The sequence below is a fragment of the Streptomyces sp. XD-27 genome (assembly GCF_030553055.1).
Taxonomy (GTDB): domain Bacteria; phylum Actinomycetota; class Actinomycetes; order Streptomycetales; family Streptomycetaceae; genus Streptomyces.
This window is the reverse complement of record NZ_CP130713.1, coordinates 5,077,060-5,303,904: the sequence shown is the minus strand read 5'-3', so window position 1 is coordinate 5,303,904 and position 226,845 is coordinate 5,077,060. Positions and strand designations below refer to the sequence as shown.

200 protein-coding genes, 1 tRNA gene and 8 pseudogenes (1 of these 209 only partly in view) are annotated in these 226,845 nt (G+C 71.8%); 85 read left to right on the top strand and 124 right to left on the bottom strand.

What is annotated here, in order from left to right:
- From Q3Y56_RS23065 to Q3Y56_RS23045, 5 genes are all read right to left on the bottom strand, one after another.
- A protein-coding gene (locus Q3Y56_RS23065) for an ABC transporter ATP-binding protein (RefSeq protein ID WP_304463753.1) crosses the window boundary here: on the bottom strand, positions 1-652 show its 5' portion. The gene continues 383 nt to the left of window position 1, outside the view; only the first 652 of its 1,035 coding nucleotides appear in the window; its start codon is at positions 650-652; its stop codon lies beyond the left edge, outside the window.
- A gap of 11 nt (positions 653-663) precedes the next feature.
- Positions 664-1,575, bottom strand: coding sequence for an ABC transporter permease (locus Q3Y56_RS23060; protein WP_304465746.1), 912 nt, complete (start codon positions 1,573-1,575; stop codon positions 664-666).
- Between the two features lie 177 nt (positions 1,576-1,752).
- Positions 1,753-2,676, bottom strand: coding sequence for an ABC transporter permease (locus Q3Y56_RS23055; protein WP_304463752.1), 924 nt, complete (start codon positions 2,674-2,676; stop codon positions 1,753-1,755).
- A 4-nt stretch (positions 2,677-2,680) separates the two neighbouring features.
- Positions 2,681-4,285, bottom strand: a complete 1,605-nt coding sequence (locus Q3Y56_RS23050) for an ABC transporter substrate-binding protein (RefSeq protein ID WP_304465745.1) — start codon at positions 4,283-4,285, stop codon at positions 2,681-2,683.
- A 312-nt stretch (positions 4,286-4,597) separates the two neighbouring features.
- Positions 4,598-5,128: a cupin domain-containing protein gene (locus Q3Y56_RS23045; RefSeq protein ID WP_304463751.1), complete on the bottom strand. Its 531-nt coding sequence runs from the start codon at positions 5,126-5,128 to the stop codon at positions 4,598-4,600.
- Positions 5,129-5,349: 221 nt separating this feature from the next.
- On the opposite strand from Q3Y56_RS23045, the pseudogene Q3Y56_RS23040 reads away from it, so the two are divergent.
- A pseudogene (locus Q3Y56_RS23040) lies at positions 5,350-5,949 on the top strand (hypothetical protein).
- Between the two features lie 79 nt (positions 5,950-6,028).
- Positions 6,029-7,195, top strand: coding sequence for a serine hydrolase domain-containing protein (locus Q3Y56_RS23035; protein WP_304463750.1), 1,167 nt, complete (start codon positions 6,029-6,031; stop codon positions 7,193-7,195).
- Positions 7,196-7,214: 19 nt separating this feature from the next.
- Here Q3Y56_RS23035 and Q3Y56_RS23030 read toward each other — a convergent pair whose 3' ends face one another.
- Complete coding sequence (locus Q3Y56_RS23030) at positions 7,215-7,415, bottom strand: DUF397 domain-containing protein (protein WP_304463749.1); 201 nt, start codon at positions 7,413-7,415, stop codon at positions 7,215-7,217.
- Between the two features lie 10 nt (positions 7,416-7,425).
- The gene (locus Q3Y56_RS23025) at positions 7,426-8,310 is read right to left on the bottom strand and encodes a helix-turn-helix transcriptional regulator (RefSeq protein WP_304463748.1); all 885 of its coding nucleotides are present in this window, start codon (positions 8,308-8,310) and stop codon (positions 7,426-7,428) included.
- Positions 8,311-8,405: 95 nt separating this feature from the next.
- On the opposite strand from Q3Y56_RS23025, the gene Q3Y56_RS23020 reads away from it, so the two are divergent.
- From Q3Y56_RS23020 to Q3Y56_RS23010, 3 genes are all read left to right on the top strand, one after another.
- Positions 8,406-8,822: an ATP-binding protein gene (locus tag Q3Y56_RS23020; RefSeq protein WP_369696863.1), complete on the top strand. Its 417-nt coding sequence runs from the start codon at positions 8,406-8,408 to the stop codon at positions 8,820-8,822.
- Between the two features lie 297 nt (positions 8,823-9,119).
- Positions 9,120-9,269, top strand: a complete 150-nt coding sequence (locus Q3Y56_RS23015; protein ID WP_304463747.1) for a hypothetical protein — start codon at positions 9,120-9,122, stop codon at positions 9,267-9,269.
- Positions 9,266-9,541 (top strand): hypothetical protein, encoded by a 276-nt coding sequence (locus Q3Y56_RS23010; RefSeq protein WP_304463746.1) that lies wholly within the window; start codon positions 9,266-9,268, stop codon positions 9,539-9,541. Before Q3Y56_RS23015 ends, Q3Y56_RS23010 begins: the two co-directional genes overlap by 4 nt.
- 84 nt (positions 9,542-9,625) lie before the next feature.
- Here Q3Y56_RS23010 and Q3Y56_RS23005 read toward each other — a convergent pair whose 3' ends face one another.
- From Q3Y56_RS23005 to Q3Y56_RS22975, 7 genes and pseudogenes are all read right to left on the bottom strand, one after another.
- A complete protein-coding gene (locus tag Q3Y56_RS23005) occupies positions 9,626-10,774 on the bottom strand; it encodes an ABC transporter ATP-binding protein (RefSeq protein WP_304463745.1) in 1,149 nt (382 codons plus the stop codon).
- Complete coding sequence (locus tag Q3Y56_RS23000) at positions 10,767-11,825, bottom strand: ABC transporter ATP-binding protein (RefSeq protein ID WP_304463744.1); 1,059 nt, start codon at positions 11,823-11,825, stop codon at positions 10,767-10,769. Before Q3Y56_RS23000 ends, Q3Y56_RS23005 begins: the two co-directional genes overlap by 8 nt.
- Before the next feature lie 12 nt (positions 11,826-11,837).
- Positions 11,838-12,821 (bottom strand): ABC transporter permease, encoded by a 984-nt coding sequence (locus tag Q3Y56_RS22995; protein ID WP_304463743.1) that lies wholly within the window; start codon positions 12,819-12,821, stop codon positions 11,838-11,840.
- Complete coding sequence (locus tag Q3Y56_RS22990; RefSeq protein ID WP_304463742.1) at positions 12,814-13,740, bottom strand: ABC transporter permease; 927 nt, start codon at positions 13,738-13,740, stop codon at positions 12,814-12,816. The genes Q3Y56_RS22995 and Q3Y56_RS22990 overlap by 8 nt, the downstream gene beginning before the upstream one ends.
- A 145-nt stretch (positions 13,741-13,885) precedes the next feature.
- Positions 13,886-15,538, bottom strand: a complete 1,653-nt coding sequence (locus Q3Y56_RS22985; protein WP_304463741.1) for an ABC transporter substrate-binding protein — start codon at positions 15,536-15,538, stop codon at positions 13,886-13,888.
- A 467-nt stretch (positions 15,539-16,005) separates the two neighbouring features.
- Positions 16,006-17,913: a translational GTPase TypA gene (gene typA, locus Q3Y56_RS22980; RefSeq protein ID WP_304463740.1), complete on the bottom strand. Its 1,908-nt coding sequence runs from the start codon at positions 17,911-17,913 to the stop codon at positions 16,006-16,008.
- A gap of 221 nt (positions 17,914-18,134) precedes the next feature.
- Positions 18,135-20,221, bottom strand: a pseudogene (locus Q3Y56_RS22975) (ABC transporter family substrate-binding protein).
- 343 nt (positions 20,222-20,564) lie between these two features.
- Between Q3Y56_RS22975 and Q3Y56_RS22970 the strand changes: the two are divergent.
- The 4 genes from Q3Y56_RS22970 (at position 20,565) to Q3Y56_RS22955 (ending at position 24,479) form a co-directional block, all read left to right on the top strand.
- Entirely contained in the window at positions 20,565-20,846 is a 282-nt protein-coding gene (locus Q3Y56_RS22970) for a hypothetical protein (RefSeq protein ID WP_304463739.1), read from the top strand.
- A gap of 86 nt (positions 20,847-20,932) precedes the next feature.
- Positions 20,933-21,760: a hypothetical protein gene (locus tag Q3Y56_RS22965; RefSeq protein WP_304463738.1), complete on the top strand. Its 828-nt coding sequence runs from the start codon at positions 20,933-20,935 to the stop codon at positions 21,758-21,760.
- A complete protein-coding gene (locus Q3Y56_RS22960; RefSeq protein WP_304463737.1) occupies positions 21,760-23,694 on the top strand; it encodes a fumarate reductase/succinate dehydrogenase flavoprotein subunit in 1,935 nt (644 codons plus the stop codon). Before Q3Y56_RS22965 ends, Q3Y56_RS22960 begins: the two co-directional genes overlap by 1 nt.
- Positions 23,691-24,479: a succinate dehydrogenase/fumarate reductase iron-sulfur subunit gene (locus Q3Y56_RS22955; protein WP_304463736.1), complete on the top strand. Its 789-nt coding sequence runs from the start codon at positions 23,691-23,693 to the stop codon at positions 24,477-24,479. Before Q3Y56_RS22960 ends, Q3Y56_RS22955 begins: the two co-directional genes overlap by 4 nt.
- A 70-nt stretch (positions 24,480-24,549) precedes the next feature.
- On the opposite strand, the gene Q3Y56_RS22950 is transcribed toward Q3Y56_RS22955, so the two are convergent.
- The 6 genes from Q3Y56_RS22950 to Q3Y56_RS22925 form a co-directional block, all read right to left on the bottom strand.
- Positions 24,550-27,204 (bottom strand): SpoIIE family protein phosphatase, encoded by a 2,655-nt coding sequence (locus Q3Y56_RS22950; RefSeq protein WP_304465743.1) that lies wholly within the window; start codon positions 27,202-27,204, stop codon positions 24,550-24,552.
- 205 nt (positions 27,205-27,409) lie between these two features.
- A complete protein-coding gene (locus Q3Y56_RS22945; RefSeq protein WP_304463735.1) occupies positions 27,410-27,856 on the bottom strand; it encodes an ATP-binding protein in 447 nt (148 codons plus the stop codon).
- 73 nt (positions 27,857-27,929) lie between these two features.
- Positions 27,930-28,388 carry a (deoxy)nucleoside triphosphate pyrophosphohydrolase gene (locus tag Q3Y56_RS22940; RefSeq protein WP_304463734.1) on the bottom strand — a complete coding sequence of 153 codons (459 nt, stop codon included), beginning with the start codon at positions 28,386-28,388 and terminating at the stop codon, positions 27,930-27,932.
- A 21-nt stretch (positions 28,389-28,409) separates the two neighbouring features.
- Positions 28,410-28,595 (bottom strand): SPOR domain-containing protein, encoded by a 186-nt coding sequence (locus Q3Y56_RS22935; RefSeq protein ID WP_304463733.1) that lies wholly within the window; start codon positions 28,593-28,595, stop codon positions 28,410-28,412.
- 202 nt (positions 28,596-28,797) lie between these two features.
- Complete coding sequence (locus Q3Y56_RS22930; RefSeq protein WP_304463732.1) at positions 28,798-30,507, bottom strand: APC family permease; 1,710 nt, start codon at positions 30,505-30,507, stop codon at positions 28,798-28,800.
- A 141-nt stretch (positions 30,508-30,648) separates the two neighbouring features.
- Positions 30,649-31,401 carry a GntR family transcriptional regulator gene (locus tag Q3Y56_RS22925; protein ID WP_304463731.1) on the bottom strand — a complete coding sequence of 251 codons (753 nt, stop codon included), beginning with the start codon at positions 31,399-31,401 and terminating at the stop codon, positions 30,649-30,651.
- A gap of 305 nt (positions 31,402-31,706) precedes the next feature.
- Here Q3Y56_RS22925 and Q3Y56_RS22920 point away from each other — a divergent pair, with 305 nt between their 5' ends.
- Positions 31,707-33,125 (top strand): M1 family metallopeptidase, encoded by a 1,419-nt coding sequence (locus Q3Y56_RS22920; RefSeq protein ID WP_304463730.1) that lies wholly within the window; start codon positions 31,707-31,709, stop codon positions 33,123-33,125.
- Positions 33,126-33,914: 789 nt separating this feature from the next.
- On the opposite strand, the gene Q3Y56_RS22915 is transcribed toward Q3Y56_RS22920, so the two are convergent.
- Positions 33,915-35,249, bottom strand: a complete 1,335-nt coding sequence (locus tag Q3Y56_RS22915) for a hypothetical protein (protein WP_304463729.1) — start codon at positions 35,247-35,249, stop codon at positions 33,915-33,917.
- A 530-nt stretch (positions 35,250-35,779) separates the two neighbouring features.
- Here Q3Y56_RS22915 and Q3Y56_RS22910 point away from each other — a divergent pair.
- The 3 genes from Q3Y56_RS22910 to Q3Y56_RS22900 all read left to right on the top strand — a co-directional run bounded on the left by Q3Y56_RS22910 (position 35,780) and on the right by Q3Y56_RS22900 (position 38,685).
- Positions 35,780-35,944, top strand: a complete 165-nt coding sequence (locus Q3Y56_RS22910; protein WP_304463728.1) for a hypothetical protein — start codon at positions 35,780-35,782, stop codon at positions 35,942-35,944.
- Between the two features lie 780 nt (positions 35,945-36,724).
- On the top strand, positions 36,725-38,032 hold the full coding sequence (locus Q3Y56_RS22905) for a DNA sulfur modification protein DndB (RefSeq protein ID WP_304463727.1): 1,308 nt from the start codon (positions 36,725-36,727) through the stop codon (positions 38,030-38,032).
- 77 nt (positions 38,033-38,109) lie between these two features.
- Complete coding sequence (locus tag Q3Y56_RS22900; protein ID WP_304463726.1) at positions 38,110-38,685, top strand: Uma2 family endonuclease; 576 nt, start codon at positions 38,110-38,112, stop codon at positions 38,683-38,685.
- A gap of 25 nt (positions 38,686-38,710) precedes the next feature.
- Here the strand turns inward: Q3Y56_RS22900 and Q3Y56_RS22895 are convergent, their stop codons facing one another.
- Genes Q3Y56_RS22895 through Q3Y56_RS22885 form a run of 3 tightly spaced genes read right to left on the bottom strand, consistent with a single transcriptional unit; the run spans position 38,711 to position 43,840 of the window.
- Complete coding sequence (locus tag Q3Y56_RS22895) at positions 38,711-41,749, bottom strand: SpoIIE family protein phosphatase (protein WP_304463725.1); 3,039 nt, start codon at positions 41,747-41,749, stop codon at positions 38,711-38,713.
- Positions 41,742-43,418, bottom strand: coding sequence for an MFS transporter (locus Q3Y56_RS22890; protein WP_369696783.1), 1,677 nt, complete (start codon positions 43,416-43,418; stop codon positions 41,742-41,744). The genes Q3Y56_RS22895 and Q3Y56_RS22890 overlap by 8 nt, the downstream gene beginning before the upstream one ends.
- The gene (locus Q3Y56_RS22885) at positions 43,415-43,840 is read right to left on the bottom strand and encodes a DUF3291 domain-containing protein (RefSeq protein ID WP_304463724.1); all 426 of its coding nucleotides are present in this window, start codon (positions 43,838-43,840) and stop codon (positions 43,415-43,417) included. Before Q3Y56_RS22885 ends, Q3Y56_RS22890 begins: the two co-directional genes overlap by 4 nt.
- Positions 43,841-43,933: 93 nt before the next feature.
- Between Q3Y56_RS22885 and Q3Y56_RS22880 the strand changes: the two genes are divergently transcribed.
- Positions 43,934-44,548, top strand: a complete 615-nt coding sequence (locus Q3Y56_RS22880) for a MerR family transcriptional regulator (RefSeq protein WP_369696782.1) — start codon at positions 43,934-43,936, stop codon at positions 44,546-44,548.
- A 28-nt stretch (positions 44,549-44,576) separates the two neighbouring features.
- Complete coding sequence (locus Q3Y56_RS22875; RefSeq protein WP_304463722.1) at positions 44,577-45,095, top strand: GNAT family N-acetyltransferase; 519 nt, start codon at positions 44,577-44,579, stop codon at positions 45,093-45,095.
- Between the two features lie 28 nt (positions 45,096-45,123).
- Here Q3Y56_RS22875 and Q3Y56_RS22870 read toward each other — a convergent pair whose 3' ends face one another.
- The 5 genes and pseudogenes from Q3Y56_RS22870 to Q3Y56_RS22850 form a co-directional block, all read right to left on the bottom strand.
- Positions 45,124-45,543, bottom strand: a complete 420-nt coding sequence (locus Q3Y56_RS22870) for a lasso peptide biosynthesis B2 protein (RefSeq protein WP_304463721.1) — start codon at positions 45,541-45,543, stop codon at positions 45,124-45,126.
- Entirely contained in the window at positions 45,540-45,797 is a 258-nt protein-coding gene (locus tag Q3Y56_RS22865) for a lasso peptide biosynthesis PqqD family chaperone (protein WP_304463720.1), read from the bottom strand. The genes Q3Y56_RS22870 and Q3Y56_RS22865 overlap by 4 nt, the downstream gene beginning before the upstream one ends.
- Positions 45,778-47,463: an asparagine synthase-related protein gene (locus Q3Y56_RS22860; RefSeq protein ID WP_304463719.1), complete on the bottom strand. Its 1,686-nt coding sequence runs from the start codon at positions 47,461-47,463 to the stop codon at positions 45,778-45,780. Before Q3Y56_RS22860 ends, Q3Y56_RS22865 begins: the two co-directional genes overlap by 20 nt.
- Positions 47,464-47,724: 261 nt before the next feature.
- Positions 47,725-47,865 carry a lasso RiPP family leader peptide-containing protein gene (locus tag Q3Y56_RS22855; RefSeq protein ID WP_304463718.1) on the bottom strand — a complete coding sequence of 47 codons (141 nt, stop codon included), beginning with the start codon at positions 47,863-47,865 and terminating at the stop codon, positions 47,725-47,727.
- Positions 47,866-48,019: 154 nt separating this feature from the next.
- Positions 48,020-48,522, bottom strand: a pseudogene (locus tag Q3Y56_RS22850) (NAD(P)-dependent oxidoreductase).
- Positions 48,523-48,738: 216 nt separating this feature from the next.
- Between Q3Y56_RS22850 and Q3Y56_RS22845 the strand changes: the two are divergent.
- Positions 48,739-48,855: pseudogene (locus tag Q3Y56_RS22845) on the top strand (type II toxin-antitoxin system RelE/ParE family toxin); the annotation flags it as partial.
- 7 nt (positions 48,856-48,862) lie between these two features.
- Here Q3Y56_RS22845 and Q3Y56_RS22840 read toward each other — a convergent pair.
- The 4 genes from Q3Y56_RS22840 to ychF form a co-directional block, all read right to left on the bottom strand.
- Entirely contained in the window at positions 48,863-49,879 is a 1,017-nt protein-coding gene (locus Q3Y56_RS22840) for a hypothetical protein (protein ID WP_304463717.1), read from the bottom strand.
- A gap of 160 nt (positions 49,880-50,039) precedes the next feature.
- Positions 50,040-50,294, bottom strand: a complete 255-nt coding sequence (locus tag Q3Y56_RS22835; RefSeq protein WP_304463716.1) for a Txe/YoeB family addiction module toxin — start codon at positions 50,292-50,294, stop codon at positions 50,040-50,042.
- The gene (locus Q3Y56_RS22830; RefSeq protein ID WP_304463715.1) at positions 50,291-50,572 is read right to left on the bottom strand and encodes a type II toxin-antitoxin system Phd/YefM family antitoxin; all 282 of its coding nucleotides are present in this window, start codon (positions 50,570-50,572) and stop codon (positions 50,291-50,293) included. Before Q3Y56_RS22830 ends, Q3Y56_RS22835 begins: the two co-directional genes overlap by 4 nt.
- Positions 50,573-50,769: 197 nt before the next feature.
- Positions 50,770-51,858, bottom strand: a complete 1,089-nt coding sequence (gene ychF, locus Q3Y56_RS22825) for a redox-regulated ATPase YchF (protein WP_304463714.1) — start codon at positions 51,856-51,858, stop codon at positions 50,770-50,772.
- Positions 51,859-52,211: 353 nt separating this feature from the next.
- On the opposite strand from ychF, the gene Q3Y56_RS22820 reads away from it, so the two are divergent.
- Complete coding sequence (locus Q3Y56_RS22820) at positions 52,212-52,796, top strand: DUF6542 domain-containing protein (RefSeq protein WP_304463713.1); 585 nt, start codon at positions 52,212-52,214, stop codon at positions 52,794-52,796.
- On the opposite strand, the gene ppgK is transcribed toward Q3Y56_RS22820, so the two are convergent.
- Both ppgK and Q3Y56_RS22810 read right to left on the bottom strand, forming a co-directional pair.
- Complete coding sequence (ppgK, locus tag Q3Y56_RS22815) at positions 52,684-53,466, bottom strand: polyphosphate--glucose phosphotransferase (RefSeq protein WP_304463712.1); 783 nt, start codon at positions 53,464-53,466, stop codon at positions 52,684-52,686. The two genes, Q3Y56_RS22820 and ppgK, sit on opposite strands and share 113 nt — an antisense overlap.
- A 201-nt stretch (positions 53,467-53,667) precedes the next feature.
- The gene (locus tag Q3Y56_RS22810) at positions 53,668-54,669 is read right to left on the bottom strand and encodes a 4-hydroxy-3-methylbut-2-enyl diphosphate reductase (RefSeq protein WP_304463711.1); all 1,002 of its coding nucleotides are present in this window, start codon (positions 54,667-54,669) and stop codon (positions 53,668-53,670) included.
- Positions 54,670-54,743: 74 nt separating this feature from the next.
- On the opposite strand from Q3Y56_RS22810, the gene Q3Y56_RS22805 reads away from it, so the two are divergent.
- The 4 genes from Q3Y56_RS22805 (at position 54,744) to Q3Y56_RS22790 (ending at position 58,931) form a co-directional block, all read left to right on the top strand.
- Positions 54,744-56,456, top strand: a complete 1,713-nt coding sequence (locus Q3Y56_RS22805) for an APC family permease (RefSeq protein ID WP_304463710.1) — start codon at positions 54,744-54,746, stop codon at positions 56,454-56,456.
- A 233-nt stretch (positions 56,457-56,689) separates the two neighbouring features.
- Positions 56,690-57,910 (top strand): exodeoxyribonuclease VII large subunit, encoded by a 1,221-nt coding sequence (gene xseA / locus Q3Y56_RS22800; RefSeq protein WP_304463709.1) that lies wholly within the window; start codon positions 56,690-56,692, stop codon positions 57,908-57,910.
- A 10-nt stretch (positions 57,911-57,920) separates the two neighbouring features.
- Positions 57,921-58,187, top strand: coding sequence for an exodeoxyribonuclease VII small subunit (locus Q3Y56_RS22795; RefSeq protein WP_304463708.1), 267 nt, complete (start codon positions 57,921-57,923; stop codon positions 58,185-58,187).
- 153 nt (positions 58,188-58,340) lie between these two features.
- The gene (locus tag Q3Y56_RS22790) at positions 58,341-58,931 is read left to right on the top strand and encodes a malonic semialdehyde reductase (RefSeq protein WP_304463707.1); all 591 of its coding nucleotides are present in this window, start codon (positions 58,341-58,343) and stop codon (positions 58,929-58,931) included.
- A 125-nt stretch (positions 58,932-59,056) separates the two neighbouring features.
- Here the strand turns inward: Q3Y56_RS22790 and Q3Y56_RS22785 are convergent, their stop codons facing one another.
- Complete coding sequence (locus Q3Y56_RS22785; protein ID WP_304463706.1) at positions 59,057-59,590, bottom strand: DUF4245 domain-containing protein; 534 nt, start codon at positions 59,588-59,590, stop codon at positions 59,057-59,059.
- Between the two features lie 178 nt (positions 59,591-59,768).
- Between Q3Y56_RS22785 and glpX the strand changes: the two genes are divergently transcribed.
- Positions 59,769-60,800 (top strand): class II fructose-bisphosphatase, encoded by a 1,032-nt coding sequence (gene glpX / locus Q3Y56_RS22780; protein ID WP_304463705.1) that lies wholly within the window; start codon positions 59,769-59,771, stop codon positions 60,798-60,800.
- 1,521 nt (positions 60,801-62,321) lie between these two features.
- On the opposite strand, the gene Q3Y56_RS22775 is transcribed toward glpX, so the two are convergent.
- Both Q3Y56_RS22775 and Q3Y56_RS22770 read right to left on the bottom strand, forming a co-directional pair.
- Positions 62,322-62,678, bottom strand: a complete 357-nt coding sequence (locus Q3Y56_RS22775) for a WhiB family transcriptional regulator (protein ID WP_304463704.1) — start codon at positions 62,676-62,678, stop codon at positions 62,322-62,324.
- A 177-nt stretch (positions 62,679-62,855) separates the two neighbouring features.
- A complete protein-coding gene (locus Q3Y56_RS22770) occupies positions 62,856-63,548 on the bottom strand; it encodes a DUF1707 domain-containing protein (protein ID WP_304463703.1) in 693 nt (230 codons plus the stop codon).
- A gap of 266 nt (positions 63,549-63,814) precedes the next feature.
- Here Q3Y56_RS22770 and Q3Y56_RS22765 point away from each other — a divergent pair, with 266 nt between their 5' ends.
- The 3 genes from Q3Y56_RS22765 (at position 63,815) to Q3Y56_RS22755 (ending at position 67,814) form a co-directional block, all read left to right on the top strand.
- Positions 63,815-65,491, top strand: a complete 1,677-nt coding sequence (locus tag Q3Y56_RS22765) for a fumarate hydratase (RefSeq protein ID WP_304463702.1) — start codon at positions 63,815-63,817, stop codon at positions 65,489-65,491.
- Positions 65,492-65,727: 236 nt separating this feature from the next.
- Positions 65,728-66,294 carry a GNAT family N-acetyltransferase gene (locus tag Q3Y56_RS22760; RefSeq protein WP_304463701.1) on the top strand — a complete coding sequence of 189 codons (567 nt, stop codon included), beginning with the start codon at positions 65,728-65,730 and terminating at the stop codon, positions 66,292-66,294.
- 344 nt (positions 66,295-66,638) lie between these two features.
- Positions 66,639-67,814 (top strand): serine hydrolase, encoded by a 1,176-nt coding sequence (locus Q3Y56_RS22755; protein WP_304463700.1) that lies wholly within the window; start codon positions 66,639-66,641, stop codon positions 67,812-67,814.
- Positions 67,815-67,922: 108 nt separating this feature from the next.
- Here Q3Y56_RS22755 and Q3Y56_RS22750 read toward each other — a convergent pair whose 3' ends face one another.
- On the bottom strand, positions 67,923-68,150 hold the full coding sequence (locus tag Q3Y56_RS22750; protein WP_304463699.1) for a hypothetical protein: 228 nt from the start codon (positions 68,148-68,150) through the stop codon (positions 67,923-67,925).
- Positions 68,151-68,365: 215 nt separating this feature from the next.
- On the opposite strand from Q3Y56_RS22750, the gene Q3Y56_RS22745 reads away from it, so the two are divergent.
- Positions 68,366-69,313, top strand: a complete 948-nt coding sequence (locus tag Q3Y56_RS22745) for a LysR family transcriptional regulator (protein WP_304463698.1) — start codon at positions 68,366-68,368, stop codon at positions 69,311-69,313.
- A 37-nt stretch (positions 69,314-69,350) separates the two neighbouring features.
- Here the strand turns inward: Q3Y56_RS22745 and Q3Y56_RS22740 are convergent, their stop codons facing one another.
- The 5 genes from Q3Y56_RS22740 to Q3Y56_RS22720 form a co-directional block, all read right to left on the bottom strand.
- Positions 69,351-69,551, bottom strand: coding sequence for a hypothetical protein (locus Q3Y56_RS22740; protein WP_304463697.1), 201 nt, complete (start codon positions 69,549-69,551; stop codon positions 69,351-69,353).
- Entirely contained in the window at positions 69,548-69,781 is a 234-nt protein-coding gene (locus tag Q3Y56_RS22735; RefSeq protein WP_304463696.1) for a hypothetical protein, read from the bottom strand. Before Q3Y56_RS22735 ends, Q3Y56_RS22740 begins: the two co-directional genes overlap by 4 nt.
- 197 nt (positions 69,782-69,978) lie before the next feature.
- Complete coding sequence (gene tgmC / locus Q3Y56_RS22730) at positions 69,979-71,175, bottom strand: ATP-grasp peptide maturase system methyltransferase (RefSeq protein ID WP_304463695.1); 1,197 nt, start codon at positions 71,173-71,175, stop codon at positions 69,979-69,981.
- Positions 71,172-72,152, bottom strand: a complete 981-nt coding sequence (tgmB, locus tag Q3Y56_RS22725) for an ATP-grasp ribosomal peptide maturase (RefSeq protein ID WP_304463694.1) — start codon at positions 72,150-72,152, stop codon at positions 71,172-71,174. The genes tgmC and tgmB overlap by 4 nt, the downstream gene beginning before the upstream one ends.
- Before the next feature lie 3 nt (positions 72,153-72,155).
- On the bottom strand, positions 72,156-72,422 hold the full coding sequence (locus Q3Y56_RS22720; protein WP_304463693.1) for a putative ATP-grasp-modified RiPP: 267 nt from the start codon (positions 72,420-72,422) through the stop codon (positions 72,156-72,158).
- Positions 72,423-72,573: 151 nt separating this feature from the next.
- On the opposite strand from Q3Y56_RS22720, the gene Q3Y56_RS22715 reads away from it, so the two are divergent.
- The 3 genes from Q3Y56_RS22715 to Q3Y56_RS22705 are packed head-to-tail and all read left to right on the top strand — an operon-like array spanning position 72,574 to position 74,658.
- Positions 72,574-73,944 carry a Tat pathway signal protein gene (locus tag Q3Y56_RS22715; protein ID WP_304463692.1) on the top strand — a complete coding sequence of 457 codons (1,371 nt, stop codon included), beginning with the start codon at positions 72,574-72,576 and terminating at the stop codon, positions 73,942-73,944.
- Between the two features lie 13 nt (positions 73,945-73,957).
- Positions 73,958-74,230 (top strand): DUF6087 family protein, encoded by a 273-nt coding sequence (locus Q3Y56_RS22710; RefSeq protein ID WP_304463691.1) that lies wholly within the window; start codon positions 73,958-73,960, stop codon positions 74,228-74,230.
- The gene (locus Q3Y56_RS22705) at positions 74,227-74,658 is read left to right on the top strand and encodes an NUDIX hydrolase (RefSeq protein WP_304463690.1); all 432 of its coding nucleotides are present in this window, start codon (positions 74,227-74,229) and stop codon (positions 74,656-74,658) included. The genes Q3Y56_RS22710 and Q3Y56_RS22705 overlap by 4 nt, the downstream gene beginning before the upstream one ends.
- Here Q3Y56_RS22705 and Q3Y56_RS22700 read toward each other — a convergent pair.
- The 6 genes from Q3Y56_RS22700 to Q3Y56_RS22675 all read right to left on the bottom strand — a co-directional run bounded on the left by Q3Y56_RS22700 (position 74,599) and on the right by Q3Y56_RS22675 (position 80,650).
- Entirely contained in the window at positions 74,599-75,534 is a 936-nt protein-coding gene (locus Q3Y56_RS22700; protein WP_304463689.1) for a hypothetical protein, read from the bottom strand. The genes Q3Y56_RS22705 and Q3Y56_RS22700 overlap by 60 nt on opposite strands.
- Positions 75,535-75,574: 40 nt before the next feature.
- On the bottom strand, positions 75,575-76,444 hold the full coding sequence (locus tag Q3Y56_RS22695) for a class I SAM-dependent methyltransferase (protein ID WP_304463688.1): 870 nt from the start codon (positions 76,442-76,444) through the stop codon (positions 75,575-75,577).
- Positions 76,445-76,500: 56 nt separating this feature from the next.
- The gene (locus Q3Y56_RS22690) at positions 76,501-76,869 is read right to left on the bottom strand and encodes a VOC family protein (protein WP_304463687.1); all 369 of its coding nucleotides are present in this window, start codon (positions 76,867-76,869) and stop codon (positions 76,501-76,503) included.
- Positions 76,859-77,041, bottom strand: coding sequence for a ribbon-helix-helix domain-containing protein (locus tag Q3Y56_RS22685; RefSeq protein WP_304463686.1), 183 nt, complete (start codon positions 77,039-77,041; stop codon positions 76,859-76,861). The genes Q3Y56_RS22690 and Q3Y56_RS22685 overlap by 11 nt, the downstream gene beginning before the upstream one ends.
- Positions 77,042-77,142: 101 nt before the next feature.
- The gene (helR, locus tag Q3Y56_RS22680; protein ID WP_304463685.1) at positions 77,143-79,317 is read right to left on the bottom strand and encodes an RNA polymerase recycling motor ATPase HelR; all 2,175 of its coding nucleotides are present in this window, start codon (positions 79,315-79,317) and stop codon (positions 77,143-77,145) included.
- A 91-nt stretch (positions 79,318-79,408) separates the two neighbouring features.
- Positions 79,409-80,650 (bottom strand): glycosyltransferase, encoded by a 1,242-nt coding sequence (locus tag Q3Y56_RS22675; protein ID WP_304463684.1) that lies wholly within the window; start codon positions 80,648-80,650, stop codon positions 79,409-79,411.
- A 180-nt stretch (positions 80,651-80,830) separates the two neighbouring features.
- Here Q3Y56_RS22675 and Q3Y56_RS22670 point away from each other — a divergent pair.
- Both Q3Y56_RS22670 and Q3Y56_RS22665 read left to right on the top strand, forming a co-directional pair.
- Positions 80,831-81,415 (top strand): annotated as a pseudogene (locus Q3Y56_RS22670) (glutamate-cysteine ligase family protein); the annotation flags it as partial.
- 29 nt (positions 81,416-81,444) lie between these two features.
- Positions 81,445-82,290, top strand: coding sequence for a glutamate-cysteine ligase family protein (locus Q3Y56_RS22665; protein ID WP_369696781.1), 846 nt, complete (start codon positions 81,445-81,447; stop codon positions 82,288-82,290).
- A gap of 127 nt (positions 82,291-82,417) precedes the next feature.
- Here Q3Y56_RS22665 and Q3Y56_RS22660 read toward each other — a convergent pair whose 3' ends face one another.
- From Q3Y56_RS22660 to Q3Y56_RS22635, 6 genes are all read right to left on the bottom strand, one after another.
- Positions 82,418-82,633 carry an MbtH family protein gene (locus tag Q3Y56_RS22660; protein WP_304463682.1) on the bottom strand — a complete coding sequence of 72 codons (216 nt, stop codon included), beginning with the start codon at positions 82,631-82,633 and terminating at the stop codon, positions 82,418-82,420.
- A gap of 233 nt (positions 82,634-82,866) precedes the next feature.
- Positions 82,867-83,655: an ABC transporter permease gene (locus tag Q3Y56_RS22655; RefSeq protein ID WP_304463681.1), complete on the bottom strand. Its 789-nt coding sequence runs from the start codon at positions 83,653-83,655 to the stop codon at positions 82,867-82,869.
- Positions 83,652-84,653, bottom strand: coding sequence for an ATP-binding cassette domain-containing protein (locus Q3Y56_RS22650; protein WP_304463680.1), 1,002 nt, complete (start codon positions 84,651-84,653; stop codon positions 83,652-83,654). Before Q3Y56_RS22650 ends, Q3Y56_RS22655 begins: the two co-directional genes overlap by 4 nt.
- 73 nt (positions 84,654-84,726) lie before the next feature.
- Positions 84,727-85,569 (bottom strand): DUF4097 family beta strand repeat-containing protein, encoded by an 843-nt coding sequence (locus Q3Y56_RS22645; protein ID WP_304463679.1) that lies wholly within the window; start codon positions 85,567-85,569, stop codon positions 84,727-84,729.
- Between the two features lie 82 nt (positions 85,570-85,651).
- On the bottom strand, positions 85,652-86,164 hold the full coding sequence (locus tag Q3Y56_RS22640; protein WP_304463678.1) for a toxin-antitoxin system HicB family antitoxin: 513 nt from the start codon (positions 86,162-86,164) through the stop codon (positions 85,652-85,654).
- Positions 86,165-86,541: 377 nt separating this feature from the next.
- Positions 86,542-88,077, bottom strand: a complete 1,536-nt coding sequence (locus Q3Y56_RS22635; protein ID WP_304463677.1) for a ricin-type beta-trefoil lectin domain protein — start codon at positions 88,075-88,077, stop codon at positions 86,542-86,544.
- Between the two features lie 111 nt (positions 88,078-88,188).
- Here Q3Y56_RS22635 and Q3Y56_RS22630 point away from each other — a divergent pair, with 111 nt between their 5' ends.
- The 5 genes from Q3Y56_RS22630 (at position 88,189) to Q3Y56_RS22610 (ending at position 96,809) form a co-directional block, all read left to right on the top strand.
- Positions 88,189-89,595: an aspartate ammonia-lyase gene (locus Q3Y56_RS22630; RefSeq protein ID WP_304463676.1), complete on the top strand. Its 1,407-nt coding sequence runs from the start codon at positions 88,189-88,191 to the stop codon at positions 89,593-89,595.
- A 200-nt stretch (positions 89,596-89,795) separates the two neighbouring features.
- Positions 89,796-90,488: a DUF402 domain-containing protein gene (locus Q3Y56_RS22625; protein WP_304463675.1), complete on the top strand. Its 693-nt coding sequence runs from the start codon at positions 89,796-89,798 to the stop codon at positions 90,486-90,488.
- Positions 90,489-90,739: 251 nt separating this feature from the next.
- Positions 90,740-91,396 carry a class I SAM-dependent methyltransferase gene (locus Q3Y56_RS22620; protein ID WP_304465742.1) on the top strand — a complete coding sequence of 219 codons (657 nt, stop codon included), beginning with the start codon at positions 90,740-90,742 and terminating at the stop codon, positions 91,394-91,396.
- A 1,387-nt stretch (positions 91,397-92,783) separates the two neighbouring features.
- Positions 92,784-95,234: a SpoIIE family protein phosphatase gene (locus Q3Y56_RS22615; RefSeq protein ID WP_304463674.1), complete on the top strand. Its 2,451-nt coding sequence runs from the start codon at positions 92,784-92,786 to the stop codon at positions 95,232-95,234.
- A 111-nt stretch (positions 95,235-95,345) separates the two neighbouring features.
- Entirely contained in the window at positions 95,346-96,809 is a 1,464-nt protein-coding gene (locus Q3Y56_RS22610; protein WP_304463673.1) for a catalase, read from the top strand.
- Positions 96,810-96,906: 97 nt separating this feature from the next.
- Here Q3Y56_RS22610 and Q3Y56_RS22605 read toward each other — a convergent pair whose 3' ends face one another.
- Complete coding sequence (locus Q3Y56_RS22605) at positions 96,907-99,150, bottom strand: transglycosylase domain-containing protein (RefSeq protein WP_304463672.1); 2,244 nt, start codon at positions 99,148-99,150, stop codon at positions 96,907-96,909.
- 213 nt (positions 99,151-99,363) lie between these two features.
- Here Q3Y56_RS22605 and Q3Y56_RS22600 point away from each other — a divergent pair, with 213 nt between their 5' ends.
- The 6 genes from Q3Y56_RS22600 (at position 99,364) to Q3Y56_RS33565 (ending at position 104,374) form a co-directional block, all read left to right on the top strand.
- On the top strand, positions 99,364-100,296 hold the full coding sequence (locus tag Q3Y56_RS22600; protein WP_304463671.1) for an SPFH domain-containing protein: 933 nt from the start codon (positions 99,364-99,366) through the stop codon (positions 100,294-100,296).
- Positions 100,297-100,306: 10 nt separating this feature from the next.
- Complete coding sequence (locus Q3Y56_RS22595; RefSeq protein WP_304463670.1) at positions 100,307-100,636, top strand: hypothetical protein; 330 nt, start codon at positions 100,307-100,309, stop codon at positions 100,634-100,636.
- A 129-nt stretch (positions 100,637-100,765) separates the two neighbouring features.
- Positions 100,766-101,290 (top strand): PadR family transcriptional regulator, encoded by a 525-nt coding sequence (locus Q3Y56_RS22590; RefSeq protein WP_304463669.1) that lies wholly within the window; start codon positions 100,766-100,768, stop codon positions 101,288-101,290.
- A complete protein-coding gene (locus tag Q3Y56_RS22585; protein WP_304463668.1) occupies positions 101,287-101,973 on the top strand; it encodes an ABC transporter ATP-binding protein in 687 nt (228 codons plus the stop codon). The genes Q3Y56_RS22590 and Q3Y56_RS22585 overlap by 4 nt, the downstream gene beginning before the upstream one ends.
- On the top strand, positions 101,970-103,793 hold the full coding sequence (locus Q3Y56_RS22580; protein ID WP_369696780.1) for an FtsX-like permease family protein: 1,824 nt from the start codon (positions 101,970-101,972) through the stop codon (positions 103,791-103,793). Before Q3Y56_RS22585 ends, Q3Y56_RS22580 begins: the two co-directional genes overlap by 4 nt.
- Complete coding sequence (locus Q3Y56_RS33565) at positions 103,760-104,374, top strand: FtsX-like permease family protein (RefSeq protein WP_369696779.1); 615 nt, start codon at positions 103,760-103,762, stop codon at positions 104,372-104,374. Before Q3Y56_RS22580 ends, Q3Y56_RS33565 begins: the two co-directional genes overlap by 34 nt.
- Before the next feature lie 63 nt (positions 104,375-104,437).
- On the opposite strand, the gene Q3Y56_RS22575 is transcribed toward Q3Y56_RS33565, so the two are convergent.
- The gene (locus Q3Y56_RS22575; protein WP_304463667.1) at positions 104,438-105,358 is read right to left on the bottom strand and encodes a LysR substrate-binding domain-containing protein; all 921 of its coding nucleotides are present in this window, start codon (positions 105,356-105,358) and stop codon (positions 104,438-104,440) included.
- Between the two features lie 177 nt (positions 105,359-105,535).
- Between Q3Y56_RS22575 and Q3Y56_RS22570 the strand changes: the two genes are divergently transcribed.
- Both Q3Y56_RS22570 and Q3Y56_RS22565 read left to right on the top strand, forming a co-directional pair.
- Positions 105,536-106,090, top strand: coding sequence for a peroxiredoxin (locus Q3Y56_RS22570; RefSeq protein ID WP_304463666.1), 555 nt, complete (start codon positions 105,536-105,538; stop codon positions 106,088-106,090).
- 2 nt (positions 106,091-106,092) lie between these two features.
- A complete protein-coding gene (locus Q3Y56_RS22565; RefSeq protein WP_304463665.1) occupies positions 106,093-106,638 on the top strand; it encodes an alkyl hydroperoxide reductase in 546 nt (181 codons plus the stop codon).
- 94 nt (positions 106,639-106,732) lie between these two features.
- Here the strand turns inward: Q3Y56_RS22565 and Q3Y56_RS22560 are convergent, their stop codons facing one another.
- The 4 genes from Q3Y56_RS22560 to Q3Y56_RS22545 form a co-directional block, all read right to left on the bottom strand.
- Positions 106,733-108,091: an AI-2E family transporter gene (locus Q3Y56_RS22560; RefSeq protein WP_304465741.1), complete on the bottom strand. Its 1,359-nt coding sequence runs from the start codon at positions 108,089-108,091 to the stop codon at positions 106,733-106,735.
- A 341-nt stretch (positions 108,092-108,432) separates the two neighbouring features.
- On the bottom strand, positions 108,433-109,140 hold the full coding sequence (locus Q3Y56_RS22555) for a transglycosylase SLT domain-containing protein (protein WP_304463664.1): 708 nt from the start codon (positions 109,138-109,140) through the stop codon (positions 108,433-108,435).
- 421 nt (positions 109,141-109,561) lie between these two features.
- Positions 109,562-110,899 carry a PhoH family protein gene (locus tag Q3Y56_RS22550; protein WP_304463663.1) on the bottom strand — a complete coding sequence of 446 codons (1,338 nt, stop codon included), beginning with the start codon at positions 110,897-110,899 and terminating at the stop codon, positions 109,562-109,564.
- Between the two features lie 350 nt (positions 110,900-111,249).
- Entirely contained in the window at positions 111,250-112,011 is a 762-nt protein-coding gene (locus tag Q3Y56_RS22545; protein WP_304463662.1) for an isoprenyl transferase, read from the bottom strand.
- 138 nt (positions 112,012-112,149) lie between these two features.
- Between Q3Y56_RS22545 and mgrA the strand changes: the two genes are divergently transcribed.
- Positions 112,150-113,190: an L-glyceraldehyde 3-phosphate reductase gene (mgrA, locus tag Q3Y56_RS22540; protein WP_304463661.1), complete on the top strand. Its 1,041-nt coding sequence runs from the start codon at positions 112,150-112,152 to the stop codon at positions 113,188-113,190.
- A gap of 9 nt (positions 113,191-113,199) precedes the next feature.
- Here the strand turns inward: mgrA and Q3Y56_RS22535 are convergent, their stop codons facing one another.
- On the bottom strand, positions 113,200-114,090 hold the full coding sequence (locus Q3Y56_RS22535) for a hypothetical protein (RefSeq protein WP_304463660.1): 891 nt from the start codon (positions 114,088-114,090) through the stop codon (positions 113,200-113,202).
- A gap of 219 nt (positions 114,091-114,309) precedes the next feature.
- A complete protein-coding gene (locus tag Q3Y56_RS22530) occupies positions 114,310-115,056 on the bottom strand; it encodes an A24 family peptidase (RefSeq protein WP_304463659.1) in 747 nt (248 codons plus the stop codon).
- A 144-nt stretch (positions 115,057-115,200) separates the two neighbouring features.
- On the opposite strand from Q3Y56_RS22530, the pseudogene Q3Y56_RS22525 reads away from it, so the two are divergent.
- A pseudogene (locus Q3Y56_RS22525) lies at positions 115,201-115,551 on the top strand (DUF192 domain-containing protein); the annotation flags it as partial.
- On the opposite strand, the gene Q3Y56_RS22520 reads toward Q3Y56_RS22525, so the two are convergent.
- From Q3Y56_RS22520 to Q3Y56_RS22455, 14 genes are all read right to left on the bottom strand, one after another.
- The gene (locus tag Q3Y56_RS22520) at positions 115,479-116,798 is read right to left on the bottom strand and encodes a Cmx/CmrA family chloramphenicol efflux MFS transporter (RefSeq protein ID WP_304463658.1); all 1,320 of its coding nucleotides are present in this window, start codon (positions 116,796-116,798) and stop codon (positions 115,479-115,481) included. The pseudogene Q3Y56_RS22525 and the gene Q3Y56_RS22520 overlap by 73 nt on opposite strands.
- A 127-nt stretch (positions 116,799-116,925) precedes the next feature.
- The gene (locus Q3Y56_RS22515) at positions 116,926-117,522 is read right to left on the bottom strand and encodes a TetR/AcrR family transcriptional regulator (RefSeq protein WP_304463657.1); all 597 of its coding nucleotides are present in this window, start codon (positions 117,520-117,522) and stop codon (positions 116,926-116,928) included.
- 100 nt (positions 117,523-117,622) lie between these two features.
- Complete coding sequence (locus Q3Y56_RS22510; RefSeq protein WP_304463656.1) at positions 117,623-118,264, bottom strand: OmpA family protein; 642 nt, start codon at positions 118,262-118,264, stop codon at positions 117,623-117,625.
- A 7-nt stretch (positions 118,265-118,271) separates the two neighbouring features.
- Complete coding sequence (locus tag Q3Y56_RS22505) at positions 118,272-118,889, bottom strand: hypothetical protein (RefSeq protein WP_304463655.1); 618 nt, start codon at positions 118,887-118,889, stop codon at positions 118,272-118,274.
- A gap of 106 nt (positions 118,890-118,995) precedes the next feature.
- A complete protein-coding gene (locus tag Q3Y56_RS22500) occupies positions 118,996-119,640 on the bottom strand; it encodes a pilus assembly protein TadG-related protein (protein WP_304463654.1) in 645 nt (214 codons plus the stop codon).
- Between the two features lie 8 nt (positions 119,641-119,648).
- On the bottom strand, positions 119,649-119,810 hold the full coding sequence (locus tag Q3Y56_RS22495) for a Flp family type IVb pilin (RefSeq protein WP_304463653.1): 162 nt from the start codon (positions 119,808-119,810) through the stop codon (positions 119,649-119,651).
- A gap of 415 nt (positions 119,811-120,225) precedes the next feature.
- Positions 120,226-121,122 (bottom strand): DUF5936 domain-containing protein, encoded by an 897-nt coding sequence (locus tag Q3Y56_RS22490; RefSeq protein WP_304463652.1) that lies wholly within the window; start codon positions 121,120-121,122, stop codon positions 120,226-120,228.
- A gap of 21 nt (positions 121,123-121,143) precedes the next feature.
- Positions 121,144-122,079 (bottom strand): type II secretion system F family protein, encoded by a 936-nt coding sequence (locus Q3Y56_RS22485; protein ID WP_304463651.1) that lies wholly within the window; start codon positions 122,077-122,079, stop codon positions 121,144-121,146.
- Entirely contained in the window at positions 122,076-123,434 is a 1,359-nt protein-coding gene (locus Q3Y56_RS22480; protein WP_304463650.1) for a CpaF family protein, read from the bottom strand. The genes Q3Y56_RS22485 and Q3Y56_RS22480 overlap by 4 nt, the downstream gene beginning before the upstream one ends.
- Positions 123,431-123,949, bottom strand: a complete 519-nt coding sequence (locus Q3Y56_RS22475) for a TadE family protein (RefSeq protein ID WP_369696778.1) — start codon at positions 123,947-123,949, stop codon at positions 123,431-123,433. The genes Q3Y56_RS22480 and Q3Y56_RS22475 overlap by 4 nt, the downstream gene beginning before the upstream one ends.
- 134 nt (positions 123,950-124,083) lie before the next feature.
- Positions 124,084-124,476, bottom strand: coding sequence for a TadE/TadG family type IV pilus assembly protein (locus tag Q3Y56_RS22470; RefSeq protein ID WP_304463649.1), 393 nt, complete (start codon positions 124,474-124,476; stop codon positions 124,084-124,086).
- Between the two features lie 206 nt (positions 124,477-124,682).
- Positions 124,683-126,230 carry a P-loop NTPase gene (locus Q3Y56_RS22465; protein ID WP_304463648.1) on the bottom strand — a complete coding sequence of 516 codons (1,548 nt, stop codon included), beginning with the start codon at positions 126,228-126,230 and terminating at the stop codon, positions 124,683-124,685.
- A gap of 14 nt (positions 126,231-126,244) precedes the next feature.
- Positions 126,245-126,949: a Flp pilus assembly protein CpaB gene (gene cpaB, locus Q3Y56_RS22460; protein ID WP_304463647.1), complete on the bottom strand. Its 705-nt coding sequence runs from the start codon at positions 126,947-126,949 to the stop codon at positions 126,245-126,247.
- A 66-nt stretch (positions 126,950-127,015) separates the two neighbouring features.
- A complete protein-coding gene (locus Q3Y56_RS22455; RefSeq protein ID WP_304463646.1) occupies positions 127,016-127,927 on the bottom strand; it encodes a hypothetical protein in 912 nt (303 codons plus the stop codon).
- A gap of 280 nt (positions 127,928-128,207) precedes the next feature.
- Between Q3Y56_RS22455 and Q3Y56_RS22450 the strand changes: the two genes are divergently transcribed.
- Positions 128,208-129,263 carry a chitinase gene (locus Q3Y56_RS22450; RefSeq protein ID WP_304465739.1) on the top strand — a complete coding sequence of 352 codons (1,056 nt, stop codon included), beginning with the start codon at positions 128,208-128,210 and terminating at the stop codon, positions 129,261-129,263.
- A gap of 121 nt (positions 129,264-129,384) precedes the next feature.
- On the opposite strand, the gene Q3Y56_RS22445 is transcribed toward Q3Y56_RS22450, so the two are convergent.
- Positions 129,385-130,242: a serine protease gene (locus Q3Y56_RS22445; protein WP_304463645.1), complete on the bottom strand. Its 858-nt coding sequence runs from the start codon at positions 130,240-130,242 to the stop codon at positions 129,385-129,387.
- 246 nt (positions 130,243-130,488) lie between these two features.
- On the opposite strand from Q3Y56_RS22445, the gene Q3Y56_RS22440 reads away from it, so the two are divergent.
- A complete protein-coding gene (locus tag Q3Y56_RS22440; protein WP_304463644.1) occupies positions 130,489-131,829 on the top strand; it encodes a M14 family metallopeptidase in 1,341 nt (446 codons plus the stop codon).
- A 332-nt stretch (positions 131,830-132,161) separates the two neighbouring features.
- On the top strand, positions 132,162-133,517 hold the full coding sequence (locus Q3Y56_RS22435; RefSeq protein WP_304463643.1) for a M14 family metallopeptidase: 1,356 nt from the start codon (positions 132,162-132,164) through the stop codon (positions 133,515-133,517).
- Between the two features lie 87 nt (positions 133,518-133,604).
- Here Q3Y56_RS22435 and Q3Y56_RS22430 read toward each other — a convergent pair whose 3' ends face one another.
- Genes Q3Y56_RS22430 through Q3Y56_RS22420 form a run of 3 tightly spaced genes read right to left on the bottom strand, consistent with a single transcriptional unit; the run spans position 133,605 to position 136,219 of the window.
- Complete coding sequence (locus Q3Y56_RS22430) at positions 133,605-134,165, bottom strand: hypothetical protein (RefSeq protein WP_304463642.1); 561 nt, start codon at positions 134,163-134,165, stop codon at positions 133,605-133,607.
- A gap of 38 nt (positions 134,166-134,203) precedes the next feature.
- Positions 134,204-135,472, bottom strand: a complete 1,269-nt coding sequence (locus Q3Y56_RS22425; RefSeq protein WP_304463641.1) for a hypothetical protein — start codon at positions 135,470-135,472, stop codon at positions 134,204-134,206.
- Positions 135,473-135,475: 3 nt separating this feature from the next.
- Positions 135,476-136,219, bottom strand: coding sequence for an ATP-binding cassette domain-containing protein (locus Q3Y56_RS22420; protein WP_304463640.1), 744 nt, complete (start codon positions 136,217-136,219; stop codon positions 135,476-135,478).
- A gap of 775 nt (positions 136,220-136,994) precedes the next feature.
- Between Q3Y56_RS22420 and Q3Y56_RS22415 the strand changes: the two genes are divergently transcribed.
- Both Q3Y56_RS22415 and Q3Y56_RS22410 read left to right on the top strand, forming a co-directional pair.
- Positions 136,995-138,329, top strand: a complete 1,335-nt coding sequence (locus Q3Y56_RS22415; protein ID WP_304463639.1) for a VanZ family protein — start codon at positions 136,995-136,997, stop codon at positions 138,327-138,329.
- Between the two features lie 216 nt (positions 138,330-138,545).
- A complete protein-coding gene (locus tag Q3Y56_RS22410) occupies positions 138,546-139,004 on the top strand; it encodes a PPOX class F420-dependent oxidoreductase (RefSeq protein WP_304463638.1) in 459 nt (152 codons plus the stop codon).
- Positions 139,005-139,092: 88 nt separating this feature from the next.
- Here Q3Y56_RS22410 and Q3Y56_RS22405 read toward each other — a convergent pair whose 3' ends face one another.
- Positions 139,093-139,488: a VOC family protein gene (locus tag Q3Y56_RS22405; RefSeq protein ID WP_304463637.1), complete on the bottom strand. Its 396-nt coding sequence runs from the start codon at positions 139,486-139,488 to the stop codon at positions 139,093-139,095.
- Between the two features lie 179 nt (positions 139,489-139,667).
- Between Q3Y56_RS22405 and Q3Y56_RS22400 the strand changes: the two genes are divergently transcribed.
- The 3 genes from Q3Y56_RS22400 to Q3Y56_RS22390 all read left to right on the top strand — a co-directional run bounded on the left by Q3Y56_RS22400 (position 139,668) and on the right by Q3Y56_RS22390 (position 143,097).
- Positions 139,668-141,275, top strand: a complete 1,608-nt coding sequence (locus Q3Y56_RS22400) for an amidohydrolase family protein (protein WP_304463636.1) — start codon at positions 139,668-139,670, stop codon at positions 141,273-141,275.
- Positions 141,276-141,370: 95 nt separating this feature from the next.
- Positions 141,371-142,582 carry a pyridoxal phosphate-dependent aminotransferase gene (locus tag Q3Y56_RS22395; RefSeq protein WP_304463635.1) on the top strand — a complete coding sequence of 404 codons (1,212 nt, stop codon included), beginning with the start codon at positions 141,371-141,373 and terminating at the stop codon, positions 142,580-142,582.
- An 83-nt stretch (positions 142,583-142,665) separates the two neighbouring features.
- Positions 142,666-143,097, top strand: a complete 432-nt coding sequence (locus tag Q3Y56_RS22390; RefSeq protein ID WP_304463634.1) for a hypothetical protein — start codon at positions 142,666-142,668, stop codon at positions 143,095-143,097.
- 120 nt (positions 143,098-143,217) lie between these two features.
- Here Q3Y56_RS22390 and Q3Y56_RS22385 read toward each other — a convergent pair whose 3' ends face one another.
- Positions 143,218-145,053, bottom strand: coding sequence for a phosphoenolpyruvate carboxykinase (GTP) (locus Q3Y56_RS22385; protein WP_304463633.1), 1,836 nt, complete (start codon positions 145,051-145,053; stop codon positions 143,218-143,220).
- 268 nt (positions 145,054-145,321) lie between these two features.
- Here Q3Y56_RS22385 and Q3Y56_RS22380 point away from each other — a divergent pair, with 268 nt between their 5' ends.
- On the top strand, positions 145,322-146,053 hold the full coding sequence (locus tag Q3Y56_RS22380; protein WP_304463632.1) for a hemolysin III family protein: 732 nt from the start codon (positions 145,322-145,324) through the stop codon (positions 146,051-146,053).
- Positions 146,054-146,073: 20 nt separating this feature from the next.
- Here the strand turns inward: Q3Y56_RS22380 and Q3Y56_RS22375 are convergent, their stop codons facing one another.
- From Q3Y56_RS22375 to mca, 3 genes are all read right to left on the bottom strand, one after another.
- On the bottom strand, positions 146,074-148,125 hold the full coding sequence (locus Q3Y56_RS22375) for a thioredoxin domain-containing protein (protein ID WP_304463631.1): 2,052 nt from the start codon (positions 148,123-148,125) through the stop codon (positions 146,074-146,076).
- 169 nt (positions 148,126-148,294) lie between these two features.
- Positions 148,295-148,546, bottom strand: coding sequence for a hypothetical protein (locus Q3Y56_RS22370; RefSeq protein WP_304463630.1), 252 nt, complete (start codon positions 148,544-148,546; stop codon positions 148,295-148,297).
- Positions 148,547-148,550: 4 nt separating this feature from the next.
- Entirely contained in the window at positions 148,551-149,423 is an 873-nt protein-coding gene (gene mca / locus Q3Y56_RS22365; RefSeq protein ID WP_304463629.1) for a mycothiol conjugate amidase Mca, read from the bottom strand.
- A 146-nt stretch (positions 149,424-149,569) separates the two neighbouring features.
- Here mca and Q3Y56_RS22360 point away from each other — a divergent pair, with 146 nt between their 5' ends.
- On the top strand, positions 149,570-149,974 hold the full coding sequence (locus Q3Y56_RS22360; protein WP_304463628.1) for a DUF4307 domain-containing protein: 405 nt from the start codon (positions 149,570-149,572) through the stop codon (positions 149,972-149,974).
- Positions 149,975-150,197: 223 nt separating this feature from the next.
- Positions 150,198-150,695: a transcription elongation factor GreA gene (greA, locus tag Q3Y56_RS22355; RefSeq protein ID WP_304463627.1), complete on the top strand. Its 498-nt coding sequence runs from the start codon at positions 150,198-150,200 to the stop codon at positions 150,693-150,695.
- Between the two features lie 120 nt (positions 150,696-150,815).
- Here greA and Q3Y56_RS22350 read toward each other — a convergent pair whose 3' ends face one another.
- From Q3Y56_RS22350 to ilvA, 3 genes are all read right to left on the bottom strand, one after another.
- Positions 150,816-151,706, bottom strand: a complete 891-nt coding sequence (locus Q3Y56_RS22350) for an ABC transporter permease (protein ID WP_304465738.1) — start codon at positions 151,704-151,706, stop codon at positions 150,816-150,818.
- A gap of 2 nt (positions 151,707-151,708) precedes the next feature.
- A complete protein-coding gene (locus tag Q3Y56_RS22345) occupies positions 151,709-152,665 on the bottom strand; it encodes an ATP-binding cassette domain-containing protein (RefSeq protein WP_304463626.1) in 957 nt (318 codons plus the stop codon).
- Between the two features lie 93 nt (positions 152,666-152,758).
- Complete coding sequence (gene ilvA / locus Q3Y56_RS22340; protein ID WP_304463625.1) at positions 152,759-154,003, bottom strand: threonine ammonia-lyase; 1,245 nt, start codon at positions 154,001-154,003, stop codon at positions 152,759-152,761.
- A gap of 291 nt (positions 154,004-154,294) precedes the next feature.
- Here ilvA and Q3Y56_RS22335 point away from each other — a divergent pair, with 291 nt between their 5' ends.
- Complete coding sequence (locus tag Q3Y56_RS22335) at positions 154,295-154,840, top strand: MarR family winged helix-turn-helix transcriptional regulator (RefSeq protein ID WP_304463624.1); 546 nt, start codon at positions 154,295-154,297, stop codon at positions 154,838-154,840.
- 117 nt (positions 154,841-154,957) lie between these two features.
- Here Q3Y56_RS22335 and Q3Y56_RS22330 read toward each other — a convergent pair whose 3' ends face one another.
- A complete protein-coding gene (locus tag Q3Y56_RS22330; RefSeq protein WP_304463623.1) occupies positions 154,958-156,139 on the bottom strand; it encodes a cystathionine gamma-synthase in 1,182 nt (393 codons plus the stop codon).
- Positions 156,140-156,293: 154 nt separating this feature from the next.
- Here Q3Y56_RS22330 and Q3Y56_RS22325 point away from each other — a divergent pair, with 154 nt between their 5' ends.
- The 4 genes from Q3Y56_RS22325 to Q3Y56_RS22310 all read left to right on the top strand — a co-directional run bounded on the left by Q3Y56_RS22325 (position 156,294) and on the right by Q3Y56_RS22310 (position 159,627).
- Positions 156,294-157,391 (top strand): hypothetical protein, encoded by a 1,098-nt coding sequence (locus tag Q3Y56_RS22325; protein WP_304465737.1) that lies wholly within the window; start codon positions 156,294-156,296, stop codon positions 157,389-157,391.
- A 188-nt stretch (positions 157,392-157,579) separates the two neighbouring features.
- Positions 157,580-158,239: a peptide-methionine (S)-S-oxide reductase MsrA gene (gene msrA, locus Q3Y56_RS22320; protein WP_304465736.1), complete on the top strand. Its 660-nt coding sequence runs from the start codon at positions 157,580-157,582 to the stop codon at positions 158,237-158,239.
- Positions 158,240-158,347: 108 nt separating this feature from the next.
- A complete protein-coding gene (locus Q3Y56_RS22315) occupies positions 158,348-159,043 on the top strand; it encodes an ester cyclase (protein ID WP_304463622.1) in 696 nt (231 codons plus the stop codon).
- A gap of 74 nt (positions 159,044-159,117) precedes the next feature.
- Complete coding sequence (locus Q3Y56_RS22310) at positions 159,118-159,627, top strand: helix-turn-helix transcriptional regulator (protein ID WP_304463621.1); 510 nt, start codon at positions 159,118-159,120, stop codon at positions 159,625-159,627.
- A gap of 142 nt (positions 159,628-159,769) precedes the next feature.
- On the opposite strand, the gene Q3Y56_RS22305 is transcribed toward Q3Y56_RS22310, so the two are convergent.
- The 4 genes from Q3Y56_RS22305 to Q3Y56_RS22290 all read right to left on the bottom strand — a co-directional run bounded on the left by Q3Y56_RS22305 (position 159,770) and on the right by Q3Y56_RS22290 (position 163,616).
- On the bottom strand, positions 159,770-160,213 hold the full coding sequence (locus Q3Y56_RS22305; RefSeq protein WP_304463620.1) for a hypothetical protein: 444 nt from the start codon (positions 160,211-160,213) through the stop codon (positions 159,770-159,772).
- 252 nt (positions 160,214-160,465) lie between these two features.
- Positions 160,466-161,731 carry an IS21 family transposase gene (locus Q3Y56_RS22300; protein ID WP_304463619.1) on the bottom strand — a complete coding sequence of 422 codons (1,266 nt, stop codon included), beginning with the start codon at positions 161,729-161,731 and terminating at the stop codon, positions 160,466-160,468.
- A gap of 240 nt (positions 161,732-161,971) precedes the next feature.
- Complete coding sequence (locus Q3Y56_RS22295) at positions 161,972-163,141, bottom strand: hypothetical protein (protein ID WP_304463618.1); 1,170 nt, start codon at positions 163,139-163,141, stop codon at positions 161,972-161,974.
- A 115-nt stretch (positions 163,142-163,256) separates the two neighbouring features.
- Complete coding sequence (locus Q3Y56_RS22290; protein ID WP_304465735.1) at positions 163,257-163,616, bottom strand: DUF1330 domain-containing protein; 360 nt, start codon at positions 163,614-163,616, stop codon at positions 163,257-163,259.
- A 268-nt stretch (positions 163,617-163,884) separates the two neighbouring features.
- On the opposite strand from Q3Y56_RS22290, the gene Q3Y56_RS22285 reads away from it, so the two are divergent.
- The 4 genes from Q3Y56_RS22285 to Q3Y56_RS22270 all read left to right on the top strand — a co-directional run bounded on the left by Q3Y56_RS22285 (position 163,885) and on the right by Q3Y56_RS22270 (position 168,995).
- Positions 163,885-165,396: a helix-turn-helix domain-containing protein gene (locus tag Q3Y56_RS22285; RefSeq protein ID WP_304463617.1), complete on the top strand. Its 1,512-nt coding sequence runs from the start codon at positions 163,885-163,887 to the stop codon at positions 165,394-165,396.
- 326 nt (positions 165,397-165,722) lie between these two features.
- On the top strand, positions 165,723-166,799 hold the full coding sequence (locus Q3Y56_RS22280; RefSeq protein ID WP_304463616.1) for a DUF4331 family protein: 1,077 nt from the start codon (positions 165,723-165,725) through the stop codon (positions 166,797-166,799).
- A 133-nt stretch (positions 166,800-166,932) separates the two neighbouring features.
- Positions 166,933-167,598 carry a hypothetical protein gene (locus Q3Y56_RS22275; protein ID WP_304463615.1) on the top strand — a complete coding sequence of 222 codons (666 nt, stop codon included), beginning with the start codon at positions 166,933-166,935 and terminating at the stop codon, positions 167,596-167,598.
- Positions 167,595-168,995 carry a nucleotidyl transferase AbiEii/AbiGii toxin family protein gene (locus Q3Y56_RS22270; RefSeq protein ID WP_304463614.1) on the top strand — a complete coding sequence of 467 codons (1,401 nt, stop codon included), beginning with the start codon at positions 167,595-167,597 and terminating at the stop codon, positions 168,993-168,995. Before Q3Y56_RS22275 ends, Q3Y56_RS22270 begins: the two co-directional genes overlap by 4 nt.
- A gap of 1 nt (position 168,996) precedes the next feature.
- Here Q3Y56_RS22270 and mfd read toward each other — a convergent pair.
- The 4 genes and pseudogenes from mfd to Q3Y56_RS22250 form a co-directional block, all read right to left on the bottom strand.
- A pseudogene (gene mfd, locus Q3Y56_RS22265) lies at positions 168,997-172,559 on the bottom strand (transcription-repair coupling factor).
- Between the two features lie 183 nt (positions 172,560-172,742).
- Entirely contained in the window at positions 172,743-173,294 is a 552-nt protein-coding gene (locus Q3Y56_RS22260) for a phospholipase (protein ID WP_304463613.1), read from the bottom strand.
- Between the two features lie 248 nt (positions 173,295-173,542).
- Complete coding sequence (locus tag Q3Y56_RS22255; RefSeq protein WP_304463612.1) at positions 173,543-176,119, bottom strand: ABC transporter permease; 2,577 nt, start codon at positions 176,117-176,119, stop codon at positions 173,543-173,545.
- Complete coding sequence (locus Q3Y56_RS22250) at positions 176,116-176,904, bottom strand: ABC transporter ATP-binding protein (protein ID WP_304463611.1); 789 nt, start codon at positions 176,902-176,904, stop codon at positions 176,116-176,118. Before Q3Y56_RS22250 ends, Q3Y56_RS22255 begins: the two co-directional genes overlap by 4 nt.
- Before the next feature lie 458 nt (positions 176,905-177,362).
- On the opposite strand from Q3Y56_RS22250, the gene Q3Y56_RS22245 reads away from it, so the two are divergent.
- Positions 177,363-178,982, top strand: coding sequence for an MFS transporter (locus Q3Y56_RS22245; RefSeq protein ID WP_304465734.1), 1,620 nt, complete (start codon positions 177,363-177,365; stop codon positions 178,980-178,982).
- A gap of 58 nt (positions 178,983-179,040) precedes the next feature.
- On the opposite strand, the gene Q3Y56_RS22240 is transcribed toward Q3Y56_RS22245, so the two are convergent.
- The 3 genes from Q3Y56_RS22240 to Q3Y56_RS22230 all read right to left on the bottom strand — a co-directional run bounded on the left by Q3Y56_RS22240 (position 179,041) and on the right by Q3Y56_RS22230 (position 184,589).
- A complete protein-coding gene (locus Q3Y56_RS22240; RefSeq protein WP_369696777.1) occupies positions 179,041-180,012 on the bottom strand; it encodes a cellulose-binding protein in 972 nt (323 codons plus the stop codon).
- Positions 180,013-180,285: 273 nt separating this feature from the next.
- Positions 180,286-183,606 carry an SUKH-4 family immunity protein gene (locus Q3Y56_RS22235; RefSeq protein ID WP_304465733.1) on the bottom strand — a complete coding sequence of 1,107 codons (3,321 nt, stop codon included), beginning with the start codon at positions 183,604-183,606 and terminating at the stop codon, positions 180,286-180,288.
- Between the two features lie 5 nt (positions 183,607-183,611).
- Entirely contained in the window at positions 183,612-184,589 is a 978-nt protein-coding gene (locus Q3Y56_RS22230) for an SMI1/KNR4 family protein (protein WP_304463609.1), read from the bottom strand.
- A 208-nt stretch (positions 184,590-184,797) separates the two neighbouring features.
- On the opposite strand from Q3Y56_RS22230, the gene Q3Y56_RS22225 reads away from it, so the two are divergent.
- Both Q3Y56_RS22225 and Q3Y56_RS22220 read left to right on the top strand, forming a co-directional pair.
- The gene (locus tag Q3Y56_RS22225; protein WP_304463608.1) at positions 184,798-185,334 is read left to right on the top strand and encodes a YwqJ-related putative deaminase; all 537 of its coding nucleotides are present in this window, start codon (positions 184,798-184,800) and stop codon (positions 185,332-185,334) included.
- Between the two features lie 3 nt (positions 185,335-185,337).
- Positions 185,338-185,841, top strand: coding sequence for an SUKH-3 domain-containing protein (locus tag Q3Y56_RS22220; RefSeq protein WP_304463607.1), 504 nt, complete (start codon positions 185,338-185,340; stop codon positions 185,839-185,841).
- 137 nt (positions 185,842-185,978) lie between these two features.
- Here Q3Y56_RS22220 and Q3Y56_RS22215 read toward each other — a convergent pair whose 3' ends face one another.
- Positions 185,979-187,307 (bottom strand): sensor histidine kinase, encoded by a 1,329-nt coding sequence (locus tag Q3Y56_RS22215; RefSeq protein WP_304463606.1) that lies wholly within the window; start codon positions 187,305-187,307, stop codon positions 185,979-185,981.
- A 208-nt stretch (positions 187,308-187,515) separates the two neighbouring features.
- Here Q3Y56_RS22215 and Q3Y56_RS22210 point away from each other — a divergent pair.
- The 7 genes from Q3Y56_RS22210 (at position 187,516) to Q3Y56_RS22180 (ending at position 193,302) form a co-directional block, all read left to right on the top strand.
- Positions 187,516-187,588 (top strand) — tRNA-Gln (locus Q3Y56_RS22210).
- A gap of 120 nt (positions 187,589-187,708) precedes the next feature.
- Entirely contained in the window at positions 187,709-189,163 is a 1,455-nt protein-coding gene (gene glmU, locus Q3Y56_RS22205) for a bifunctional UDP-N-acetylglucosamine diphosphorylase/glucosamine-1-phosphate N-acetyltransferase GlmU (protein ID WP_304463605.1), read from the top strand.
- A gap of 83 nt (positions 189,164-189,246) precedes the next feature.
- Complete coding sequence (locus Q3Y56_RS22200; protein WP_304463604.1) at positions 189,247-190,218, top strand: ribose-phosphate diphosphokinase; 972 nt, start codon at positions 189,247-189,249, stop codon at positions 190,216-190,218.
- A gap of 234 nt (positions 190,219-190,452) precedes the next feature.
- On the top strand, positions 190,453-191,043 hold the full coding sequence (locus Q3Y56_RS22195; protein ID WP_304463603.1) for a 50S ribosomal protein L25/general stress protein Ctc: 591 nt from the start codon (positions 190,453-190,455) through the stop codon (positions 191,041-191,043).
- Between the two features lie 141 nt (positions 191,044-191,184).
- Complete coding sequence (gene pth, locus Q3Y56_RS22190; RefSeq protein WP_304463602.1) at positions 191,185-191,775, top strand: aminoacyl-tRNA hydrolase; 591 nt, start codon at positions 191,185-191,187, stop codon at positions 191,773-191,775.
- Between the two features lie 91 nt (positions 191,776-191,866).
- Positions 191,867-192,388, top strand: a complete 522-nt coding sequence (locus tag Q3Y56_RS22185; RefSeq protein ID WP_304463601.1) for a hypothetical protein — start codon at positions 191,867-191,869, stop codon at positions 192,386-192,388.
- Between the two features lie 239 nt (positions 192,389-192,627).
- On the top strand, positions 192,628-193,302 hold the full coding sequence (locus Q3Y56_RS22180; protein ID WP_304463600.1) for a hypothetical protein: 675 nt from the start codon (positions 192,628-192,630) through the stop codon (positions 193,300-193,302).
- A gap of 95 nt (positions 193,303-193,397) precedes the next feature.
- Here the strand turns inward: Q3Y56_RS22180 and ppc are convergent, their stop codons facing one another.
- Entirely contained in the window at positions 193,398-196,118 is a 2,721-nt protein-coding gene (ppc, locus tag Q3Y56_RS22175; RefSeq protein WP_304463599.1) for a phosphoenolpyruvate carboxylase, read from the bottom strand.
- A gap of 190 nt (positions 196,119-196,308) precedes the next feature.
- Between ppc and Q3Y56_RS22170 the strand changes: the two genes are divergently transcribed.
- Positions 196,309-197,268 carry a fatty acid desaturase gene (locus tag Q3Y56_RS22170; protein WP_304463598.1) on the top strand — a complete coding sequence of 320 codons (960 nt, stop codon included), beginning with the start codon at positions 196,309-196,311 and terminating at the stop codon, positions 197,266-197,268.
- Positions 197,269-197,307: 39 nt separating this feature from the next.
- The gene (locus Q3Y56_RS22165) at positions 197,308-198,003 is read left to right on the top strand and encodes a TetR/AcrR family transcriptional regulator (RefSeq protein ID WP_304465732.1); all 696 of its coding nucleotides are present in this window, start codon (positions 197,308-197,310) and stop codon (positions 198,001-198,003) included.
- Positions 198,004-198,059: 56 nt separating this feature from the next.
- Here Q3Y56_RS22165 and Q3Y56_RS22160 read toward each other — a convergent pair whose 3' ends face one another.
- Positions 198,060-198,881: a trans-aconitate 2-methyltransferase gene (locus tag Q3Y56_RS22160; protein WP_304463597.1), complete on the bottom strand. Its 822-nt coding sequence runs from the start codon at positions 198,879-198,881 to the stop codon at positions 198,060-198,062.
- Positions 198,882-199,027: 146 nt separating this feature from the next.
- On the opposite strand from Q3Y56_RS22160, the gene Q3Y56_RS22155 reads away from it, so the two are divergent.
- Positions 199,028-199,525 (top strand): MarR family winged helix-turn-helix transcriptional regulator, encoded by a 498-nt coding sequence (locus tag Q3Y56_RS22155; protein ID WP_304463596.1) that lies wholly within the window; start codon positions 199,028-199,030, stop codon positions 199,523-199,525.
- On the opposite strand, the pseudogene Q3Y56_RS22150 reads toward Q3Y56_RS22155, so the two are convergent.
- The 4 genes and pseudogenes from Q3Y56_RS22150 to galT form a co-directional block, all read right to left on the bottom strand.
- Positions 199,484-200,301, bottom strand: a pseudogene (locus Q3Y56_RS22150) (LuxR C-terminal-related transcriptional regulator). The gene Q3Y56_RS22155 and the pseudogene Q3Y56_RS22150 overlap by 42 nt on opposite strands.
- Before the next feature lie 278 nt (positions 200,302-200,579).
- Positions 200,580-201,773: a galactokinase gene (gene galK / locus Q3Y56_RS22145; RefSeq protein ID WP_304463595.1), complete on the bottom strand. Its 1,194-nt coding sequence runs from the start codon at positions 201,771-201,773 to the stop codon at positions 200,580-200,582.
- Positions 201,774-201,786: 13 nt separating this feature from the next.
- On the bottom strand, positions 201,787-202,767 hold the full coding sequence (gene galE / locus Q3Y56_RS22140; protein ID WP_304463594.1) for a UDP-glucose 4-epimerase GalE: 981 nt from the start codon (positions 202,765-202,767) through the stop codon (positions 201,787-201,789).
- The gene (galT, locus tag Q3Y56_RS22135) at positions 202,764-203,810 is read right to left on the bottom strand and encodes a galactose-1-phosphate uridylyltransferase (RefSeq protein ID WP_304463593.1); all 1,047 of its coding nucleotides are present in this window, start codon (positions 203,808-203,810) and stop codon (positions 202,764-202,766) included. The genes galE and galT overlap by 4 nt, the downstream gene beginning before the upstream one ends.
- A 289-nt stretch (positions 203,811-204,099) precedes the next feature.
- Here galT and Q3Y56_RS22130 point away from each other — a divergent pair, with 289 nt between their 5' ends.
- The gene (locus Q3Y56_RS22130) at positions 204,100-204,405 is read left to right on the top strand and encodes a hypothetical protein (protein ID WP_304463592.1); all 306 of its coding nucleotides are present in this window, start codon (positions 204,100-204,102) and stop codon (positions 204,403-204,405) included.
- On the opposite strand, the gene Q3Y56_RS22125 is transcribed toward Q3Y56_RS22130, so the two are convergent.
- From Q3Y56_RS22125 to Q3Y56_RS22115, 3 genes are all read right to left on the bottom strand, one after another.
- A complete protein-coding gene (locus tag Q3Y56_RS22125; protein ID WP_304463591.1) occupies positions 204,382-205,086 on the bottom strand; it encodes a LuxR C-terminal-related transcriptional regulator in 705 nt (234 codons plus the stop codon). The two genes, Q3Y56_RS22130 and Q3Y56_RS22125, sit on opposite strands and share 24 nt — an antisense overlap.
- A 184-nt stretch (positions 205,087-205,270) precedes the next feature.
- Positions 205,271-206,812, bottom strand: a complete 1,542-nt coding sequence (locus Q3Y56_RS22120) for a hypothetical protein (RefSeq protein WP_304463590.1) — start codon at positions 206,810-206,812, stop codon at positions 205,271-205,273.
- A 700-nt stretch (positions 206,813-207,512) separates the two neighbouring features.
- The gene (locus tag Q3Y56_RS22115; protein ID WP_304463589.1) at positions 207,513-209,315 is read right to left on the bottom strand and encodes an ABC-F family ATP-binding cassette domain-containing protein; all 1,803 of its coding nucleotides are present in this window, start codon (positions 209,313-209,315) and stop codon (positions 207,513-207,515) included.
- A 112-nt stretch (positions 209,316-209,427) separates the two neighbouring features.
- On the opposite strand from Q3Y56_RS22115, the gene Q3Y56_RS22110 reads away from it, so the two are divergent.
- Entirely contained in the window at positions 209,428-209,661 is a 234-nt protein-coding gene (locus Q3Y56_RS22110) for a type II toxin-antitoxin system Phd/YefM family antitoxin (RefSeq protein ID WP_304463588.1), read from the top strand.
- Positions 209,662-209,865: 204 nt separating this feature from the next.
- Here Q3Y56_RS22110 and Q3Y56_RS22105 read toward each other — a convergent pair whose 3' ends face one another.
- The 6 genes from Q3Y56_RS22105 to rsmI all read right to left on the bottom strand — a co-directional run bounded on the left by Q3Y56_RS22105 (position 209,866) and on the right by rsmI (position 215,800).
- Positions 209,866-210,750 carry a 4-(cytidine 5'-diphospho)-2-C-methyl-D-erythritol kinase gene (locus Q3Y56_RS22105; protein WP_304465731.1) on the bottom strand — a complete coding sequence of 295 codons (885 nt, stop codon included), beginning with the start codon at positions 210,748-210,750 and terminating at the stop codon, positions 209,866-209,868.
- A gap of 374 nt (positions 210,751-211,124) precedes the next feature.
- Positions 211,125-212,021: a 16S rRNA (adenine(1518)-N(6)/adenine(1519)-N(6))-dimethyltransferase RsmA gene (gene rsmA / locus Q3Y56_RS22100; protein ID WP_304463587.1), complete on the bottom strand. Its 897-nt coding sequence runs from the start codon at positions 212,019-212,021 to the stop codon at positions 211,125-211,127.
- Positions 212,018-213,151, bottom strand: a complete 1,134-nt coding sequence (locus tag Q3Y56_RS22095) for a resuscitation-promoting factor (RefSeq protein WP_304465730.1) — start codon at positions 213,149-213,151, stop codon at positions 212,018-212,020. The genes rsmA and Q3Y56_RS22095 overlap by 4 nt, the downstream gene beginning before the upstream one ends.
- Positions 213,152-213,368: 217 nt before the next feature.
- A complete protein-coding gene (locus tag Q3Y56_RS22090; RefSeq protein ID WP_304463586.1) occupies positions 213,369-214,256 on the bottom strand; it encodes a TatD family hydrolase in 888 nt (295 codons plus the stop codon).
- Between the two features lie 33 nt (positions 214,257-214,289).
- Positions 214,290-214,628 carry a hypothetical protein gene (locus tag Q3Y56_RS22085; RefSeq protein WP_304463585.1) on the bottom strand — a complete coding sequence of 113 codons (339 nt, stop codon included), beginning with the start codon at positions 214,626-214,628 and terminating at the stop codon, positions 214,290-214,292.
- Positions 214,629-214,954: 326 nt separating this feature from the next.
- Positions 214,955-215,800 (bottom strand): 16S rRNA (cytidine(1402)-2'-O)-methyltransferase, encoded by an 846-nt coding sequence (gene rsmI / locus Q3Y56_RS22080; protein WP_304463584.1) that lies wholly within the window; start codon positions 215,798-215,800, stop codon positions 214,955-214,957.
- 100 nt (positions 215,801-215,900) lie between these two features.
- Between rsmI and Q3Y56_RS22075 the strand changes: the two genes are divergently transcribed.
- Positions 215,901-217,670 (top strand): dolichyl-phosphate-mannose--protein mannosyltransferase, encoded by a 1,770-nt coding sequence (locus Q3Y56_RS22075; RefSeq protein ID WP_304463583.1) that lies wholly within the window; start codon positions 215,901-215,903, stop codon positions 217,668-217,670.
- A 103-nt stretch (positions 217,671-217,773) separates the two neighbouring features.
- Entirely contained in the window at positions 217,774-219,411 is a 1,638-nt protein-coding gene (locus Q3Y56_RS22070; RefSeq protein ID WP_304463582.1) for a penicillin-binding transpeptidase domain-containing protein, read from the top strand.
- A gap of 52 nt (positions 219,412-219,463) precedes the next feature.
- Here Q3Y56_RS22070 and Q3Y56_RS22065 read toward each other — a convergent pair whose 3' ends face one another.
- Positions 219,464-219,853 (bottom strand): VOC family protein, encoded by a 390-nt coding sequence (locus Q3Y56_RS22065; protein ID WP_304463581.1) that lies wholly within the window; start codon positions 219,851-219,853, stop codon positions 219,464-219,466.
- 121 nt (positions 219,854-219,974) lie between these two features.
- On the opposite strand from Q3Y56_RS22065, the gene Q3Y56_RS22060 reads away from it, so the two are divergent.
- Complete coding sequence (locus Q3Y56_RS22060) at positions 219,975-220,955, top strand: LysR family transcriptional regulator (RefSeq protein ID WP_304463580.1); 981 nt, start codon at positions 219,975-219,977, stop codon at positions 220,953-220,955.
- A 146-nt stretch (positions 220,956-221,101) separates the two neighbouring features.
- Positions 221,102-221,953 (top strand): DMT family transporter, encoded by an 852-nt coding sequence (locus tag Q3Y56_RS22055; RefSeq protein WP_304463579.1) that lies wholly within the window; start codon positions 221,102-221,104, stop codon positions 221,951-221,953.
- A gap of 70 nt (positions 221,954-222,023) precedes the next feature.
- Here Q3Y56_RS22055 and Q3Y56_RS22050 read toward each other — a convergent pair whose 3' ends face one another.
- From Q3Y56_RS22050 to Q3Y56_RS22030, 5 genes are all read right to left on the bottom strand, one after another.
- A complete protein-coding gene (locus tag Q3Y56_RS22050) occupies positions 222,024-222,290 on the bottom strand; it encodes a DUF1876 domain-containing protein (RefSeq protein WP_304463578.1) in 267 nt (88 codons plus the stop codon).
- Between the two features lie 88 nt (positions 222,291-222,378).
- Positions 222,379-223,551 (bottom strand): serine hydrolase domain-containing protein, encoded by a 1,173-nt coding sequence (locus Q3Y56_RS22045; RefSeq protein ID WP_304465729.1) that lies wholly within the window; start codon positions 223,549-223,551, stop codon positions 222,379-222,381.
- A 151-nt stretch (positions 223,552-223,702) separates the two neighbouring features.
- Positions 223,703-224,479, bottom strand: coding sequence for an energy-coupling factor ABC transporter ATP-binding protein (locus Q3Y56_RS22040; protein WP_304463577.1), 777 nt, complete (start codon positions 224,477-224,479; stop codon positions 223,703-223,705).
- On the bottom strand, positions 224,464-225,228 hold the full coding sequence (gene cbiQ, locus Q3Y56_RS22035; RefSeq protein WP_304463576.1) for a cobalt ECF transporter T component CbiQ: 765 nt from the start codon (positions 225,226-225,228) through the stop codon (positions 224,464-224,466). The genes Q3Y56_RS22040 and cbiQ overlap by 16 nt, the downstream gene beginning before the upstream one ends.
- Before the next feature lies 1 nt (position 225,229).
- On the bottom strand, positions 225,230-226,699 hold the full coding sequence (locus Q3Y56_RS22030) for an energy-coupling factor ABC transporter permease (RefSeq protein ID WP_304463575.1): 1,470 nt from the start codon (positions 226,697-226,699) through the stop codon (positions 225,230-225,232).
- Positions 226,700-226,845: the final 146 nt, after the last annotated feature.

The window sequence follows — 226,845 nt, the reverse complement described above, 5'->3', positions numbered from 1 at the left end:
CCATGTTGAACTCGCGCTGGAGCTCCGCGAGGAGGTCCATCACCTGCGCCTGGACCGTCACGTCCAGGGCCGTGGTCGGCTCGTCGGCGATGATCAGGTCCGGCTCCAGCGCCATCGCCATGGCGATCATGATGCGCTGCCGCATACCGCCCGAGAACTGGTGCGGATAGTCCCCCACCCGCTCCTTCGCCGCCGGCATACGGACGCGGTCCATCAGCTCGACTGCCCTGACACGCGACTCCTTGCGGCCCAGGCCCCGGTGCACCTGGAACATCTCGGCCAGCTGGGCGCCGACCGGCATCACCGGGTTGAGGGCGGACAGCGCGTCCTGGAAGATCATCGCCATCTTCGCGCCGCGCACCTTGCGGCGCTCGTCGGCGGAGGCGCGGAGCAGGTCCCGGCCCTGGAAGAGGATCCGGCCGCCGGTGACGGAGCCGGGCGGGGAGTCCAGGATGCCCATGACGGCCTGCGCGGTCACGGACTTGCCGGAGCCGGACTCGCCCAGCACCGCGAGGGTCTCGCCCGCGTCGACGCTGTACGTCACGCCGTTGACGGCCTTCGCCACGCCGTCGCGGGTGCGGAACTCCACCCGTAGGTCCTGCACCTCCAGCAGCGTGCCCCGGCCCTGCGCGGATTCCGGAGACGTGGTCATCTGCCGCCTCCTCAGCGCAGCTTGGGGTCGAGGGCGTCGCGCACCGCGTCGCCGAGCATGATGAACGCCAGCACCGTGACGCTCAGCGCGCCCGCCGGCCACAGCAGCATGTGCGGGGCGTTGCGGATGTGGGTGGAGGCCGAGGAGATGTCGATCCCCCAGGAGACGGTGGGCGGTTTCAGTCCGACGCCGAGGAAGGACAAGGTCGCCTCCAGCGCGATGTACGTGCCGAGCGCGATGGTGGCGACCACGACGACGGGGGCGACGGCGTTGGGCGCGATGTGCCGCAGCAGCATCCGGGTGTTGCCGGCGCCGAGCGCGCGGGCGGCCTGGACGTAGTCGTTCTGCTTGGCGGTGACGACCGAGCCGCGGGCGATACGGGAGATCTGCGGCCAGCCGAGCAGCACGATGAACCCGACGACCGGCCAGACCGAGCCGCTGGTGACCACGGAGAGGAAGACCAGGCCGCCGAGGACGATCGGGATGCCGAAGAAGACGTCGGCGATGCGCGAGAGCAGGGCGTCCCACCAGCCGCCGAAGAAGCCGGCGAGGCCGCCGAGCACGCTGCCGAGGGCCGCCGCGCCCGCGGTGGCGAAGATGCCGACCTGGATGGAGGCGCGGGCGCCGTAGACCACGCGGGTGTAGACGTCGCAGCCCTGGGTGTCGAAGCCGAAGGGGTGGCCGGGCTGGGAGCCCTCCTGGGCCTTGCCCAGGTCGCACTTGGTCGGGTTGCCGCCGGCGATGGCCTCCGGCCAGATGGCGATGACGATCAGGAAGACGATGATGAGGGCGGCGATGTCGAAGACGGGGTTGCGGATCAGGTCGTGCCAGGCGTCGGACCACAAGCTGCGCGCCTTGGCGGCCGGTTCCGGACCCTGATTGGCCCGTTCCGGGTCCTGGACGGCCCGTTCCGGGTCCTGGATGGCCGGTTCCGGGTCCTGGATGGCCCGTTCCGGGCCTGGGGCGCGGGCCGGGCCGTGGGCGAGGGCGGAGCCGTGGGCGCGGGCCAGGCCGCGGTCCAGCGTCTCCGCTTCCCCGGTGGCCAGGTCGGCGCTGCCGCCCCGGTCGGGGCGACGGCCTCGTGGTCGTCGTACGGACGCTCAGACATAGCGGATCCTCGGGTCGAGCACGGCGTACAGGAGGTCGACGAGGAGGTTCGCCATCAGGAAGACGATCACCAGGATGGTGACGAAGCCGACGACCGTCGGCGAGTTCTGCCGCAGGATGCCCTGGTAGAGCTGGAATCCCACACCGTGGATGTTGAAGATCCGCTCGGTGACGATGGCGCCGCCCATCAGCGCGCCGATGTCGGTGCCGATGTAGGTGACCACCGGGATGAGGGAGTTGCGCAGCAGGTGCCGGGTGACGATCCGGTGGCGCGGCAGGCCCTTGGCGAGCGCGGTGCGCACGTAGTCGGCGCGGGTGTTCTCGGCGACGGAGGTACGGGTGAGGCGGGCGGTGTACGCGAGCGAGGTCAGCCCCAGCACGATGCCCGGCAGCAGGAGCTCGTCGAAGGGCGCCTCGGGGGAGACGGACGGGTTCACCCAGTCCCACTTGACCCCGAACAGGTACTGGAGCACGTAGCCGCTGACGAAGGTCGGGATGGAGACGACCACCAGGGTGAGCAGCAGGACGGAGGTGTCCAGGGCGCGGCCGCGGCGCATTCCGCTGAAGACGCCGAGGGTGATGCCCACGGCGATCTCGAAGAGGACCGCGACGATCGTGAGCCGGAGGGTGACGGGGAACGAGGTCCGCATCAGCTCGGTGACGGGCTCGCCGTTGAAGGCGGTGCCGAAGTCGCCCTGGAAGATCAGCCCCATGTAGTGCCCGTACTGCCGCCACAGGGGCTCGTCGAGGTACAGCTCCTTGCGGATCCGGGCGGCGGTGGCCGGGTCGGGGGCCCGGTCGCCGAAGAGCGCGGCGACCGGGTCCCCCAGGGCGTACACCATGAAGAAGATCAGGAAGGTGCTCCCGATGAAGACCGGGATCATCTGGAGCAGCCGCCGGATCACATAGCGGCCCATGCGGTCAGCTGACCTTGATCTTGTCGTAGACGGGGACGCTGAACTGGTTCAGCGCGACGTCGCTGAGCCGCTCGGAGTAGCCCGCGCTGCCGTTCTGGTACCACAGCGGGACGGCGGCCATCTGCCGGGCGAGGACCTTCTCCGCATCCTGGAAGCCGGTCACCGCCTTGGCCGGGTCGGATTCCGCGTTCGCCCTGTCCACCAGGTCGTCGAACGTCCTGTCGCTCCAGTGCCCGTCGTTCGACGAGGCGTTGGTGTAGTACAGCGGCTGGAGGAAGTTCTGGATCAGCGGATAGTCCATCTGCCAGCCGGCCCGGAAGGGGCCCTTCATCCGCCGGTCGGAGATCTGGTTGCGGTAGTCCGCGAAGGTGCCGACCGGGTTGCCGACACAGGCGTTGTCCTTGCCGAGCGCGTTGTTGATGCTGTTGCAGACCGCGTCGACCCAGTCCTTGTGGGAGCCGCTGTCGGAGTTGTACGTGATCGTCATCCTGCCGCCGGGCAGGCCGCCGGCCTCGGCGATCAGCTTCTTGGCTGCCTTGGGGTCGTAGGCGCAGGCGCCGCCGCACAGCCCGGACCTGTAGCCGCCGTCGTCGCCCAGGACGGGGGAGGTCCAGTCGGTGGCGGGGGTGCGGGTCTTCTCGAAGATCTGCTCGGTGATCTGCTTGCGGTTGATGGCCCGGGAGATGCCCGTGCGCAGCTTGGCGGAGTCCGGCCCGCTCCATTTCCTGTCGTAGAACGGGAAGGCCAGGGTCTGGATGATGCCCGCCGGCTGGTTGATGTAGCGGTCGCCCAGGTCGCTGCGCACGTTCTTCAGCTGGGCGGCGGGGATGTCGTCCGCCAGGTCGAGGTTGCCGGACTGGAGGTCGGTGTAGGCGGTGTTGTTGTCGGTGTAGACACGCAGGTCGACGCCGTTGTTCCGGGCCTTGTCGGGGCCGTGGTACCCGTCCCACCTGCGGAGCTTCATCACCGAGCCACGGGTGTACGAGTCGACCTGGTACGGGCCGTTGCCGACGGGCTTCCTCACCCACGCGGCGTGGTCGGTGAAGAACGCCCGGGGCAGCGGCGCGAACGCGTTGTAGCCGAGGGTCTCCGGCCAGGTCGAGAACTTCTGCTTGAGCGCGACCGTGAAGGTCCGGTCGTCCTTGACCGCGAGTCCCTCAAGCGTCTTCGCGGTCGGTCGGCCCTGGGTCGGGTGGACCTTGTCGTACCCCTTGATGTACTCGAAGAAGTAGGCGTTCTTCTGCTTGTTGTCGATGTTCGCGCCGTAGTTCCAGGCGTCCACGAAGGACTTGGCCGTGACCTTCTCGCCGTTGCTGAACGTCCAGCCGTCCTTGATGGTGACGGTGTAGTTCTGCTGATCGGTGGTCTCGATCTTCTCGGCGAGCATGTCCTGGGCCGCGCCGGTCTTCGGGTCGTACCGCTTGAGCCCGCGGAAGACCATGTCGAGGACCTTGCCGCCCTGGACCTCGTTGGTGTTGGCCGGCTCCAGCGGGTTCTGCGGGTCGCCCCACGAGGAGCGGACGATCCCGTCCCCGGCGCCCGCGCTGGCACCGCCCCCGCAGGCCGCGGCCGCGAGGGCGACCACCGCCACGGCGCAGGCGGCCCACATGGCGCGCGGGGCGCGGGTGCGCGTGGCCGTACGCGCCGTGGGCGTGGCCGTACGCGTAGCCGTAGGCGTGGCCCGCTCGGCTGTACGCGTGCCTGCGCGCATGGAGTGCCTCCTCAGGGTCGAAGCTCCGGCAGAGACCCAGATGACACCCAAACAATGACGGAAGCCGTCTTTCCGACCCGCCCATTTGCACGTATTCGGCCAATAAACCGCCCGTATGCGTGGAGTGCGGTTCGCCCGAACGAGCGGCGCGGGGCCCGGATGGCGGCATGCGCGCCCCGCCGCCGGGAGGTAGGCCTGTCGGCCGTTCCGTCAGCCGTGCGAGGCGGCCTCCTCCGAAGTGGTCTCGTGCGAAGTGGCCTCATGCGACGTGGTCTCGTGCGACGTGGTCTGGAAACGCCCGCGGAACTCGGCGAGGAGTTCGTCCGTCACCTCGGCACCGGCGGCGACGGCGGCGTGCACCTCGCGGAAGTAGCCCTCGTAGCCGGCGGGGGTGTAGAGGCACAGGGCGCGGACCGTCTCGGTACCGGCGTTACGGAAGCCGTGCGGCGTCCCGCGCACGGCGGACATCAGGTTCCCGGGGCCCACCGTCACCTCCCCGTCGCCGTCGTGCAGGGTCAACTCGCCTTCCAGGACGTAGAAGTACTCGTCATGGGCGTGGTGGATGTGCGGTCGCGCGCCGACGATGCCGGGTGCCAGGGTGAACTCCTCGAAGGAGAAGCGGCCCTCGGTGTGCTCGGCGGTCAGCCGGAAGAAGTGCGCCACTCCCGCCACGTCGATGAGTTCGCCGTCTTCGGGTCGGCGCAGCAACGGGCGGGGGGTTTCGGGCTGTTGGTTGGTCATGCCGCATCTTGACAGGCCGCGGGTACGCCTGATCCGCCGAGGTGATCGAAGTCACCGATCGGTGACCGCGGCGCCCTGCCGTCATCCTTCGGTCGCACCGCAACATCAGCCGTACGGCGATCCGGGTTCAGCCCGCGGAGCGATGCCCGGCGGCACCGTTCCCTGCGATGGTCATCACCGGACGGGGCCAGCCGCCAGACCACCGAAGCCGAGGACCGCACATGCAGCCGCTCCCGCACGTCGCAGAACCCACTGCCGCCACCCGCCCCGGACGGCTCCGGGCCGCGTGGCGGGCGGCCCACGAGCCCGTTGCCGGAGTGTCCCGACGGATGCAACTCGTCGCCTACACCGTGCCGTTCCCCCGTCCTTCCGTCCAGCATCTGGCGGTTCCCGGCCGCGTTCGACGACGGCATCGGGCTCGGTGAGCGGGCGTACGTCGTCTGGCTGTCGATCCTGTCCGAATGCCTCGCGTTCACCGCGATCGGCCTGATCGCGCGGTGGGGCGAGGTGTTCCCGCGCTGGGTTCCGTTCCTGGGCGGCCGCCGGGTCGCGACGAAAGCGGCGGTCATCCCGGCCGCCATCGGGGCCACGATCCTCACGCTCCTGTTCACTCTCCTGGCTATCGCGTCCGAGATCAGGGGCACGACGATCCGGGGGACGACCTACCGGCCGACTCCCCGGGCCAGGCCGGGGGCTGGGAGGCGGCTTGGTTCTATTTCTGCTACGCGCCGCTCATCCTGTGGGGGCCGTTGCTGGCCGCGCTGACCATCGCCTATGGCAAGCGTCGTCGCGCGGCCGAGAGGCTGCCTGTGGCGGCGTGAGCGCCGGAAGACGGCCGGGAATGCCCGTGGCGTCGCGCGCGTTGGGACGGGCGTACGGCGAACGACCACGGGGGTGGGGATGTCGAACGAGACCGGTGTGCAGGGCACCGTCGCGGCGGGGTTCGAAGGGGTGCGCGAGGAGTTCGCGGCGGTGCTCGCCGAGGAGGCGGCCGCGGGGACGGAGCCCGGTGCCCAGCTCGCGGCGTATGTGAACGGTCGGCAGGTGGTCGACCTGTGGGGCGGGGACGGCGTGTCGGGCGACTCGCTGCACGGCCTCTACTCCTCCGCCAAGGGCGCGGCGCACCTGGTCGTGGCGCTGCTGGTGCAGGACGGTGTGCTCGACCTGGACCGGACCGTCGCCGCCTACTGGCCGGAGTTCGCCGCCGAGGGGAAGGACGAGGTGACCTTGCGGGACCTGCTCGCGCACCGCTCCGGCGTGATCGGGGTGGACGGCGGGTTCAGCGCGGCCGAGCTGGCCGACGACCGGCTGCTCGCCGAACGGCTCGCGGGCCAGCGTCCGTTCTGGCGACCGGGCACGGCATACGGCTACCACGCCTTCGTGATCGGCGCCCTCACCGGCGAGGTGGTGCGCCGGGCCACCGGACGGTCGATCCAGGAGCTGTACGAGGAGCGGATCCGGGCGCCGTACGGGCTGGACTTCCACCTGGGCCTGCCCGAGGCGCTGGAGCCCCGCTATGTGGACGTGCTGCCGATGCGTCCCACGCCGGAGCAGCAGGCCGGGCTCGCGGCCTCCGCGCCCGCCCCGGGCAGCCTCACCGGGATAGCCTTCAACCTCAACGCCACCCCGCCCACCGACCTGGTGGAGTTCGCCAACACCCGTGCGGTCCGGGCGCTCGGCCCCACCTCCTCCGGCGGCGTGGGGAACGCGCGCGGATTGGCCGCGATGTACGCGGCGGCCATCAGCGAGGTGGGCGGAAGGGCCCCGCTGCTGCGGCCCGACACCATCGCCGAGTTCGCCAAGGTCCAGACCCCGGGCACCGACCTGGTCACCGGCGAGCGGGACCACTTCGCGCTCGGCTTCGAGGCACAGGGCGTGCGGTACCCGTTCCTGGGCGCGGACGCCTTCGGCCACAGCGGCGCGGTCGGCGCCCAGTCCTTCGCCGATCCGGGCAGCGGCGTCGCGTACAGCTACACGCGCCGCCGCTTCGCCGTCGGCGGAGGCGGCGGCGCCCCGGAGAACCACCGCTTGGCCGCAGCGGTCATGGAGGCGGTGGCACTCGGGTAACGGCCGAACCGCCGCCACGTCACCCGGCGAGGTGGTCGAACTCCCCGCGCTTGACGGCGCGCATGAGCGCGCGGAGGGCGGCGGGGTTGGTTCGGATGACGATGGCGGGGTCGTCGCTCTCGCGGAGGTGGGTCGTACCGGTGGGACCGGCGGCGACCTCGACGCACTGGTCGGACCCCGGTTCGCTGAAACTGGACTTCTGCCAGGTGAACTGAGACATCCGCGCCTTCCTAGAGCAAGGGGTACAGGAGCCGCTGGAGCAGCCCCAGCGAGTCCTTCGTCAGGTGCGCCTCAGGCTGGACGGCGGCATCCACCGGAGGCAAGGCCGTTTCGCTCAGGCTAGCGAACCATTCGTTGTACCGGGCCAGTGAGTCCTCGTCACCAAGGTTCAGCGACTGCTCGATGTGAGGCACACTGACGGTGCCAAGTTCAGGCACTGTTGGCTCAACCAGCGTGAAGGGCGTGCCGAACGGCAACGGGCCGTCGAACGGCAGAATCTGAATCGTCACGTTCGGCAGCCTGGACGCCTCGATCAGCCGCAACAGCTGATCGCGCATGACCTCTGGGTTTCCCAAGGTCACGTGGAGCGCGGCTTCGTGGATGATCGCGTGGAACCGGGGCGGATTCTCACCGGTGAGGGCGTCCTGCCGCCGCATGCGGAACTCGATGTCAAGGTCTTGCTCTTCGGGTGACACGCGAGCGTAGCCGCGCCGGAAGGCAGCTGTCGCGTACGCCTGAGTCTGGAGCAGAACGGGGACGAACGTCGACTCGTAACTCACAATGCGCTCCGCTCCTGCCTCAAGTTCGGCGATGTCAAGCAGCGACGGCCTGATCTGGCCCCGGTATGCGCTCCACCACCCCTTGCCCTTCGCCTGTCCCAACTCGATGAGCGCGTCGATATAGGTGGCGTCTTCACTACCTCCGGCGGCGGCGAGAGTTCGTAGTCGCTCCGGCGACAGGCTGGTACGCCCAGCCTCGACGCTGCTGATGTGAGCCTGCTGCATGCCCATCACCGCAGCGCTCTCGCCGACGCCAAGCCCCGCACGTTCGCGCATCTTTCGAACCTCCGCCCCAAAGCGGCGCTGACGATACGTGGGATTGGCCCGGAGCCCCATAGTCCCCCTCCTCTTTCGCGGCAATAGGTTGTTAATAAGCAACGCTACTCGCTACCTTGGGTGCGGCACCAGTCACATAAGGTACTCACTGGAGGCTGCCACATGCGCATGCCCGAAGAAGCCTGGTCCTACGGACTGTTCATCCCCCACGACCCCGCGCGATCGGCGTCGTCAGAGCCACCATCCGCAGCATCCTCAAGGCTGCACGCCTCACCTGCATCACCGACACCGCCGAACTGCTCGTCTCCGAGCTGGCGACCAACGCGTACCGCAGCGCCACGACCCACGCGTACATCAGCATGGAGTGGGAGCCCGAGCCACCCGACCTCCGTGTCGCCGTATGGGACACCGGACCCGGGCTGCCGGAGCCGCGCGCGGCCCGGGACGGCGACGAGAGCGGACGCGGGCTGACGCTGGTGGAAACGTGCGCCGACGACTGGGGCATCGACCGGTACCCCAACGGCAAGGCCGTCTGGTTCACCATGTCGGCCAAGCCGCACCCGGCGGAGTGAGGCCGTGCGGCAGACTGGTCATCGTTCAGCGGCCATGACCGCCTGTGGACTACGTACAGCACACGCCAGAGGAGACAGCGTCGTGAGCACCCAGCCCATAGAGCACTCCCAGCACGACGACGAGCCGCTGTTCCCCATGCCGCCGCTGACGGAACAGGCGCTGAGAGTCGCCGTTCGCACCCTGGATCTGAGCGCGTCCGTGCGCTTCGAAGCCGAGTTTCACGATGCTTGGCAGGAAGCTGTTCAGACCGACAGCACCGTTCCGATGCACACCTTTCTGCATCGCTGGGGGTCTTCGTGGCGCTGCGGCGCTTTCCCCGACGGGCTGAGCGACTGCAAGAGCTGGAGCGGGCAGTCGCCGAGGCCGAGAGCCGCGAAGCCGCCCGAAGCGCCGCCGCCGAGATCGGGGAGCTGCTGGACGCGGCCCGCCGCGAGGTCGCGGAGTGAACGACTGGACGTGGGAGTACCTGCCCGACGCTGAGAATGTCGTCGGCGGTCTGGACCCTCAGATCAAGCACGACGTGGAGCGACTCGCGCAACGCCTCGCCGACGCGGCCTCGGTGAAGTACCTCGGCGATCCGCCGCTCCACGAATCGGGAGTCTCGCGGCTCCTCGACCACGCGGAAGGCAGACTGATCGTCTGGTATCAGGAGCATCGCCGGCTGTCGACGATCTTCATCATCCGCGTTCAGCACTGGCCGGACACCCCAGCGGGCTGATCGGGCACAACGCAGAGGGCGCCCCGTCCCATGGTCACCATGGGACGGGGCGCCCTCGTTCGGCTAACCCTCAGGGGGGCAGCGTCACGCGTGGACGACGTCCTTTTCCTCCGCGAAGTGGCACGCCGACTCGTGCGCCGCCAGCGAGTCCGTGCCCTGGAAGCGCTCGGGTATCGCCAGCAGCGGCGTCTCCTTGGCGCACTTGTCCTCCGCCTTCCAGCAGCGGGTGCGGAAGCGGCAGCCCGACGGCGGGTTGGCGGGGCTGGGGACGTCGCCGGAGAGGATGATCCGCTCGCGGCCCTCGCGGGAGTCCGGGTCCGGGACCGGGACCGCCGACAGCAGCGCCTGGGTGTAGGGGTGCGTCGGGTGGTCGTAGATCTCGACGTCGGTGCCGATCTCGGCCATCTTGCCGAGGTACATGACGCCGACGCGGTCCGAGATGTGCCGGACGATGGACAGGTCGTGGGCGATGAAGAGGTAGGAGAGGTTGAACTCGTCCTGCAGCTTCTCCATCAGGTTGATGACCTGGGCCTGGACCGACACGTCCAGGGCCGAGACCGGCTCGTCGCAGATGATGATCTCCGGGTTCAGCGCCAGGCCGCGCGCGATACCGATCCGCTGCCGCTGGCCGCCCGAGAACTGGTGCGGGTACCGGTTGATGTACTCCGGGTTCAGGCCGACCACGTCCAGGAGGTCCTGGACCTTGCGGCGCCGGTCGCCCTTCGGAGCCACCTCCGGGTGGATCTCGAACGGCTCCCCGATGATGTCGCCCACCGTCATCCGCGGGTTCAGCGACGTGTACGGGTCCTGGAACACCATCTGAATGTTGCGGCGGACCGCCTTCAACGCGCGCCCGGACAGCCTGGTGATGTCCTGGCCCTTGTAGAAGACCTCACCGGCGGTGGCCTTCTCCAGCGTCATCAGCAGCTTGGCGACGGTGGACTTGCCGCAGCCGGACTCGCCCACGATGCCCAGGGTCTCGCCCTGGTACAGGTCGAAGGAGACCCCGTCGACGGCCTTGACCGCGCCGACCTGCCGCTTGAAGAGGATGCCCTGGGTCAGCGGGAAGTGCTTGACCAGATTGCGGACCTGGAGGATCGGCTCACCGCGTTCGACGGGCGCCTCGATCGCCGCGACCGCCTCCTCGGTGGTGGCCGCCGCCACCTCCTCGACCTTGGTCACGTTCGGAGTCGCGTCCTCCACGGCCTTCATGCTCTTGTTCTCGTCAGCCATGGATCGTCTCCTTCCAAAGGTGGCACGCGCTGCCGCGGCCCGGCAGCTCGGTGCCGTCCTGCTCGGTGACCGCGTGCAGGACCGGCACATCGGTAAAGCAGATGTCCTGGGCCTTGGGGCAGCGCGGGTTGAACGCGCAGCCCGACGGGATCTTGAGCAGGTTGGGCGGCAGGCCCTTGATCGCGTACAGCTCCTGGCCCTTCTGGTCCAGGCGCGGGATGGAGTCGAGCAGGCCGCGGGTGTACGGGTGCGCGGGCCGCTTGTACAGCTCGTGCACCGGGGCGGTCTCCACGATCCGGCCCGCGTACATCACCGCGATCTTGTCCGCGACGTCGGCCACCACGCCCAGGTCGTGGGTGATCAGGATCAAGCCCATGTTGAACTCGCGCTGGAGCTCCGCGAGGAGGTCCATCACCTGGGCCTGGACCGTCACGTCAAGGGCCGTGGTCGGCTCGTCGGCGATGATCAGGTCCGGCTCCAGCGCCATCGCCATGGCGATCATGATCCGCTGCCGCATACCGCCCGAGAACTGGTGCGGATAGTCCCCCACCCGCTCCTTCGCCGCCGGGATACGCACCCGGTCCATCAGCTCGATGGCCTTGGCCTTGGCCTCCTTCTTGGAGAGGCCCTGGTGGACGCGGAACATCTCGCCGAGCTGGTAGCCGACGGAGAGCACCGGGTTGAGGGCGGACAGCGCGTCCTGGAAGATCATCGCGATCTTCCGGCCGCGGATCTTCCGCCGCTCCTCGTTGCTCATGGTGAGCATGTCCTGGCCGCGGTAGAGGATCTGGCCCTGCGGGATCCTGCCGGGCGGCATGTCCAGGATGCCCATGATCGCCTGCGCGGTCACCGACTTGCCGGAGCCCGACTCGCCGAGGACGGCGAGCGTCTCACCGGCGCTGACGTCGTAGTTGACGCCGTTGACGGCCTTGGCAACGCCGTCGCGGGTGTGGAACTCCACGTGCAGATCGCGGACTTCCAGCAGCGGGGTGCCGCCGTCGTCGCCGGAGCGCGGCGCCGGGACCGACTTGGTCTTCTCGATGGTGGTCACTTAACGCCCTCCTCAGCGCAGCTTCGGGTCGAGGGCGTCGCGGACGGCGTCGCCGAGCATGATGAACGCGAACACGGTGAGGCTCAGCATTCCGGCCGGGAACATCAGGACGTGCGGGTTGTCGCGGATCGCCGTCTGGGCATCGGAGATGTCGATACCCCAGGAGATCGTCGGCGCCGCCAGGCCCATGCCCAGGTAGGACAGGGTGGCTTCGGCCGAGATGTACGCACCCAGCGCGATGGTCGCCACCACGATGGTGGGCGCGATCGCGTTGGGCAGGACGTGGCGCCACAGGATCCGGCCGGTGCCGGCACCCAGTGCGCGGGCCGCCGTCACATAGTCCGCCTGCTTGGCGGTGATGACGGAGCTGCGCGTCACGCGGGCGATGGAGGTCCAGCCGAGGAAGGCCAGGGCCAGCACCACCGTGTACACCTTGCGCTCCGTGAAGGCGTTGAGCGCCACCATGGTGCCGAGCAGGAACGGAATGCCGAAGAAGATGTCCGTGATCCGGGAGAGGACCGCGTCGAACCAGCCGCCGAAGTACCCGGCGAGCATGCCGACCAGTCCGCCGAAGAGGGTGACCACCACGGTCACGCCGACGCCGACGAGGATCGAGGCCCGGGTGCCGTAGATGACCCGGGAGTAGATGGATCGGCCCTGCCCGTCATAGCCGAACCAGTCGGCCTGGAAGAAGTGCGACAGCTCCGGCTTCGTCAGGAAGTGGTTGGTCAGATCGCCCTTGGTGGGGTCGGCGTCGGTGAACAGGCCGGGGAACGCCGCGATCGTCAGCAGCAGTGCCAGCAGCGCCGCCGAGATCCAGAACATCGGCCGGTGGCGCAGGTCGTACCAGGCGTCGCCCCACAGGGAGCGGACCTTCTCCGGACGCTCCTTCTTCCCGCCCGTGACGGGGCCGGTGGCGACAGGCTTGGGTGTCTTCGACTCCGCCACAGCGGCGTTGCTCGCGCTCTGCGGGTTTGCCCCAGTGTGGCTATGCATACCGGATCCTCGGGTCCAGGACCGCGTACAGCAGGTCGATGAGCAGGTTGATCACCAGGATGATGAGGACAAGGATCGTGACGACACCGACGATCGTGGTGCCCTCCTTGCCCTGGAGCGCCCGGTAGAGGACGTAGCCCACACCCTTGACGTTGAAGATGCCCTCGGTGACGACCGCGCCGCCCAGCAGGCTGCCGAGGTCGGCGCCGAGGAAAGTGATCACCGGAATGAGCGAGTTCCGCAGCAGGTGGACGCCGACGATGCGGCGGCGCGGCAGGCCCTTGGCGAGCGCGGTGCGCATGTAGTCGGCCCGCAGGTTCTCCGCGAAAGTGGTACGGGTCAGCCGTGCCACGTACGCCATGGAGAGCAGGGCCAGCACAAAGCCCGGCACCAGCAACTGACTGAAGTCCGTGGAGTCCTGGACGTTCGGCGACACCCAGCCGAGTTCGTCGGCGAAGAGGAACTGGGCGAGGTAGCCGAGGACGAACACCGGGATCGAGATGACGATGAGCGTGAAGACCAGCACGCCGGTGTCGACGGCCTTGCCCGCCTTGAGCCCGGCCCAGGCACCCAGGCCGATGCCGACGACGATCTCGATGGCGAGCGCGACCCCGGTCAGCCGCAGGGTGGTCGGGAACGCCTGGTTGATCTCCTCGATGACCGGGCGGCCACCGAAGGTCTTACCGAAATCGCCCTGGAAGAGTCGGACCATGTAGTCCCAATACTGCTGCAGCACGGGTTGGTCGAGCCCGTATTCGTGGCGCAGCCTCGCGACCGTGGCCGGGTCCGGCGCCTTGTCTCCCCACATCGCCTTGATGGGATCGCCGGGGAGAATATTGACCATGAGGAAAATCAACAGAGTGGTCCCGATGAACACCGGGATCATCTGGAGCAGTCGCCTGACGACGTAGCGCCCCATCATGCCTCCATGCCGTTGGGGGCGGCGGCGGCCTGCGTACGATCCGCGCATCAAGGGTGGGCGCGCGGCGGTACGGACCTACGCCCGCGAGCCGGTGCCGCCGTCCGTTGTCCGGAACGGCGGCACCGGCAAGCTGTCCCGATGCTTACTTCTTCACCTGGACCTGGTCGAAGATCGGGTCGCCGTCCTGACCGTACGGGATCTTCCCGAGGATCTTGGTGGACTGACCGCTGTTGACCTTGTAGTACCAGAGCGGGATGGCCGGCATGTCCTTGACCAGGATCTGCTCCGCCTCCTGGTAGAGCTTCACCGTCTCGTCGAGCGTGGGAGCCTTGTCGGCCTTGGCCGCGAGCTCGTCGAACTTCTCGTTGGCGTAACCGCTGGTGTTACCGGCGGCCTTGGAGCCGTACAGGTCACGCATGAAGTTGGAGTTGACCGGGTAGTCGAGCACCCAGCCACCGCGGTACATGGACTTGACCTGGTGCTTGTCACGGGCGTCGAGGTCGGCCTGGAAGGTCGGCTTCGGGTCGCCGACGCAGTCCACGTTCACGGCCTGCTTGATGCTGTTGCAGACGGCGTCGACCCACGGCTTGTGGTCCAGGTCGGCGTTGTACTGGATGGAGATCTTGTTCTCCGGGACGCCGCCGCCCTGCTTGATGAGCTCCTTGGCCTTGGCCGGGTCGTACTTGACGATGTCGCCGAGGGCGCCGGCCTTGTGGCCCAGCACGCCGCGGGCGACGAAGCTGTCCGCCGGGGTGCGGGAGCCGTGCAGCACGGTCTTGGTGATGACCTCACGGTTGATCGCCATCGACAGGCCCTGGATGACCTTGGGGTCGATGTCCTTCCACTGCTTGGTGTAGAAGGCCGGGACGATCGACTGGACCGCGGAGTACTCCTGGTCGATGGCGCGGGCGCCGAGGTCCTGCTTGTAGTTGGCGAGCGAGGTCGACGGGACCAGCTCGATCCAGTCCACGTTGTTCGAGCGCAGGTCGGCGTAGGCGGCTTCGGCCTTCGTGTAGTTGATGAAGTCGATGCCGCCGTTCTTGGCCTTGTTCGGACCCTGGTAGCCGTCGAACTTGCGGACCTCGAGCCGCTTGTTGTGGTCCCACGACTTGAACTCGTAGGGACCGTTTCCGACCGGCTTCTCACCGTAGCCCTTGGGGTCCTTGAAGAAGCCCGCCGGCAGCGGCGCCCACACGTCGTAGGCCAGCTTGTACGCGAAGTACGACACCGAGCTGTTGAGCGTGATCGTGAACTCGTTGTCGTTGACGACCTTCAGGCCGGACATCTTGTCGGACTTCGGGTCACCCTTCTCCGGGTGGACGTCCTCGTAGCCCTTGATGTCGGAGAACCAGCTGGAGTTGGTCTGGGCGTTCTTGACGTTGGCCGACCAGTTCCAGGAGTCCACGTAGGACTTGGCGGTGACCGGGGTGCCGTCGTGGAACTTCCAGCCCTTCTTGAGCTTGACCGTCCAGACCGAGGAGTCCTTGTTCGGCGTGACCGACTCCGCGTTGACGTTCACCAGCTTGGCGTCAGGGCTGTTGGGCTCGTAGTCGACCAGACCCGCGAAGATGGTGCGCAGGACACGGGAGCCCTGGCTTTCCTTGGCGTTGGCCGGCTGCAGCGGGTGCTGCGGCTCGCTCAGCTGGGCCTTGACGATCCCCTCCGGGTTCGCCGTGCCCTTGTTGATGTCCGCGTCGCTGTTTCCGCTGCCGCTGTCGTCGCCGCCACAAGCGGTCGCGGCCAGCGCCACAACCGCAGCCATCGCGACCCACTTGGCGCTCTTGGCACCGCGCATGGGTTTGCCTCCTCAGGAGTCACTGTCACTACGAGAAGGAGGCACCGGGCAACACGCTGACACCCCTGACAGCGGCGAAGACCAGGTACCCCCCGAGTTCGCTCGTAGGCCAGCGCTCCCCACAGCGCGTGACCCATTGACCCGAGCTCAATGGACCCCATGATTGAGCACCTCAGGCCCATAAACCACACTTAAAGAGTCTCGCTTTGGTCACATCATCTACGCGCGGAGCGTCGATATCCGGACAAAGCCGCCCCAGACAGACGCACGCGAAACGGACTGTTAACGCATCATCCGGATGCGGCTCGCCGGTATGCGGACGGTCGTTCGTGAATATCCGATTGACTGGCAGTTTCCTGACATGACGAAGGCCCGGACCCTCCGCTGGAATCGGAGAAGTCCGGGCCGTCGCGCTACGTAGCAGGCCGGCGAGGCAAGGTCAGGCGGCGCCTCGCCGACTTAAGGCATCAGCCGTGCTTCGCCCGCGAGGCGGCGCGCGCCCGCTCCCGCTGGTCCAGGTTCACCTTGCGGATGCGGACCGCCTCCGGGGTGACCTCGACGCACTCGTCGTCACGGCAGAACTCGAGGGACTGCTCCAGCGACAGCTTGCGCGGCGGGACGATCGATTCGGCGACGTCAGCGGTCGAGGACCGCATGTTCGTCAGCTTCTTCTCCTTGGTGATGTTCACGTCCATGTCGTCGGCGCGCGAGTTCTCACCGACGATCATGCCCTCGTACACCTCGGTGCCCGGCTCCACGAAGAGCACGCCGCGCTCCTGCAGGTTGGTCATCGCGAAGGCGGTGACGGCGCCGGAACGGTCGGCGACGAGCGAGCCGTTGTTACGGGTCGTCAGGGTGCCGAACCAGGGCTCGTGGCCCTCGTGGATGGAGTGGGCGATACCCGTGCCGCGGGTGCTGGTCAGGAACTCCGTGCGGAAGCCGATGAGGCCGCGGGACGGGACGACGAACTCCATGCGGACCCAGCCGGAGCCGTGGTTCGACATGTTGTCCATGCGGCCCTTGCGGACACCCATGAGCTGCGTGACGGCGCCCATGTGCTCCTCGGGCACGTCGATGGTCATGCGCTCGACCGGCTCGTAGACCTTGCCGTCGACGTCCTTGGTGACGACCTGCGGCTTGCCGACGGTGAGCTCGTAGCCCTCCCGGCGCATCGTCTCGACCAGGATCGCCAGGGCCAGCTCGCCGCGGCCCTGCACCTCCCAGGCGTCGGGGCGCTCGGTGTCCAGGACGCGCAGCGAGACGTTACCGATCAGCTCGCGGTCCAGACGGTCCTTGACCTGGCGCGCGGTGACCTTGCGGTCCTTGACCGCGGCCTTGGCGTCCGCGCCCTTGCCGGTGCCGCCGCGGCCGACCAGCGGGGAGGTGTTCGTACCGATGGTCATCGAGATGGCCGGCTCGTCGACGGTGATCAGCGGCAGCGGGACCGGGTTCTCCGGGTCGGCCAGCGTCTCGCCGATCATGATGTCCGGGATGCCGGCGACCGCGCAGATGTCGCCCGGACCGGCCTTCTCGGCCGGCTTGCGGGTGAGCGCCTCGGTCATCATCAGCTCGGAGATGCGGACGCTCTGGACCGAGCCGTCGCGCTTGATCCACGCGACCGTCTGGCCCTTCTTGAGCTCGCCCTGCTCGACGCGGAGCAGCGCGATGCGGCCGAGGAAGTTGTCGGCGTCGAGGTTGGTGACGTGGGCCTGGAGCGGCGCGTCCTCCTCGTACGTCGGGGCCGGCACGTGCTCCAGGATGGTGGAGAAGAACGGCTCCAGGTCGGTCGAGTCGCCCGGAACCGTGCCGTCCTCCGGCTTGGTGAGCGAGGCGATGCCGTCGCGGCCGCAGGCGTAGACGATCGGGAACTCGATCTGCTCCTCGTCCGCGTCCAGGTCGAGGAAGAGGTCGTACGTCTCGTTGACGACCTCGTCGATACGCGAGTCCGGGCGGTCGGTCTTGTTGATGCACAAGATGACCGGCATCCGGGCCTGCAGGGCCTTGCGGAGCACGAAGCGGGTCTGCGGCAGCGGGCCCTCGGAGGCGTCGACGAGCAGCACGACCGCGTCGACCATCGACAGACCGCGCTCGACCTCGCCGCCGAAGTCGGCGTGGCCGGGGGTGTCGATGATGTTGATCGTGATCGGGTCCCCGCCGTCCTTGGGGTGGTACTTCACCGCCGTGTTCTTGGCGAGGATCGTGATGCCCTTCTCACGCTCCAGGTCGTTGGAGTCCATGACGCGGTCGTCGACGGACTCCAGCTGGTGGGCGGCGAAGGCACCGGCCTGCTTGAGCATGGCGTCGACGATGGTCGTCTTGCCGTGGTCGACGTGGGCGACGATGGCGACATTGCGGATGTCGTGGCGCGTGGGCATACGAGCGGCGCTTCTCCCGGGATAGTGGACGGCTTGCGCGTACGTTGCCTCGTACGCGGGCCCTGCCGGGCTGGACACGCCACGGCCTCACCCCATGGTACGGGGCCGCCGGGCGAGTGGTTCGCCCGGCGGATGTGACCTCGGTGACCTGCCGGTCCGCCGTTCCCCGTCTGCGCTGGTCAGGGGCCATGAAGACGGCTACGAGGGACGGCTGCGAGGGGCTACTTGCGGAAGCCGATGTCCTGGTAGCGGGGGGTTCCGAAGCCGAAGGCGCCCGCGTTGGCCAGGGACTTCTTCGCCGCGACCAGCTCGGGGCGCTGGTAGAGCGGGATGGAGCCCGCCGCCGCCCAGATCCTGGCGTCCGCGCTGCCGACGAGGCCGCGCGCCGCGCCCTCGTCCAGCTCGGCGGCCGCCTTCTCGAAGAGCTGGTCGATCTGGTCCGTACCGACCCGGCTGTAGTTCTGCTCCACCACCAGGGAGCCGTCGGCCGCGGGCTGCGGCTTGGCGTAGACGGGGCGGGCGTCGGTGGCCGGGAACGCGGTGGCGGGCCAGGAGTACAGGGCCAGGTCGAACTCGCCGGCGGCGATGTGGTCGCTGAAGTAGCTGGCGTTCCGGACCTTGACGATCTCCGTGCCGACGCCGATCTCCGCCAGCATCCGCGCGATGCGGTCGCCGACGGCGCGCAGCGGGGCCGAACCGGGGCCGTCGGGCAGGACGAAGCGCAGGGTCAGCGGCTTGCCGTTCTTGATGCGGACGGGGGTCTCCCGCGGACCCGCCTGCCCGGTGCGCTCGCGGGCCGCGTCGGAGTCCGGGCCCTGTCCGGCGGCGGGGCGGTGCTTGGCCTCCGCGTGCGGCCCGGCTGCCGGGTGCCGCCCGGTTTCCGGAGCCCGGCCGGCTTCCTGCCGCTGCCCGGCCTCCTGCCCGGCCTCATGCTTCGCTTCCGCTCCGGCCTGCTGCCCGGCCTCCGGCTTCGCCTCCCGCTTGGCCTCCGACTTCGCCTGCCGGCGGCGTTCCGCGTCCGGGATCGGCTTCGTGCCGCCCTCCTGCCAGCCCGCCTCGGCGAGTGCCGCCTGCGCGGCCTGCGGGTTCCGGTCGCCCAAGGCGCCGCTGCCGTCGCGGTAGCCGGTCTGCGTCCGCATCAGCAGATGGCTGCCGAGCGGCTCGGGGGCAGGCCCAGGGGCGCCAGCACCGCCTTCGCCAGTTTCTCGCGGTCGATGGCGCCCGCCACGGCGCGGCGGACGCGCTCGTCGGCGAGCGGCCCTTCGGTGCCGTTGAGGGCGAGCTGGGTGTACGCGGGCTCCAGCGCCTTGCGTACGGTCAGCCTGCGCAGCGCCGCGAGCTCGTCGCGCTCCTTGGCGTACTCGGCGCGCATGCTCGGGGAGCCGTTCCGCCCGGCCCAGGCGCGCAGCGCGGCCGCGGACTTCCGGCCGGAGTCCTGGTCCCCTGCGCCGCCCGCCTCCAGGATCCGGGCGGCGGTGGCCGCGTCGGTCTCGGCCAGGTCCAGCCGGCCTGCGGCGAGGGCGGCGGCGCGCCGGTCGCGCGGGACGGCCTGGAAGGCGATGCGGTCCAGCCGGGCCCGGTCACCCCACCAGCGCGGGTTCCGGTCGAGGGTGACGGCCTTCGCGGCCTTGGTCCGGATCCGGAACGGTCCGGCGGTGACCTTGAGCTCCTTGCGGGCCCGGTCGTTGAAGCCGGTGGGGCTGCCCATGACCGAGCGCGGGTACAGCGGGGTGAACAGCGAGGCCCAGTCGGCGTACGGCTTGGCGAAGGTGACCTTGACCTCGCCCTCCTTCCCGCCCGCCTCGATCTTCGCGATGCGGTCGTACCCGGCGTTGCGCGCGGTCCAGAACCGGTTGTCGGCGCCGCGCAGGGCCTTCCACTGGGCGGTGAAGTCCGCCACGCCGATCCGGCGGCCGTCGCTCCAGACCGCGTCGGGGTTCAGCCGGTAGACCACGACCTGCTTCGGCGCCCGCCGGACGATCTCGGCGGAGCGCAGGTAGTCGGGGTTGCGGTGCGGCCTGCCCTGGCCGTCGAGCGTGAACAGCGAGGGCAGCACGGCGCCCGTGATCCGCTCGGTCCCGGCGTCGGCGTCGGCCTGGAAGGCGTTGAAGGTGGCGGGCGCGGCGTCCAGCGCCCAGCGCAGCGTCCCCCCGTCGCGCAGCTTGGCGCGCGGGGCCGGCGCGACGTCCCGGACGGCGGCCACCGGCTTGGCGTCGGGCTCGTCGGCTCCGCATCCGGCGAGTACGGGCACCGGGAGCAGCACCCCCACGGCGAGCAGCGCGGTACGGCGTCGCGTGGCGTTGGGCATGGGTCGTACCTCCGGGTGCGCGATGACACACTTGTGCGCTTTTGTCCACTTTTGCCGCTGATCGCATATACTGCCCCCACACTGAAAGCGATGGCTCACCCGGCGGCACGCCGACACGGCGGCGACGGAACCGAGGCCACCTGGACGGACCAATCTGGCTTCCGTACGGACGAAACCGGCTTCGGCGCGCGCGCCCCGGCGCGTGGCGGCGCGTACCGTCCGGTGCTTGCCGCAATCGCGACAGATCCCCTTCCCAACCCCACGGCACCGCGCGACACTCTCTGTCGCATGAGCGTCGCCGCCCGCAACCGCAGAAGCGCTACCGCAGAAGTGAGGGCAAGCCATGTCCGTAACCGACGACTTGACGGCAGCTCAGCGCTGCCTCGACGACCTGGACCGCGCGATCGTCCGACTGGAGCAGCAGGTCGGCGGCGGTCTGGATATCAAGCGGATCCGCTCCGACAGCCACCATCTGCGGGAGAGCCTCGCCCTGCTGCGCGAGTCCGCGCCCGCCGAGAAGCCGCGCCGGGAGCTGCTGACGATCCCCGACACGCCGTACGACAGCGCGCTGTGGGCGGACGCGGACGACGAGGGGCTGGGCGCGCGGGACCGGCGCGCCCCGTAACGCCGGAGCCGGACCCCAGTTCTCTTCTGTGACTGGGGCTCCGCCCCAGCCCCGGCCCTCCTCCTCACACCACCGCGGAGTCCGCCTTGGCCACTGGTACCGACCCCCGAGCCCATCCGCGATCACATGGCGTGCACGATCCGACGCGTGCCGCCATCCCCGCCCGCCATCTGCGCACCGACCGCTGGTGGCTGGCGCCCGCCGGCACCGCCGCCGGACTGCTCGCGTTCATCGTCTACTCCACCTGGCGGGCCTTCGCCGACGCCGACTACTACGCGGCGCCGTACGTCTCGCCGTTCTACTCCCCCTGCCTGGCCGACCGCTGCGAGCCGATGCGCTCCGGCCCCAACTGGGACGTCTTCGGCAGCTGGTGGGGCCTGTCCCCCGCGCTGCTGATCCTGATCTTCCCGCTCGGCTTCCGGCTGACCTGCTACTACTACCGCAAGGCCTACTACCGCGGCTTCTGGTCCTCGCCACCCGCCTGCGCCGTGCCCGAGCCGCGCGCCCGCTACACCGGCGAGACCCGCTTCCCGCTGATCCTGCAGAACAGCCACCGCTACTTCTTCTACGCGGCGCTGCTGGTCGCCGGGATCCTCACGTACGACACGGTGCTCGCCTTCCGGGACGAGACCTACGGCTGGGGCCACATGGGCCTCGGCACCGTGGTCTTCGTCGTCAACATCGCCCTGATCTGGGCGTACACCCTCTCCTGCCACTCCTGCCGGCACATCGTCGGCGGACGGCTCAAGCACTTCTCCAAGCACCCGGTGCGCTACCGGCTGTGGGGCTGGGTCGGCGCGCTCAACGCCCGGCACGCGAAGCTGGCCTGGTTCTCCCTGGTCAGCGTCGCCCTCGCCGACTTCTACGTCTACCTCCTGGCCACCGGTGCCTTCGACGATCCGAGGTTCTTCTGATGACGCGAGTCGACCGGCAGGCATGGGACGTCGTGGTGATCGGCGCGGGCGGCGCCGGCCTGCGCGCCGCCATCGAGGCCCGCGAGCAGGGCCTGCGCTGCGCCGTCATCTGCAAGTCGCTGTTCGGCAAGGCCCATACGGTGATGGCCGAGGGCGGCATCGCGGCCAGCATGGGCAACGTCAACAGCAACGACAACTGGCAGGTCCACTTCCGCGACACCATGCGCGGGGGCAAGTTCCTCAACAACTGGCGGATGGCCGAGCTGCACGCGCAGGAGGCACCCGACCGGGTCTGGGAGCTGGAGACCTGGGGCGCGCTGTTCGACCGCACCCCGGACGGGAGGATCTCCCAGCGGAACTTCGGCGGCCACGAGTACCCGCGGCTGGCGCACGTCGGGGACCGCACCGGGCTGGAGCTGATCCGCACCCTCCAGCAGAAGATCGTCTCTCTCCAGCAGCAGGACTTCGCCGAGCTGGGCGACTACGAGGCCCGGCTCAAGGTCTTCCAGGAGTGCACCGTCACCCGGGTGCTCAAGTCCGGCGGCGCGGTCGCCGGTGTCTTCGGGTACGAGCGCGAGTCCGGGCGCTTCTTCGTCATCGAGGCCCCGGCCGTGGTGCTGGCCACCGGCGGCATCGGCAAGTCCTTCAAGGTGACCTCCAACTCCTGGGAGTACACCGGGGACGGGCACGCGCTGGCGCTGCTCGCCGGGGCGTCGCTGATCAACATGGAGTTCGTGCAGTTCCACCCCACCGGCATGGTCTGGCCCCCGTCGGTGAAGGGCATCCTCGTCACCGAGTCCGTCCGCGGCGACGGCGGCGTGCTGCGCAACAGCGACGGCAAGCGGTTCATGTTCGACTACATCCCGGACGTCTTCAAGGAGAAGTACGCCGAGACCGAGGACGAGGGCGACCGCTGGTACGAGCATCCGGACCAGGCCCGCCGCCCGCCCGAGCTGCTGCCCCGCGACGAGGTCGCCCGCGCCATCAACGCCGAGGTGAAGGCGGGCCGCGGCTCCCCGCACGGCGGCGTCTTCCTCGATGTGTCCACCCGGCTGCCCGCCGAGGTGATCAAGCGGAAGCTGCCGTCCATGCACCACCAGTTCAAGGAACTGGCGGACGTCGACATCACCGCCGAGCCGATGGAGGTCGGCCCGACCTGCCACTACGTCATGGGCGGCGTGCAGGTCGAGCCGGACACCGCGGCCGCGGTCGGCGTCCCCGGACTCTTCGCCGCGGGCGAGGTCGCCGGCGGCATGCACGGCTCCAACCGGCTCGGCGGGAACTCCCTGTCCGACCTGCTGGTCTTCGGTCGGCGCGCCGGGCTGCACGCGGCCCAGTACGCCGCCCGGACGGCGGCGGGCGCCCGGCCCGTGCCCGACGAGGCGGAGGTGGAGCGGGCGGGCGCCGAGGCACTGCGCCCGTTCGGCGCGGGGACCGGCGGCGACGCCGACCAGCCCGCGGAGAACCCGTACACGCTCCACCAGGAGCTCCAGCAGTCGATGAACGACCTGGTCGGCATCATCCGGCGGGCCGAGGAGATGGAGGAGGCGCTGCGCCGCCTCGCCGACCTGCGGGTACGGGCGCGCCGCGCCGGGGTCGAAGGACACCGCCAGTTCAACCCCGGCTGGCACCTGGCGATCGATCTGCGGAACATGCTGCTGGTCAGCGAGTGCGTGGCGCGCGCGGCGCTGGAGCGCACCGAGAGCCGCGGCGGGCACACCCGCGACGACTGCCCGCAGATGGACCGGCAGTGGCGCCCGATCGTCCTGGAATGCCGGCTCGCCGACCCCTCGGCGGACCTCGCGGCGGACGCACGGCCGAGCCGGATCCGGCTCACCCGGGCCACGGCCCCGCCCATCCGCCCCGACCTGCTGGCCCTGTTCGAGAAGGAAGAGCTGGTGAAGTACCTGACGGACGAGGAGCTGAGCCAGTGAGCGAGCCGACTTCCCCTGGATACGAGGCCCACTTCCGGGTGTGGCGCGGCGACGCCGACGGCGGGGACCTGGCGGACTTCCGGGTCGAGGTGCACGAGGGCGAGGTGGTCCTGGACATCGTCCACCGGCTCCAGGCGACCCAGGCCCCGGACCTGGCGGTGCGGTGGAACTGCAAGGCGGGCAAGTGCGGTTCGTGCAGCGCCGAGATCAACGGCCGGCCGCGGCTGCTGTGCATGACCCGGATGTCGGTGTTCGCCCGCGACGAGACCGTCACCATCACGCCGCTGCGGGCCTTCCCGGTGGTCCGGGACCTGGTGACGGACGTGTCGTTCAACTACGCCAAGGCCCGCGAGGTGCCGTCGTTCGTGCCGCCGCCGGACCTCGGTCCGGGCGAGTACCGGATGGCGCAGGAGGACGTGGGGCGCTCGCAGGAGTTCCGCAAGTGCATCGAGTGCTTCCTGTGCCAGGACACCTGCCATGTGGTGCGGGACTTCGAGGACAACAAGCCGGCGTTCGCCGGGCCCCGCTTCCTGATGCGGATCGCCGAGCTGGACATGCACCCCCTGGACGCGGCGGCCGAGTCCGGCCTGGACCGCAAGCGTGGCGCGCAGGAGGAGCACGGCCTGGGCTACTGCAACATCACCAAGTGCTGCACCGAGGTGTGCCCGGAACACATCCGGATCACGGACAACGCGCTGATCCCGCTCAAGGAGCGGGCGGTGGACCGCAAGTACGACCCGCTGGTCTGGCTGGGCGACAAGATCCGCCGCCGCGGCGCACCGTGACCGGGCTCCGCCGCCGGGATTCGCGGTGACCGGGGCCGGGGGCTCCACCGCGGCCCCCGGCCCGCCCGTGTCAGAACAGGCTGAGCAGCGCCTCCACCGAGTCCGTTCCCGGTGACTCGCCGTCCGGCAGCCCCAGTTCGAACCACACCGTCTTGCCCCGCGGGGTCCGGCGGCTGCCCCAGGCGGCGCTGAGCAGGCCGACGAGCTGGAGGCCGCGGCCGCCCTCGTCGGTGTCGCGGGCGCGGCGGCGGCGGGGCTGGACCAGGCCGCCGTCCCACACCTCGCAGACCAGGCTGCGGTCCAGCAGCAGGCGCAGCCGGATCTCTCCCTCGCCGTACCGCAGGGCGTTGGTGACCAGCTCGCTGACCAGGAGTTCGGTGGTGTCCACCAGGTCGTCCAGGCCCCAGGACTCCAGTTGGTCGCGGGCCAGTTCGCGGGCGCGGCCGACGGAGCGGGGTTCGCTGGGCAGCCGCCAGTCGCCGACGGACTCGGCGGGCAGGCCCTGGACGCGGGCCATGAGCAGGGCGATGTCGTCCTCGCCGTGGTGGGTGTTCAGCGTGTCGAGGACGCGGTCGCAGAGGTCCTCCAGCGGGCCCTGGGAGCCGCCGGGCGCGGTCTGGACCGGGGCGGTGCCGGTCAGCGCCGTGCGGAACGCCTGGAGCCCCTCGTCCAGGGCGTGGTCGCGGGACTCGACGAGGCCGTCGGTGTACAGCGCGAGGAGGGCGCCGTCGGGCAGCTCGACCTCGATCTCCTCGAACGGCTCGCCGCCGACGCCCAGCGGCATGCCGGGGGGTACGTCCAGCAGCTCGGCGGACGCGCCGGGTTCGACCAGCACCGGTGGCAGATGGCCGGCGTTGGCGAAGGTGCAGCGCCGGGTGACCGGATCGTAGACGGCGTACACGCAGGTGGCCAGGTAGACCTCGGAGAGGTCCGAGGCGGCGGCCTCGGGGCGCTGCGCGCCGCGCCCGGCGCGCGGGGCGCGGTGGGCGGGGCGGCCGTCCACGCGGGAGCCGCCGGGCGTACCGAGGCCCCGGGCGATCTCGTCCAGGGCGGAGAGCACCTCGGCGGGCTCCAGGTCGAGCAGGGCCAGGGTCCGTACCGCGGTGCGCAGTTCGCCCATGGCGACGGCGGCGCGCAGGCCGCGGCCCATCACGTCGCCGACGACCAGGGCGGTGCGGTGGCCCGGCAGCTCGATCACGTCGAACCAGTCGCCGCCGACCTCGGTGGCCTCGTTGCCGGGCAGGTAGCGGCAGGCGATGTCGAGTCCGGCGGCCTCGGGGTCGCCCGGCGGCAGCAGGCTGCGCTGGAGGATCAGGGCGCGCTCGTGCTCGCGGCGGTAGAGCCGGGCGTTGTCGATGCAGACGGCGGCGCGGGCGGCCAGTTCGACGGCGAGCGCGGTGTCCCGCTCGCCGAACGGCTCGCTGCCCTTGGTGCGGGAGAACTGGACCAGGCCGACGACCGTGTCGCGGGCGACCATCGGCACCACCAGGGTGGACTGGAGCACCGCGCCCAGCTCCGGCCCCTCCGCGGCGTCCCGGCCCCCGACGACCCGTACCTGGGCGGTGCGCAGGGCCCCGGCGCACGGCGAGTTGAGCGGGTAGCGGTGCACCTCGCCGACCTGGACGGGCTTGGTGGCGTCGTCGGCCCCGGCCGGGCGGCACGGGTCGAAGATCGCGACGGGCCCGTCGGAGACGGCGCTGGCGAAGGCGACCCGGCGCAGTTCGGCGCTGCCTCCGCCGGGCTCCTCCGCCGCGCTCCCGCGCGGCGGAGCGTCCCGCCGGGACCGCAGCAGCCCGGGGCCCGCGTCCTCGCCGGTGAGCAGGCCCTGGTACAGGTCGACCGAGGCCAGGTCGCAGAACTGCGGCACGGCCACGTCCAGCAGCTCGCGGGCGGTGGTCTCCAGGTCCAGCGACGTGCCTATTCGCGCCCCGGCCTCGTTCAGCAGCGCCAGGTTGCGCCGTACGCCGGCGGCCTCCAGCTCGGCGCGGCGGCGGCCGGTGACGTCGGTGGCGAGTCCCGCGACGCCGATGGGGCGACCGGACCCGCTGTGCAGGCGGTACAGGGAGATGGCCCAGCGGCGGCGCTCGGGGTTGGCGGGGACGTTGCCGACGAGCGGCATGTCCGTCACCGACTGCCCGGTGTCCAGGACTTGGCGGATCGCGGCGCTCAGCCGCTCGGCCTCGGAGGCCGGCAGCAGGTCCTCCGGGCGCATGCCGCGGTACGCGTCGGCGGGACGGCCGAAGACGGTCGCGAACCGCTCGTTGACGCGCAGCATCCGCAGGTCCGTGCCGCAGAAGAAGAAGCCGAGGGGAGATTGACCGAAAACGGCCTGTGACGCGGCGAGGTCGGTCTCCAGGCGGCGCAGCGCGCTGACGTCCACCGCGATGCACAGCGCGGACCGCTCGCCGTCCTCGGTCCGGGAGGGCATCACATAGATCTCGGCCAGACTGTATCCGGGGCCGCGGCCGTCCGGGGCGCAGTAGGGCACCAGGCCGGTCCACTCCCGGCCGTCCAGGATCTCGGCGACCTTGCGGTGTCCGGTGTCGCGCAGTTCGGGCGGGACGAACGCCTCGACGGGGTCCCTGCCGATCGCCTGGCGCGCCGTCAGCCCCACGAGTTCCGCGGCCCGTTCGCTCCACTGCGCGATGCGGCCGTCCGGGCCGAGACCGAAGGACGCCACCCGGATGTAGTCGTAGATCGATCCGGGCGGGCTGCTCTGCCACATCGGCGTGACTACGGCGTCCTCGGGCATCTGCGCCCCCGCTGGCTTCTCGCTCACGCGCCCGTCCCCTCCGGCTCAGGTCTCGGACCGGCCTCAGACAGCTGAGTATCCTGCACCTCGGCTATCCGGAGCACGCCCTTCACGATCACAGCACGGTCTCATCCCACACGTTGGGTGCCGTGTTCTGCAATCACTTCCCGGCAATAGCTCACCCTTCGACAATCTCCTCACCAGGGAGAGCGAGCTCGAACCACACCGTTTTGCCTGCCTTGCCGCGTCGCGTCCCCCAGCGGCGGGAGCTGCGGGCGACCAGTTGCAGACCGCGGCCGCCCTCGTCGTCGGGGGTGGCGACCCGCTCGCGCGGCGGGTCCTCCACGGGGTCGGAGACCTCCACCACCAGCACGGCGCCGTCGACGGCGCGGCGGCAGCGCATGCGGACGCCGATGGGCCCGGTGGCGTAGCGCAGGGAGTTGGTGACCAGCTCACTGACGAGCAGGACCGTCACATCGCTGACGGCCTGGAGGCCCCAGGTGTGCAATGCGTCACGGACCAGAGTGCGGGCAGTGCGTACGGCGCCCGGTTCGGCGGCGAAGCTCCATTCGGCGGAATCGGCGTCCGCGGCCACGCCTGATGGACTGTCGTTCACGCCGACCACTTCCCAGACCGTAGGCACAGACCCCGCCGTGATTGTCCGGCTTCGGGGAGGTTAATCCTCACATACCCGATATTCAGGGCCTACTATCGTCCCGGCCGGAGCGCGGTGACACATTCGGCGCAGCCTCGTGCCGCGCACCACCGCTCACGAGACGGCGCACCGCCTCGGCGACCGCGGGCCGGTCCTCGTCCAGCCAGTCGACCTCGTCGACGGCCTCCGGCGCGAGCCAGCGCACCTCGTCGTGGTCCTCCAGCGGGCGCGGCACGCCGGTGCGCAGCGCCGCCGTCCACACGTGGAGGACGTAGCCGGGCTTGAGCGGCCACTGGCCCGGCAGCGGTTCCAGCGGCTCCACCTCGATGCCCAGCTCCTCGCGCAGCTCGCGCACGAGTGTCTGGGCGGGCGTCTCACCGGGCTCGGCCTTGCCGCCGGGCAGCTCCCAGCGGCCGGCCAGCTCCGGGGGCGCGCTGCGCCGGGCGGCCAGCAGCCGCCCCTGGTCGAACACCGCTCCGCCCACCACCACGCGCTCCGTCATGCGGGCACGATACGGCAGGCGTCAGGCCCCCGATCCGGTGGCCGCCGTGCGCTCGACCACGTACAACTGCTTGTGTCCGTGGTCGGCCAGCCGGCCGGCGACCTCCTCGGCCTCGCTCCGGGTCGCATAGCGCCCCACGCGATAGCGGTTGCCTTGGTCATCCTGGCGGATGACGAGCCATGGCAGGACGGCACCGCTGTCACTCATCGCTCTGTCCCCTCCGCTGTGTCGCACGCTCCGGCGTACGCCCCCAGGACCTCCTGCTGGAAACCCCGATACGCATATGCCTGAGCGTACGCCCTACCTTCACGCAGCGGATACGACTTTTCACGAAGAGGCACTCATCCGGCCATCCTGCCCGGCCGGAGCCGGGAAGCGGCCGGGACGGATGCCCCGGCCGCGACCGGTGTCAGACCGCGCTGACGGCCTTCTCCCGGCCCTCTTCCTCGGCGGACTCGGCCTGCCGGTCGGCCTCGGCCGCCAGCTCCTTCTCCACCTGCACCAGCGAGGGGTTGCGCCAGGCGCTCGCCACGCCCCAGTAGTAGAAGGCCAGCGCGATGAGGGAGACGACCAGGATGTCCCAGCCCTCGGCCAGGTACCCCTTGCCGCCGAACTCCTTGCCGCCGGCCCACGAGGTGAAGGCCATCACCAGCAGGTAGGCGACCATCCAGGCGCCCGCCGTCAGGTGCGGCTTGAGCTCGGCCCACGGCTTGCGCAGCTCGTACCAGGCCCAGACCGGCAGACCGATCGCCATGATGAAGATGACCTTGCCGGTGAGCGGCCAGCGGGCCCAGTACATGACCAGCGAGCCGAAGATCATCGCGATCGGCGCGATCACCGGCATGGCGCGCAGCTTCACCGGCCGCGGCAGGCCCGGGGCCAGCCGCCGCATCGCCATCACGGCCACCGGGCCGGTGATGTACGAGATGACGGTCGCGACGCCGACGATCTCGGCGATGGAGCCCCAGCCGCGGAAGACGGCCAGGAAGATGAAGGAGATGCCCAGGTTGAGCAGCAGCGCGGGGCGCGGCACACCGGTCTTGGCGTCGACCTTGCCGAAGACGCCGGGGAGGTGGCCGTTCTCCTGGACACCGTGGATCATGCGCGAGGTGGTGGCCGCGTAGATCATGCCGGTGCCGGACGGGGAGACGAAGGCGTCCGCGTAGAGCAGGATGGCCAGCCAGTTCAGGCCCCAGGCCATGGCCAGGTCGGCGAGCGGGGAGTTGTAGCCCAGCCCCTTCCAGCCGCCGTCGGCCAGGTCCCCGGCGGGGACGGCCATCAGGAAGGCGATCTGCAGCGCCAGGTAGATGACCAGGGCGATGAGGATCGAGCCGATGACGGCCTTGGGCATGGACTTGCCGGGGTTGCGCGCCTCGGCGGCCATGTTGAGCGGGGACTGGAAGCCGTTGAACGCCCAGACGATGCCGGCCACCGCGACGGCGCTGAAGACCGCGCTCCAGCCGTTCGGCGTGAAGCCGCCGTGGTCGGTGACGTTGGAGGTGTCGAAGTGCGCCATCATCAGCGCGCCCGCCGTCAGCACCGGCACCACGACCTTGAAGACCGTGATCGCGGTGTTGGTCTTGGCGAACAGGGTGATCGCGAACCAGTTCAGGAAGAAGTAGAAGAGCAGCAGCACGGACGCGAGCGCGAGTCCGGTGCCGGTCAGCTCCTTCCCGTCGTACAGCTCCTTGCACCAGGCGAAGTCCCAGGAGCTCATGTACTGGATGGAGGCGGTGGCCTCGCCGGGGATCACCGAGACGATCGCGATCCAGTTGGCCCAGGCGGCGAGGTAGCCCGCGAGCGAGCCGTGCGAGTACTGGCCGTACCGCACCATGCCGCCGGCCTTGGGGAACATCGAGCCCAGCTCGGTGTAGGTCAGGGCGATGGTCAGTGCCACCACGGCGCCGATCACCCACGAGAAGATGGCGGCGGGACCGGCCAGGGCAGCTGCCCGTTCGGCACCGAAGAGCCAGCCGGAACCGATGATCGACCCGAGGCCGACAGCGGTGAGGGCCACCGTGCCAAGTGACCTTCGGTAATTAGAGTGGGAATCCTGCTCCGTGCTCAAGGTTCCTGGCACTCCCTTCGCTCCCCCGTGACCGGACACAAACCGCGCCATCGTACGAGCGATTGGGAAGATCGGATTCCGATAATCGGGCTTCCACGGGTGTTCTGTGAGGTTTGCAACACCACGCGGGCCGCCCGGACTCCGTTTTCCGGACGGATGCCCGCCGTTCAGTGACGGGCGGACCCCGGACGGTCACTTCACCGGCAGGCGGTACGCGACGCGGTAGCGGTCGGAGAGCGTGACCACGTCCGCGGTCTCGACCGGGCGGCCGCCGGCGAAGAAGGTGCGGGAGATGACGAGCACGCCGTGGCCCGGCACGCCGCCGAGCGCCAGCGTCTCCTCGGCGAGCCCCGGCCGGGCGCCGACCTCCTCCGCGACGTTGTCCACGGTCAGCCCGATGGCCGCCATCCGCTCGACCACCCCGCGACCGGCCAGCGGGCCCTCCTCGGGCAGCATCACCGGCGTCCGCCCGGTGAGCGCCAGCGGCTCCCAGGAGGTGGACAGCAGCACCACCTCGCCCGCCGACCGGAGCACGTACCGCGTACGCATCACCTCGTCACCGGGGGCGATGTCCAGCCGGTCGGCGACCGGCCGCCCCGCCGCCTCCCGCTCGCTGCTGGACTCCCAGGTGCCGTGCATCTGCTCGTCGGCCTGCTCCTGCCGGAACGGCGTCGAGCCGCCGGGGGCGCGGAAGCCGCTGCGCACCAGCCGACGCGGCTCGGGCTGCGCGCGCACGTACGTGCCGGAGCCGGAACGGCCCTCCACCAGCCCCTCGGCCATCAGCACCTTGCGGGCCTCCAGGGCGACGGTGTCGGAGACCCCGTACACCTCGCGGATGCGGGCCTGCGAGGGGAGGCGGGTGTGCGGCGGGAGCTCGCCGCCGACGATCTTCTGCCGGAGGTCGTCGGCGACGCGGAGATAGGCGGGTTGGTCACCGAAGGCCACGTTCTCTCCCTGAGGTTGACAGTGAGCAACAGCTTGGCAACCGTGGGTTGGCGCCCGCAACTAAGGGCCAAAGCATCACCGGAAGTGGTGAACCGCAGCTCAGAGAGGTTTATTTGGGGCGTGAGCCGTTTCAAGGGCATAGCAGTTCGACAACGGACGGGCACCCCCAGTTGAATTGGGCCCGAACGGTCAACCGCCCGAAGCGGACACGCGTCCGAAGCGGACACTCGTCCGAGGCGGAACCCTTCCGAAGCAGGCGGCCGACCACCGACCTGACACCGAGTCCGAGCCGAGGAGCGCCGTACGTGCCCCGTCGTTCATCCCTGCGGGCCCTGACCGGCGCGCTGCTGCTCGTCACCTGCGCCGCCTGCACCAGCGGTTCCGACTCCACCGAGGACGGCTCCGCCGCCAAGGCCGGTGCCGCCGGCATCGGCGACCCGCTCTTCCCCCAGCAGGGCAACGGCGGCTACGACGTCACGCACTACGGCCTCACCCTGGACTACGAGCCCGAGGGCAACCGTCTGAAGGCCACCGCCGAGATCACCGCCCGCGCCACCGGCCCGATCAGCTCGTTCAACCTCGACTTCGCCGGGCTGCGGGTGCGCGAGACGACCGTGGACGGAAATCCCGCGAAGTTCTCCCGCAGCGGCACCGAGCTGACGGTCACCCCCGAGTCGTCCCTGTCCAAGGGCCGTATCTTCAAGACCACCGTCCGCTACGACGGCTCGCCGAAGACGATCGCCGACCCGGACGGTTCGATGGAGGGCTGGATCGAGACGAAGGACGGCGACGGGGCGGTGGCCCTGGGCCAGCCCAACGGCTCGATGGCGTGGTTCCCCGGCAACCACCACCCGTCCGACAAGGCCGCCTACGACATCGACGTCACCGTCCCCAAGGGCTACACCGCCGTCTCCAACGGCGACTTGAAGAGCCACGAGAAGACGGGCAAGCGGGAGACGTTCGAGTGGCAGTCCCCCGAGCCGATGGCCAGCTATCTGGCCACCGTCGCCGTGGGGTCCTTCGAGTTCACCGAGACCACGACGGACACCGGGATCCGCCAGTACAACGCCATCGACTACGACGAGCTCGACGACAGCGCCGACGTGAACGCGTTCGTCAGCGAGCTCCTCGACTGGCAGAGCAAGCGCTTCGGCCCGTACCCCTTCGCCACGACCGGGGTGATCATCGACCACGCGCCCGAGATCGAGTACGCCCTGGAGACCCAGACCAAGCCGTTCTTCGACCGGGCACCGGACAAGCAGCTGATGGTGCACGAGTTCGCGCACCAGTGGTTCGGCAACTCCGTCACGCCGCGCACCTGGAAGGACGTGTGGCTGAACGAGGGCTTCGCCACGTACGCGGAGTGGCTGTGGGAGGAGGACCACGGCAAGCGCACCACCGACGAGACCTTCGAGGACTTCTGGAACGGCGACGACGACGAGAGCGAGGGCATCTGGGACTTCCCGCCCGGCAACCCGCCGAGCGCCGACCGCGTCCTGGACGCCCCGGTCTACGGGCGCGCGGCGATGGTCCTGCACAAGCTGCGCCGGGCCGTGGGCGACGACACCTTCTTCGGCATCGTGCGCGCCTGGACCAAGGACCACCGGCACGGCGTCGCCGACACCAAGCAGTTCATCGAGCTGTGCGAGAAGAAGTCGGGCAAGGACCTGGGGAAGCTGTTCGACACGTGGCTGTACGGCGACGGGAAGCCGGAGAAGCCGTAGCCCGGCCGGGCGAAGCCGTAGCAGGGTCGGACGACGCCGCACCCCCGGTAGCCGGGCGGTCCGTCACCCCCACAGGGAGGCTGGTCGCCCCATGCCAAACCGAGGCTCCGGCGTTCTCCGATGGTGTAGAGGCGGTCGTCTCGGCGGCGAAGCGCTGCTCCCACCTGGTCGGCGAGCCGGCCACGCAGCCACGCCCAGGCCGCCTCCCGCCGCGGCGGGACCGCCGGCACCTCGTCGAGCAGCGAGCGCTCGGCGGCTTCGCCCACCGGATGCGACCACAGCCCGTCGGGGCACCGCTCGATCCACGGCGACTGCCTGATGGCGTTGGCCAGCGATCCGAAGGCGTACCGGTAGCCGAGCGTCTGCAGGCAGTAGTGCAGGGCGTGCGCGGTGAGGGGGTGCCGGCGGCCGTCAGCACCAGCCGGCTGACGCCTTCCAGGCTCCGTGGTCCGGGCAGCGGCCCATGGCGCTGGAGTCCGTAGATGCCCTGTCCCGCCCAGCAGAAGCGCCGGTCCGCAGCGACCGCCGCGTTGGCGGAGGAAGCACCCACCCGCAGGCCGTGGTCGAGTTCCGCCAGCCGCACCAGGTCGCGGACGCGGACAGGGTGGGGGACCGAGCAGGCCGCCGCATAGAGGACCTCCGGCTGCCGCCGCAGACTCGGCCCTCGGCATCCGCAGTGGCCGCCTTCCCATTCCGCCAGTGGCGCGTCGCAGGCTCCGCAGCGCGCCGGTTCGCCCGGGTCCACTTCTCTGCCCCCAGCTCACCTTGGCTTGGACGTACTCGAGAAGGTCATCCCTGGCTCCAGTCGAGGGAAGCGGCACCGCCCGCGGTTCCGGGCACCGACCCGTCCTCGAAGTCGGGTCCCAACGCGTCCAGATACCGGTCGACGGCGGCCTCGTCGATGACGTCCAGATTGTCGGCGGACGCGGCTTCGACCAGTCCGTTCGCCTTGCGGAGCACATCGCGCGGCTTGCGGCTGGACCTACTGAACAGCGCCGCCACCGCCTCCTTCGTGAAGGGGGCGAGATCACCGGGTTCCCGGTCCGCGCCATGCTTCACAGCGGCTCCGAGGTAGGTCTCGACGAGCTTGGTCGCGGCTTCCACGCTCCGCAGCCCGGGCAGCACCACCGTGCGGTGCTTGTTGGTCTCGGTGATCTCGAACGTCGGCAGATCGGCGAGGTCCCACGCCGTGCCGATGGTGAGCGCCGCCCGTGGATGCATGGTGACCACGACACTGAGCATGTCAGCCATGGGGAGCGTCTCCAGGATGATGTCCCGGAATCGCTCGATCTCCAGATCCCGCTTGGACCGTGCGGTGGTCTTGCTCGCCAGATCCTCCAACTGGTCACAGCAGAGCAGCACGTGACGCATCCCGGCCGCCGAGGCGAAGAGAAGGAAGGAGGCCAGATAGACGGCCCCGTTCCGGGTCCGCGAAGCGGGTTTCACCTGGTCCAGGTAGTCCGCCGCCTGCCAGGCGTCCTCACTGCAGAGTGCCTCGATCAGCTTTCCGTCGGGCGGGCCCAGCGTGCGTCCGCGCAGCGACCTGTGGACGTCGGCGACGACCTTCACCAGGGTCGCGACGTCGTCACTGCCGACCCGTTCGACGAGCGCGGCCCTCAGCCGCTGGGCCAGCGACAGGTCGTCGCCGTTCACCCGGAAGTCCGTCGCGTACTCCACGGCGGAGAACAGGGCCGCGTTCAGCGAGCGGATCTGCGCCGTGTCGAAGCTGGTGAGCAGTCCGCAGATGGGCGCCTCCGCCGCGTCCTCCTCGTCCAGGCCGCTGGCGGCGTAGGCGGTGCACCCGAAGTCCGTGTTGAGGATCCCCGTCAGGTGCTGCATCAGCACCGACTTGCCGAAGCCGCGGGCGTCCGAGCCGCCGTGTCCGCCGTGTCCGCCGTCCGTGGACCACAGGTATCCGAACTTCAGCCCGGAGAAGGCCGTGCCGAGCACGAACTTGTCGATGGCCTCCTGCAACGTGTCCGCGTTGACGTCCGGCTCGTAGAGCAGGCCGTTCTCTCTGGGGTCGCTGCCGCCGAGCCGGGCGATGCCGGTACTGGGGAACGGGTTGTGGCGCAGGTTCCAGTGCTTCTTCAGCCAGACCGTTCCGGCCTTCCGGGGTGTCATGGGGGGCAGTCTCCTCGGCTGAGTGTGTCGGAGCGACGCTGATGACGTTGAACACGCGCGGGGGCCCGCCGGCCACCGGGATCACGAGCGGCCTGGTGGAGGCCGGTGCGACGCGGAGCGACGCCTGGTCCAGATGAATGCGCAGACCGAGGTTGGGATGCATGCCGGCCAGCGCCTCGATGATGGCCTCGTCGAACTCCGAGTCGGTGAGGCGCTGTTGCCAGCAGATGGCGGCTCTCAGCCGCCACACCGGGAGATACATCCCTCCCCCGGCGTCGGCGCGCTGCTCGCGCCACACCTGCCACAGGGCGTCGAGGGCCGCTCGCCGGGCGTCCACCCCGACCTTGCGCCGGATGGCGACATCGGCCCCTCGGCCGACCACCGTCCCCGTCGCCCAGAACCGCAACGCCGGGGGGCCGGGTGCGTAGTAGCTGAAGTTGGCCAAGCCCAGGAAGCGGGTCCAACGCCGCAGCAACTCATGGCTGATGTAGTCGAGCCTGCAGCCCGCCGCGTGGAAGGCGACGCGCACCATGGCCTCTTCGCAGGTGAGGACGAACTGCTTCCGGTTCATCGTCCGCTGGCGCGCCTGCAGTCGCTTCGCGGATGCGCTGACATACGTGCGCACCCCTTCGTCGATCTCCGAGCGCGACGCCGCCCAGCCGAGTGTGCCCTGCTCGGCCGCGCCCACCGCGTAGTCGACGAAGGCGCCCAGGAACTCCCGCAACGTGCCGTGCGACGCGCTGTCGAACTTGAGCAGCGGCACGGTCAGGTGGCTGGTCGACGAGTCGGGCCGCGCGCCCACGAGCCGCAGGTACCCCTCGAACTGCGGGTGCGCCTCGACAAGAGCACCCACGAGGCTGTTGTACCCGGCCCGGCGGTCGGCCGAGACGAGATCGACCCACCGCCGGCCGCTGTCGGTGAGCCGGAAGGTCACATGCGCGTGGGCCCACGCGGAGCGCGGACCCGAGGGCAGCATGGCCCGGTCGACCCAGCCGAGGCGCATGAGCTCCTTGAGCACGTCGACCGTGTTGTGCACGTACCGCTTGTTGTCGGCTCGGACCTTCTCCCATTTCCGCTCGTCGAAGGAGCCGTCCATGTCGTTGTCCCGGGCCACCGCCGCGGCCCGGTCGACCAGGGCGTACCGGATCTCCTCGAAGCTGGCGCCCGCGGCCACGCTCCGCGCGGCCACCTCGACGTACGTCAGCTCTTGAAGACGCGGAATGCCCGAACCGCCGACGCTCACCCGGACGCCCCCTCCAGTTCGCCGCACGTGCCGGTGGGCCCCAACTCTGCATGCCCCACGCCTGGTTGACAACTTTTCGATATGTGCGGTCGTCCTCATGGGACATGAGGACGACCGCACATATATAAAGCCCGGCGGTCACGCTGTTTGACGTCTTCACGGTCCCCCCACCGGCTACAGTGCGGAGCCCCCGCAGTCCCGACCGCCCGCAGCTCAGCCGAGAGGAACCGGAATGCACGACCCGCATGGGCCGGAGTACGTCGACCAGCTCGATCCGTCGCGCGGCCACGCGTTACGGGTCACGCCGGTGGCGCCGATGCGCTACATCGCCGCCATGCGATGGGACCAGCTGCACAGCCTCGTACCCGATCCGCGCCAGGCCGAGGCGGTCAAGGAGCTGAGGTACCTCTCGGAGGAGCAGCGCACCCAGGCCGAACTGCGGAACGAGATCCAGCGGACCATCAAGGGGACGAAGAAGAAGGACAACGCCCGGGCCTGCGCCGGTTACATCGCCGCGAGCCTGAAGGGCGAGCGCGGTGAGTGCTGGGCCACCCCGCCGTTCGCCCTGTGGCTCCCGGGCGAGATGGACGTGGTGCGCGCCAGGAGCCCGTTCGGGGACGTCCTGCTCGCCTACGTCCCCTACGGCACGACCGGCATTCTGGTCGACGCCGAGACCCAGCACCTGGCCCACCTGCTCCTCCTGGAGGACCCGGCGGCGTACGGACTGGCGAAGGCCCAGGTCAACCATCGCGTCGTGAGCGTCGAGATCTACAACGGCATCGATGTGGTCGCGGCACGGCAGATCTTCCACGACCGGAACCTGCTGGGCGTCGTCCCCAACAAGAATGTGGCGTTGCGCAACGACTCCAGCAGCATCGCGACCAACATCGCGCAGTGGCTCCTGGACGACGTCGTGATCCCCCGCTCGGTCCATGGCGAGGACGTCCCGCTGCGGAGGCTCGTTTCGGAGACCAAGCGCCAGCTTGGGGACAGCGACACCGAGTGGATGACGCTGTCGTCGCTGCGTGCGTTCGTGGTGACCGCGTTGTTCGGCCGTGCCGGGATCGCCAAGACGAGCGGGCCCGTCAACGAGCCACCCGATGGTTGTACAGAAAAGGCGGCGCGGCTGGCTGTGGCCGAGGTCAGCACTGCGCTCTTCGGGGCCTTCGCCGGGCAGTTCGACATGCGTACGTCGACGGTCATCGCGGCCCCGGCCATGCTCGCCGCGTTGGGCGTCGTGGCACACCGCTCCATGCCCTGGGCGGCCGAACCCCGGCGCAGCGCATCGGAGATCATCTCCCTGCTGTCAGATGTCTGCTGGGCCCGTGTCCCCGCCGTCTGGGACGGCATCGTGGGCAAGCGGACTTTCGTTCCGCCGGCCGGCAAGAGCATGCTCTCCCTGGCAGGCGGCATCAAGGACAACGCCTCCAAGACCGCCACGGCTCTGGAGGATCCCACATCGCCGCGATACCGCCAGGTCCGCATGCAGATCGGGACTGCGGCCCCTGCCCACGCCACGGCGGCCGCGCCCCCTGGATGACGAGCACGGCCGACCGTGCCGCACCACCGGCCCCGAGCGCGTGGCCCAGCGCTCGACGACTCGCTACCGTTGGCGACATGGCCGCCCTACCCGACTGGATGCGCCCGCCCCGCGCTGAGGGGTGGCTCGCGGAGGACCTGGATCATCTTCCCGACGCGCCCCGCCACACTGAGCTGATCGACGGAGCACTTGTCTTCATGATGTCGCCGCAGCGGTCTTGGCACGGCCGTCTCGTCACCGCCCTGACCCTCGCGCTCATGGAGCAGGCGCCGGACGGCATCGAGGTCGAACGGGAGATGACCATCCGCCTGGACGACCGCAATCGTCCCGAGCCGGACCTGTTGGTGACGACGGCCCCCTACGAGCCGGATCGCACCTGGTACGCACCGGGCGATGTGCTCCTCGTCGTCGAGGTCGTCTCGCCCGAGTCCGCCCACCGCGACCGCACGGTCAAGCTGCGCAAGTACGCGGAGGCAGGCATCGGGCACTACTGGTGTGTCGAGGAAGAGCACGGCCGGCCGGTCGTCCACGTCTACGAGCTGGATCGCCCGACCTGCCGGTACGCCCCGTCCGGGATCTATCGGGGTGCTCTGAAGCGCGACGTGCCCTTCGCGATCGGGCTCGAACTCGACCGCCTGGTCCCCGGGAAGTGAGGGGCGGCGGCCCCTCATAGTCCGGTCACAGTCCGGCGTACATGGTCAGCAGCAGCGCCACGTCGTCCGGTCGGTCCTCCGTGCGCCGGGCCACCTGGATGACGTCGTCCGCCATGGACTCCAGCGAATCGGTCGACGTACGGGCCAGGCTCTCGCCCAGCGCCGCGATCCCCGCGTCGATGTCCTGTCCCGGCTGCTCGACGAGCCCGTCGGTGTACAGCGCCAGGACCGCGCCGCGCGGCAGCGTCACCGGGGTCACCGGGTAGTCGCCCAGCGGGACCACGCCGAGCATGGTGCCGCCGGCCAGGTCCAGTACCTCCGTGCGCCCGTCGGGGCGGCGCAGCACGGGTGGCGGGTGGCCGGCGCGTACGCCCAGGCCGGTGCCCGTTCTCGGGTCCAGCTCGATGTAGCAGCAGGTGGCGCAGAGGCCCGCGTCCAGGTCCATCAGCAGCCGGTTCGTCCGGCTGACGACCTCGCCGGGGCCCGCCGCGGTGGGCGCCAGGGCGATCACGGCGCTGCGCAGCTGGCCCATGACGGCGGCCGCGGCGACGCTGTGGCCCTCCACGTCCCCGATGACCAGGGCGACGCCGCGCGCCGACTCGATGACGTCGTACCAGTCGCCGCCGATCTCCATGCCCTGAGTACCCGGCAGATAGCGCCCGGCCGTCCGCAGCCCGGGAACCGGCGGCAGCCGGTGCGGCAGCAGCGCGTCCTGGAGGCCGCGGGCGAGGGCGAACTCGGCGTCGTACAGCCGGGCGCGCTCCAGCGCCTGGGCGACCAGCCCGGCCAGCGCGGTCAGCGTGGCGCGCTCGTCGGCGGTGAAGACGCGCGGCGCCTCGAAGCCGAGGATGCAGGAGCCGACGGCCTGGCCGGAGGCGATCAGCGGCAGGAAGGCCCAGGCCCGCATCGGGTCCATCGCGATGCCGGGGTAGGCGTGGGCCAGCTGCCGGGGCGACTCGAAGAAGATCGGCACTCCGGTGGTCATCGTCTCGACGCCGGGCAGCCGCTGGTCGAGGCCGACGCCCTCGAACCGGTCGAGGAAGCCCTCCGGGTAACCGGACTCCCAGGCCAGGTGCATCCGCTTGTCCCGCACCAGGTACAGGGCCAGCTCGTAGCCGCCGATCATGGGCATGAGGTGGTCGGCGACGGCCCGGCAGACCTCGCGCACGGTGACGGCCTCGGTGAGCACGCTGGCCATGTGGACGACCTGGTAGAGGGCGCCGGGCCGGGTCACCGCGACGGCATGGGGCATCGCCGCCCGCGGCACGGGTTCAGGGCGCCTGCCGGGCCGCGCGTGCCGCGGGGGCGGCTTGCTGGGGAAGACCCGGCCGGTCAGCCCGTGCACATCGGGGTAGAGCACGAAGCCCAGCCACTCCCCGGCCGGATGGCGGACGATGAAGGAGGTGGGCTCCTGGGAGAGCATCGCCGCCCGGTAGCGGTCCTCGTACTCCGGGTCGGACAGCCAGGGCATCATGTGCCACGGGTACCGGCCGAGCAGTTGGGCGCGGGGAGTGCGCAGCAGCTCCTCGGCGCGGTGGTTGGCGTAGGTGAGGCGGCCGTCCTGGTCGAGGGAGAAGACCCCGTCGGGCAGCCGCTCGGCGGCTTCGGCGGCGGTGGTCCCGGAGACGGCGTCGACGACGACACCGACGAGGCGGCGCGGCCCGGCGGCGGGGGCGGATGGCGGCGGGCCGTGGATGGGTGGCCCGGCGGCCGGACCGGACGGCGGCGGGCCGTGGACGGGCGGCCCGGCGGCCGGGCCGGACGGCGGCGGGCCGTGGACGGGCGGCCCGGCGGCCGGGCCGGACGGCGGCGGGCCGTGGACGGGCGGGAGCGTGTCCGCGGACGGTGAGCTGCCACGGGCCGGGGCACCACCTGACGCGGACGGTGAGCTGCCACGCGCCGGGGCACCGCCCGACACGGACGGTGAGCTGCCACGCGCCGGGGCACCGCCCGACACGGACGGTGGTCGGCCGGCCCCGGCCCCGGCCCTGCCCTCAGCCGGGGGTGCAGGCGAAGAGGGCTGCGGGGGCGAAGACGGCGACTGCGCGGGGGAAGGCGGCGGCCCAGGCTCAGGCGCGGGCGAAGCCCCAGGCGCGGGCAAGGGCAGCCGCACCGATCGGGCCCACAGTTCGACGGGCCGGTACCGGACGTCCTCGCCGCCCGCGGAATCGGCATAGGCGCCAGCAGGCGTCTCGTCAGGCTCGGCGCTGGTGTCCCGGACCCGGAACGTGCGGCCGCGCACCCACCCCCGCTCCTCCAGATCCTGCTCGGCGGCCCGCAGTTCGTACAGGTCGTCCGGGCAGACCCGGCGCTCCAGGTCGGCGATCGTGCCCCCGAAGTCGCCGGGATCGACGCCGAGGACGGCGCAGGCCTCGTCGTCGGCGACGAACGCGCCGGAGTCGAGGTCCCAGTCGATCAGCCCCACCCGCACCCCGGCGACCTCGGCGGGCAGCCGCACGCTGATCGGGTCGTCCTCGTACTCCACCCGCCTGCCCCGCGCCGCCAGCGCGGCCAGGGACCGCCCCATGTCCTCGGCGGCGGAACGGACGGGTCCGCCCGAGCCATCGGGTCCGCCGGAGCCATCAGGGCCGTCAAGGGCCTCGGGCGCGGGGGCCTTCCCGGCCGCCCACAGCACGTACAGGATGCCGACGACCTCGTCGCCGACGCGTACGGGCTGGCAGTGGGAGGCGAACCGGTACGGCATCCCGACCGACAGCTGCGGGAAGCGGCGCATGGTCTCGCCTTCGTCCGCGAGGTGGACGGGCCGCCCGGAGCGGTACGCCTCGGGGGCGGGCAGCGCGCCGCTGACCGGGAGCCGCCACCAGTTCCTGATCACCGAGCTGGGCACCCCGGCGACCATGGCGAGCACGAGCGTTCTGCGGTCGCGTGACCGGAGGTAGACCCCGCCGCCGTAGCCGCCCGCGGCGCGTACGGCGTCGGTCAGTGGCGTGGCGAGGGCCTCTTCGAACGCGAGGCGGCGCGGCAGCCGGTCCTCCGCACCGCCGCCGCCCGGGCCATCGGCCGTCGGCCGGGCCTCCCCCGGCCCCGGCGTGTCCTCACCCATGCCACCCATGCCGCGCCCTCCCGGGACGGACGCATACGAGTCCTCTCCACCAGGATGTGCCACCGACGGGTGAACGGCGCGCCGGCGGTTGTGGCGTCAGGCCCGAGGGGCCCCGGGGCAGGCCCTGGCCGGTTTCCCGGGGCAAGCGTCCTTGCCGGCCCCTCGGCGCAGGCTCTGGCCGGACCCTCGGGTCAGGCCCCGACCGGTTCCTCGGTACGGGAATCCCCGGCGGTGCCGGCGGGACCGGCGTCGTCGCCCGCCCGCGGAGGGCGGGAGATGAACAGACCGCAGAGGGCGCCGAAGAGCACCACTCCCACGCCGACCCAGACCGCGGGGTGCAGCCCGTCGACGAATGCCTGGGGCTGCGGTCGTTGCCGCTGTCGGCGAAGACCGTGCTCAGGACGGCGATGCCGAGGGCGCCGCCGATCTCGCGGACCGTGGTGTTGGCGCCGGATGCCTTGCCCTGATGCTCCCGGGGGACCGAGCCCAGCACGACCGCCGCGGTGGGCGCGAAGGCGAAGCCCATGCCCGTACCGCCGAGGATCATGGCGATGACGAGCTTGGAGTACGGGGTGTCGTCGGTGGCCACCAGGTTGATCCAGGCGAGACCGACGGCCTGGAGGAAGAGGCCGAGGGCCATGAGGCGGCCGCCGCCGACCCGGTCGGTGATCAGGCCGGCGAGCGGCGCTGTCACCATGGGCATCAGCGTCCAGGCCAGGGTCAGCACACCCGCGTGCAGCGGGGTGCGCGCCGGGGCGATCTGGAGGTACTGCGAGAGCAGGAAGATCGAGCCGAAGACCCCGAAGTACATGGTCGCCGAGACGATGTTGCTCAGGACGAAGGCCCGGACCCGGTAGAAGCCGAGCGGCAGCAGGGGGCTCGGGGCGCGGCGCTCCCACAGGATGAACAGCAGGAGCAGGAGCGCGCCCGCGCCGAACATGGCCAGGATGCGGCCCGACGTCCAGCCGTCCTGCCCGCCGTTGACGATGGCCCAGACGATGCCGACGAGCGCGCCGGTGGCGAGCACCATGCCGGGCACGTCGAGCCGGGTGTCGGGCACCGAGCTCTCCTTGAGCACCCACAGCGCCAGTGGTACGGCGACCACGCCGACGGGCACGTTGACCCAGAAGATCCACTGCCAGTCCAGGCCGTCGACCACGGCGCCGCCCACCACCGGCCCGCCCGCCACGGCCAGCCCGCTGATGCCGGACCAGAGGCCGAGCGCCAGGCCGCGCTTGCGCTCGGGGACGGCCGCCGCGAGCAGCGTCAGGGACAGCGGCATGACGGCCGCGGCCCCGAAGCCCTGGAGGGTGCGCCCCGCGATGAGCTGGCCGGTGGTCTCGGCGAGGCCGCACGCGATGGACGAGGCGGTGAAGACGACGATGCCGAGGACGAAGACCTTGCGCCGCCCGAAGCGGTCGCCGAGTCCGGCGGCGGTGAGCAGGAGGCAGGCGAAGGTCAGGACGTAGGCGTTGACGAACCACTGGAGGTCGGACGTGGACGCCTCGAGGTCGACGGCGAGGGTGCGCAGCGCCGTGGAGACCACCAGATTGTCGAGCGCCACCATGAACATCGGGACGCTGCACGCGACGATGGTCAGCCACAGGGGGACGGTGTGCTCCCCGGGGGCCTGCGCAGGTGCCTCACCCGCGGATTTCGGCGTGGTCATGCAGAATCGGTCCTCCGCTCGGCCTCGTCCGCGGCGCGCTTGGCGCGCAGCCGGCGCCTGGCGTCGTCCCAGCTGAGGGGGAGCTCTTCGACGGGCACGTCCCAGAAGTCGAAGGTCGACGACCGGCAGGTCGAGCGCAGGCCGGTCATGATGCTGCGGTGCGGTTCGGCGCGGGCGTAGGCGTAGAGCGCGTCACGGCTCTCCCAGGCGGAGAGCGTGTAGAAGGTGCGCTTCATCGGCTGCGCGATGAGCGAGGCGCCGAGCGCCCCCGGCGCCTTCCGCACCTGCCCCCAGGCGCTGAACGACTTCAGGAGGAAGCGCGGCACGTCGCGCGGGGACCGCACCTCGAAACGGGATGCCATGACCAGGGCCCGTGTCCCGGGAGTGGCCGGATTCGGAGCTGTCCAGGGAAGTGTCGGCACAGTACTGCCCTCTCTGCCGATAGTGGAGAGTGTCACTATCCACAGTAGACTGTGAAGCTATCCATATCCAGTGGGGAGCGGACAACCGTGCGAATGTCTGAGCTGAGCCGGAGCAGCGGGGTGCCGGTCGCGACGATCAAGTACTACCTACGGGAGGGCCTCCTGCCCCAAGGCGAGGCCACCGCCGTCAACCAGGCCGACTACAGCGAGCTCCACCTGCGCCGCCTCCGCCTGATCCGCGCCCTGGTGGGCGTGCGCGGGCTCTCGGTGAGCGGGGCCAAGGAGGTTCTCGCCGGCGTCTCCGCGCACGTCTCGGACATGCACCAGATGCTCGGCATCGTCCTGGGCGCGCGGCCGGTCGACAAAGCCGCCGCGAAGCCGAGCAGGACGGCGGTCGACGAAGTGGACGAGCTGGTGAAGGCGGTCGACTGGCAGGTCTCCGACCACGCCCCCGCCAAGCAGGTCATCGCCGAGACCCTGACGACCCTGCGCTCCCTGGGCGTGGACGTCGACTGGCAGACCCTCCTCCCCTACGCGGAACTGGCCCGGCGCACCGCGACCCTCGACCTCGACCAGCTCCAGGACACGGACGACCCACTCGATCGGGCCGAACGCGCGGTGGTCCTCACCGTGCTCCTCGAGCCCGTACTGCTGTCGCTGCGGCGGCTCGCCCAGGAGAACGAGTCGGCCAGGCGCTACGGAGCCTGACCACCCGCGAAGGGTGAGAATGGCCGACATGACCGACGACCAGTGGGTGAAGCTCGAACTCGACGTGGCCTCGTACGACGCGGACGTCTTCGAGGAATACGTGACGCGGTGCCGGTCCGCCGGCATCCGGCTGACCACGCTGGCCGACCTCGGGGACACGCCGGAGCACCGCCGCGCGCTGTACGAGCTGAACAAGGAGTGCTCCGCCGACATCCCCGAGCGCGGCGAGTTCTTCACGTACGAGGAGTTCGTCGAGCGCCGTTTCGCCGTCCCCTCCTACGACCCGCGGGGCGTCGTGATCGCGCTGGACGGCGACACCTGGGTCGGGCTCGCGGCGACGTCACGGCACGACGACTTCCTGTTCAACGAGATGACCGGGGTGCGGGCGCCCCACCGGGGACGTGGCATCTCGATCGCCATGAAGGCCTACGGGATGCGCTTCGTCAGGGAGTGCGGGGCGAAGCGGGTCCGCACGTTCCACCACCCCGCCAACGCGAGCGCCATCTCCATGAACCGGCGGCTGGGGTACGTGGACGCGCGGGACTGACCCGCGGTCCGCTCGCCGGGACCTCCGGTCAGGTCCGTTCCTGCGCCGACACCTTGATCATCGCCCGGTAGGTGACGGTGTCGTCGGGCTCGCCCACGGGTCTGCCCTCGGCCTCCACCCAGGCGTGGGCCCCGAAGGGCGTGGTGCGCACCCCGCTGCACCAGGTGGGCCAATGTCCCCGCATGCGGCACAGCAGGGTGGTGGCCAGCGAGCGCGGGAGGCAGTAGCGGCCCGCGCACAGGGTGCTGACGGTCGTCACCTCCTGCCGCGCCCGCAGGGCCTCCTCGTACGTCGCGGGCCGGGCCCCTCGCCGCACCCGGCCCAGGACTGCTCGGATCCGGCGCGGTGGCTGTCGGGCGAGGAGCCGGGCGGCGACGACGGCGGTGCGGACGGCGATCCGGGAGCCGAGCGTCGGCCGGATGCCACCGGTGTCCAGAATCTGGCTCACGACGAGGAAACCAGCCTTTCCCGGGTGAGGTGTCCGACCACCGCCGTGACGTCGGCGATCGCCTGCTCCCGGGTCACCGGGCGGGTGGCCGCGAGCCGTTCGGCGATCTGCTCCGGCGTGGCGCCGTCCAGCAGGGCCTGGACGACGAGGGCGCCGGTGCCGTTCAACTGCCAGTAGCGCCCGTCGCGTTCGTCGAGAAGGACCATGCCGTCGTCCGTGGCGCAGGCGCTCACATCAGCGTGCAGTCGGTGCATCGTTCATCTCCCTCGAGTGGTTCAGGGTTTCCTGATGTTCCACGTCGCGCAGCCACGCCTCCGCGGCCAGTGTGGCCTCCAGTTCGCTCACGCCGCCGGACAGCAGTCCGGGCGAGAGCAGTGCCCGGCGCAGCTCCGCCTCGTCGGCCACGCCCGCCGCCACGAGACGGGAGTCGTCGGCCCAGGCGGCAAGGGTGCGTCGCTGCCGACGCACGCCCTCCTGCCATTCCGGCATGCAGTGGTCCTTGGTCGTCCGGCGCAGGATGGGCTCGGGCACCAGGCCGCCCATGGCGGCGGCGAGCAGCGGCTTGTACGACCAGGGGCTCGCGGCCTCGTGCGGGCGGGCGGCGAGCGCCGCCTCGACCACGGCGTCGTCACAGAACGGTGTGTGCTGGGGCAGTCCCGCGAACGCCGCGTCGCGGCTGATGTGCACGTCGCCCAGCCCCGCCTGCTGCACGGCGGCGATCCAGGCGTGCCGACCGCGCTCGCGATGCAGCGGTTCGACGGCGTCCCGGACCGCCGCACGCAGCTGCTCGCGGGACAGCTCCACCGCCTGGTCGCTCGCCCAGGGCGGAAGCTGCGGGCGCACGCCCCAGCCGAAGTCCATCATCGGCGCGGGCGTGCGCAGGTCCTGCCCCGCGGCATGGGCGAGCCAGGAGGCGTACGAGCGGCGGTCGAGCAACGCCGCCACGGTCGTCCCGAGTGGCTGACGATAGCGCGCGCGGAGCCCGGCCACGTGCCGCAGACCGGCCACTGGGGAGCGGCGCAGCAGCCCATGCACATAGGCTGCGGGCGGCTGGACGACATGATCTCCACCGTGTCCCGACAGCCGCAGCCGGGTTCCGCGCGAACGCATCTCCTCAGCCAAGTGCTGCTGTATCAGCCGGTCGCGCTTCACCAGCGACGGCCCGTCGCCCGGGTCCACACGCTCGTCGAGCCCGGCGAAGCAGGCAGGCAGATCTCCGGCCGGAAACACCAGCTGCTCGACGAGGGGCAGGCGTTGGGCGGCCAGGGTGGCGTAGGCGCGGTCCTCGTTGGTGGGCGCGCTCCAGTGCAGGGTCATGGTCACAAGCCGGGCCCCCGCCTCGGCCGCCAGGAAACACAGCGAGGTCGAGTCCATGCCACCGGACAGGTCCGCGGCCACCACGTCCCCCGGCCGGACGCGCAGCGCGACCGCCCGCCGCAGCGCCTCCCTCAGCCCGGCCGCCGCCTCCCGCAGCGGCAGCTCAGCCGCGGGCGCCCGCCACCACCGCAGGGCGCGCGCACCACCCCCCGGCTTCAACTCCACAGCCTCCGCGGGCGGTACGGCACCCACTCCACACCACGACGCACTGTCAGCGAGCGGATGCGGGACAGTGACACCCGCGAGCCGCAGCGCCAGCTGCGCGGTGTCCACCTCGGCACCGGTCAGCCGGGCCAGGACATGGGCACGATCGGCACACACCGTGACGCCGTCGACCTGGGCCCGGTACACCCGCCGCTTCCCCGAGAAGCTTCCACGGACATAGGACCTGCCTGCCACGGACGCCGACACGTGGAAAGAGCCGTGGGCGCCCGACAGGGCCGCCTCGATGTCCGCGGTGGCGCGAATCCTCCCGGCACGTGAGGCGAGTTCGGCGGCGTTCAGGGAACAGATCCCGGCTACGGCCAGCCGTACCTCACCCACAGCGCAGACGGTCATCTCGTCGTCTGACCATCGGCCGACCAGCCAGGGCCGGCCCGAGGGGTGCGGGACGACCTGGGACGAGTCCGGTCCTGACAGGTTCCGCAGACGATCGAGAAGATCCGGGGACAGATCCTGGTCAGGAAGGACAACGAACCAGGGGGCCAACGTGACGCCCATCAACTTCTCCAAGCAGGGTGGGTGATGGTGTGGGGGTGTAGGCCCCCGACCACAACGGTCGGGGGCCTACACCCAACGAGCAGCTCAGAATGGCCACCAGTTGAACGACACTTCGGGGAACCTGCCGATGCTGCCCTGGGTCGCCTCGGCGTACTCGCCCGCCTCGACGAGCAGCGGCGGCTCGTAGACATCCTCGGTCCCGATGTTCTTCAGTACCTCGCTCACAGCAATCACCTCCCATCACATCGGAAGTGGAATTTCCACCTCCATCACACCGAATGGCCGTGCGACTGTACGTTGGCTGTCATGTCCCTGTCCCCATGACGGCGATGGCGTGCGGTGTCCCGCCGGCGAGACACCACACGCCATCGACCACGCCTTACTCTGTGGGGCTGGGCACACGGCCCGCCTTGTGGGCGACTTCCTGGCCGGCGCCCGCGATGTGCGGGGTCATGACGATGCCCGGGGCGGTCAGGAGGCGGGAGTCGGCCGGGACCGGCTCGTGCGGGTATACGTCGAAGCCCGCCCCCGACAACTGCCCGCCGTCCAGGGCGTCGCACACCGCGCGCAGCGGCGAGGAGCAGCGTGAGGGTGCGTTCGGCGGTCGCGACGGCGTTGCGACCAGGCGCGTAGCAGACGGCGACGCCGTGCCGGGTCGCCGCTTCCAGGTCGGCGTTGACGGGGCCGCCGGGGCTGACGCACACCAGCTTCAGGCGGGGCAGGTGCCTTGATCAGCTCGTCCTCGGTGCCGGACGCCTCGATCACCTCGCCGACGGGGCCGAACGGTGTGTGCGGCCAGGACAGCGTGAGCTCGCGGACGTCCACGGCGCCGCCGACGGCCTCGCGGACTCCAGGATTGCCGAAGTACCGGTAGCGGACCAGGCCGGCACGGGAAAAACCAGGGGCCCGACTCCGAAGAGTCGGACCCCTCCTGATCTGCACGTTTGCCAGAACAGGGAAGTAGCGGTGAGTCACCCGCTACACGTTGAAGCGGAACAGTCAGCACAGAGCTCCCACCTGCGAAAACGCGGATTCCGAAGTCCTCATCCAGCACCGATCCAGCACGGTGCGAGTTAATGAGGGAGACGCTGGCGCGCGGTGCGTAAGTACCGGACCGTCTTCCGAACGGAAGCACAGGCCGAGCTGCGGAAGAACCCTCGCGACACGGCGCTGCGCATCCCGGCCAAGCTAACCGAGTTGGAGACCGGCCCCCTCTCCGAGATCAGTCGAGCTTCTCGAACGAAGGTCTCGGTGCAATGATGGGCGTGCGCTTTTCATTGATATTGAGCCACATAGGCGCTTCCACCGACATGAGCTTTCGGTCGACAGTAATCAGATTCTGCTGCGCCGCTTCGTTCAGGGCGTCAAGTATGTCGACCACCTTCACCTTCCCGTACTTCTCCAGTTGCGCCTGGATCTTCTGCGCCTTCGCGCTCGGCTTGTAGTAGTAGGGCGCACGATCGTGCCTGCCAACCGTCAGAACCGCTTCAGCAACTGCCTCATATGCATCGTTGAACAAGCCCATGAAGCCGTCCGGGTCCGGTAGTGCAACCAGGTGGAGACTCTGCCACCTCTGATACCCCGCCGGAAGGTCTAGCGCCTGAGGAACAATCGCCACTCGGAGCCCGTTACCGTCTTCAAGTTGATGCCAATTACTCTTGATAGTCGCGGCAGCAAACCGCGCCTTCTCTGCGCTACTCAGGAACAGATCGGTCTTCCATACTTTCTTGATCCGTTCCCGAAGCTCAGGCTCGGCGGCGACACCGCGAGCAGCGATCGGCACCCAGGATCCAAATGCAAATGGCCGACCTGATCCGTCAGGCAGCAACACCGCATCACCACTGGCGTTGTTGACAACAGCATCAGTGAACCCGAGATGACGTGCACGCTCGTGCCCGAACATCAAGGACGTCGGTCTGTCCAAGTTGGCGAATGACCTAGGGCTCACCTTCTTGAGTGCTTCGCCGACCAGATCGACAACGCGTGGTTCACCGCCGACAATCGCCTCGTGAACGGCCCACTCAAACCCATCTCCACGCGACCCCTTGTCGCGGTGGAGGCGAGCAAGCTTAGCGAGCTGTCGAAATGTGACGTCCACCCGATCGCAATTGAGGTCTTCGAGGTCCGCTTGCGACAATTCATCGAAGTGAGCCCTCAGGATTGATCGCGATACCGCGTAAAGAGCACGGCCGTACTCATCGACCGGTTCAGCCTGACTCAGAAAGGTGACATCAGCCATTCAGCGACTCCCCATTTCTTCACACCGAAGTTGGACCGGAACTCAGCTACACAGTGAAGCGGAACGTCGAACGCAGAGATTCCACCTGCGGAAACGGAGGTTTCGACGAGGTAATCGCGGCAGAGGAGGGGCATCCCAGCACACACCGCACACTCACCGATCAGTAGTGGTACCGGGCTGCGAGGATGACGATCTCCTTATTGGTCACCAAGTAGACGAGGCGGTGCTCGTCGTCGATCCGTCGCGACCAAGCCCCCGGCAAGTGGTACTTCAGCGGCTCAGGCTTGCCGATTCCCGAGAAGGGATCACGCCTGACGTCCTCGATGAGCTTGTTGATCCGAGCGAGCATCTTGCGGTCGTTCTTGAGCCAGGACGTGTAGTCCTCCCAGCCCTGATCCTCGAAGACAAGCCTCACGCGGCACCCGCACCAGCGTCCGCCGAGTCCGGATCGATCAGCTCACGCTCCGACACGTTGATGTGGGACAGGGCATTCTCGTACGCCTTGAGCAGCCGCCGGGCGTTCGCCGGCGAGCGCAGCAAGTACGAGCCCTCGCGCAGCGCAGCGTAGTCCTCAGCCGAGACAAGCACGGCGTTGCCGTGCTTCGAGACGATCTCGATGGCCTCGTGGTTCTCGTTGACCTTCTTGATCAGAGGAAAGAGTTCCTTGCGGGCTTCACTCGCGGTTATGGACATGACTCGACTCCTCCATCAAGTGGTACCTAATAACGTACCACTCTCGGCGCCCCCAGGGGGAGGGAAGCGGCTGATGGGCGATCAGCTATCCCAGCACCGAACCAGCACGGGAAAGAGCTAGGGGTCCACTCCCAGGAGAGTGGACCCCTTCTGACCTGAACGCTTGCCAGATCAGCGATGTGGTGGCAGGTCACCCGCTACACGTTGAAGCGGAACTCCACCACGTCGCCGTCCTGCATCACGTACTCCTTGCCCTCCATGCGAGCCTTGCCCGCCGCGCGGGCGTCGGCGACCGAGCCGGTCTCGACCAGGTCGCCGAAGGAGATCACCTCGGCCTTGATGAAGCCCTTCTGGAAGTCGGTGTGGATCACACCGGCCGCCTCGGGGGCCGTCGCGCCCTTCTTGATCGTCCAGGCGCGGGCCTCCTTCGGGCCTGCCGTGAGGTACGTCTGGAGGCCCAGGGTGTCGAAGCCGACGCGGGCGAGGGTGGCCAGGCCCGGTTCGTCCTGGCCGACGGACTGGAGGAGCTCCAGGGCCTCCTCGTCGTCCAGCTCGGCGAGGTCGGCCTCCAGCTTGGCGTTCAGGAAGATCGCCTCGGCCGGGGCGACCAGGGCGCGCTGCTCGTCCTTGAAGGCGTCGTCCGTCAGCTCGTCCTCGTCGACGTTGAAGACGTAGAGGAACGGCTTGGTGGTGAGCAGGTGCAGGTCGTGCAGGATCGCGGCCTGCTCCGTGCCCTGGACGATGCCCGCCGAGAAGAGGGTGCGGCCCTCCTCCAGGATGGCCTTGACCTCCTCGACGGCCTTGACCTTGGGCTGGACGTCCTTCTTGATGCGCGCCTCCTTGGCCAGGCGCGGCAGGACCTTCTCGATGGTCTGGAGGTCGGCGAGGATCAGCTCGGTGTTGATCGTCTCGATGTCGTCCTTCGGCGAGACCTTGCCGTCGACGTGGACGACGTTCTCGTCCTTGAAGGCCCGGATGACCTGGCAGATCGCGTCGGACTCGCGGATGTTCGCCAGGAACTTGTTCCCCAGGCCCTCGCCCTCGCTCGCACCGCGCACGATGCCCGCGATGTCGACGAAGTCGACCGTGGCGGGGAGCTTGCGCTGCGAGGTGAAGATCTCGGCGAGCTTGTCCAGGCGCGGGTCGGGCACGCCGACGACGCCGACGTTCGGCTCGATGGTGGCGAACGGGTAGTTGGCCGCCAGGACGTCGTTCTTGGTCAGGGCGTTGAACAGGGTCGACTTACCGACATTCGGCAGACCGACGATTCCGATCGTGAGCGACACGTGGCGACTTCCCGTAACGGATGAGGGGTAAAGGACCGGGCCCGGGCAGGGCCGGTCCCCCAGTTTACGGGGCCGGGGCGCACACCACCCCGGGCCGCGTTCCTCGGGCCGCCTCCCTGGTCGCGATCAGCCAGCTCGTCCCGCCCGGGCCGCCTCCCTGGCCGCGGTCGCGGCCGCCCGTTCCGCCCGGGTCACCTCCCCGGCCGCAGTCGCGGCCGCCCGGGCCGCCTTCCTGGTCGCCCCTCCGGTGCTCTCTCCTTATTCTCCGACAATCGTTCGAACACGCCGCCAAGGTGAGTCAAACAGCGTGTCCATGGGTCTGCTCCTTGCCTCGGGCCGCCTAGGTTGGTGGGGTGGAGCCACACAGCACGCGTCCGCCCCGCCGCACGGCGGCCCCGCCGCCCCGCCCCGCCGCCGACGGCACCGTAGCCGCCACCGGCCCGGCCTCCTGGGCGCTCGCCCTGCGTGTTCGCATGCCCAGACCGCGACTGACCGGATTCGGCACCGGGCTGCTCGCCGCGGTGGCCATGCTCGCCGCGGGCTGTCTGGACGCGCTGTTCTCCGGCTCCGCCGGTATGTACGGCGTGCTCTACCTCCTGACCTGCGCCGCCTGCGGGCTGTGGGTGCGGCCCGCGGACCTGCTCACCGCCCCGGTCGGCACGCCGATCGCCTTCCTGCTCGGGCTCTTCCCGGCCAACGACAGCGGGGACGGGCTCGGCGGCCAGGCGATGGGCGTGTTCACCTCGCTGTCTCTGAGCGCGGGCTGGCTCTACGCCGGAACGCTGCTGACCGCCGTGATCGTCCTCGTACGCCGGGTCGCGCTGGTCAATCGCCGACAGCAGCTGCGGCGACGCCATGAGCAGCGGCGGCAGCAGCCATCCCCGCCCCCACGATCCCCGCGTTGTTCTGCAGCTGAGCGGGGACGATCTCGGCCCTGACGCCCTCGATCAGCGGCAGGAACTTCTCCGCCTTGCGGCTCACCCCGCCCCCGATCACGAACAGCTCGGGCGACAGCAGCATCTCCACGTGCGCCAGGTACTTCCCCACCCGCCGCGCCCACTGCTGCCAGCTGAGGTCGCGGTCCTCCTTGGCCTTCGTCGAGGCGCGCTTCTCCGCCTCGTGCCCGTCGAGTTCGAGATGGCCCAGCTCGGTGTTGGGGACCAGCCGTCCGCCGGTGAAGACCGCGCTGCCGATGCCGGTGCCGAAGGTGAGCAGGACGACCGTGCCGGTACGGCCCCGGCCCGCGCCGAAGGTCATCTCCGCGTACCCGGCCGCGTCCGCGTCGTTCACCACGGTGACGGGTGAGCCGATCCGGTCGCTCAGCAGCCCGGCCGCGTCGACGCCGATCCAACCCTTGTCGACGTTGGCGGCCGTCCGCGTCGTACCGTCGGTCACCACACCGGGGAACGTGACCCCGACCGGGCGGCCCGCCCAGCCGAAGTGCTCCGCGACCTCCCGGACGCGATCCGCGACCGCGTCCGGCGTCGCGGGCTGCGGGGTCAGCACCTTGAAGCGCTCGTCGGCGAGGTCGCCGCGCTCCAGGTCGACCGGGGCGCCCTTGATGCCCGATCCGCCGATGTCCACGCCGAAGACGTTCGTCAGACTCATGCCGCCAGGCTAGGGCGGTACGGTCGGGCGCACCCGTCAACCGGCGGGAACGGGCGGTCCGCCGGGGAGCCGCCGCGGTCGCGACGCGCCGCGTCAGGCATCCTCAGTCCTCCGCGTCATGCCTCGCCGGGGTCAGCCGACCGTGTCAGTCCTCGTCGGCGTCAGCCGCCGTGCCAGTCCCCGTCGGGGTCAACCGCCGCGTCAGTCCTCGTCGGCGTCAGCCGCCGCGGCCGCCGCCTCCGCGCGCAGGTCCCGGCGCAGCTCCTTGGGCAGCGAGAAGGTGATGGACTCCTCGGCCGTCTTCACGATCTCGACGTCCTCGAAGCCGCGCTGCGCCAGCCACTCCAGGACCTGCTCGACCAGCACCTCGGGGACGGACGCGCCGGAGGTGACGCCGACCGTCGCCACGCCCTCCAGCCAGGCCTCGTCGATCTCGGAGGCAAAGTCCACCAGGTACGCCTCGCGTGCGCCCGCGAGCTTGGCGACCTCGACCAGGCGCTTGGAGTTCGAGGAGTTGCGCGAGCCGACCACGATCACCAGGTCGGACTCGGCGCCCATCTGCTTCACCGCCTGCTGGCGGTTCTGCGTCGCGTAGCAGATGTCGTCGCTCGGCGGCGAGACGAGGAGCGGGAACTTCTGCTTCAGCGCGTCGACCGTCTCCATCGTCTCGTCGACGGAGAGCGTGGTCTGGGAGAGCCAGACGATCTTGGACGGGTCGCGGACCTCGACCTTGGCGACGTCGCCGGGGCCGTCGACCAACTGGATGTGGTCCGGCGCCTCGCCCGACGTGCCGATGACCTCCTCGTGGCCCTCGTGGCCGATCAGGAGGATGTCGTAGTCCTCGTTCGCGTACCGCACGGCCTCCTTGTGGACCTTGGTGACCAGGGGGCAGGTCGCGTCGATGGTGGCGAGCTTGCCGGCCTTGGCCTCCTCGTGGACCACGGGCGCCACGCCGTGCGCGGAGAACATCACGATCGACCCCTCGGGGACCTCCGACGTCTGCTCGACGAAGATCGCGCCCTTCCGCTCCAGGGTCTGCACGACGTACTTGTTGTGGACGATCTCGTGGCGCACGTAGATCGGCGCGCCGTACTGCTCCAGGGCCTTCTCGACGGCGATCACGGCACGGTCCACGCCCGCGCAGTAGCCCCGGGGGGCGGCGAGCAGGACCCGGCGGGAAGGCGTTGCAGTCATGCCCCCCATCGTAAGGCCGTGGCGCAGCCCGGAAAGCGCGGGACATTGGCCCAGACTGGGGCCGAGCGCTACGAGGAGGCCGGATGGCGGTGCGGCGCGGCGACGGCGCCGGCGGCGACGACCGCGCCGACTCAGGCCGTGGCGGCGCCAGTGATCGTGGGGGCGGTGTCGGGGGCGAACGCGCCGGTGGCAGTGGCCGTAGGGACGGTGTCGGGGGCGAACGCTCCGGTGGCAGTGGCCGTAGGGGCGGAGCCGGGGGCGATCGCTCCGGTGGCGGCGGGCTGCGGCGCACGCTCACCTTCCGCGACCTCGTCGTCTACGGTCTGCTCTTCATCGCCCCGATGGCCCCGGTCGGCGTCTTCGGCACCCTCGACGCCACCTCGCGCGGCGCGGTCGCGCTCGTCTACGTCGTGGCGACGGCCGCGATGGCGCTCACCGCCTTCAGTTACGCCCAAATGGTGCGGGTCGCCCCGCAGGCGGGGTCGGTGTTCACCTACGCGCAGCTGGGTCTCGGCGAGGGCGCGGGGTTCGTCGCCGGGTGGATGGCGCTGCTCGACTACCTGCTGATCCCGGCGGTCGCGTATCTGTTCTCGGGCATCGCGATGGAGGCGCTGGTTCCGGAGGTGGACCGGTGGGTGTGGACGGCCGTCGCCGTCGTGGTCACCACGGGGCTGAACCTGTGGGGCGTACGGGCCGCCGCGCGGGTCGGCTTCCTGGTGCTGGCGATGGAGATCGCGGTGCTGGTGGTGTTCGTGGCGGTGGCCCTGGAGCGGCTGGCGGTGCACGGGGCACGCCGCGACTGGGTCTCGCCGTTCACCGCGCAGGGGTCGTTCTCCATGGGGGCGGTACTCACCGCGGTGTCGGTGGCGGTGCTGTCGTATCTGGGCTTCGACGCCATCGCGTCCTTCGCGGAGGAGGCGGAGGACGCGGAGGACGAGCGGAAGGGACGTGCGGCGCTTCGGGCACCGGAGGGGCACGCGGCGCTTCCGGCGCCGGAGGGGCGTGCAGCGCTTCCGGCGCCGGGCGGCGGCGGACGGCGTGCGGGCAGCTCGGCACAGGTCGCCCGGGCGGTGCTGACCTGCCTGGTGGTGGCTGGGGTGCTGTTCGTCGCGCAGACGTACCTGGCGGCGCTGCTGTCGCCGGTCCCGGCGGCGGAGCTGGCACGCGATCCGGCGCGGCAGGGGTCCGCCTTCTACGACATGGTGGCCGCGGCCGTCGGGGACTGGCTGCGCGACCTGGTGGCGGTGAGCAAGGCGATCGGCGCGGCGTTCGCTGCCCTGGCCGGGCAGGCGGCGGCCGCGCGGCTGGTGTTCGCGATGTCCCGCGACCGGCGGCTGCCGGCGACGCTGGCGAAGGTGGACGCCCACAGCGGGGTGCCGCGCCGGGCGCTGCTCGGCTCGGGCGCGCTGACGCTCGTGGCGGCGGTGTGGGCGGCGCGGCGCGACGACGGCCTGGACCGGCTGGTGTCGGTGGTGGACATCGGGGCGCTGACGGCCTTCACGCTGCTGCACGCGTCGGTGATCGGCTGGTTCTGGATCCGCGGGCATACGGACGCACGGCATACGGACGCACGGCATGCGGACGCACGGCATGCGGACGCACGGCATGCGGACGCACGGCACACGGTCCGGCATCCGCTGCGGCATCTGGTGGTGCCGTTGCTGGGCATGGGGATCTCGGTCGCCGTGATCGCGCGGGCGGCGGGGGTGGCGCAGGTGGCCGGGCTGGTCTGGTGCGCAATGGGGCTGGCCGTACTGCTGGCGCAACGCGAGCTCTCGACGCGGGCCGCGCGCTGAGCGGATTCGCACACGCGTCGCGCGCCGAGCGGATGCGTACGCGCCCCGCGCGCCGACCGGACACACACGCGCCTCGCGCGCCAGCCGGATACGTGCACGGCTCCCGCGCTGAGCGGATCCCTCCGCGGGTCACGCGCTGACGGATACGTACGCGGCCGCACGCCGACCGGATACATCCAGCGCCTCGCACGCCGACCGGATCCCCTGTCAGTGGCGGCCGATACGCTCGGCGCATGGCACTCGACACCTCGGCGGAGTCCCCGATCCCGGTCGGCGAGGTCTCCCGGCTCATCGGCGGCTGGATCGACCGGCTCGGGGCGGTCTGGGTCGAAGGGCAGATCACCCAGCTGTCCCGGCGGCCCGGCGCCGGGGTGGTGTTCCTGACCCTGCGCGACCCCAGTTACGACATCTCGTTGTCCGTCACCTGCTTCCGCTCGGTCTTCGACAAGGTGGCGGACGTCGTCTCCGAGGGCGCGCGCGTCGTGGTGCAGGCCAAGCCGGAGTGGTACGCGCCGCGTGGCCAGCTGTCGCTCCGCGCCGCCGAGATCCGCCCGGTGGGCGTCGGCGAGCTGCTGGCCCGGCTGGAGCTGCTCAAGCGGTCGCTGGGGGCCGAGGGGCTCTTCGCGGCCGACCGGAAGAAGCGGCTGCCGTTCCTGCCGCAGCTCATCGGCCTGGTCTGCGGCCGCGCCTCGGCCGCGGAGCGGGACGTCCTGGAGAACGCCCGGCTGCGCTGGCCCGCCGTCCGCTTCGAGGTGCGCAACGTCGCCGTGCAGGGCGTGCACGCGGTGCCGCAGGTCGTGGCGGCGGTCCGGGAGCTGGACGCGCTGCCGGAGGTCGACGTGATCGTGGTGGCGCGCGGCGGCGGCAGTGTGGAGGACCTGCTGCCGTTCTCCGATGAGCAGCTGGTGCGGGCCGTGGCCGCCTGCGCCACCCCCGTGGTCTCCGCGATCGGCCACGAGCCGGACTCGCCGCTGCTGGACCTGGTGGCGGACCTGCGCGCCTCCACCCCCACCGACGCGGCCAAGAAGATCGTCCCGGACGTGGGCGAGGAGCTGTCCCGTATCCAGCAGCTGCGCGAGCGCGCGCTGCGGGCGGTGGGCGGCTTCCTGGACCGCGAGGAGCACGGGCTGGCCGCGGCGCTGGCCCGGCCGTGCATACAGCGGCCGCACCGCATGGTGGAGGAGCGCGCGGAGCAGGTCGACGCGCTGATCGAGCGCGGCCACCGCACCCTGGGGCACCTGCTGGACCGGGCCGACTCGGAGCTGGAGCACACCCGTGCCCGGGTACTGGCCCTGTCCCCGGCGGCGACGCTGCGCCGGGGGTACGCGGTGCTCCAGCACGCGAACGGGTCGGTGGTCCGCGACCCCGCCGAGGTCGCGGCGGACGAACGGCTCCGGGCACGGGTCGCCGAAGGCGAGTTCACGGTCCGGGCCGCTGTCAGTGACCCCGCATAGGGTGTGGGGCATGTCGACAACGGACGGGGACCGGGACGGTATGACCGCGGAGTCCACCCTGGGGTACGAGCAGGCGCGCGACGAGCTGGTCGAGGTGGTACGCCGCCTGGAGGCGGGCGGCACGACGTTGGAGGAGTCGCTGGCGCTGTGGGAGCGCGGCGAGGAGCTCGCCCGGGTCTGCCGCCGCTGGCTCGACGGCGCCCGCGCCCGCCTCGACGCGGCCCTGGCCCGCCCGGACGGCGCCCCTGCCGCCGACGGCGAGGCAGAGGACGCCTGACCCGAGCACGCACCGTGAGCACGCACTGTGAGCACGCATCGTGAGCACGCACTGTGATGAGGAGCACTCCGCCCCGCATTTAGTTGAAACTTAATACATGAGGTGTACGGTAGTTGATGGCAGAACAACCCGTCCGCACCCAGAAGGTTCGCCATGACTCTCGCCCTCGACGCAGCCACCCAGGACCTGCTCTTCCGTGAGGCCCGCACCGCCAACACCTTCACCGCCGAGCCGGTCACCGAGGACCAGGTCCAGGCGATCTACGACCTGGTGAAGTACGCGCCGACCGCGTTCAACCAGTCGCCGCTGCGGATCGTCCTCGTCCGCTCCGAGGAGGCCCGCGAGCGTCTGGTCCCGCACATGGCCGAGGGCAACCAGGAGAAGACCCGTACCGCGCCGCTGGTCGCGATCCTCGCCGCGGACAACGAGTTCCACGACGAGCTGCCCGCGCTCTTCCCGCACTTCCCGCAGGCCAAGGACGTCTTCTTCGCCGAGCGCGGCGCCCGCGAGCAGTCCGCGGCGCTCAACGGCTCGCTCCAGGCGGCGTACTTCATCCTCGGCGTGCGCGCCGCGGGGCTCGCCGCCGGCCCGATGACGGGCTTCGACCCCGCCGGCGTCCAGAAGGAGTTCCTGGACGACGACCACACCCCGCTGATGGTCGTGAACATCGGCAAGCCGGGTGAGAACGCCTGGTACCCGCGCTCCCCGCGGCTCGCCTACGACCAGGTCGTCACCACGGTCTGACCCGACCCCCGATCGGCCCCGCAGCCCCCATGCGGTGGCCCTTCCGAGGCCCCGTACCCCGCAGGGCCCCGGAAGACGGGGTCCGACATCCCCCGCAGGACCCCGTCCCCCTCCGGCCGCCGCGCTCAGCCCTTCTCGGTCTGCAGCGCGGCGGCCATCTTCGTCAGCTGCGCGAACGAGGCGGTGCCGGTGACCACCGTGGTCACGCCCTTGCCCTTGTGCACGAGCGCGTCGTATTTCGGGCCCGCGTACCGGTGCCAGGTCTCGCCGCCGATGCGCTGCGTCTTCTCCGTCGCGCGCGCTTCCTGGGTCACCTCGTCGATGAAGGTCGCCGGCCGGCCGTCGCTCTGCTCGACGGCCACGTACTGCTTGTCCTGGTCGAGGAAGCCCAGGTGCCAGGCCGCGCCCACCTTGCTCTGGGGCTCGTACGACACCGACGTCGCGCGCCAGCCGTCGGGCAGGCGTCCCGGCTGCGGGGCCGCGACCGGGTACGGGGCGGCGCGGCGCGTCGTCGCGAGCTCCACGCTGTAGTCGACCGTCTTGATCGGGTCTTTGTCCTCGTCGTACGCGGTGAAGGCGTAGATGACCCCGGCGACTCCGACGACCACCGCCAGGGACTGCACCAGCCCGCGCGCCGTCTTCGGCTTCCTGTCACGCATATCTGCCACCCGCCTATGGTCCCCTATGGCCGGATGCGCCCGGCAACGGGCCCGGCGGGTGTCAAGGTTCCGCTCACGTTCCGCTCATGCGTGGGGCGCCCTGCTCACATTCACCATGAACGGATAAAGTCATGAGCACCCTCATTCCGGCCGTCGCCGTACAGAAAGGTGCGCTCCGATGACCGAGCACGCTCTGCCCTCTCCCCTCGAAGTCAGCCCCGAGGCCCCCGACCGCAACCTGGCCCTGGAGCTCGTCCGGGTCACCGAGGCCGGCGCCATGGCCTCGGGCCGCTGGGTGGGGCGCGGTGACAAGAACGGTGCGGACGGCGCCGCCGTCAAGGCCATGCGCTCGCTCATCCACACCGTCTCGATGAACGGCGTCGTGGTCATCGGCGAGGGCGAGAAGGACAACGCGCCCATGCTCTACAACGGCGAGCGCGTGGGCGACGGGACCGGCCCGGAGTGCGACGTGGCCGTGGACCCGGTGGACGGCACCACCCTCACCGCCAAGGGCATGGCCAACGCCGTCTCCGTGATGGCCGTCGCCGAGCGCGGCTCGATGTTCGACCCGTCCGCGGTCTTCTACATGGAGAAGCTCGTCACCGGTCCCGAGGCCGCCGAGTTCGTCGACATCACCGCGCCGGTGGGCGTGAACGTCCGAAGGGTCGCGAAAGCGAAGAACTCCAGCCCCGAGGACGTCACGGTCGTCATCCTCGACCGCCCCCGGCACGAGGGCATCGTCAAGGAGATCCGGGAGACCGGCGCCCGTATCAAGTTCATCTCCGACGGCGACGTGGCCGGTGCGATCATGGCGGCCCGCGAGGGCACCGGCGTGGACCTGCTGATGGGTATCGGCGGCACGCCGGAGGGCATCATCGCGGCCTGTGCCATCAAGTGCCTGGGCGGCACGATCCAGACCCGGCTGTGGCCCAAGGACGACGAGGAGCGCCGGCGCGCCCTCGACGCGGGCCACGACCTGGACCGGGTCCTGGGCACGGACGACCTGGTCCGCGGGGACAACGTCTTCTTCGTCGCCACGGGCATCACCGACGGCGACCTGCTGCGCGGCGTGCGCTACCGCGCGGAGACCGCGACCACGCAGTCGCTGGTCATGCGGTCCAAGTCCGGCACGATCCGGCAGATCGACTCCACGCACCGGCTGTCGAAGCTGCGGGCGTACGCGTCGGTGGACTTCGACCGCGCCCGCTGAGGCCGGGGGCCGCTGCGCGGCCGGGTCGCACGCGGGGTGACCGCGGGGGCCGCGGCGCGGCGGGGTCGCACACGGGTGGCCGCCGGGGCCACGTCGCGGCGGGGCCGGCTCGTTGGTCAGCGCCGAGGCCGCGTCACGGCGGGGCCAGCTTGTTGGTGAGCGCCGAGGCCACGGGGGCCGCTGCGCGGCGGGATCGCGCACATGGTGACCGCCGAAAGGCCATGTCGCGGCGCGGCCGGCTCGTGGTGGCGCCGCGCCGCGGCCGACCGCGGTACGCGCGGTGACCACGGAGGCTGCTTCGCGGCAGGACCGGCGCGTGGTGGCGGCCGGGCGGGGTCACCTCGCGGCGGAGCCGACGCGCTGGTGACCGCCGAGGCCGCGTCACGGCGGGACCTCCTCGTGGTGACGGCCGAGGCCACGGCTGATCGCCGCGCCGCTGGCACCGGCCGTGCCGGTGCCAGCGGCCGTGCAAGCGGCACGGCCGGACCGCGACGTGCCTGGTGACTACGGCGACACCGTGGCGACCGCCCGTCGGCTGGGGCGGCCTCGCCATCCGTCAGGCTGACCGCCGTGCCGGTGGCGTGACGTCGCTGTCGGCCGGTGGCCACGGCGCCAGTCCAGGTTCGGCGGTCCGGCCGATGTGGCGGCGGCCCCGCCGTCGGGCCGCCGATCGGACGTCACTCCTGTTACGGCCGTGCGGCCCGGCGAGGTGCGGAACGGCGGGTACGGACCGCCAGGTGGCCGGGTTGTCCGGCTCCCCCCGGCTCTCCCCGGACCGCGACGTGACCGCGCACCGCCGACAACAACGAGGGGGTCGGCCACGCGGCACTCCGCCGCGCGCCGCGCATCGGTGCGGCCCAGCCTGTCCGGCGATTGAGGACCGGGGTCCGGGGCGGAGCCCCAGTTGTGGGAAGGGGCGGGTCAGGGGAGAGAAGCCCACGCCCAACGACCCGCCACAGACGACCCAGACGACGGCGCGCCGCCCGGCGCACGCACCCGACCAACGGCAACGGGCCGGGCCCCGCCTCGCTCGCGGGGCCCGGCCCGTTTCCGGTCGTCGGCGGCGGCCACGCCGCCCGCGCGCCCTCGGCAGCGAGCCGGCAGCCCACGTGTCCAGCGGCATCGCGCCGCCCGCACGTCTCCGGCGACGGCCACGGAGCCCACTTGTCCGGCGGCTTCACACGGCCGCGCGTTCAACGACGGTCACACCGTCGCGTCCTCGGTCCCGGCGGCGCCACGCAGCCCACGTCTTCAGCGGCGGCCACGCAACCCACGCGTTCGGCTGTGTCATCACGCCGCCCATGCCCTCGGCGGCGGCCACGCCGCCCACATGTCCGGCGGCAAGCCACGGCACCGCTCCGGCAGAGGTCGCCGCGCCCCCGCGGCCCCGCGTCGGCGAACGCCGGGGGGGGGGTGAATCCCCGGTCGAGGTCACCGCACCCGCGCAACCCGCGCGACCACACCGCCCCGCGCGACCCGCCCGCGGGCCACGCCGTCCCGCGCCGCGCCGCCCCGCGGCGGTCAGCCCGCCGCGGCGACCCGTACCGAGCGCTGGAGCTCCGCCTCGCGGCGTCGGCGGCGGGCCAGCACCACGCGGCGCTCGGCCGCGGTCAGCCCGCCCCACACCCCGTACGGCTCGGGCTGGAGCAGCGCGTGCTCACGGCACTCGATCATCACCGGGCAGCGGGCGCAGACCCGCTTCGCGGCCTCTTCCCGCGCCAGCCGCGCCGCCGTGGGCTCCTTGGACGGGGCGAAGAACAGCCCGGCCTCGTCCCGGCGGCACACCGCCTCTGAATGCCAGGGGCCGGCCTGGTCCCGAGCGGAGATGCGCTGCGGGGGCGATGCGGCGTCCTGCAGGGGCTGATGCGGTTGCAGCACGGTCTACTCCTGACGACGGCTCCGGTGGACACCCTTGCCCGCCTCATGAGGTACGGCCCCTTGACACCCCCATCAGCCGTACAGAGACGATGCACCAAGCCTTACCCGCTGTGCGTGTGCTTATGCACACCGTGGCCTCGGCCTTACGGCGCGTTCCGCCGGGACGCAAGAGCGCTGTCACCCGGCCCGGAGGTTTTTCAGGCGCTTGCCGCGTATCCGATACACCTGCACGCCCCCGAACAGGGCGAAGCCGGTGATGACGATCACCGGTGCCGCCGGGTCCTCGGCCTCGCCCGACGCCGCGTCGAAGCCGCCGAAGATCCCGGTGCCCCCACCGCGCACCGTGACGTTCTCCGGGACCTTGATCTCCACCCCGCCGAAGACCGCGGTGGCGTTGACGACGATCTCCTGCTGTTCGAATATCGCCTGGGTCAGGTCGATCTCGACGCCACCGAACAACGCGAAGGCGTTCGTCCGGGGCCTGACCCGCCAGCGGCCCTGCCGTACCGAGCCGCCGAACACCGCCACGAGGCTCTCCGAGGCAGGACCGGTACGCGCGGGGCCGGACGACGACTGGGCGGTGTCGTACCCGACGGAGACGCCGGAGCCCGGGCCGGAGCCGGCCGACGACGCCACCACCGCCGCCGCGGGCAAGTCCCGTATCAGGGGCTCCAGTTCGCCGCGGGTCCTGGCGCGGTAGACCGCGTCGATCCGCTCGGCGTGCTCCTCCGGGTCGATCCGCCCCTCGGCGAGCGCCTCGCGGAGGATGTCGGCGATGCGGTCGCGGTCGGCGTCGGAGGCGCGGAGGTCGACCTCCGCGACGGGCTCGCTCAGGGACTTCGTGAAAGGTGCCGGCTTCTGCTCGTCCACGCGGTCAGCGTAGCGAAACGCGATAGATCGCGATAGGGCGGAAGGCGGTCGATGGCGGAGCCGGAGTCGATGGCTGAGCCGGAGTCGATGGCGGAGCCGACGCCAGCGCCGCGAGCCGACACCGACACCGACGCCGACGCCGAGGCCGAGGCCGCGAACTGAGCCTTACCTCACAAGTACGGCCCGGCCACCGCGCTCTACGCTGGTGGACGCGCTGTCGAAGACGCCAGCCGCGTAGCCGTCTGCCGAGTAAGGGAATGGCCGCAATGCCAGAGTTTGCCTATACGGATCTGCTGCCTCTGGGTGAGGACACCACGCCGTACCGCCTGGTGACCTCCGAGGGCGTGAGCACCTTCGAGGCCGACGGGCGCACCTTCCTCAAGGTGGAGCCGGAGGCGCTGCGGAAGCTGGCGGCCGAGGCGATGCACGACATCTCGCACTACCTGCGGCCCGCGCACCTCGCCCAGCTCCGCAAGATCATCGAGGACCCCGAGGCCTCCGCCAACGACAAGTTCGTCGCCCTCGACCTGCTCAAGAACGCGAACATCGCGGCGGCGGGCGTGCTGCCGATGTGCCAGGACACGGGCACCGCGATCGTGATGGGCAAGCGCGGCCAGAACGTCCTCACCGCGGGCGGCGACGAGGAAGCCCTCTCCCGCGGCATCTACGACGCGTACACCGAGCTGAACCTGCGCTACTCGCAGATGGCGCCGCTGACCATGTGGGACGAGAAGAACACCGGCTCGAACCTGCCCGCGCAGATCGAGCTGTACGCGACCGACGGCGGCGCCTACAAGTTCCTGTTCATGGCCAAGGGCGGCGGTTCGGCCAACAAGTCCTTCCTCTTCCAGGAGACGAAGGCCGTGCTCAACGAGGCGAGCATGATGAAGTTCCTGGAGGAGAAGATCCGCTCCCTGGGCACGGCCGCCTGCCCGCCGTACCACCTGGCGATCGTCGTCGGCGGCACGTCCGCCGAGTACGCGCTCAAGACGGCCAAGTACGCCTCCGCGCACTACCTGGACGAGCTGCCGGAGGAGGGCTCCCCGCTCGGCCACGGCTTCCGCGACAAGGAGCTGGAGGAGAAGGTCTTCGAGCTGACGCAGAAGATCGGCATCGGCGCGCAGTTCGGCGGCAAGTACTTCTGCCACGACGTGCGCGTGGTCCGCCTGCCGCGGCACGGCGCGTCCTGCCCGGTCGCCATCGCCGTCTCCTGCTCCGCCGACCGCCAGGCCGTCGCGAAGATCACCGCCGAGGGCGTCTTCCTGGAGCAGTTGGAGACCGACCCGGCGCGCTTCCTGCCGGAGACCACGGACGAGGAGCTGACCAAGGGCGCGGGTCCCGACCTGGACGCCGTCGGCATCGACCTCAACCAGCCGATGGACGACATCCTCGCGGAGCTGACCAAGCACCCGGTCAAGACCCGCCTCTCCCTCACCGGCACGCTCGTCGTCGCCCGCGACATCGCACACGCGAAGATCAAGGAGCGGCTGGACGCGGGCGAGGAGATGCCGGAGTACCTGCGGAACCACCCGGTCTATTACGCGGGCCCGGCCAAGACCCCCGAGGGCTTCGCCTCCGGCTCCTTCGGCCCGACGACGGCCGGCCGCATGGACTCCTACGTCGAGCAGTTCCAGGCCGCGGGCGGCTCCAAGGTCATGCTCGCCAAGGGCAACCGGAGCAAGCAGGTGACGGACGCGTGCGCCGCGCACGGCGGCTTCTACCTCGGTTCGATCGGCGGCCCGGCGGCCCGCCTGGCCCAGGACTGCATCAAGAAGGTCGAGGTCCTCGAGTACGAGGAGCTGGGCATGGAGGCGGTCTGGAAGATCGAGGTGGAGGACTTCCCGGCGTTCATCGTGGTGGACGACAAGGGCGACGACTTCTTCACCGACCCGGGCCCGTCCCAGCCGTTCGTCACGAACATCCCGGTCCGCCAGGGCAGCTGAGTCCGCGCGCCCGCGCCGTGAGGCGCGGGCGCGCCCCGCGGTGCCGCGGCCTCGTGCCGCGGCCTCCGGGACCCGTTCCCGCAGGCAGGCCGCGGCACCCGCCCGATAAACGCCGACCAGGCAGACCACCGCCGATCATCGCCGGCCGGGCAGACCGCCGCCCGATCATCGCTGGTCGGGCAGACCGCCGCCGATATTCACTGGCCGCGCATTCCCCCGCCCGCGACGATCGGCCGATGCGCACCTTCCTTGAGACCGCGCGGCTGCGGCTGCGCCGGTTCACCGAGGACGACCTGGAGCTGCTCGTCGGCCTCGACAACGACCCCGACGTCATGCGCTACCTCAACGGCGGCCGCCCGGTCCCCCGCGAGACCCTGAGCACCCGGTCGCTGCCGCGGTTGCTCCACGTCCACCCCCGCACCGGCGAACCCGGTTTCTGGGCCGCCGAGGAGCGGAGTACGGGGGCATGGCTGGGGTGGTTCGAGTTCCGGCCGGTGGACGACCGCGGCGGCGAGGTGGTCGAACTCGGCTACCGGCTCCACAAGGCCGCGTGGGGCCGCGGCTACGCCACGGAAGGCTCCCGCGCCCTGATCCGCAAGGGCTTCACGGAGCTGGGCGTACGGCGCGTGACCGCGAACACCATGGCGGTCAACGCCGGGTCGCGGCGCGTGATGGAGAAGGCGGGCCTGAGGTATCTGCGGACGTACTTCCAGGACTGGCCGGAGGCGATCGACGGCTCCGAGCACGGAGAGGTGGAGTACGTCCTGGACCGGGACGACTGGCTCAAGTCGCCTGTGAAATAAGCCGAGTTGCCGCTTATGTTCAGCGGCGTCCAGGGTCCCGGCGCCGAGACCCGCAAGTCCCGTCGGACAGGACATCAAGAAGGTCTGCGGTGGCGCGCCGCCGACCCGGCGTACCGGTCACTGGCCTTGGTCGTCCCAACTCGTCGCAACTCAGCCCGCGGTGGCTGCTTCTGCTGTCCCTGTGGGCACCGGCGCGCCCCGGCGGCGGCAAGCGTGACGACCCGTCATCGTCCGCGGTCTTGCTGCACAAAAGCCCCACACGCACCACTGGTGCCATACGCTGCCGCCGACGAACCGCACGAGTACGGATTCAGCCAAGTGCAGACGACTTCCAGGAGCGGGGAATGACGATACGGAAGAGCTCAAAGGCCGGCGTGGTCGGTTTGGCGGCGTTCGCGATGGCGGCCACCGCCTTCACGGGGCCCGCCCAGGCGTCGCGGGACACGGCTTCCAAGGCGGTCGACCACCAGGCGACGCAGGCCGCGATCGACGCGGCCGTGAAGGCCGGTGTCCCCGGCGTCACCGCCCAGGCACGCGACGCCAAGGGTGTCTGGAAGTCGGCATCGGGCGTGGGCGACCTGAAGACGGGTGCGCCGCGCGGCAAGAACGACCGGTTCCGCGTCGGCAGCATCACCAACACCTTCGTGGCGACCGTTCTCCTCCAGATGGAGGCGGAGAAGAGACTCAGTCTCGACGACACCGTGGAGCGCCATCTGCCCGGCGTGGTGACGGGCAACGGCAACGACGGCAGCCAGATCACCGTACGGCAGCTTCTGAACCACACCAGCGGCCTGTTCGACTACCTCGCCGACAAGGAGTACGTCGAGACGTACTTCCTGGGCGACGGCTACCTCCAGCACCGGTACGACACCGTGACGCCCGAGAAGCGCGTGAAGGTGGCCCTGTCCCACGAGCCGCTGTTCAAGCCCGGTGCCAGGCACGCGTTCTCCCACACCAACGACATCCTGGCCGCGCTGATCGTCGAGAAGATCGGTGGCAAGCCGTACGAGAAGGAGGTCCGCGACCGCATCATCAAGCCCCTGGGGCTCAAGGCGACGTCCAACCCCGGCACCAGCGTCCGCCTGCCCCAGCCGAGCAGCCGCGGCTACGCCAAACTGTTCCTGTCGGCACCGGACCGCATCGACGACGTCACCGAGATGAACGGGTCACAGGGCTGGGGCGACGGCGACATCATCTCCAGCGCAGACGATCTGAACCGCTTCTACAGGGCCCTGATGCGCGGGAAGCTGCTGCCGCCGCGGCAGTTGAAGGCGATGAAGACCACCGTCGACAACCCCGATTTCCCGGGCTCGTCCTACGGGCTCGGCATCGAACGGTTCACGCTCAGCTGCGGCACCACCGTGTGGTACCACGACGGAGGCGCAATGGGGTCGGTCACTCTGGCCTCCACCACTGAGGACGGCCGCCACCAACTCGCCTTCAACTACAACAGCAACTGGGGAGTGGAGACCGGCCTCCCCGTCCTGAACGCCGAGTACTGCGAAACGCCTGCCCGCTGACACTGCGGCAGGCCAGGAAAACGCCCCCGCCACGGCCCGCACCACCCGGTGCGGGCCGTGGCGGTCCGACTCCCCACAACACCCGGGTCGGATTTCGGAATCCAGCGCTTAGTAGTAGAGGTACAGCCGCCAGCCGCCGTGATTGTTCGGCTTGCAGTTCCACGGCACGTCGGCGGCATGACCTTCCGTGACGCACTTGCTCTGAGTCGTGTACGTGTGTACGTGGTGCCAGCTCGCCGGGACGACCGTCGCCCGCGACTGCGAGGCAGGCGCGGCGTTCGCGGCGCCTGCTGCCGCGCCCCCCACGCCGGACAGCAGCGCCGTGGTCAGCCCCACAGCGGCGACATTCCTTTTGATTCGAGACACAATTGCCCCCTGCCAGAAAATCGATTGAAGTCTGTTCAGCGCGCCCAATCCCTGAGCGCCGCAATTCATCCTGGCGGGGGCGCGGGGGAATAGGGAAGATCTCATTGATGCGGTGAGAAAAGCGATTGATACCCTCACCTGCATGGGGGTTGGGCGGCTGACCGGCCGTCCGGACAGGGGGCACCATGGCGACCGATCCGAGCACGCATCAGCTGCGTCTGCTGCTCGTGCTGGCGGAGGAGCTGCACTTCGGCCGCGCGGCGAAACGGCTGTTCATCAGCCAGCCCGCGTTCAGCCGGCAGATCCGCGCCCTTGAGGAGCACCTGGGCGTGCCCCTCGTGGACCGGTCCACGCGGCGGGTCGAGCTGACGGCGGCCGGTCAGGCGCTGCTGACCCACGTACGTGCCGTGGTGGACGCCGCCGACGACCTGCGTGTCGCCGCCGCGGCGGCGACACGCACGCCTTCTGACCGAGTGGTACTCGGTTCCTACATCACCGCGCTTCCCGCCCTGCGGATACTCCTCGACGACCTGCGCGCGCGCCACTCGGGCCCGGAGGTCGAGTGGCGCGCCGTCGACAACGTCGAGCAGGTGACGGCGCCACTGGACGGCGAGCTCGACGCGGTCATCTGCTACGGGCCCATGCCCGCGGACTTCGCGACGCTGCGGCTGGGCACCGAACCGCGGTTCGCCTGCATTCCCGGCACCCATCCGCTGGCGGAGAGGGAGTCGGTGACCCTCGCCGACCTGGCCGACCTGCCCGTCATCGGCTTCTCGCCCCACGTGCGGCGGGAATACCGCGAGTTCTGGGCCGCGGACCCGCGCCCCGACGGCACCCCTGTGCGGTACACCGACCACATGGCGACCACCCTGGAGGACTGCGTCTCCCTGGCCAGCCTGGGGCACGGCACCCGCTTCATCACCGAAAGCACCCTCGCCCTCATGCCCCGGCCCGGCGTCCGCTTCGTCCCCGTCACCGACCTGCCCCCGTGCACGGCGGTGCTCGCCTGGCCCGCCGCCCGCCCCGTCACCCCCGCCTTCGGCTCACTCCTCCGCCTGCTGCGCGCCCACGCGCGAACGACGGACCCGGAGACCCTCCGGAAGTCGAACAGGCGCTGGTGGAACGCCGCCTGACTGCACGTCTTGAGCCGGTGGGACCAGGGGGCCGCCGCTACTGGTCCCGGTGACGGGGACAGCGGGGACACGCACAGGGCGGGTACACGTGGGACATCAGGGCGGGCAGGTAGTCGCCGGGCCTGAACTCCACCGGCGGGCGCTTCTCGGTCACCCGGCCGTCGCTGGAGACCCGGTCGACGCGCAGGGTGAGCAGCCGCTCGCGTGGCTCTTGTGCTTCCAGGTCCATGTCGCTCACCGGGCCACGTACGGACGCACCAGGGCGAGGGTGTCGCCGTCAATGGGTGGGACATGGTTGCGGCGGTGGCGAGGCGTGGGGTGCTGGGGCGGGTCCCACGGCCATACGAGGATGACGCGGGGACCTGGGCAGGTGTGGGCGACGCCCGTCCGGGCGGCGCGGTGCCGCCCCACGGGGCGGAAGGCGAGGAACCGGCTTACGCTGGCGAGGCAGCGGGCGATAGTGTCCATGCGTCATCAGCTCCTTGGTGATTCAGCTGGTGGCCACGCCCCGGGGCCGGTCGCATCGGCCGCCGGGGTCTCTTGAGTTGCCATGTGTCCCTCATCAGGGACAGTCGCGGGGGCGCCACTCTCAGCAGGGGCGCGGGCCACGATCGAAAGGGTGCCCGGCCCATCAGGGGCCAGGAGTCCGAGCAGGGCGGGCCACGTCAGGGCCTCGGCAGGGGCAATCCGGCCATCTGCGGGTGCCGCAGGTACTGCCCGTCTTCGTCCACACGCAGGATGAAGGTCTCCGGTCCCGGACGGTCAGCCGCGTCGTAGGCGTCCAAGACGCGCTCGATGCGATCCCAGAGCTCTACCGAGCCCCCCTCGCGCACCACCCATCCGCTGTCACCTGGGGTGAGAGTCGCGGCAGAGCCAGTGACCACGTCGACCAGGTGCACAACGTCGCCGACTTCTGTCATCTGTGTGTCTGGGACAGCGCATTGGGCGAGGAACCGCAAGTGGAACGCGTCCTCGGTCGCGGAGGTGATCCGTTCGGGGCTGTGCCGGGCCGTACGCGACCTCTCGGGCAGGCATGCGGCCCAGTGGACGGGATTGCCGAACGCCGGCGCCGCATGGCTGCGCGCGGACATGAAGGAGACCGTGCCGGGGAGCAGCGGGCCCTCGGCGGTGCCGTCCTCAGCCACGGTGAGCAGAACACGGGCGTACCCGTAGAGCCAGCCCGACAGGGTGAGCAGGATCTTCCCACCCGGCTGGGTCTGGTCGATCAGGGCTGGAGGAACTGCTCGGAAGGAGCAAGCTGCCACGGTCCGGTCGAACTTTGCTTCGGGCCAGTACCCGTACAGCCCGTCCGCCACTGCCAGGGTCGGGGTGTAGCCGCAGGCGTACAGCGAGCTTGCGGCTGTTTCCATCCGGTGCGGGTCCACCTCGATGGAGGTGACGCCGACGGAGCCGAGCCGTTCGCAGGCGAGCGCGGTCGAGTAGCCCGTCCCTGTGCCGATCTCCAGCACCGTGTGCCCTTCGCGCACGTCCGCGTCCGCCCACATCCGTACGATCAAAGACGGCAGCGTGGACGACGAGGTGGGCGCCCCGCCGTGTCGTACGGCGGGCTGCTTCCAGTTGGGTTCATCGCCGTCGAACTGCGTGATGATCGTGGTGTCGGAGTAGGCGGCAGCCAGCCACCGGCCGTGGTCGAGCTCGGCAGTGACCGGCTCCCACACCGTCAGGCCATGGGCGTCGCGCTCGTCTGCTGGTAGGTAGAAGCCGGGAACGAACCGGTGACGCGGCACCTGCTCCACTGCCTGCCGCCAGGCCGGATCGGCGAGGACACCGGCCTCAGCGAGGGACCTCGTCATCGTCTCGCGCAGCCGCGCGGCATCTGACTCAAGGTCGGCGGGCGTCATGGCCTGCCACCTCCTTCCATGCTCAGGATGTCGGCGAATGCCTCGGTGATGGCCGGGGCGTCCGGGAGCCAGCCCCACTGTCCATTCGGATTGCACTCGATCGCCCACCAGTCATCAGGGGCCTCTCCGTCGCCGATGAGGGCGAAGTCGAAGCAGCCGAAGACCAGGCCGAACGAGGCCAAGTAGCGGTGCAGCGCGTTCTCGACCGGGGTGGGGACGGCGATCGGGGCGTGAATGAGGTCGTCCCAGTCGCCCCGGCGCCAGTCGAGCGCGCCGTCCGGGGCGGCAATCTGCTGGGCGAAGACACGGCGGCCGACCACGGTTACACGTACGTCGCCGGTCTTGGGGATCTCAGCTTGGAACAGGTGCGCGGTCACCGCGAGCGCGTCGTTGAAAGTGCAGGGGTCCACACGCTGGGCCCAGATCGCTCCGGTGTGCCCGTCCTCGCACCGCGGCAGTCCCCGGAACGTCTTGTAGATCACGTGCTCGTGCTCGGCGGCGAACTTCCGGGCTGCTTCTACGTCGTTGGTGACCAGTGTTGGCGGAATCTGAAGACCGAGTTCGACGAACCGCTGAAGCTGGGCGGGCTTGAAGTCGGCCCGGGTGACGGCAGCCGGGTGGTTTACGTACAGCGCGGCGTGCAGGTTGTTCAGGACGCCGCCGAGCCCGTGCCTCGCCTCGGCGGCCGCGAAGTCCCGCTGTTGCTGAGGCAAGTGCTCGAACGCGGCGGCGTACGGGGTCGGGCGGCGGTAGTAGACCGCCGCCAACTCTCCCACCTCCACCTCCCGGCTCGCCGTCCGCAGTTGCCCGCCCCAGGCGGGCGAGCCCGCGTCGATGCGGGCGGCGAAGGTCAGGCCCGGCCCGATGTCGGCCGGGTCTGCGCGCACGACAGGCACCTCACGCTCGTTCAGCGCGGCGATGACCCAGTCCGCGGTGAGGTCTTCCAACGCGGTGACGACGAGGACGGTGGAGGCCATCGGTCAGTCCGACTCGTAGTCGGTGGTGTTGTCGTCCTGCGTCTGCGACTGCGGGCTCTGCCCGTCGCTGCCCCCGGAGACAGACGCGGTGCCGGTCGTCTTGGACGTGCCGTGCTGGCCCATCTCAACGGGCTGCCCGACGGCGTCGGTGTAGCAGGCAGTCTGCGTCGGCCCGTCCAACACCACCTGGGCGTACGACGGCGGGCTGGCTGGCAGCCGGTTGGTCACCAGCCGCATCGCCCACGGTGCCTGAGCGGTCGGAGTCACCATGCTTTCACCCCTCTCGATGAAAGGAAGCCGGTCAGCTCCCTCCTGAGGAAGAATCGGTCCCCCGCAAGGGCCTTGACCAGTACCGTAGAGGTCGCGAACCGTGGCGGAAATGCCACGCTCCGCAACCGATGGCGGGGAGGATGAGACAGCAATGGCCAGTGGATCCGGCAATCCGCACCTAGCGCTGTGGATCGCGGTGACGGGGCTGTCCCACGGGGAGATCGCCCGGCGCATCGCCGTGGCGGGCAAAGCTCAAGGCCACAAGCAGATCACGCCGGACACGACCCGCGTCAGGCGATGGATCGAGGGCGAGCGGCCACGCCCGCCGGTGCCTGCTCTGCTCGCAGAGGTCCTTTCCGAGGCAGTCGGCCAGCCGCTCACTCCCGGTGATCTCGGCTTGACGAGCAATGGTCTGTTCCTGGATGGCATTCAGCTCCCCTTACTGACAGAGGCAGCCGCTCAGGCCCTGGCCGGATGGACGCAGATGGATCTGTTCGTGAACCGCCGCGATGCCCTCAAACTTGCTGTTGGCGCCCCGCTCATCCTCGCTGCCGAGCGGATGCTCGGCGGCACCGCCCGCGCCCTCAACAACGGGCGCAAGGGCTTCGACGCTGACACCGTCACCGCCCTGGAGGAAGTCACGGGCTTCTTCACCAAAGCCGACGCATCCAAGGGCGGCGGCCTGTATCGAGCGGCGATCGTCGCCCAGCTCGCCGAGGTTGCCCGCCGCATTCAGGACGGCGTCCCCGGGAGCCTCCGCACGCGCGTGTTCGCGGCGACCGCCGACCTGGCGGCACTGGCCGGATGGGTCAGCCACGACTGCGGCCGGTACCCCGCCGCACAGCGGTACTGGAGCTACGGCACGTACGCAGCCGGGGAGGCCGGGCAGCTCGACCGCGGCGTGGAGATCGTCACCCGGATGTCCCACCAGATGATCTACCTTGGGCGCCCCCGGGATGCCCTCGGGCTCCTCGGCGTCGCCGCCAAGAAGGCCACAATGCCCGCGACACGGGCGCTGGTCGCGTCGCAGACCGGACGGGTACACGCGGCCCTCGGCGACCCGCGCCAGGCAGAGACGCATCTCGGCACCGCCGACGAGGTGCTGGCGGACGGACTCGGCGACGATGTCCCCGAGTGGGTGAGCTACTTCGACGCCGCCGAGCACGCCGGCGCCCGAGCGGTCTCCGCCCGAGACCTGACAGGGCTCGACAGCGGTCGCCGATCCGCCAGCATGCACTTCGAGGACGCGCTGCGGCTCCGCAAGCACGGGTACGACCGCGTGCAGGTGATGGACCGCCTCGGGCTTGCCGCCGCACTGTTCGACGAGGGCGAGCCGGAGCGGGGCGCGGCCGCGGCCCAGCGAGCGCTTGACGAAGCGGGTCGCGTCGACTCGACGCTCGTCGCATCCCGGCTCAACACGCTGCTGGCGGCTGCACGTCCGTACGAGACCTCCGCAGTGAAGGACGTACAGGGCAGGGCGTGGGAACTTGCCGCCGCCCGCCCGACGGCGATCGCGGCGTGACACGATCGAGCGCATGGGCAAACACTCGCGTCCTGAGCCACCGAACCAGCCGTCGCGCGCCATTCCCCGCGTCGACGCCGACGACCCGCTCGCCGCATACGGCAAGCGGCGACGTCCGCCGATGGACCAGTACCGGCGTCACCAGACTGTGCATCGTGGCGCCAGCCATCTCCGGCCGGATGAGCCGCGGGTCCTGGAGGAGTGGGACGGCTTCGCGTACCGGGTTGTCGGCACCGCCGGCAACCTCGCCGAGGCGCGGAAGTGGCTCAACGAGGTGGCTCCATGAGCGTCCGCACCCGCACCCAGACCCGCGTCTCCGCGTACGCGCTCGCCACCGACGAGGACCGGGTCCTGCTCACCCGGCTTGCGGACTCCTCCCCCGTGTTCGAGCCGGGGCTCTGGCATCTGCCCGGTGGGGGGATCGACCCCGGTGAGCAGCCCGTGGAGGCCCTGGCGCGGGAGTTGCGTGAGGAGACCGGGCTGGGACTCCTCAGCGCCCGGCTGCTCGACGCGAGGTCGTACACCGCGCACCGCCTCGGCGTCAGCACGCACCTCGTGGCGCTGTTCTACGCCGTCGACCTCGCGCCCGGCACCCCGACCGTCACCGCCGCCGACGAGAGCACCTCAGCCGTGGCGTGGCTGTCCCGTGCCGGGCTACGGGACACGATGCTGTCCCCCGCCGCCGCCGACGGCCTGCGAATCCTCGGTCCATGACACGGTGACGGCTTCGCCGACGGTGATCGCCAGCGAGCCCCGCGCGAACCGTAGGACCGCCCCGTGTGCCTCGCCCACCTCGTCGGTGAGCTCCTCCACCGCCAGGCAGGCGCCGGGCTCGGCCTGCGAGCCGATGCTCGGCAGCAGGTCCCGGTACTGCCACCGGGCGGGCGGGTGGCACCAGTACGGCACCTTGGGCCAGGTGCCGGGCCCGACGCGCAGCGTCCAGTCGGTCCACGAGGTGAACACGACGGAGTCGGCGTCGGTATCGGCGTCGCCCGGCACGATCTCCACCGCCTCCAGCGACGCCGCCGCTGTCCCGTCGCCGTCCAGGGGACAGTGGTACAGGCCGAGCAGCCTGGCCGGGGTGGTGCCTGCCAGGCCCTGCGCGGCGTTCCGGCGCTCGCGGCGGCCCTCGGGCAGCGGTTCCACCCGGGCCTTCAGCAGGTGCGGCACCGGCTGCTCTACCGCGTCGACCACGTACGACGGTTCCTCGTCGTCCGACGCGTCGACACGGCACCGCGTCACCAGGCCCTCGGGTGTGGCCGCCCAGTACGCGCTCGGTGGGAACCACTCGGCCGGATAGACGACCGTGGTCCCCGACGCCGCCGCGAGCCGGTCGCAGAGGGTCTGCTCCGTGAGGTCGGAGGCGACTGATCCCTGTACGGAGACGTCGAGGACGACGGCCAGGTCGCCGTCGGGCAGGACGTGGTAGTCGCACAGGACAGGGGCGTCCCAGTCGCGGTCGTCCCGGACGTCGTCGTACTTGTCGGCCACGTCCACCGACTCGACCGGCACGTTCAGGACGGTGGCCAGCGCGGCGGCGAGCGCGTGCGGCTCCAGCCGGTGGACGGTGAAGAAGTCGCAGGTGAACACCCGCCCACCATGGCAGAGAGCGCGGGTCGTCGTCGGGCGGCTACAGCTCGGCGACGAGGAACTGTTCGGCCCTGGGCGGGCGCAGGCCGTCGTGGCGATCGGCGAAGTACCGAGCGGCCAGGTCGTCGGGGGATATGTGCGCGGCCTTCGTGAACCCCGCCTCCAGGGCTGCCTGCCGCATCTCGTCAGGCGCGTACAGGCTGATGAACGGGGTGCCCGACGCGGCGGCGTTGCGCATCGAGAACTCCTGGACCCGCCGCTCGTCCGGGTCGAGCATGTCGAGCGGCAGCAGGAACGTCGTGGCGAACACGGAGCCGGGTGCGAGCGCGGCGGCCTGGCGCAGCGTCGCGGTGTTGGCTTCGTGTGTGAGGTACATGCTGACGCCGGTCGACGCGACCACCGTGGGCTTGTGCGGATCGAATCCGGCGGCGGTCAGCCGCTCCCACCAGGAGTCGCCGCCCTCGAAGTCGACGGGCACCAGGGTCAGCCAGGACGGGATGTCGTAGCCGAGTTCGGCCAGGCGCTGCCGCTTCCACGCCTGCGTGCCCGGCTGGTCGACCTCGAAAACGCTGAGGCGGGAGGCGAGTTCGGGGCGCCGCTGGGCGAAGGTGTCCAGGCCCGCGCCGAGGATGACGTACTGCGCCGCCCCGGCGTCGGCGCGTTCGGCGACCAGGTCCTCGATGAAGCGGGCGCGGGCGGCCATGGAGGCGCGGACGCCGCTGATGCCCGGCATGGTCATGTCGCCGCGCTCACGCCAGTTCTGCCCGGGGTCGGCGAGCTTCAGCCCGATCTCGTCGTCGAGTACGTGGGGCGGGGCGTCGGCCTGGACGTGAAGGGCGCGCCACAGGGCGACGCGCACAGCGGTGTGGTCGGGTTCGTGCTGGTCGGAGAGGAGCTGTCCCTCAGCCATGGCGGTGTCCTTCCGTAACGTCGTTGCGCTCGTTGCCGTCATTGCCGTCGTTTCCGTCATGTGCCGTCGCTGCTGTCGTTGCCGTCGTGGAGTGGGGCCTCGAGAGCGACGATCCGCCCGTCGGGGTCGTGGACCAGCGCCTGCCGGACACCCCAGTGCGTCGGCGTGAACGGCTGGGCGAACTCCGGTGCGCGGGCGGGCGCGAAGGCCTCGGCGTCGGCCACCTTGAGCACGGGGTGGGTGGCGAGCTCGCGTTCGTGCTGCTCGACGATGAACACGTAGGGCCCGCCGGCAGGATGGGACCAGCGTCCGGAGCCGTGGTCGGTCTCCAGCACGCTCTCGAAGCCGAGCGACTTCCAGAACGCGGCGGTCGCACCGTAGTTGCGGGTCTCGACGAGGAAACCCTCGATGCCGTCAGTCGTCATGCTGCATGCCTTCCTTCCCAGCGGTTGCGACGCGCTGGAGGTACTCGGTCAGGGCCATCTCGACGATCGCGGAGAGTGACCGCTCAGTGTCGACAGCGTGATGCTTGACCTCGCGGACGAGGTCGACGGGCAGGTAGACGTTGAACTGCTTTACCTGTCTCTCGGCGGCCATGATTAGGATGCTAGCACCCTAGGTACCTACTTCGGTAGGAGCTCGGTCGGCAGGCTCTACGTCAGTAGGGCTACGTCAGTTGGGGCTACGTCAGGCCGTCGTCAGGAGCTCGTGAGAATGACGAGTCGCTGAGTGGCCCGGGTCATCGCGACATAGCGGTCGACCGCTCCTTCGATCCCCTCGCCGAACGCCTCCGGGTCGACGAGGACGACCAGGTCGAACTCCAGCCCCTTCGACAGCTCCGGGGACAGCGACCGGACGCGGGACGTCGGCCGGAACGTGGGGTCGCCGATGACGCAGGCGGTCCCGTCGGCGTGGGCGGCGAGCCAGGTGTCGAGGATCGAGGTCAGATCCGCAGTGGATCCGTGGACGACGGGGACGCCGCCGCTGCGGATGGAGGTCGGCACGTTGGCGTCGGGAAGCACGGCTCGGATGACCGGCTCGGCCTTCGCCATGATCTCTTCCGGCGTCCGGTAGTTGATGCTCAGGGAGGCCAGGTTGATCCGGTCGAGCCCGACCCGCTCCAGCCGTTCCCGCCACGACTCCGTGAACCCGTGCCTGGCCTGGGCGCGGTCCCCGACGATGGTGAAGCTCCGGGACGGGCAGCGGAGCAGCAGCATCTGCCACTCCGCGTCGGTGAGTTCCTGGGCCTCGTCGACGACGATGTGCGCGAACGGGCCCGCGAGCAGGTCGGGTTCGACGGTGGCCAGTTCGGACTCGTCGACCAGGCTGACCTGGGCGTCCTGGCCGCGCAGCATCGTCACCAGGCCTTCGCCGTCGTCACCGTCGGCGCCGGAGTCGGCCGCGGCCTCGATCAGGTTGTCGACGACCTGCGCCATGCGCTCGCGCTGGGCGGCGAGGACGGCCTTGTGCCGGCGCTTGCGCCGGGCCGCCTCCGGGTCGCCGAGCCGCTGCCGCGCCGCGTCCAGGAGCGGCAGGTCGGACACCGTCCAGGCCTGGGGGACTTCCTTGCGCTGGAGCTTGCGCACCTCGTCGGGGCTGAGCCAGGGGGCGCACATCCGCAGGTAGGCGGGTACCGACCACAGGTCTCCGACGAGGTCGGCCGCTTCGAGCAGCGGCCACGCGCGGTTGAGGGTCGTGGTCAGCTCCTCGTCGTGCAGCAGCGATCTGCGGAAGAGGTCGGGCGATACGTCATCGCCGTCGTGCTTGTCCATCAGGATCGCGACCAGTGCCTCCCAGATCTGCTCGCGCGCCTCGTTGTGCGGAGTACCTGGTTCCGCTGCGTCGAACGCCTCGGCCCAGTCGTCGGCGCTCAGCCGGATGTCGGACCAGTCGGTCGTGACCGTCATCCCCTCGGTGGGCGGCTCCTCGTAGAACCTGACGGCCGTCTCGATCGCCTTCACCAGGTTCGCGGACGACTTCAGGCGGGCCACGTCCGGGTCGGTCTCGATCGCCGCCGCGGCTCCCTCGGCAACGAGGTCCCGCAGGGTGCAGGTCTGCACGCCCTCCTCTCCGAGGCTGGGCAGGACGTCGGCGACGTAGGACAGGTAGGGCCGGTGGGGACCGACGAACAGCACGCCGCCCCGGCGGTGACCGAGGCGAGGGTCGGAGTAGAGGAGGTAGGCGGAGCGGTGCAGGGCGACGACGGTCTTCCCCGTGCCCGGACCGCCGTCGACGACGAGAGCGCCGCGGGAACCCGCGCGGATGATGGCGTCCTGGTCGGCCTGGATGGTGCCGAGCACGTCTCGCATCCGTTCCGACCGGTTGCCGCCCAGGCTGGCGATGAAGGCGGACTGGTCGTCGAGCGCGGCGTGCCCGGCGAACCCGTCCGAGGTGAACACCTCGTCCCAGTAGTCGCTGATCCGGCCGCGGGTCCAGCGGTACCTGCGGCGGCTCGCCAGACCCATCGGGTTGGCGTGGGTGGCTCCGAAGAACGGCTCGGCCGCCGGGGAGCGCCAGTCGATCAGCAGCCGACGGCCCGCGCTGTCGGTGAGGCCGAGTCGTCCGACGTACACGGGCTCGGGGTCGTCCGCGCTGACCATGTGCCCGAGGCACAGGTCCAGGCCGAAGCGCCGCAGTGCGCGCAGGCGAGCGGTCAGCCGGTGGATCTCCACATCCCGGTCCATCGCCTGCCGGCCCGTGCCACCGGGCGCCCTGCGCTCGGCGTCGAGTTGGGCGGACACATCGGCGATCGTCTGCTCAAGGCTCTCCGCGATGGCCGCGAAGTGCCGCTCGTCGCCGGCGATCAGCGTCGGGTCGGCCTTGGGGGAAAGGTGGTCGGGAAGGTCGAACACGCTGGTGGTCAGGGGGGTCACGTCATCAGCTCCGATGTGAGGTCGCTTGCGACCATGGCGCGCGGCAGGTGGTGGTCGGTGATCCTGCGTGGTGTCGGTGATCCCGCGTGGTTCACGCGGAGGCCGGCGGCCTTTCTCCGCTGATCGCGTCGAGCAGCAGCCTCGCGGCCACCGTCGCCCCGTCGCTGCGAACCGTGTCCGCCACGGCGGCCGCTCGCGCGCGGGTCTCGGGGGTCAGGGCCGTTTTGAGCGCGGCCGACAGGGACGCGAAGGTCGGCGTCGGCCCGTCGTGTGCCGCGCCGATGCCCAGGTCGGCCACCCGGCCCGCCCAGTACGGCTGGTCCGCCACCTGGGGCACCACCACCTGGGGCGCACCGGCCCGGGCGGCCGTCGTCGTGGTGCCCGCGCCGCCGTGGTGCACGACGGCGGCCACCCGGCCGAACAGTGCCTGCTGGTTGACCTCGCCGACGGCGAAGCAGTCGTCGTGGTCGTCGATCAGGGCCAGGTCGGCCCAGCCGCGGGCGACGAGTACGCGGCGGCCCTGCGCGCGCACGGCGTCGACGGCCGCCCGGGCGGCATCCGGCGAGGCGTGCAGGGGCATGCTGCCGAAGCCCACGTACACCGGCGGCTCACCTGCGTCCAGGAACGCCACCAGCTCTGCCGGCAGCGGGCGTTCGTCCGGCAGGATCCACGCGCCGGTCTGCACGACGTCGAGCTCCGCCGTCCCCTGCCACGGGTCCAGGACCGGGTCCGTGGCCAGCCACGGCCGGTCGCCGAGGACGTGGGCGCGGACGTCGTCCACCGGGGGCAGGCCGATCGACGCCCGGTTGGCGTTGAGCGCCTCGCCGAACAGGGCGTTGATGGTCCGGGCGTCCAGGTCCCACAGCACCCGATTGTCGGTCACGTCCGCCGGCAACGGCCGGCCCGGATACTCCAGCGGCCGTCGCCGCGGCGACGGCAGGGTGAGCTGTTGGAAGGTCACGGACACGGACGGGACGCCCAGCTTCTCGGCCACCGTCCGCGCGCCGGCCGCGGCCGGCGTCGCACCGGTCGCCACGACCACGTCGCACCCCTGCGCCGCCGGGACGACCACGTCCAGCAGTCCGGCGATCAGCTCGGCCGCGCGCCGGGGCAGGTCCGCCGCGGACAGTTGCGGCGCCGCCTTCATGAGCGCGCGCGCCGACGGGCCGAAGGGCACCAGCTCCACGCCGACACCTGCCAGCAGCTCCGCGAACTCCTCGTCCGCCGGCGCGCACACCCGCACCTCCGCGCCGAGGTCCCGCAACCGCACCGCGAGCCCCGCCATCGGCTGGACGTCCCCGCGCGACCCATACGTCGACAACACCACACGCACTGTGCAACCCCCGTTTTTCGCGATTCCGGCTCAGGCCGGAGATGGCTTAGGCCGGAGATTCTGCGGCATGCCCGGGGCCTTGCCGCAAGCCCCCGGTGCGCTATAAGTTGAGAGTGGCAAGGAGTGGGTGACCTCCTTGCCTTTGCTTTTTGTCGGGCCTTTTCCGCCCGGTTCTCGTCGATGCCTCCCCGATGCCTCCCAACGGGTGCCGCCAAGTGGCCCGCGGCGGCGCACCGCGTCAGGCTGGTGGGCGACGACGTCGCGAGGGGCGTACACATGGCTGACAAGACCGTGAATGGCGCCCGGCTGCGGCGCGATGACCTCAGGTCCCTGTTCACCCCGTCGGTGACCGGCTCCGAGCGGATCGGGCTGGAGATCGAGAGCGGCGTGGTCGATCCGGAGACCGGGCTCGCCGCCCCGTACGAGGGGAGGAACGGGGTCAAGGCCGTTCTGGAGGCGGTGCTCGCCGAGTGGGGCGGGGAACGCCTGTACGACGCCGGGCTGCTGACCGGTGTGGAGCTGGCGAACGGGGCGCAGATCACGCTGGAGCACGGCGGCCAGCTGGAGTACTCGTCCGTCCCGGTCGACGGGCTGGCCGCGGCCGTGGACGACATGCACGGCATGCTGGAGCGGCTGGCGGAGCTCGCGGGCCGCTTCGGGCTCGCGCTGATGCCCGGCGCCCTGCTCCCCTTCGACCGGGTCGAGACCGCCCCCTGGGTGCCGAAGGTCCGCGGGGCGGTCATGCGGGAGTTCTTCGCCCGCATCGGCGAGCCGGGCAGCGGGGGCCGCAGACGATGGCGATGTCGCTGTCCGCGCAGGTGCACCTGGACTATCTCTCCGAGGAGGACTTCGGCCGGAAGCTGCGCATGCTGGTGGCCGCGTCGTCCGTGGTCTCCGCGCTGCTCGTCAACTCGCCGCTCAAGGAAGGCCGGTCGAACGGGCTGCTGTCGCACCGGTCGCACGGCTGGCTGCGGATGGATCCGCGCCGCAGCGGCGTCCTGCCGCCCGCGCTGCGCGGCGACGTGAGCGCCGACGACGTCATCGACTGGGCGCTCGGGGTCCCCATGATCTACTACCCGGACCCCGGCGGCACGTTCCGGCCCGCGCCCGACCGGCCCTTCGGCACGATCCTGCGGCACGGCTTCGACGACGGTTCTCTGCCGACGTACGGCCACTGGGTCTGCCACATGTCGCAGATCTGGACGGTGGTCAGGGTGCGCCGGACCCTGGAGCTGCGCGCCGGGGACGGCCCGCCGTTCCCGTACGTCGCGGCCGTACCGGCGCTGTGGGTGGGGCTCGCGTACCACCCGCCGTCGCGGGAGGCGGCCTGGGAGCTGCTGCGGGACTACAGCGTGGCGGAGCACAGCGCGGCGATGGCGGAGCTGCCGGCCGAGGGACTGCGCACCATGCTCGGCGGCGAGCGCGTCCACGAGCTCGCGGCGGAGCTGGTCCGGCTGGCCCGGGCCGGACTGCTGGCCCGGGTGGCCGCCGGTCTGGAGCCGCGGAAGGTGGTGTTCTACCTGGATCCGCTGGACGAGGTGCTGGCGACGGGGAGGACGTTCGCCGAGCAGTGCCGGGACCGCTGGGAGACGGACCTGCGGCGCGACCCGCGCCGCTACGTGGACGCGTTCCGCGTCTGAGCCGACGTGCCGCGTCATATCGCATGAAGCAAAGCCCGGTCCGCCATAAATGCTATTGCCAGGCTACTTGAGGAGCTTTTAGGTGCCTGCGTTTACGGTTCCACTCCCCGGGGAAATCTGAGCGACGTCAGTTCGCCGCCATGGCCTCCCGCAGGCTCCTGGGGCGCAGATCGGTCCAGTTCTGCTCAACGTACTCCAGGCACTCGGCCCTGGCCGCCTCACCGAAGACCACCCGCCATCCTGCGGGCACCTCGGCGAACGCCGGCCACAGGGAGTTCTGCTCCTCGTCGTTTATCACCACGTAGAAGCGGCCGTCCTCGTCATCGAATGGGTTCGTGCTCAACTGCCGATCGGTGTCGTCCTGTCGACAGGACACCCGGCGTCCACAGCGCCCCTGGAATGCTGACGCCAGCGTAGGACCGTAGGAACTCGACCGCCAACGTCACGAGGGCGCAACGAGGCATTGGAATTCGTCGCCGAGAACGCCAACGGGCGGCGTACGCCGACGTGGTGTCGGAGTACGCCGCCCTGGGGCGGGTCGAGTCGCGGGAGGCAGCCCCCGCGCTGATATGGCGATTACTTCGGGTCGCGGTTGAACGTCGAGGTCGACCAGAAGTAGCCGAGCGCGGTCAGGCCCACACACCAGACGACGGCGATCCACCCGTCGTTGCCGATCTCACTGCCGAGCAGCAGCCCGCGCAGGGTCTCGATGACCGGCGTGAACGGCTGGTATTCGGCGATCGGCTGGAACCAGCCGGGCATGGAGTCGACCGGGACGAAGGCGCTGGAGAACATCGGCAGCAGGATCAGCGGCATCGCGTTGTTGCTGGCGGCCTCGGCGTTCGGGCTGATCAGGCCCATGCCGACGGCGATCCAGGTGAGCGCCAGGGCGAACATCGTGACCAACCCGAACGCCGCCAGCCACTCCAGAGCGGTCGCGTCCGTGGACCGGAAGCCGATGGCCACGGCGACCGCGCCCACGAGGACCACGCTCATGATCGACTGCAGCAGGCTGCCGACGACGTGCCCGATGAGCACCGAAGGGCGGTGGATCGCCATCGTGCGGAAGCGGGCGATGATGCCCTCGCTCATGTCGTTGGAGACGGACACCGCGGTCCCGACCACGGTGCTGGCGATGGTCATCGGCAGCAGGCCCGGGACGATGTAGGCGACGTAGTCGGAGCGGTCCGGAGCACCGCCGATGCCCGCGCTCATCGTGTCGCCGAAGATGTAGACGAAGACCAGCAGCAGCATGATCGGGGTGAGCAGCAGGTTCAACGTCAGCGACGGGTAGCGCCGAGCGTGGAGGAGGTTGCGGCGCACCATCGTGGACGAGTCGCGCAGGGTGAGGGAGAAGGAGCTCATCGGACGGTCTCCTTGGACTGGCTGGGGACGCCGGTGCTGCCGGTCAGGGCGAAGAACACGTCGTCGAGGTCGGGGGTGTGCACGGTCAGCTCGTCCGCCTCGATGTCGGCGGAGTCCAGCCAGTCGAGGATGGAGCGCAGCTCGCGCTGGCTGCCGTCGCTGGGGATCTGCAGCGCCAGCGCCTCGTCGTCCCGGGTGGCCTCGCGCAGCGCGGAGGCGGCCGACTGGTATGCCGCCGGGTCGGAGAAGCGGAGCCGGACGTGCCCGCCGGGGATGAGCCGCTTGAGCTCCTCGGCGGTGCCTTCGGCCGCGAGCTTGCCGTTGTTGAGCACGGCGATGCGGTCGGCGAGCTCGTCGGCCTCGTCCAGGTACTGGGTGGTGAGGAAGACGGTGACGCCGTCCGTGACCAGCTCGCGGATGATGCGCCACATGTTGTGGCGGGAGCGGGGGTCGAGGCCGGTGGTCGGCTCGTCGAGGAAGATGATCCGCGGGTTGCCGACCAGCGTCATGGCGATGTCGAGGCGGCGCTTCATGCCGCCGGAGTAGGTGGAGGCGGGCTTCTTCGACGCCTCCACCAGGTCGAAGCGCTCCAGCAGCTCGGCGGCGACCCGCCGCCCCTCGCGCTTGGACAGGTGCTGCAGGTCCGCCATGAGGAGCATGTTCTCCTCGCCGGTGATCAACCCGTCGACGGCGGAGAACTGCCCGGTGACACCGATCGCCGCGCGTACCGCCTGCGGGTCGGCGGCCAGGTCGTGGCCGCTGACGTGGATCTCGCCGGCGTCGGCGGAGATGAGCGTGGAGAGGATCTTGACGGCCGTGGTCTTGCCGGCGCCGTTCGGGCCGAGCAGCGCGAAGACGGTGCCTGCCGGGATGTGCAGGTCGATCCCGTCGAGGACGCGCTTGTCGCCGTAGGACTTGCGCAGGCCGACGGCGGAGATGGCGGCGGGCGGGGTCTGACCGTCACCCCGCCTGGGCGTGGGCATGACAGAAGAAGGCATGGGGCCCTCCCGTTCGAAGGCTGGAGTGGCAGGGGAATCAGGGGGTTGCGGTTGGTGCGGGGGAGGGGGCCGTTCAGACCCGGGCGCGGAGGATGTCGATGTTGCCGTACCGGGTGCGGGCGCGGACCTCGACGGTGTCCGCGGCATCCTCTGGGGCCTCGGACGCGGGGAGCGCGTTGCGCACCTGGCCGGAGCCGGAGTTGACGTCGAGCCAGGCGGCGGTGCCCTCGCGGATGCCGACCTCGATGGCGCCGTAGGAGGTCTCCAGCTGAACGGTGCCGCGGGCCACCTCGTTCACGCGCACGGTGCCGTGGGCGGTGGTGGCGGTGACCGAGTCCTCGGCGCGCGCGATGTCGATGTCGCCGTTGGCGCCGCTCACCCGCAGCTCGCCGGTCGCGGCGCCGACAGTCGTGGTGCCGTGCGAGTTCTTCAGGACGGCGGGGCCGTCGACGAAGCCGACGCGCAGGCTGCCGGTGCTGGTGGTGATCTCGGCCCTGCCCTCGACCCGGTCCACGGTGACCGAGCCGTGCGACGCCTCCAGGCGCAGCGGGCCGGTGGTCTCGAGGCGGACGTCGCCGGACGAGGTCTTCACGTTGACCTCGCCGAGCCAGCCCTCACCGAGCACCTGGGTCCAGGCGCCGGTCATGTCGATGCGCGAGCCCGCGGGCAGTTCGACCGCCACGTCGACGATGCCGGAGCGGCCGAACAGGCTGGACTTGGGCGTCCTGACGGTCAGCACGCCGCTCGCGTAACCGACCTCGGTCTGCTCGGCCGTCCGCACGTCCAGGTCCTTCTTCGGGTCGCGGGGCCGCACCTGGACGACGGTGTCGAGGCGCTTGCTCGCGGTGAACTGGATGGAACCGGCCTCCACGTGGGCGGTGACCGAGATCGGTTCGGGAGTGTCGAAAGAAGGCATGGCTGTCCCGTCCTCTTGAGTCTTTGGGGCGTCCCCGCTGGTGGGACGTGGTGTGGGTGAAGTGGTGCGGGCGGGGGCGCGGCTAGCGCACCCAGCCCGTCATGCTCTGTCCGACGGTCTGGGTCTTCCCCGTCGTACGCGGCCGCGTGCCACTGCCGACCGCGGCCGAGGCGGCCCGCACCAGCCACGCGTTGACCGACAGGCCCTCGCGGCTCGCGGCCTCCTCGACGCGGGCCTTGAGGGAGGCCGGCAGACGCAGATTGACGCGGGCGGTGCCACCCTCGTCACCTTCGGCGGGAGCGGTGAGCGGTTCGACGGGCGCGGTCGGCTCCGCGGGGGCGCCGCTCTCGGCGGGCGGCAGCGTCAGCACGAAGTCGGGGTTGAGCCCGCGCAGCCGAACCTCGACCGAACCGGGGGCGAGCTCACGGGTGAGCTCGTCCATCGCGGCGGAGAGCACGTCGAGCATGGTCAGACGGGTCACCGACTCCAGGGGAGCGGTGAGCCGGTCGGCCAGCTCGCGGGCATCGTCCCCACCGGCTGCGGCGGCCACCGTGAGTTCACGGCGGAGAGTGTCGACATACGGGGCGAGGTCCATGACCTCATCATGGCACCACAACGGTGTCACATGCAAGCCGGAGTGGCACCCCCTGCCGGGCGGACCTACGGAAAGCCGCCCTGACCTGCGGAAACGCGAGGAGGGCGATGGAGCCCTCGTGGCGCCATGCGCACCCTTTGCGCCCTCAGGAGCATCCCATCGCGCCGGTCGGCACTGGACGGCGCCAGGTGACACCACCCGGCGCCAGGCGGCGCCACTCGGCGCCAGGTGGTGCGAGGTGGCGCCATGTTCCCCGCATGGCTCCGCCCCGGACCCCCACTTGGCCCAGGGCGGAACCCGTATCGCGGCGCAGCCGTACCACTACCGGCTACCGGCTACCGGCTACCGGCTACCGGCTACCGGCTACCGGCTACCGGCTACGCGAAGCGCTGGGCCGTCCCGCCGTCGCACTTCTGCAACCGCAACCGGTCCTTCGCCGACGCCAGCGTCAGGCACAGGTCCTGCGCCGCGGCTGGGCGGAGAGTCCCGGAGACGCGGGTGAACCTCTGGTTCGTACCGCCGTGGCAGTCCCACAGGACCACCGCCGCGCCCGCCGTGTACGTGCCCTCCGGCACGTCCACGCACCGGTCCTGGCTCAGCTCCGTGTGCAGGGAGCCGCGGGCCGGGTCGTACCACCAGCCCTGGTTGCGGCCGCCGTGGCAGTCCCAGCCGCCCACCGCCGTGCCGTTGCGGCTGGACGCCGCCGTCGCGTCCACGCAGCTGCCCGTCGCCTCGTTGCGCAGTGGCCGGTACTTGTCGTCCCAGGCGCCCGCGAAGAGCACGGGCTTGCCGCTGGAGGCGGCATCCGCGCAGCTCGCCTCCCGCAGGCCGGAGTTGTACAGCTGCGTGAGGCAGGAGGCGAAGGCGGCGTGGCCGCGGGCGTTGGGGTGGAAGGACTGGCGGACGGAGTTCTCGTTCGGCGGGAAGGGGTTGGCGACGTCCACGTACAGGCCGCGGGCGAAGGTGTTGTCGCTGCACACCTCGTGCCCGTGGAAGAGCCGGGAGTTGTCGAGGTAGATCGCGCCCGTGTTCCGTGCCGCCTGCCGCATGCCGCGCTCGAAGGCCGGGACGGCGGTGTTGCGGCCCCAGGCGCTGTCGGAGGTGTAGCCGGTGCAGCCGCCCGGCAGCTTGCCGGGGTAGTCCGGGTTGTCCTCGAAGTCGGGGCCGATGGGGCTCGGGTAGCCCATGACGACCAGCTTGTAGTCCCCGTCGGCGTATCCGGCGCCGCGCATCACGGTGCGCAGGTCCCGTACGGTCGCCTCGACCTTGGGCACCAGCGCGTCGACGCGGGCCTGCCAGCCGGGCGCGTACTTGGGTTCGCACGCGCCCTGGAGGGTGAACCAGCGCACCACGCAGTCGGTCATGACCGGGCCGAACTGGAGGTCGTCGTTGGCGCCCGCGACCAGCAGCACCATCTTGATCTTCGTGTTGCGGGCCTTGACGGCGAGGTTGTCGCTCTGCACCAGCTCGTCCGGGTACTGCTTGCCGCCGCCGATCCGGATGTTCCCGGTGTACGCGCCGGAGCAGGCGACGTTGTACGTGACGTCGGCCGGGATGCCGGTGCGGTGGACGGCGGCGTCGGGCGAGCGGTGGCACCAGTTGTCGGGGCCGTTGGTGCCGGGTTCGTAGGTGCCCACGCCCTCGCCGGAGATCTCGCTGTCGCCGAGGGAGACGAGGGACGTCCTGCGCTGGTCGAGGGGGCGCTCGGCCGGGTCTCCGTAAAGCTTCGTCGCCTCCGCGGCGCGGATCTTCTCCAGCTCGGGCGGGAGGGGGGTGGGGGCGGTGGCGGTGGCACGGGGGGCGGGGGTGTCGTCGGCGGCGGCCTGGGGCGCCGCGTAGGCGCCGCCGAAGGCCACCGCGCAGGCCGCGACGGCCACCAGGGTGGAGCGCACGCTGTGTCGTGTCCGATGCATGGTGCTGCCTTCCCGGTATCGGTGTTACCCCGGGTATTTACTGGCAGGTAGCGGTGGTTGGGAATACGTCGGACAAGACAAGTGCTCAGCTTTTTGAGGAGGTCGGTGACGATGACCAAGAACGAGGACGGCGGCAGCCGGTACCGGATCGAGCACGACTCGATGGGCGAGGTGCGGGTGCCCGCCGACGCCAGGTGGCGGGCGCAGACCCAGCGCGCGGTGGAGAACTTCCCCGTCAGCGGGCAGCGTCTGGAGCGGGCGCACATCGAGGCACTGGCCCGGATCAAGGCGGCCGCCGCCGCGGTCAACGCCGAGCTGGGCGTGCTCGACAAGGACGTGGCGGAGGCGGTGCGGGAGGCGGCCGCCGAGGTCGCCGAGGGCCGCTGGGACGACCATTTCCCCGTCGACGTCTTCCAGACCGGCTCCGGCACGTCCTCCAACATGAACGCCAACGAGGTCATCGCCACGCTCGCCACCGAGCGCCTGGGCCGCGAGGTGCATCCCAACGACCATGTGAACGCCAGTCAGTCCTCCAACGACGTCTTCCCGTCCTCCATCCACATCGCCGCCACCGCCGCCGTCACCCGCGACCTGGTCCCGGCCCTGGAGCACCTGGCCGAGGCGCTGGAGCGCAAGGCCGCCGAGTTCGCGGACGTGGTGAAGTCGGGCCGTACGCACCTGATGGACGCCACGCCGGTGACGCTCGGTCAGGAATTCGGCGGATACGCGGCCCAGGTGCGGTACGGGGTGGAGCGGCTGCGGGCGGCGCTGCCCCGGCTCGCCGAGCTCCCGCTGGGCGGCACCGCCGTCGGCACCGGCATCAACACCCCGCCGGGCTTCTCCGCCGCGGTGATCGCCGAGGTCGCCCGCGCCACCGGGCTGCCGCTCACCGAGGCCCGCGACCACTTCGAGGCGCAGGGCGCCCGCGACGGGCTGGTGGAGACCTCGGGCCAGCTGCGCACCATCGCGGTCGGACTGACGAAGATCTGCAACGATCTGCGCTGGATGGCCTCGGGCCCGCGCACCGGGCTGGCCGAGATCGCCCTCCCCGACCTCCAGCCCGGCTCGTCGATCATGCCGGGCAAGGTCAACCCGGTGATCCCGGAGGCGGTGCTGATGGTCGCCGCGCAGGTGGTCGGGAACGACGCCACGGTCGCCTGGGCCGGCGCCTCCGGCAACTTCGAGCTCAACGTGATGCTGCCGGTGCTGGCCAAGAACGTGCTGGAGTCGGTCAGGCTGCTGGCGAACGCCGCGCGGCTGCTCGCCGACCGTACGGTGGACGGGATCACGGCCGACGCCGAGCGCGCCCGGGAGTACGCCGAGTCCTCGCCGTCGGTCGTCACCCCGCTCAACCGCTACATCGGGTACGAGGAGGCGGCGAAGGTCGCCAAGAAGTCCCTGGCCGAGCGGAAGACCATCCGCCAGGTGGTTCTCGAGTCGGGTTACGTCGACCGCGGCCTGCTCACGCGGGAGCAACTGGACGAGGCGCTGGACGTGCTGCGGATGACCCACCCGTAACCGCAGCGGATGACCCGCCCGTAACCGCAGCGCATGACCCGCCCGTAACCGCTGTGCATGACCCGCCCGTAGCCGCTGTGCATGACCCGCCCGTAGCCCGGGAGATCCCCGTAGCCCTGGAGATACCCGTAACCTCCCGGATACCCGGATCTGCGGTTTGCGTCACGGCGCGGCGAGGTGGGCGCACCTAAGATCTGCGCATGACAGCGGACACGGTGGAGACGACGGACACGGCGGGCGGCGGCGGCAGATCCTGGGCGCCGGGGGAGCACATCCTGTGGCGCTACCGCGGCAACGCCACCGACCGGATCCACATCTGCCGTCCGGTCACCGTCGTCCAGGACACCGCCGATCTGCTCGCCGTGTGGCTGGCGCCCGGCACTCCCTGTGTGAAACCGCAGCTCGCCGACGGTACGTGGGTGCACCGCGAGCCGCTGTCCACCCGCTACACCAAGCCGCGCACCACCGTGCCGTGCCGCTGGCTGGGCACCGGCGTGCTCAAGCTGGCCCGGCCCGGCGAGCCGTGGTCGGTCTGGCTGTTCTGGGAGCCGGGCTGGCGCTTCAAGAACTGGTACGTGAACCTTGAGGAGCCGCGCCTGCGCTGGAGCGGGGGCATCGACTCGGAGGACCACTTCCTGGACATCGCGGTCTACCCGGACCGCGGCTGGGAATGGAAGGACGAGGACGAGTTCGCGGCCGCGCAGCGGGCGGGCCTGATGGCCCCGGAGCAGGCGGAGCGGGTCCGGGCCGCGGGCCGGGCCGCCGTCGACCTGATCGACTCCTGGGGGAGGCCGTTCCGGGAGGGCTGGGAGGACTGGCGGCCGGACCCGCGCTGGTCCGTTCCGTCGCTTCCCGCCGACTGGGATCGCACGCCGGCGCACATGAGGTCGTGAACGGGGGCATGAACCTCTTGCTGCGCCCCTGTGTTTCAAACGTAGGATCGTCATCCAGAAGGCTGCGCAGACAGGAAAAGAGACATCAGGCACAACTCACGGGCGTTGCGGATCATTTGACGCACGGTCACAGGAGGGGCTCAGTCGTGAGTGGTGACGGCGACTATGACGACGACGGCGGCGGCTCCGCCTCCGGCGACGGCCGGGCGTACACGGGGTACGAGGGGTACGACGGCTACGGGCGGCTCGCGCTGGACCGAGCCGGTCAGGCGGAGGCGTTCGACGCCATCGGCGACCGCTACGACGAGGCTTTCCCGCACAAGGAGGGCCAGGTCGCGGTCGGCCGCTGGCTGGCCGAGTCCCTCGCGCCCGGCTCCCGGGTGCTCGATGTCGGCTGCGGCACCGGGCTGCCCACGGTCCGTCAGCTCACGGACGCCGGCCACGAGGTCGTCGGGATCGACATCTCCCCCGGCATGCTGACGCTGGCCCGGGAGAACAACCCGGGCGCCGCCTTCCACCGGGCGGACCTGGCCGATCTGCGCCCCGGTGGCGGGTACGGCCCCGGCGGGGCGCACGACCTCGGGCGCTTCGACGGAATCGCCGCGTTCTTCTCGCTGCTGATGCTGCCTCGGGCGGAGATTCCGCACGCGCTGCGGACACTGCACGGGCTGCTGAGACCTGAGGGGCTGTTGGGACTCGCGATGGTGGAAGCCGACGTGGACGACTTCGCGATCCCGTTCCTGGGCAACACGATCCGGGTATCCGGTTACCTGCGGGACGAACTGCGGCAGGTCGTCGGTGACGCGGGCTTCGAGGTGACCGGGGAGGAATCGCACGCGTACGCCCCGGCGAGTACGGACGTACCGCCGGAGATCCAGCTCTTCCTGCATTGCCGACGACGTGCCTGACACAGCGTGCGCCCGAGCGAGAAGGGCGCACAGCCCCGGACGGATGGAAACCCACGCGTGACGGAGCACTCGACTCCCCCGAATGAACGGCAGGCCGCCGCACCTGCCGCGACCTCGCGCGCCTCGGACAGCCCGAGTGCCGCGAGGTACGACGAAGCGCACGGCGCGGTCCCGGACCCGCGCGGTGCGCTGCAGCGGCCTGCCCGGGCCCCCACGAGGCCACGCCTCGCCCCGGCCCGGCCGCGCCGGCGGCGCCCGCACCGGCGGCGCCCGCGTCGGCGAGCCCGGCGCCGGTGCCGGCACCGTCGCCGGCACCCCGGCGGGAGCACAGCACCCCGCAGGGCGAGCGGGACTGGGCCCCGGAGGGCCCCGCGGCGGGTGGCGAACGGACGCGGGCCCCGGAGCGCGGTGCCTCGGGCGACGAGCGGCCCCGGACCCGTAGGCGCGCCGCCGCGGGCGATGAGCGGATGCGGGCTTCCGAGCGTGCCGCCGCGGGCGATGAGCGCATGGGGCGCCCTGAAACCGTTGCCACGGGCATCGAGCAGGCGTGGACCCGTGAGCGTGCCGCCGCAGGTGACGACCGGATGCGCCGCCCTGAACCTGCCGCCGCGGGCGACGAGCCTGCGCGGGCCCCGGAACGCGCCCCTGTGGCCGGAGGTCCGCGGCGGGACGCCGCCGCGCGGGACGGGCGTGCGGCGCGGGACGAGCGTGCCGCACGAGACGGGCGTGCGGCGCCGGACGGGCGTGCGGCGCCGGACGGGCGTGCGGCGTGGGACAACCAGGCGACGTGGGGCGACCGGGCGACGTGGGGCGACGGCGCGGCAGCGGGCGACGACGCCGACGAGCGATACCCGGCGTCCGGCGCCAGGACCGGCGCGACGCCGAGCGGACACCCGGACGAGACCGGCGGCGGCAGCCGCGGCACGGCGGGTGGTACGGACCGGCGCGGCCACGCCACCCGTGCGCCCCGGCCGGGGGGCCTGCCAGCCGCAGCCGGAGGAGGCACGGACCGCGAGGCCGCCGCACGGGCGGCGGGACAGGGGCACGGCGAGATGACCGACGACACCGGGGACGCGGAGACCGCGGAGGACCCCACCCGCCGCCGCGGCGGCGACGGTCCGGCCGACCGGGCACCGCGCCCGCCCGACGACGCCCCGAGCCGACGCCGGACGCCCCCGGGGACGCCCCGGCCCGCAGCGGCGGCTCCCGCCGCGCCCGTCGGGTCCCGCGCCCGGGTGAGGCGGGCGACGACGCCGTCGGCGGTGCCGCCGACGAGCACGGCGAGGCCGCTCCTCGTACCACTGGCGGCGCCGCCCGTACCCCCCGCGGCCGAGGGGCGCGGGCAGCCACCGGCGCGCGCGGGAACGCCCAGGGCCAAGGCGCCCGGATGCCGGACGCCGCCGCGGGGCCGTCCGGCCCCAGCGGGCGCGACGCCGAGGCAGCCGCCGCCATCACCGGCGCGAAGGGCACGCCGGACGCCGCCGGGGAACACGGCGCAGGGGCAGGCGCGCCCGACGGTCACCACGCCGGAGGCCACGGCGGGGCGGCCGACCACACCTCTGAGGAACGGCGCGCCGGGGCCGTCAGTCCCCGTACGGGTGACGAGAGCGGTGCCGCACGCCGCCCGGGTGGCACCGTCTGCGAGGCGTGCGGCGGGGCCCGCGCCGCGGGTGGGGCAGGCCCCCGCCCCGAAGGACACGACGGACGCGAAGGACGGAGCAGGCCCGAGGGCGACGAAGGGCTCCACGGCCGCGAGGAGCACGGAGCGCACGCGGATACCGCCACGCATGGCGACCCGCGCGCCGGAGCCGACACGGCCCCCGGCCAGCCCGAGGGTTCACCGACCATGCCACCGCCCGGCGGCGGCGGAATGCCGACCCCGCGCTCCGGAGCCGACACGGCCCCCGGCGGGCCCGACAGCTCGCGCACCGTACCGCCGTCCGGCGGCGGGATGCCCGCCCAGCGCGGGACAACGCCCGGTGGCCCCGACGATGCGAGCACGAGCACCATGCCCCTGGCCCAAGACGGCGGCGTGCCCGCCCCGCGCGGCACGGCCCCCGGCCGGCCCCACGGTTCACCGGCCGCGCCGCCGCCGGGCGGCGGCGCGGTGCCCGTCCCGCGTGACCGGGGCGGGGACCGGCTGCGGTTCGTCGGAGCCGCGACCCGCCGGATCGCGCGCGGGATCGACCTCGACGAGATCGTGCTCGGCCTGTGCCGGGCCACCGTGCCCACGTTCGCCGACGCGATCCTCGTCTATCTGCGCGACCCGCTGCCCGTCGGCGACGAGCGGCCGGTCGGCCCCGTCGTGCTGCGGCTGCGGCGTACCGACCGGATCCCCGAAGAGCCGGACACCGACGGGGTGCGGCTGCCGCTGCTGCCCGCGCAGCCGGACCTGTCGCCGGTGATGGCGGGCGGGCCCGCCAACGAGCTGTGCGAGGTGGAGCCGGGCGGGCCGCTGGCGGAGGTGCTGCGCGGGGTGCGGCCGGTGTTCGGGGACTCCCCCGCCGCCCGGGACGCCCTGCCGGAGCTGCTGGGCGACGGCCGGACCGTGGCGACCGGGCAGCGGACCGTCCTGGCGCCGCTGCGCGGGCGCCGGCGCGTCATCGGCGCCGCCATCTTCGTACGGCGCCCGGACCGCCCGCCCTTCGAGCCGGACGACCTGCTGGTCGCCGCGCAGCTCGCCACCCACACCGCGCTCGGCGTGGACAAGGCGGTGCTGTACGGCCGCGAGGTGTACATCGCCGACGAGTTGCAGCGCACCATGCTGCCGGACTCACTGCCGCAGCCCACCGGGGTGCGGCTGGCCAGCCGCTACCTGCCCGCCGCCGAGACGGCGCGCGTCGGCGGCGACTGGTACGACGCGATCCCGCTGCCCGGCAACCGGGTCGCCCTGGTGGTCGGCGACGTCATGGGGCACTCGATGACGTCGGCCGCGATCATGGGGCAGCTCCGTACCACCGCGCAGACCCTGGCCGGGCTCGACCTGCCGCCGCAGGAGGTGCTGCACCACCTGGACGAGCAGGCGCAGCGGCTGGGCACCGACCGGATGGCGACCTGCCTGTACGCCGTCTACGACCCGGTGGCCCATCGCATCGTCGTGGCCAACGCCGGCCATCCGCCGCCGGTACTGCTGCACCGCGGCGGCCGCGCCGAGGTGCTGCGGGTGCCGCCGGGCGCGCCGATCGGCGTCGGCGGGGTGGACTTCGAGGCGGTGGAGCTGGACGCCCCGGCGGGCGCGACGCTGCTGCTGTACACCGACGGCCTGGTGGAGTCCCGGATGCGGGACGTGTGGACCGGGATCGAGCAGCTGCGGGAGCGGCTGACGGCGACCGCCCGGCTCACCGGCCCCAACCCGCCGCCGCTGGAGCCGCTGTGCGACGAGGTGCTGGACATGCTCGGCCCCGGTGACCGGGACGACGACGTGGCGCTGCTGGCGGCCCGGTTCGAGGGGATCGCGCCGAGCGACGTCGCGTACTGGTATCTGGACCCGAAGGCGCAGACGGCCGGCCAGGCGCGGCGGCTGGCCCGCCGGGCACTGGACCGCTGGGGCCTGAGCGAGCTCACGGACTCGGTGGAGCTGCTGGTCAGCGAGGTGGTGACGAACGCGGTGCGGTACGCGGAGCGGCCGATCACGCTGCGGCTGCTGCGGACGGACGTGCTGCGCTGCGAGGTGGGGGACGACGTCCCGCAGCTGCCCCGGCTGCGCCAGGCCCGGCCGTCCGACGAGGGCGGGCGCGGGCTGTACCTGGTCAACCGGCTGGCGCGGCGGTGGGGTGCGACCCGGCTGAGCACGGGGAAGGTGGTGTGGTTCGAGTTGGGGATGCCCTCGGTGTCGTGAGGTTGCCGCGGTGTTCTCAGGCGCCGGTTGAGGTTGCCGCGCGGGCAGGGGCGGAGTTCACTCATTGTTGGACAAAACGAACTCCATCCCACCGCCCGGGAGGCGCTCGCCATGGCCGACTCCGTATCGGACGTCCCCTACACCACCAACAACGCCGGAATCCCGGTCGAGAGCGATGAGCACTCGCTCACCATCGGCCCCAACGGTCCCATCCTTCTCCAGGACCACTACCTGATCGAGAAGATGGCCCAGTTCAACCGGGAACGGGTCCCCGAGCGCGTGGTGCACGCCAAGGGCGGTGGCGCGTACGGCTTCTTCGAGGTGACCAACGACGTCAGCCAGTTCACCAAGGCCGATCTCTTCCAGCTCGGCAGGCGCACCGAGATGCTGGCCCGCTTCTCCACCGTGGCGGGCGAGCAGGGCAGTCCGGACACCTGGCGGGACCCGCGCGGCTTCGCGCTGAAGTTCTACACCGACTACGGCAACTACGACCTGGTCGGCAACAACACCCCCGTCTTCTTCGTGCGCGACCCGCAGAAGTTCCAGGACTTCATCCGCTCGCAGAAGCGCCACCCGGCCACCGGGCTGCGCGACAACGACATGCAGTGGGACTTCTGGACCCTCTCGCCGGAGTCCGCGCACATGGTCACCTGGCTGATGGGCGACCGCGGCATCCCGAAGACCTGGCGCACTATGAACGGCTACGGCTCGCACACGTACCTGTGGGTCAACGGCGGCGGCGAGCGGTTCTGGATCAAGTACCACATCAAGACCGACCAGGGCATCGACTTCCTCCCCCAGGAGGAGGCGGACCGGCTGGCGGGCGAGGACGCCGACAGGCACCGGCGCGACCTGTACGAGGCCATCGCCTCCGGCAACGCCCCCTCGTGGACGATGTACGTGCAGGTCATGCCGTTCGAGGACGCCCCGGACTACCGCTTCAACCCGTTCGACCTGACCAAGGTGTGGCCGCACGGCGACTACCCGCTGATCGAGGTCGGGCGGATGACGCTGAACAGGAACCCGGACGATTTCTTCGTCCACATCGAGCAGGCCGCGTTCGAGCCGTCGAACCTGGTGCCGGGCATCGGCCCGTCCCCCGACAAGATGCTGCTCGGCCGGCTGTTCTCGTACCCCGACACCCACCGGTACCGGATCGGCCCCAACTACGCGCAGCTGCCGCCGAACCGGCCGCACTCCCCGGTGCGGTCGTACAGCAAGGACGGCGCGATGCGCTACGAGCCGGCCCGCACCGGCGCGGTGTACGCCCCGAACTCCCACGGCGGCCCCGCGGCCGACACCGCCCGCTTCGGCGACCCGGCGGGCTGGCAGGCGGCCGGCGAGATGGTGCGCGAGGCGTACCGGCTGCACCGCGAGGACGACGACTGGGGCCAGCCGGGCACGATGGTCCGCCACGTGCTGGACGACGCGGCGCGGACCCGGCTGGTGGGGAACGTCTCCGGGCACCTGCTCCAGGGCGTGAGCCGCGCCGTCCTGGACCGCGCGATCCAGTACTGGCGCAACATCGACAAGGAGACCGGCGACCGCATCGCCGAACGCGTGAACGGCGGCTGAGCGCGGCGGGAGGGCCGGGGTAGCTTCCCCTGGCCCTCCCGCTACGGTCTTTTCCCCCGGCCCCGCCCGCTACGGTCTCTTCCCCCGGCCCCGCCCGCTACTGGCCGCCGAAGCGGTCCTGCAGGCCGTCGTCCGGGTCCGGCGACCACGTCGGGCTCGGCGGTCGCGTCGGGGTGGTCGGCGTCGGCGACGGGCTGCCGGTCGGCGTCGGCGTCGGGGTCGGCGACGGGCTGCCGCTCGGCGTCGGGGTCGGGCTCGGCGACTGGCTGGTCGGGCTCGGGCTCGGCGTCGGCGAGTGGGACTCCCGCGTACGGGTCGGCGTCGGCTTCGGCGGCGGGGCGACCGCCGCGCCCATGTCCGTGTCCAGGTCGAACTTCGACGTGGCGTCACCGCTCAGCGCCGCGTTCATGTACGCGGCCCATATCTCGGCCGGGTAGTCGCCGCCGTTGAGGCGGCCACCGCCACCGGTGCCGCTCAGCGAGACCTGCTTGCCCTTGTCGCCCTCGCCGAACAGGCCGACCGCGGTGACCAGATCCGGGGTGTAGCCCACGAACCAGGCCGACTTGTTGTCGTCGGAGGTGCCGGTCTTGCCCGCGACGTCCTGGCCGGTCTGCCGCACGGCCCGGCCGGTGCCGTCGTCGACCACGCCCGTCAGCACGGAGGTGACCGAGTCGGCCGCCTCGCGGCTGATCACCTCGTCGCCGATCGGGTCCGGCAGGTCGGCGCGCTCACTGTCGCCCTTCTCCGCCGACTTCACCAGCCGGGGGGTGACCTTCTCTCCGTGGTTGTCGAGGGTGGCGTACACCCCGGCCATGTCCAGCGGGCTGGCGCCCATCACGCCCAGCGACATCGAGGGGTGCTCGCCGAAGCCGCCCGCGTCCGCGTTCATGCCCAGGTCGACGGCGGTCTTCTTGACCTTGTCCAGCCCGACGTCCACGGCCATCTGCGCGAAGACGGAGTTGACCGAGTTGTTCATCGCCTCCTGGACGGTGATGGGCCCGTAGCTCTTCTGGTCCTCGTTGGGCGGCGCGTAGGCGGTCGTGCTGCCGACCACGGGCCGCTTGTTGGTGCCGTCGTAGATGCTGTTCGCCCGGATCGAGGCGCCGTCCTGCGTGGTGGACTCGTTCTGCAGGGCGGCCGCCAGGATCAGCGGCTTGAAGGTGGAGGCGGGCTGGTAGTCCGCGCGGGTCGCGTTGTTCCGGTAGTGCTCGGGCCAGCCCGCGCCGCCGTACATCGCGACGACCGCGCCGGTCTTGGGGTCCACCGAGGCGGCGCCCGCCTGCGCGTGCTTGTCCACCTTGCGGGCCTTGGGGTCCAGGTCGTCGGTCAGCTTCTGCTTGACCGCCGTCTCCAGGGCCTTCTGCCGATCCTTGTCGATGTTGAGCTTGATGGTCCAGCCGCCCGCCTCCAGCTCCCGCTCGGAGACGGCCCCGGAGCTGACCAGCTCCTTCTTGGCGGCCTCGACCAGATAGCCGGCCTGGCCCGCCACGCCGGGGGTCGCCTTCGGCTCCTTCGGGACGGGGAAGCGCATGTCCTTGCGCTCGTCCGCGCTCAGCCATTCCTTCTCGACCATGTTGTCCAGCACGTAGTTCCAGCGCGCCTTGACCAGCCGCTTGCCGTTGGGGCCCGCGTTCTGCCAGTCGTAGCTGCTGGGGGCCTGGAGCAGCGCCGCGAGGTAGGCGCCCTGCTTGACGGACAGCTTCTCGACGTCGACGCCGTAGTACGCGCGGGCCGCCGCCTGGATGCCGAACGCGCCGCGGCCGTAGTAGCTGGTGTTGACGTACCCCTCGAGGATCTCGTCCTTGGACATCTTCTTGTCCACCTTGAGCGAGATCACCAGCTCCCTCAGCTTCCGGGAGACCGTCTGCTCCTGGCTGAGGTAGTAGTTCTTGACGTACTGCTGGGTGATGGTGGAGCCGCCCTGCTTGCCCTTGCCGAGCAGGGTGTTGAGGATGCCGCGGGCGGTGCCGGAGACCGAGACGCCGGAGTCGGTGTAGAAGTCCTTGTTCTCGGCCGCGACGAACGTGTGCTGGACGGCCTTGGGGATCTTCGACAGCGGCACGTTCTCCCGGTTGACGTCGCCGGTGCGGGCCAGGACGGTGCCGTCGCTGTAGGTGTAGATGTTGCTCTGCGCCTCGGCCTGCTTGTTGGGGTTGGGCACTTCCACCATCAGGTACAGCGCGATGAAGGCGCCGATGATCAGGACGCACACCGACAGGAAGTAGGCGAGCAGCTTCTTCCAGGTGAAGAACCGGCGTATGCCGGCCTTCTTGCTCTTCGCCGCTCTCTTGGCGACGCGTGCGCTCTTCTTCCGCGCTCGCCGCTCGTCCGCTCGGCCCATCGCTCCTGTCGCTCCAGTCTCGTCATCCCCCAAGCCAGCTCATGAAGCTAACCCGCAAGTCCTGGCAAATAGCTACGGATCAAGGCTTTTCCGGACGTGACAATCCACACCCCGCTCCATGGGAACTGACGTACGGGGGCCGCGGGAGGTTGTGCCACGGGTTAAAGTGATATCACTTTGCTAGTTCAGCAGACCGACCCAACGGGGGACCCCATGCCTGACATCGACGCTTCGCAGGAATCGCACGGAACGCAGGAACCGCCGGTGCAGGAGCGGCCCGCGGCCAGCACGAGCGGCGGCCTCGCCCTGCTGGCCGGCCTGCTCGGCCTGGCCGCCGGCGTCCTGGCCATCGTCGTGGCCGCGTCCACGTCCCTCGCCGGAGCGGTGGACGCGGCACTCATCACCGCCGGGGTCGTGGCGATCCTCACCGCCTTCACCCTGATGTGCGGACTGAACACCCTCGCGCCCGGCGAGGCCAAGGTCGTCCAGCTCTTCGGCCGCTACCGGGGCACGCTCCGCACCGAGGGCCTGCGCTGGGTCAACCCGTTCACCAGCCGCGAGGACATATCGCTGCGCGTCCGCACCCACGAGACCGAGGTCCTGAAGGTCAACGACGCCTACGGCAACCCGGTCGAGCTGGCCGCCGTGGTGGTGTGGGAGGTCGCGGACACCGCCAAGGCCATGTTCGCGGTGGACGACTTCGTGGAGTTCGTCGGCACCCAGACCGAGGCGGCCGTCCGGCACATCGCCATCGCGTACCCGTACGACGCCCACGAGGAGGACGGACTGTCGCTGCGCGGCGACGCCGAAGAGATCACCGTCAAGCTCGTCGCCGAGCTCCAGGAGCGGGTCGCCGCCACCGGTGTACGCATCATCGAGTCGCGCTTCACCCACCTCGCGTACGCTCCGGAGATCGCCTCGGCGATGCTCCAGCGGCAGCAGGCGGGCGCGGTCGTCGCGGCCCGCCGGGAGATCGTGGAGGGCGCGGTCGGCATGGTCGAGCAGGCGCTCGCCCGGATCGCCGAAGACGGGATCGTCGAGCTGGACGAGGAGCGTAAGGCGGCCATGGTCAGCAATCTGATGGTGGTGCTGTGCGGCGACCGGGCTCCGCAGCCGGTCATCAACGCGGGCACCCTCTACCAGTGACGGACAGCCCATGACGGACGAGCGCCCCCGGGCCCGGCAGCGGCAGCGCAAGCAGGTGCTGTTACGCCTCGACCCCGCCGTACACGACGCGCTCACGCGCTGGGCGGACGACGAGCTGCGCAGCGCCAACGCGCAGATCGAGTTCCTGCTGCGCCGGGCGCTCGCGGAGGCGGGCCGACTGCCGGGGAACGCGGGCCCGATGCCGCGCCGGGGCCGTCCGCCGCGCGCCCCGACGGACGAGCCCCCCGCCCCGGCGGACGAACCCCCCGGCGAGCAGCCATCGCCCGAGCACCGCTCCACCGGGCCGCCTTCCGCCGAGTCCACCGAGTTCACCGAGTGAGCAGCCCGGCCCTCCCGCCGCACCGGCGGGAGGGCCTTCATCCTGCCTCCCCCAGCCGCCTGACCTGCGTAAACGATCTATCCCCTCCGTCTATACACATGACGTATACGCGTGGTGTAGAGTCCCCGCATGTCAATCGGCCACACCCTGCTCGGGCTGCTGGAAGCGGGCCCGCGCCACGGATACGACCTCAAGCGGGCGTTCGACGAGCGCTTCGGGCACGACCGCCCCCTGCACTACGGACAGGTCTACTCGACCATGTCCCGGCTGCTGAAGAACGGCCTCGTCGAGGTCGACGGCATCGAGCACGGTGGTGGACCCGAGCGCAAGCGCTACGCCATCACCGACGCCGGGATCACGGACGTCGAACGGTGGCTCATGCAGCCCGAGAGTCCTGAGCCCTACCTCCAGTCCACCCTCTACACCAAGGTCGTGCTGGCCCTGCTCACCGGCCGCGACGCCGCCGACCTGCTCGACGTACAGCGCGCCACGCATCTGCGGCTGATGCGCGACCTCACCCAGCGCAAGCGGTCCGGCGACCTCGCCGACCAGCTCATATGCGACCACGCGCTGTTCCATCTGGAGGCGGACCTGCGCTGGCTGGAGCTGACCGCGGCCCGCCTCGACCAGCTCGCGAAGGAAGTGCGCGCATGACCCCCGACGGATCCCTCCTGACCGCCGCGGGACTGCACAAGTCCTACGGCCCCACGCCCGCCCTCGACGGCGCGGACTTCTCCATCCACGCGGGCGAGGTCGTCGCCGTCATGGGCCCCTCCGGCTCCGGCAAGTCCACGCTGCTGCACTGCCTGGCCGGCATCGTCCGGCCCGACGCGGGCAGCGTCCGCTACGGCGGCCGTGAGCTGTCGACGATGTCCGACGCCGAGCGCAGCGCGCTGCGCCGCGGCGAGTTCGGCTTCGTCTTCCAGTTCGGCCAGCTCGTGCCGGAGCTCACCTGCCGGGAGAACGTCGCCCTGCCGCTGCGGCTGACCGGCCTCAAGCGGAAGGAGGCCGAGGCCCGCGCGGCCGCGTGGCTGGAGCGCCTGGAGGTCGACGGCGTCGCGGACAAGCGGCCCGGCGAGGTCTCCGGCGGCCAGGGTCAGCGGGTCGCCGTCGCCCGCTCGCTGGTCACCGGCCCGCGGGTGCTGTTCGCCGACGAGCCCACCGGGGCGCTGGACTCCCTCAACGGCGAGCGGGTGATGCAGCTGCTCACCGACGCGGCCCGCGACACGCAGGCCGCCGTCGTCCTCGTCACCCACGAGCCCCGGGTGGCCGCGTACTCCGACCGCGAGGTCGTCGTACGGGACGGCAAGGCGCGGGACATGGCGGGCGTCGGATGACCCGCACCGACCCCGGCCCGGTGGCCGCCCCCGCCCGGTCCGACGGCCAGGACGGCCGGATCGGCGCCGCCCGCTGGGCCGCCGACCTCGCCATGGGCGCCCGGTTCGCGGTGACCGGCGGCCGGGAGGGCTGGGCCAGGACGATCCTGACCGCGGTCGGCGTCGGACTCGGCGTCGCCCTGCTGCTGATCGCGACGTCCGTGCCGAACATGCTCTCCGCGCGCGACTCCCGCGGCGACGGCCGCGCCGCCATCCCGCCGGGGGACGTCAAGCGCGGCACCGGCACCTTGTTGGTCCACCCTGTCGGCACGTCCTTCCACGGCACCGAGATATCAGGCATGCGGATATGGCCCGAGGGCGACGAGGCTCCCGCCCCGCCGGGCCTGTCCGCCCTGCCGCGCCCCGGTGAGATGGTGGTCTCACCGGCCCTCAAGGAACTGCTCGACTCCGACGGCGCGCGCCTGCTGCGGGAGCGGTTCCAGGACCGGGTGGTCGGGACCATCGGCGACCAGGGCCTGGCGGGCCCGCAGGAGCTGTGGTTCTACGCGGGCGGCGAGCCCGGCGACAAACCCGGCGCCGGAAGCCGGATCGACCACTGGGGCATGGACCTCATGTCCGAGGAGCTCGACCCGGGCCTGGTCCTCCTCATCGTCATCGGCTGCGTGGTGCTGCTGCTGCCGGTGGCCATCTTCATCGCCACCGCCGTGCGCTTCGGCGGCGAACGCCGGGACCGGCGGCTCGCCGCGCTGCGCCTGGTGGGCGCCGACGGCCACATGACGCGCCGGATCGCCGCCGGTGAGGCGCTGTTCGGCGCGCTGCTCGGCCTCGCGGTCGGCGGCGCCCTGTTCCTCGGCCTACGGCAGCTCGCCGGCGAGGTCTCGCTATGGGACGTCAGCGTCTTCCCCTCCGACATCACGCCGTCGGGGCCGCTCGCCGCGCTGATCGCGCTGGCCGTCCCGACCACCGCCGTGGTCATCACCCTGTTCGCGATGCGCGGCGTCGTCATCGAACCGCTCGGAGTCGTACGGCACACCCGCCCCCGCAGGCGCCGGCTGTGGTGGCGGCTGGTCCTGCCGATCGGCGGCCTGGCACTGCTGCTGCCGATGACCGGCGGCGGCTTCGGCGCGAGCACCGACATGGAGAACTACCAGGTCGCCGCCGGTGCGGTGCTGCTGCTCGCCGGCACCACCGCGCTGCTGCCCTGGCTGGTCGAGGCGGCCGTCGAGCGCTTCCGCGGCGGTCCGGTCCCCTGGCAGCTCGCCACCCGGCGTCTCCAGCTCAGCAGCGGCACGGCCGCGCGGGCGGTCAGCGGCATCACCGTGGCCGTCGCGGGAGCCATCGCGCTGCAGATGCTGTTCTCCAGCGTGCAGGCCGAGAACACCGAGGACACCGGGCAGGACCCGGCCCGCGCCCAGTTCCAGTCCGCCACCACCGTGCACGACGCCGAACGCGCCCAGCAGGTGATCGAGAGGTTCCGCGCGACCAAGGGGGTCCGCGACGTCATCGGAGTCGTCGAGTCGTACGTCTCCGACCCCACCAGCAAGGCCAAGGTCGCCTACGACGTCCCGAGCGAGAACCTCACGGTCGGCGACTGCCCCACGCTGCGCGAGATCGCCCAGGTGCGCGACTGCAAGGACGGCGACGTCTTCCTCACCGACGAGTCCGACGCCCCGGAGGACGAGCGGTCCTTCGCCGTCCCCGGCGCCCGGGTCAACCTCCTCAGCGAGGGCGGAGACGGACCCCGAGCGGCAAGCGGAAGCTGTGGACCATCCCCGAATCCGCCCGCGTGGTGGGCCTCAGGCACGACCCGGCGGGCCTGATGCGCAACGGCATCCTGGCCACGCCGGGCGCCGTCAAGGTCTCCGAGCTCGACGACCCGTACGTGACCACGATGCTGGAGCTCGACCCGGACACCAAGGACGCGGTCGAGTACGCGCGCAACACCGATGCCGCCGTGGACGGGAAGATGGACGGGTACGCGATCGTCGGCACGGCGGAGAACCGCGAGTTCTCCGTGATCCGCAACGGTCTGTTCATCGGCGCGACGGCGACGCTGCTCCTGATCGGTGCCAGCATGATCGTGTCCACCCTCGAGCAACTGCGGGAGCGCAAGCGCCTGCTGTCCGTCCTGGTGGCCTTCGGCACGCGGCGCTCCACGCTCAGCTGGTCCGTGCTGTGGCAGACGGCGGTACCGGTCGTCATCGGCCTGGCGGTCTCGGTGGCGGGCGGGCTCGCGCTCGGCGCCATCCTGCTCAAGATGGTCGAGAGGCCGGTGACCGTGGACTGGTCGAGCCTGGCCACGATGACGGGCTTCGGCGCCGGGGTCATCGCCCTGGTGACGCTGGTGAGCCTGCCGCCGCTGTGGCGCATGATGCGCCCGGACGGCCTCCGCACGGAGTGAGTCGCTCCCCGGCCCCGCCCCTTCGTCAGGCGGGGCCGGCGGAAGACCACCGGAGACGGGCTGCTAGCAGGCGAAGCGCACCGGCAGCGGCTTCAGCGCCCCCCGCAGCGCGTCGGCGAACGCCCGGAACTCCTCCGCCCGCGCCGCCCCCGTCCGCATCGCCAGGCCGATCCGCCGCGACGGCGCCGGATGGCTGAAGTACCCCGTGGTGAGCTCCGCGCTGCGGCCCGTCTCGACAGGCACCGCCGTACGCGGCAGCAGCGTCACCCCGAGCCCGCCGGCGACCAGCTGGACCAGGGTGGACAGCCCGGCCGCGCTGGTGGTGCCGCGGGCGCCCTCCGTACGGCCCACCTCCCGGCAGATGTCCAGCGCCTGGTCGCGCAGGCAGTGCCCCTCGTCCAGCAGCAGCAGATCCAGCGTCTTGAGCGCGTCGCGCGGTATGTCGCCGCGCCCGCCCAGCCAGTGGTCCTTGGGCATGACCAGCACGAAGTCCTCGTCGAAGAGCGGGAGTTCGGTGACGCCCGGCGCACCCAGCGGCATCGCGAGGAGCAGCAGGTCCAGCCGCCCCTGGGCGAGGCCGTCCAGCAGTTGGGAGGTCTGCTCCTCGTGCACCTGGAGGTCGAGGTCGGGATAGCTGTCGTGCACCAGCCGCAGCACGGTGGGCAGCAGATACGGGGCGACGGTGGGGATGACGCCGAGCCGCAGCACGCCGGTGAAGGGGGCGCGCGCCGCCTCGGCCTGCTCCATGAAGTCGCCCACGGCCTCCAGGACCGTGCGCGCCCGGGCCGCCAGCCGCTCCCCCGCCGCACTGAGCAGCACCTTGCGCGTCGTACGCTCCAGTAGCTGCACCCCGAGCGCGTCCTCCAGCGCGGAGACGGCTCCGGAGAGCGCGGGCTGGCTCATGCCGATCGCGGCGGCCGCGTCGCGGAAGTGCAGGTGCTCGGCGACGGCGACGAACGCCCGCAACTGGGACAGGCTGGGCATCCGCGGTTTCCCCGCGGCTCCCCCGGCTCCATGATTCTGAGCCACTGATAACCACCTCCGATCAACATCACCAAGTCTAGCTATTTCACTGATCAATGGCTCCTGTGGCAGGGTGGTCGACGTCCAACCCCACCGGAAAGTCCGCAAGAGGGACTTTCTACGCTGCTAGGAGACCGCGTGCTCACTGTCGGTGACAAGTTCCCCGAGTACGACCTGACCGCCTGCGTCAGCCTCGACGCGGACAACGCGTTCGCGCAGATCGACCAGAAGACCTACGAGGGCAAGTGGCGCGTGGTCTTCTTCTGGCCGAAGGACTTCACCTTCGTGTGCCCCACCGAGATCGCCGCCTTCGGCAAGCTGAACGACGAGTTCGCCGACCGCGACGCCCAGATCCTCGGCGTCTCCGGCGACTCGGAGTTCGTCCACCACGCCTGGCGCAAGGACCACGCCGACCTGCGTGACCTGCCCTTCCCGATGCTGGCCGACGCCAAGCACGAGCTGATGCAGGCCTGCGGCGTCGAGGGCGAGGACGGCTACGCGCAGCGCGCCGTCTTCATCGTGGACCCGAACAACGAGATCCAGTTCGCCATGGTGACCGCCGGTTCCGTGGGCCGTAACCCCAAGGAGGTCCTGCGGGTCCTCGACGCCCTGCAGACCGACGAGCTGTGCCCGTGCAACTGGAGCAAGGGCGAGGACACCCTCGACCCGGTCAAGCTGCTGGCCGGTGAGTGAGCATGGCTCTCGATGAGCTGAAGTCCGCGCTGCCGGACTACGCCAAGGACCTGAAGCTGAACCTCGGTTCGGTGATCGGAAACGCCGAGAACACAGGGCTCCTTACGCAGCAGCAGCTGTGGGGCACGGTGCTGGCCTGCGCCATCGCCACCCGCTCGCCGCGCGTGCTGCGCGAGCTGGAGCCCGAGGCCAAGGCCAACCTCAAGCCCGAGGCGTACACCGCGGCCAAGGCCGCCGCCGCCATCATGGCGATGAACAACGTCTACTACCGGACCCGGCACCTGCTGTCGGACCCGGAGTACGGCAACCTGCGCGCGGGCCTGCGGATGAACGTCATCGGCAACCCGGGCGTGGAGAAGGTCGACTTCGAGCTGTGGTCGCTCGCGGTCTCCGCGATCAACGGCTGCGGCCTGTGCCTGGACTCGCACGAGCAGGTGCTGCGCAAGGCCGACGTGAGCCGCGAGACGGTCCAGGAAGCGTTCAAGATCGCCGCGGTACTGCAGGCGGTCGGCGCGACCCTGGACGCCGAGGCCGTCCTGGCCGAGTAGTACCGGCGGTCGCCCCGTACGCTCCGTACGGACCGAGGGCCCCGCGAGGCATTGCGCCTCGCGGGGCCCTTGTCGTTGCTGTGCGGCGCGCGCGTCAGCCCTGCGGGACGTCCGGGGACGGGGCCGGGGCCGGTGCGGACGGTTCCGCCACGGAGGGCTCCGGCACGGATGGTTCCGGCACGGCCGGGCCGGGCACGGAGGGGCCGGGCACGGCTTCCATCGCCGGCGCCCCCTGCTGCGCCGGTACGGCGTTCATCGCCGCTTCCCTGGTGTACGCGCGCAGGTAGCCGACCACCGTGTTGGTGACCGCGACCAGCGGGACGGCCACCACCGCGCCGCCGATGCCGCCGATCAGCGAGCCCGCCGCGACGGAGAGCACGACCGCCAGCGGATGCACGCTCACCGCGCGGCCCAGGATGAAGGGCTGGAGGATGTGGCCCTCGATCTGCTGGACGGCGAGCACCACGATGAGCACCATCGCCGCGGTGAAGACATCCTGGGTGACCAGCGCGACGACCACCGCCAGCGCACCGGAGATCACGGCGCCGACGAGCGGGATGAAGGCGAACAGGAAGATGAAGACGGCCAGCGGGACCGCCATCGGCACGTCGAGGAAGTAGATGCCGACGCCGATGAAGGTGGCGTCGATGAGCGCCACTATCACCGTGCCCCGCACATAGGCGGTCAGCGTGGCCCAGGCGCGCGGGCCCGCGCCCGCGACGCCCTCGCGGGCCGCGGCGGGGACCAGCTTGAGCGTCCAGTTCCAGATCTTCGGCCCGTCGTACAGCAGGAACAGCGTGCTGAACATCGCCAGCAGGATGCCCGTCATCACCTCGACGATGACGGTGACGCCCTCCAGGCCCGCGGTGGTGATCTCCTCGGTGTTGGCGCCGATCGCCTCGCGCAGGTTCTTGGCGATCTCGTTGATCTGCTTGTCGGTCACGTGGAACGGGCTGTTGAGCAGCCAGAGGCGCAGCTCGTCGATGCCGTCCTGGACCTGTTTGGACAGGTCGTCGATGTTCTCCATGACCTGCCAGACCACGAACCAGCAGACCAGTCCCATGACGACGAAGCCGGAGACGAAGACGATGGCGGTGGCCACGCCGCGCGGTACGCCGAGGTGGCGCAGCCGGGTGACGGAGGGCTCCAGCAGCGCCGTGATGAGCAGGGCGATGGTGAAGGAGAGCACGACCAGCTCGACCGAGCTGATGACGCGCATCAGGACGTAGACGGTGCCCGCCAGCACCAGCAGCCGCCAGCCGGCTTCGGCGGCGACCCTTATCCCCCAGGGCACGGAGGAGACCGGGTCGGGCTTGGCGGCGACGGCCGGGGCGTAGCCGGACGGCACCGGGACCTGCGCGGGCGGGCGGCGGTCCGGCGAGTCGTCCGTAGGGGCCGTCGCCGGACCGGCGGCGGCCGCGGACACGGTGGCCGCGGGAACAGCGGAAGGCATAGCGGTCGCGGGCACGGCGGAGGGTACGGCGGTCGCGGGCACGGCGGCGGTCGCCGCGCCGGGCCCGGTCGCCCCGTCGGCCGCCGCGGGCGCGGGAGCCGCCGGTCCCACCCGGCCGGACGCCGGGCCGCCGTCACCGCCCGTCGCGTCGCCCTTGCGGTCGAGGCGTTCGGCGAGCCGTGTGAGACCGCCCCCAGCCTGCCGACCAACCTTGGCAATCTGGACATTTCTCTTCCCCTACCCCCATCCCCCTCGGCCGTCGGAGAAACGTTACCGGAGGACACACGAAGCCCCCGGCCGAAAAGGGTCGGGGGCTTCGCGAAGTCTGCTGTGGGCCTGGCCTAGTACCAGTTGTTGGCCTGCCAGAAGCCCCAGGCGCCACACGGGCTGCCGTAGCGCTCGTTCATGTAGTTCAGGCCCCACTTGATCTGGGTGGCCGGGTTGGTCTGCCAGTCGGCTCCGGCGGATGCCATCTTGGAGCCGGGCAGCGCCTGCACCAGGCCGTAAGCCCCCGACGAGGGGTTGGAGGCCCGGTAGTTCCAGCTGCTCTCGTGATTCACTATGTTGCTGAAGCACTGGAACTGGTCGCCGGGAACCATCTGCCGGGCCATGGCCTGGACCTCGGCGACGGTGTACGAAGTTTGCGGCGTGAAGCTGTCGGCGTCACGGGTCGCGGAGCGGCTCGCGGCCTCCTCCGCCTTCTTCTTCTCGCGCTCCTTGGCGAGCTTCTCGGCGGCCTCCTTGTCGGCGGCCTCCTTCTTCGCCTTGGCGTCCTCCGCGGCCTGCTTGCGCGCGGACTCCTCGGCGGACTTCCGCGCCTCGGTGTCGGCGGCGGTGGACTGGATGTCCGCCTGCTGTGCCAGGGAGGTCTGCACCTGGGCCTGCTGCCCGGTGGGTATCTCAGCGAGGAGTGACGCGTCGGCGGCGGTCGCCTCGACCGGGTCGGACGAGCTCTGCTCGCCGCCCGCGGCGACACCGACAACGGCGCCGACAGTGGTGACCGCGGTGGCCGAGGCCACTGCGAATCCCCGGACCGAAATCCGGCTCACACGGTTTCCTTCCAGCGTCGCCCGCTTAGGTGACCTCGCGGACGCAATCGTGCCCCTGGCGCTGGCTTCCTCTTGTTCCGGTCCCCCGGATGGAGCGTCGGGGGCGGTCAGTCACAGAAAGCACGGGCCCGGTGGGCCCTCCCTCAGGGAGGTCCGCATGGTGCTCGGGCGGCATACGGCGAACTCTGTTCAGTTCTGGTTCTGCTGTGGTTCCGCACCCCTGGAGGTGTGGAAGTGCCGTATGCGGGGCCTGACAGGACCCACACCCTGCCGGATGGCGACGCCCTGAGGCAATTCTCCGCTGCGTGGGAAAGCTCACACCCCGTTTACGCCAGCGGGTTTCCGGAAAGTTCGGCGCAGCAAGGCGCCGCGCGGCTAAGCTACTTGGCCCTCCGCGCGGCGCCTACCGTCTCCAACTGCCTCAGATGTGGGCGTCCTCCAGCATTTCGGTCACCAGCGCCGCGATCGGCGAGCGCTCGGAGCGGTTGAGCGTGACGTGCGCGAAGAGGGGGTGCCCCTTCAACTTCTCGACCACCGCCACCACTCCGTCGTACCGGCCGACCCTGAGGTTGTCGCGCTGGGCGACGTCATGAGTCAGTACGACACGGGAATTGGCCCCGATACGGGACAGAACAGTCAGCAGCACGTTGCGTTCGAGTGACTGCGCCTCGTCGACGATCACGAACGCGTCGTGCAGCGAACGACCGCGGATGTGGGTGAGCGGCAGCACCTCCAGCATGCCGCGGCCCACCACCTCCTCGATGACGTCCGCCGTGGTGACCGCGGAGAGGGTGTCGAAGACCGCCTGCGCCCACGGGCTCATCTTCTCGGCCTCGGTGCCCGGCAGATAGCCCAGTTCCTGGCCGCCGACCGCGTACAGCGGGCGGAAGATCATCACCTTGCGGTGCTGCCGCCGCTCCAGTACGGCCTCGAGACCGGCGCAGAGCGCGAGCGCCGACTTGCCCGTGCCGGCCCGGCCGCCCATCGACACGATCCCGATGTCCGGATCCAGCAGCAGGTCCAGCGCGATGCGCTGCTCCGCGCTGCGCCCGTGGATGCCGAACGCCTCCCGGTCACCGCGCACCAGCCGCACCTGCCCGTCGGCGGTGACCCGGCCGAGCGCCTTGCCGCGCTCGGACTGGAGCACCAGGCCGGTGTGCACGGGCAGTCCGGCCGCCTCGGGGACCAACCCGGTCTCGGTCGCGAAGAGGTCGTCCACCTGGTCGGCGGTGACCGCCAGTTCGGCCATGCCGGTCCAGCCGGAGTCGGTGACGGCCAGCTCCGCGCGGTACTCCTCGGCGAGCAGCCCCACCGAGGACGCCTTGATGCGCAGGGGCAGGTCCTTGGAGACGACCGTGACGTCGTACCCCTCGGCCTGGAGGTTTCTGGCCACCGCGAGGATCCGCGAGTCGTTGTCCCCCGGGCGGCCGCCATGGTTCAGGAAGGCCGCGGGAAGGACGCCCGGGTCGGAGTGGTTGAGCTCGACGCGCAGGGTGCCGCCGAGATCGCCGATCGGGATGGGGGCGTCGAGGCGGCCGAAGCGGACGCGGTACTCGTCCAGCAGGCGCAGGGCCTGCCGGGCGAAGTAGCCCAGCTCCGGGTGGTGCCTCTTGGCCTCCAGCTCCGTGACCACGACGACCGGGAGCACGACCTCGTGCTCGTCGAAGCGGACCATGGCGTTCGGGTCGGCCAGCAGGACGCTGGTGTCGAGGACATAGGTGCGCCGGTCGTGCTCACGGCGCTTCGTGCTGGTCACCACGGGTGGACGGACCCCCTCGGGAGAGGTGCGCGACGACGTCGCGGGGGAATGGACCGGGCCTTGGCCCTACGAGGGCCGGGCACCGGCCCTCCGCGCATCCGCACGATCCGCACTGTCGCGACGTCTGCAAAGGGCCTCCCGGGCGGACGGCCCCATGCCGCCCGCTGGCAGTTCGACGCCCAGTGGACCGTGCATGCGGGCCTCGACCTGACGGGGGTATTCCCTCGAACGCTCGCCGCCATGCACTGGCATATGACGCGTGTGAAAATCCAGCCCGTTCAAGGTATCCCAAGGGGGGACACGAGGAGTCTTTTCGGTTAACCGGGACCGAACTCCGCGTAAGGGAGGCGCTAGTTGCCGTACCGCCGGTGCCGGGCCGCGTAGTCGCGCAGCGCGCGCAGGAAGTCGACCTTGCGGAACGCGGGCCAGAAGACCTCGCAGAAGTAGTACTCGGAATGCGCGCTCTGCCACAGCATGAAGCCGGACAGGCGCTGTTCACCGCTGGTACGGATGACCAGGTCGGGGTCGGGCTGGCCGCGGGTGTAGAGGTGCTCGGAGATCAGGTCGATGTCGACGATCTCGGCGAGCTCCTCGAAGGTGGTGCCCTTGTGCGCGTGGTCCAGCAGCAGGGACCGCACGGCGTCGGCGATCTCCTGCCGACCGCCGTAGCCCACGGCCACGTTGACCAATATGCCGCCTATGTGGTCGGTCGCCTGCTCGGCTTCCTTGAGCACCCGCTGGGTGTGGTCGGGCAGCAGGTCCATCGTGCCGACGTGGTGCACGCGCCAGCGGCCGTCCGCCGCCAGGTTCCGGACCGTGTCCTCGATGATGCCCAGCAGCGGGTTGAGCTGCTCCTCCGGCCGGTTGAGGTTGTCGGTGGACAGCATCCAGAGGGTGACGACCTCGACGTCCGTCTCCGCGCACCAGCCCAGCAGGTCGTGGATCTTGTCGGCGCCGGCCTGGTGGCCCTGCTCCAGGGTGCGGCCGTCGGCCCGCGCCCAGCGGCGGTTTCCGTCGAGGATGACGCCGATGTGCTTGGGCACCTGGTCGTGGTCGAGGCGGCCCTCCACCCGGCGCGCGTAGAGCCCGTACACCAGGTCGCGCAACTTCACGTCTTCCAGCCCCTCCGTGCCTCACCATGGCGGTCGCCCCAAGGGCGACACCCTACTGCGGGGGCGGGCGCGGTGGCGAACCCCTGACGTCGCGACGTTATAGCGTCCCTACGACAGCCACTCGAACAGGATTCCGCCGTGAACGACACGACCTCCCCCTACCAGGCCGCCGCCGCCCGCTACGACAGCATGCCGTACCGGCGCAGCGGGCGCAGCGGTCTGAAGCTGCCCGCGATCTCGCTCGGCCTGTGGCACAACTTCGGCGACGACCGCACCCTGACCTCGCAGCGCGCCATCCTGCGCCGCGCCTTCGACCTGGGCGTGACCCACTTCGATCTGGCCAACAACTACGGCCCGCCGCCCGGCTCCGCCGAGCTGAACTTCGGCACGCTCCTCGCGCAGGATTTCCGCCCGTATCGGGACGAAATGGTGATTTCCACCAAGGCCGGCTATCTGATGCACCCGGGCCCCTACGGGGAGTGGGGCTCGCGGAAGTACCTGCTGTCCTCCCTCGACGCCTCGCTGAAGCGGATGGGCGTGGACTACGTGGACATCTTCTACTCGCACCGCTTCGATCCGCACACGCCACTGGAGGAGACGATGGGCGCGCTCGCGTCCGCCGTCCAGCAGGGCAAGGCGCTGTACGTGGGCGTCTCCTCGTACAAGGCGAGCCAGACCCGCGAGGCGGCCCGGCTGCTGCGGGAGATGGGCGTGCCCGCGCTGATCCACCAGCCGTCGTACTCGATGCTCAACCGCTGGATCGAGGACGACGCGCTGCTGGACACGCTCCAGGCGCAGGGCATGGGGTGCATCGCGTTCGCGCCGCTGGCCCAGGGCCTGCTGACCGACAAGTACCTCGACGGCGTGCCGGCCGGTTCGCGCGCGGCGCAGGGCAAGTCGCTGGACCCGGGGCTGCTGACGGACGAGAACGTGCGGCGACTGCGCGGCCTGAACGAGATCGCGCGGCGGCGCGGCCAGTCGCTGGCCCAGCTCGCGCTCACCTGGGTGCTGCGCGACGAGCGGATGACCTCGGCACTGATCGGCGCGTCCAGCGTGGCCCAGCTGGAGGCGAACGTGGCCGCGCTGGGTGGTCCGGAGCTGACCGGCGAGGAGCTGGCGGAGATCGACGCGTTCGCGACGACGACGGAGGGTGTGAACATCTGGGCCCGCCGCGGCTGAGGCTGAGACTCAGCCGCGGACGGTGACGCCGAACCGGGTCCGCATCCGGTGCAGCTCCCACAGCGAGACGGCGGTCACCGAGAGCGGGCCGCCGAGCAGGGAGCTGAGCTGGACCGGCGGCGGACCCTCCGGCATGCCTTTGACGGCCAGGTTGAAGATCGCGAGCGCCCACACCAGGACGCCGGTGACCACAGCGGGCAGCATCGGGTGGACGTGGGCGGTGTTGAAGGCGCTGCGGGCGGAGTACAGCGACGCCAGGAGGAGGAAGGGCAGCCCCCACACCACCACGACCAGCACCACGACCGCCGCCAGCCCGGCCTGCCAGCCGTCCAGGCCCTTGAAGAGTCCGGTCTGGCCCGCCAGGTAGACGACGGTACCGAAGACGACTATGGCCAGCAGATACCAGCCGACCGCCTTCAGCGGGGCGCCGAGCCGGGAGCGGAGCCGCGGCCGGAGGTGGGGCGGCGCGTAGAGGATGAATCCGAGAATGACCAGCGGTCCGGTGCAGATCAGCAGGACCGGGGTCATGATCATGTTGCCGAAGCTGTCGTCCGCCGCGTTCTTCCAGCGGTCCTCCTCCACGCCGTAGACGTAGATCAGCGCGAGGCCGGCGAGAACGCCGAGCACAGTGCGGGCCACCTGGACCCGCTCCACGGTGCGGTCCGCGATCCGGCCGTCGCCGTCCTGGACGAAGAGCCGGGTGGCGACGCGGTGCGCGGAGCGCATGACGGCGGCGGCGATGTTGACGAGGGGTATGTGCCGCAGCGGGCTGCGGCGCCGGGGCGCGGGCCGGGGCGCCGGGGGCGGCGGGCCGTACGGATCGCCCCAGCCCTGCCCGCCCGGCCCGTTGCCGCCAGGCTGTCCGGGGCCGGGTCCCGGCCCCCATCCCCCCGATGCCATGGCTCTCTCCCCCAGATCGTTTCCGGCCACTCGACCGTGTCACGCCGTGACAGCCCGGCAGTCTAGGGCACCTTTTCCGCCAGGCAGAGGGTTCCCGCGCAATAAAGCGGGCCGGTCCGTGGGGGGATACGGACCGGCCCGAGGGGGGGCTTCCACCATAACCCTTCATAAAGAGTGCCGTGTGCACCGACAGGGGTGACCGCGCGCCGCGGGCTGACGTCAGGCGGCTCCCAGACCCCCGAGAAGCAGTCCCGCACCGGCCCCGATGATCATGAAAGGCCCGAACGCCATGGCCGTCTTACGGCCCGCTCGCCGCGTCAGCACAAGGCTTACACCGTAGAAGGAGCCGAGCAGCAGACCGGCGAAGGCGCCGAGGAAGAGCACGTCCCATCCGTACCACCCCAGGGCGGTACCCAGAGTCGGCGCCAGCTTGACGTCGCCGAACCCCATGCCGCTGGGACTGATCAGGAACAGCAGCAGATAGGCGCCGCCGAGCACCGCTCCACCGAGCAGCGCGCGGCGCCAGGACCCCGCGCTGTGCGGCAGCAGCGCGGCCAGGCCCAGCAGCACCGCGGCGCCGCCGGCCATCGGCAGGGTCAGTACGTCGGGCAGCCGGTTCACCGCTCGGTCGACCCCGGCGAGCAGCAGGCTGAGCGGTACGAGCAGCAGCCATACGCCCAGTTCGGGGCGGGGCCCGACGGCGGCGGCGAGCCCGCCGCACACGAGCGCGGCGGCGCCTGCGGTCCACGCGGCTGCCACGCCGTAGCTGCGCGCGTCGGCGGGACAGGCGCGGCAGCTGGCGAGCCCGAACCAGCCGCCCGCGGGTCCGGTGATCACGTGACCGCCGGGGCAGGTACCGCGCCAGGGCTCACCGGGCTGGACCGCGAACCGGTGCAGGGGCCGCGGCACGAGCAGCCCGGCGGCGGCTCCGTACAGGGCGGCGGCGAGGATCAGCGTGGGATGCACGGCCCGAGCCTACGGAAGCGTGCTCCCCTCCCCTGCTCCGCCCCTTCCCACAGCCCCCGGGGTTCGGGTCAGAGCCCCGACTTCGGGAAGGGTGGTATTAGAGGAATGATCCACCGGGCGTGGTCGAGCAGGAGTGGGGGCGGAATGAGACGGTGGCAGGACGGCGCGGCGGTGCTGTGGATACCGGGTCGGGCAGGGGTGCGGGTTGCGTTGGAGGTCGCCGGGTCCCGCCGGGCGCGCCGTCGCGGTCTGCTCGGCCGTGACCGGCTCGACGGCGCGCTGCTCCTCACCCCCGCGAGCGGCGTCCACACCTTCGGCATGCGGTTCGCCATCGACGTCGCCTATCTCGACCGCCGGATGACCGTGACGGCCGTACAGACCATGCGCCCCGGTCGGCTCGGCCTGCCCAGGCCGCGCTCGCGTCACGTACTGGAGGCCGAGGCGGGCGCCTTGGAGCGCTGGGGGGTGCGGCCGGGCGTACGCGTCTCCGTCCAACCGGCCTCGCCGTCCACCGCCGAGTCGGCGCTGCCGGCCACTGTCGAGACCACCCCGCCGTCCACCGCCGACACCGCCCCGCCGTCCGCCGTCGACACCGCCCTCCCGTCCAGCCGGGCCGCGAGCGCGACGGCCACCAGTGCCAACGCGGCGAGTCCGGCGCCGACCCAGGCCACCGAGGCGTAGTCGCGGCCCGTGCCGATGGCCAGGCCGCCGAGCAGGGGCGCGGCCGTGATCCCGACGTTGAAGGCCGAGGTGTTGAGCGCCCCGGCCAGCGTCGGGGCGTCGCCCGCGATGGTGAACACGCGTGCAGCGAGCGCGGGCTGGGTGAGGAAGCCGGCCAAGCCCAGGAGGAACACCAGGGTGACGGCCGTCGGCGCGCTGGTCGCGGTGAGTCCGAGCGCCGCGGAGACCGCGACCAGGCCGCTGAGCCCGATGACATGGGTGAGGTACGGGCGCGCGTCCACCATCCGCCCGCCGACGGACAGTCCGGCGAACGCGCCGAGGCCGAAGAGCGAGAGCACGGCGGGCACCCAGCCCTCCGCGATGCCGCTCGTCTCCTCCAGCAGCGCGCCGAGGTAGCCGAAGGAGGCCATCACCGCGCCGAAGCTCAGCGCGGTGGTCCCGAACGCCAGCCACAGCCGCCCCCGGCGCAGTGCGCCCAGTTCGCGGCCCAGGGCGGGCGGCGCCGCCTCGGTGCCCCGCCCGCCCGGCAGCACGGCCAGGACGGCGGTCAGGCTCAGGACGGTCAGCGCGGCCACGGCCCAGAACGCCGCGCGCCATCCGGCGTGTTGGCCCAGGAACGTGCCGGCGGGCACGCCGACGACGGTGGCCGCGCTCAGCCCGCTGGAGACGACGGCCATGGCCCGCCCCTTGGCGCCTGCGGGCGCCAGGCTCACGGCCGTGACGGCGGCCACCGCCCAGAACCCCGCGTACGCGATCGCGCTGACCACGCGGGTGGCGAGGAGCACCCCGTACCCGGGCGCGAGCGCGGCGACCACGTGGCCCGCGGCGAACACCGCCTCGAACACCACCAGGGCGGTACGGCGCGGCCAGCGCAGGGTGGCGACGGCCAGCAGCGGGGCCCCGACGATCATCCCGACGGCGAAGGCGGAGATCAGGAGCCCGGCGTCGGGGACGGAGACGCCGAGGTCGTCGGCGAGCGAGGGCAGCAGCCCGGAGAGCATGAACTCGGAGGTGCCCTGGGCGAAGATGCCCAGGCCGAGTATGTAGACGGCGACTGGCACGGATCGATCCCTCACAAGTGTTGAAACGGGCAGTGCACAAGTTTTGAAACGAGCAGTACATAACGTGGGCGCGCGGAGGCCGCCCTCCCGGCAGGAGGGTCAGGGCCCTACAGGACGGGCGAGCGGCCTAGAGCGCTGCCACCGCCGTGTCCGCGATGGCGGTCAGCTCGGCGCGCCCGGCGCCGGCCCGCGCCGACACGCGCATCCCGCCGACGCTCGCGATGACGAAGTGGGCGAGCGCGCCCGGATCCCCGCCGGACACGAGGTCGCCGTCCCGCCGCGCGGACTCGAACGCCGCCCGCAGCGCCGTGAACCGGACCTGGTAGTCGCGGCGCAGCTGCTCCGCGATCTCCGGGTCCCGGTCGGACAGCTCCACCGCGGTGTTGACGACCAGGCAGCCGCGCCCGGCGGCGGCCCAGGGGTCCGCTCCCTCCCCGCACTCCTCGTCGACGACGGCGTACAGCAGGGTGCGGACCTTCTCCCGCAGGGGCAGCTCGCTCTCCAGCAGGTCGGACAGCCACGCGTTCCTGCGCTCCATGTAGCGGGCCAGGGCGCGCCGGAAGAGGTCATGCTTGCTCTTGAAGGTGTTGTAGACGCTGCTGCGCCCCAGGCCGGTGGCGTCGCACAGGTCCTGCGTCGACGTCGCCTCGTACCCGGCGGCCCAGAACGCCTCCAGCGCGGCGTCGACCGCCCGCTCCTCGTCGAACATCCTCGGTCGGGCCATGTCGTGACCGTACCATGTTTTGGATCGATCGATACAGAATCCTTCGATGCCGAATCCTGGATCAGCCCGCGGCACCCTTCATCGGTCCACGTACCGCGGTTCACGCGCCGCGGGCGAAGCTCACCTCGACCCGGCGGTTCTTCGTGCGGCCCTGCTCGGTGGAGTTGTCCGCGATCGGGTACAGCTCCCCGTAGCCGCGGATCTCGTAACGCACCGTGGCGTCAAGGCCCTTGGCGAGCTGCCGCTGTACGGCGTCGGCGCGCTTCTTCGAGAGCGTGTCGCCGTGGGCCGAGGAGCCCAGGCTGTCGGTGAAGCCGAAGACCCGGACGTTCGTGGCGCCCTGCCGCTTGATCTCGTCGGCGATCGCCGCGATCCGCGCGGTGGCCTCGCCGCTGAGCCCGGCGCTGTCCTTGTCGAAGAGCACCTCGGCCTGGAGGGCGAACTTCACCTTCGCGTTGGTGTCCTCGCGGCGCTCCTCGCCGTCGTCCGTCTCGACGACGGACTTGATGTCGAGGACCCGTCCGGGCGCGAGGGTCGCGTCCTCCGCCAGTCGCAGATCGGGGTCGCGGGCGTCGATCCGCACCGGGGGTGTGGTGTCCGCGGGCGCGCCGGGGCCGTTGTCCGCGCGGGCGGGGGCGGGCACGGCGGTGACGAGCGCGGCGGAGACGACGGCGGACACGACGGCAGACGCGGCCGTCCCGCGGCGTGCGCGGCTCCCGGTCAGGGCCTGGGTCCTGGTCATGCCCCGCTCACCCGGCGATCTCGATGCTGATGGACGGCATGGTGGGCAACTGGAAGTCGACGCGCGTGACATCGGCGGGCGGTGACGGGAACTGCGCGAAGACGGGGCGGCTCTCGCCCGGCCTGAGATTGGCCAGACCCGTCGTACACAGGCATTCGCCGTCCGTGTCCCGCAGGATCAGGTAGCGCTTCTTGCCCCGCTGGTCCACCAGGGAGGCGCCCGAGATCGAGGACCGGGACTTGACGTCCGTCTCGCTGGAGCGCCACCGGGAGGCGTTGAAGGTGCGGTCGCCGTTGTTGGCCACCGCACCGCTGACGGTGACGAAGCCGCCGTCGTCACGCGTGGCCGACCGGATCGACAGCACGATGCCGTCCGGCCCCTCGGCCTCGCCGATCACCTCGCTCGACTCGTCCCCCGGCGTCCGGTCCGGCGTCTCGGCCGGTCGCTCACTGGGCCGGTGATCCTGATGTCCCGTGGCGTCGGCGGACGGCCGCGGCGTCTCCGTGCCCGCCTCGTCACCGTCCCCGTCCCCGCCGCCGCAGCCGGCCGTGGCGAACGCCATGCAGGCCGCGAGTAACGCCGCAGCCGTGCCCGTCCAGGCCCTCGTCCCGCGCCGCACGCTCATCAAATGGCTGTCCTTCGCTGCTTGTCGATCGCTGGTCAGTCGGCGAGGCTGACCCGGAACAGGTCCCTCGCCTCCGGGAAGGCGTCGGGCCGCGCGGGGTCGATGGTCAGGTCGCGGCCGTCGCACCTGAGGCCGACCTGCGGCTTCTCCTCGTCCTTGTCCTCGCCCTTGCCCCGCCGTCCTCGCCCTTGCCGTTTCCCCCGTCGCCCTTGCCCTTGTCCTTCTTGCTGGGGGCCTTCCCGTCCTCGCTCTCCTCCGGGGTCGGGAGCGTCACCGGGCCGCTGGGCGCACAGCGCGGTTCGACCACCGCCTTGGCCTTCGCCGTCGCGTGCCTGCGCTCCGTACCGGGGACCACGGACTTGCCGACGGTGTGCCGGGTCCTGACGGTCACGGTGAAGGACGCCGGCAGGTAGCCCGGTCGGCACGCGGTCACGTCCGCGTCGTTCCGGCCCGCGAACCACCGCGCGTCGTCGCACGCGCCGTCCGCCCGGACCCCTCGGCCGGCCAGGATGTCGCTCCAGTCCCGGCCGCCGGACCCGATGGCCTTCTGGAGGCTTGTCCGGAGCTGGTCGCGGTAGTTCTGGGCCGCCGCGAGCGCGGCGGCGTCGGCGGCCGTCTGCCCGCCGTTGCGGGCGGCACCGGCCTGCCCGACCGCGAAGAAGACGAGGGCGAGGAAGAGCAGTCCGGCCACCGCCGTGATGTAGATGGGGAACGCCTGCCCCGCGTCGCCGTGCCGATGGTGCGCTTTCACCCGCGGGGTCAGCCCGTGATCTTGGTGATCTGGTCGGTGATCGCGTCCGCGATCGCGGTGCCGAAGTCCGTCGTCGTCAGCACCAGAATGATCGCCACCACCACGGCGATGATGCCCAGGTACTCGATCGAGGTCTGTCCCCGGTCGTTCCCCACAACGCGCTTTCCCATCGTGTTCCCCTTCATGGGTTGCCGTCCCCCTCCGGGCCGGCTGTTCAACCCCCGTGGCGCCGCTCGCGGCACGAGAAACGTACGACGAAACACCAGTGGCGGAACAGGGCCCCCGGCGTGCCCGCACCTCTCTCACCCCCTCCCCGCGGCGGCCGACCGCTCCCCGGAGCCGCCCGGCTCCGGGGACACGGGGTGGCGCGAGGTCGACTGTGCCACACCTCGTTGCATACGCGAAGACTCTTGCTCCGACGGCAACGCTTTCGGGACCGCCGCCGTCGTGCCGAGCTGGTCGTGGTGCGCGGAGATGTGCTGGGAGTTCTCCGGCATCGTGGGGTCTCCTCTCGTACCGGGTGGTGCGTCAACCCCCCCGTGATGTTCCCCGTGACGTTCCCCGTGATGGCCCCCGTGATGTGCGTCATTCTCCCGTAACAGAGCCGAAGTCGGTGCCGGAGCCGAGGAAGAAGCCCGCGACGAGGAGGACCATCGTCCCCGGCACCATGAAGGTGGTGATGACCATCGTCGCCTTCGGTACGGCGCGGGCCGCCCGGCGCCGCGCGTTCTGCGCGTCCGTACGGCGCATGTCGTTCGCGATGGCGATGAGCGTGTCGACGATCGGCGCGCCCAGCTCCTCGCCCTGCTGGAGGGCCGTGACGAACTGGGCGACCTGTTCGGAGTCGTTGCGCTTGCGCAGTTCCTCGAAGGCCTGGCGGCGGCTGACGCCCATGTCCATCTGGCGGAGGGTGATACGCAGTTCGTCCGCCCACGGCCCCTCGTACCGCTCGGCGACCCGGTCCAGCGCCTGCCGGAAGCTCAGGCCCGCGCTGACCACGACCGCGAGCACGTCGAGGAAGTCGGGCAGCGTCCGCTCGATCGCGTCCTTCCGTTCGCGGACCGCCGCCCAGATGCCCACCTCGATCCAGAACAGCCCGAAGGCGACCATCAGGACCGCCAGCAGCAGCTGGCCCTCCGTCAGCATCACCACCGCGCCGCCGAAGCCCAGCACCCCGTACACCGCGCGGCGCGCGGCGTAGCGGTCCACGGTCAGGCCGCCGGGGTTGCCCGCGAGGTCGATCCGGCGGCGGACCCTGGCCACCCGCTTGTCGCCCATCAGCCGCAGCACCAGCGGGGCCCAGCGCATGCCCAGCCGGTCCAGCGCCGAGCCGACGGCGGTGGTGCGGGTCGCGCCGACCTCCAGGGCGACCGCGAGGTCGGGCGGCAGCTTGGCCTCGCTGCGGCACAGCGCGACGCCGTAGGCGATGCCCGCCACGGACAGGCCCATGGCCAGCGCGAGAAGGAAGCCCAGTCCCGTCATCGGTCCGTCGTCCCCCTGCCCCTACACATCGATCTTCGACAGCCGGCGGATGAGGAAGAACCCCAGCCCGTACAGCGCGAAGGCCACGACCACCGCCGCCTGGCCCCAGAAGTCCGACGTCATGCGCTCGATGGAGCCGGGCGCGATCTTGTCCATCAGCAGCAGGGTGCCCACACCCATCAGCGGGACGACGTAGGCGGTGACGGTGACCTGGGAGAGCTGGGTGCGGACCTCGCGGCGGGTCTCCTTGCGCTCCTCCAGGGTCTGGGTGAGGTTGCGCAGCGAGGAGACGACGGTGCCGCCCGCGCGGTTGGACAGCACCAAGGTGGTGACGAGGACGACGAGTTCGCGGGAGGGCAGCCGCTCGGCGAGCTCGCCCAGCGCGTCGTCGACGGAGTGGCCGACGGCGAGCTTGGCGGCGACCTTGGCCAGCTCCTCGCCCGCCGGGGCCTCCATCTCGTCGGCCGCCATGCCCAGGGCGGTACGCAGCGCGAGCCCGGCCTGGGTGGCGTTGGCGAGGATGCGGGACAGCTCCGGAAGCTGGTTGATGAACCTCTCGATCCGCTTCTGCCGCTGCCAGTTGAGGTAGGCGAACGCCGACCAGACGGTCACGACCGCGGCGATCGGGCCGAAGAAGGCCGCGAGCGCGGCGGCGGCGACCAGCCACAGCCCGGCGGCGGCCAGCGCGGTGTACGCGACGAACTCCCCGGGAGTCAGGTCGAGCCCGGTGGCGGCCAGCCGCCGCGCCAGCCGCCGGCCGGGCCCGGTGCCGCGCAGCCACCGGTCCAGGCCGGCGAAGCGGCGCGCCGGTGCGGCCGGGGCCGGGCCGGTGTCGGACAGCCGGTCGACGAGGGCCTGGCGCTGGGCGCGCCCGGAGGCGTACAGCTGGACTCCGGCGACGGCCAGCGCGCCGCACAGCACGGTGCCGCCCAGGGTGAGGAGCGCGACGTCGGTCATACGGGCCCCCGGCGGTCGGTCCCGGTGCCGCGGGTGGTCAGCTGGGCCGGGGAGGCGGCGACGCCGAAGGCGGGCGGGACGGGCTCGCCCGCCAGGCGCAGCCGGGTCGCGGCCCGTTCGGAGAGCGGGAAGTGCCCGAAACGGCCGTGTACGACCCGGTCGGCGCCGATCGGCTGGGTCTCGAAACGGCAGACGGTGGTGATCCGGTACTCCTCGTGGCCGTGGCTGTCGAGCAGCGCGATCTCGCTCACCTTGCGGGAGCCGTCGGCGTGCCGGGCGAGCTGGACGACGCAGTCGACGGCGCTGTTGATCTGGTCGCGCAGCGCCTCGTACGGCACGGCGACCTCGGACATGGAGGCCAGCGTCTGCAGCCGCATCAGCGCGTCCTCGGCGCTGTTGGCGTGCACGGTGGCCAACGACCCGTCGTGGCCGGTGGACATGGCCTGGAGCATGTCGAGGGTCTCGCCGCCGCGCACCTCGCCGACGATGATGCGGTCCGGCCGCATGCGCAGCGAGTTGCGTACGAGGTCGCGGATGGTGATCCGCCCCTTGCCCTCGACGTTGGGCGGCCGGGACTCCAGCCGGACCACGTGGGCCTGCTGGAGCTGGAGTTCGGCGGCGTCCTCGACGGTGATGATCCGCTCCCCCTCGGGGATGAGCCCCGACAGGGCGTTGAGCAGGGTGGTCTTGCCGGAGCCGGTGGGCCCGGAGACCAGGACGTTGAACTTGGCCCGCACCAGCGCGGCCAGCAGCAGCGTCATCTGCTCGTCGAGCGTGCCCATCCCGATCAGCTCGCCGAGCGTGTAGGCGCGCGGGAAGCGGCGGATGGTGAGGGTGGCGCCGGTCAGGGAGAGCGGCGGGATGATGACGTTGACGCGCTCGCCGCTGGGCAGCCGGGCGTCCACCATCGGATTCGACTCGTCCACCCGCCGGTTGACGGTGGAGACGATGCGTTCGATGGTCTGCATCAGCTGCTCCTCGGACGCGAAGCGCACGGGCACCAGCTCGACGCGGCCCGCCCGCTCCACGAAGATCTGGTCCGGCCCGTTGACCATGATCTCGGTGATGGAGGCGTCTTCGAGGAGCGGTTCGAGGACGCCGAGGCCCAGCGCCTCGTCCACGACCCGACGGATGAGCCGGTCGCGCTCGGCGGTGGACAGCACCGGGCCCTCGCGGCTGATGATGTGGCCGAGGACGCGCTCCAGCCGGGTGCGCCGCTCGGCGGCAGCCAGCGAGGACATCTCGGCGAGGTCGATCTCCTCCAGCAGCTTGGTGCGGTAGACGGCGACCAGGTGGCCGTCCTGACGGCCCTCGGCCGGGGACTCGGGCGCGGCGATCCGCGCACGGAGGCTCATGGGCGGCTCCGTTCGAGGGCCGGGCCCGGCTCCGGGTCCGAGCCGTTGGCGCGGCTGTTGTGGGCGTAGCCGTCGACCGTTCCGTTCGACGGGGTGGACGCGTCGTTCGTGTCGGGCGTGCGCGGCATGACGGCGGTGCGCTGGGCGGTGCCGAAGTCCAGGCCCGGGATGACCGAGGGGATCTTCACGCGCGCGGTGACGCGGGCCTCGTCGCCGCCTTCGCTGACGCGGAAAGACGCCTCGTCGGCGAGCCACCCGCTGATCGCCGCCCGCCCCGCCCCCTCCGGGCTGGCCGCCGCCTCGTCCGACGACGCCGTACGAGCCGCCGCCCGGGCCCCGGTACCGGCTTGCTGAGCGGCGTACGCGGCGAGTCCCAACTGCACGGCGCCGAGCGCGACGGCGAGCAGGATCGGCAGGAAGCCGATGAACTCGATGGAGACGATGCCGCGGTCGGACCGGGGGCGCCGGGTGCGGCGAGTGCCGCAGGTGCCCCGCGCCGGGCCTGCTTCCCCCACCCCGCCCGTCCCCGCAACCAGGGGCTCCGCCCCTGGACTCCGGAGCGGGTCCGCCGCAGGCGCGGCGAGGTCTGTCGCGCGGGCCGGTTCCGGGCGCGGCACTCGCGCCAGGTCCGCGCTCCGCCCTTGCGTGTTCACCGGTCCCGCGCCTCCTCCACCGCGCCCGCGGTGCCCGTCACGCTCCATGGGAAGTCGACGGCGCCGGGGACGAGGACGGGGACCTTCACCGTGACCTTCGCCTTCCACAGGCCGGCGCCGGACGGGCCACAGGAGGCGGTGCCGTGCCAGGCGCTGGGCAGGTCCTCGGTCGCGGCGGCCTGGCACTCGGCCGCGCCACCGTCGGCGGCGGCCCCGGCGCGCGCTCCCCGGTCGGCTGCGTGGCCCGCCAGCGAGAACGTATAGCCGACCAGGACGAACTGCCAGACGAGGGCGAGCACGGTCAGGATCAGCGGGAGCATGCCGACGAACTCGACGGTGACCTGGCCGCGGTCGCCGCCGCGGCGGCGGCCGACCCGTGTCGTGGGCACCTCGGTGAGCGCACCGGGCCCGGTGTCCGGCCCGGTGCCTGTGTCCGTGCCCGGACCGGCGCCCGGAGCGGCGCCTTGGCCGCCGCCTTGGCCAGTGCCCGGCCCCGTGCCTGACCCCGCGCCTTGACCAGCGCCTGGCCCCGTGCTCATGCCCGCGCCTGGCCCCGTGTTCATGCCCGCGCCTTGACCAGCGCCTGGCCTCGTGCTCATGCCCGCGCCTTGACCAGCGCCTGGGCCCGCTCCCGGGACCGGGACCGGGCCTGCGCCCGCTCCTGTTCCCGTGCCCTGTACCGTGCCCGGCCCCCCGGTCGCCGGCCCCTTCCCGTTCCCTGTCCCCCTGCTCTCGGCCCGGCCCCCGCCCGACCCCGCAGCATCCCCGAACCCGAACCCGAACCCGAACCCGAACCCCAATCCGTACCCGTGCCCGTGCCCGTACCCGCGTCCCGCCCCGCCGGCAGGGCGCGGCGGCGGCGCAGCCCCGGCAGGCCCGGGAGCACGCGGTCGCCCGCGCCCGCCGGGCCTGCGCCCCGGTGTGCGGCCCGGCGGCCGCCGTCGTCGGTGGGCTCGGCCAGGCCCAGTTCCCCGGCCAGCGTCCACAGGGCCTGGCGGACCGCCGACTTGGCTTCGAGGTCCTGCATCCGGCCCGAGTCGACGGCCGGTTGCAGGTCCTTGAACGCGGCGGGTACGGCGGTACGGGCCGCCCGCGTGCCGGTGGCCCGCGCCACGAGCTGCGGCTGGATCTCGGCGCCGCGCGTGTGCCGGTTGACCACGGTCACGGTCTGGTCGGCCTTGCGGATCTGGAGCCGGTCCCAGAGCCGGACCATCCGCTTGGCGGCGCGCACCGCCACCACGTCCGGGGTGGTCACCAGCAGCGCGGTGTCGGCGGTCTCGATGACGGCCGCGCCCGCCGAGGTGATCTGCGTACCGCAGTCCACGACCACGATCTCGAAGCGGCCGCGCAGCGCGCCGAGGATCTGCCGGGCCGCGCCGTCCGTCACCTCCTCGCCGCGCTCACCGTCGCCGGGCGCGAGCAGCAGCCCGAGCCCGGTGTCGTGGCTGAACACGGCCTCCTGGAGGACCCGGGGGGTGATGTCGCCGACCTGCGCCAGGTCGGCGATGGACCGGCGGAACTGGACGTCGAGGTAGGAGGCGACGTCGCCGGACTGGAGGTCCATGTCGACCAGCGCCACGGTCCGCCCGGCGGCGCACGCGGCCAGCGCGAGTTGCACCGCCGTGACGGTCGTGCCGACGCCGCCCTTGGCGCCGGTGACGGCGAGCAGATGGCCGCCGGGCCCGGCCGCGGGCCCCTCGCCGCCGTAGCCCCCGTGGCTCCCGTGGCCGCCGAGATGGCGCCGTACCCCGGTCGCCCACTGGGCGGCGGCCTGGACGCGGGCGGCCAGTTCGTCGTACGTCAGCGGCAGCGCGGCGACCCCACGGGCCCCGGCGTCCATCGCGGCGGCGTACAGCGCGGGCCCGGCGTCGCCGGTCATCAGCACCACGCCGACGGCCGGGAAGCGCAGCGCGACCTCGCGGATCAGCTCCAGCGCGGGCGTGGAGCCGATGCGTTCGTGGACGAGGACGACCTCGGGCAGCTCCGCGACGGAGGCGGCGGCGAGCCCGGCGAGGGCGTCCAGCAGCCGGGCGGAGTCGCCGACGGGGGCGAGCGGTTCGACGCCGGGCAGTTGTCCGAGCAGCCCGCCGACCGCGCGGGCGGCGTCCGGGTCGCCGACGGCGGGGAGGGTTCTGATGGTCACCGTGTCCCCCGCCTTCACTTGTCGCCGTCGAGGGTGTACGTGCGGTCCTTCGGGGCGACGGCGGTGCCGCCGCCGGGCGCGACGAGGGCCAGCCGCACGTGCGCGGCGAAGGACTCCGCGTACGCCACGCGCTGGGCGTCGCGGGTGTCGAGGGCGAACGTGATCGGCACGGCCTCGCCGACCCGCCGCCGGTCGTCCTCGTCCGGTTCCAGGGCGGTGAGCTTGCCGACGTCGATGACCTTGGCGTCGGCGACGATCAGCTTCGAGACGGACTTCTCGCCCTCCGCCCGGCCCTCGAAGGTGGCGTAGATGTTGACCCGCGCGCCGGGGGTGATCTTGCCGGCGACGCCGGTGGAGGCGTCGATCATGATGGCGATCTCCTGCTGGCCGGGGGCGATCGCGGGCCGGTCCACGATCATGTCCGACTGGAGCAGCGAGCCCGCGCGCAGCGGGGTGACGGCTATCTTGCCGCGGACGTCGGCCAGATCGGTGACGGCGGTCTTCGGCAGCCATCGCTCGGGCATGGAGACCTTCCGGAACTGCCCCGCGTCCAGGGTCCGGTAGGCCGGTACGTCCGTCCTGAGTTCGTACGCCGTGGTCTCGGGGCCGACCTTGGACTCGACGTCGTCGATGACCGAGAGCACTCCGGCGAACGCGCCGGCGGCACACAGGACCGACAGGAGCAGCAGGATGACTCCGCGGCGCTGGCGAACATTCATGGACGGGCAACCTCGTTCGGGGCGGACTCGGGTGGACTTGGGCTGGTTCAGGCGGGTTCTGGCGGACTATGACGGCCGGCTGGTCAGAGCGGGTCGTGCGGGCGGTGCGGAGGCGAGGGCGGACGGAGCGGCGGCGAGCGCGCGGGGGGCCGCGGCGGACGGCACCGGGGAGGAGCAGAACGCGCAGCGGTCGCCGATGAGTTCCAGTCCGCACCAGTGGCACTCCTGGCGCCGTACCGACGTCACGAGCTGGTACAGGACGGAGAGGTCGGGGATCTCGGCGGCGAACTCGGTCAGCCTGCCGGTGCCCCACCAGCGCGCGGACTCCGGGGGCAGCGGCACCTCCTGGACACCCTGCGCCCGCCAGGCGGACGCCAGGGTGCCGGTGACCCAGTCGCCGGTGTGCTGGTGGCCGCGGGCCACGGTGAAGTGGACCGCGTAGCCAGGGGCGGGCGGCGTGTCGTCGCCGCCGCCGACCTTGACCAGCCGCGGGGTGGGATGCGCGAGCACCCCGAACCGCGTGCCGGGCAGCCAGGAGCGGACGTGCGAGCCCAGGCCGACGGGGACCCGGTCGAGCCGGGCGACGCTGGCGAGCTGCGCGCCCGCGTGGATGTAGTGCGCCAGCAGCCGGGCGGCGCTGGCCAGCACGCCGGGGCTGAGGTCGCACACCGAGAGCCTGCGGAGCTGACGGGCCAGCACGGCGACGCCGAGCGGCGGCAGATCGAGCGGCAGCAGCGCGATCCGGTCGCTCTCCAGCAGGGCCCGTACGGTGCGCAGGCGCCGGATGGCCGGGGGCGGGGTGGCGCCCGCGTACGGCACGACCAGATAGCCCTGCCGGTCCAGGAGGGACTGGGCGGCGGCCAGGCAGCCGTCGAGCGGCTTGTCCTGCGGGGAGGGGAGCACGACGGCGGACGGGGTCTGGCCGTCGGGTGGCGGAAGGACCAGCTCGCGGCTGGTCACGGCTATCGCGGTGGGCACTCGGCTACCCCGTTCGCTTCGGCGCCGGGGAGCTCGGCGGCCGCAGGTCGCTACTGCACTGTTCCCCCAGTCATGCCTGGGAGATGCCCCCAGGCAGCAGCACTTTATCCGTAATTGACGCTCCGACCCAGACCCCGGCCGGACGCGCCCGAGGGTTGACAAGGGCATTGGTCTGGACCACCTTGTACGGCAAGCTCAGGGCCCCGAGCGCGCACCGCAGCACACCACCTTCCCCCACCACCCCCACACGGAGGCAGTCGTGGTACGCGCACGATCACGCATACACCGCGGGAACCGGCATCGCAGGAACCTGTTCGGCGCACTGGCAGCCGCGGCCCTGGCGGCGTCCGGGCTGATCGCCGCCGGCAGCGCCGACGCGGCCGATGAGCCCGCGTCCGGCTCGGCGTCCAGTGCGGCATCCGGCTCGGCGCCCGCCGCCGATCGGGCCGCCGCCGTGCCCGCGCACGCGGTCACCGGCTACTGGCAGAACTTCGACAACGGCGCCACGGTGCAGAAGCTGAGCGACGTGCCGGAGGCGTACGACATCATCGCGGTGGCCTTCGCGGACGCCACCGGAACCCCCGGCGCGGTCACCTTCAACCTGGACTCGGCCGGGCTCGGCGGCTACACCGTGGACCAGTTCAAGGCCGACATCAAGGCCAAGCAGGCGGCGGGCAAGTCCGTCGTCATCTCCGTCGGCGGCGAGAGGGGCGCGGTGTCCGTCAACGACGCCGCCTCGGCGACGGCGCTCGCGGACTCCGTCACCGGCCTGATGGACGAGTACGGGTTCGACGGCGTCGACATCGACCTGGAGAACGGGCTGAACTCCACCTACATGACCCAGGCGCTCAAGGCGGTCCACGACCGCAAGGCCGACGTCGTGGTGACGATGGCACCGCAGACCATCGACATGCAGTCCCCGTCGAACGAGTACTTCAAGACGGCGCTGAACATCAAGGACTTCCTCACCGTCGTCAACATGCAGTACTACAACAGCGGCTCGATGCTCGGCTGCGACGGCAAGGTGTACTCCCAGGGCTCGGTCGACTTCCTCACCGCGCTGGCGTGCATCCAGCTCGAAGGCGGCCTCGACCCCTCGCAGGTCGGCATCGGGGTGCCCGCCTCGACCCGGGCGGCGGGCAGCGGGTACGTCGACCCGGACGTCGTCAACGCCGCGCTGGACTGTCTGACCAAGGGCAGCGGCTGCGGCTCGTTCAAGCCGTCGAGGACGTACCCGGGGCTGCGCGGGGCGATGACCTGGTCGACCAACTGGGACGCGGCGAACGGGAACGCCTTCGCGCGGAGCGTGGGCGAGCACGTGCACGGGCTGCCGTAGCCGGCGGCCGCCCGCGGCCTGCGGCCTGCGGCGGTGCCTGGCCCCATCCGTCGAGTGCCCGCGGCGGTGCCTGACCCCATCCGTCGCGATGGGGCCAGGCACCATCAGGCCACCGGTCCGGTCACGGCTTGGGCAGAGTGCATCCCTCCAGGCTCAGGTCGATCTTGTTTCCGGCCGCGACGCACTTGGTGATCTGGTACGTCTGCTGGGCGTAGTTGATGCCCTTGCGGACGGTCACGTTGCCGTTCTCATCGACCTCGCACGGGTTGTTGTCCGTGCACCGCTCCCCGCTCTCGTTGCCCGTGTTGTTCACGGCGACGACCTTGCCGGTGGCCTCGTCCACGACGGGCGAGCCCGAGGTGCCGCCGATCGTCTTGCAGTCGGGGGTGTAGCGGACGGAGTCCTTCCACGTCCACTCGCCCTCGCGCAGCTCGTGCACGAAGCCGTCCACGTCGCAGCTGTAGATCTTCTTCCAGTAGCCGGACACCACGCTGATGGCCGCGCCCTGGGCGGGCCGCTCGGCCGAGAGCTCCAGCGCCTTGACGCCGAACTTCTCCTGGATGTCGGCGTAGGTGGCGTCCACCTCGTACAGCGAGACGTCGGTGTCCGTCATCGTCGCGTACGAGACCTTGGTGGCGTGCACCGTGCCCGCGTCGTTGCTGTCGGCGTCCAGCAGGGTGAAGCTGCGGCTGGACGGCTGGTCGACGACGACCTCGCCGGGGCCGGGGAAGCCGGTCTCCAGGCAGTGGCCGTTGGACATGACCAGGGCGGGGTCCTGGTCGGTGGAGTTCGGCATCTTCACGACCGAGCCGGAGCAGTTGCTCAGCGCGACGGTGCCCTCGAAGTTCACGGCCGCCGGCTTCTTCTTGGCCGTCCCGGCCCCGGCATCGGCCGCCGAGGCGGACGACACGGCGAGCCCGAGGACGGTGACGCCGCTCAGCGCCACGGCCGAGAGCGTGCCTATGAAGGACGTCTTCATGTGGGGGGTTCCTCCATACCGAAGTTGCTTTCGGATTTGACGTGCGCATTGTCACGGCAGCACGTGGCGGAAGGCAATGGTCACCGTGGCCGGAAACAGCCGCCGGCGGATCGGTCGGCCATCCAGGGCCCGTACGACGGCACTTGACCATGTCCATGCCCGGCCCCAACGATGGACGCAGGCGTCCACCCCGAACCATGGGCGCCCAACCCCCCACCCGTCGCACTGGAACCAGGAGACTTGACCATGCGACTGCGCATACGCGGCCGGCGGACCACCGCCGTCGCCGCCACCGTCCTGGCGCTGGCACTCGCCGTGCCCATCGCGGCCCAGGCCCAGGACTCCCCCCACACCCCGAGCGGCACGGCGTCCAGCACGCCGACCCCGCGCCAGTACGAGGTCACCGGGCCGGACACCCCCGCCGCCCGCACCGCGATCGCGTCGACCGGCGCCTCCGTCGACGCCGTCCGCGACCACTCCGTCGTGGTCACCGCGGACGCCGAGCAGCTCGCCGCGGTCCGCGGACTCGGCTACCGGGTCAAGGAGTTGCCCGGCCCGCCGAAGCGGGGCGGGCCGAAGAAGGCGGGCGTCAAGGACTTCCCGTCCGACGACTCCGGCTACCACAACTACAAGGAGGCCACGGCGGAGATCGACGCCGCCGTCGCCAAGCACCCGAAAATCATGAGCAAGCAGGTCATCGGGAAGTCCCACGAGGGCCGCGACATCGTCGCCGTGAAGATCAGCGACAACGCCGGCAAGGACGAGGACGAGCCGGAGGTGCTGTTCACGCACCACCAGCACGCCCGCGAGCACCTCACCGTGGAGATGGCGCTCTACCTGGTCAAGGAGTTCGGCGACAAGTACGGCTCCGACGACCGGATCACCAAGGCGGTCGACGGCCGCGAGATCTGGATCGTCCCCGACGTCAACCCGGACGGCGGAGAGTTCGACATCTCCACCGGCGAGTACCAGATGTGGCGCAAGAACCGGCAGCCCAACGAGGGCTCGCAGGAGGTCGGCACCGACCTGAACCGCAACTGGGCATACAAGTGGGGCTGCTGCGGCGGCTCCGACACCGACCCGGCCTCGGAGACGTACCGCGGCCCGTCCGCCGAGTCCGCTCCGGAGACCAAGGTCGTCGCCGACTTCGTCCGCAGCCGGATCGTCGGCGGAAAGCAGCAGATCAAGGCCGCCATCGACTTCCACACCTACAGCGAGCTGGTGCTGTGGCCGTTCGGCTGGACTCACGACGAGACCGGCGAGGGCATGACGCAGGACGACCACGACGTGTTCGCCACGGTCGGCAAGGACATGGCCGCGAGCAACGGCTACACGCCGGAGCAGTCGAGCGAGCTGTACGTCACGGACGGCGCGATCGACGACTGGCTCTGGGGCGACCAGAAGATCTTCGCCTACACCTTCGAGATGTACCCGGGCGAGAACGGCTCGGACGGGTTCTACCCGCCCGACGAGGTGATCGGGAAGGAGACCAGCCGGAACCGGGAGGCCGTGCTGAAGCTGCTGGACAACGCGGACTGCATGTACCGGGCCATCGGCAAGGAGGACGAGTACTGCACGGCGGGCTGAGCCAGGCCGGTAGCCCCTCGGCGGGCTGACGAACCGCCGAGTTCTCGTCAGGCGCCCCGTGGCGACATGCCACGGGGCGCCGCCATGTCCGCTCTCCGTCCGCTCCTGTCCGCTCCCGTCCGCTCCGCGCATCCACGCCCGCGGACCGCACGGAAGACGGACGGAAGTTGGCGCATTCCGACCACCTCAGGCCGCCCGTACCCCCTTGACCATGTCATGCCCATGGCCGAACACTTTGGCGAAGTCGCGATGTCTTCACCGCAGGAGCACCTCACACACCCCACACCTCACACCCCACACAGGAGCACCTTCACCCCCCATCAGGAGAACCCATGCGACGTCGCATATCCGGTAGACGGGCCGTCTCCCTCGCGGCCGTGCTCGCCCTCGCGCTCGGCGCGCCGGTGGCCGCCCAGGCCGCCGACCCGGACTCCGCCGACAGCCCCGCCCGTACGCGGACGACCGCCGCCACGGCCGACGAGCCCCAGCGGCAGTACGAGGTGGCGGCCCGGACCACGATCGCGCAGCGCAACCTGATCGCCGCCACCGGTGTGTCCATCGACGAGGTGGACGCCCGCTCGCTGGTGGTCACCGCCGCCCCCGCCCAGGCGGAGGCGCTGCGCGGGCTCGGCTACGACCTGACCCCGCTGCCCGGCCCCCCGTCCCGTACGGGCGGCAAGGACGCGAAGCCGTTCGACTTCCCTTCGTCGGACGCCAAGTACCACAACTACGCGGAGATGAACGCCGAGATCAACGCGGCCATCGCCAAGTATCCGGACATCATCAGCAAGCGCGTCATCGGCAAGTCCTACCAGGGCCGGGACATCATCGCCGTCAAGATCAGCGACAAGGTCGGCACGGACGAGGCCGAGCCCGAGGTGCTGTTCACCCACCACCAGCACGCCCGTGAGCACCTCACCGTGGAGATGGCGCTCTACCTGATCCGCGAGTTCACCCAGGACTACGGCACCGACTCCCGGATCACCAACGCGGTCAACGGGCGCGAGATCTGGATCGTCCCGGACGTCAACCCGGACGGCGGCGAGTACGACATCGCGTCCGGCTCGTACCGCAGTTGGCGCAAGAACCGGCAGCCCAACTCCGGCTCCTCGGCCGTCGGCACCGACCCGAACCGCAACTGGGACTTCAAGTGGGGCTGCTGCGGCGGCTCCTCGGGCAGCCCGAGCTCCGAGACCTACCGCGGCAAGTCCGCCGAGTCCGCCCCCGAGGTGAAGGTCGTCGCCGACTTCGCGCGCAGCCGCGTGGTGGGCGGCAAGCAGCAGATCAAGTCCGCCATCGACTTCCACACCTACAGCGAACTGGTGCTGTGGCCCTACGGCTACACCACGGCGGACACCGCGCCCGGCCTGACGCAGGACGACCACGACGTGTTCGCCACGGTCGGCAAGGACATGGCCGCGAGCAACGGCTACACCCCCGAGCAGTCCAGCGACCTGTACGTCACCGACGGGTCGATCGACGACTGGCTCTGGGGCGACCAGAAGATCTTCGCGTACACCTTCGAGATGTACCCGTCGTCCTTCGGCGGCGGCGGCTTCTACCCGCCCGACGAGGTCATCGAGCGGGAGACCGACCGCAACCGCGACGCGGTGCTGCAACTGCTCGAGACGTCCGACTGCATGTACCGGGCGATCGGCAAGGAGGACCAGTACTGCGGCGGTAGCTGACACGCGCCGGCGCGAGGTGCCCCGGGACGGCTACGCGGCCCCCGGGGCACTGGCACCGGCACCGGCACCGGCACACAAGGAGTCACGTCAAACGCCCCAGGCGATCGCTCGCGAGGAGGGTCGCATGGCGACGGTGAGCGACAGTCCCGCGAAGAGAACGACCGCGGTGATGACGGAGGCCACCGGGGAGTCGGCGGGGTGCAGGATCCATGCCCACGGCTCAGCTTTGCCCCCTGGCCCCCAGCCGGTTACCGCGCACACCAAAGGCACCGCGGCGAGCACGACTGCCGCAAGACGGTGGCCGAGGAGCGGGAGGAGGAGCAGCCCCAGGCCGACGTACGCGGCGATGTTCCGGCCCAGCACCAGGGATATGGCGCCGCTCCCGATGGCGTAATTCAAGCCCGCAACCGCCGCACCACCGATGGCGACGGCCAAGCCAAGAACCGCGTCCGAAGCCCGCACGGGCCGACAGGCGACGCTCTCGGCGCGCAGGTCGCCGCGCCCCATGCCGTACAGGAGCATGACCGCGGGCAGCAGCGTGATGAGGTGGCCGACGAGGAAGCGCCCGGACCGGCCGGTCAGGACCGGCATGGGCAGCTCCGCGTTCCCCATGAGCAGGCCGAGGGCGTTGGTCCCGACGACGGACACGACCAGTAGGGGAACCGCGCGGGCCTTGCACCACCAGATCACGACTGACTCCCGCCGATGCGCAACTGAGGCCGCACGTTGCAGACACCCATGGCCTTGGCATTGCGCTTGTACCAGTCGAGCTGTGCGTGCCGGGGCTGTTTGAGGACGTGCTGGGCGAGGGCGAGCTCCGGTGGTATCACCCGGTTGGCGACGACGCGGGGTGAAGCGCCGGCGGTCAGGGAGAGCCAGGCGCCGACGGGACCGGAAGCGATCTCGGCCGGGTAGGGCTCGCCCTCTTCCGCACATGCGGGCGCCTGCGGGACCAGTCCCGCCACCACGCCGATACGGACATCGTCGGCGTCGGTATCAGCCCCGATGGCAAGTTTGGACTCGTCGGCCCCGGGCCGGTCGGCCATGGTCAGCGTGGCGGGGACCGTGACGCCGACCTGACGGAGCCTGTCGGCGGCCTTGCGCGCCTCGGTGCGGATCATGGCCGCTTGGCCGTCCGTCTCGGGCCACAAGCAGATCCGCGGTTGACCGTCGTCACAGACGAGCTCACTGGTCGGCCTGGACACCACGGGATCGGCCCCCATGCCGCGGGCGGCCGCCGCGCCGCCCGCGAATCCCCCGGCGGTCAGCGCCATGGCTGTGACCAGGGCGGGGACGGTCTTGCGGTAGTGAATGAGCACCAGGGCGGCCAGGCAGACAGCCGTGCCGAACACTCCCGCGCTCACCAGCGCCCGCACATCCAGGCTCTGGTCGACATCGCAGCAGTCGATGAGCCCACCGCCGACCAGGTGGCGCGCCCACAGGATGTCCCAGGAGACCGGGAACGCGATGGCGACGAAGCTGATGATCAACGCGACCGGGACCGCGAGGACAGGAGCCAGCAGCCGACCCAGGAGGTAACCGACCAGGGTGTTGGCCGCCAGCAGCACGGCTTCGACAGCCAGGATCCCCAGATGCGGCACCCCAAGGCCGACGTCGGCGGCGGCCGCCGTGACCGCAAGGGCCGCCCCCATACCGGCCACGCCCATCGCGAACACAGGCAGCAGGAGTGGGAGAGCAATGGCCAGCGGCGAGCGGACGGCTGTCAGATCGAAGATCTGTGCGCGCCGCAGCCGACCGCCTTCCCAGGCTGCCGCCCCGGCACAAGCGGCACCGGCGAAGCCGAGAGCATTGGTGGCGCTTCCCGTCACGGAGAGCCAGTAGTGAGGGGTGGCCCATTCGGTCATGTCGCCACCGAGGGCGAAGGCGATGAACCCCACCAGGAAGGGCAGAACACGAGTCGCCGACGACAGGCGGAGAACAGTGCGCAGCAGCACAGCTCAGACCTCCTCGCCCACGAGTTGGGCATAGGCCGCTTCCGCGCGTTCACGGGGCCCCTGGGCGTTGTCGGTCAAGGCGTGGAACTGGCCGGTGGTGCCCTGGAAGCGGACGGTACCCCGGTCCAATACGACAACGTGCTGGTAGAGCTCTGCGAGGTCTTCCGTCTGGTGGGTGGAGACGATGACATGGACGTCATCGGCGAGCTCTTCGAGCAAGGTACGGAAGACCTTGCGCTGGGTGGGGTCGAGACCGGCGGTCGGCTCATCCATGAGGATCAGCTCGCTGCGATGAGTGAGCGCTCCGGCGATTCCCATGCGACGCAGCTGGCCGCCCGAGACCTGGTGGCTGCGGCGTTCGGCGAGCTTGCCCAGGCCGACGCGAGCGAGGGCGGAGGCGGACGCGTTCCAGGCATCGGCGCGGTTCATACCCTTGAGCCAGCCGGCGTAGGCGACCTGCTCGCGTACGGTCAGCCCTGGCATGGGCGTGATCTGCTGGGGCAGCCAGGCCACCGCCTTGCGGTACGCCGTGAGATTCCGGCGACGCGCGGGGTCGCGGTCCCTCCAGGTGACGGTGCCGCCACTGGGCTTGAGTTGGGACGCGGCCAGCGCCAACAGCGTGGACTTGCCCGCCCCGTTGGGGCCGAGCAGCACGGTTGCCGGACTGTCGATGCCCAGGTCGAACTCGTCGAGCACGGTCGTCTTCCGGTTGTAGCGGAAGACAACGCCGCGGAACTTCAAGGCCATGAATCGCACATTCCGCCGCTGCACATCCAAAGCGGCTGCTGTAGTGAGAGGTCGAAGCGAACAGATGCCCCGGTGCAGACGGAACCCGCGCCGAGGCACCAGCGATGACGCGCCTTGCGGAGCGCCGGTTCTCATGATGTTGGGCCTGACCTCGACGACCCACGAGTAAGCCGCGTCAGCGCATTCGTGCGGGACTGTCGAAGATCCAGCTCAGACGCCCCCGGACGAGAGGCAGCGAATGATCGGCCCACGTTGTCAGCTGGAACACCCCTGGCAATTGCACGAACCGGCGTAGACACACACGCCAGCGGACCGGATAGCCGACGGTCGGGGTGAGGCGATGGTGACTGGTCATGCCACCACCGTCCCACGGCTGCGAACGGAATCTCAGATTCTCAGAGGGGCGAGTCGCCCTGGGAAGTAACTGAGGCTCAAAACACGCCAGTTGACTCAGAAGTCGACAATACGTTGCCAATTGATCACTACACGTTCTAAGATCACGCCTGTGCGTCGAACGGCCATCTGGGGAGATTGGTTCGACGCACAGGCAGGGGGAACGCAATGTGCATGTAGCGCGGTTGCCACTAGGACCCCCTGCATCCTCACGAGTCACAGCGGATGCTACTCACCCACTATCGGACTGCTGAAGGTGGACGGTCAGGGCACGTTCCAAACCCCGATCGCAACCTGCGATTAATTCCCTGTCCCGCCGCTGCGCCGTGTGTGCAGCGGCGGGACACGTCATCTTCATAGCAGCCGATCGGGTACGGACTCCATGTTCCACGCGATATTCGATGGCGAGGTGCATTTCCTCATCGCAGCCTCGCTTCTGACTCTTCTCATTTCAGCCATCTGCTTTGTCCTCGTCAGGCGGCTCGACGGCCGCGCCTGGGCCTCCGCCGCATTGGCGGCCGCTGCCACTGCCGAAGTCTCCTTGACTCTGCTCTTCACCGACGGGGGCAGCCCGAGGCAGGAATGCGTGGTCAACCGGGACTTGGCCGAGCCCTTCGCAACAGAACAGGGTCTGCTCAATCTCGCTCTGTTCGCTCCCATCGGCTTCTTCGGCGTGCTCGCCCTGCGGGCCTGGTTGCCGGTGCTGGTGGGCGGCGTGCTGTTGTCGGTGACGACCGAGCTCTGTCAGGCACTGGTCCCCGGGGTCGGCAGGAACTGCGACAGCAGCGACCTGGAGATGAACGCCCTGGGCATCGCCATCGGCGTGTGCGCAGCATGGGTCCTGCTGTGGGTCGGGCGGCAGGCGGTGCCGCCCTACCGAGCTGGATTCCGCAGCACGATGATCGCGTACGGGGCCGCGCTCGCCGCAGCCAGCGTGGCCTGGATTGCGTGGATCACTCCACTCGCGGTGGACGCCACCAGCATCCAGCTCGCCGACGGCAAGGAGAAGACGGCGGCCAGGGAGGCGATCCGGGGCGCCTTCGGTGATCGCTACAAGATCGTCAACGTCCAGAAGATGCCCGGTACCTACGGTGGGAGCGACCGGCTACTCATAGCAATGAACCACGGGTCCGCCGAGCTGAGCTGGCCGGACACTGAGCAACTTTCGGTGGAGCTCGAACTCACCAGCACCACTGGAAGTAACAGCTATCAGGTGCCCGGAGTGACCGACAAGCCGTCGAACGCCGACGGCGCCCTGGCGATCGCCACCAAGTACGCGCGGCAAGCTTTCCCTTGGGGGCTCCGCGACGCCGAGGCCGAGGTATATCCTGTCGGGGACGAAGCGGAGCTGGGCTGGATCGCCAGTTGGCGCAGGCGTGTGGACGGTGTGCTCATGCCCATGCGACTGGACATCCAAGTCAACCGGGCAGGCCGGATCTCCCAACTCCTCGCCCGTCACGTCAACGACCCATCTGACCTCCCGCCCGTGCGCGTACGGGCGGCCGACGCAGCGGACACGGTCCGCGCTGCCCGCTCCGAGGGCGGTACTGCCAAGATCGGCCGCGGGGAACTGCTAGCAGTGCGACGCGGCGGCGAGTGGCGCGCCCAGTGGCTGATCCCCTACGCGCTGGGCAATGAGAACGGCCGGGTGTATGTGGATGCCACTACAGGCGAGATCGATGACAGCGCCTCCCCTCAGCAGTCCCTGAAGCACTGAGAGGGCGGTTCGAGAGACCGACCGGAGGCCGCCCTCGCCGAGCGGCTGGCTCACGAAGCATCTTCTTACAGCTAGATCTGCGCGCCGCAGGGCCGGTCGTCAGCGGGCGCCGGGGCGGAGGCGGGAGGTACCGCCACCGTCTTCCCACCCCGGTGCTCGGGTCCAGCTCTTGACGGGCGGGGAATGCACGGTCGTGTGCGGGGAGTTGCACGCGCCATGACTCAAGGTCCCTCACCCCGCCCCCTGTCCGACAAAGCCCTCTCCGACCTGCTGGGCTCGCAACAGTTCGGCATCCTCGCCACCAACAAGAGCAGTGGCCATCCCCACCTGACCACCATGCTCTACAACTGGGACCCCGACACGCGCGTCGTCCGGTTCTCCACGACGGCTGACCGCGTCAAGCTCAAGCACCTGCGGCGTGACCCGCGCGCGGCCCTGCATGTGTCCGGTGGTGATGTGTGGTCGTTCGCTGTTGCCGAGGGCGAGGCGGAGGTCTCGGAGATCACGACTGTTCCGGGTGACGCGGTCGGGCGGGAGTTGCTCGGGATGATTCCGGAAGCCGCGAAGCCGGAGGACGAAGAGGCGTTCTTGAAGCAGCTGGTCGACGAGCGTCGGGTGGTCATACGGCTCAAGGCGCACCGACTGTACGGAACGGCGCTCAACATCAGCGGCTAGGGGCTTTTGCGACCGGGTGACCGGGCCCCGGCGCCGGGGTGGGCGGGCAGGGGAAGCCCGACGTCGCCGGGAGCGGAGCTGGACGTGGTCAACTGGACTGGCTGATACAGAAGGGCTGGCCCGAGGGGTCGAGAAGGATCGTCCAGTGGTCCCCGCCCGGCTGGAACTCCGGTTTGGTTGCGCCTAGTTCCAGCAGGCGCTGCTCCGCCGCCGCGGCGTCCGCGAAGGTCAGGTCCAAATGGAACGGCAGCTCCGCCGCCGGCCAGTCCGGGGCCTTGAACGACTTCGCCGTGGAGAAGAAGTACGTGGCGTCCCCCACCGGGACCGGGAAGGCCACCTCGGCGCCCGTCTCGTCCGCGTAGGCGTCCCCCACCTCAGCCCCCAGCGCCGCGGCGTAGAACTCGGCCAGCTTCCGGCCGTCCGGCGCCCAGATGGCGGGGCCGGCGATCTTGCCCAGCAGGCCGTTGGTGCTGTTGTCAGCCATGACGATCCGTCCTTCGTGAGAGAACTTCGTGAGAGGACCTTCGTTGGGTTGGGCGGCCGCACTTTCCGTGCCGCCCCGAGCCGACCGTAGCCACCATCTAGGTCACGGGATGTCCTCCACAGGCGAAGACGTGAGCTTCCCTCCGTCCGTGGGAAGGACTCACGCGAGGAGCGATGCCCATGGACCTTGTCATCCGTGACGCCCGCGTCATCGACGGCACCGGTGCCCGCTCCTGCCGCGCCGATGTCGGCATCCGCGACGGCCGGATCGCCGTCATCACCCGGGAGGGCGACGGCGGACCACGCCCCGGCGCGCCCCGCACTCTCGACGCCGACGGCCTCGCCCTCGCCCCCGGCTTCATCGACATGCACGCCCACAGCGACCTCGCCCTGCTCCGCGATCCCGATCTCTCCGCCAAGGTCGCCCAGGGCGTCACCCTCGACGTCATCGGCCAGGACGGGCTGTCGTACGCGCCCGTCGACGAGCGGACGTTGGGTGACACGTGTGCCGCCATCGCCGGGTGGAACGGGGACGGCTCGGACGTCGACGTCGACTGGCGGACGGTCGGCGGGTATCTGGACCGGCTCGACCGGCAGGGCATCGCCGTCAACGCCGCGTACCTCGTCCCGCAGGGGACCGTCCGGATGCTCGCCATGGGGTGGGAGGACCGGGTCGCCACCCCGGCCGAGACACGTCACATGCAGGCGCTCGTCGCCCAGGGGCTGGAGCAGGGCGCCGTCGGGCTCTCCTCCGGGCTCACCTACCCGCCCGGCATGTACGCGCCCGACGCCGAACTGGTCGAGCTGTGCCGGGTCGTCGCGGCTTACGGCGGCTACTACTGTCCGCATCACCGCAGTTACGGCGCGGGCGCCCTGGACGCGTACGCGCAGATGGTGGCGGTCGCCCGGGAGGCGGGGTGCGCGCTGCACCTGGCCCACGCCACCTTGAACTTCGACGTCAACGAAGGGCGCGCGCCGCAACTCCTCGCGCTGCTCGACGCCGCCCTCGCCGGCGGCGTCGACCTCACCCTGGACACCTATCCGTATCTCCCGGGCTGCACCACGCTCGCGGCGCTGCTGCCCAGCTGGGCCGCCGAGGGCGGTCCGGAGGCGATGCTGGCGCGGCTGCGGGACGACGCGACCGCCGCGCGGATCCGGCACGCCATGGAGGTCGAGGGCGCGGACGGCTGCCACGGCGTGCCCGTCGACTGGGGCACCGTCGAGATCTCCGGGGTCTGCCGCCCGGCGCTGGCCGGGCACGTCGGGAAGACCCTCGCCGCGGCCGCCCGGGAGCGCGGCGAGGCGCCCTTCGCGACCGCCCGCCGACTGCTGATCGAGGACCGGCTCGGGCCCACGATCCTGCAGCACGTCGGGCACGAGGAGAACGTGCAGGCGATCATGCGGCATCCGGCGCACACCGGCGGCAGCGACGGGATCCTGCACGGCCTCAAGCCGCATCCGCGCGCCTACGGTACGTTCCCGCGCTATCTCGGACGGTACGTGCGCGAGCTCGGCGTCCTCGGCCTGGAGGAGTGCGTGGCACACCTCACATCGCGGCCTGCGGCCCGGCTTCGGCTGCCGGACCGGGGGCTGGTCGCGGAGGGCTACCGCGCCGATCTCGTGCTCTTCGACCCGGAATCCGTCGCCGCCGGATCCACTTTCGAAGCCCCGCGCGCCCTCCCGACCGGCATTCCGCATGTACTCATCGGCGGGCGCTTTGTGATGGAAGACGGGCGCCGCACGGATGTCGTCGCCGGACGGTCGGTGCGGCGCGCACCGGACGGCTGACCCGCGCCGGTGCGCCCGACCCGCGCGCCCCCGACGTGGGCGAACGTGGGTGAAAACACCCCACGGGCCCCGTCACGCCCCGTAAGGTGGCCGACATGCAGGTGATCCAGTCCACGAAGCTCGCCAATGTCTGCTACGAGATCCGGGGTCCGGTGCTTGAGGAGGCGATGCGGCTGGAGGCGGCGGGTCATCGCATTCTGAAGCTCAACACGGGCAACCCCGCTCCGTTCGGCTTCGAGTGCCCGCCGGAGATCCTGGAGGACATGCTGCGCTCGCTCGGCGACGCGCACGGCTACGGCGATGCCAAGGGGCTGCTGTCCGCCCGGCGCGCGGTGATGCAGCACTACCAGACCAAGGGCATCGAGCTGGACGTCGAGGACGTCTACCTCGGCAATGGCGTCTCGGAGCTGATCCAGATGGCGATGCAGGCGCTGCTGGACGACGGCGACGAGGTGCTGGTGCCGGCGCCGGACTACCCCCTGTGGACGGCGTCGGTCTCGCTCGCGGGCGGCACCGCCGTGCACTACCGCTGCGACGAGCAGGCGGACTGGCTGCCGGACCTCGCCGACATCGAGCGCAAGGTCACCGACCGCACCAAGGCGATCGTCGTCATCAACCCGAACAACCCGACGGGCGCGGTCTACAGCGACGAGCTGCTGCGCGGCATCACCGAGATCGCCCGCCGGCACAACCTGATCGTCTGCTCCGACGAGATCTACGACAAGATCCTCTACGACGGCGCGACGCACACCCCGACCGCGGCCATCGCCCCGGACCTGCTGACCCTGACGTTCAACGGGCTGTCCAAGGCGTACCGGATCGCGGGCTACCGCAGCGGCTGGCTCGCGGTCTGCGGCCCCAAGGCGCACGCCAGCAGCTATCTGGAGGGGCTGACGATCCTGGCCAACATGCGGCTGTGCGCCAACATGCCGGCGCAGCACGCGGTGGCCACGGCGCTCGGCGGCCGGCAGTCGATCAACGAACTCGTACTGCCGGGCGGCCGGCTGCTCGAGCAGCGCGACACCGCCTACGAGCTGCTGACGCAGATCCCCGGCGTGACGTGCGTGAAGCCCAAGGGCGCGCTGTACGCCTTCCCCCGGCTCGACCCCAAGGTCTTCAAGATCAAGGACGACCGGCAGATGGTGCTCGACCTGCTGCGCGCCGAGAAGATCATGATCGTGCAGGGTACGGGCTTCAACTGGCCGGAGCCGGACCACTTCCGGATCGTCACCCTCCCGGTGAAGGAGGACCTGGCGGACGCGGTGCACCGCATCGGCACGTTCCTGGACGGTTACAGCCAGCCGTAAGCCGGTATGACTTCTGTAAGCAAGACAACTTTAGACAGGGTCTAAGTTAGGATGGCCTTCTGAGCTTGTGAGGAGGCCATCCCATGTACGAACCGATCCGCACCAAATCGGTCCACAGCATGGCCGCGCACGACCGCGACGAGCACGACATCCCGCACCGCTCGCGCCGGGAGGAGCTGGAGATCCGGCTCGCCGGGCATCTGACCGCCCTGCTGACCATCACCGACGAACTGCGCGCCCTGGCGCCGGAGGCCGCGGGCCTGGACGACGCCGCGCAGCGCCTGGCCGACCAGGTCACGCGGCTGCGCGACGGGCGGGCCCCGCTGCGGGCCGCGCCCACCGTGACCGGCGACCCGAGCCGGATCGCGGCCCGGGTCGGCCAGTTGCACCAGCGGGCGCACGCCCTCGCCGGGAACGCGCTGGTGGTGGCCACGTCGTGCGACGACGCGGCCGGTGCGGCGCTGGCGGCGGAGCGGATGGCCGCCCACGCGGCCGCCCTGGGGATCGAGGCCTGAGCCCCGTCCGGCCGGGGAGAGTGCTCGGCCCCGGCCCGGTGCCGCCCATGGTCGCTTGGTCGGGGACCTGTAGACACCAGGCCGGGGCCTGTCTTGCGTCAGCGTTGCCGCTGAGCGGGATCAGCCCAGGCGCTCGACCAGCGCGCGGTACTCGTCCCACAGTTCCTTCGGCGTGTGGTCTCCGAAGGTGTTGAGGTGCTCGGGCACGAGCGCCGCCTCCTCGCGCCACACGTCCTTGTCGACGGTGAGCAGGAAGTCCAGCTCGGAGTCGGACAGGCCCAGGCCCGCGGTGTCCAGAGCGCCCTTCGCGGGCAGCACGCCGATCGGGGTCTCGACACCCTCGGCCTTGCCGGCGAGGCGCTCGACGATCCACTTCAGGACGCGGCTGTTCTCACCGAAGCCGGGCCAGACGAACTGACCCGCGTCGTTCTTCCGGAACCAGTTGACGTAGTAGATCTTGGGCAGCTTGGCGGGGTCCGCGTTCCGGCCGACCTTGAGCCAGTGACCCATGTAGTCGCCCATGTTGTAGCCGCAGAAGGGCAGCATGGCGAACGGGTCGCGGCGCAGCTCGCCGACCTTGCCCTCGGCGGCGGCGGTCTTCTCGGAGGCGACGTTGGCCCCGAGGAAGACGCCGTGCTGCCAGGTGAAGGACTCGGTCACCAGCGGAACGGCGGTGGCGCGGCGGCCGCCGAAGAGGATCGCCGAGATCGGCACACCCTTGGGGTCCTCCCACTCCGGCGCGATGATCGGGCACTGGCCGGCCGGGACGGTGAAGCGGGCGTTGGGGTGGGCGGCCGGGGTCCCGGACTCCGGGGTCCAGTCGTTGCCCTTCCAGTCGATCAGGTGGGCGGGCGGCTCCTCGGTCTTGCCCTCCCACCACACGTCGCCGTCGTCGGTGAGTGCCACGTTGGTGAAGACGGAGTTGCCCCACATCGTCTTCATCGCGTTGGCGTTGGTGTGCTCGCCGGTGCCGGGCGCGACGCCGAAGAAGCCCGCCTCGGGGTTGATCGCGTAGAGCCGGCCGTCCTCGCCGAACCGCATCCAGGCGATGTCGTCGCCGATGGTCTCCACCGTCCAGCCGGAGATCGTGGGCTCCAGCATGGCGAGGTTGGTCTTGCCGCAGGCGGACGGGAACGCGGCGGCCACGTACGTGGCCTCGCCCTGCGGCGGGGTGAGCTTGAGGATGAGCATGTGCTCGGCCAGCCAGCCCTCGTCACGGGCCATGACGGAGGCGATGCGCAGGGCGTAGCACTTCTTGCCGAGCAGCGCGTTGCCGCCGTAGCCGGAGCCGTACGACCAGATCTCGCGGGTCTCGGGGAAGTGCGAGATGTACTTGGTGGAGTTGCACGGCCAGGGCACGTCGGCCTCGCCCTCGGCGAGCGGGGCGCCGAGGCTGTGCACGGCCTTGACGAAGAAGCCCTCCTCCCCGAGCTCGTCCAGGACGGCCTGACCCATCCGGGTCATCGTGCGCATGGAGACGGCGACGTAGGCCGAATCGGTGATCTCGACGCCGATCGCGGACAGCGGCGAGCCGAGCGGACCCATGCAGAAGGGGACGACGTACATGGTGCGGCCCCGCATGGAGCCGCGGAAGACGCCCTTCTCACCCACGAAGATCTCCCGCATCTCGGCGGGGTCCTTCCAGTGGTTGGTGGGACCGGCGTCCTCCTCCTTCTCGGAGCAGATGAAGGTCCGGTCCTCCACCCGCGCCACGTCCGTGGGGTCGGAGGCGGCGTAGTAGGAGTTCGGCCGCTTGATCGGGTCGAGCCGTTTGAAGGTGCCCTTCTCGACGAGTTCCTGGGCGAGGCGGTCGTACTCCGCCTCCGAACCGTCGCACCACACGATCCGGTCCGGCTCGGTGAGTGCGGCGATCTCATCGACCCAGGAGATCAGCTCCTGATGACGGGTGGGAGGGGTGGTCGGGGTGGTGAGGGGAGCCGCATTACTGCGCGCCACGATCGCTCCGTTCCGCCGGAACCGCGCTGCCCGGCGTTTAGGTCGAGGGTTATGGCGGATATCTGCCTTATATCCGCTTTGGAGACAGCTACCCCTTGGGGGCTGCGACCCGGATGCACAGCTCATCCGGTGCCGACCGCGCTCATTTGATCATCCGGCCAGTTCGCCGATCTGTCCAGAGGGCCCCCTCGTGAGGATCACCACTCGATACCTGGGCGTAACCTACGGTCGCGTAGGTAGGTCGCGGATGCGTAGGTAGCATGAGCGCATGACCGCCGCCGCGCCCGACGCCGCCGCCACCGCCCTCCCCTCTCCCGGCGCTGCCGCCGGGAGTCGCCCCCAGGGCTCCACCGCTTCGCCGCTCCCGCTGAAGCCGAGACTGCGCGGCTGGCTGCACGCCGGCATGTTCCCCACCGCACTGATCGCGGGGGTGATCCTGACCGCGCTCGCCGACAGCCCCCGCGGCCGCATCGCGTGCGCGATCTTCACCCTCACCGCCTGCGCGCTGTTCGGGGTGAGCGCCCTCTACCACCGCGGCGACTGGGGCCCGCGCGCCACGGCCGTGCTGCGCCGGCTGGACCACGCGAACATCTTCCTGATCATCGCGGGCACCTACACGCCGTTCACGCTGCTGCTCCTGCCGGACGGCAAGCAGGAGCTGCTGCTGTGGCTGGTGTGGGCGGGGGCCCTCGCCGGGATCGCCTTCCGGGTCTTCTGGGTGGGCGCCCCCCGCTGGCTGTACACCCCGTGCTACATCGCGCTCGGCTGGGCGGCGATCTTCTTCCTGCCCGACTTCATGCGCACCGGCGGCATCGCGGTGCTGACGCTGATCATCGTCGGCGGGCTGCTCTACAGCGTGGGCGCGGTGATCTACGGAACGAAGCGGCCGAACCCGTCACCGCGCTGGTTCGGCTTCCACGAGGTCTTCCACTCGTTCACCCTGGCCGCCTTCGTCGTGCACTACGTCGGCATCTCGCTGGTGGCCTACCAGCACGGCTGAGCACGACCGGCGCCCCGGGCTCACGCCTGAGGCACGTCGGCACCCGCGCCCCGGACCGCCGCCGCCAGCACCTTGGGGTCGGCCGTCGGGGCGTCGCAGGTGAAGTTGCGGCACACGTACGCCGCCGGGCGGCCCTGGAACAGCGGCCGGTTCCGCAGCAGCGGCACCTCGTCGGAGCCGGGCGCGCCGACCGCGACCACCGCGCCCGGGGCGGTGCCCAGCAACGCGGCCTGGTGCAGCGCGCGGGTGGCCGGGTCGCCGTCCGGTCCGACGACGGCCACCTCGCGCGGCCCGTCGAGCGCGGCCTCCACCACCGCCAGCCCCCAGCCGATGAACCGCGGCACCCGCGGTCCCAGCGCCGTGACCACGCCGAGCGCCCGTTCGGCCGCGTCCCGGTGGCGGGTGCTGCCGGTGACGGCGGCGTACGACAGCAGCGCCCCGGCCGCCGCCGTCCAACCCGACGGGGCGGTGTTGTCCGTCGGGTCCTGGGGGCGGCGGATCAGGGCCTCCGCGTCGTCGGCGGTGTCGTACAGCGTGCCGTCCCCGGAGGCGAAGTGCCGCAGCACGGTGTCCAGCAGCAGGCCCGCGAAGTCCACCCACACGCCCTCGCCGGTGACCGACGCCAGGGCCAGGAACCCCTCGGCGACGTCGGCGTAGTCCTCCAGCACGCCCGCGTGGGCGCCCGCGGCACCGTCCAGCGAGGTGCGCGCCAGCCGCCCGTGCTCGTCCAGGTGGACCCGGACCAGCAGGTCGGCCGTGGCGGTGGCGGCCCGCACCAGGTCCGGGCGGTCGAAGTACGCGCCGGCCTCGGCCAGCGCGGCGATCGCCAGACCGTTCCACGCGGCGACGATCTTGTCGTCGCGGCCCGGCCGCGGGCGCTCGCCGCGGGCGGCCAGCAGCCGCCAGGTGACGGAGGCGACACGGTCGGCGTCCACCAGCTGCTCGGTGTCGGGGAGCTGGAGCACCGAGGCGCCCTTCTCGAACGTGCCCTCCTCGGTCACCCCGAAGTGACGCGCGGCGAACGCGGCGTCCTCCTCGCCCAGGACCTCACGCAGCTGCTCCGGCGTCCACACGTAGTACGCGCCCTCGGCGTGCCGGCCCGTGCCGTCGTCGCTGTCGGCGTCCAGCGCGGAGGCGAAGCCGCCCTGGGCCGTGAGCAGTTCGCGGACCATGAAGTCGGCGGTGCCCAGCGCGATCCGGCGCGCCAGGTCCGAGCCGGTGGCCCGCCACAGGTGGGCGTAGACCCGGCACAGCTGGGCGTTGTCGTACAGCATCTTCTCGAAGTGCGGCACCGTCCAGGTGGCGTCCACCGCGTACCGGGCGAAGCCCCCGCCGAGTTGGTCGTAGATGCCGCCGCGCGCCATCGCCTCGCAGGTGGCCTGCACCATCTGCAGCGCGCCCGCCGAGCCGGTGCGGGCGTGGTGGCGCAGCAGGAACTCCAGCACCATGGACGGCGGGAACTTCGGCGCGCCGCCGAACCCGCCCCGCACCGCGTCGAATTCGCGGGTCAGGCCCATCAGCGCGGCATGCGTGTCGTCGGGTCCCGGCGGGTTCGGCGCGCCGTACGGCAGCGAGCGCTCGGCCAGGTCGCGGACGATCCGCCCGGCGACCTCGGCGACCTCCTCGCGCCGGTCGGTCCACGCCGCCGTCACGCCCTCCAGCACCTGCGGGAACGACGGGATGCCGGACCGGGGCTCGGGCGGGAAGTAGGTGCCGAAGTAGAAGGGTTCGGCGTCGGGGGTGAGGAAGACCGTCATCGGCCAGCCGCCGTGCCCCGTCGCCGCCTGCACCGCCTCCATGTAGACGGCGTCGACGTCCGGCCGCTCCTCGCGGTCGACCTTGACCGGGACGAAGTGCGCGTTGAGATACGCGGCCGTCTTCTCGTCCTCGAAGGACTCGTGCGCCATGACGTGGCACCAGTGGCAACTGCTGTAGCCGACGCTGAGCAGCACGGGCACGCCCCGGCGCCGGGCCTCGGCGAACGCCTCGGGGACCCACGGCCACCAGTCGACCGGGTTGTCCGCGTGCTGGAGGAGGTACGGGGACGTCTCGTGCGCCAGACGGTTCGGCATGGGTCCATCCTCCCGCACGCGGGGGGTCGCGGATCGCCGCCAATCGCCGCGCGGGCGCGTTTTCTGGCGCGGGTCGGGGCGCGCCGCGGGGTGTGCGCCCCACGCCACGTACCCATCGCCCCACGCCCCGTACCCGCCAGGCCAGGGGGTACGTGGGTGGGGCGGCTGGTCAGCCCGTGGTCGGGCGCCGGGCGCCCTTCGCGGCGGCCTGGGCCGCCTGCGGCTCCGGCTCCTCCTCGAAGTCGACCTTCTTCATGTGCTTGTTCATGGACTTCATCAGCATCCACACGGCGAGGCCGATCGCCGCGAACACGAGGAAGCCCAGGACGCCCGGCGTCACCTTGTTCTTGTCCAGCTCTTTGGCGAGCTCGACGGCGGTGGACGCGTGCGTCAGGGCGAGGGAGCTGGTGGCGCTCATCATGGGCTCAATTGTTGCGGATGCCCGCGAAGAGGTCGTCCTCGGGGAGGGAGGTGTCCACGAGCGACTTCGCCAGCTCGTACTCCTCGGTCGGCCAGACCTCCTTCTGGACGTCCATCGGGACCCGGAACCAGCCGCCGTCGGGGTCGATCTGCGTGCGGTGGGCGATCAGCGCCTTGTCGCGGATCTCGAAGAAGTCCGCGCACGGGACGTAGGTGGTCAGGGTGCGCTCGCGCTTCTGGAAGGACTTCCAGCGCTCCAGCCACTCCCCGTACGGCGACTCCAGGCCGCGCGCCAGCAGTGCCTCGTGCAGGGCGAGCGTGCGCGGCCGGTTGAAGCCCTGGTTGTAGTAGAGCTTCAACGGCTGCCACGGCTCGCCGGTGCCGGGGTACTTCTCCGGGTCCCCCGCGGCGTCGAAGGCCACCATCGAGATCTTGTGGGTCATGATGTGGTCCGGGTGCGGATAGCCGCCGTTCTCGTCGTACGTGGTGATCACGTGCGGCCGGAACGCGCGGATGAGCTTCACCAGCTCCCCCGCGGCCTCGTCGACGTCCTGGAGCGCGAAGCAGCCCTCGGGCAGCGGCGGCAGAGGGTCGCCCTCGGGCAGCCCGGAGTCCACGAAGCCCAGCCACTCCTGCTTGACGCCGAGGATCTCGCGCGCCTCGTCCATCTCCTTGGCGCGTACCTCGTGGATGTTCTCCTCGATGTAGGCGTCCCCCTGGAGCTTGGGGTTCAGGATGGAGCCACGCTCACCACCCGTGCAGGTCGCGACCAGTACGTCCACCCCCTCGGACACGTACTTCGCCATGGTGGCCGCGCCCTTGCTCGACTCGTCGTCGGGGTGGGCGTGCACGGCCATGAGACGCAGCTGCTCAGTCAAGGCTCGATCCTCGTGATTCGTCGCGTTCAACAGGTGTCGCCCCGGGACGTCGACGCGGGGCGGCAATCGGGTGCCGGCTGGGCGGCTTCTATAGTGACCCAGATCAGGGGCGAAAAATTCCTGGCCCCCGACAGGGAAGGACGATCATGTCGACGGTACGGGCTGGCGTGCCGGACGGCCGCTACGGCCGGTCCGCTGACGAGCGCGCCGACCGCAAGCTGAAGATCGTCGGCGCCGTGCTCGGCGCGGGCCTGCTCGGTGTCGTCGCGTGGTTCGGCTACTCCTACATCTCCGACCAGGACGTCAGCGGCCGGGTGATCGGCTTCAAGGTGGTCTCCGACGAGGCCATCGAGGTCCACCTGGAGGTCCGCAAGGACAAGGACGCGACCGGCGTGTGCACGCTGCGGTCGCTGGCCGAGAGCGGCGCCGAGGTGGGGCGCAAGGACTTCCTCTTCGACCAGCGGCGCGACCAGGTCGACGAGGTCGTCACCCTCCGCACGACCGAGCGGGCGACCACCGCCAAGCTGGTCGGCTGCAAGCCGCGCGGCTAGGCCGCCGCCCTCAGGGGCAGGGGCTGGGCCACCGTCCGAGGGGCGGGGCTGGGCGCGGGTGTGCCCGGAGGCGCGGCATACGCATTCGATACGCCACGCTCCTCCCGCTTTGCGCCCGGAATTGTTAGGCTCGTGGTTTCGCCCGGCTTTGAAGGCGCACCCTTCTGAGTAGGGCGTTCATTTGTATTCCCAGTACGTAGTCCAGTACCGACGAGGAGCACCTGTGACCCAGACCAGCGAGAACGTCACCTGGCTGACCCAGGAGGCGTACGACCAGCTCAAGGCCGAGCTGGAGTACCTGTCGGGTCCCGCACGTACCGAGATCGCCACGAAGATCGCGGCGGCTCGCGAGGAAGGTGACCTGCGGGAGAACGGCGGGTACCACGCCGCCAAGGAGGAGCAGGGCAAGCAGGAGCTCCGTGTGCGCCAGCTGACCCAGCTCCTGGAGCACGCGAAGGTCGGCGAGGCCCCGGCAGCCACCGGTGTGGTCGCGCCCGGCATGGTCGTCACCATCGCCTTCGACGGCGACGAAGACGACACTCTGACCTTCCTGCTGGCCTCCCGCGAGTACGCGAGCTCGGACATCGAGACCTACTCGCCGCAGTCCCCGCTGGGCTCGGGCGTGAACGGCAAGAAGGTCGGCCAGGACGCCGAGTACGAGCTGCCGAACGGCAAGATCGCCTCGGTGCGCATCCTGGAGGCCAAGCCCTACCAGGGCTGAGCGGCCCCGCCACACGCGTCGCGGAACCCCCGGCACGGGATGCCGGGGGTTCCGTGCGTGTCCGGCCGCGGGCCCTGCCCGGCGGCCCTGCCCAGCCGCCTTACGCGTCGCCCCGCGGCCTCACCCGGCCGCCGAGCGGTACTTGCGTACGGCCAGTGTCCGGAAGACCACCAGGATCAGCAGGGACCACAGCGCCGACGCCGCCGCCGGGTGCTGCATGGGCCAGGCGTCCGGCACCCGGTACCCCGGCGGGAGGTTCCCGAAGAGCTCCCGGCACGCCTGCACGGTGGTGCTGAACGGATTCCATTCGGCGATGTGCCGCAGCACGGTCGGCATGTTGCCGGACGGGACGAAGGCGTTCGAGATGAACGTCAGGGGAAAGAGCCAGATCAGCCCGCCGGAGGTGGCCGCCTCCGGGCTCCGCACCGTCAGCCCGATCAGCGCGCCGATCCAGGAGAACGCGTAGCCGAGGAGGAGCAGCAGCCCGAACCCGGCCAGTGCCTTGGGGAACCCTTCGTGGATCCGCCAGCTCACGATGACCGCCACGATCGCCAGCACCACCAGCGTGAGCGCCGTCTGCACCAGGTCGGCGAGGGTCCGGCCGGTGAGGACCGCGCCGCGCGCCATCGGGAGCGACCGGAACCGGTCGATCAGGCCCCGGTGCATGTCCTCGGCGATCCCGGCGCCCGCGCCCGCCGTGGCGAAGGTGACGGTCTGCGCGAAGATGCCCGCCATCAGGAACTCGCGGTACCTCGCCGGATCGGTGCTGCCGCCGACGTCGATGGAGCCGCCGAAGACGTAGGAGAACAGCACCACGAACATGATCGGCTGGATCAGCCCGAAGATCACCACTTCGGGGATCCTGACCATGCGGATCAGATTGCGCCGGGCGATCACCAGGCTGTCGCGTACGCCCTGGAGCGGCCGCCCTCCGCGCGGCCGCGGGGCCGGGGCGGCGACGGCCCGCGCCGCCCTGTCCTTCTCGCCCGCCTTGTTCGCCTTGTCTTCCACTGTCACCGTCCAGCCTCCGCTTCGGCGCCGTGCCCGGTGAGCGCGATGAACACGTCATCCAGCGTGGGGCGGCGCAGTCCGATGTCGTCGATCTCGACACCGCGGGCGTCCAGCTCACGGATCACCTCGGCCAGCAGCCTGGCGCCGCCGGTGACGGGGACGGTCACCTGCCGGGTGTGCTCCCGCACGCTGGTCTCGCCCTTGCCGAGGGCCCGCAGCACCGCCTCGGCGGTGGCGATGTGCTCGCGCTCGTGCACCACGACCTCGACGCGCTCACCGCCGACCCGGGCCTTGAGCTGGTCGGCCGTGCCGCGCGCGATGACCCGCCCGTGGTCGACGACCGCGATGTCGTCGGCGAGCCGGTCGGCCTCCTCCAGATACTGGGTGGTCAGCAGCAGGGTGGTGCCCTGCGCCACCAGCTCCTGGATGACGTCCCACAGCGCCTGCCGGTTGCGCGGGTCGAGCCCGGTCGTCGGCTCGTCCATGAACATCACGGGCGGGCTGACGACCAGCGCCGCGGCGAGGTCGAGGCGGCGGCGCATGCCGCCGGAGTACGTCTTGGCGGTGCGGTCGGCCGCGTCCGCGAGGGAGAAGCGGTCCAGCAGCTCGGCGGCGCGCGCCTTCGCGTCCCGCGCGCTCATCTGGTAGAGCTGGCCGACCATCCGGAGGTTCTCCCGGCCGGTCAGGTACTCGTCGACCGCCGCGAACTGGCCGGACAGCCCGATCGCGCGGCGTACGTCGTTCGGGTGCCGGAGCACGTCCACGCCCGCCACGACCGCCCGCCCGCTGTCGGGACGCAGCAGCGTCGTCAGCACCCGTACGGCCGTGGTCTTGCCTGCTCCGTTGGGGCCGAGCAGCCCGAGGACGGTTCCTTCGGGCACGTCGAGATCGACGCCGTCCAGAGCCCTGACCTCGCCGAAGGTCTTCACCAGACCCTCGGCGTAGATGACTCCTGCCATGGGGTTCCCCCAGGGAACGTGGGAATCGGGGAATCGGGGAATCGGGGTCCGGGGCGGGGCTGCCCCAGAAAAATGAAACCAGCAGGGGACCGGCTACGGCATCACGATGTAGCCCGCCTCGCGCAGCGCCGCCGAGACCTCGGCGCAGTGCTCCGGCCCCTTGGTCTCCAGGTGCAGCTCCACCTCCACCTCGGTGAGCCCGAGCCGCGGATCCGTACGGACATGGCTCACGTCGACGACGTTGGCGTCCACCCGCGTCAGCACCCCCAGCAGCGTCGCGAGCGCGCCCGGCCGGTCGGTCAGCCGCAGCGTCAGCGACAGATAGCGGCCCGCCGCGGCCATGCCGTGCCGCAGGATGCGCTGGAGCAGCAGCGGGTCGACGTTGCCGCCCGACAGCACGGCGACCACCGGCCCCTCGTAGGCACCGGGGTCGGACAGCAGCGCGGCCACCGGGCTGGCCCCGGCGGGCTCCACCACCAGCTTGGCCCGCTCCAGACAGAGCAGCAGCGCGCTGGAGAGCGCGTCCTCGGAGACGGTCCGCACCTCGTCGAGCAGCTCCGCGATGATCGCGAACGGGACCTCGCCGGGCCGCCCCACCTTGATGCCGTCCGCCATGGTCGCCGGCGCCTCGATCGACACCGGCCGCCCGGCGGCCAGCGACGGCGGGTAGGCGGCGGCGCCCTCCGCCTGCACCCCCACGATCCGGACATCGGGCCGCAGCGCCTTCACCGCGACGGCGATCCCGGCCGCGAGCCCGCCGCCGCCGATGCCGACGACGATCGTGCGCACCTCCGGGCACTGCTCCAGGATCTCCAGCCCGACGGTGCCCTGGCCCGCGATGATGTCGGGGTGGTCGAACGGGTGGATGAAGACCGCCCCGGTCCGCCGCGCGTACTCCTGCGCCGCGCGCAGCGTCTCGTCCACCACCTGGCCGTGCAGCCGCACCTCGGCGCCGTACTCCCGGGTCGCGGCGACCTTCGGCAGCGGGGCGGCCACCGGCATGAACACCGTGGAGCGCACATGGAGCAGGGACGCCGCGAGCGCCACGCCCTGCGCGTGGTTGCCGGCGCTGGCCGCGACCACCCCGGCCGCCCGCTCCCGCGGGGTCAGCCCGGCGATCCGCACGTAGCCGCCGCGCACCTTGAACGAGCCGGTCCGCTGGAGGTTCTCGCACTTGAGGTGCACCGGTGAGCCGAGCAGGCCGGTGAGGAAGCGGCTGCCTTCCAGGGCGGTCACCCGGGAGACCCCGGAGAGGATCTTCTGCGCCGCGCGGACGTCGTCGAGCGTGACCCCGGAGGCGGCGGCGACGGCTGCCCCGTCACCAGGTCGTACAGCCATGTACCAAGTCTCGCAGTTCTGTCCCGTGGCTGGTGGGACGCGGGACCGTCACTGTGGGAGGCGGGACCGACGCTGGTGGGAGGCGAACCGTCGCCGGTGGGAGGCGGGACCGACGCTGGTGGGAGGCGAACCGTCGCCGGTGGGAGGCGGGACCGTCACCGATGGGAGGCCGGAGAGCGGCAGCTTGCTGCCGTCGTGACGCAGGTTTGTGAACCTCGGGTACGGGGAAGGCCGCGGCGGCGTACTCTGTGCCCCATCCCACAGACCACCGCACGAAGTGAGCCCCAGGCCATGCCCACCTCATCGGACATGACGACTCGACTCGATACGAACGCACTCGACCCGAACTCACTCGAACCGAACGTCCTCGACACGACGGTACTCGACGCGTTGCAGCACCAGGTCGCGCTGTTCGCCCGACGCGCCGAACAGACCCGCCTCGGCGGCATAGGGCAGGCCCGCAACTCCATGGACCGCGCCGCGTACCTGCTGCTCAACCGGCTTGACCAGGAAGGTCCGATGGGCGTCAAGGCGCTGGCGGCGGGAATGGGCATCGACTCCTCGACGGTGACCCGTCAGGTCGCGCCGCTGGTCGACTCCGGCATGGTCAAGCGCACCTCGCACCCCGAGGACGGGCGCGCGGTCGTACTCCAGCTGTCGCCGCGGGGCAGGGCGCGGCTGGAGGAGGTGCGGTCCTCCCGGCGGGCGCTGATGGCCATGGTGACCGAGGAGTGGACGGCGGAGGAGCGGGACGTCTTCTGCGATCTGCTCACCCGTTTCAACACCGCGCTGTCGGCCGTGCACAACTCCCTGGTGCAGCCCGCCCCCGCGGGCTGACCGTTCCCCGGGACCGGGAACGGCTGCGAGGGGAGGACTCGTACGACCGCGCCCGGCGGTCCTCGAATGCCGGGCGGGCGTGATCGCCGCCCCGCCCGGCGTTCGAGGACGCACCGGCTAGCCCAGCGCCTGCGCCAGGTCCGCCAGGAGGTCGTCGACGTTCTCGATGCCGACCGAGATGCGGACCAGGTCCGCGGGGACCTCCAGGGCCGAGCCGGCGGCCGAGGCGTGGGTCATGCGGCCCGGGTGCTCGATGAGGGACTCGACGCCGCCCAGGGACTCGCCGAGGGTGAAGAGCCGGGCGCGGTTGCAGACCTCGACCGCCGCCGCCTCACCGCCGGCGACCTGGAAGGACACCATGCCGCCGAAGGACCGCATCTGCTTGGCCGCGATCTCGTGGCCCGGGTGCTCCGGCAGACCCGGGTAGAGGACCTTGGTGACCTTGGGATGGCGGGTCAGCATGTCCGCGATGCGGGTCGCGTTCTCGCTGTGCCGGTCCATGCGGACGGACAGGGTCTTGATGCCGCGCAGCACGATCCAGGAGTCGAAGGGCCCGGCGACCGCGCCCATCGCGTTCTGGTGGTACGCGAGCTGCTCGCCCAGCGCCTCGTCCGCGGTGACCAGCGCGCCGCCGACCACGTCCGAGTGGCCGCCCATGTACTTCGTCAGGGAGTGCACGACGACGTCCGCGCCCAGCGCCAGCGGCTGCTGGAGGTAGGGGCTGGCGAAGGTGTTGTCGACGACGAGGCGGGCCCCGGCGGACCGCGCGATGTCGGCGACGGCGGCGATGTCGGTGATGCCGAGCAGCGGGTTGGAGGGCGTCTCGACCCAGATCACCTTGGTGCGCGGGCGCAGCGCGTCCCGTACCGACGCCGGGTCGGAGGTGTTCGCGACCGACCACTCCACGCCCCAGCGCTCGACCACCTTGGCGAAGAGCCGGAACGTGCCGCCGTAGGCGTCGTTCGGGATGACGACGTGGTCGCCGGGGGCCAGGAGGGTGCGCAGCAGGCAGTCCTCCGCCGCGAGCCCGGACGCGAAGGCGAGGCCGCGGCGGCCGCCTTCCAGGGCCGCCAGGTTCTCCTCCAGCGCGGTGCGGGTGGGGTTGGCGGAGCGGCTGTACTCGTAGCCGCCGCGCAGCCCGCCCACACCGTCCTGCTTGTAGGTGGAAACCTGGTAGATCGGGGGGACGACGGCGCCGGTGAGCGGGTCGGCCTCCTGTCCCGCGTGAATGGCCAGCGTCTCGAAGCTGTGGTGCGAGGGCTGGGACGCGCCCTGCTGGTGAGAGTCCTCGTGGGTCATGGGCCCGAGCGTAATGCCCGGCGCGGGTCCCGGCCGATGGCAGCGTGCATAGGCTGTAGGGAAACACGGGACATGGCACGCGAGACTTCATGAGGACGTCATGCTTCATGGGGCCGTCGTGGAGTCTCACGGGGACAAGGTCGGGAACAAGGTCATGGAAATGCTCGTCATCCTCATCGGCATCGTCATGGTCGGCGGTGTCCTTGTCGTGCCCATGGTGCTGCGCAGGCGCGCGGGCGGCGAGGCGATGCGGGGCGCACTGCGCGCCGGTGATCCCACCGCGTACGGGTTCGTGCCGCGCGAGCGGCTCGACGTGCGGCTGCCGGGACCCGACCCGGAGCTGGCCGACGCCCTGGAGGAGATCCAGCGCACCAGGGAGTGGCAGCCCGCGGCCCGGCTGCTGGCCCTCACCGAATCCGCCTCGGAGCTGCGCTGGCAGCGGGTGCAGACGCTGGCCGGGGCGGCGGCGCACGAGCTGGCGGTCTCCCCCGGCCAGGGCGGGATGTGGCTGCGCACCTGGCGGGTGGAGGCGCCCAAGGACCCGGGCGGGGCGGCGGTGCACGCGGCGTTCCTGGTGATGCAGGCGCTGCGCGACCCGTCGTCCGAGGACTTCCGCATGATCATGGAGGAGGCGCGTACGGTCTGCGCCGAGGCGGCATTGCTGGCCCCCGGCGACCCCGTTCCGTACATCGTCGAACTCGGCGTGGCACGCGGCCTGGCCTACCGGCAGGCGGACTTCGAGGAGCTGTGGGCCAAGGTCACCGAGCGCGCGCCGCACCACATGGGCGCGCATCTGGCCGCGCTGCTCTACTGGTGCGAGAAGTGGCACGGTTCGCAGGACCAGGCCGACGCCTTCGCGCAGTCGGCGGCCGCCTCCGCGCCCAAGGGGAGCCTGCTGCCCGCGCTGCCGCTGTTCGCGGTCTTCGAGCACCTGCCGGAGGTGCAGCTGGTGCGCTCGCTGTATCAGAGCGAGGTGATCACGCGGGCGATCGAAGGCGCGCGGTTCGCGGCCCTGCACGCCCCCGCCGACCACCCGGTGCTGCCGCACGTCCGCCACCTGCTGGTGTGGTTCCTGGTCCGGGCGGAGCGGTACGCGGAGGCGATGGAGCAGCTGCGGCGGGTGGACGGGCACGTGGGCGCGATCCCGTGGTCGTACGGCGCGGACCCGGCGGCGGAGTACGTGGTGTACCGGGCGCTGGCGGTGGCGGGCTGGGAGGGCAACGGCGGCACGCCGGCGCAGCTGCCGCACTGACGGCCGCGCAGCCGCCGCGCTGACCGGGGCCGCACGGCCGCCGCACCGACCGGACCGCGGGGCTACCGCGCTGACCGGGGCCGGAATGCGGCACGTCAACAAGGCGTTGTGTGAAGACCCGAGAGTCGCCACCCAGAGCCACCGCCGAGTCCACCGCGCCCGAGCCCACCGTCCCGAGGAGCCACGAGATGCTGTTCAACCGGCACAAGAACCACCTCCCCTCCCCCGAGGAGGCGCTGACGGGCCGCGCCGAACCGGAGTTCCCCGTCCCCGCCCGCCACACGGTCCTCGGCAACCCGCTGGCCGGTCCGTACCCGGAGGGTCTGGCCGTCGCGGACTTCGGCCTGGGCTGCTTCTGGGGCGCGGAGCGGAAGTTCTGGCAGGCCCCGGGCGTGTGGACGACCCTCGTCGGCTACCAGGGCGGGCACACCCCGCATCCCGCCTACGAGGAGGTCTGCAGCGGCCTGACCGGCCACACGGAGGCCGTCCGCGTCGTGTACGACCCGTCGACCACGTCCTACGCAGCGCTGCTGAAGCTCTTCTGGGAGTCCCACGACCCCACCCAGGGCTTCCGCCAGGGCAACGATGTCGGCACCCAGTACCGCTCGGCGGTCTACACCCACTCCGAGGAGCAGCAGCGGCAGGCCGAGTCCTCCCGCGCGGCCTACCAGTCGGTCCTGACGGCCTCGGGGTACGGCACGATCACCACGGAGATCCTCCCGGCAGGCCCGTTCTACCCGGCGGAGCCGTACCACCAGCAGTACCTGGACAAGAACCCGGCGGGCTACTGCGGCATCGGCGGCACGGGCGTGAGCTGCCCGGTGGGCGTGGCCAAGGCCGAGGGGTGATCCCAGGCAGGCGTGGCCGTCGCGAGGTCGCGGCTCGACGCGGGGAGCCGGCAGCGGCCTACGCTGGATGAAAGGGATGAATATCGCGAATTACCAGGGAGGTGCGCGATGACTTTCGTCCAGATCATCGACTGCAAGACCGACAAGCTGGACGACCTGAACCGGCTCATGGACACCTGGGTCGAGCAGACGAAGGGCAGGCGGACGGCCACCCACTCGGTGGTGGGCAAGGACCGGGACAAGGCCAAGCACCTCGTCGAGATCGTCGAGTTCCCGTCGTACGAGGAGGCGATGCGGAACTCGGAGATGCCCGAGACGAACCGGATCTTCGAGGAGATGGTGGCGCTCTGCGAGGCCCCGCCCACGTTCACCAACCTCGACGTGGTGCGGGACGAGCAGCTGAACAAGGCGACCGCCCGCCGCATGTTCGATGAGATCGCCACGCGCGGCAACCTCGACGCGGTCGGCGACGTGTTCGCCCGCGACTACCACGATCACGATCCCTTCAATGAAGAGGACACGGTCGGGGCCGACGGCATGCGCCGGGAGATCGAGATGTGGCGGTCGGCCTTCGACTTCACCTTCACGATCGAGGACCAACTGGCCGAGGGAGACCGGGTGATGACCCGGTGGACCTGGACCGCCAGGCACCAGGGCGAGTTCATGGGCATCGCGCCCACGGGCCGGCAGGTCAAGGCGGACGGCATGACGGTCTACCGATTCAAGGACGGCAGGATCGCCGAGGGCTGGTGGAACTACGACATCCGCGGCGTGCTCCGGCAGCTCGGCGCAGGCGAGCGCTAGCGGCACCGGGGAACCGACGACTGCGTGAGGGGAGTTGCGGCTCTTCAGCGTTACGCCATACGTAGACTCAGGGCATGGATCTTGAGAAGCGCGTCGTCGAACTGGAACGCCGGGTCGCGGCGATGGAGGACGCCCAGCGTGGCGAGCCCAGGGGTGGCGCGGCGGGCGAGGACGCCTTCTGGGCGCTCGAGGGGCTCAAGGAGCAGCTCGCACGGCACGGCGAGTCCGACGGCGGGGTGCTGTTCACCGGGGCCGTGCGGGTGCCGACGGGCGAGGAGTACGAGTGGCAGTACGGGCTGCCGACCGGCGAACTGCTCGACCAGGACTGGTCGGAGGCCGCTGACGTCTTCGCGGCGCTGGGGCATGCCGTACGGATGCGGCTGCTCCGCGAGATCGTCGGCGGGCGCCGGACCGTGGCCGAGCTCACCGAGCTCGACGGCCTCGGCGACGCCGGCGAGATCCACCACCATCTGCGCCAACTGGCCGCCACCGGCTGGCTGCACGCCGCCGAGCCGGAGCACTACGAGGTGCCGCCGGAGCGGGTCGTCCCGCTCCTGGTGGTGCTGGCCGCCGCCCGGCCCTGAGTCGAGGCCTTTCCGTACGGACCGGCTGACGGAGCGGGGCCAACGGGCCGGGACCGGCCGCGGACCAGGACCGGCGGGCCCGGCACGGTGTGTGCCGGGCCCGCCGGGGCCGGGGAGTGGGACCAGGGAGCAGGGGGCAGGGTCAGTTCGTCGTGCAGGCGGAGGCGACGACGCCGGGCGCGCCGACGCTCACGGTCTTCGGGCCGACCACGACCGTCTTCTGCTGGCCGTCGGTGCCGAGGCCGGTCGCGGTCACCTTGACCGAGGCCGTGGCCTGGGCGTCGGTGCTGGTGATGGTCAGGGCGGCGCCCAGCTGACCGCTCGGGCACTGCGACTTGGTCAGGGTGGGCAGGACGACCGCGGTGTCCGTGGTGGCCTCCGCCTTGAGGGTCACGTTCACCAGCGGCGTGCTCGGGGTGCAGGTCGAGTCCAGGCACACCTGGACCGGGACGGACGGCAGGATCACGGGGCCGACGGTGAGCGTGGCCGTGTGGCTCGCCGCCGAAGCCGGCGTGGCGAGGGCCAGCGGCACCACACCGAGGGCGATGGCACCGAACAGGCGAGCACCACGTCGCTTAATGTTCATGATTCTCCCATTCGTTTTCCGGCGACCGTCGCCGGGCGGCCCCAACCCTGTCGATCAGCGATTTCCCGCGTCAAGGAATCCGGGATCGCGCACAACGCCCTGAACGACTCATTCCGAATGCGGCATCCGCGCGCTCGACGCCGGAGGCAGGGTTTTTCCAGCGGCTTTGCATCGGGGCCTGGCGCCCCCGCCGGCGCCAGGCCCCGATGTGGTCATCCCGGATTCCGCTCCAGCGGCCACGGGAATTCCGCGTCAGCGGTCACCTGATGTCCCTGCGGTCCGCCGGTCGCCACGGTTCTCCGGTCGCCAAGGTCCTCCGGTCGCCACCGCTCTCCGGTCCCTGCGAGGACCCGGCCTCCCCGGCTCCCCGTAGACCCGGAACGGAATGCGGTGCCGGGCCACCTCGGTCAGTCCGGCAAGATCGGCGACGACCACCAGTTCACCGCGCTCGGCACGCACCCACACCCGGGAGCCCGCGAGCGCGCGCGGAACGGCGTAGCTCCGCCGGTCGTAGGTGACGGTGCCGCCCGCGCCGACCGTGGCCGTGCGGCCGAGACCCGCGGTGTACGGGGCGGTGGGCAGCGCGTGGAGCCGCTCGCGCTCCACGGCCAGGCGGTCGTACGGGGTACCGCCCGCTCCCTCGTACCGGGCCTCCCCTCCCCCGTCCGCGCGCCGGCCGCCGGCCCACTCGCCCTGCCGGCTGTTGGACCACTCGCAGAACTTCCCGCAGGTCTCGCGGAGTTCACCGAAGGACAGATACTCCCGGCGCAGCTCAGCCGCCACCGGCACCAGGTCGGCCGGGGCTATCCGCACCTCACCGGCCCGGCCGCCGCCGTCCGGTTCCCCGGTGTACGGGGCGCAGACGCGGACCTGAAGGCCGTAGTGGGCGCCGACGGCGACCAGGTCCGGATACCGGATGCGCCCGTCGGTGTGCGGCCGCGCGAGCAGATACGTCGGCGCGCCGCCCAGGGCGCGCAGGGTGGTGTCCAGGCAGCAGACCAGGGTGGGCAGGCCGCGGTCCTGGCACGGGATGACGACGCGGAACCGCGACCAGGCGAGCCAGGCGCTGAACAGGACCGTCCGGCGCCGCTCCCCGCGCGGTCCGGGCACCACCGGCCCCTCGCCCCAGTCGTACTGGAGCCACAGCCCCGGCTCCGCTATCCACGGCCGGTAGGTGCGGCGGTCGCCCGCCCGCCAGCGGGCCTTGGCCTCGGCCACCACCCGCCGGGCCGTGCGTTCACTTCCGGCATATCCCATTCTCACCAGGCGCTCATACGCCCGGGCCGCACTGATATGCCCTTCGGAACGGTCCACCCATTCCTCGATCTTCTCCACATGCGCGTCGATTTCGCGCGAACGGCGGGACGGTCCGATCACCGGGCGGCCCGCGTCCCGGGCGGCCACATAGCGGCGTACGGTCTTCGGATCGCAGCCCGCCAGCCGCGCGGCGGAATGCACGCATTCGGTGGTGTCGTACGCCACCAGGATCTCGATGATTTCCTTGTCCGACTTCTTCACGACCACTCCCGGCAAACCAGGGGGTGCGTGGAATTCCCACGGCAGATGAACATCCGCTGCTCTCTCCGACGAGTTTCTGTGACGATCTGGCAGAACGCGGGGCGCGTGCGACGCGGGGGCGGCTGCGCCAGGGGCGGGTGCGGCTGCGCCGGGGGCGCGGGGGCCGGTGGCCGCGGGGGTGCCCGTGCGACGCGCGGACGCGTGGTGGTGACGCGAGGGCGCGTGGCCCACGCGGCCGCGTCAGCCCGGTAGTTCGACGACGTCGCGCGGACGTGTCAGCAGCGGGGAGGCCGTGTGCTCCGGTCGGCCGTCGGCGGGCGGGGGTGCGGGGAGGGGGCGATCGGGCCCGGTCAGCACGCCCACGAACCGCTTGGTCTGTTCGCCCCCGCCCTGCCCTACGGAGACGTGGCCGGCCGGTGCGAGCGGCAGTGGCAGCGGCAATGGCAAGGGCCGGGGAAGCGGCAGGAGCGGCCCGCCCGGCGGGGCGCGGAGCGGGAGCGGCGCCGCCCGGGAGACCCCCTCAGCACCGGAGCGGAGCGCCGCCGTCCGGCCCCCCTCGCACCCGTACGTACGGCGCAGCGGCCCGGCGGCGGTATACGGAGGGGAAAGCGGCGGTGAATCGGCACGGCGGGCGGCGGCAGCGTGCCGGGAGGCGTCACCGGCGGCTGCGGGTGGGCCACCGGCGTCGGAATGGCCGTGCGGGCCCGACGTCCGGGTGCCGCGCGGCGGTTGGGCTCCGGCGCCACCGCCCGCGGCGTGAGGTGCTGACAGCGCAGGCAGGTCGGGGAGGGTGGGGACGTCGGGGATGCCGGGCACGCCGGGCGGCGGGGACGGCACAGGCTCCGGCGCGGATGCCTCCGGCAGCTTCCCGAGGCCGGGCTCCGACGGCAGGAACACGGAAGCGGCGGGGACAGCGGGCAGGCGCGGAGAGGGGGGCGGCACGGCAGGGCGCGGCGGCGCGGGACTCCCCGGTGCGGCAGGGAGCGACGGCGCGGCTGAGTGCGGCAGCGCGGCTGAGTGCGGTGGCGGCAGGGCGGGGTTCGGCGACAGGGCGGGGCGGGTCGGCGGCACCGCCGGACGGGCCGCCGCTGACCGCGCGGGGCTCGCCGCGGCCACCCGTTCGACGCGCTCCGCGGCCGTCCGCTCCGGGCTCGGCCGCCCCGTGTCCCCCGCCGCCGGGCCCGGCGGGCCGGTGTCCGCTGCCGGGGCGCCGTCCGGCGCGGGCCGCGCGGACGTCGGCACGGCTTCGGTTCCCGGGGGCTCAGCCGCACGCGCCTCGCCGGCCAGCGCCGCGGCCAAGACCAGAACGCCGCCCAGCAGCAGAAGGATCAGCACCCTGCGCTTCACCGCCGACGCGTACACGTACGCGTACGCGCGCACGGCGGCAGCGGGAGGAGCACACGCCGACACGGTGAGTTCCTCCCCCTCGGCTCACGGGACGCGCGGACCACGCCGTATGGAACACGACCGGTTCCGACCTGCGCAACCCTGCCTTGCCGCCCCGCAGTTGCGCCCCGACCGGGTACTACGCCCCGCCCCCGGGCCGCGCCGCCTCCTCGGCGAGCTTCCGCGCCCGCTCGCACGGGTCGTAGTCCGGCCCCACGCCTTCGATGAGCACGACATCGCCCTCGATGTGGTCCGTGCGCAGCGGCAGGATCTCCTGGTACGCGGGAGAGTCGTACCAGGCGCGGGCCGCCGCCAGGCCGGGGAACTCGATCAGCACCATGCTCCCCGGCCATTCCCCCTCGACGACCTCCGCGGGCGGGCCGTGGATGACGAACCTCCCCTCGAAGGGGTCCAAGGTCGCCTGGATGCGCTCCAGGTACGTGAGGATGTCGGCGTGCGGGCGGCGGCTGCGGAGATGCGCGAATCCGTAGGCGGGCATGGCGGGCACGGCGGGCATGGCGGGCATGAGTGGGCTCCTTCAAGACCGGTGGCGGTGACGGGGGGGGGCGGGACGAGGCCAGGTCAGGCCGGACGGGGCCAGTTGGCGATGGCCATGACGCCGACCGGCCGACGAGCGGCCTCCGTGCCGACCGTACGCACGCCCCGGCCGGACGGCGATTACCTCCCACGTCATGCCAACCCCCCTCCCCGGACCGCCCCTTGCGCCCGCCGCCCCGCGCACCCACCACGCACTAACCTTGAGCGACATGGGATCAGCGCCTACGGAGACCCGCACCGGCCGCGTCGACGACGTGCTCGCGCTGGCCCGGTTGGCCGCCGAGCGCCGGGCCGTGCGGCCGATCCTCGACTGGCTGGCAGCGCGCAGCGGCGCCGCCGTCGGGCTGGTCGGGACCGGTGGAGAGGTGCTGGTCACGGCCGGAGGGACGGACCCGGGCGCGCTCGGCCACGCCGCCGTCGCCGCGGTCGGGCTGCACCGTCGCGGTACGCCGTCGGCCGTGCTCGGCGACGGCGGCAGCGACGGCGACGGCCGGGCGGCCACCCTCCATCTCGTCTCCCTCGGCCTCGAGGACGCGGCGGACCAGGCCCCGTTCCTGGCCGTCGCCGGTGCCGCGCGGGAGCCGAGGCACCTGAGCGTGCTGCTCTCCGACGCCTCGCGCGCCCTCGCCCTGTGCTGGCGCGTGGAGGAGGCCGAACGCAACCGGCGCCGCGTGGAGTTCGCCGAGGCGCACAGCCGCGAGGCCGTCCTGCACCTGCTCATGGTGGGCAGCGTGCCCGCCGCACAGCGGGTCGCCGGGGCGCTGGGCCCGGCACTGCCTCCCCTCAACCGGGTGTACGTGGTCGAGTGCCCGGGCAACCGGCGGCGCGAGATCGCGGTACGCATCGCCCGCACGTCGCGCGGCAAAGCCTGGATCGTCCCTTGCCCGGTCCGCCCCAACCACCTGATCGCGCTGGTGCCCGCCGACAGCGCGGAAACGCCGGACGAGCCGCAGCTGGACCGGCTGATCACCCGGCACATCCCCGGCTGCCGGGTCGGAGTGAGCGCGGAGGTCGCGCTGCGCGACACCCCGATCGGCTACGAGCAGGCCTTCCACGCGCTGGCCGTGGCGCGCAGCGCCCCCGAGGGCTGCGCGAGTTTCGGCCGGCACACCGACATCAGCGTGCTGTCCACGCCCGAAGGGCGGGTGTGGGCGGCGGAGCTGCTGGGCCCGTGCCTGCGGTACGCGCCGCCGCGCCGGGCCGATCCTGGCCCGCAGGAACTGCTCGGCACGCTCGGCTCCTGGCTCAGCTTCGGCGGCGCCGCCAGCCGCCATCTGAAGATCCATCGCAACACGCTCGCCGCCCGGGTCCGGCTTCTGGAGGAACTGCTGGGCCTGGAAGTGGGCCGCGGTCTGGCCGATCAGTCCGCGGCCTGGCTCGCCCTCCAACTGCACGCCACCGCGCAGTGGCATCCGCCGGCCACCGCGGACGGCCCGGCCGACTTGCGTACGGTGCTGGACACCACCGCCGCCCGGGTCTGGGCACAGGTGCAGCTGCGGCCTTTGGAACAGGCCAACGTGACCGCCGGTCCCGAGACCGTACTGGCCTGGCTGCGCGCCGACGCCCGGCTTCCCGCGACCGCCGCCGACCTGGGGATCTCGCTGCCCGGCGCGCGCAAGCGGCTGGCCAGGGCGGAGGAGGCGCTGGGGCGATCGCTGCTGCGCGCGCCGAGCGCGAAGTACGAGCTGTGGCTGGCGATGCGGGCGTTGCGGCGGCTGTGACGGCGGAGTCCGCGGATCCGGGGCCGGGGCCGGGTCCGGGCGAAACCGCGCCCCCGACGGCGTCACGGTTCGAAGCGCAACCGGGAACGGGCGTCACTGTGCACAGTGTTCCTCGCCGCGCCGTCGCCGCCCGCATAGCGTCATGGGCACGCCCCCGGCGGACCGCACCGAAGTCGACCTCGCAACCTCCCTGAGTGCCGTGCGGATCCCCCCCTTCTCGTACGGCCGCGACTGGCCGGCCCGCCGGGAGCGCCCGACACCCCAGCCCCCCGTCTCTCCTCGTCTCCCCAGTCCCCCCTTCCGCCGCCGGCAGAACAGGACCGCTGATGAGTCACCACCACGACTCGATCCTCGCTCGCCAGGACCCCCGGCTGGACATCAGCGACACCTACCTGTTCCGTGGCACGCGGGGCACCGTCTTCGTCGTCAACGTCAATCCGCTGTCGGGGGACGGCGGTTTCCACGACGACGAGAGCCTCTACGAGATCAAGGTGGACACCGACGGCGACGCCGTCGAGGACATCACCTTCCGCTTCACCTTCTCCGCGTACACCGCCTACGGCCCGCAGCGCTGGGAGCTGCGCCGGCTGGACGGGGCTGACGCCCGCGACCGGTTCGCGACGGGCACCCCGCTGCTCAGCGGCACCACCGGGGAGGTCGCGGAGGACCCGGAGAACGCGGCGGGGCTGCGCGCGTGGGCGGGCCGGGCCGGGGACCCGTTCTGGATCGAGGGCACGGTCGTCACGGCCGTGAAGACCGCGATAGCGCGGGGCACGGCGCCGGACCTGTCGGGCTTCGATCCGGCGCGGGCCAGGAACGCGTTCGCCGACACCGACGTGCAGTCGATCGTGCTGGAGGTGCCGGACGAGGCGCTGGGTGGCGCCGGGAGCCGGATCGGGTTCTGGGCGGTGTCGGTGCTGGCCACCGACGCGGGCGGCTGGCGGCCGATCAACCGTTGTGGAAACCCGCTGCTCAACACCCTCTTCGAGCTCGAAGACCCCGAGCGGGACATCGACTTCAACGCCACCGAACCGGCGGAGGACCAGGCGCGGTACGGGCCGGGGATCGTCCGGGCCACCGAGCGGGCGGCGGCCGCCGCGGGTGCGGTTCCCGACCCGTACGCGTACGCCACCCACGTCCGCGACCTGCTGCTGCCGGACGTGCTGCGCTACGAGGTCGGCACGCAGGCCCGGTTCGCGGTCGACGGGCGGAACGGACGCGGTCTCACCGACAGCGTCCCCGAGGTGATGTTCGAGCTGATACTCGGCGTCCCCGTCAAGCTGGGGTTGGACGCGGGCGCGGCCACGGGGGTGCCGCGCCCCGACTTCCCCTACCTCTCGGAGCCGGGGTCAGGGCCGGAGCGGGGGGCCGGCCCTGGCCCGGGCCGGGTGGCGGGCCGGTGAGCCTGGCCCCACGGCCCGCCACAAGCGCCCTCCGGGCGCGCACCGCCCCGGTCCGGCCGCGACGACCGGTGCCGCGGCCGGGCCCCGGGCCCGGCCTCCGCCGCCTCGGCGTACCCCTGAGATCATTCCGGCCGTGTCCGGACACCTTCCCCTCCCTGCTCTGCCGCCCTTCGCGGGCGAGTTCGAGATCCATCTGACCGTCGCCGCCCGCGGCCACGGCGGCGACCTCGCCCGGTACGCGGCCGAACGCGCCTGGAAGTACGCGTACATCGTGCTCGACCGCGGCCGCACACCCGCCCAGCCCATGCTCACCCTGCGCGCCGAGGGGACCCTCGCGGCCGCGCGCGGCGCCGCCGACGCGGCCGCGGCGGGGCTGCGGGGCGCCGGGTTCCCCGTCCTGCGGACGAAGGTGGAGGCCGCGCCCTGGGCCGACGGAGTGCCCGCGCACGACGCGGAGGCCGTGGCGCTCGGGCCGCACTACTACTTCGAGCACCACGTCAAGCTCGTCCTCGACCCAGGCGCGGACACCACCGGCCTGGCCGCGCTCGCCGACCGGCACGCCGCCCATCTCTCCCGTAACGCCCGCCGGACACGGGCCGACGGGCGAGCGGAACGCTTCGTCACCCAGCGCTGCCGACGCGTCGGCCGTGACACGGCGGGGCGCCGCCTGGACGAACTGACCGCGGCACTGGACGGCCTCCCGTGCGAAATCGCCTCGGTGGAACGTGAGTTCGTGGTGTACGACAGTGCGGAGTCACTGGACCAGGGCTGGATACGCGAACACGAGGGAACGGCATGACATCGATGGAGTCGTCGGAATCCGAGGCGCAGGTGTCCGCGTGGCGGACGTTCGGCTGGGGCCCGTGGGGCGCGGACGAGACCGTGCCGCAGGAGGAGCCGGACGAGGCGACGCGCGCCGCCCTCAGCCTTCCGGCCACGCTGCGCCCGGTCGCGGGCGGCGACGACGACGTCGTACAACGCCCCGTGTTCGACCCGTCCATGACCCATTACCGCAAGGCGATGCGGCTGGGCGAGCCGGAGTTCGCGGACGCGGAGACCAGTGGGCGCTGGTACGCGGCCCGCCGCCGGGCGCTGGACCTGGTGCTCGCCGCCGTCGCGGACTCCGAGTGGGCCGACCATCTCGTACTGCGCGGCAGTGTGCTCCTGCGCGCGTGGTTCGGGGAGGCGGCACGCGAGCCCGGCGACCTCGACTTCGTCGTGGAGCCCGCGACCTGGCGACTGGCGGACGACCGTACCGACCGGATGCTGGCATCCATCGCCCGCGGCGCCGACCTCGCCGCGCGGCGCGGCGGCGGCCCGGTCCGGCTGGACTCACGGGGCGCGGCCGGCGACGAGATCTGGACGTACGACCGGGTGCCGGGCCGCCGTCTGGTGCTGCCGTGGCGGGCCGAGGGGCTGCCCGGGGGCACCGTGCAACTGGACTTCGTCTTCAACGAGCCGCTGCCGGCGCCCACCGTGCACACCGCGATCCCCCGCTCCGACGGGGCGGGCGATCCGGCGCGGCTGCGCGCCGTGACCCCGGAACTCTCCCTCGCCTGGAAGATCATGTGGCTGGCCACCGACATCTTCCCCGAGGGCAAGGACCTGTACGACGCCGTGCTGCTGGCCGAGTCCGGGGCGGCCGGGCTCTCCTTCGATCTGCTGCGAGCCGTCTTCCGCGGGGTGGACGACGGCTTCTACGACCGCAACCCGGTGCTGCCGGAGGACATCGTCCACTCCCTGTCGCGCACGGAGTGGTTCGAGTTCGCCAAGGAGTACCCGGGGCTGGCGGGCCCGGCGCGGAGCACGCGCGACGCGCCCCCGACCGCCCTGGTCGACCGCCTGGTCACGGCGCTCGCCCCGGTCTACGCGCTGGACGACGGCAGCGGCGAGTCCGCGCGGTATCAGCGGTACGCCGCCTGGCTCGCACCGCTGACGCGGGAGTGCCGCGGCCTGCCGGGCGGCTCGGGTCCGGACGCCGTCCACGAGCACCTGCTCGAAGCGCGTGTACAGGCGGAGCCGGCGCTGGTCGTGACCCGTGAACTGCTCGGGCGCGGCGCGTGCGACCTGGACCGCGCCGCCGCGCTGCTGGCCGCCTACCGTTCGCCGACCCCCACCGAATACCCCTGGCGGCGCCAGTGGAGGGAGGAGGACCTGGTGGCGGCCGCCACCAGGCTGGCCGACGGCACGCGGTGAGCTACGAGCCCAGGATCGTCGTCAGGAACTCCCCCGTCCAGGCGAGCAGTTCGCGCCCCACCACCGGCTTGCCGCCGACCCGCGCCGTCGTCGGGCGCGGCACCAGCACCTGCTGGGTGGCGGGCTTGAGCACCGACCGCGGGTGGAGCCGCTTGAGCCGCAGCTCCTGGGACTCGCGCAGTTCCACCGGGCCGAAGCGGACGTTGGAGCCCTGGAGGGTGATGTCGGTGACGCCGCAGGCGCGGGCCAGCAGCCGCAGCCCGGCGACCAGGAGCAGGTTCTCCACGGGCTCGGGGAGCTTGCCGTAGCGGTCGGTGAGCTCCTCGCGGACCGCCGCGATGTCCTGCTCGTTGTTGGCGGAGGCGATGGCCCGGTAGGCCTGGAGACGCAGCCGCTCGCCGGGGGCGTAGTCGTGCGGGACGTGCGCGTCCACCGGCAGTTCGATCTTCACCTCCAGCGGCGGTTCCTCCTCCGCGCCGCCCTCCAGGGACGCGCGGTAGTCGGCGACGGCCTCGCCGACCATGCGGACGTACAGGTCGAAGCCGACGCCCGCGATGTGGCCGGACTGCTCGCCGCCGAGCAGGTTGCCCGCACCGCGGATCTCCAGGTCCTTCATCGCCACGTACATGCCGGCGCCCATCTCGGTGTGCTGGGCGATGGTGGCCAGCCGCTCGTGCGCGGTCTCGGTGAGCGGCTTCTCCGGCGGGTAGAGGAAGTAGGCGTAGCCGCGCTCGCGGCCGCGGCCGACCCGGCCGCGCAGCTGGTGCAGCTGGGAGAGGCCGAAGTTGTCGCCGCGCTCGACGACGAGGGTGTTGGCGTTGGAGATGTCGATGCCGGACTCCACGATGGTGGTGGAGACCAGGACGTCGAACTTCTTCTCCCAGAAGTCGACCACGACCTGCTCCAGGGCGCTCTCGGACATCTGGCCGTGGGCGGTGGCGATGCGCGCCTCGGGGACGATCTCGCGCAGCCGGGCGGCGGCCCGGTCGATGGACTCCACCCGGTTGTGGATGTAGAAGACCTGGCCCTCGCGGAGGAGTTCGCGGCGGATGGCGGCGCCGATCTGCTTCTGCTCGTACGGGCCGACGAAGGTCAGTACCGGGTGCCGCTCCTCGGGCGGGGTGGTGATCGTGGACATCTCGCGGATGCCGGTGACCGCCATCTCCAGCGTGCGGGGGATCGGCGTCGCGGACATCGTCAGGACGTCCACGTTGGCGCGGAGCTTCTTCAGCTGCTCCTTGTGCTCGACGCCGAACCGCTGCTCCTCGTCGACGATGACCAGGCCCAGGTCCTTGAACTTGGTCTCGGAGGAGAACAGGCGGTGGGTGCCGATGACGACGTCGACGGAGCCGTCCCGCAGGCCCTCCAGGACCGCCTTGGCCTCGGTGTCGGTCTGGAACCGCGACAGCGCCTTGACCACGACGGGGAACTGGGAATAGCGCTCGGAGAAGGTGCCGTAGTGCTGCTGGACGAGGAGCGTGGTCGGCACCAGGACCGCGGCCTGCTTGCCGTCCTGCACGGCCTTGAAGGCCGCCCGCACCGCGATCTCGGTCTTTCCGTATCCGACGTCGCCGCAGATCAGCCGGTCCATGGGGACCGTCTTCTCCATGTCCTCCTTGACCTCGGCGATGGTGGTGAGCTGGTCGGGGGTCTCCGCGTACGGGAAGGCGTCCTCCAGCTCCCGCTGCCAGGGGGTGTCGGCGCCGAAGGCGTGGCCGGGGGCGGCCATCCGCGCCGAGTACAGCTTGATCAGGTCGGCGGCGATCTCCTTGACGGCCTTCTTGGCGCGGGCCTTGGTCTTGGTCCAGTCGGCGCCGCCGAGCCGGTGCAGGGTCGGGGCCTCGCCGCCCACGTACTTGGTGACCTGCTCCAGCTGGTCGGTGGGGATGTAGAGGCGGTCGCCGGGCTGGCCGCGCTTGGCGGGGGCGTACTCCACCAGCAGGTACTCGCGGGTGGCGCCCTGCACGGTGCGCTGCACCATCTCGATGTAGCGGCCGACGCCGTGCTGCTCGTGGACGATGTAGTCGCCCGCCTGGAGGGTGAGCGGGTCGATGGTCTTGCGGCGGCGGGCCGGCATCCGGGCCGCGTCCTTGCCCGCGGCCTTCTGCCCGGACAGGTCGGTCTCGGTGAGGACGGCCAGCTTGCGGACCGGGTCGACGAAGCCGTAGTCGATGGAGCCGCAGGCGACGTGGACGACGGAGGCGGAGACCCCGGCGAGGTCGGCCTCCAGCCGGGCGGGGATGCCCTCGTTGCCGAGCACCTCGGCGGTACGGGCGGCGGGGCCGTGGCCCTCGGTGACGTAGACGATGCGCCAGCCGTCGGCGAGCCAGCCCTTGGTGTCGGCGAGCGCGCGGGCGGTGTCGCCGCGGTAGGACTCGGGGGCGTGCATGCCCAGCTTGAGGGTGTCCCCGCCCCCGCCGCGTCAGCGGCATATGTCAGGGTCTCGTCGGCGGCGAAGGGGCTGACGGACCACCACATCATGCCGAGCTCGCGGGCGCGGTCGCGGACGTCGGCGATGCCCCACAGCGAGGCCGCGCCGACGTCGATCGGCGCCTCGCCGCCGCCGGCGGACGCGGCCCAGGACGCCTGCAGGAACTCCTGCGAGGTGGCGACGAGGTCCGCGGCCCGGGTGCGCACCCGCTCCGGGTCGCAGACGACGGCCATGGACCCGTGCGGGAGGACGTCCAGCAGCAGCTCCATGTCGTCGACGAGGACCGGGGCGAGGGACTCCATGCCCTCCACGGCGATCCCCTCGGCGATCTTGCCGAGCAGCTCGGCCAGCTCCGGGTGGGCCTCGGCGAGCGCGGCGGCCCGCTGCCGCACCTGGTCGGTCAGCAGCAGCTCGCGGCAGGGCGGCGCCCACAGGCCGTGCTCGGCGACCTCCAGGGACCGCTGGTCGGCGACCTTGAAGTACCGGATCTCCTCGACGTCGTCGCCCCAGAACTCGACCCGGAGCGGATGCTCCTCGGTCGGCGGGAACACGTCCAGAATCCCGCCCCGTACGGCGAACTCACCGCGCTTCTCGACCAGTTCGACCCGGGAGTAGGCCGCGGCCGCGAGCCCGTCCACGATCTGCTCCAGATCGGCGGTCTGCCCGGTGCGCAGACTGACCGGCTCCAGCTCGCCGAGCCCCTTGACCTGCGGCTGGAGGACGGACCGTACGGGCGCGACCACGACGGAGACGGGGCCCGCGGCGGGGTCGTCGGCGCTGGGGTGCGCGAGCCGGCGCAGCACGGCCAGCCGCCGCCCGACGGTGTCCGAGCGCGGCGAGAGCCGCTCGTGCGGCAGGGTCTCCCAGGACGGGTACTCCACGACGGAGTCCTCCCGCCCCGGCGGCATCAGCGAGCGCAGCGCGGCGGCCAGGTCCTCGGCCTCCCGGCCGGTGGCGGTCACGGCCAGCACGGGCCGCCCGGCGGACCGCGCCAGTGCCGCGACGGCGAAGGGCCGCGCGGCGGGCGGCCCGACCAGGTCGACATGCATCCGGTTGCCGTCGGCGGCGGCCTGGACCGCCTCGGCGAGCGCGGGGTCTTCCAGACCCGCGTCGAGCAGACCGTGCAGGCTCATGAGGCAGTTCCCGTCCAGGTGTACGCAGGTGTGCGGGTGGACAACGCGAATCGCCCGACACGTGGCAACGGGCCGGGTTTTTCCCCAGCCTACGACGCCCCACCGACACCCGCGCCCGGCCGCCGGGTACGGCCGGGCGCCCCCGGCCCCGGTGCGCCGGGGCGCACCGGGGCCGGGTGTGGATCACAGATGGCCGAGGGCCACCACCGCGTCGTAGTACTTCTTGGCGGTCTTCCGGCACAGCTTCCGCTGGGTCTGGGTGTACGGGCCCCACTGGTGGTCGCAGGTCCAGTTCATGTCGTACAGGAACGTGTTATCGACATGCTTCTTGTTCGCCCTGCTGAACGCGTTCAGCTTCTTGTAGTTGCGGTAGCCGAAATCGTGCCGCGCACACGCGAAACCGAAATGGAAACCACCCGGGTCATCCGATACGCCGGTGCACCCGTCGTTCTTCCAGTTGAAGCCGTACGGGTTCCTGTTGTGCAGCCGCCAGTTCTCCCGGTCCACCGCGTAGTCACCACCAGCGTCCTGGCTCGCGGACGTCAGATGCTTCAGCCGCTTGAGCTTCTGCTCCCGGGAGTACGCCCTGGTCGCCGACTGGCCCGCGGCGGCCTCGGCCGACACGGTGGTGGTGGCCGTCGTCGCGGCGCGGTCCGCGTCCGCGGTCTCGGCCAGCGCCGGAGTGGCGAGCGAAATGGCCACGGCACCGGTGAGCGCGGCGCCGGCAAGAGACATGCCGAATTTCTTCACGAAGCGATTTCCCCTCTGCCTACCGGGTAAGTCATCCCGGTGGTCGATGGCGACCCGGTCGGGGGAAACGGGCATCTTCAACGAAATGACCCGTGCTTGTCGTCCCCCGAAATCCGAGCGCGTTCGAGACGCTATCGCACAGCATGGAATGGGCCAACCCGCTTGGCACGTTAATGCCAGTCCGGCGCATCCCCCCGCGATGCGCCGGACTGGCAGACCGAAAACGGAATCCGTTAATCCGTGGCGATGGCCTTGAGAACGTTCATCCGGCCCGCCCGGAAGGCCGGGGCGAGGGCGGCGAGCAGGCCGACCACGGCCGAGCCGAGGAAGACCGTGCCGATCGTCGGCCACGGGATCTCAAGGACCTTGAGCCCCTCCAGCGCCAGCAGCTTCTGCGCGGTGGCACCCCAGGCCATGCCCAGGCCCAGGCCCAGCAGGGCGCCGAAGATGGCGATCACCACCGACTCCAGGCGGATCATGCGCCGCATCTGGCGGCGGGAGAGACCGATGGCGCGCATCAGACCGATCTCCCGGGTCCGTTCGACCACCGACAGGGCGAGCGTGTTCACCACACCGAGGACGGCGACGATGATCGCCAGCGCCAGCAGGCCGTAGATCAGGTCGAGCAGCTGCCCGACCTCGTCCTCCATGAGCTTCTTGTAGTCGGCCTGGTTGCGGACCTCGATCCCCGGATACTGCTTCAGCGCCTTCTTGAGCGACTCGTACGCGGCGTCGTCCTGGCCGTCCTTGGCGACGGCGAACATCATGTCGTTGGTCGGCATCAGGTCGGCCGGGACGTACTTCTCGGCGGTCTTGATGCCTATGTAGAACGCGCCCTTGTTGAGGGAGACATCCTCGGAGGTGACGGCGGCGACGGTGAACGTGCCGGTCCTGCCGCCCGGGATGGTCACCCTCAGTGTGTCGCCCGGCTTGACCTTGTGGTCCTTGGCGAAGCCCTCGGGCACCGATATGGCGTCCCGGCCGAAGGCGCCGGCCAGTTCACCCGACACGACGGGCGTGCGCAGGTCCTCGGCAAAGGTGGCCTGGGCGACCTGCAGCTCCTGCTTGACGGTCTTGCCGTCCGGGGTGGCGATCCGGACGTCGTCGAACGTCTTGAGGTCCGTGACATGCTCCAGGCCGTGGACGCGGTGCACCGTCTTCGCGATCTTCGCGGTGATCGACTGGTTGTTGTCGGCCTGGACGATGAAGTCCGCGCCGACCGACTTGTCGAGCTCGTCGCTGGCCGAGGCGACCATCGAGGAGCCGACCACCGACAGGCAGGCGACCAGCGCGAGGCCGATCATCAGCGCGGAGCCGGTGGCGCCCGTACGGCGCGGGTTGCGCAGCGCGTTGCGCTCGGCCATCCGGCCGACCGGGCCAAAGGCCCGCAGCACCACCGCGGAGACCACCCGGACCAGGAATCCGGCCAGCAGCGGACCGATGACGATGAAGCCGATGAGGGACAGCAGCACCCCGAGGGCCAGGAACATCGAGCCGTCCGCCGCCTTGTCGGCGCCCGCGGCCATCACCAGGGCCGCGGCGCCGCCCGCCGTCAGCAGTAGGCCGATCGCGGCCCGGATCCGGCCGGCGCGGGCGTCCGCCGGGGTACCGGCCTCCCGCAGGGCGGCCATCGGGGAGATCTTCCCGGCCCGGCGGGCGGGGATGTAGGCGGCGATCACCGTGACGACGATGCCGATGGTCAGACCGACGACCGGGGTGGCGGTCTTCACCGTCAGCTCGTCGGTGCTGAGGTTGAGACCCGCACCGCCCATCAGCTTCATCAGGCCGACGGCCACCCCGATGCCACCGAGGACGCCGAGCGCCGAGCCGACGACGCCCAGGAGCAGCGCCTCGATGAGCACGGACCGGTTGATCTGCCTGCGGCTCGCGCCGATGGCGCGCATCAGGCCGATCTCGCGGGTCCGCTGGGCCACCAGCATCGAGAAGGTGTTGACGATGAGGAAGATGCCGACGAGCACGGCGATCCCGGCGAAGCCGAGCATCGCGTACTTCATGATGTTGAGGAAGTCGCCGATGCTCTCGCGGGCCTCGTCGGTCGCCTCGGCCTTGGTCTGCACCTTGAAGCCGGTGCCGATCTTGGCGATGACGGCCTTCTTCAGCTCGTCGTTGCTGACGCCGGGCTGGGCGGTGAGCCCGAAGCTGGTGTAGCCGTCCGGGACGCCCAGCACCCGCTCCTGCGCGGTGGCGTCGTCCAGCCAGATCATGGTGGCACCGGGGTTGGTCACCTTGAAGGTGGCGATGCCGACGATCCGCACGCGGAAGTCGCCAGGGATGGCGATGACCCGCAGCTCATCGCCGATCTCCAGCTTCTTCTTCTTGGCGGTGTCGGCGTCCACCAACGCCTCGGTGGGGCCGCGCGGCGCGTGACCGGAGGTCAGCTCCACCGCCCGGAGCTCGTTGCGGTCCCAGTTGCTGGCGATCGTCGGGGCGCCGCCGGTCGAGCCGATCTTCTCGTTGTCCTTGTCGACGACGGTGACCGCGTTGCTGGAGGTCTCGCCGGTGACCGTCTTGACGCCCTTGACCGACCGCAGCTCGGCGATCCGCGAGGCGGGCAGCGTCGGCGGCTTCCTGGTCTTCTGGACCTCGTCGGGTTTGGGCGCGTTCTCCGGGGCGACGGTGACATCGGGCGCGGTCGCCGCGAAGAGCTTGTCGAACGTGGCGTTGGTGGTGTCGGTGAACACGAGCGTGCCGCACACGAACGCCACCGACAGCAGGACGGCGACGGCGGAGAGCGCCATGCGCCCCTTGTGCGCGAAGAAGCTGCGCAGGGAGGTCTTGAGGACGATCACGACACACGCCCCCGGGCGTCGAAATGCTTCATGCGGTCCAGGACCTGGTCGGCGGTGGGCTGGTGCATCTCGTCGACGATCCGGCCGTCGGCCAGGTACAGCACGCGGTCGGCGTAGGAGGCGGCGACCGGGTCGTGGGTGACCATCACGATGGTCTGGCCCAGCTCGTCCACCGAGGCCCGCAGGAAGCCGAGCACCTCGGCACCGGCCCGCGAGTCCAGGTTTCCGGTCGGCTCGTCACCGAAGATGATCGCGGGGCGGGCCGCGAGCGCTCGGGCCACGGCGACGCGCTGCTGCTGCCCGCCGGAGAGCTGGTTCGGCCGGTGCTTGAGCCGCCCGGCCAGACCGACGGTGTCCACCACCCGGTCCAGCCACGCACGGTCCGGCTTCCGGCCGGCGATGTCCATGGGCAGGGTGATGTTCTCGATCGCGCTGAGCGTGGGCAGCAGGTTGAACGCCTGGAAGATGAAGCCGATGCGGTCCCGGCGCAGCCTGGTGAGCTTCTTGTCCTTCAGCCCGGTGATCTCGGTCTCGTCTATATGGATCTGGCCCGAGGTGACGGTGTCGAGGCCGGCGAGGCAGTGCATCAGCGTCGACTTGCCGGAGCCGGACGGGCCCATGATCGCGGTGAACCGCCCCCGCGCGATGTCCACGTCGACCCGGTCCAGCGCCACGACCCGGGTCTCACCCGAGCCGTACGCCTTCACGACCTGGCGCGCTCGGGCGGCGACAGCCGTATGTCCTCCACTGCCCCCGGTCCTGGGAATCGATACAGCCGTAGTCACGATGACCTCTCCTCGATGGGTATGCGCACGGCGATCCGCGTACTTCGATCGCTCCCAGAAGACTGCTTCACGGGAGGGGGTCGCCACGATGGTGCAGGGCACCGTTTTCACCCTGGGGTTAGCCCCACCCCTGGTGGCCCTGCCGTCCGTAGTCGGACATGACAACCCTAGGAGCGGGCTCCGGCCGCCTCATCCTCCGCCGGTACGAACCGCGAGTAGGAGGAACTCCCCTGTCTCCCCTAGGGGTACGGGGGTACCGGACCGGCCGGGCTCAGGGTTCCTTCCCCCGGCCCCGCGTGGAATGGTGGGCGATACACGAAAGTTCGACGGAGGGGAAGGCCACGGTGAGCGGCGCATCGGGACGGCCGACGAACGCGGATCCGCGACCCGATCGCCCCCGGCCACCCTCCGCACCGCCGCCCGGCCCCGACCAGCGCCGCCCGGTCGTCGCGGCCCTCATGCTGGGGATGGCGCTTGCCGCCCTCGACGCGACGATCATCTCCACCGCCGTCCCGCAGATCGTCGGCGACCTCGGCGGCTTCTCGGTCTTCTCGTGGCTGTTCTCCGGCTACCTGCTGGCCGTCACCGTCACCCTCCCGGTGTACGGGAAGCTCTCCGACACCTTCGGCCGCAAGCCCGTACTGATCACCGGGATAGCGCTCTTCCTGGCCGGTTCGCTGCTGTGCGCGGGTGCCTGGAACATGGCGTCCCTGATCGCCTTCCGGATCGTCCAGGGCCTGGGCGGAGGTGCCCTGCAGGGCACCGTGCAGACCATCGCCGCCGACCTGTACCCGCTCAAGGAGCGCCCGAAGATCCAGGCCCGGCTCTCCTCGGTGTGGGCGCTGTCCTCCGTACTCGGCCCGGCCGTCGGCGGCCTGCTCGCCGGGTACGCGGACTGGCGCTGGATCTTCCTGATCAACCTGCCGGTCGGTGCCGTCGCGCTGTGGCTGATCACCCGTCACCTGCACGAGCCCGCCCGGCCGGACCGGAAGGGAGCGCCACCGCCGCGGGTCGACTGGTCGGGCGCGCTGGCCATCTTCGCGACCGGCGGCCTGTTGCTGACCGCGCTGGTGCAGGGCGGCGTGGCCTGGCCCTGGCTGTCCGCGCCGTCGCTGGCGCTGCTGGCCGGGGCCGGGGTGTGCGCCGCGGTGACCGTGGTGATCGAGCGCCGGGCCGCGGAGCCGATCATTCCGGGCTGGGTGTGGCGGCGCCGGACGATCGCGGCGGTCAACCTCGCGCTCGGTGCGCTGGGGTTGCTGATGATCGCACCGACCGTGTTCCTGCCGACGTACGCGCAGTCGGTGCTGGGGCTCGGTCCGATCGCCGCCGGGTTCGTGCTGTCGGTGATGTCGCTGAGCTGGCCCATCAGCGCGGCGTTCAGCAACCGCGTCTACAACCGGATCGGCTTCCGCCAGAGCGCGATCATCGGGATCGGCCTCGCCGCGCTGATCCTGGCCGCCTTCCCCTTCCTGCCCTACCCGGGCGCCGCCTGGCAGCCCGCGCTGCTGATGCTGCTGCTCGGCGCCGCCCTCGGCCTGTTCCAACTGCCGCTGATCGTCGGCGTCCAGTCGTCCGTGGGCTGGTCCGAGCGCGGCACGGCGACGGCGTCGATACTCTTCTGCCGCCAGGTCGGCCAGAGCGTGGGGGCGGCGCTGTTCGGCGCCGTGGCCAACGCGACGCTGGCCGCGCGGCTGGACGACGCACCGGCGGACATCCGGCCCGGGCTGCCCGCCGACCTCGACACGGTGTCGCACGCGCTGGAGCACCCGGGGACGCTGTCGGACCAGGCGGCGGACTATCTGCGACGGGGCGTCGACACGGTCGTCGACCATGTGTACGTGGGAGCGGCGGGGGCCGCGGTGCTGGCGCTGGCGGTCCTGGTGCTGGTGGCTCCGCGGCGGTTCCCGGTACGGGAGGAGTTCGCGGAGCGGGACGAGCAGGAGGAGCAGACCGAACGGAACGAGCAGGACGCGCGGGCCGAGCAGGACGCGCGGGCCGAGCAGGACGCGCGGGCCGAGCGGGCCGAGCAGGACGCGCGCGAGCACCGGGAGGAGCGGAACTGGTCGGAGCAGACCTGACGGGCTTTGCCGGCCCGGGACTTGCGCGCTGACCGAAGGGGACGGTCAGCGGGAACGGTCAGTCGTCGGGTCCCGACGAGGGGCCCGGGACGCGCCCCGTCGCGTCCGGCGCCGGTTCGTCGTCGCCCGGCGGCGTGGCCGCCTCGGGCTCCGTGGACGGCACCACCCTGCCCGTGACCGCCGCCAGGCTGTTGCGCACATGCTCCAGGTGCGACTTGAGCTCCTCGCGGCGCGCCGCGTGGTCGCGCAGCGTGCGGTCCGTCTCCTGCACCACGCGCTGCTGGCGCGCCCGCGCCTGCGCGAGGATCTCCGCGCCCCGCGCCTCGGCCTCCTCCCGCAGGTGGCGGGCGGCCTCTTCCGCCTCCGCGTACGTCCGCTCGGCCTCCGCCAGCATGCCGCGTACGCACTTCTCACGCTCGGCGAGCCGGGCCTCCGCCTCGATGTCCTGATCGGCGAGTTCGCCCATCGCCGCCTCCCAGCGCTCGGCGTGCTGGGCCTCCTGCCGGGCGAGGAGGGCGGCCGCGCGGTCCCGGATCTCCCGCAGGTCGGCGAGTGCGGCGCTGTGCGTCTCCTTGGCCTCCTGCCGGGCAACTGTCCGCAGTTCGTTGGCGGCGGCCTCCGCCGCGTCGAGGGTGCACCGCTCCAGGTTCTCGGCCTCGATCCGTGCCCGGTCGGCCTCCTCGCGGGCGGCGCGCTGCACCTCGTCCGCCGCGGTGCGGGCCGCGGCGGCGCTCTCGCGGGCGGCCTCGTGGGCGCAGGCCCGCAGGCTGCACGCCTCCTCCTCCGTCATGGCCAGGAGCAGCTGGGCGCGGTCGCTGAGGGTCTCGTACGTCTGAGGGGCGAGTTGGGCGACGGTCTCGCGCAGCCGCTTGGCCTCGGCGGCCATCTCGTTGGCGAGGACGGTCAGCCGGGCGGCCCGCTCCCACGCCGCGTCGCGCTCCCGCGACAGCTCCGCGAACGTGCGGTCGACCTGGTCGGGGTGGTAGCCGCGACCGCCCCGACCGACGGCGGAGAAGCCATGACGTGACACCGACGGACTCATCCTTCAGACCCCTTTGGTACGGCGGGCAACGCGCTCCCGGCGCACATCTTGGTGGATCGGAGTTAATCGCCCATAACGCGACACTCCGCTTAACTTCCGGGTCGAAGATGAGTTACTCGAGGATTACTGGAGGAGAGAAACCGGAATCCGGCTGTTCGGGGCGGTACAGGGCAAAGGGAAGGCGCCCGACCAGATCCTCCGGTCGGGCGCCGTACGCGCGTTCAGTTCCACCCTGTCAGAGCAGGGCGTGAGGGGCGGCCGTCAGAGCAGCCCGTCCCACATCTGTTCCAGCAGGACCGCCCACCAGTTGTCGGGGGCGGACAGCGCGGCCGGGTCGAGGGCGGCGAGCTGGGCCTGGAAGTCGACGGTCCAGCGGCCCGCCTGCTCGGGCGTCAGCCCGTACCGCAGCCGCCACATCCGCCCGAGCAGCGCCATGCAGCGGACGAACTCCGGAAGTCCGGTGTTCACGAACTGCGGCGGCACCGGCGCCCCGCCGGGCCCGGCCTCCACGGGCACGGCCACGATGTGCGCCGTGCCGTACTGCACACACAGCTGGCGGCCGAAGTCGTTGCCCATGACGAGGTACGAACCGGCGTCCGAGGCGGGCTGCACCCCGCGTTCCGCCGCCAGCTCGGCCAGCGTCGGGATCGGGCGCCCCGGCTGCGCCTGCGCCCAGAAGAACGGGCCGAAGTCCAGGGGCAGACCGGCCCAGACCAGCGTCTGCGCGACCGCGTCGGGTACGCCCATGCGGGACACCGCGCGCTGGTCGAAGCGGAAGACGCCCTGCGGTCCGAACGCGCCGGCCAGCTCCTGCGCCAGGCCCTCCGGCGGCGCCGGTGGCACCCGCTGCACCTGGCTGGGGTGCGGCAGCGGCACCCGGTTGGGTGCCGGGCGGGCGGGGCCGTCGGCCACCTGGTGCAGCTCCCCCTGATGCTCGATCAGGTGCCGTACGCCCTGCTGGCGGGTGGCGTGGTCGCGGCCGTACGCGGCGGTGTGGCTGATCCGCACCTGCGGCCAGTTCTCGCGGATCATGCGGGCGCAGTAACCGCCGGGCAGGTCGCAGGACTCCAGCTCGGTGTGCAGCTCCAGCACCTGCTGCGGCGGGACGTTCATCGCGCGCAGCTCGTGGAGGATCTGCCACTCGGGGTGCGGGGTGCCGGGCGCGGAGCGGCGGATGAGCTGCTGCTCGGAGCCGTCCTGCGCGCGGTAGCGGAGGACGGCCATGTAGCCGGGGCCGACCGTCGGCAGGCCGGTGGGGGCCTGCGGATAGCCGTACGGACCCGAGCCGGGCGGCGGCACCATGCCGGGAGCACCGGGCGCGCCGGGAGCACCGGGGGGAACCGGTCCGGGCTGACCGGGCATCCCGGGGGCACCCGGCATCTGCGGCGGCTGACCGGGCCCACCCGCGAGCATGGTCGCGGCGGCGTGCACGCCACCGGGCGGCGGCGTGCCCGGCGGTACGAGCGGCGGCGTGTGCGGACCGGTCGGCGCACCGGGGGCACCCGGAGCCGCGGGGGCCCCGGGAACACCAGGCGCACCAGGCGCACCAGCAGCACCGGGCGGCAGCGGGCCCGGCTGCCCCGGCGCACCGGGCATACCCGGAGCACCAGGCACACCCGGCGGACCGGCGAGCATCGTGGCGGCGTGATGGGCACCGCCCCCGGGCGTCCCAGGAGCGCCGGGAGCACCCGGTGCGCCAGGCGGCGGGGTGGGCTGCCCAGGCGCGCCGGGAGCCCCGGGCGCACCAGGGGCACCGGGCGGGCCGGGCGGCTGCGGACCGTTCTGACCGGGAACACCGGGAACACCGGGAACACCAGGGGCACCGGGGACACCAGGCGGACCGGGCACACCCGGAGCACCGGGCACACCCGGAGCACCGGGCGCACCGGGAGCCGCGGGGACCCCAGGGGCACCGGGCGCACCCGGCGGCGGGCCGGCCTGCCCCGGCTGACCGGGCCCGGCGAGCATCGTCGCGGCGACGTGCACTCCGCCGGGGGCGCCGGGCGGACCGGGCGGCGGCGTGTTCGCACCACCGGCGCCGGGCGCACCCGGCGCACCAGGTCCCGCCGCTCCCGCGGCGCCACCCAGGCTCTCCGAGTCGAGCGCGGACATCAGCTGAGTCGGTACGTAGCCACCCGCGGGCGCACCCGGGGCGCCGGGCCCCGACGGCGGCGGAGGCGTGCCCGGCCCCGCACCCGGAGCGCCGGGGACACCCGGAGCACCGGGAACGGGCGGTACGCCAGGGGCCCCCGGAGCGCCAGGAGCGGCCGGGACACCCGGAGCACCTGGAACACCCGGAGCACCCGGAGCGCCCGGAGCGCCCGGCGGCGGCACCGGAGCACCGCCCGGCACGGCCTTGCTGGTGGGCGCGGCGGCGATGTCGGCCGCGCCATGCCCCGGCAGATCGATCGCCGGGGCGATGGCGGTGCGCGGCAGAGCGCTGCCCGCCGACATCAGTTCGGTCTTGGCGTCGGGCCGCACGCCCGGCACGGGCGTGTCCTCGTCGTCGGAGCCCGCGAGCGGCGGGGCGAAGACGGTGGCGGGCGGGACGACCGAGCGGCCGTCGTCGTCACCCGGGTTGGTGTCGGCCCAGGGCGTACCGCCGCTGGGCGCACCCGCACCGGACGCACCGGCCCCCGCCGGACCCGGCGGAGCCCACGGACCGCCGGCCCCGGACGACGCCCCGGCAGCGGGGCCACCGGCCGCCGCGTTGCCGAAAGACGGCGCACCTGCGGACGCGCCCGCCGCGCCACCCCCGGACTCACCGGATGCCGGCGGAGCCCACGGACCGCCGGCCCCGGCCCCGGACGACGCGTCACCCGCGGCCCGGCCGTCCCGCGCCATGGCATCCCGCATCACGGCGTCGACCGGCTCCTCCGGCCCGGCGTGCGGACCAGCGGCGGACGTGCCTGTTCCTGTGCCCGCGCCCCCCGCGGAGCCGTCGCCCCACGAGCCGCCGCCGGGCACGGCGTCGGACGGTTCGCCCGCTCCCGCGGACGCCCCGAAGCCGCTCTTCGTACCAAACGCACCGGATGCACCGGATGCACCAGACGCGCCGGATGAATCAGACGCACCGGCTATCGCCCCGCCCGGCGAGCCACCGGGCGCGCCGGCTATCGCCCCATCCGGCGAGCCACCGGCGGAACCACCCGACGTACCCCCACCACCCGACGTACCGCCCGACGCCCCCTGGCGCCGGTCCGGGATGCCCATCGCGTCCGCCGCCTCCTGGAGCCACTCCGGCGGCGTGAGCAGGAAGGACGTCGCGTTGAGGTCGATGCGCTGCGGCGCGGGCGTCTCGGCCGGATCCTCCTGGACCGTCCCGTACGCCTCCTCGTACCGGCGGATGACCTCGCCGACCGGCAGCCCCGGCCACAGCGTGGTCTCCCCGCTGTCGCGGGCGATGACCAGGCGCGCGCCCTCGGTCGCCGCGCCGGAGACCGGCCCGCCCTCGCGGTCCTCGGCCCAGGCGACGAAGCCCAGGCCGAACTCCCGCACCCGGACCTCGCGCTGCTGGTAGCCCGGCACGCCGGCGTTGACCCACAGCTCCGCGCGCTCCTGCGCCTGCGCGAACGTCACCATCGCGCTCACCCCTCCACCGGGACGGCGTACGCGAAGCCGCCGTCCACCATCAGATGCGCCACGGTCTCCAGCTCCGGCGGGTTGCCCGCGAGCCGCAGCAGGAAGGCGTCGAAGTCGTCGCCACAGGGCAGCATCAGCCGCTCGACCCGGTCCTGGACCGTCCAGCCGTCCTGGTCGCGCGCGTCGTCATAGGCACAGAACCAGACGGAGCCGATCGCGTCGCCCTTCACCTTGACCGCGATCACGCCGCCCTGGACGAACCCGACGCCCAGGTAGTCCTTGGTGAAGTGGTCCCGGAGGCACTTGTTGACGTACACGAGGTCGTTGACCGCCGCCTCCTCCCGCACCGTGAAGAAGGGCTGGTCGACCAGGAGCCCCAGCTCGGCGTCGAGCGCGGCGCCCACCGGCGCGCAGCCGCCCGCCGCCTTGAGGAACGAGCGGTACGCCTCCGGAAGCCGGTAGCCGAGGTCCTCCTCGACGCCCAGCACCTGCTCCTCGGTGACCGATATGCCGCGCTTGGGCAGCCCGAAGTGCACCGGCCGGGTCTCCTGGAGCGGGCGTGTGCCGCGCTTGTCCTGGTCGACGTTGGCCGTGGCGAGCCCGCCGTGGTGCCGCAGAAGCGCCTTCACCTCGGCGGGGATCAGCTCCATGCGGCGCGTGCCGGCGACGTGGTGCCAGGTCCAACCGTGCGGGGTGGCGACCGACGACAGCCCGTCCCACAGCTCGTGGCCGGCGCTGTGCAGCGCGGCGTTGGCGGAGACGAAGTCCGTCAGCCGCAGTTCGTCGACGCCGAACCCCTCGGGCGGCTCGGCGATTTCGGCAGCCGCCCGCGCATAGGGAGAGAAGTCCGGAAAGCCGCTTTCGTCCACCCGTACACCTCTGGGGTGACGGGCCGCCCGAACCGGGTCCGGGAAGTGCACGACCTGCCCGGCGTAGGCCGTGTTCGGTGGCGCGGCATGCTGCCCGAGCCGACCTGTCGTCATGGCGGTTGCCCCCTGCTGCTGCTGGCTACTGACCGACAGCCTATGCGGTGCCGCAACAGCCGACCCCGCCCCGGCACCCACAGTGACATCACACCGCCCGCGACGCGCCCGGTTGACACCTGACTTCCGCCACACCCGCCCCATTTGGCAGGCTGACCCCCGCAACAGGGGGATTGCGCGCGGATTGCGCAGGGAGGGAAAGACCGCCATGAAGACTACGGAGGGTCGTGGCGCCACGGCACCCGCGGCCGGTGATCCCCGGCTGAGCTGGGGCGCCGACACCGCGGACGGGCCGCCCGCGCTGCTGCACCGCCGCGACGGCATCCTGCCCGCGGTCGCCGCCGCGCTCACGGTCCGCGGCGAGACACTCACCTGCACCGCGAGCAAGGCCGACCAGCCGCCCGCGCTCCACCCGCTCGTCCAGGACTTCTTCGACACGCTCGGCACCGCCCAGCGCGAGCGGTTCACCGGCCGCTGCCCGGAGGCCGTCCTGCTCTCCCGCCATCTGACCGGCGTGGAGGGCGCCCGGAGCAAGCGCGCCTCGCGCAAGCCGCTGACCAACAGCGAGGCGCGGCGGGCGCTGAAGCAGGCGAAGATCACCGCACGGCACATCCGGGAGGAGGGCGACCCCCGGCACGGCGGCTACGCTCAGCCCTGCCGGTCCTGCTCGGCGCTCCTGGCCCACTTCGGTGTACGCAGCGTCGGCGCCCCCGAGACCGGCACGGCCGGCACGGACAAGGGCTGATCGATGCGCGCTTTCGACCGTACGGCGGCGACCCGCTTCTCCGTCGCCGTCGACGCCACCCTGCGCGAGGCGGGCTGGCAGCCCGGCCGCTGGGACATCCGGCAGGCCGAGGTGTGGGCGGACACGCTGCGCGCCCACGAGTCCCCGGGCGGCCACCGGCACCGCGTCTTCCCCGCGGCCGTCGAGGCGTGGGCGGAGTTCGGCGGGCTGGAGGTGCAGCCGCCCGGCGCGGGGCGGCAGATCGCGCCGACCCCGTTCCGGATCGACCCGATGAGCGGCCTGCACCTGTCCCGTACGCTCGCGGACCTGGGCCGGGCGCTGGGCACGGAGGTCGCTCCGCTGGGCGAGGAGGCGCACGGGCAGGCGCTGCTGACGATCGACGCGGAGGGTCGGGTCTACAGCCTCGACCACACCGGGGACTGGTTCCTGGGCGCGGACCTGGACGCGGCGCTGGCCACGCTGATCACCGGTTTACTGCCGCAGCGACTGTCCAGGTCCGGGGCCTGACCGTGGGCCGGGGCCTGTCCATCGGCCGGGGCCTGACCATCAGCCGGGGCCTGTCCATCTGCCGGGGCCGCCCCGGCGGTACAGGGGCTCTCCCCGGCCCCGCCCTCCCGTAGCCGGGACTCCCCGGCCCCCGCGGCTCAGGCCGTCGGCTCGCGGTTCGGTATCACCGCCGAGACCCGGAAGCCGCCGGTGTCCGTCGGGCCCGAGACGAAGCCGCCGCCCAGCGTCGCCACCCGTTCCCGCATCCCGATCAGGCCGTTTCCGCCGCTGGGCAGGTCCGCGTCCGCAGCGCACCGGTCCGACGGCCCGTTCTCCACCAGGACCGCGACCTCCGCGTCCCGGCGGGCGAGCCGGACCCGGGCCGTGGCGCCGGGTGCGTGCTTGTGCACGTTGGTCAGCGCCTCCTGGACCACCCGGTACGCGGTCTGCTCCACGCGCGGCGCGTACCGCCGCTCCTCCCCCTCCACCGACAGCTCGACGGTCATCCCCGCCGTACGCGACTGCCCGACCAGCGCCTCCAGCTCCGCCAGGCTCGGCCCGCCGGCGGCCTCGTCCGCGGCCGCGGAGGCGGCCGCCGCCACCGACGCCAGCGGCGCGGGCCCGGCCGGGCGGGTGACCGCGGCGCCGGACACGCTGTCCTCGGAGCGCAGCACACCCAGCATGGTGCGCAGCTCGGTGAGGGCCTGGCGGCCCATGTCGCCGACGAGCCCGGCGTTCTTCGCGGCCTTCTCGGGGTCCTTGAGCGCCACCGCCTGGAGGGCCGCCGCGTGCACCACCATCAGGCTCACCCGGTGCGCCACGACGTCGTGCATCTCCCGCGCTATGCGGGTGCGCTCCTCGTTGCGGGCCCATTCGGCGCGCTCCTCGGCGCGCTCGGCGAGCAGGGACAGTTCGCGCTCCAGGCCGTCCGCGCGCTCGCGCAGGCTCTCCACCAGGCGCCGCCGGGCGCCGACGTACAGCCCCAGGAGGATGGGCGGGGCGGTGACGCCGATGGCCATCACCGCGACGAGCGGGGCCACCCACATCCACTGCTGGTTCCAGTCGCCCTCCATGTCCCGGTTGAGCGTGACCATCGTGACGATCAAGGCGGCGACGAAGGACATTCCGGCGAGTACGGCCGTGATGCGGCGCGGGATGTCGGACGCGGCGAGGGTGTACAGGCCCACGACGGTCAGCAGCAGGCCCATCTCGGCGGCGGTGACGGCGACCGAGACCAGGACGACCGCGATCGGCCAGCGCCGCCGCAGCACCAGCGACGCGCCGACCAGGACGCCGAGCACCACCCCGAACGCCACGGGCAGCCGTGCGTCGCGCGCGAAGAGGACGCCTTCGCCGCCGCATTCGGCCGCCGATATCAGTGCCAGCGCGACGTCGAGGACGACACTTCTTCGCCGTGGCCACCACCACAGCCCCCCGGGCCTGCCAGCAGGCATGCCCTCCTCGACGGCTTCCCCCGTTCCGCTCATACGCACCAATGTACGGCCGGTCGCCACCGGTTTTCCGGGGCGCGCGGAGCGTGCGCGGACGGACACGCACGGCTGCGCTCCGGGCGTGGGACGCGGCATGGACCAGGGGCACGGGCCGGGGGCGTCGCATCCGGGGCCTGAGGTACGGCATAGTAGGCATGGCCATCCCGGCAACAAGGTCAATTGTCCGGTTTGGCTAAATTTGCAATCCCCTGTGGTGTAATCAGGCAGCACAGCGGTTTTTGGTGCCGTTTGTCAAGGTTCGAATCCTTGCAGGGGAGCTGTCCACGTCGCCCCATTCATCGGGTCCTGACCACCAGGTCGGGACCCGTCCTCGTTTCCGCCGAGGAACGCCCCGGTATCCTGCGGGTGTCCACCCCCGAAGCCGAAGGGCACCACCCGTGAGCGCCAACCGCCCGGCAGCCGTCGTCGTCCTCGCAGCGGGTGAGGGCACCCGCATGAAGTCGGCGACCCCCAAGGTCCTGCACCCCATCTGCGGCCGGTCCCTCGTCGGACATGTGGTCGCGGCCGCGCGCGCCCTGGACCCCGAGCACCTCGTCGTGGTCGTCGGACACGCCCGCGAGCAGGTCGCCGCCCACCTCGCCGAGGCCGACCCCGGCGTGCGCACGGCCGTCCAGGCCGAGCAGAACGGCACCGGGCACGCGGTCCGGATGGGCCTGGAGGAGCTGAGCGCCGCCGGCGTGGCCCTCGACGGGACCGTGGTCGTCGTCTGCGGCGACACCCCGCTGCTCACCGGCGAGACCCTCAAGACGCTCGCCGGCACCCACGCCGCCGACGGCAACGCCGTGACCGTCCTGACCGCCGAGGTCCCCGACGCCACCGGCTACGGCCGGATCGTGCGCGGCGCGGACGGCGCCGTGACCGCGATCGTGGAGCACAAGGACGCCACCGAGGCCGAGCGCGCGATCCGCGAGATCAACTCCGGGGTCTTCGCCTTCGACGCACAGCTGCTCACCGACGCGCTCGGCAAGGTGCGCACCGACAACAGCCAGGGTGAGGAGTACCTCACCGACGTGCTGGGCATCCTGCGCGAGGCCGGACACCGGGTCGGCGCCTCCGTCGCCGCCGACCACCGCGAGATCGTCGGGATCAACAACCGGGTCCAGCTCGCCGAGGCCCGCCGAATGCTCAACGAGAGGCTGCTGCACCAGGCCATGCTGGCCGGGGTGACCGTCGTGGACCCGGCCACCACCTGGGTGGACGTCACCGTCACCTTCGAGGCGGACGCGCTGGTGCACCCGGGCACCCAGCTGCTGGGCGCCACCCACGTCGCCACCGGGGCCGAGGTCGGCCCGAACTCCCGGCTCACCGACACCACCGTCGGCGAGGGCGCCACCGTCGGCTTCACCGTCGCCGACAGCGCCGTGGTCGGCCCGGGCGCCTCCGTCGGCCCGTACGCGTACCTGCGCCCCGGCACCAAGCTCGGCGCCAAGGCCAAGGCGGGTACGTACGTGGAGATGAAGAACGCCGAGATCGGCGAGGGCACCAAGGTGCCGCACCTGTCCTACGTGGGCGACGCGACCATCGGCGAGTACACCAACATCGGTGCCGCGAGCGTCTTCGTGAACTACGACGGCGAGGCCAAGCACCACACCACGGTCGGCTCCCACTGCAAGACCGGCTCGGACAACATGTTTGTGGCTCCTGTCACGATCGGGGACGGCGCCTACACCGCCGCCGGCTCGGTCATCACCAAGGACGTGCCCCCGGGTTCGCTCGCTGTCGCCCGAGGCCAGCAGCGGAACATCGAGGGCTGGGTGGCCCGCAAGCGCCCCGGCAGCGCCGCCGCGCAGGCCGCCCAGGCCGCTCGCCAGGAGGGCGACGGCGCGCAGTGACCGTGCGCGGGTGCGCCGTGCGGGGCGTTACCGTAAAGAAGCGCATCAATAGCACATGAAGTGATACTCAAGGAGACTGTGCTGTGACCGGGATCAAGACGACCGGCGAGAAGAAGCTGATGCTCTTCTCCGGCCGCGCCCACCCCGAGCTGGCCGAGGAGGTCGCCCACCAGTTGGGCGTCAGCTTGGTCCCGACCAAGGCATTCGACTTCGCCAACGGCGAGATCTACGTCCGCTTCCAGGAGTCCGCGCGTGGCGCGGACTGCTTCGTGATCCAGAGCCACACGACGCCGATCAATCAGTGGATCATGGAACAGCTGATCATGATCGATGCGCTCAAGCGGGCCTCGGCGCGCAGCATCACCGTGATCGTCCCGTTCTACGGCTACGCCCGCCAGGACAAGAAGCACCGCGGCCGCGAGCCCATCTCGGCCCGCCTGATCGCGGACCTGCTCAAGACCGCGGGCGCCGACCGCATCCTCACGGTCGACCTGCACACCGACCAGATCCAGGGCTTCTTCGACGGCCCGGTCGACCACCTGTTCGCGCTGCCGGTCCTCGCCGACTACGTGGGCGCCAAGGTCGACCGCTCCAAGCTCACCATCGTCTCCCCGGACGCGGGCCGCGTCCGCGTGGCCGACCGCTGGTGCGACCGGCTCGGCGCGCCGCTGGCGATCGTGCACAAGCGGCGTGACCCGGACGTGGCCAACCAGGTGACCGTCCACGAGGTCGTCGGCGATGTGGAGGGCCGGGTCTGCGTCCTGGTCGACGACATGATCGACACCGGTGGCACCATCTGCGCCGCGGCCGACGCGCTGTTCGCCAACGGCGCCGCGGACGTCATCGTGACGGCCACGCACGGTGTGCTGTCCGGCCCGGCCGCCGACCGCCTGAAGAACTCCAAGGTCAGCGAGTTCGTGTTCACCAACACGCTGCCGACCCCCAACGAGATCGAGCTGGACAAGGTCACGGTGCTGTCGATGGCCCCGACGATCGCGCGCGCGGTGCGCGAGGTCTTCGAGGACGGCTCGGTCACGAGCCTGTTCGACGAGTAAGGCCGGCCCGTGTCCGGCTTACGGCAGCGAGGTCCCACTGAGGCCACCCCGGGAACGGGGTGGCCTCAGCCGCGCGTGGCGGTGTTGACAAGCGGGTGGGATAGAATCGGTGAGTTGCTCGGCGAGGGAGGCTGTGTCCGCACAGCTCGTCCGTTATCGACGCGCTCTTCGTAGCAGGTCTGTCGTGGGCCGGGTGACGCCCACCAGATCGGTTTTCGACTACGAGGAGTGCTCATGGCTGAGGTCAAGATCTCCGCTGAGATCCGCAACGAGTTCGGCAAGGGCGCCGCGCGCCGCGCCCGCCGGGAGCAGAAGGTTCCCGCCGTCATCTACGGCCACGGCGCCGCCCCGGTCCACGTGAACCTGCCGGGCCACGCCCTGATGCTCGCGCTGAAGACCCCGAACGTGCTCATCGGCCTCGACATCGAGGGCAAGAACGAGCTCGTCATCCCCAAGGCCGTGCAGCGCGACCCGCTGAAGGGCTTCATCGAGCACGTCGACCTGCTGCTGGTCAAGCGCGGCGAGAAGGTCACCGTCGAGGTTCCGGTCCACACCGAGGGCGAGCTGGCCCCGGGTGGCAACCTGCTGGAGCACATCCTCAACGCGCTGCCGATCGAGGCCGAGGCCACCCACATCCCGGAGGCCGTCACCGTCTCCATCGCGGGCCTGGACGCCGGTCACTCGGTGCTCGCCAAGGACATCGAGCTGCCCAAGGGCTCCACCCTGGCCGTCGATGAGGACGCCGTCGTGCTCCAGGTCGTCGCCGCCCAGGCCGAGGCCCCCGCGGAGGCCGGCGAGGGCGAGGCCGAGGGCGCCGAGGCCTGAGCCTCCGGGGCCCTGCCCCGACTTCCGGAGCCTGCCCCTCCTTGGGGGGCCCGGCCCGGAAACCCTTCTCTGCCGCCGTCCCGCTCACCGGAGCGGGGCGGCGGCACCCGTACAGGCGGCACCCGCACAGGAGAGCAGCAGATGAGCGACACCGCGAGCCCGTGGCTGGTCGTGGGACTGGGCAACCCCGGCCCTGAGTACGCCGCCAACCGCCACAACGTGGGCTTCATGGTGGCCGACCTGCTCGCGGAGCGGATGAGCGGCCGATTCAAGGCGCACAAGGCGCGCGCGCAGGTGGTGGAGGGGCGGGTCGGCCCGCCGGGCCCCGCGAGCCGCCGGGTCGTCGTCGCCAAGCCGACGTCGTTCATGAACCTGTCCGGGGGGCCGACCACGGCGCTGCGCGACTTCTACAAGGTGCCGGTCGACCAGATCATCGCGGTCCATGACGAACTGGACATCGACTACGGCGCGCTGCGCCTGAAGCTGGGCGGCGGCGACAACGGGCACAACGGGCTCAAGTCGATCACCAAGTCGCTGGGGCCCGACTACTTCCGCGTACGGTTCGGGATCGGGCGGCCGCCGGGCCGGATGGACGTCGCGGCGTTCGTCCTCAAGGACTTCTCCGGCACCGAGCGCAAAGAGCTGGACTACTTCGTGGACCGCGCGGCGGACGCCGTGGAGACGCTGATCGTGGACGGCCTCGAACGCGCCCAGAGCACGTACAACTCCTGAAATCCGACCAGGTCAGACAAGCCGCGCAGGGCCCGCCGAACCGTCCTGCCAAGGTTGACCCGGCCCTCGTCCATGGCCAAGGATCGCGGCCATGCCTTCCAGCACCGGGGCCCTTCCCCTCAGACGCAGCCGTACGCGACGCATGGGCGAGAGCGCGTACGGACTGCTGCTGCTCGCCAGGAACGCGGCCGTGGCGCTGTTCGCCCTCCTCATCGTCGCCGCGGGCGTGTGGGCCTCCTGGGGTACGGCGCAGCACGCCATGCTGACCAAGGGCCGCGAGCGGGGCACGCTCACGGTCCGCTCGTGCGGGGACGAGTGGTGCACCGGGTCCTTCGCGCCGGCCGGGCACTCCGGGGAGCCGCGCGCCGCGATGCGGGTCGACGCGGCGGTCGCGGACGGCGCGGGCGACCGGCTGGCGGTGGTGGTCAAGCCCGGCACCGACCAGGCCGTACGGACCGGGGCGGCGGGCGTGCTGCACGCCTGGGTCCCCTTCGGCGGCTCGCTGCTGCTGGCGGCGGTGGTGCTGGCCGGGGGCTTGCGGATGCGGCGCACCGGGTGGGGGATGGCCGTCGCGGGAGGGGCGCTGCTGGTCGCCTCGTTCGCGACGCTGTAGCCGCCGCGGCTATCCGCTGCGGACGCTGTAGCCGCCGCGGCTGTCCGCAGCCCGCCCCGAAACGCCCCGCGCGGGCATGCGGAATGGCGCATTCACCGGATCGTTACCCGGGGTTATCGGGACAACTACCCCGCAATGCCGCGCATGCGCAGCAAAGCCTGTTGACCAGCGGCCGGACTGCCAGGAAGCTGAGCCGCCACCCCCCGACTTCCCCGTAGACACCGAAGTTGGTATCCCCCATGCGCACTCTCCCCGTGGCGTGTGCGGTCTCGGCCGCAGCGGCTTCCCTGCTGCTCACGCCCACCGCGTACGCGACCCCGCCCGGCGACAACGGCACCGTGAAGATCCACGACGCCGCGACCGGCGAGGAGCTCCGCAAGAACGAGCCCCATGTGTGCACCTTCTACCTCGACGCCTTCGGCTTCGACGGCCGCCAGCAGGCCGACTGGAAGATCGTCGAGATGCCGCCCACCGGTACGAAGGGCGCCGAGGCCAAGTCCGGCGCGATCGCGCTGGACGACAAGGGGCACGGCCGCTCAGCGGACCTCTCCCTGCCGGACGGCCACTACAAGCTGATCTGGAACTTCGACGGCGAGCACGGCAGGGCCAAGCACAAGGTCTTCTGGACCGACTGCGAGGGCAAGGACGAGGACGGCACGACCACCGCCCCGTCGGCGTCCGCGACCCCGTCCGCGTCCGCGACCCCGTCCACCCCGGCGACCCCGTCCGAGTCGGGCTCCGCGGCCGCCCCCGGCGCGTCGCCGTCCGTCTCCGCCAAGTCCGAGGACGCCACGGCGCAGGACGGCAACCTCGCCGAGACCGGCGCCGGTTCCGCCATCTGGGTCATCGGCGGCACGGCCGCGGCCCTGCTCGTCGGCGGCGGCCTCCTCGTCCGCCGCATGTCCCGCAGCTGATCCGGGGCGCAGCCCCCGAAAAACACCTTCTGCCCGTGGGGGCGCTCCGCAAGGAGCGCCCCCACGGGCAGAACACCACGGCCCCGACCGGGAGGTCACCCCGTGTTGCGCAGGCCCGCCGCCACGCCGTTCACCGTCAGCAGCAGGGTCCGGGCCAGCAGCGGGTCCGGCTCCTCGCCGCGCTCGAGCGCGCCGCGCTGCCGGTCCAGCAGGGCGACCTGGAGGTACGAGATCGGGTCGAGGTAGGCGTCCCGTACCCGCAGCGTCTGCTGGAGCACCGGGTTGGCGTCCAGCAGCTCCGCCTCGCCCGTGACGCGCAGCACCTCGCGCACCGTCAGCGCGTGCTCCGCCTCGATCACGTCGAAGACGTGCCGCAGGTGCTCCGGCACCAGCGTCTCCACGTAGTGCCGCGCGATCCGCAGATCGGTCTTGGCGAGCGTCATCTCCACGTTGGACAGGAAGTTCCGGAAGAAGTGCCAGTGCTGGTGCATCTCGTCCAGCACCCCGTCGAGTCCGGCCTCGCGCGCCGCCTTCAGCCCCGAGCCGACGCCGAACCAGCCCGGCACGATCTGCCGCGACTGGGTCCAGCCGAAGACCCACGGGATGGCCCGCAGCCCGTCCAGGCCCGCGCCCGAGTCCGGGCGGCGGGACGGCCGGGAGCCCAGGTGCAGCTCGGCGAGCTGGTCCACCGGGGTGGCGGCGAAGAAGTACGCGGGCAGGTCCGGGTCCTCGACCAGCCGCCGGTACGCGGCGTGCGCGGCCTCGGAGACCGTCTCCATCGCCGCGTCCCAGCGGGCCAGCGCCTCGTCGGACTGGCGCGGCGCGGTGTGCAGCGCGGACGCCTGGAGGGTGGCGGCGACGGTCAGTTCCAGGTTCTCCCGCGCCAGCGCCGGGACCAGGTACTTGTCGGAGATGACCTCGCCCTGCTCGGTGACCTTGATCTCGCCGTCGAGGGTGCCCCACGGCTGGGCCAGGATCGCGTCGTGCGTGGGGCCGCCGCCGCGGCCGACGGTGCCGCCGCGGCCGTGGAAGAGCCGCAGCCGCACCCCGTGCCGGTGCGCGACGTCGCGCAGCAGCCGCTGGGCGCGGTGGATCTCCCACTGGCTGGTGGTGATGCCGCCGAACTTCGACGAGTCGCTGTACCCGAGCATGACCTCCTGGACGTCGCCGCGCAGGGCGACCAGCCGCCGGTAGGAGGGGTCGGAGAGCATCTCGTCCAGCAGCCGGTCCGCGATCCGCAGCTCGTCCGTGGTCTCCAGCAGCGGCACGATGCCGATCTTCGCCCAGCCGGCGTGCAGGTCGATCAGGCCCGCCTCGCGGGCGAGCACGGCGGCCGCGAAGACGTCGTCCGCGCCCTGGCACATGGAGATGATGTACGACTCCACGACCTCGGGGCCGAAGCGTTCGAAGGCCTCCTTGATGGTGTGGAAGACGCCGAGGGTCTTGGCTCCGGCGGCGTCCAGCGGCGCGGGGGACGGCGCGAGGGGGCGGCGCGAGCGCAGTTCCTTGGCGAGCAGCCTGCTGCGGTAGTCGCGCGGCATGTCGGCGTACCGCCAGGACTCCTCGCCGAGCCGGTCGAAGAGCTGGCCGAGCGCGTGGTGGTGGGCGTCGGCGTGCTCGCGCACGTCCATCGTGGCCAGTTGCAGGCCGAAGGCGGCCAGTGTGCGGATGGTCCGCTCGACACGGCCGTCGGCGATCAGCTCGCCCCGGTGGGCGCGCAGCGACTGCTGGATGAGGATGAGGTCGGCCAGGAGTTCGCCGCTGCCGAGGTAGTCGCGGCCCACCTGGTGCGGGGTGCCGTTCGCCAGCCGCTCGCGGGTGTTGATCAGCTTCTGCCGTACGCAGGTGGCCTTGAGGCGGTACGGCTCCTCGGCGTTGAGGCGCTTGTAGCGCGGGCTGATCTCCGGCAGCAGCTCCAGGTCGCGCTGGAGGGAGGAGAGCAGTTCCTCGGTGGCGCCGCTGTTGCGGATGGAGTTGGACAGGGCGGCGCGCAGGTCGTCGACGGCCTCCAGGGCGTCGGTGATGCCGTGCTCGTGCTGGAGGATCAGCACCTCCCAGGTCACCTCGGGGGTGACGTTGGGGTTGCCGTCGCGGTCGCCGCCGATCCAGGTGCCGAAGGTCAGCGGGCGGGTGCCGGCGGGCAGCGGGACCCCGACGCGCTCCAGTTCGGCGCTGAGGTCCTCCAGGACGTCGCCGACGGCGCCCAGGTGCAGCTCGTCCAGGTAGTAGATCGCGTTGCGGGCCTCGTCGGCGGGCTCGGGCCGGGCGACGCGCAGTTCGTCGGTCTGCCACAGCAGGTCGATGTTCTCCGCGAGCCGCCGGTGGGTACGGCGGGCGTCGTCGCCCGCGGCGAGCCCGTCCAGCAGGGCGGCGATCCGGCGCAGCTTGTTCAGCACGCTGCGGCGGGCGGCCTCGGTGGGGTGGGCGGTGAAGACCGGCCGTACGTTCAGGTGCTCGACGGTCTGCCGCAGGTGCTCGGGGTCGGCGTCCTTGAGCTGGTCGGCGGTGCGGGAGAGGAGGCCGCCCTCGGCGGCCCGCCGGGCGCGCAGCTCCCGCCCGCGGTGCACCTGTTCGGTGACGTTGGCGAGGTGGAAGTAGGTGGAGAAGGCGCGCACCAGCTTGGCCGCGGTCTCCAGGTCGGTCGAGCCGAGCAGTCCTGCGGCGGCCTCGCCATCCGTACGGGTGAGTGCGCGGACCCGCTCGACGAGGTCGAGCAGCTCGGGTCCCTCCTGGCGGACCAGGGTCTCACCGAGCAGGTCGCCCAGCCGGCGGATATCGGCGCGCAGGGCGGCGTTGGTGTTGTCGGCACTGCTCACAGGTGCGGCTCCTTGCAGGGGATGAGCACATCTGGCGGGGTGCGGACCGCGCTGTCCGACGCCCCCAAGGATAGGTGGCGGGCGGCGCGCGAATGGCACAGCCCTCTTGCCCGGCCTCCGAGCCCTGCCATACTTACGTCGCCGTAGGTTACGGAACCGTAGCCCTCCCCCGAGCCCTCTGAGGGAATCCATGACTGCAAGCCCCGACGTCGTCGAGGACGCGCCGAAGGCGCAGGAGACCCCGCTTGGCTCCGCCACTCTCGGCGGCGACAGCAAGCGGTCCGTCGAGCAGATCGCCCTGCTGCTGTTCATCGTCGTCCCCTTCGTCGCGCTGGTCGCGGCGGTCCCCCTCGCCTGGGGCTGGGGCGTCAGCTGGCTGGACCTGGGCCTGATGGTCGCCATGTACTACATCGGCTGCCACGGCATCACGATCGGCTTCCACCGCTACTTCACCCATGGCTCGTTCAAGGCGAAGCGGCCGCTGCGGATCGCGCTGGCCATCGCCGGGTCGCTGGCGGTCGAGGGGCCGCTGGTGCGCTGGGTGGCCGACCACCGCAAGCACCACAAGTTCTCCGACGCCGAGGGCGACCCGCACTCGCCGTGGCGGTTCGGAGAGACGGTCCCGGCCCTGATGAAGGGGCTGTGGTGGGCGCACATCGGCTGGATGTTCGACGAGGAGCAGACCCCGCAGCACAAGTACGCGCCGGATCTGATCAAGGACGGCGCGATCCGGCGGGTCTCCCGGCAGTTCGTGCTGTGGACGGTGGTCTCGCTGATGATCCCGCCCGTGATCGGCGGCCTGGTGACCTGGTCCTGGCAGGGCGCGGTCACCGCGTTCTTCTGGGGTTCACTCGTACGGGTGGCGCTGCTGCACCATGTCACCTGGTCGATCAACTCGATCTGCCACGCGGTCGGCAAGCGCCCGTTCAAGTCGCGCGACAAGTCCGGAAATGTCTGGTGGCTGGCGGTGCTCTCGTGCGGCGAGTCGTGGCACAACCTCCACCACGCCGACCCGACCTGCGCGCGCCACGGCGTGCTGAAGGGGCAGCTGGACTCCAGCGCCCGGATCATCCGCTGGTTCGAGAAGGCGGGCTGGGCGTACGACGTGCGGTGGCCCAGCGAGGCCCGTATCGACGCCCGGCGCAGTTGAGGACACCGCATGGGGGTTCCCCCAGGTGGGGGAGGCATGATGGACGACGTGGCGATCGAGAACGGCAGAAGCAACGGCAAGCAGCGGGACCGGTCCGCGGCCGCGGGGGGCCGGCGCGCCCGCCGGGTGCGGATGACCGGCAAGGAGCGCCGTGAGCAGCTGCTGGACATCGGTCGGACCCTGTTCGCCGAGCGCGGTTTCGAGGGCACCTCGGTAGAGGAGATCGCGGCCAAGGCCGGGGTCTCCAAGCCGGTGGTGTACGAGCACTTCGGCGGCAAGGAGGGGCTGTACGCGGTGGTCGTCGACCGCGAGATGCGGCAGCTGCTGGACATGGTCACGGGGGCGCTGACCGCGGGCCATCCGCGGGAGCTGCTGGAGCAGGCGGCGTTCGCGCTGCTGGACTACATCGACGAGTACACCGACGGGTTCCGGATCCTGGTCCGGGACTCCCCCGTCGCCCAGTCCACCGGCACCTTCGCCTCACTGATCAGTGACATCGCCACCCAGGTCGAGGACATCCTGGGCCTGGAGTTCAAGGCCCGCGGCTTCGACGCGAAGCTGGCGCCGCTGTACGCGCAGGCGCTGGTGGGCATGGTCGCGCTGACCGGCCAGTGGTGGCTGGACGTGCGCAAGCCCAAGAAGGCCGAGGTGGCGGCGCACCTGGTGAACCTGGCCTGGCACGGTCTCGACGGCCTGGAGCCGAAGCCGCGCCTGGTCGGCCACCGCCGCAGCTGACCGGAGTGCCGGACGGGCTCGGGGCCCGTCCGGTGCTCCGGTCAGCCGTGTTCTCTTCACGCGCTCTCTCTGCGGGCCACGACGAAGATCCGCCGGAACGGGAAGGGCGTGCCGTAAGGGCCGCTGGGATACGCCTTGCGCAGCAGGTCCCGGTATTCGGCGAGGAACTCCTCGGTCGCCTCCGGGTCGTCGCGCAGCGCGGTGAGGACCGGGCGCAGGGCGGTGCCCTTGACCCAGTCCAGGACCGGGTCCTCCCCCTCCAGCAGTTGGACGTACGTGGTCTCCCACGCGTCCACCGCGCAGCCGAGCGCCGAGAGCCGCTCCAGGTAGTCGACCGGGGTGAGGATGTGGACGAAGCGGCGGCCATGGCCGTCGAGCCGGTCCCGCCACTGGGGGCTGTCGCACAGCTCGCCGAGCAGGGCGTGGCTGGGGGAGGTGAAGTTGCCGGGGACCTGGAAGGCGAAGGTGCCGCCGGGGACCAGGGCGTCCACCCACGCGGCGAAGGAGTCGGCGTGGCGCGGCACCCACTGGAGCGCGGCGTTGGAGACGATCAGGTCGTACGTCTCGTCCGGCACCCAGTGCGCGGCGTCGGCGAACCGGAAGTCCAGCCGCCCGCCGCCGGGGGTGCGCCCCGCGCGGGTGCCGGCCTCCGCCAGCATCTCGGCGGAGTTGTCGAACCCGGTGATCAGGGCGTCGGACCAGCGGTCGGCGAGCAGGGCGGTGACATTGCCGGGGCCGCACCCGAGGTCCGCGATCCGGGCGGGGCGGTCGGCGGCGGGCAGCCGGGGTACGCGGGCCAGTAGATCGTGGAACGGGCGGGTCCGGTGGGTGGCGTGGCGTAGGTATTGGTGCGGATCCCAATGGGGAGTTGCGTCCATGGGTCGAGCCCCCTAGCGAAGTGCGATAGATCCGGGGTGGAGCTGTGCTCCCGCTTCGATGCCCACCATCACGGGTTCTATCTCTTGACGTCAAGAGACTTCAGCTCAAGAGACTTCATGTCGACAGACCTACTACACTGATCTCCATGGAGGACGAGGTCGATCGGCTGGTCGCAGCATGGCGCCGCGAGCGCCCTGACCTCGACGTGGAGCCGCTGGAAGTGCTGAGCCGGGTCAGCAGGCTCGCCCGCCACCTCGACCGGGCCCGCCGACTCGCGTTCGCCGAGCACAACCTGGAGCCCTGGGAGTTCGACGTCCTCACCTCGCTGCGCCGCGCGGGGGCTCCGTACCAGCTCTCACCAGGGCAGTTGCTCACCCAGACACTGGTCACCTCGGGCACCATGACCAACCGCATCGACAGACTGGCGAAAAAGGGCCTTGTGGAGCGGCTGCCCGACCCGAGCGACCGGCGCGGCGTGCTGGTCCGGCTCACCCCCGAGGGGCGCGACCGCGCCGACCAGGCGCTGGCCGGACTGCTCGCCCAGGAACGGGCGATCCTGGGCGAACTGACCCAGGCCCAGCGGGCCGACCTGGCCGGCCTGCTACGCCAGCTGACCGCCCCGTTCGACAACATCCCCGGCTGAGTCCAGATCCACGGGCCCGACGCCCGCCCGGCGGGCCAGCGCGACGGCGGCCAGCGTGGAGTGCACCCCGAGCTTGCCGAGCACGTTCTGCATGTGCGTACGGACGGTGTGCGGGGAGAGGTAGAGCCGCTCGGCGACCGCCTTGCGGCCCAGCCCCGCCACCATGCAGCGCAGCACCTCGCGCTCGCGCGGGGTCAGCGACTCCACCAGCCGCTCGCTCTCGGTGCGGTGCTTGCGGGCCGCGGTCAGCTCCCGCAGCACGCCGGTGAGCAGGGCGGGCGGCAGATGCGTCTCGTCGCGCAGCACCCCGCGGATGACCGCGAGCAGCCGGGAGAGCGAGCAGTCCTTGGCGACCCAGCCGCAGGCCCCGGCCTGGAGCGCCGCCGCGGCGCGGCGGGGATCGTCGCGCTCGGCGAGGACCACCGCGCGCGCCCCGGGATGCGCCGAGCGCACCGCGCTGACCAGGGCGATCCCATCCGCTGCGGGCGGGCTCGCGGCCAGCGCGCCCGCCGGGCGCGGAGCGGGGGCGCCTCGGGGGCACCCGCGCCGGGGAAGGCCCCGTTGGGAGGCGGGGCCGGCGCCGCGCCCAGATCGGCGTCCACCAGCGTGACGTCGAAGCGGCGCCCCTCGGCGGCGCCGCGCTCCAGACAGCGCAGCGCGGCGGGCCCGCTGCCCGCCGCCGCCACGTCCACGTCCTGCTCCGCCGCGAGGGCGGCGGCCAGGGACTCGGCGAAGATGCGGTGATCGTCCACCACCAATACCCGGATACGTGTCACAGTCGCCCCCCAGCGGCACCGGATGCGGAGCGGAAGAACCTCGCCCCCTGATCAGCGCCGGCCCCCACCGGCGCACGCCACGCGGCGGGAGCCGCATGTCGGATACCGAGCGTACGGGCGGGGTGCGGCCCCAGAAGCGAAACGGCGAAAGTGCCCCGCCTCGCCCGTGCACGGTGGGGTTAGTGTTCCGCATCACGGCACCGGTCAATCAAGATTGACGGAATTCGATCGTGGAGGGCGCTCGCCCGGCCGGTGCGGCGGCGGCCCGCCGCGCCGGCTCACAGCAGACGGCGGGCTCCTTCGGAGGGCAGCGCGGGGAAGAGCCGCGGGGGTCGGTAACCGGCCGCCGCGAAGGCCCGGTCCACGGCCGTGGAGACCCGCTCCACGGCCGCCTCCGCCACCAGTGCGATCGCCGAGCCGCCGAAGCCGCCGCCCGTCATCCGGGCGCCCAGCGCCCCCGCCGCGGTCGCCGCCTCGACGGCCAGGTCCAGCTCCGGGCACGAGATCTCGAAGTCGTCCCGGCAGGAGGCGTGCCCGGCGGTCAGCAGCGGCCCGATGGCCCGGACGGCACCCGCGTCCAGACACTCGACGACCTCTTCGACCCGTCGGATCTCGGTCACCACGTGCCGCACGCGGCGCAGCGTGACGGGGTCGTCGGCCAGCTCCGCGACCACGGAATTCAGATGCGCGTACGGGACATCACGCAGGGCGCGTACCCCGAGCGCCCGCGCGCCCGCCTCACAGGAGGCGCGCCGCTGAGCGTACGCGCCGTCCCCCAGCTCGTGCCTGACCCGGGTGTCGATCACCAGCAGCCGCAGGCCCTCGGCCGCCGGGTCGAACGGGACCTGCCGCATCCGCAGGTCGCGGGTGTCGAGGAAGAGGGCGTGCCCGGCGGTGCAGCAGGCGGACGCGGTCTGGTCCATGATCCCGCAGGGCACGCCCACGAAGGCGTTCTCCGCGCGCTGGCACAGCCGCGCGATCGACCGGGAATCGAGTCCGAGCCCGTACAACTCGTTCAGCGCGGCGGCCGTGGCGACCTCCAGCGCGGCGGAGGAGGAGAGCCCGGCGCCGGTGGGCACGGTGCTGTCGAGGTGCAGGTCCAGCCCGCCCACGGCCAGTCCGGCGTCCTTCAGCGCCCACACCACCCCGGCCGGGTACGCCGCCCAGCCTCCGCGGTCTCCGCCGGCCCGGCCGACTGCGGCCGGGTCCAGCTCGGCGACCCGCAGTTCGACCACCGAGCCCGGCACGGCACCGGAGTGCAGCCGCAGCACGCCGTCCGCGCGCGGCGCGGCGGCGGCGAGCGTGGTGTGCGGCAGGGCCAGCGGCATCACGAAGCCGTCGTTGTAGTCCGTGTGCTCGCCGATCAGGTTGATCCGGCCGGGCGCCGCCCAGACGCCCGCGGGCACGGCCCCGTACACCTCCTGGAAGGCGGCGGCGGTGCGGCCGGGGCCGTGCTCGACGGGGTCGGTCATGCGGTCTCCTCGGTCATGCGGTCTCCTTGCGCTGGGCGAACTCCCACGCGTCCGCCACGATCCCGGCGAGGTCGGCGCGACTGGGCCGCCAGCCGAGCCGCTGCCTGGCGCGCTCGGCGGAGGCCACCAGCACGGCCGGGTCGCCGCCCCGGCGCGGGGCCGCGACCTCGGGGATCGGGTGCCCGGTGACCTCGCGCACGGTCTCGATCACCTCGCGGACCGAGAAGCCGTTGCCGTTGCCGAGGTTGCAGATCAGGTGCTCGCCGCCGGCGGCCTTGTCCAGGGCCAGCAGATGGGCCTCGGCGAGGTCGGCGACGTGGATGTAGTCGCGGACGCACGTGCCGTCGTGGGTCGGGTAGTCGTCGCCGAAGACGGAGACCGCCTCGCGCCTGCCCTGCGCGACCTGGAGGACCAGCGGGATCAGGTGCGACTCGGGGTCGTGCCGCTCGCCGTAGGTGGTGCCGTCCGCGGCCCGGTGGGCCCCGGCGACGTTGAAGTAGCGCAGCGAGACCGCCGCCAGCCCGTGCGCGGCGCACTCGCCGGTGATCATGTGGTCGACGGCGAGCTTCGAGGCCCCGTACGGATTGGTCGGCGCGGTCGCGGCGTCCTCGGTGATCGGGGTGGTGGCGGGCTCGCCGTAGGTGGCGGCGGTGGAGGAGAAGACCAGGGTGCGCACCCCCGCGTCCCGCATGGCCGCGAGCAGTTCCATGGTGCCGCCGACGTTGTTCACCCAGTACTTGGCCGGGTCGACGACGGACTCGCCGACCTGCGAGAAGGCCGCGAAGTGCAGGACACCGGCGTAGGAGCGGTCGAGCCACTTGGCGGCGTCCTGGATCCGGCCCTCGATGAACTCGGCGCCCGCCGGCACCCCCGCCCGGTGCCCCGTGGACAGGTCGTCGAGCACGGTGACCTCGTGGCCCGCCTCCAGCAGGTGGGCGGCGACCACGCTGCCGACGTACCCCGCACCACCCGTCACCAGGTACTTCTGACTCATTCGCTCGTCACCTCTCGCAGTCGTCGGGCCGCGGCCTCCGGCGGCACATCGTTGATGAACACATTCATGCCGGATTCGGAACCCGCGAGAAACTTCAGCTTTCCGGCAGTGCGGCGGATGGTGAAGAGCTCAAGGTGGAGCGCGAATTCCGCGCGCTCGGGGTGGCGGAACGGCGCCTGGTGCCAGCCGGCGATGTACGGCGTCGGAGGCTGGCCGGGCCCGAAGATCCGGTCGAAGCGCCGCAACAGTTCCAGATAGAGCTGTGGGAACTCTGTGCGCGCGGCCGCGTCGAGACCGCGCAGGTCCGGCACCCGCCGCCGGGGGTAGAGGTGCACCTCGTAGGGCCAGTGCGCGGCGTACGGCACGAAGGCAGTCCAGTGCTCCCCCTCGGCCACGATCCGCCGCCCGTCGGCCCGCTCCTCGGCGACGACGTCGTCGAAGAGGTTGCGGCCGCCGGTGCGCTCCCGGTGCCCGGCGAGCGAGCGCAGCATCGTCTCCGTACGGGGGGTGGCGAAGGGGTAGCCGTAGATCTGGCCGTGCGGGTGGCCGAGCGTCACGCCGATCTCCGCGCCCCGGTTCTCGAAGCAGAACACCTGCTCCACGCCGGGGAACCCGGCCAGTTCGGCGGTCCGGTCCGTCCATGCCTCCAGGACGAGCGCGGCCCGGTCCTCGGTGAGGTCGGCGAAGGAGGCGTCGTGGTCGGAGGTGAAGCACACGACCTCGCACCGCCCCAGGTCCCCGGCCAGGGAGGGGAAGCGGTTCTCGAAGACCACGACGTCGTAGTCGGCGGCGGGGATCTCGCTGGGCCCACCGGGCCGGGAGGGGCACAGCGGGCACTGGTCGGCGGGCGGGTGGTACGTACGCCCCTGCCGGTGCGAGGCGATGGCCACGCGGTCGCCGAGCAGGCGGTCGTGGCGGATCTCGGAGGTGGTGACGGTGGGGTCGAGCGGGCGCCGGTCGACGGCGTCGCGTACGGCGTCGTCGCGCGCGTCGTAGTAGATCAGCTCGCGTCCGTCCGCGAGCCGGGTCGCCGTCTTCTTCACCGCGTCAGCTCCTCACACTGCCGCTTCACATAAACGAACACAACAAATCACAACTCAACACCTCCGTCAATGGCGCGCCCATTAACCGGGCATACCATCACAATTCGGATAGCTTCTCGCGCATGCACTCTCTGGCAGCCGGCCTGCGCCTGAGCACCAACGGGCTCGACCACACCCTCCTCGGCATCTGCTTCGCCGTCGGCAGTGACCTCGCCTACGTCCCCTTCTCCTTCTGACCCCTCTGCCCCTTTCTCCACCCGCCCCCTTCTCCTTCTGAGGTGTGTGCCACATGAGCGAGTACGAGTACCAGCACGAAGTCGAGGAGCTGGAGCGCGAGTCCGCGACCGCGGCCCGGCTCTTCGACGTACGCCGCGTCATCGGCGGCCTGTTCGTCGTCTACGGCGTCATCGTCACCATCGCCGGGATCACCGCCTCCGACGCCGACCTGAAGAAGGCCGAGGACATGAACATCAACCTGTGGACGGGCGTCGGCATACTGGCCCTGGGCGCGTTCTTCCTGGCCTGGTCCTGGCCCAGCCCGGCGGAGCCCCCGGCGTCGGAGCCCCCGGCGTCAGTCCTGCCCGGAAGGGACTGAGGGCGCCGAGGGCGAGGAGCCGGCCGCCCGGTCCAGGAGCCCGGTACGGGCCGCCAGCGCGGCCGCCTCCAGCCGCGAGCCCACGCCCAGCTTCATCAGCACGCGCTGGACATGCGTACGGGCCGTGCTCGGCGCGATGCCCATGCCCGCGGCGATCCGCCGGGTGTCCTCCCCCTCCGCCACCCGCACCAGCACCTCCACCTCGCGCGGGGTGAGCATCTGGAGCAGCCGGGCACCCTCGTCGTCCGGCTGGGCGGCCGGGTTGAGCAGCTCGGCGAAGGCCCCTTGCAGCAGCTGCGGCGCCACCGCGGCCTCTCCCGCGCGCGCCTTGATCATCGCGCGCTCCACGCCGTCGATCCGCTCGTCCTGGCGGACGTATCCCGACGCCCCGGCGGCGAACGCCGCGGCGATACCCCGCGGGCTGGGCACCGGCCCGAGCACCACGACCGCGACCTGCGGCCGCTCCGCCTTGATCCGCCGCACCGGCTCGAAGACCCCGGGCTCGGCGGGCGTCGAGGTACCCAGCAGGCACACCTCGGGCGCCCGGCTCACCACCAGCTCGGCGGCTCCGGCGCTCGGCGCGGCGGCGGCGAGCACCCGGTGCCCGCGCAGCCGGAGTGCCGAGGCGAGCGCCTCGGCGAGCAGGCGGTGGTCGTCGACCACCATGAGTCGCACAGCCATGAGCTCCCCCCTCACCGGAAGTTACACGCTTGTTCGACGCCCCGTCCCCGATACCGCGGAGAAGCCCCCGGATTGGCGGAATCCCCGCCGTCGGCGCCACGTACGGCAGCGGCCCCGCCCGTACACGGTGGTACGGGCGGGGCCGCGTCGCGCGGGTGGCGCCGGGGTGGGCGCCGGAGGCGGATCAGCCGCCGAAGCCCACGGCCAGGGGGGTCTCCCCGTCGGGGTCGAGCACCCTGGACTCGCCCATGAACAGGCGCCCGTTGACGTACGCGAGCTCGTTGTCGCCCAGGATGGCGTACCGCCGCTGCAAGGCGGCCGACTCCAGCGGGAGGTTCATCAGCACGGCCTTGTCGTACGACTTCGGGTCGATACGCAGGACCACGCCGCCCCTGTCGAAGGCGGCCTGCTGGAGGGCGATCACATAGCCGTTCTCGTCCGTCATCAGCGGGGTGAGCTCGACCTCGGGAACCCCGTCGGCCTTGCCGACGGCCTTGCCGGACTCAAGGCTGAAGGCCACCACCTCGTTGCTCGGGCCGGAGGAGGAGTAGCGCTTCTCCGTGGCCATGAACAGCTTGTCCGTCTGGCGGCTGACCGCGACCCCGTGGCAGTCCTCGACATAGGAGCCGCACCCCACGGAGTACTTGCCGTTCTCCGTGGAGATCTTGGAGCGCAGCGTGGCGGTCTTCTCGCTGTCGTTCAGCACGAAGAAGTCAGAGGCGCCATTGCTCTTCGACTCGCCCGCCTCGACCCCGATGACGAGCGGGTCCACGGACGCGACATGCACATCATCGATGCCCTGCGGGACCGTGTACTCCGACTGCGTCTCACCGGTCTTCGGGTCGATCCGCTCGACCTTCACCTGAGGGGTGTCGGTCGCACCGCACATCCTGACCCGCACGAGCTTCTTGCCGTCGCCGGCGTAGCCCTGGTCCTCGCATTCGTCGGACCCCCTCGGCGCCCACAGCTCGTCGCCGCTGGTCGACCAGGCCCAGCCACCGCCGTCGTAGCGGCTGCCGGCCGCCACGGTGTCACCGGAGATGGTCACCTCGTTGAACGTCGCCTTCCCGGTCGAGCCGTTGGCGTGCTTCTGCCAGACGAGCTTCCCGGAATTCAGGTCGAGCAGGCCGACCTCGGTGCAGCCCGGGTACTCCTCCTTCTTGGTGGGCTTGGCCTCCTTGAAGACGATCGCGGTCTGGCCCTTGTCATTGACGTGCGGCGAGGCCCAGCACATCTCGCCGTCGAGCGGACGGGTCCACAGAGCCTTGCTGCCGCCGTTCGCCGGGTAGCCGACGATCGCGTAGGCGCTGGCCTTGGCGAACACCTTGTCGGTGGCCCAGATGCCGTCGATGCGGACGAGCTCGCCCTTCTTGGTCTTCGGCATCGGGACCTTGACGAGGGCCTTGGCGTCGATGGGCTGGGGCGCCGGCTGCTCCTTGAAGACGTCCTTGCCGCCGGTGCCGCCGCCCTGGGTGCCGCTCGCCGTGGGCTTCGGCTTGGGGTCGTCCTCGGAGTCGTCCTTCTTGGTGAGGAAGAAGATCCCGGCGGCGGCGATCAGGGCGACCGCGACGACCGCGCTCACGATGATCATCAGACGCTGCTTGGACTTCCCGCCGCCACCGGCGCCACCGTCACCCGGACCGCCGCCGGGCATCTGCGGCTGGGGCTGCGTGGGGTACGTCCCGTAGGGCTGCTGCTGACCGGTGCCGTACGGCTGCGCGGGCATCGCCACCTGGGTGGGCTGGGCGTGCGCGGGTGCTCCGGGCTGCCCGCCGGCAGGCTGCCCCGGGTAGCCGTAGCCGCCGGCTCCCGGCGGCGGGGTCTGCGGCGGGGCGGGCGGCGGCGTGGCCGGCGCCCCGGGCGGACCGGGCGGCGGCGGGGTCGGAGCGCCCGGGGGCCGGGCGGCGGCGGGGTCTGCGGCGGCTGCCCGGGCGCCTGCGGGTAGCCGGGCTGCTGCGGCTGCTGCGGGTAGCCGTATCCCGGCGGCGGCGTGCCCGGGGGCTGCTGCGGATAGCCGTACGACGGCTGCGGAGCGCCGAAACCGGGGGTCGGCGCTCCTGCGGGCGGAGGGTCCTGAGGCGCGCCGAAGCCGCCCGTCGGCGGCTGATTGGGCGGCTGGGGCGGCTGTGACATCGGGATTTCCTTCTCGCACGGACCCATGCGCCGACCGGCCTCCCCCGCGATCCCGGAGGTCAAATCCCTCTGGGAAGGAGCGAATCGGACATGCTGCCCGTCAGTCAAGGGCTGGCTAGCGGGAGTTCTTTGTATCACTCGACGCGGACACGGCAGGGACCGGTCTCAACCCTATAAAGCAGCTGAGACCGGGCCGTGACGTGGCCGCGACCTGCTGACTCGGGGTCAGGGGCGATCCGGCCGACCGCGGGGTCGGGCGCCCTCATGCGCGGCGGTCGGCCGAGCGCGGAGGCTCACACGTCCTCGGCCAGCTCCAGCCAGCGCGTCTCCAGTTCCTCGCGCTCCCCCGCCAGTTCGCGCAGGGTCGCGTCCAGTCCCGCGACCTTCTCGAAGTCGGTCGCGTGTTCGGCGATCTGCTCGTGCAGCTTCGCCTCCTGCTCGCCGATCTTGTCGAGCCGCCGCTCGATGCGCTGCAGTTCCTTCTTCGCGGCGCGTGTGTCGCCCGCGGGCTTCTGCTTCTCGGGGGCGACGGAGGCGAGCACCTTCGCCTCGGCCGCCTCCTCCATCGTCCGGCGCCGCTCCAGGTACTCGTCGAGCCCGCGCGGCAGCATCCGCAGCGTGGCGTCGCCGAGCAGCGCGAAGACCCGGTCGGTGGTGCGCTCGATGAAGTACCGGTCGTGGCTGATCACCACGAGCGAGCCGGGCCACCCGTCGAGCAGGTCCTCCAGCTGCGTCAGCGTCTCGATGTCCAGGTCGTTCGTCGGCTCGTCCAGGAACAGCACGTTCGGCTCGTCCATCAGCAGCCGCAGGATCTGCAGCCGCCGCCGCTCGCCGCCGGACAGGTCGCCGACCGGCGTCCACTGCTTCTCCTTGGTGAAGCCGAACTTCTCGCACAGCTGGGAGGCGGACATCTCCCGGCCCTTGCCGAGGTCCACCCGCTGCCGTACCCGCTCCACCGCCTCCAGCACCCGCCAGTCGCGGTCGAGTTCGGCGACCTCCTGGGAGAGGTAGGCCAGCTTGACGGTCTTCCCGACCACGACGCGACCGGCCGCGGGCTGCTCCTCGCCCTCCGTACGGGCCGCCTGGGCCATCGCCCGCAGCAGGGAGGTCTTGCCCGCGCCGTTGATGCCGACCAGGCCGATCCGGTCGCCGGGGCCGAGCTGCCAGGTCAGATGCTTCAGCAGCGTCTTGGGCCCGGCCTGGACGGTCACGCCCTCCAGGTCGAACACGGTCTTGCCGAGGCGGGAATTGGCGAACTTCATCAGCTCCGCGGTGTCCCGCGGCGGCGGCACGTCCGCGATCAGCTCGTTGGCCGCCTCGATACGGAACCGCGGCTTGCTGGTACGGGCCGGCGCCCCGCGCCGCAGCCAGGCCAGCTCCTTGCGCATCAGGTTCTGCCGCTTGACCTCCTCCGTGGCCGCGATGCGCTCCCGCTCGGCGCGGGCGAACACGTAGTCGCTGTAGCCGCCCTCGTACTCGTGGACCGCGCCGCGCTGCACGTCCCACATGCGGGTGCAGACCTGGTCCAGGAACCAGCGGTCGTGCGTGACGACCACCAGCGCCGAGCGGCGCGCCCTCAGGTGCCCGGCCAGCCAGGAGATGCCCTCCACGTCCAGGTGGTTGGTGGGCTCGTCGAGGACGATCAGGTCCTGCTCGGCGATGAGCAGCTTGGCGAGCGCGATACGGCGGCGCTCGCCGCCGGAGAGCGGGCCGATGACGGTGTCCAGCCCCTGCGGGAAGGCGGGCAGGTCCAGCCCGCCGAACAGCCCGGTGAGCACGTCGCGGACCTTGGCGTTGCCCGCCCACTCGTGGTCGGCGAGGTCGCCGATGACCTCGTGCCGGACGGTGGCGGCCGGGTCGAGCGAGTCGTGCTGGGTCAGCACCCCGAGCCGCAGGTGCCCGGCGTGCGTGACGCGCCCGTCGTCGGCGGACTCCAGCTTGGCGAGGATCCGGATGAGCGTGGTCTTGCCGTCACCGTTGCGGCCGACGACGCCGATCCGGTCGCCCTCGCTGACGCCGAGGGAGACGCCGTCGAGCAGGGCGCGCGTGCCGTACACCTTGCTGACGGCTTCCAGATTGACGAGGTTGGTGGCCATCTCACTCCTGCTACTGGGGGCCGATCAGCTTCCCAGGGTACGGCGCCGCAGGAGGCTGCCTCCCACACCCCCGTGTACGTAAGGTTGCTCTCGCATCACTCTGGGAGGCGGCATGCGGACGATGTCCTTCGGCGAATCGCTGGCGAACTACGCCGAAACCCTCGACGCGGTGGTCAACGACCGCGAAGAGGTCGTGGTGACGCGCGGTGGGCGCGAACCCGTGGTGATCGTCGCACTTGACGAGTACGAGTCCTTGAAGGAGACCGCTTACCTTCTCCGCAGCCCTGAGAACGCCCGGCGGCTGCTGGCCGCGATCGACGGCCTGGAGCACGGAGGGGCGCGGTGAGGTGGCTCACCGGGTGATGCTCGCCGGGCCGGGCTCGGAGAACCGCGGGAGGTGACGAGCCCCCCACTCCGCCCCTTCCCGAAACCAGGGGTTACACCCTGAACCCTGGGGCCCGGGGCAAACCCCCACGCGGCGGAGCCGCACATCACCGCAGCCGGTAGGGGGCCGGGCCGGGAGCAGCCCGCCACAGGCCACGGAGCACCGCTAACGCGCGACGACCGTTGCCCCCGGGGCGGGTGAGGCGGCCACCCGCGCCGTCCGGCAGGTGCCGGAGGCGCGCAGGGCCGCCGCGATGTGCTCGGCCGCGTCGGCGTCCGCCGCGAGGAAGGCCGTGGTAGGCCCGGAGCCGGAGACCAGGGCGGCGAAGGCTCCGGCATCGGTGCCCGCACGGAGGGTGTCGGCGAGCGCGGGGCGCAGCGAGACGGCCGCGGGCTGGAGGTCGTTGGCCATGGCGGCGGCCAGCGCGTCGGCGTCGCCGATGCGCAGCGCCTCCAGGAGCACCGGGGACGGCTCCGGCTCCGGTACGTCCGCGTCGGCGCGGAGCCGGTCGCACTCGCGGTAGACGGCCGGGGTGGACAGCCCGCCGTCGGCGAGCGCGAAGACCCAGTGGAAGGTGCCGCCGACGTCGAGCGGGGTGAGCAGCTCGCCCCGGCCCCGGCCCAGGGCCGCCCCGCCGACCAGGCTGAACGGTACGTCGCTGCCCAGTTCGGCGCAGATGTCGAGGAGTTCGGCGCGGGTCGCCCCCGTACCCCACAGCGCGTCGCAGGCCAGCAGCGCCCCGGCGCCGTCGGCGCTGCCGCCCGCCATGCCGCCCGCGACGGGGATGTCCTTGGCGATGTGGATGTGGACGCCGCTGTCCGCCACCCCGTGGCGGGCGGCGAGCAGCTCGGCGGCGCGCGCGGCCAGGTTCGTACGGTCCAGGGGGACCAGGTGGGCGTCGGGTCCGGAGACGGTCACGCGCAGCGCGTCGGCGGGGGTGACGGTGACCTCGTCGTAGAGGTCGACCGCGAGGAAGACGTTGGCCAGGTCGTGGAAGCCGTCGGCACGCGGCGCGCCGACCGCGAGCTGCACGTTGACCTTGGCGGGCACGCGGACGGTGACGCCCGCGGCGGAGCCGCGCCGGGGCGCGCCCGAGGCGCGGGCCGCGCCCGCATCGGCGGCGGCCGCCGGGACCGGTGCCCCGGTGGGGGCGGCGCCGGCCGGATCCTCCGCCGGCGAGGCGCCGACGGCGCCAACGCGCGGCGCGTGGCCGGCTTCGGCATCCGCCCCGCCACAGCAACCTCCGGTGCCGCCGCGGGACGTTCCCGCGCGCACGCCGGTCTCCGCGCCCAGGGGCCCAGAGGTGCCCGCGCCGCCGCAGGCCGCGGTGGCGACGTCCGCACCATGCGGTGCACGCGGCTCGCCGCCGTCCACGGGGACAGTGCCCTCCCGGCCCGCCGCGCGGGCCATCCGCTCGTGCGCCGTCATACTCCCGCTCCCTGGATCTTCTGCCTCGCCTCGGCGATCGCCGCGAACTGCTCGACGTCCAGGGCCTCGCCGCGCGCCTGCGGCGAGATGCCCGCGGCGACCAGGACCGTCTCGGCCGCCGCGGCCGAGCCCGCCCAGCCCGCGAGGGCGGCGCGCAGGGTCTTGCGGCGCTGGGCGAACGCCGCGTCGACGACCGCGAAGACCTGCTCCTTCGTGGCGGTCGTCGGCAGCGGCTCGGTGCGGCGGACGAGCGAGACGAGGCCGGAGTCGACGTTCGGGGCGGGCCAGAAGACATTGCGGCCGATCGCGCCCGCGCGCTTGACCTCGGCGTACCAGGCGGCCTTCACCGACGGCACGCCGTACACCTTCGAACCGGGGCGGGCGGCCAGCCGGTCGGCGACCTCCGACTGCACCATCACCAGCGTGCGGTCGATGGTCGGGAACGTCGCCAGCATGTGCAGCAGCACGGGCACCGCGACGTTGTACGGCAGGTTGGCCACCAGCGCGGTCGGCGGCGGGCCGGGCAGTTCAGCCACGTGCATGGCGTCGGTGTGCACCAGCGCGAAGCGGTCGGCGCGCTCGGGCAGCCGGGCCGCGACCGTGCCGGGCAGCGCGGCCGCCAGCACGTCGTCGATCTCCACGGCGATCACCCGGTCCGCGGCCTCCAGCAGTGCCAGCGTCAGCGAGCCGAGGCCCGGCCCGACCTCGACGACGACGTCGTCGGGCCGCACGTCCGCGGTCCGGACGATCCGGCGGACGGTGTTGGCGTCGATGACGAAGTTCTGGCCGCGCTGCTTGGTGGGGCGTACGCCCAGCGTCGCGGCCAGCTGGCGGATGTCGGCGGCGCCCAGCAGGACGTCGGGGCCGTGGGGGTGCGGATCGGCGGAGCTCACCGGTGAAGTTTACGGCCGCAACCCGGCCAGGGGCTCGCCCCCCGCTGCACGTACAGCTTCTTGGCCCGGTACGTCTGCTCGGCCGCGGGCGCGTCCTGCGGGCGGCCCTGCCCGCCCAGGTCGCGCCAGGTGTGCGCGTCGAGCTGGTACAACCCGCCGTACGTGCCCGACGCGTCGACCGCGTCGGGGCGGCCGCCCGACTCGCAGCGGGCCATCGCGTCCCAGTCCAGCCCGTCGGCGCCCGCGACCGAGGTCGGCAGCGGGCGGGTGCCGAACCGCACGACCCGGTCCACGGGGGACCGCAGCGTCTCGGTCCCGGTGCGGCGGGGCCGCTGCCGTACGCCGTTGACCGTCCGCACCTCGTACGCGATCCGCTCGACACCCGGCGCGCCGGTGCGCGTCACCACCTCGGTGCCCCGGAAGACCGTCGGGTCCGGCCGCCGCACGGTGCGGAACGGCACGGCGACCTCGCGGTACTCGGTGGTTCCGGTGATCCGCAGGACCGAGACGGTCTGCCCGTCGCGGGGAAAGCTGTCGCCGGGTACGGAGGTGGTGTCCTCGCCGTGCAGGGTCAGCCCCGCCTCCCGGACCGCGTCCCGGACGGTGGCCGCGTTGGTCACGACGGTGTGCTCGCGCCCGTCCGCCATGAAGGTGACGCGCCGGGCGGTGCGGACGGCGAACGTCAGGCCGTGGCGGGGCACGGGCGTCTCCCGCGGGAGCGACAGATACGCGCCGGCCACCCGGACGCCGAGCTCGTCCAGCGCCTCCGCCACGGTGCGGGCCGTGGTCCACACGCGGCGGCGCTCGCCGTCGAGGGTGAGGGTGAGCGGGCGGCCGTGGCGCAGGACGACCTCGTCACCGCCGGCGAGCGGCCGGGCCGGACCCGGTTCGACGACGTCGTGCGCGCCGACCGCGAGGCCCTCCTCCGTCAGCAGCTCGGCGACGTCGTCGGCGTAGGTGTGCAGGGTCCGCCTGGTGCCGTCGACGTCCAGCGTGACGGCCCTGTCCTGCGTGACGAAGGCGGAGGTGCCGCCCGCGAGCGCGGCGACGACCAGGGCCTGGGGCAGCAGGCGGCCGGGCGGCTGGCGCCGCCCGGCGGCATGGGCGCCGCGCGCTGCGCAGCGGGCCACGGGGGCGGCGTGGCGACCGCCGCCGCCCGCCCGTCTGCCGTCCCGCGCGGGGCTGGCCCACGCCTGGCCGGTCTGCGGCTCTCTCAAGACGACACTCCACGGGGTCCGGGCGGTACTGGGGGCCGGGACTCTAGCGGCACGCGGGGTGACGCTCCAAAGTGCTGTCACTACGCTGGGTTAACGCCACCGTTGATACGTCTGTCCGATGGCACCGTCGCTACGCAGGGGCGGCGGCCTCGTATCCGAACGCGCGCGCCGTGTTCCGCGCGACCGCCGCGGCGAGCGCGTCCTCCTCCATCCCCTTCAGCTCGGCCATCGCCCGCAGCGTGACCGGGATGAGATACGGCGCGTTGGGCCGCCCCCGGAACGGGGCCGGGGTCAGGAACGGCGCGTCCGTCTCGACCAGGACCAGCTCCGGCGGGGCGGCGGCGAGCGCGTCGCGCAGCGGCTGGGCGTTTTTGAACGTCACGTTGCCCGCGAAGGACATGTAGTAGCCGCGGTCGGCGCAGATTCGGGCCATCGCGGCGTCGCCGGAGTAGCAGTGGAAGACCACGGCGTCGGGCGCGCCCTCCTCCGCCAGCACGCGCAGCACGTCGTCGTGGGCCTCCCGGTCGTGGATGACCAGGGCCTTGCCGTGCCGCTTGGCGATGTCGATGTGGCGGCGGAAGGAGAGCTCCTGCGCGGCCACGCCCTCCGGGCCGGTGCGGAAGAAGTCCAGACCGGTCTCGCCGACGGCGCGTACGTGCGGCAGCGCGGCGAGGGCGTCGATCTCGGCGAGGGCGGCGTCCAGGGCGGCCTCGCCGCCCGGCTCGCGCGGCCCCTGCCGGGGCGTGCCCGCCGGGTCCCCGTGCACGATCCGGGGCGCCTCGTTGGGATGCAGGGCCACCGCGGCCCACACGTTCTCCCAGGCGGCGGCCGTTTCCGCCGCCCAGCGCGAGCCCGCGACGTCGCACCCCACCTGGACGACGGTCGTCACGCCGACGGAGGCGGCCTTGGCCAGGGCCTCCTCGACCGTTCCGGCTTGCATGTCGAGGTGGGTGTGCGAGTCCGCCACCGGCACCCGGAGCGGCTCCGGGAGCGGTGGCGGGGTGTCGTTCGAGCTCATGGGCGCGATTCTAGGGACCGCGCCCGCGGCGGCTCATTCGCGGTGGCGGTTGCGGAACGGGTGCAGCAGGTCCGACAGGTGCCAGTGGCGGCCCGTCGCGGCGGGGGCGTCGGCGCTCGCCTCCGTGGTCACCAGGTCCTGGGCCGGCACCAGCGGCCCGGCCGGCGGCTGGCGGTCCCGCCCGGCGAACGACCTGACCTGGCCCGACCGCATGATCCGGACGACGTGGCCGCCGCAGTTGGTGCAGTTGGGGCGGGTCAGCGGGGACGGCACGCGCTTGCCCCCGGCCAGGTACACCACGAAGGGGCGGCCCTCCGCGTCCACGTGGTGCTCTATCTCGTACGCCTGCTCCCAGCCGTGCCCGCAGCGCATGCAGGCGAAGGCGTACGCCTCATGGACGACCTCGCGGGCCGTCGGGGGCAGCGTGGTGTGGACGGTTCGGTGGGCACCGCTCGCGGCGCCGGGGTACGCGTGGTCTCGCTCATGGCAGCAGCTCCTCTTGTCCGCAGGACAAGTCGTCCGGGATTGAACGTCCCACCTCCAGTGGACGCCTTTCCCGACGGGACCGCAGCAGCCCTGCCCGCTCCTTGGGGCAGATTTGGCGGCGTGATGCCGAAACGCCCGGGGTGCGCGGCCTAAGCTTTGCCTTTCACGATAGTCGCTTTACCTCCTCGTGGGGCTGTCGAACGCATGCTCGCTCACGGTGCGTTCTTCGCCGCCACCACCGCGTCGAACACCTCGCGCTTGGGCAGCCCGGCCTCCTGCGCCACCACGGCGATCGCCTCCTTGCGGCGCTCCCCGGCCTCCTCGCGGACCGCGACCCGACGGGCCAGCTCGGCGGCGTCCAGGGCGGGCGCGGCCCGCTCGGGGGCGCCCTCGACGACGATCGTGATCTCGCCGCGTACGCCCTCGGCCGCCCACGCCGCCAGCTCGGCCAGCGGGCCGCGCCGGACCTCCTCGTACGTCTTGGTCAGCTCGCGGCACACGGCGGCGCGCCGGTCGGCGCCGAATGCCTCCGCCATCGCGGCGAGCGTGGCGTCCAGCCGGTGCGGGGCCTCGAAGTACACGAGCGTGCGGCGCTCGTCGGCCACCTCGCGCAGCCGCCCCAGCCGCTCGCCCGCCTTGCGCGGCAGAAAGCCCTCGAAGCAGAAGCGGTCCACCGGCAGCCCGGAGACAGCGAGCGCGGTGAGCACGGCGGACGGGCCGGGCACGGCCGTGACCGGGATGTCCCGCTCGACGGCGGCGGCCACCAGCCGGTAGCCGGGGTCGGACACCGACGGCATGCCCGCGTCGGTGACCAGCAGCACCCGCGCGCCGCCGGCCAGGGCCTCGACCAGCTCGGGGGTGCGGGCGGACTCGTTGCCCTCGAAGTACGAGACGACCCGCCCGGCCGGCTGCACCTGGAGCGCCTGGGTCAGGCGCCGCAGCCGCCGGGTGTCCTCGGCGGCGATCACGTCCGCCGCCGCGAGTTCCGCGGCCAGCCGCGGGGGCGCGTCCGCGATCTCGCCGATGGGGGTGCCTGCCAGTACGAGCGTTCCTGTCACGCCTCCATCCTCCCAGGGCCGCGGCGTCCGCCCGCCACCCGGACGGGCGGCCGCGGGCCGTGCGGGGCGCCGGCACAGGCGCGTTCCCTACGATGGCGCGGTGACCAGTGACACCGCGCCCCGGGCCCAGCGCGGCCGACCCGCCGCCGCACCGCCTCCCTGGCAGCGCCGGCTGCGCCGCTTCGGCTATGTCGGGCGGCCGCACACCGACGTCCGCGACCGGCTGGTGCCGCCGTACGCGGAGCCCGACGTGCGGCTGTTCGCCCTGCTCGGCGTCGGCCCCGCCGCGGCGGCCCGGATGGCGCGGTGGATCGGCTGGATCGGCCCGCTGCTCGTCGCGCTCTTCGCCGGGCTGCTGCGCTTCTGGCGCCTGGGCAGCCCGGACGACGTGATATTCGACGAGACGTACTACGCCAAGGACGCCTGGTCGCTGCTGGAGTTCGGCTACGAGACCAACTGGCCCAAGGACGCCAACGACCGGATCCTGGACGGCACGATTCCGACCAGCGACTCGCCCGCGTACGTGGTGCATCCGCCGGTCGGCAAGTGGGTCATCGGCATCGGCGAGAAGCTCTTCGGCATGGAGCCCTTCGGCTGGCGCTTCATGGTCGCCCTGCTCGGCACCCTGTCGGTGCTGATGATCTGCCGGATCGGACGGCGGCTGTTCCGCTCGACGTTCCTGGGCTGCGTGGCCGGGGTGCTGCTCGCCGTGGACGGCCTGCACTTCGTGATGAGCCGCACCGCGCTGCTCGACCTGGTGCTGATGTTCTTCATCGTCGCCGCCTTCGGCTGCCTGCTGGTCGACCGCGACACGGCGCGGGCCCGGCTGGCGGACGCGCTGCCGGTGGGCCCGGACGGGTACGCGCGCCCGGACGCGGCGGTCGCCGAACGGCTGCGGCTGGGCTTGCGGCCGTGGCGGATCGGGGCCGGCGTCTGCCTGGGCCTGGCCTGCGCGACGAAGTGGAACGGCCTGTACGTGCTGGCCGCGTTCGGCCTGATGACCGTGGCGTGGGACGTCGGCGCCCGGCGCGTGGCGGGCGCCCGGCACACGTACCGGGCCGTGGCCCGGCGGGACCTGCCGTGGGCGTTCGCGTCCACCGTGCCGGTGGCGATCGCGGTGTACATCGCCTCCTGGACCGGCTGGTTCGCCAACAGCGGCACCTACTCGGACCAGAAGGGATGGCAGCACAGCGGCTACTTCCGGCACTGGGCGGAGTCCCCGAAGCCGGGCGGCGGCGGCTACAGCGACAACGGCCCGTTCGCCTGGCTGCTCAACCCGCTGCGCAGCCTGTGGCACTACGAGACCGAGGTCTACAAGTTCCACGTGGGCCTGGACGACCCGCACATCTACCAGTCCAACCCGTGGAGCTGGCTGGTGCAGTCCCGCCCGGTCTCCTACTTCTACGAGTCGCCGAAGCCGGGCGAGTCGGGCTGCCCGGCGAGCGAGACGGAGAAGTGCGCCCGCGAGGTGCTGGCGCTGGGCACCCCGCTGCTGTGGTGGGCGGCGTGCTGCGCGCTGGTGTACCTGCTCTTCCGCTGGGCGCTGCGGCGCGACTGGCGGGCCGGGGCGATCCTGTGCGGGGTCGCGGCCGGGTATCTGCCGTGGTTCCTGTACCAGGACCGCACGATCTTCAACTTCTACGCGGTGGTGTTCGTCCCGTTCCTGTGCCTGGCGGTGGCGATGCTGGTCGGCGCGCTGCTCGGACCGCCGGGGGCCACGGAGACCCGGCGGGCGGTGGGCGCGGTCGGCGCGGGCACCCTGGTGCTGCTCATCCTGTGGAACTTCATCTACTTCTTCCCGATCTACACAGGTCAGACGATCCCGGTCGAGGACTGGCGCGGCCGGATGTGGCTGGATACCTGGATCTGATCCGAGTGCCGGATCTGACCGCCGGGGTGTTTCTCGGTAGGGTGCGCGCACCGCGCCCTTCGTCAGGTGATGAAGGGCTTTGAGGAACTGTGGGGGTTCTCGCATGCGGAGTGGCGCCAGGGCCGCGGTCGTCGGCGGAGTGTTCGCCGTGCTCATCGGGACCGCCGGGTGCGGGGGCGGCTCGGCCGCGTCCGGGTCGAAGGACACCGGTGGGGCGGACGAGAAGCCGGCCGCGGAGCAGGTCAGGACCGGTCCGCCGAGCGCGGCCGAGGTGAAGGCGACCGCTGGTGACTTCCTCGCCGCGTGGGCGGCGGGCGACACGGCGAAGGCCGCGGGCCTGACCGACGACACCGAGGGCGCCACCGCCGCGCTCGCCTCCTTCCGCAGGGACGCCCATGTGGCGAGGCTGGCGCTCAAGGCGGGCCGCGGCACCGGCGCGTCCGTGCCGTTCACGGTCAACGCCCAGATCTCGTACGCCGGACAGCGGGCCCCGCTGGCGTACTCCTCCGCACTCGAGGTGGTACGCGAGGAGGTCAGCGGGCGGCCCGTGGTGAAGTGGCGGCCCTCGGTGGTGCATCCGAAGCTCGGCCCCGGCGACGCGCTGAAGACCGGCCCCGCCGAGGCGCCGCCCATCAAGGCGCTGGACCGCAACGGCAAGGAGCTGCGGGCCGCCGACCACCCGGCGCTCAAGTCCGTGCTGGCGGGCCTGCGCGAGCGGTACGGCAAGAAGGCGGGCGGCAAGGCGGGCGTGGAGACCTGGGTCGCGCGCGCGAAGGGCAAGGGCGGAAAGGCGCGGCCCGACGAGACCCTCAAGGTGCTCTCCAAGGGCACCCCGGGCACGCTGAAGACCACGCTCGACGCCGGTCTCCAGACCGTCGCCGAGCAGGCGGTCAACAAGCGCGCCAAGGCGTCGGTGGTGGCGGTGAAGCCGAGCACGGGCGAGATCCTGGCGATCGCCAACTCCCCCGCGAACGGCTTCAACGCGGCCCTCCAGGGGTCCTACGCGCCCGGCTCCACGATGAAGGTCATCTCCTCGGCGCTGCTGATCGACAAGGGCCTCGCGCGGTACGGCAAGCCGCACCCGTGCCCCAAGTACTTCAGTTACGGCGGCTGGAAGTTCCAGAACGACAAGAAGTTCGAGATCAAGGGCGGGACCTTCGAGCAGAGCTTCGCCCGGTCCTGCAACACCGCCTTCATCAGCCAGGCGCCGAAGCTGTCCGACGACGCCCTCACCAAGGAGGCGCGGGAGGTCTTCGGCATCGGCCTCAACTGGCAGGCGGGGGTGCCGACGTTCGACGGCGCGGTGCCGGTGCAGAAGGACGCCCCGAAGGCGGCGTCGCTGATCGGCCAGGGCGGGGTGCGGATGAACCCGCTGAACATGGCGTCGGTGGCGGCGACCGCCCGTACCGGCGTCTTCCGGCAGCCGTACCTCGTCTCCCCGTCGCTCGACGGCCGTACGCTCGCCAAGGCGCCGCGGTCGCTGAAGCCGGCCACGTCGAAGCAACTGCGCGACCTGATGCGGCTGACGGCCATGTCGGGCACGGCGGCGCAGGCGATGGCGGGCGTCCCCGGCGACATCGGGGCGAAGACGGGCTCGGCGGAGGTCGACGGCCAGGAGAAGCCGAACGGCTGGTTCACGGCCTACCGCGGCGACCTCGCGGCGGCGGCCGTGGTCCCGGCGGGCGGCCATGGCGGCGACTCGGCGGGACCGATCGTGGCGCAGGTGCTCAGGGCGGGCTGATCCCGGCTCGTCCCGCGCGCGTGGGGGGCGCCCTCGTGGCCCCCACGCGCGCTCAGGAGTCCTGCGGGTACCAGCGCAGTTCGACGGTGTTGCCGTCCGGGTCGCGCACGTAGAGGGACAGCGCGGTGCCGCGGGCGCCGAAGCGCTCGCCGGGGCCGTCGAGGACGGTGAAGACGCCCGAGTCGATGACCTCTTGCCAGTCCAGCGGCTCGACGACCAGGCAGATGTGGTCGACGTTGGAGGCGGCCGGCGCGCTGTCCGGGCCCTGGATCAGGTCGATGATGGTCGTCGGGCTCACGCGCACCGAGGGGAAGGGCACCTCGCCCGCGCGCCACTGGTCGACGCGGACCGGCTCCAGCCCGAGCGGGCCGCAGTAGAAGGCCAGGGAGCGCTCGATGTCGGCGACGTTCAGGACGAGGTGGTCGAAGTCGATCACGCGCATGGCGGGTCTCCTTGAGGTGGTGGTGGGGGCGGCTGCCGCCGTCACCTCAGCCTCGCAGGGCGGTCGACCATGAGTCCAACACATGTTTGTCATCGGATCGATCGTGGATCACGATGGATCTGTGGATCTCCAGCAGATGCGCTACGTCGTCGCGGTGGCGGAGACGGCGAACTTCACCCGGGCCGCCGAGCGCTGCCGTGTCGTCCAGTCGGCGCTGAGCCATCAGATCGCCCGGCTGGAGAAGGAGTTGGGGGCGCGGCTGTTCGAGCACACCAGCCGCCGGGTGCGGCTGACCCCGGCCGGTGAGGCATTCCTGCCCGCCGCCCGCCAGGCCCTCGACGCCGCGGACCGGGCCCGCGCGGAGGTGGCGGCGGCCGCCGGGGAGATCCGGGGGCGGCTGACGATCGGGGCCATCCCGACCGTGACCGCCGTCGACCTCGCGCAAGTGCTGCGGGAGTACCGCCATCGCCATCCCCAGGTGCGGATCAGCCTGCGCGCGGGGTCGAGCGAGAACCTGCTCGAACAGGTCCGCGCCGGTGCGCTGGACGCCGCGTTCCTCGGCGTGCTGCCCGGCTTCCGGGCCCAGGGCGTACGGGACCACGAGCTGGCGCGGGGGGAACTGGTCGCCGTGGTCGCTCCCGGCCACCCGCTGGCGCGGGCGGGCGGACCGGGCGCGACGGTGGACCTGCGGAGGCTGTCCGAGGAGGTGTTCGTCGACTTCGCCGCGGGCTCGGCGGCCCGCGCCCAGTCGGAGGAGGCGTTCGCCGCGGCGGGTCTGCGGCGCGAGGTGGCGTTCGAGGTGTCCGGCGTGGAGTTCCTGGCCCGGCTGGTGCGCAACGGGCTGGGGATCGGCATGCTGCCCGCCGCGTACGCGGCCGAGTTGCCGGGCCTGGCCGTGGTGCCGGTGCGGGACGCTCCCGGGCGCGTGGAGCGCCTGGTGTGGAGCCGGCACCGCCCGTCGCCGGCCGCCGCCGCGTTCCTGACCCGGCTCGGCGTCGACCCGCACGCGGAGGGCTCGGCGCACAGCGGAGGGGTCGGCGGGCGCACAGGGTCGGCGGGCGCACAGGGGGGCGGCGGGCGCGTAGGGCCGACGGGCGCCTAGGGGCGGGGAGTGGTGTATTCCGGCCGTTTGCCGCGGGCGGGCCGACATCACATCGCGTGGCCAGTACACCTACCGCTAGCGTGGTGCCCCGTGATCCCTGCCGCTTCCGCTTGCGCCTCCGCTTCCGCTTCCGCCGAGCGCGCCGCGTGACCCCCCTCATAGTGGCGGCGGTCCTGCTGGCCGCCGTGACGCACGCGAGTTGGAACGCCCTCGCGCACACCATCAAGGACCAGCTCGTCGCCTTCACCCTGATCGCCGGGGGCGCCACGGCCATGGCGGCGGTGCTCGTCTGCTTCAGCCCGGTGCCGAGCGCCGGGGCGTGGCCGTATCTGATCGCGTCGGCGATCCTGCACGTCGGCTACCAGGCGCTGCTGATGCGGTCGTTCAGCCTCGGCGACTTCGGGCAGATGTATCCGATCGCGCGCGGTACGGCTCCGCTGGTGGTGACCGTGCTCGCCGCGGCGTTCGTCGGCGAGACCCCGGCCGGCGCGCAGACCGCCGGGGTGGCGGTCGCGTCCGCGGGGCTCGTCGGCGTCGCGCTGTGGGGCATCCGCGGCTCGGGCTCCCGGCCGCACTGGCCCGCCCTGCTGGCCGCGGTCGCGACGGGGCTGTCCATCGCCGCGTACACGGTGGTCGACGGGGTGGGCGTACGGGAGTCGGGCACCCCGGTGGGCTACATCGCGTGGTTGATGGTCCTGCAAGGGACGCTGATCCCGGCGTACGCGTACGCCCGCCACCGGAACCGGCTGTGGGCGCGCTTGCGCCCGCACGCCGCGCGCGGCCTGCTCGGCGCCGCCATGTCGATCTCGGCCTACGCGCTCGTGCTGTGGGCGCAGACGCGGGCGCCGCTCGCGCCGATCGCCGCCCTGCGCGAGTCGTCCATCATCGTCGGCGCGGCCATCGGGACGTTGCTGTTCAAGGAGCGCTTCGGAGGGCCGAGGCTCGTGGCGGCGGGCCTGATGGTGCTGGGCATCGGGCTGATGCTGCGCGCGGGCTGACGCTGCCGGGCCGGGTCTCGGCGCCGGGTCTCGGCCGCCCCCGGCCCCCTACCTCTGGTCCCCCCGGTTGTCACACCTCCAGGCCGCGCACCGTCTCGTGCGTGTGCGCTTCGATGTCCATGACAGCGGTGTGCAGCAGTTGGTGCGCCAGGTCCGACAGCGCACGTGCCGCGGCGAGTTCATCGCCGATGGCCGGCACGTTCTCGTCGGCCGGGTTGGCCCGCGCCGAGCCCTCGCCCACCAGCGTCACGCCGTTCTTGCCGGTCAGCCGGGCCTCGCACATGGTGACGCGGTCCAACTCCGTGATGCTCATCTGCACGTTCCAGTTCTTGCTCATGGTGGTCCACCGCCTCGTGCGTATCCGCCTCTCCACCATCGTCACGCCGATGCGCGGCGCGCGCACGCCAGCGGCCGGGGGCGCCCGCCTATTCCGCGACGACCTTCCGGACCGCCCGTACCAGCGCCTGCGCCCGGGGATCGGCCGTCACGCCGCGCTGCATGCCGTTGGTGACGTAGCCGAAGCCGATGCCGGTCTCGGGGTCGGCGAAGGCGAGGGAGCCGCCGCGGCCGGGGTGGCCGAAGGAGCCGGGGCCCAGCAGCGGGGAGGCGGGGCCGTGCAGCATGTAGCCGAGGCCGAAGCGGGTGCCCACGACCAGGACCCGGTCCGGCCCCGCGGCCTCCTCGGTACGGGCCAGGGTGAGCGTCGCGGGCGCGAAGAGCCGGCGGCCGAACGGGACGGGGCCGATGAGCGCGGCATAGAACCGGGCCAGGCCGTCGGCGGTGGCGACGCCGCCGGACGCGGCGAGTTCGGCGGCCCGGTAGGCGGGGTCGTTCTCGTCCGGCATCGGGGTGATCGCGGCGAAGGCCCGCCGGGTCAGCGACTCGGGGTCCTGGTACGCCTCGGCGACCGACCGCTTGGGGCGGAGCCGCAGGCTGCCCTGGGCGGCGGGCGCGGCGGGAGGCTCGATCGATGCGATCCGGCCGACGCGGCCGCGCTCGGCCTCCGGCAGGCCGATCCACAGACCCAGCCCGAGCGGGCGGGCTATCTCCTCCGCGACCCAGCGGCCCAGGGTGCGGCCGGTGACGCGGCGGACCAGCTCGCCGATGGTCCAGCTGTACGTCTGGGCGTGGTAGCCGTGCGCGGTGCCGGGCTCCCACGCGGGTCGCTGGGCGGCGACGGCGCGCGGCCCGGAGACCCCGTCGACGGCCTCGCCGGGGGTGAGCGGGGTGTCGAGCACGGGCACCCCGGCGCGGTGCGCCAGCAGGTGCCGCACCAGCACCCGCTCCTTGCCGTTCGCTTTGAACTCCGGCCAGTACGTGCCGACGCGGGCGTCGAGGTCCAGCTGGCCGCGCTGGTGGAGCAGCAGCGGGACGGCGGCCGCGACGCCCTTGGTGACCGAGCGCACGACCTGGGCCGTGTCGCGGGTCCACGGCTCGTCGCCGTCGGCGTCCTTGGTGCCGCCCCAGATGTCGACGACCTTGCGGCCGTGCAGATAGAGGGCGAGCGCGGCGCCGCGCTCGCCGCGCCGCGCGAAGTTCTCGGCGAAGGCGTCCCGGACCGGTTCGAAGCCGTCCGCCACCGTGCCCTGGACGTCCACCACTGCTGCGTACTCCTGCCGTGCGTGCTGTGCGTGCTCTGCGTGCCGACTGCCGGCGTGCCCTGCCATGGTGCAACGCGGCCGCACGGGGGCTTATGCCGGGGCGGGTACCAGCGGTCGGCCAGGCAGGGGCGGGCACCGAGCGGTCGCGCTACGCCGGGGCGGGCACCGAGCGCGGGTCGAAGCCGAAGGGCAGCTCCAGCCGGTGCTCCCGCATCAGGTCCACGTCGCACAGCAGGTCGCGGGTGCGGCCGTCGGCGGCGATCACTCCGCCGCTGAGCACCACCGAGCGCGGGCACAGCTCCAGCGCGTACGGCAGGTCGTGGGTGACCATCAGCACGGTGACGTCCAGGGACCGCAGGATGTCCGCGAGTTCGCGGCGGGAGGCGGGGTCGAGGTTGGAGGACGGCTCGTCCAGGACCAGGATCTCCGGTTCCATGGCCAGAACGGTGGCCACGGCCACCCGGCGCCGCTGCCCGAAGGAGAGGTGGTGCGGGGGCCGGTCGGCGAACCCGTCCATGCCGACCCGCTCCAGGGCCCGCCGGACCCGGTCCTCCAGCTCCGGGCCGCGCAGCCCGGCGGCGGCCGGTCCGAACGCCACGTCCTCGCGGACGGTGGGCATGAACAGCTGGTCGTCCGGGTCCTGGAAGACGATGCCGACGCGGCGGCGGATCTCGGCCAGATGCCGCTTGCCGACCGGCAGCCCGGCGACGGTCACGCTGCCCGCGCCGCCGCCGAGGATGCCGTTGAGGTGCAGGACGAGGGTGGTCTTGCCCGCGCCGTTGGGGCCGAGGAGGGCGACCCGCTCGCCCTTGGCGATGGTCAGGTCCACTCCGTACAGGGCCTGGTGCCCGTCGGGATAGGCGAAGGCCAGGCCCGATACCTGAAGGGAGGGGTGGGAGGGCGGGGTGGTCATGACAGGGTCCATCCGGTCAGGCAGACCGCGAGCGCGGCCAGCGGAAGGGCAGCGGCGTGACACCACTGGGCGCGGGTCGCCGTCACATCGTCGATCACCGGCATGGTGCCGGTGTAACCGCGGCTGACCATCGCCAGGTGGACGCGTTCGCCGCGCTCGTAGGAGCGGATGAACAGCGCCCCGGCGGACTTGGCGAGTACGCCCCAGTGGCGCACCCCGCGCGCCGTGAAGCCGCGTGACTCGCGGGCGATCCGCATCCGGCGCATCTCGTCGCCGATCACGTCCCCGTACCGGATCATGAACGACGCGATCTGGACGAGCAGCGGCGGCATCCGCAGCCGCTGGAGTCCGAGCAGCAGCGCGCGCAGTTCGGTAGTGGCGGCCAGCAGGGCGGACGCGGCGACGCCCAGGGTGCCCTTGGCGAGGATGTTCCAGGCGCTCCACAGCCCGGACTCGCTCAGCGACAGGCCGAGCGCGTGCACCCGGGGGCCTTCGGCGACGAACGGCATGAGCAGCGCGAACGCCACGAAAGGGATCTCGATCAGCATGCGGCGCAGCAGGAACGGTGCCGGTACCCGCGCCGCGAAGGCGACGGCCGCCAGCAGCAGCGCGTACAGCCCGAAAGCCCAGAACGCCTCGCGGGGCGTGGCGACGACGGCCAGCACGAAGCAGAAGACGGCCGCGATCTTGCAGTGCGGGGGGAGGGTGTGCACGGGCGAGTGCCCGTGCCGGTAGAGCTTGTGCGCGTGCCCGGCACCCACGTCAGACGACCTCGGAGTCGCGGTCGCGCACGAGGCCGCTGTCCGCGGCGCCGCTGCGGGGGTCGCGGTCGGCGTGGGCGTGGGTGTCGGCCGGGCCGCTGCCGGTGCCGGACTCGCGGCGGCGTACGAGGACGAAGAGGCCGGAGCCGACGAGGAGCGTGGCGCCGACGCCGATCACTCCGGCCAGGCCGCCGGAGAGCCGCGCGTCGGAGACGTCCTTGACGCCGTAGTCGGCGAGCGGCGAGTCCTTGGCGGCGTGCTCCTCGGCCTTCGCGTCGATGCCCTTGTCCTGGGCGACCTTCTCCAGGCCGTCGGGGTCGGCGGAGGCGTAGTAACTGATGCCGCCGGCGCAGACCAACGCGGCGGCCAGCCCGGCGAACCAGACCTTCCGGTTCCCCCGACGGCCACCTCCCGGCGCGGGGGCGGCGGACTCGTCGTCGGCCACCGGGGCCCCCGCGAGGTCGTCCCGCCGCGCGTCCACCGCGGCGGGTTCGGCCGCCGCGACGCCTCGCCCGGGATGCGCCCCCGGCGCGGTGCCCGCGTCCACCGCGGCGGGGGCCCCACCTGCGGACCCGGTGGCGCTTCCGGCCTCGCCCTCGGCCGGGGCGTCCGCGTCCCGCGCGGACGTCGCTTCGCCCTGCGCAGGCCCGGGCCTGCCCGCCTCGGTCGGCGTCGCAGGTGCCACCGACGTCACCGGCGTCCGTACGGCCACGGTGCGCAGTTCCAGGCGGTGGGTCAGGCCCCGGGCACCGTGGACCAGGTCCGGGCGTACCGCGATCACCGCGCCGACCGTCAGGGCCGTGATCGCCGCCTCGCCGATGCCGATCAGTACGTGCACGCCGACCATGGCGGTGAAGACCTTGCCGATCGGGACGTCCGCCGTGCCGCCGAGGGCGTACAGGCCGGTGAAGGCCGCGGCGGCGGCCGGTACGGAGACCAGCGCGGCGGCGAAGGACGCGACGGTGACCGCGCGCCTGCCGCGCGGCAGCACCGTCACCAGCACCCGGAACACGCCGTAGGCCACGAGCGTGGTGACCACGGCCATGTCGGTGACGTTGACGCCCAGCGCCGTGAGCCCGCCGTCCGCGAAGAGCACGCCCTGCATCAGCAGCACCACGGACACGCACAGCACACCGGTGTACGGGCCGACGAGGATCGCGGCGAGCGCCCCGCCGAGCAGATGTCCGCTGGTGCCCGCGCCGATGGGGAAGTTCAGCATCTGTACGGCGAAGATGAACGCGGCGACCAGGCCGGCCAGCGGCGCTGTGCGCTCGGCGCCCCCTCCCCCGGCGTACCCGGAGTCCGCGTACCCGGAGTCAGCGGAGCCGGAGTCCCGGGATCCGGAGTCAGCGACACCGGCGCCCGCGAACTCCCTTCGGGCGCCGCGCAGGCTCACCGCGACGGCGGCGGCGGCGACCGCGCCGGCCGCCACCGAGACCGGGGCGTTGATGAATCCGTCGGGGACATGCATGCGGGGCTCCGCTCCTGCCTGTTCTGTCTGTGCTGACTGCCCTACCTGGCGACAACCGTCTGATGATGTGGCCAAATGCAAACCGTTTGCAAGAGCGGTTGACAGGCGGGATGCGGCCCATGGGGCCCGCACCCGGCGCCCACCCG

Excerpts from the sequence above, each read along its gene's own strand:
- Q3Y56_RS22630 (WP_304463676.1), top strand. The coding sequence starts at position 88,189 with ATGACCAAGAACGAGGACGGCGGCAGCCGGTACCGGATCGAGCACGAC.
- Q3Y56_RS22575 (WP_304463667.1), bottom strand. The coding sequence starts at position 105,358 with ATGCCCAGCCTGTCCCAGTTGCGGGCGTTCGTCGCCGTCGCCGAGCAC.
- Q3Y56_RS22335 (WP_304463624.1), top strand. The coding sequence starts at position 154,295 with ATGCCCACCTCATCGGACATGACGACTCGACTCGATACGAACGCACTC.
- Q3Y56_RS22585 (WP_304463668.1), top strand. The coding sequence starts at position 101,287 with ATGACCCCCGACGGATCCCTCCTGACCGCCGCGGGACTGCACAAGTCC.
- Q3Y56_RS22535 (WP_304463660.1), bottom strand. The coding sequence starts at position 114,090 with ATGGCATCGGGGGGATGGGGGCCGGGACCCGGCCCCGGACAGCCTGGC.
- Q3Y56_RS22230 (WP_304463609.1), bottom strand. The coding sequence starts at position 184,589 with ATGACGACAGGTCGGCTCGGGCAGCATGCCGCGCCACCGAACACGGCC.
- Q3Y56_RS22395 (WP_304463635.1), top strand. The coding sequence starts at position 141,371 with ATGCAGGTGATCCAGTCCACGAAGCTCGCCAATGTCTGCTACGAGATC.
- Q3Y56_RS22070 (WP_304463582.1), top strand. The coding sequence starts at position 217,774 with ATGCGGAGTGGCGCCAGGGCCGCGGTCGTCGGCGGAGTGTTCGCCGTG.
- tgmC (WP_304463695.1), bottom strand. The coding sequence starts at position 71,175 with ATGACGCCCGCCGACCTTGAGTCAGATGCCGCGCGGCTGCGCGAGACG.
- Q3Y56_RS22790 (WP_304463707.1), top strand. The coding sequence starts at position 58,341 with ATGACTCTCGCCCTCGACGCAGCCACCCAGGACCTGCTCTTCCGTGAG.
- Q3Y56_RS22400 (WP_304463636.1), top strand. The coding sequence starts at position 139,668 with ATGGACCTTGTCATCCGTGACGCCCGCGTCATCGACGGCACCGGTGCC.
- Q3Y56_RS22915 (WP_304463729.1), bottom strand. The coding sequence starts at position 35,249 with ATGACACCCCGGAAGGCCGGAACGGTCTGGCTGAAGAAGCACTGGAAC.
- galE (WP_304463594.1), bottom strand. The coding sequence starts at position 202,767 with ATGAGTCAGAAGTACCTGGTGACGGGTGGTGCGGGGTACGTCGGCAGC.
- msrA (WP_304465736.1), top strand. The coding sequence starts at position 157,580 with ATGCTGTTCAACCGGCACAAGAACCACCTCCCCTCCCCCGAGGAGGCG.
- Q3Y56_RS22600 (WP_304463671.1), top strand. The coding sequence starts at position 99,364 with ATGCCTGACATCGACGCTTCGCAGGAATCGCACGGAACGCAGGAACCG.
- Q3Y56_RS22795 (WP_304463708.1), top strand. The coding sequence starts at position 57,921 with ATGTCGACAACGGACGGGGACCGGGACGGTATGACCGCGGAGTCCACC.
- Q3Y56_RS22040 (WP_304463577.1), bottom strand. The coding sequence starts at position 224,479 with ATGGACCCTGTCATGACCACCCCGCCCTCCCACCCCTCCCTTCAGGTA.
- tgmB (WP_304463694.1), bottom strand. The coding sequence starts at position 72,152 with ATGGCCTCCACCGTCCTCGTCGTCACCGCGTTGGAAGACCTCACCGCG.
- Q3Y56_RS23025 (WP_304463748.1), bottom strand. The coding sequence starts at position 8,310 with ATGGGGCTCCGGGCCAATCCCACGTATCGTCAGCGCCGCTTTGGGGCG.
- Q3Y56_RS22685 (WP_304463686.1), bottom strand. The coding sequence starts at position 77,041 with ATGGCCGCCGAGAGACAGGTAAAGCAGTTCAACGTCTACCTGCCCGTC.
- Q3Y56_RS22560 (WP_304465741.1), bottom strand. The coding sequence starts at position 108,091 with ATGCCTTCCGCTGTTCCCGCGGCCACCGTGTCCGCGGCCGCCGCCGGT.
- Q3Y56_RS22420 (WP_304463640.1), bottom strand. The coding sequence starts at position 136,219 with ATGGCCTTGAAGTTCCGCGGCGTTGTCTTCCGCTACAACCGGAAGACG.
- Q3Y56_RS22635 (WP_304463677.1), bottom strand. The coding sequence starts at position 88,077 with ATGCATCGGACACGACACAGCGTGCGCTCCACCCTGGTGGCCGTCGCG.
- Q3Y56_RS22990 (WP_304463742.1), bottom strand. The coding sequence starts at position 13,740 with ATGGGGCGCTACGTCGTCAGGCGACTGCTCCAGATGATCCCGGTGTTC.
- glpX (WP_304463705.1), top strand. The coding sequence starts at position 59,769 with ATGACCGAGCACGCTCTGCCCTCTCCCCTCGAAGTCAGCCCCGAGGCC.
- Q3Y56_RS22840 (WP_304463717.1), bottom strand. The coding sequence starts at position 49,879 with ATGGCTGATGTCACCTTTCTGAGTCAGGCTGAACCGGTCGATGAGTAC.
- Q3Y56_RS22305 (WP_304463620.1), bottom strand. The coding sequence starts at position 160,213 with ATGAACATTAAGCGACGTGGTGCTCGCCTGTTCGGTGCCATCGCCCTC.
- pth (WP_304463602.1), top strand. The coding sequence starts at position 191,185 with ATGAGCGACACCGCGAGCCCGTGGCTGGTCGTGGGACTGGGCAACCCC.
- Q3Y56_RS22590 (WP_304463669.1), top strand. The coding sequence starts at position 100,766 with ATGTCAATCGGCCACACCCTGCTCGGGCTGCTGGAAGCGGGCCCGCGC.
- Q3Y56_RS23045 (WP_304463751.1), bottom strand. The coding sequence starts at position 5,128 with ATGACCAACCAACAGCCCGAAACCCCCCGCCCGTTGCTGCGCCGACCC.
- Q3Y56_RS22445 (WP_304463645.1), bottom strand. The coding sequence starts at position 130,242 with ATGAAGACGTCCTTCATAGGCACGCTCTCGGCCGTGGCGCTGAGCGGC.
- Q3Y56_RS22280 (WP_304463616.1), top strand. The coding sequence starts at position 165,723 with ATGAGTCACCACCACGACTCGATCCTCGCTCGCCAGGACCCCCGGCTG.
- Q3Y56_RS22030 (WP_304463575.1), bottom strand. The coding sequence starts at position 226,699 with ATGCATGTCCCCGACGGATTCATCAACGCCCCGGTCTCGGTGGCGGCC.
- Q3Y56_RS22595 (WP_304463670.1), top strand. The coding sequence starts at position 100,307 with ATGACGGACGAGCGCCCCCGGGCCCGGCAGCGGCAGCGCAAGCAGGTG.
- Q3Y56_RS22930 (WP_304463732.1), bottom strand. The coding sequence starts at position 30,507 with ATGGCGCGGTTTGTGTCCGGTCACGGGGGAGCGAAGGGAGTGCCAGGA.
- Q3Y56_RS22650 (WP_304463680.1), bottom strand. The coding sequence starts at position 84,653 with ATGCCTTCTTCTGTCATGCCCACGCCCAGGCGGGGTGACGGTCAGACC.
- Q3Y56_RS22315 (WP_304463622.1), top strand. The coding sequence starts at position 158,348 with ATGACTTTCGTCCAGATCATCGACTGCAAGACCGACAAGCTGGACGAC.
- Q3Y56_RS22695 (WP_304463688.1), bottom strand. The coding sequence starts at position 76,444 with ATGGCTGAGGGACAGCTCCTCTCCGACCAGCACGAACCCGACCACACC.
- Q3Y56_RS22270 (WP_304463614.1), top strand. The coding sequence starts at position 167,595 with ATGACATCGATGGAGTCGTCGGAATCCGAGGCGCAGGTGTCCGCGTGG.
- Q3Y56_RS22380 (WP_304463632.1), top strand. The coding sequence starts at position 145,322 with ATGACCGCCGCCGCGCCCGACGCCGCCGCCACCGCCCTCCCCTCTCCC.
- Q3Y56_RS22640 (WP_304463678.1), bottom strand. The coding sequence starts at position 86,164 with ATGGACCTCGCCCCGTATGTCGACACTCTCCGCCGTGAACTCACGGTG.
- Q3Y56_RS22370 (WP_304463630.1), bottom strand. The coding sequence starts at position 148,546 with ATGATGAGCGCCACCAGCTCCCTCGCCCTGACGCACGCGTCCACCGCC.
- Q3Y56_RS22615 (WP_304463674.1), top strand. The coding sequence starts at position 92,784 with ATGCCGGACGCCGCCGCGGGGCCGTCCGGCCCCAGCGGGCGCGACGCC.
- Q3Y56_RS22935 (WP_304463733.1), bottom strand. The coding sequence starts at position 28,595 with ATGAGTGACAGCGGTGCCGTCCTGCCATGGCTCGTCATCCGCCAGGAT.
- Q3Y56_RS22245 (WP_304465734.1), top strand. The coding sequence starts at position 177,363 with ATGCTGGGGATGGCGCTTGCCGCCCTCGACGCGACGATCATCTCCACC.
- Q3Y56_RS22180 (WP_304463600.1), top strand. The coding sequence starts at position 192,628 with ATGCGCACTCTCCCCGTGGCGTGTGCGGTCTCGGCCGCAGCGGCTTCC.
- Q3Y56_RS22120 (WP_304463590.1), bottom strand. The coding sequence starts at position 206,812 with ATGCCCGCGCAGCCGTACGGCACCGGTCAGCAGCAGCCCTACGGGACG.
- cpaB (WP_304463647.1), bottom strand. The coding sequence starts at position 126,949 with ATGAATGTTCGCCAGCGCCGCGGAGTCATCCTGCTGCTCCTGTCGGTC.
- Q3Y56_RS22580 (WP_369696780.1), top strand. The coding sequence starts at position 101,970 with ATGACCCGCACCGACCCCGGCCCGGTGGCCGCCCCCGCCCGGTCCGAC.
- ppgK (WP_304463712.1), bottom strand. The coding sequence starts at position 53,466 with ATGAGTCTGACGAACGTCTTCGGCGTGGACATCGGCGGATCGGGCATC.
- Q3Y56_RS22260 (WP_304463613.1), bottom strand. The coding sequence starts at position 173,294 with ATGTCTCTTGCCGGCGCCGCGCTCACCGGTGCCGTGGCCATTTCGCTC.
- Q3Y56_RS22905 (WP_304463727.1), top strand. The coding sequence starts at position 36,725 with ATGCACGACCCGCATGGGCCGGAGTACGTCGACCAGCTCGATCCGTCG.
- ilvA (WP_304463625.1), bottom strand. The coding sequence starts at position 154,003 with ATGGCTGTACGACCTGGTGACGGGGCAGCCGTCGCCGCCGCCTCCGGG.
- Q3Y56_RS23055 (WP_304463752.1), bottom strand. The coding sequence starts at position 2,676 with ATGGGCCGCTATGTGATCCGGCGGCTGCTCCAGATGATCCCGGTCTTC.
- Q3Y56_RS22605 (WP_304463672.1), bottom strand. The coding sequence starts at position 99,150 with ATGGGCCGAGCGGACGAGCGGCGAGCGCGGAAGAAGAGCGCACGCGTC.
- Q3Y56_RS22490 (WP_304463652.1), bottom strand. The coding sequence starts at position 121,122 with ATGACGGGACTGGGCTTCCTTCTCGCGCTGGCCATGGGCCTGTCCGTG.
- Q3Y56_RS22735 (WP_304463696.1), bottom strand. The coding sequence starts at position 69,781 with ATGGACACTATCGCCCGCTGCCTCGCCAGCGTAAGCCGGTTCCTCGCC.
- Q3Y56_RS22690 (WP_304463687.1), bottom strand. The coding sequence starts at position 76,869 with ATGACGACTGACGGCATCGAGGGTTTCCTCGTCGAGACCCGCAACTAC.
- Q3Y56_RS22160 (WP_304463597.1), bottom strand. The coding sequence starts at position 198,881 with ATGGACGCAACTCCCCATTGGGATCCGCACCAATACCTACGCCACGCC.
- Q3Y56_RS22310 (WP_304463621.1), top strand. The coding sequence starts at position 159,118 with ATGGATCTTGAGAAGCGCGTCGTCGAACTGGAACGCCGGGTCGCGGCG.
- Q3Y56_RS22225 (WP_304463608.1), top strand. The coding sequence starts at position 184,798 with ATGAAGACTACGGAGGGTCGTGGCGCCACGGCACCCGCGGCCGGTGAT.
- Q3Y56_RS22765 (WP_304463702.1), top strand. The coding sequence starts at position 63,815 with ATGCCAGAGTTTGCCTATACGGATCTGCTGCCTCTGGGTGAGGACACC.
- Q3Y56_RS22375 (WP_304463631.1), bottom strand. The coding sequence starts at position 148,125 with ATGCCGAACCGTCTGGCGCACGAGACGTCCCCGTACCTCCTCCAGCAC.
- xseA (WP_304463709.1), top strand. The coding sequence starts at position 56,690 with ATGGCACTCGACACCTCGGCGGAGTCCCCGATCCCGGTCGGCGAGGTC.
- Q3Y56_RS22065 (WP_304463581.1), bottom strand. The coding sequence starts at position 219,853 with ATGCGCGTGATCGACTTCGACCACCTCGTCCTGAACGTCGCCGACATC.
- Q3Y56_RS22505 (WP_304463655.1), bottom strand. The coding sequence starts at position 118,889 with ATGAGCGTGCGGCGCGGGACGAGGGCCTGGACGGGCACGGCTGCGGCG.
- Q3Y56_RS22890 (WP_369696783.1), bottom strand. The coding sequence starts at position 43,418 with ATGACCACGCCGAAATCCGCGGGTGAGGCACCTGCGCAGGCCCCCGGG.
- Q3Y56_RS22810 (WP_304463711.1), bottom strand. The coding sequence starts at position 54,669 with ATGGGGGGCATGACTGCAACGCCTTCCCGCCGGGTCCTGCTCGCCGCC.
- Q3Y56_RS22710 (WP_304463691.1), top strand. The coding sequence starts at position 73,958 with ATGGGCAAACACTCGCGTCCTGAGCCACCGAACCAGCCGTCGCGCGCC.
- Q3Y56_RS22745 (WP_304463698.1), top strand. The coding sequence starts at position 68,366 with ATGGCGACCGATCCGAGCACGCATCAGCTGCGTCTGCTGCTCGTGCTG.
- Q3Y56_RS22880 (WP_369696782.1), top strand. The coding sequence starts at position 43,934 with ATGTCTGAGCTGAGCCGGAGCAGCGGGGTGCCGGTCGCGACGATCAAG.
- Q3Y56_RS22410 (WP_304463638.1), top strand. The coding sequence starts at position 138,546 with ATGACTCAAGGTCCCTCACCCCGCCCCCTGTCCGACAAAGCCCTCTCC.
- typA (WP_304463740.1), bottom strand. The coding sequence starts at position 17,913 with ATGCCCACGCGCCACGACATCCGCAATGTCGCCATCGTCGCCCACGTC.
- Q3Y56_RS22645 (WP_304463679.1), bottom strand. The coding sequence starts at position 85,569 with ATGCCTTCTTTCGACACTCCCGAACCGATCTCGGTCACCGCCCACGTG.
- Q3Y56_RS22130 (WP_304463592.1), top strand. The coding sequence starts at position 204,100 with ATGAGCGAGTACGAGTACCAGCACGAAGTCGAGGAGCTGGAGCGCGAG.
- Q3Y56_RS22165 (WP_304465732.1), top strand. The coding sequence starts at position 197,308 with ATGGACGACGTGGCGATCGAGAACGGCAGAAGCAACGGCAAGCAGCGG.
- Q3Y56_RS22665 (WP_369696781.1), top strand. The coding sequence starts at position 81,445 with ATGGCGATGTCGCTGTCCGCGCAGGTGCACCTGGACTATCTCTCCGAG.
- Q3Y56_RS22510 (WP_304463656.1), bottom strand. The coding sequence starts at position 118,264 with ATGACCAGGACCCAGGCCCTGACCGGGAGCCGCGCACGCCGCGGGACG.
- Q3Y56_RS22895 (WP_304463725.1), bottom strand. The coding sequence starts at position 41,749 with ATGGGTGAGGACACGCCGGGGCCGGGGGAGGCCCGGCCGACGGCCGAT.
- Q3Y56_RS22085 (WP_304463585.1), bottom strand. The coding sequence starts at position 214,628 with ATGCGCTGCGGGCACGGCTGGGAGCAGGCGTACGAGATAGAGCACCAC.
- Q3Y56_RS22215 (WP_304463606.1), bottom strand. The coding sequence starts at position 187,307 with ATGAGCGGAACGGGGGAAGCCGTCGAGGAGGGCATGCCTGCTGGCAGG.
- Q3Y56_RS22345 (WP_304463626.1), bottom strand. The coding sequence starts at position 152,665 with ATGGCAGGAGTCATCTACGCCGAGGGTCTGGTGAAGACCTTCGGCGAG.
- Q3Y56_RS22435 (WP_304463643.1), top strand. The coding sequence starts at position 132,162 with ATGCGACGTCGCATATCCGGTAGACGGGCCGTCTCCCTCGCGGCCGTG.
- Q3Y56_RS22480 (WP_304463650.1), bottom strand. The coding sequence starts at position 123,434 with ATGAGCCTCCGTGCGCGGATCGCCGCGCCCGAGTCCCCGGCCGAGGGC.
- Q3Y56_RS22755 (WP_304463700.1), top strand. The coding sequence starts at position 66,639 with ATGACGATACGGAAGAGCTCAAAGGCCGGCGTGGTCGGTTTGGCGGCG.
- Q3Y56_RS22760 (WP_304463701.1), top strand. The coding sequence starts at position 65,728 with ATGCGCACCTTCCTTGAGACCGCGCGGCTGCGGCTGCGCCGGTTCACC.
- Q3Y56_RS22220 (WP_304463607.1), top strand. The coding sequence starts at position 185,338 with ATGCGCGCTTTCGACCGTACGGCGGCGACCCGCTTCTCCGTCGCCGTC.
- Q3Y56_RS22515 (WP_304463657.1), bottom strand. The coding sequence starts at position 117,522 with ATGGCCCGACCGAGGATGTTCGACGAGGAGCGGGCGGTCGACGCCGCG.
- Q3Y56_RS22090 (WP_304463586.1), bottom strand. The coding sequence starts at position 214,256 with ATGAGCTCGAACGACACCCCGCCACCGCTCCCGGAGCCGCTCCGGGTG.
- Q3Y56_RS22970 (WP_304463739.1), top strand. The coding sequence starts at position 20,565 with ATGTCCGTAACCGACGACTTGACGGCAGCTCAGCGCTGCCTCGACGAC.
- Q3Y56_RS22900 (WP_304463726.1), top strand. The coding sequence starts at position 38,110 with ATGGCCGCCCTACCCGACTGGATGCGCCCGCCCCGCGCTGAGGGGTGG.
- Q3Y56_RS22195 (WP_304463603.1), top strand. The coding sequence starts at position 190,453 with ATGGCTGAGGTCAAGATCTCCGCTGAGATCCGCAACGAGTTCGGCAAG.
- Q3Y56_RS22805 (WP_304463710.1), top strand. The coding sequence starts at position 54,744 with ATGGCGGTGCGGCGCGGCGACGGCGCCGGCGGCGACGACCGCGCCGAC.
- Q3Y56_RS22625 (WP_304463675.1), top strand. The coding sequence starts at position 89,796 with ATGACAGCGGACACGGTGGAGACGACGGACACGGCGGGCGGCGGCGGC.
- Q3Y56_RS22995 (WP_304463743.1), bottom strand. The coding sequence starts at position 12,821 with ATGCATAGCCACACTGGGGCAAACCCGCAGAGCGCGAGCAACGCCGCT.
- Q3Y56_RS22050 (WP_304463578.1), bottom strand. The coding sequence starts at position 222,290 with ATGAGCAAGAACTGGAACGTGCAGATGAGCATCACGGAGTTGGACCGC.
- Q3Y56_RS22405 (WP_304463637.1), bottom strand. The coding sequence starts at position 139,488 with ATGGCTGACAACAGCACCAACGGCCTGCTGGGCAAGATCGCCGGCCCC.
- Q3Y56_RS22290 (WP_304465735.1), bottom strand. The coding sequence starts at position 163,616 with ATGCCCGCCTACGGATTCGCGCATCTCCGCAGCCGCCGCCCGCACGCC.
- Q3Y56_RS22360 (WP_304463628.1), top strand. The coding sequence starts at position 149,570 with ATGTCGACGGTACGGGCTGGCGTGCCGGACGGCCGCTACGGCCGGTCC.
- galK (WP_304463595.1), bottom strand. The coding sequence starts at position 201,773 with ATGACCGACCCCGTCGAGCACGGCCCCGGCCGCACCGCCGCCGCCTTC.
- Q3Y56_RS22830 (WP_304463715.1), bottom strand. The coding sequence starts at position 50,572 with ATGTCCATAACCGCGAGTGAAGCCCGCAAGGAACTCTTTCCTCTGATC.
- Q3Y56_RS22960 (WP_304463737.1), top strand. The coding sequence starts at position 21,760 with ATGACGCGAGTCGACCGGCAGGCATGGGACGTCGTGGTGATCGGCGCG.
- Q3Y56_RS23035 (WP_304463750.1), top strand. The coding sequence starts at position 6,029 with ATGTCGAACGAGACCGGTGTGCAGGGCACCGTCGCGGCGGGGTTCGAA.
- Q3Y56_RS22235 (WP_304465733.1), bottom strand. The coding sequence starts at position 183,606 with ATGGTGACGTTCGCGCAGGCGCAGGAGCGCGCGGAGCTGTGGGTCAAC.
- Q3Y56_RS22155 (WP_304463596.1), top strand. The coding sequence starts at position 199,028 with ATGGAGGACGAGGTCGATCGGCTGGTCGCAGCATGGCGCCGCGAGCGC.
- Q3Y56_RS22865 (WP_304463720.1), bottom strand. The coding sequence starts at position 45,797 with ATGCACCGACTGCACGCTGATGTGAGCGCCTGCGCCACGGACGACGGC.
- Q3Y56_RS22705 (WP_304463690.1), top strand. The coding sequence starts at position 74,227 with ATGAGCGTCCGCACCCGCACCCAGACCCGCGTCTCCGCGTACGCGCTC.
- Q3Y56_RS22325 (WP_304465737.1), top strand. The coding sequence starts at position 156,294 with ATGGAAATGCTCGTCATCCTCATCGGCATCGTCATGGTCGGCGGTGTC.
- Q3Y56_RS22170 (WP_304463598.1), top strand. The coding sequence starts at position 196,309 with ATGACTGCAAGCCCCGACGTCGTCGAGGACGCGCCGAAGGCGCAGGAG.
- Q3Y56_RS22390 (WP_304463634.1), top strand. The coding sequence starts at position 142,666 with ATGTACGAACCGATCCGCACCAAATCGGTCCACAGCATGGCCGCGCAC.
- Q3Y56_RS22125 (WP_304463591.1), bottom strand. The coding sequence starts at position 205,086 with ATGGCTGTGCGACTCATGGTGGTCGACGACCACCGCCTGCTCGCCGAG.
- Q3Y56_RS22440 (WP_304463644.1), top strand. The coding sequence starts at position 130,489 with ATGCGACTGCGCATACGCGGCCGGCGGACCACCGCCGTCGCCGCCACC.
- Q3Y56_RS22910 (WP_304463728.1), top strand. The coding sequence starts at position 35,780 with ATGGCCTCTTCGCAGGTGAGGACGAACTGCTTCCGGTTCATCGTCCGC.
- Q3Y56_RS22285 (WP_304463617.1), top strand. The coding sequence starts at position 163,885 with ATGGGATCAGCGCCTACGGAGACCCGCACCGGCCGCGTCGACGACGTG.
- Q3Y56_RS22985 (WP_304463741.1), bottom strand. The coding sequence starts at position 15,538 with ATGCGCGGTGCCAAGAGCGCCAAGTGGGTCGCGATGGCTGCGGTTGTG.
- Q3Y56_RS22185 (WP_304463601.1), top strand. The coding sequence starts at position 191,867 with ATGCCTTCCAGCACCGGGGCCCTTCCCCTCAGACGCAGCCGTACGCGA.
- Q3Y56_RS22610 (WP_304463673.1), top strand. The coding sequence starts at position 95,346 with ATGGCCGACTCCGTATCGGACGTCCCCTACACCACCAACAACGCCGGA.
- Q3Y56_RS22115 (WP_304463589.1), bottom strand. The coding sequence starts at position 209,315 with ATGGCCACCAACCTCGTCAATCTGGAAGCCGTCAGCAAGGTGTACGGC.
- Q3Y56_RS22110 (WP_304463588.1), top strand. The coding sequence starts at position 209,428 with ATGCGGACGATGTCCTTCGGCGAATCGCTGGCGAACTACGCCGAAACC.
- Q3Y56_RS22565 (WP_304463665.1), top strand. The coding sequence starts at position 106,093 with ATGGCTCTCGATGAGCTGAAGTCCGCGCTGCCGGACTACGCCAAGGAC.
- Q3Y56_RS22875 (WP_304463722.1), top strand. The coding sequence starts at position 44,577 with ATGACCGACGACCAGTGGGTGAAGCTCGAACTCGACGTGGCCTCGTAC.
- Q3Y56_RS23005 (WP_304463745.1), bottom strand. The coding sequence starts at position 10,774 with ATGGCTGACGAGAACAAGAGCATGAAGGCCGTGGAGGACGCGACTCCG.
- Q3Y56_RS22495 (WP_304463653.1), bottom strand. The coding sequence starts at position 119,810 with ATGGGAAAGCGCGTTGTGGGGAACGACCGGGGACAGACCTCGATCGAG.
- Q3Y56_RS22940 (WP_304463734.1), bottom strand. The coding sequence starts at position 28,388 with ATGACGGAGCGCGTGGTGGTGGGCGGAGCGGTGTTCGACCAGGGGCGG.
- Q3Y56_RS23030 (WP_304463749.1), bottom strand. The coding sequence starts at position 7,415 with ATGTCTCAGTTCACCTGGCAGAAGTCCAGTTTCAGCGAACCGGGGTCC.
- Q3Y56_RS22415 (WP_304463639.1), top strand. The coding sequence starts at position 136,995 with ATGTTCCACGCGATATTCGATGGCGAGGTGCATTTCCTCATCGCAGCC.
- Q3Y56_RS23050 (WP_304465745.1), bottom strand. The coding sequence starts at position 4,285 with ATGTGGGCCGCCTGCGCCGTGGCGGTGGTCGCCCTCGCGGCCGCGGCC.
- Q3Y56_RS22715 (WP_304463692.1), top strand. The coding sequence starts at position 72,574 with ATGGCCAGTGGATCCGGCAATCCGCACCTAGCGCTGTGGATCGCGGTG.
- Q3Y56_RS22950 (WP_304465743.1), bottom strand. The coding sequence starts at position 27,204 with ATGTGGCAGAGCAGCCCGCCCGGATCGATCTACGACTACATCCGGGTG.
- Q3Y56_RS22785 (WP_304463706.1), bottom strand. The coding sequence starts at position 59,590 with ATGCGTGACAGGAAGCCGAAGACGGCGCGCGGGCTGGTGCAGTCCCTG.
- Q3Y56_RS22485 (WP_304463651.1), bottom strand. The coding sequence starts at position 122,079 with ATGACCGACGTCGCGCTCCTCACCCTGGGCGGCACCGTGCTGTGCGGC.
- Q3Y56_RS22330 (WP_304463623.1), bottom strand. The coding sequence starts at position 156,139 with ATGACCCACGAGGACTCTCACCAGCAGGGCGCGTCCCAGCCCTCGCAC.
- Q3Y56_RS22655 (WP_304463681.1), bottom strand. The coding sequence starts at position 83,655 with ATGAGCTCCTTCTCCCTCACCCTGCGCGACTCGTCCACGATGGTGCGC.
- Q3Y56_RS22720 (WP_304463693.1), bottom strand. The coding sequence starts at position 72,422 with ATGGTGACTCCGACCGCTCAGGCACCGTGGGCGATGCGGCTGGTGACC.